This window comes from Leptolyngbya sp. GB1-A1 (assembly GCF_039962475.1).
Classification (GTDB): Bacteria; Cyanobacteriota; Cyanobacteriia; order Elainellales; family Elainellaceae; genus Leptolyngbya_A.
This window is the reverse complement of record NZ_JAMPLI010000004.1, coordinates 114,683-319,886: the sequence shown is the minus strand read 5'-3', so window position 1 is coordinate 319,886 and position 205,204 is coordinate 114,683. Positions and strand designations below refer to the sequence as shown.

164 protein-coding genes, 3 tRNA genes and 2 pseudogenes (1 of these 169 only partly in view) are annotated in these 205,204 nt (G+C 51.6%); 84 read left to right on the top strand and 85 right to left on the bottom strand.

The genetic code is table 11. The annotated features are described in order from the left end of the window. Positions 1-168 precede the first annotated feature (168 nt). Complete coding sequence (locus tag NDI45_RS06955; protein ID WP_348246848.1) at positions 169-702, top strand: N-acetyltransferase; 534 nt, start codon at positions 169-171, stop codon at positions 700-702. A 76-nt stretch (positions 703-778) separates the two neighbouring features. Here the strand turns inward: NDI45_RS06955 and NDI45_RS06950 are convergent, their stop codons facing one another. Continuing rightward, positions 779-1,504 (bottom strand): response regulator transcription factor, encoded by a 726-nt coding sequence (locus NDI45_RS06950; RefSeq protein WP_190789591.1) that lies wholly within the window; start codon positions 1,502-1,504, stop codon positions 779-781. A 393-nt stretch (positions 1,505-1,897) separates the two neighbouring features. On the opposite strand from NDI45_RS06950, the gene NDI45_RS06945 reads away from it, so the two are divergent. The 3 genes from NDI45_RS06945 (at position 1,898) to NDI45_RS06935 (ending at position 6,308) form a co-directional block, all read left to right on the top strand. After that, complete coding sequence (locus NDI45_RS06945; protein ID WP_348246847.1) at positions 1,898-3,625, top strand: diflavin flavoprotein; 1,728 nt, start codon at positions 1,898-1,900, stop codon at positions 3,623-3,625. Positions 3,626-3,876: 251 nt separating this feature from the next. After that, positions 3,877-4,455, top strand: a complete 579-nt coding sequence (locus NDI45_RS06940; RefSeq protein ID WP_348246846.1) for a phosphate-starvation-inducible PsiE family protein — start codon at positions 3,877-3,879, stop codon at positions 4,453-4,455. Positions 4,456-4,586: 131 nt separating this feature from the next. Next, the gene (locus NDI45_RS06935; RefSeq protein ID WP_348246844.1) at positions 4,587-6,308 is read left to right on the top strand and encodes a diflavin flavoprotein; all 1,722 of its coding nucleotides are present in this window, start codon (positions 4,587-4,589) and stop codon (positions 6,306-6,308) included. A gap of 254 nt (positions 6,309-6,562) precedes the next feature. Here the strand turns inward: NDI45_RS06935 and NDI45_RS06930 are convergent, their stop codons facing one another. The 3 genes from NDI45_RS06930 to NDI45_RS06920 all read right to left on the bottom strand — a co-directional run bounded on the left by NDI45_RS06930 (position 6,563) and on the right by NDI45_RS06920 (position 8,139). Continuing rightward, positions 6,563-6,871 carry a DUF3181 family protein gene (locus NDI45_RS06930; RefSeq protein ID WP_348246843.1) on the bottom strand — a complete coding sequence of 103 codons (309 nt, stop codon included), beginning with the start codon at positions 6,869-6,871 and terminating at the stop codon, positions 6,563-6,565. Positions 6,872-6,904: 33 nt separating this feature from the next. Beyond that, positions 6,905-7,177 carry a 2TM domain-containing protein gene (locus NDI45_RS06925; protein ID WP_348246842.1) on the bottom strand — a complete coding sequence of 91 codons (273 nt, stop codon included), beginning with the start codon at positions 7,175-7,177 and terminating at the stop codon, positions 6,905-6,907. A gap of 179 nt (positions 7,178-7,356) precedes the next feature. After that, complete coding sequence (locus tag NDI45_RS06920; protein ID WP_348246841.1) at positions 7,357-8,139, bottom strand: RNA polymerase sigma factor SigF; 783 nt, start codon at positions 8,137-8,139, stop codon at positions 7,357-7,359. A 358-nt stretch (positions 8,140-8,497) separates the two neighbouring features. Between NDI45_RS06920 and NDI45_RS06915 the strand changes: the two genes are divergently transcribed. Next, positions 8,498-9,226 carry a Bax inhibitor-1 family protein gene (locus tag NDI45_RS06915; protein ID WP_348246840.1) on the top strand — a complete coding sequence of 243 codons (729 nt, stop codon included), beginning with the start codon at positions 8,498-8,500 and terminating at the stop codon, positions 9,224-9,226. A gap of 164 nt (positions 9,227-9,390) precedes the next feature. Then, positions 9,391-9,924 carry a tetratricopeptide repeat protein gene (locus NDI45_RS06910; protein WP_190793231.1) on the top strand — a complete coding sequence of 178 codons (534 nt, stop codon included), beginning with the start codon at positions 9,391-9,393 and terminating at the stop codon, positions 9,922-9,924. A gap of 77 nt (positions 9,925-10,001) precedes the next feature. Here the strand turns inward: NDI45_RS06910 and NDI45_RS06905 are convergent, their stop codons facing one another. The 3 genes from NDI45_RS06905 to NDI45_RS06895 are packed head-to-tail and all read right to left on the bottom strand — an operon-like array spanning position 10,002 to position 12,363. Further along, positions 10,002-10,649 (bottom strand): precorrin-8X methylmutase, encoded by a 648-nt coding sequence (locus NDI45_RS06905; RefSeq protein WP_190793215.1) that lies wholly within the window; start codon positions 10,647-10,649, stop codon positions 10,002-10,004. Between the two features lie 4 nt (positions 10,650-10,653). Further along, a complete protein-coding gene (locus tag NDI45_RS06900; RefSeq protein WP_348246839.1) occupies positions 10,654-11,844 on the bottom strand; it encodes a TonB family protein in 1,191 nt (396 codons plus the stop codon). 18 nt (positions 11,845-11,862) lie between these two features. Further along, entirely contained in the window at positions 11,863-12,363 is a 501-nt protein-coding gene (locus NDI45_RS06895) for an ABA4-like family protein (protein ID WP_348246838.1), read from the bottom strand. Between the two features lie 289 nt (positions 12,364-12,652). Here NDI45_RS06895 and NDI45_RS06890 point away from each other — a divergent pair, with 289 nt between their 5' ends. Then, positions 12,653-13,765, top strand: coding sequence for a cysteine peptidase family C39 domain-containing protein (locus tag NDI45_RS06890; protein WP_348246837.1), 1,113 nt, complete (start codon positions 12,653-12,655; stop codon positions 13,763-13,765). Positions 13,766-13,917: 152 nt separating this feature from the next. Here the strand turns inward: NDI45_RS06890 and NDI45_RS06885 are convergent, their stop codons facing one another. Together NDI45_RS06885 and NDI45_RS06880 are read right to left on the bottom strand one after the other, a co-directional pair. Next, a complete protein-coding gene (locus NDI45_RS06885; protein WP_348246836.1) occupies positions 13,918-14,652 on the bottom strand; it encodes a class I SAM-dependent methyltransferase in 735 nt (244 codons plus the stop codon). 178 nt (positions 14,653-14,830) lie between these two features. Further along, positions 14,831-15,013 carry a hypothetical protein gene (locus tag NDI45_RS06880; RefSeq protein WP_190793220.1) on the bottom strand — a complete coding sequence of 61 codons (183 nt, stop codon included), beginning with the start codon at positions 15,011-15,013 and terminating at the stop codon, positions 14,831-14,833. A gap of 257 nt (positions 15,014-15,270) precedes the next feature. On the opposite strand from NDI45_RS06880, the gene NDI45_RS06875 reads away from it, so the two are divergent. Both NDI45_RS06875 and NDI45_RS06870 read left to right on the top strand, forming a co-directional pair. Then, positions 15,271-17,841 (top strand): mannose-1-phosphate guanyltransferase, encoded by a 2,571-nt coding sequence (locus tag NDI45_RS06875; RefSeq protein WP_348246835.1) that lies wholly within the window; start codon positions 15,271-15,273, stop codon positions 17,839-17,841. A gap of 195 nt (positions 17,842-18,036) precedes the next feature. Beyond that, positions 18,037-18,531: a single-stranded DNA-binding protein gene (locus NDI45_RS06870; protein WP_190793222.1), complete on the top strand. Its 495-nt coding sequence runs from the start codon at positions 18,037-18,039 to the stop codon at positions 18,529-18,531. Positions 18,532-18,703: 172 nt separating this feature from the next. Here NDI45_RS06870 and NDI45_RS06865 read toward each other — a convergent pair whose 3' ends face one another. Together NDI45_RS06865 and NDI45_RS06860 are read right to left on the bottom strand one after the other, a co-directional pair. Continuing rightward, complete coding sequence (locus NDI45_RS06865; RefSeq protein WP_348246834.1) at positions 18,704-20,203, bottom strand: glutamine synthetase; 1,500 nt, start codon at positions 20,201-20,203, stop codon at positions 18,704-18,706. A gap of 225 nt (positions 20,204-20,428) precedes the next feature. Beyond that, positions 20,429-21,151, bottom strand: coding sequence for an ABC transporter substrate-binding protein (locus NDI45_RS06860; RefSeq protein WP_348246833.1), 723 nt, complete (start codon positions 21,149-21,151; stop codon positions 20,429-20,431). Between the two features lie 543 nt (positions 21,152-21,694). On the opposite strand from NDI45_RS06860, the gene NDI45_RS06855 reads away from it, so the two are divergent. Further along, positions 21,695-22,594: a phytanoyl-CoA dioxygenase family protein gene (locus tag NDI45_RS06855; RefSeq protein WP_348246832.1), complete on the top strand. Its 900-nt coding sequence runs from the start codon at positions 21,695-21,697 to the stop codon at positions 22,592-22,594. Between the two features lie 437 nt (positions 22,595-23,031). Here the strand turns inward: NDI45_RS06855 and NDI45_RS06850 are convergent, their stop codons facing one another. After that, positions 23,032-23,457, bottom strand: a complete 426-nt coding sequence (locus NDI45_RS06850) for a DUF6335 family protein (RefSeq protein WP_348246858.1) — start codon at positions 23,455-23,457, stop codon at positions 23,032-23,034. Between the two features lie 200 nt (positions 23,458-23,657). Then, the gene (prfC, locus tag NDI45_RS06845; protein ID WP_348246831.1) at positions 23,658-25,298 is read right to left on the bottom strand and encodes a peptide chain release factor 3; all 1,641 of its coding nucleotides are present in this window, start codon (positions 25,296-25,298) and stop codon (positions 23,658-23,660) included. A 432-nt stretch (positions 25,299-25,730) separates the two neighbouring features. Here prfC and NDI45_RS06840 point away from each other — a divergent pair, with 432 nt between their 5' ends. Further along, complete coding sequence (locus tag NDI45_RS06840; RefSeq protein ID WP_348246830.1) at positions 25,731-26,468, top strand: hypothetical protein; 738 nt, start codon at positions 25,731-25,733, stop codon at positions 26,466-26,468. Between the two features lie 443 nt (positions 26,469-26,911). On the opposite strand, the gene NDI45_RS06835 is transcribed toward NDI45_RS06840, so the two are convergent. The 3 genes from NDI45_RS06835 to NDI45_RS06825 form a co-directional block, all read right to left on the bottom strand. Next, positions 26,912-28,972: a protein kinase gene (locus NDI45_RS06835; RefSeq protein ID WP_348246829.1), complete on the bottom strand. Its 2,061-nt coding sequence runs from the start codon at positions 28,970-28,972 to the stop codon at positions 26,912-26,914. Positions 28,973-29,365: 393 nt separating this feature from the next. Continuing rightward, complete coding sequence (locus NDI45_RS06830) at positions 29,366-29,692, bottom strand: DUF3593 domain-containing protein (protein WP_348246828.1); 327 nt, start codon at positions 29,690-29,692, stop codon at positions 29,366-29,368. Next, positions 29,689-29,997 (bottom strand): DUF2499 domain-containing protein, encoded by a 309-nt coding sequence (locus NDI45_RS06825; protein ID WP_190792392.1) that lies wholly within the window; start codon positions 29,995-29,997, stop codon positions 29,689-29,691. Before NDI45_RS06825 ends, NDI45_RS06830 begins: the two co-directional genes overlap by 4 nt. 354 nt (positions 29,998-30,351) lie before the next feature. On the opposite strand from NDI45_RS06825, the gene NDI45_RS06820 reads away from it, so the two are divergent. From NDI45_RS06820 to NDI45_RS06810, 3 genes are all read left to right on the top strand, one after another. Further along, positions 30,352-30,789 (top strand): helix-turn-helix domain-containing protein, encoded by a 438-nt coding sequence (locus NDI45_RS06820; protein ID WP_190792391.1) that lies wholly within the window; start codon positions 30,352-30,354, stop codon positions 30,787-30,789. Between the two features lie 139 nt (positions 30,790-30,928). Then, positions 30,929-31,966 carry a polysaccharide pyruvyl transferase CsaB gene (gene csaB, locus NDI45_RS06815; protein WP_190792390.1) on the top strand — a complete coding sequence of 346 codons (1,038 nt, stop codon included), beginning with the start codon at positions 30,929-30,931 and terminating at the stop codon, positions 31,964-31,966. A gap of 419 nt (positions 31,967-32,385) precedes the next feature. Continuing rightward, positions 32,386-34,368 carry a hypothetical protein gene (locus NDI45_RS06810; RefSeq protein WP_190792389.1) on the top strand — a complete coding sequence of 661 codons (1,983 nt, stop codon included), beginning with the start codon at positions 32,386-32,388 and terminating at the stop codon, positions 34,366-34,368. A 7-nt stretch (positions 34,369-34,375) separates the two neighbouring features. Here the strand turns inward: NDI45_RS06810 and NDI45_RS06805 are convergent, their stop codons facing one another. After that, on the bottom strand, positions 34,376-35,188 hold the full coding sequence (locus NDI45_RS06805) for a CAP domain-containing protein (RefSeq protein WP_190792388.1): 813 nt from the start codon (positions 35,186-35,188) through the stop codon (positions 34,376-34,378). Positions 35,189-35,917: 729 nt separating this feature from the next. Between NDI45_RS06805 and NDI45_RS06800 the strand changes: the two genes are divergently transcribed. The 5 genes from NDI45_RS06800 to NDI45_RS06780 all read left to right on the top strand — a co-directional run bounded on the left by NDI45_RS06800 (position 35,918) and on the right by NDI45_RS06780 (position 41,317). Next, complete coding sequence (locus NDI45_RS06800; RefSeq protein ID WP_348246827.1) at positions 35,918-37,120, top strand: CapA family protein; 1,203 nt, start codon at positions 35,918-35,920, stop codon at positions 37,118-37,120. Positions 37,121-37,231: 111 nt separating this feature from the next. Beyond that, on the top strand, positions 37,232-38,509 hold the full coding sequence (gene speE, locus NDI45_RS06795; RefSeq protein WP_190793622.1) for a polyamine aminopropyltransferase: 1,278 nt from the start codon (positions 37,232-37,234) through the stop codon (positions 38,507-38,509). Between the two features lie 371 nt (positions 38,510-38,880). Next, positions 38,881-39,945 (top strand): agmatinase family protein, encoded by a 1,065-nt coding sequence (locus NDI45_RS06790; protein ID WP_190793621.1) that lies wholly within the window; start codon positions 38,881-38,883, stop codon positions 39,943-39,945. 19 nt (positions 39,946-39,964) lie between these two features. After that, positions 39,965-40,252: a hypothetical protein gene (locus NDI45_RS06785; RefSeq protein WP_190793620.1), complete on the top strand. Its 288-nt coding sequence runs from the start codon at positions 39,965-39,967 to the stop codon at positions 40,250-40,252. A 213-nt stretch (positions 40,253-40,465) separates the two neighbouring features. Further along, the gene (locus tag NDI45_RS06780) at positions 40,466-41,317 is read left to right on the top strand and encodes an Npun_R2479 family HD domain-containing metalloprotein (protein ID WP_190793619.1); all 852 of its coding nucleotides are present in this window, start codon (positions 40,466-40,468) and stop codon (positions 41,315-41,317) included. Between the two features lie 221 nt (positions 41,318-41,538). On the opposite strand, the gene NDI45_RS06775 is transcribed toward NDI45_RS06780, so the two are convergent. Both NDI45_RS06775 and NDI45_RS06770 read right to left on the bottom strand, forming a co-directional pair. Next, on the bottom strand, positions 41,539-42,318 hold the full coding sequence (locus NDI45_RS06775; RefSeq protein ID WP_190793627.1) for an ABC transporter ATP-binding protein: 780 nt from the start codon (positions 42,316-42,318) through the stop codon (positions 41,539-41,541). Between the two features lie 16 nt (positions 42,319-42,334). Further along, positions 42,335-43,648, bottom strand: coding sequence for a branched-chain amino acid ABC transporter permease (locus tag NDI45_RS06770; protein WP_190793618.1), 1,314 nt, complete (start codon positions 43,646-43,648; stop codon positions 42,335-42,337). Between the two features lie 522 nt (positions 43,649-44,170). Between NDI45_RS06770 and NDI45_RS06765 the strand changes: the two genes are divergently transcribed. From NDI45_RS06765 to NDI45_RS06750, 4 genes are all read left to right on the top strand, one after another. Further along, the gene (locus NDI45_RS06765; RefSeq protein WP_190793617.1) at positions 44,171-44,752 is read left to right on the top strand and encodes a thioredoxin family protein; all 582 of its coding nucleotides are present in this window, start codon (positions 44,171-44,173) and stop codon (positions 44,750-44,752) included. A 39-nt stretch (positions 44,753-44,791) separates the two neighbouring features. Continuing rightward, on the top strand, positions 44,792-45,874 hold the full coding sequence (locus NDI45_RS06760) for a TIGR03032 family protein (protein WP_348246826.1): 1,083 nt from the start codon (positions 44,792-44,794) through the stop codon (positions 45,872-45,874). Positions 45,875-46,058: 184 nt separating this feature from the next. Further along, a complete protein-coding gene (locus NDI45_RS06755; RefSeq protein ID WP_348246825.1) occupies positions 46,059-48,188 on the top strand; it encodes an FG-GAP-like repeat-containing protein in 2,130 nt (709 codons plus the stop codon). A gap of 272 nt (positions 48,189-48,460) precedes the next feature. Further along, a complete protein-coding gene (locus NDI45_RS06750; protein WP_190793614.1) occupies positions 48,461-49,000 on the top strand; it encodes a photosystem I reaction center subunit XI in 540 nt (179 codons plus the stop codon). Between the two features lie 287 nt (positions 49,001-49,287). Here NDI45_RS06750 and NDI45_RS06745 read toward each other — a convergent pair whose 3' ends face one another. After that, positions 49,288-50,007: a response regulator transcription factor gene (locus NDI45_RS06745; RefSeq protein ID WP_190793613.1), complete on the bottom strand. Its 720-nt coding sequence runs from the start codon at positions 50,005-50,007 to the stop codon at positions 49,288-49,290. A 385-nt stretch (positions 50,008-50,392) separates the two neighbouring features. Here NDI45_RS06745 and NDI45_RS06740 point away from each other — a divergent pair, with 385 nt between their 5' ends. The 3 genes from NDI45_RS06740 to NDI45_RS06730 all read left to right on the top strand — a co-directional run bounded on the left by NDI45_RS06740 (position 50,393) and on the right by NDI45_RS06730 (position 54,187). Beyond that, positions 50,393-50,824, top strand: a complete 432-nt coding sequence (locus tag NDI45_RS06740; RefSeq protein ID WP_348246824.1) for a response regulator — start codon at positions 50,393-50,395, stop codon at positions 50,822-50,824. 107 nt (positions 50,825-50,931) lie between these two features. Further along, entirely contained in the window at positions 50,932-52,347 is a 1,416-nt protein-coding gene (locus NDI45_RS06735; RefSeq protein ID WP_348246823.1) for an ATP-binding protein, read from the top strand. Between the two features lie 667 nt (positions 52,348-53,014). Next, positions 53,015-54,187, top strand: coding sequence for a HAMP domain-containing sensor histidine kinase (locus NDI45_RS06730; protein ID WP_190793610.1), 1,173 nt, complete (start codon positions 53,015-53,017; stop codon positions 54,185-54,187). Between the two features lie 21 nt (positions 54,188-54,208). On the opposite strand, the gene NDI45_RS06725 is transcribed toward NDI45_RS06730, so the two are convergent. Both NDI45_RS06725 and NDI45_RS06720 read right to left on the bottom strand, forming a co-directional pair. Further along, on the bottom strand, positions 54,209-56,080 hold the full coding sequence (locus NDI45_RS06725; protein WP_348246822.1) for a serine/threonine-protein kinase: 1,872 nt from the start codon (positions 56,078-56,080) through the stop codon (positions 54,209-54,211). Between the two features lie 115 nt (positions 56,081-56,195). Continuing rightward, complete coding sequence (locus NDI45_RS06720; RefSeq protein WP_190793608.1) at positions 56,196-56,477, bottom strand: Ycf34 family protein; 282 nt, start codon at positions 56,475-56,477, stop codon at positions 56,196-56,198. Positions 56,478-56,708: 231 nt separating this feature from the next. Here NDI45_RS06720 and NDI45_RS06715 point away from each other — a divergent pair, with 231 nt between their 5' ends. Next, positions 56,709-58,043: a CCA tRNA nucleotidyltransferase gene (locus NDI45_RS06715; RefSeq protein ID WP_242067504.1), complete on the top strand. Its 1,335-nt coding sequence runs from the start codon at positions 56,709-56,711 to the stop codon at positions 58,041-58,043. 12 nt (positions 58,044-58,055) lie between these two features. Here the strand turns inward: NDI45_RS06715 and NDI45_RS06710 are convergent, their stop codons facing one another. Further along, the gene (locus NDI45_RS06710; protein WP_348246821.1) at positions 58,056-58,262 is read right to left on the bottom strand and encodes a hypothetical protein; all 207 of its coding nucleotides are present in this window, start codon (positions 58,260-58,262) and stop codon (positions 58,056-58,058) included. Positions 58,263-58,303: 41 nt separating this feature from the next. Between NDI45_RS06710 and NDI45_RS06705 the strand changes: the two genes are divergently transcribed. From NDI45_RS06705 to NDI45_RS06695, 3 genes are all read left to right on the top strand, one after another. Further along, entirely contained in the window at positions 58,304-58,486 is a 183-nt protein-coding gene (locus tag NDI45_RS06705; protein WP_190793606.1) for a hypothetical protein, read from the top strand. Between the two features lie 547 nt (positions 58,487-59,033). Further along, on the top strand, positions 59,034-59,906 hold the full coding sequence (locus tag NDI45_RS06700) for a DMT family transporter (protein WP_348246820.1): 873 nt from the start codon (positions 59,034-59,036) through the stop codon (positions 59,904-59,906). A gap of 170 nt (positions 59,907-60,076) precedes the next feature. Then, positions 60,077-60,631 (top strand): universal stress protein, encoded by a 555-nt coding sequence (locus NDI45_RS06695; RefSeq protein ID WP_190793604.1) that lies wholly within the window; start codon positions 60,077-60,079, stop codon positions 60,629-60,631. Between the two features lie 104 nt (positions 60,632-60,735). On the opposite strand, the gene NDI45_RS06690 is transcribed toward NDI45_RS06695, so the two are convergent. Then, the gene (locus NDI45_RS06690) at positions 60,736-62,724 is read right to left on the bottom strand and encodes an SH3 domain-containing protein (protein ID WP_348246819.1); all 1,989 of its coding nucleotides are present in this window, start codon (positions 62,722-62,724) and stop codon (positions 60,736-60,738) included. A 364-nt stretch (positions 62,725-63,088) separates the two neighbouring features. Here NDI45_RS06690 and NDI45_RS06685 point away from each other — a divergent pair, with 364 nt between their 5' ends. Further along, on the top strand, positions 63,089-64,174 hold the full coding sequence (locus NDI45_RS06685) for a hypothetical protein (RefSeq protein ID WP_348246818.1): 1,086 nt from the start codon (positions 63,089-63,091) through the stop codon (positions 64,172-64,174). A gap of 385 nt (positions 64,175-64,559) precedes the next feature. Here NDI45_RS06685 and NDI45_RS06680 read toward each other — a convergent pair whose 3' ends face one another. From NDI45_RS06680 to crtH, 5 genes and pseudogenes are all read right to left on the bottom strand, one after another. Then, a complete protein-coding gene (locus tag NDI45_RS06680) occupies positions 64,560-65,711 on the bottom strand; it encodes a site-2 protease family protein (protein ID WP_348246817.1) in 1,152 nt (383 codons plus the stop codon). Positions 65,712-65,871: 160 nt separating this feature from the next. Beyond that, complete coding sequence (locus NDI45_RS06675) at positions 65,872-66,594, bottom strand: ATP-binding cassette domain-containing protein (RefSeq protein WP_190793600.1); 723 nt, start codon at positions 66,592-66,594, stop codon at positions 65,872-65,874. Beyond that, positions 66,587-67,243 (bottom strand): annotated as a pseudogene (locus tag NDI45_RS06670) (amino acid ABC transporter permease); the annotation flags it as partial. The pseudogene NDI45_RS06670 and the gene NDI45_RS06675, both read right to left, overlap by 8 nt. Before the next feature lie 461 nt (positions 67,244-67,704). After that, entirely contained in the window at positions 67,705-68,514 is an 810-nt protein-coding gene (locus NDI45_RS06665; RefSeq protein ID WP_190793598.1) for a transporter substrate-binding domain-containing protein, read from the bottom strand. Between the two features lie 308 nt (positions 68,515-68,822). After that, entirely contained in the window at positions 68,823-70,439 is a 1,617-nt protein-coding gene (crtH, locus tag NDI45_RS06660; protein WP_348246816.1) for a carotenoid isomerase, read from the bottom strand. Positions 70,440-70,912: 473 nt separating this feature from the next. On the opposite strand from crtH, the gene NDI45_RS06655 reads away from it, so the two are divergent. Continuing rightward, the gene (locus tag NDI45_RS06655) at positions 70,913-72,295 is read left to right on the top strand and encodes an MATE family efflux transporter (RefSeq protein WP_190793596.1); all 1,383 of its coding nucleotides are present in this window, start codon (positions 70,913-70,915) and stop codon (positions 72,293-72,295) included. Here NDI45_RS06655 and NDI45_RS06650 read toward each other — a convergent pair. After that, positions 72,274-73,320, bottom strand: coding sequence for a potassium channel protein (locus tag NDI45_RS06650; protein ID WP_190793595.1), 1,047 nt, complete (start codon positions 73,318-73,320; stop codon positions 72,274-72,276). The genes NDI45_RS06655 and NDI45_RS06650 overlap by 22 nt on opposite strands. A gap of 128 nt (positions 73,321-73,448) precedes the next feature. Here NDI45_RS06650 and rpsO point away from each other — a divergent pair, with 128 nt between their 5' ends. Then, positions 73,449-73,718 carry a 30S ribosomal protein S15 gene (gene rpsO, locus NDI45_RS06645; RefSeq protein WP_190793594.1) on the top strand — a complete coding sequence of 90 codons (270 nt, stop codon included), beginning with the start codon at positions 73,449-73,451 and terminating at the stop codon, positions 73,716-73,718. 6 nt (positions 73,719-73,724) lie between these two features. Next, on the top strand, positions 73,725-74,276 hold the full coding sequence (locus NDI45_RS06640) for a PAM68 family protein (protein WP_348246815.1): 552 nt from the start codon (positions 73,725-73,727) through the stop codon (positions 74,274-74,276). Positions 74,277-74,681: 405 nt separating this feature from the next. Here NDI45_RS06640 and NDI45_RS06635 read toward each other — a convergent pair whose 3' ends face one another. From NDI45_RS06635 to NDI45_RS06590, 10 genes are all read right to left on the bottom strand, one after another. Beyond that, positions 74,682-76,076, bottom strand: a complete 1,395-nt coding sequence (locus NDI45_RS06635; RefSeq protein ID WP_348246814.1) for a hypothetical protein — start codon at positions 76,074-76,076, stop codon at positions 74,682-74,684. Positions 76,077-76,287: 211 nt separating this feature from the next. Beyond that, positions 76,288-77,418: a HetZ-related protein 2 gene (locus NDI45_RS06630; RefSeq protein WP_348246813.1), complete on the bottom strand. Its 1,131-nt coding sequence runs from the start codon at positions 77,416-77,418 to the stop codon at positions 76,288-76,290. A gap of 121 nt (positions 77,419-77,539) precedes the next feature. Continuing rightward, the gene (locus NDI45_RS06625) at positions 77,540-77,803 is read right to left on the bottom strand and encodes a hypothetical protein (protein ID WP_199296735.1); all 264 of its coding nucleotides are present in this window, start codon (positions 77,801-77,803) and stop codon (positions 77,540-77,542) included. 187 nt (positions 77,804-77,990) lie between these two features. Beyond that, entirely contained in the window at positions 77,991-78,656 is a 666-nt protein-coding gene (locus NDI45_RS06620) for a diacylglycerol/polyprenol kinase family protein (protein ID WP_348246857.1), read from the bottom strand. 112 nt (positions 78,657-78,768) lie between these two features. Then, positions 78,769-81,261: a putative PEP-binding protein gene (locus NDI45_RS06615; protein WP_348246812.1), complete on the bottom strand. Its 2,493-nt coding sequence runs from the start codon at positions 81,259-81,261 to the stop codon at positions 78,769-78,771. Between the two features lie 299 nt (positions 81,262-81,560). Next, positions 81,561-83,213 carry a Ppx/GppA phosphatase family protein gene (locus tag NDI45_RS06610; protein ID WP_190793589.1) on the bottom strand — a complete coding sequence of 551 codons (1,653 nt, stop codon included), beginning with the start codon at positions 83,211-83,213 and terminating at the stop codon, positions 81,561-81,563. Between the two features lie 310 nt (positions 83,214-83,523). Next, positions 83,524-83,976 carry a GNAT family N-acetyltransferase gene (locus tag NDI45_RS06605; protein WP_348246811.1) on the bottom strand — a complete coding sequence of 151 codons (453 nt, stop codon included), beginning with the start codon at positions 83,974-83,976 and terminating at the stop codon, positions 83,524-83,526. 20 nt (positions 83,977-83,996) lie between these two features. Further along, positions 83,997-84,248, bottom strand: coding sequence for a hypothetical protein (locus tag NDI45_RS06600; RefSeq protein ID WP_190793587.1), 252 nt, complete (start codon positions 84,246-84,248; stop codon positions 83,997-83,999). Between the two features lie 360 nt (positions 84,249-84,608). Next, complete coding sequence (locus tag NDI45_RS06595; protein ID WP_190793586.1) at positions 84,609-84,800, bottom strand: hypothetical protein; 192 nt, start codon at positions 84,798-84,800, stop codon at positions 84,609-84,611. Positions 84,801-85,089: 289 nt separating this feature from the next. After that, entirely contained in the window at positions 85,090-85,512 is a 423-nt protein-coding gene (locus NDI45_RS06590) for a hypothetical protein (RefSeq protein ID WP_190793585.1), read from the bottom strand. Between the two features lie 219 nt (positions 85,513-85,731). Between NDI45_RS06590 and NDI45_RS06585 the strand changes: the two genes are divergently transcribed. The 4 genes from NDI45_RS06585 to NDI45_RS06570 all read left to right on the top strand — a co-directional run bounded on the left by NDI45_RS06585 (position 85,732) and on the right by NDI45_RS06570 (position 94,751). Beyond that, on the top strand, positions 85,732-90,966 hold the full coding sequence (locus NDI45_RS06585; RefSeq protein WP_348246810.1) for a PAS domain S-box protein: 5,235 nt from the start codon (positions 85,732-85,734) through the stop codon (positions 90,964-90,966). Between the two features lie 3 nt (positions 90,967-90,969). Next, complete coding sequence (locus NDI45_RS06580) at positions 90,970-93,090, top strand: response regulator (protein WP_348246809.1); 2,121 nt, start codon at positions 90,970-90,972, stop codon at positions 93,088-93,090. A gap of 216 nt (positions 93,091-93,306) precedes the next feature. After that, the gene (locus NDI45_RS06575) at positions 93,307-93,684 is read left to right on the top strand and encodes a response regulator (protein WP_190794234.1); all 378 of its coding nucleotides are present in this window, start codon (positions 93,307-93,309) and stop codon (positions 93,682-93,684) included. Continuing rightward, positions 93,681-94,751, top strand: coding sequence for an adenylate/guanylate cyclase domain-containing protein (locus NDI45_RS06570; protein ID WP_348246808.1), 1,071 nt, complete (start codon positions 93,681-93,683; stop codon positions 94,749-94,751). The genes NDI45_RS06575 and NDI45_RS06570 overlap by 4 nt, the downstream gene beginning before the upstream one ends. Positions 94,752-94,802: 51 nt before the next feature. Here the strand turns inward: NDI45_RS06570 and NDI45_RS06565 are convergent, their stop codons facing one another. Next, positions 94,803-96,305, bottom strand: a complete 1,503-nt coding sequence (locus NDI45_RS06565) for a hemolysin family protein (RefSeq protein ID WP_348246807.1) — start codon at positions 96,303-96,305, stop codon at positions 94,803-94,805. Between the two features lie 222 nt (positions 96,306-96,527). Continuing rightward, positions 96,528-96,773 carry a hypothetical protein gene (locus NDI45_RS06560; RefSeq protein ID WP_190794231.1) on the bottom strand — a complete coding sequence of 82 codons (246 nt, stop codon included), beginning with the start codon at positions 96,771-96,773 and terminating at the stop codon, positions 96,528-96,530. Between the two features lie 77 nt (positions 96,774-96,850). Between NDI45_RS06560 and NDI45_RS06555 the strand changes: the two genes are divergently transcribed. Together NDI45_RS06555 and NDI45_RS06550 are read left to right on the top strand one after the other, a co-directional pair. Then, a tRNA-Ile gene (locus tag NDI45_RS06555) sits at positions 96,851-96,923 on the top strand. A gap of 287 nt (positions 96,924-97,210) precedes the next feature. Beyond that, positions 97,211-97,645 (top strand): FHA domain-containing protein, encoded by a 435-nt coding sequence (locus NDI45_RS06550; RefSeq protein ID WP_190794230.1) that lies wholly within the window; start codon positions 97,211-97,213, stop codon positions 97,643-97,645. A 274-nt stretch (positions 97,646-97,919) separates the two neighbouring features. On the opposite strand, the gene NDI45_RS06545 is transcribed toward NDI45_RS06550, so the two are convergent. From NDI45_RS06545 to gltB, 3 genes are all read right to left on the bottom strand, one after another. Beyond that, positions 97,920-98,756 (bottom strand): PhzF family phenazine biosynthesis isomerase, encoded by an 837-nt coding sequence (locus tag NDI45_RS06545; protein ID WP_190794229.1) that lies wholly within the window; start codon positions 98,754-98,756, stop codon positions 97,920-97,922. Positions 98,757-98,855: 99 nt separating this feature from the next. Beyond that, positions 98,856-100,418, bottom strand: a complete 1,563-nt coding sequence (locus NDI45_RS06540) for a hypothetical protein (RefSeq protein WP_190794228.1) — start codon at positions 100,416-100,418, stop codon at positions 98,856-98,858. Positions 100,419-100,776: 358 nt separating this feature from the next. After that, positions 100,777-105,372, bottom strand: coding sequence for a glutamate synthase large subunit (gene gltB, locus NDI45_RS06535; RefSeq protein ID WP_348246856.1), 4,596 nt, complete (start codon positions 105,370-105,372; stop codon positions 100,777-100,779). Between the two features lie 766 nt (positions 105,373-106,138). On the opposite strand from gltB, the gene NDI45_RS06530 reads away from it, so the two are divergent. The 4 genes from NDI45_RS06530 (at position 106,139) to NDI45_RS06515 (ending at position 109,517) form a co-directional block, all read left to right on the top strand. Then, on the top strand, positions 106,139-108,052 hold the full coding sequence (locus NDI45_RS06530) for a phosphodiester glycosidase family protein (protein WP_348246806.1): 1,914 nt from the start codon (positions 106,139-106,141) through the stop codon (positions 108,050-108,052). 178 nt (positions 108,053-108,230) lie between these two features. Continuing rightward, positions 108,231-108,461 carry a hypothetical protein gene (locus NDI45_RS06525; protein ID WP_190794226.1) on the top strand — a complete coding sequence of 77 codons (231 nt, stop codon included), beginning with the start codon at positions 108,231-108,233 and terminating at the stop codon, positions 108,459-108,461. A 40-nt stretch (positions 108,462-108,501) separates the two neighbouring features. Continuing rightward, positions 108,502-108,918 carry a cupin domain-containing protein gene (locus NDI45_RS06520; RefSeq protein WP_190794225.1) on the top strand — a complete coding sequence of 139 codons (417 nt, stop codon included), beginning with the start codon at positions 108,502-108,504 and terminating at the stop codon, positions 108,916-108,918. Positions 108,919-109,181: 263 nt separating this feature from the next. Beyond that, positions 109,182-109,517 carry an iron-sulfur cluster assembly accessory protein gene (locus NDI45_RS06515; RefSeq protein WP_190794224.1) on the top strand — a complete coding sequence of 112 codons (336 nt, stop codon included), beginning with the start codon at positions 109,182-109,184 and terminating at the stop codon, positions 109,515-109,517. Positions 109,518-109,568: 51 nt separating this feature from the next. Here NDI45_RS06515 and NDI45_RS06510 read toward each other — a convergent pair whose 3' ends face one another. Both NDI45_RS06510 and NDI45_RS06505 read right to left on the bottom strand, forming a co-directional pair. After that, positions 109,569-110,687: an AI-2E family transporter gene (locus NDI45_RS06510; protein ID WP_190794223.1), complete on the bottom strand. Its 1,119-nt coding sequence runs from the start codon at positions 110,685-110,687 to the stop codon at positions 109,569-109,571. Positions 110,688-110,803: 116 nt separating this feature from the next. Then, positions 110,804-111,922 carry a tetratricopeptide repeat protein gene (locus NDI45_RS06505; RefSeq protein WP_348246805.1) on the bottom strand — a complete coding sequence of 373 codons (1,119 nt, stop codon included), beginning with the start codon at positions 111,920-111,922 and terminating at the stop codon, positions 110,804-110,806. Positions 111,923-111,958: 36 nt separating this feature from the next. Between NDI45_RS06505 and NDI45_RS06500 the strand changes: the two genes are divergently transcribed. From NDI45_RS06500 to NDI45_RS06485, 4 genes are all read left to right on the top strand, one after another. Beyond that, positions 111,959-112,294, top strand: coding sequence for a YbjQ family protein (locus NDI45_RS06500; RefSeq protein ID WP_190794221.1), 336 nt, complete (start codon positions 111,959-111,961; stop codon positions 112,292-112,294). 345 nt (positions 112,295-112,639) lie between these two features. Next, on the top strand, positions 112,640-112,798 hold the full coding sequence (locus NDI45_RS06495; RefSeq protein ID WP_348246804.1) for a hypothetical protein: 159 nt from the start codon (positions 112,640-112,642) through the stop codon (positions 112,796-112,798). Positions 112,799-112,976: 178 nt separating this feature from the next. After that, positions 112,977-113,798, top strand: a complete 822-nt coding sequence (locus NDI45_RS06490) for a TPM domain-containing protein (RefSeq protein WP_190794219.1) — start codon at positions 112,977-112,979, stop codon at positions 113,796-113,798. A 191-nt stretch (positions 113,799-113,989) separates the two neighbouring features. After that, positions 113,990-114,607, top strand: coding sequence for a precorrin-8X methylmutase (locus tag NDI45_RS06485; protein ID WP_190794218.1), 618 nt, complete (start codon positions 113,990-113,992; stop codon positions 114,605-114,607). Positions 114,608-114,642: 35 nt separating this feature from the next. Here NDI45_RS06485 and NDI45_RS06480 read toward each other — a convergent pair whose 3' ends face one another. Further along, a complete protein-coding gene (locus NDI45_RS06480; RefSeq protein WP_190794217.1) occupies positions 114,643-115,569 on the bottom strand; it encodes a phosphate ABC transporter permease in 927 nt (308 codons plus the stop codon). Between the two features lie 1,185 nt (positions 115,570-116,754). Between NDI45_RS06480 and NDI45_RS06475 the strand changes: the two genes are divergently transcribed. After that, the gene (locus tag NDI45_RS06475) at positions 116,755-120,339 is read left to right on the top strand and encodes a PAS domain-containing protein (protein WP_348246803.1); all 3,585 of its coding nucleotides are present in this window, start codon (positions 116,755-116,757) and stop codon (positions 120,337-120,339) included. Here the strand turns inward: NDI45_RS06475 and NDI45_RS06470 are convergent. From NDI45_RS06470 to murA, 4 genes are all read right to left on the bottom strand, one after another. Continuing rightward, complete coding sequence (locus NDI45_RS06470) at positions 120,324-121,052, bottom strand: aspartate/glutamate racemase family protein (RefSeq protein ID WP_348246802.1); 729 nt, start codon at positions 121,050-121,052, stop codon at positions 120,324-120,326. The genes NDI45_RS06475 and NDI45_RS06470 overlap by 16 nt on opposite strands. Continuing rightward, positions 121,042-121,416, bottom strand: coding sequence for a DUF3082 domain-containing protein (locus NDI45_RS06465; RefSeq protein WP_348246801.1), 375 nt, complete (start codon positions 121,414-121,416; stop codon positions 121,042-121,044). The genes NDI45_RS06470 and NDI45_RS06465 overlap by 11 nt, the downstream gene beginning before the upstream one ends. An 85-nt stretch (positions 121,417-121,501) precedes the next feature. Then, positions 121,502-122,446 (bottom strand): 4-(cytidine 5'-diphospho)-2-C-methyl-D-erythritol kinase, encoded by a 945-nt coding sequence (gene ispE, locus NDI45_RS06460; protein ID WP_348246800.1) that lies wholly within the window; start codon positions 122,444-122,446, stop codon positions 121,502-121,504. Positions 122,447-122,758: 312 nt separating this feature from the next. Continuing rightward, positions 122,759-124,138: a UDP-N-acetylglucosamine 1-carboxyvinyltransferase gene (murA, locus tag NDI45_RS06455; protein WP_348246855.1), complete on the bottom strand. Its 1,380-nt coding sequence runs from the start codon at positions 124,136-124,138 to the stop codon at positions 122,759-122,761. 290 nt (positions 124,139-124,428) lie between these two features. On the opposite strand from murA, the gene NDI45_RS06450 reads away from it, so the two are divergent. Beyond that, positions 124,429-124,512, top strand: a tRNA-Leu gene (locus NDI45_RS06450). 364 nt (positions 124,513-124,876) lie between these two features. After that, positions 124,877-125,665, top strand: coding sequence for an RNA methyltransferase (locus tag NDI45_RS06445; RefSeq protein ID WP_190794212.1), 789 nt, complete (start codon positions 124,877-124,879; stop codon positions 125,663-125,665). Between the two features lie 51 nt (positions 125,666-125,716). Here NDI45_RS06445 and NDI45_RS06440 read toward each other — a convergent pair whose 3' ends face one another. Next, positions 125,717-125,863, bottom strand: coding sequence for a hypothetical protein (locus NDI45_RS06440; protein ID WP_190794211.1), 147 nt, complete (start codon positions 125,861-125,863; stop codon positions 125,717-125,719). Positions 125,864-126,194: 331 nt separating this feature from the next. On the opposite strand from NDI45_RS06440, the gene lpdA reads away from it, so the two are divergent. The 5 genes from lpdA to NDI45_RS06415 all read left to right on the top strand — a co-directional run bounded on the left by lpdA (position 126,195) and on the right by NDI45_RS06415 (position 132,275). Further along, positions 126,195-127,628 (top strand): dihydrolipoyl dehydrogenase, encoded by a 1,434-nt coding sequence (gene lpdA, locus NDI45_RS06435; protein ID WP_190794210.1) that lies wholly within the window; start codon positions 126,195-126,197, stop codon positions 127,626-127,628. A 244-nt stretch (positions 127,629-127,872) separates the two neighbouring features. Next, positions 127,873-128,766: an indole-3-glycerol phosphate synthase TrpC gene (gene trpC / locus NDI45_RS06430; RefSeq protein WP_348246854.1), complete on the top strand. Its 894-nt coding sequence runs from the start codon at positions 127,873-127,875 to the stop codon at positions 128,764-128,766. A gap of 87 nt (positions 128,767-128,853) precedes the next feature. Beyond that, the gene (locus NDI45_RS06425; protein ID WP_348246799.1) at positions 128,854-129,120 is read left to right on the top strand and encodes a DUF5340 domain-containing protein; all 267 of its coding nucleotides are present in this window, start codon (positions 128,854-128,856) and stop codon (positions 129,118-129,120) included. A gap of 316 nt (positions 129,121-129,436) precedes the next feature. Beyond that, positions 129,437-130,762 carry a hypothetical protein gene (locus tag NDI45_RS06420; RefSeq protein WP_348246798.1) on the top strand — a complete coding sequence of 442 codons (1,326 nt, stop codon included), beginning with the start codon at positions 129,437-129,439 and terminating at the stop codon, positions 130,760-130,762. A 358-nt stretch (positions 130,763-131,120) separates the two neighbouring features. Beyond that, positions 131,121-132,275 carry an alanine--glyoxylate aminotransferase family protein gene (locus NDI45_RS06415; RefSeq protein ID WP_190794207.1) on the top strand — a complete coding sequence of 385 codons (1,155 nt, stop codon included), beginning with the start codon at positions 131,121-131,123 and terminating at the stop codon, positions 132,273-132,275. A 377-nt stretch (positions 132,276-132,652) separates the two neighbouring features. On the opposite strand, the gene NDI45_RS06410 is transcribed toward NDI45_RS06415, so the two are convergent. The 7 genes from NDI45_RS06410 to deoC form a co-directional block, all read right to left on the bottom strand. Next, on the bottom strand, positions 132,653-133,003 hold the full coding sequence (locus NDI45_RS06410) for a DUF1257 domain-containing protein (RefSeq protein ID WP_348246797.1): 351 nt from the start codon (positions 133,001-133,003) through the stop codon (positions 132,653-132,655). 165 nt (positions 133,004-133,168) lie between these two features. Then, complete coding sequence (locus tag NDI45_RS06405; RefSeq protein ID WP_190793744.1) at positions 133,169-134,716, bottom strand: AAA family ATPase; 1,548 nt, start codon at positions 134,714-134,716, stop codon at positions 133,169-133,171. A gap of 143 nt (positions 134,717-134,859) precedes the next feature. Then, the gene (locus NDI45_RS06400) at positions 134,860-135,204 is read right to left on the bottom strand and encodes a hypothetical protein (protein WP_348246796.1); all 345 of its coding nucleotides are present in this window, start codon (positions 135,202-135,204) and stop codon (positions 134,860-134,862) included. A 443-nt stretch (positions 135,205-135,647) separates the two neighbouring features. Then, complete coding sequence (locus NDI45_RS06395; protein WP_190793742.1) at positions 135,648-136,799, bottom strand: glycosyltransferase family 4 protein; 1,152 nt, start codon at positions 136,797-136,799, stop codon at positions 135,648-135,650. A gap of 77 nt (positions 136,800-136,876) precedes the next feature. Continuing rightward, a complete protein-coding gene (locus NDI45_RS06390; protein ID WP_190793741.1) occupies positions 136,877-138,493 on the bottom strand; it encodes an MFS transporter in 1,617 nt (538 codons plus the stop codon). 86 nt (positions 138,494-138,579) lie between these two features. Next, positions 138,580-139,515: a DNA repair protein RecO gene (recO, locus tag NDI45_RS06385; protein ID WP_190793740.1), complete on the bottom strand. Its 936-nt coding sequence runs from the start codon at positions 139,513-139,515 to the stop codon at positions 138,580-138,582. 23 nt (positions 139,516-139,538) lie between these two features. Continuing rightward, positions 139,539-140,207 (bottom strand): deoxyribose-phosphate aldolase, encoded by a 669-nt coding sequence (deoC, locus tag NDI45_RS06380; RefSeq protein WP_348246795.1) that lies wholly within the window; start codon positions 140,205-140,207, stop codon positions 139,539-139,541. A 207-nt stretch (positions 140,208-140,414) separates the two neighbouring features. On the opposite strand from deoC, the gene NDI45_RS06375 reads away from it, so the two are divergent. Further along, entirely contained in the window at positions 140,415-140,612 is a 198-nt protein-coding gene (locus NDI45_RS06375) for a hypothetical protein (protein ID WP_190793738.1), read from the top strand. A gap of 129 nt (positions 140,613-140,741) precedes the next feature. Here the strand turns inward: NDI45_RS06375 and NDI45_RS06370 are convergent, their stop codons facing one another. The 3 genes from NDI45_RS06370 to NDI45_RS06360 form a co-directional block, all read right to left on the bottom strand. Next, entirely contained in the window at positions 140,742-141,290 is a 549-nt protein-coding gene (locus NDI45_RS06370) for an alpha/beta hydrolase (RefSeq protein WP_348246794.1), read from the bottom strand. 117 nt (positions 141,291-141,407) lie between these two features. Further along, entirely contained in the window at positions 141,408-142,490 is a 1,083-nt protein-coding gene (locus NDI45_RS06365; RefSeq protein ID WP_348246793.1) for an Ig-like domain-containing protein, read from the bottom strand. Beyond that, positions 142,487-143,359, bottom strand: coding sequence for an S-methyl-5'-thioadenosine phosphorylase (locus NDI45_RS06360; RefSeq protein ID WP_348246792.1), 873 nt, complete (start codon positions 143,357-143,359; stop codon positions 142,487-142,489). Before NDI45_RS06360 ends, NDI45_RS06365 begins: the two co-directional genes overlap by 4 nt. Positions 143,360-143,785: 426 nt before the next feature. On the opposite strand from NDI45_RS06360, the gene NDI45_RS06355 reads away from it, so the two are divergent. Further along, positions 143,786-144,844 carry an alcohol dehydrogenase catalytic domain-containing protein gene (locus NDI45_RS06355; RefSeq protein WP_348246853.1) on the top strand — a complete coding sequence of 353 codons (1,059 nt, stop codon included), beginning with the start codon at positions 143,786-143,788 and terminating at the stop codon, positions 144,842-144,844. A 378-nt stretch (positions 144,845-145,222) separates the two neighbouring features. Here NDI45_RS06355 and NDI45_RS06350 read toward each other — a convergent pair. Beyond that, positions 145,223-145,295 (bottom strand) — tRNA-Phe (locus NDI45_RS06350). 185 nt (positions 145,296-145,480) lie between these two features. Continuing rightward, on the bottom strand, positions 145,481-145,939 hold the full coding sequence (locus NDI45_RS06345; RefSeq protein ID WP_348246791.1) for a PPC domain-containing protein: 459 nt from the start codon (positions 145,937-145,939) through the stop codon (positions 145,481-145,483). 329 nt (positions 145,940-146,268) lie between these two features. Between NDI45_RS06345 and grxC the strand changes: the two genes are divergently transcribed. From grxC to NDI45_RS06315, 6 genes are all read left to right on the top strand, one after another. Continuing rightward, positions 146,269-146,529, top strand: a complete 261-nt coding sequence (grxC, locus tag NDI45_RS06340; RefSeq protein ID WP_348246790.1) for a glutaredoxin 3 — start codon at positions 146,269-146,271, stop codon at positions 146,527-146,529. A 39-nt stretch (positions 146,530-146,568) separates the two neighbouring features. After that, the gene (gshB, locus tag NDI45_RS06335; RefSeq protein ID WP_348246789.1) at positions 146,569-147,546 is read left to right on the top strand and encodes a glutathione synthase; all 978 of its coding nucleotides are present in this window, start codon (positions 146,569-146,571) and stop codon (positions 147,544-147,546) included. A gap of 95 nt (positions 147,547-147,641) precedes the next feature. Beyond that, positions 147,642-148,742, top strand: a complete 1,101-nt coding sequence (locus tag NDI45_RS06330) for an ABC transporter substrate-binding protein (RefSeq protein WP_348246788.1) — start codon at positions 147,642-147,644, stop codon at positions 148,740-148,742. Between the two features lie 61 nt (positions 148,743-148,803). Continuing rightward, positions 148,804-149,604, top strand: a complete 801-nt coding sequence (locus tag NDI45_RS06325) for an ABC transporter ATP-binding protein (protein WP_348246787.1) — start codon at positions 148,804-148,806, stop codon at positions 149,602-149,604. A 110-nt stretch (positions 149,605-149,714) separates the two neighbouring features. After that, positions 149,715-150,470, top strand: coding sequence for an ABC transporter permease (locus NDI45_RS06320; protein WP_347277831.1), 756 nt, complete (start codon positions 149,715-149,717; stop codon positions 150,468-150,470). An 85-nt stretch (positions 150,471-150,555) separates the two neighbouring features. Beyond that, positions 150,556-151,896 carry a cytosine deaminase gene (locus NDI45_RS06315; RefSeq protein ID WP_348246786.1) on the top strand — a complete coding sequence of 447 codons (1,341 nt, stop codon included), beginning with the start codon at positions 150,556-150,558 and terminating at the stop codon, positions 151,894-151,896. Here the strand turns inward: NDI45_RS06315 and bioB are convergent. The 3 genes from bioB to tmk form a co-directional block, all read right to left on the bottom strand. Beyond that, positions 151,882-152,865, bottom strand: a complete 984-nt coding sequence (gene bioB, locus NDI45_RS06310) for a biotin synthase BioB (RefSeq protein ID WP_348246785.1) — start codon at positions 152,863-152,865, stop codon at positions 151,882-151,884. The two genes, NDI45_RS06315 and bioB, sit on opposite strands and share 15 nt — an antisense overlap. Before the next feature lie 167 nt (positions 152,866-153,032). After that, positions 153,033-154,316 (bottom strand): HhoA/HhoB/HtrA family serine endopeptidase, encoded by a 1,284-nt coding sequence (locus tag NDI45_RS06305; protein ID WP_348246784.1) that lies wholly within the window; start codon positions 154,314-154,316, stop codon positions 153,033-153,035. A gap of 387 nt (positions 154,317-154,703) precedes the next feature. Continuing rightward, complete coding sequence (gene tmk, locus NDI45_RS06300; protein WP_348246783.1) at positions 154,704-155,474, bottom strand: dTMP kinase; 771 nt, start codon at positions 155,472-155,474, stop codon at positions 154,704-154,706. A gap of 482 nt (positions 155,475-155,956) precedes the next feature. Here tmk and NDI45_RS06295 point away from each other — a divergent pair, with 482 nt between their 5' ends. Continuing rightward, the gene (locus NDI45_RS06295; protein ID WP_348246782.1) at positions 155,957-156,328 is read left to right on the top strand and encodes a hypothetical protein; all 372 of its coding nucleotides are present in this window, start codon (positions 155,957-155,959) and stop codon (positions 156,326-156,328) included. Between the two features lie 92 nt (positions 156,329-156,420). Here the strand turns inward: NDI45_RS06295 and NDI45_RS06290 are convergent, their stop codons facing one another. Further along, positions 156,421-156,666, bottom strand: a complete 246-nt coding sequence (locus NDI45_RS06290; protein WP_348246781.1) for a hypothetical protein — start codon at positions 156,664-156,666, stop codon at positions 156,421-156,423. Here NDI45_RS06290 and NDI45_RS06285 point away from each other — a divergent pair. After that, a complete protein-coding gene (locus tag NDI45_RS06285; RefSeq protein ID WP_348246780.1) occupies positions 156,661-158,610 on the top strand; it encodes an AMIN domain-containing protein in 1,950 nt (649 codons plus the stop codon). The genes NDI45_RS06290 and NDI45_RS06285 overlap by 6 nt on opposite strands. A gap of 145 nt (positions 158,611-158,755) precedes the next feature. Here NDI45_RS06285 and frr read toward each other — a convergent pair whose 3' ends face one another. Further along, positions 158,756-159,304 carry a ribosome recycling factor gene (frr, locus tag NDI45_RS06280; protein ID WP_190790690.1) on the bottom strand — a complete coding sequence of 183 codons (549 nt, stop codon included), beginning with the start codon at positions 159,302-159,304 and terminating at the stop codon, positions 158,756-158,758. Continuing rightward, positions 159,291-160,019, bottom strand: a complete 729-nt coding sequence (gene pyrH, locus NDI45_RS06275) for a UMP kinase (RefSeq protein WP_190790691.1) — start codon at positions 160,017-160,019, stop codon at positions 159,291-159,293. Before pyrH ends, frr begins: the two co-directional genes overlap by 14 nt. Positions 160,020-160,682: 663 nt before the next feature. Here pyrH and selD point away from each other — a divergent pair. Together selD and dxr are read left to right on the top strand one after the other, a co-directional pair. Then, positions 160,683-163,079, top strand: a complete 2,397-nt coding sequence (selD, locus tag NDI45_RS06270) for a selenide, water dikinase SelD (protein ID WP_348246779.1) — start codon at positions 160,683-160,685, stop codon at positions 163,077-163,079. 233 nt (positions 163,080-163,312) lie between these two features. Continuing rightward, a complete protein-coding gene (gene dxr, locus NDI45_RS06265) occupies positions 163,313-164,497 on the top strand; it encodes a 1-deoxy-D-xylulose-5-phosphate reductoisomerase (RefSeq protein WP_348246778.1) in 1,185 nt (394 codons plus the stop codon). Between the two features lie 92 nt (positions 164,498-164,589). Here the strand turns inward: dxr and ribBA are convergent, their stop codons facing one another. Next, positions 164,590-166,362 carry a bifunctional 3,4-dihydroxy-2-butanone-4-phosphate synthase/GTP cyclohydrolase II gene (gene ribBA / locus NDI45_RS06260; protein WP_348246777.1) on the bottom strand — a complete coding sequence of 591 codons (1,773 nt, stop codon included), beginning with the start codon at positions 166,360-166,362 and terminating at the stop codon, positions 164,590-164,592. Between the two features lie 540 nt (positions 166,363-166,902). Between ribBA and argC the strand changes: the two genes are divergently transcribed. From argC to NDI45_RS06235, 5 genes are all read left to right on the top strand, one after another. After that, entirely contained in the window at positions 166,903-167,961 is a 1,059-nt protein-coding gene (gene argC / locus NDI45_RS06255) for an N-acetyl-gamma-glutamyl-phosphate reductase (RefSeq protein ID WP_190791209.1), read from the top strand. Between the two features lie 425 nt (positions 167,962-168,386). Further along, on the top strand, positions 168,387-169,718 hold the full coding sequence (locus tag NDI45_RS06250; protein WP_348246776.1) for an oligosaccharide flippase family protein: 1,332 nt from the start codon (positions 168,387-168,389) through the stop codon (positions 169,716-169,718). A 140-nt stretch (positions 169,719-169,858) separates the two neighbouring features. Then, on the top strand, positions 169,859-170,995 hold the full coding sequence (locus NDI45_RS06245; RefSeq protein ID WP_348246775.1) for a glycosyltransferase family 4 protein: 1,137 nt from the start codon (positions 169,859-169,861) through the stop codon (positions 170,993-170,995). A 99-nt stretch (positions 170,996-171,094) separates the two neighbouring features. Then, the gene (locus tag NDI45_RS06240; protein WP_348246774.1) at positions 171,095-172,507 is read left to right on the top strand and encodes an O-antigen ligase domain-containing protein; all 1,413 of its coding nucleotides are present in this window, start codon (positions 171,095-171,097) and stop codon (positions 172,505-172,507) included. A 120-nt stretch (positions 172,508-172,627) separates the two neighbouring features. After that, positions 172,628-173,887, top strand: a complete 1,260-nt coding sequence (locus tag NDI45_RS06235) for a glycosyltransferase (protein ID WP_348246773.1) — start codon at positions 172,628-172,630, stop codon at positions 173,885-173,887. Positions 173,888-174,071: 184 nt separating this feature from the next. On the opposite strand, the gene carB is transcribed toward NDI45_RS06235, so the two are convergent. After that, positions 174,072-177,377: a carbamoyl-phosphate synthase large subunit gene (gene carB, locus NDI45_RS06230; protein ID WP_190791214.1), complete on the bottom strand. Its 3,306-nt coding sequence runs from the start codon at positions 177,375-177,377 to the stop codon at positions 174,072-174,074. A gap of 714 nt (positions 177,378-178,091) precedes the next feature. On the opposite strand from carB, the gene NDI45_RS06225 reads away from it, so the two are divergent. From NDI45_RS06225 to NDI45_RS06215, 3 genes are all read left to right on the top strand, one after another. Then, positions 178,092-178,553 carry a peptidoglycan-binding protein gene (locus NDI45_RS06225; RefSeq protein ID WP_190789838.1) on the top strand — a complete coding sequence of 154 codons (462 nt, stop codon included), beginning with the start codon at positions 178,092-178,094 and terminating at the stop codon, positions 178,551-178,553. 48 nt (positions 178,554-178,601) lie between these two features. Continuing rightward, positions 178,602-179,789, top strand: coding sequence for an anhydro-N-acetylmuramic acid kinase (locus NDI45_RS06220; RefSeq protein ID WP_190789837.1), 1,188 nt, complete (start codon positions 178,602-178,604; stop codon positions 179,787-179,789). A gap of 61 nt (positions 179,790-179,850) precedes the next feature. Then, positions 179,851-180,300: a hypothetical protein gene (locus tag NDI45_RS06215; protein ID WP_190789836.1), complete on the top strand. Its 450-nt coding sequence runs from the start codon at positions 179,851-179,853 to the stop codon at positions 180,298-180,300. Positions 180,301-180,400: 100 nt separating this feature from the next. Here the strand turns inward: NDI45_RS06215 and NDI45_RS06210 are convergent, their stop codons facing one another. Next, on the bottom strand, positions 180,401-181,567 hold the full coding sequence (locus NDI45_RS06210; protein WP_348246772.1) for a serine hydrolase: 1,167 nt from the start codon (positions 181,565-181,567) through the stop codon (positions 180,401-180,403). A 416-nt stretch (positions 181,568-181,983) separates the two neighbouring features. Between NDI45_RS06210 and NDI45_RS06205 the strand changes: the two genes are divergently transcribed. Together NDI45_RS06205 and NDI45_RS06200 are read left to right on the top strand one after the other, a co-directional pair. After that, entirely contained in the window at positions 181,984-182,187 is a 204-nt protein-coding gene (locus tag NDI45_RS06205) for a DUF4089 domain-containing protein (protein ID WP_348246771.1), read from the top strand. Beyond that, positions 182,184-183,584 (top strand): AtzE family amidohydrolase, encoded by a 1,401-nt coding sequence (locus tag NDI45_RS06200; protein WP_348246770.1) that lies wholly within the window; start codon positions 182,184-182,186, stop codon positions 183,582-183,584. The genes NDI45_RS06205 and NDI45_RS06200 overlap by 4 nt, the downstream gene beginning before the upstream one ends. Positions 183,585-183,598: 14 nt before the next feature. On the opposite strand, the gene NDI45_RS06195 is transcribed toward NDI45_RS06200, so the two are convergent. Next, positions 183,599-183,856 (bottom strand): hypothetical protein, encoded by a 258-nt coding sequence (locus NDI45_RS06195; protein WP_190789832.1) that lies wholly within the window; start codon positions 183,854-183,856, stop codon positions 183,599-183,601. A gap of 369 nt (positions 183,857-184,225) precedes the next feature. On the opposite strand from NDI45_RS06195, the pseudogene NDI45_RS06190 reads away from it, so the two are divergent. Then, positions 184,226-185,055, top strand: a pseudogene (locus NDI45_RS06190) (IS5 family transposase). Positions 185,056-185,149: 94 nt separating this feature from the next. On the opposite strand, the gene NDI45_RS06185 reads toward NDI45_RS06190, so the two are convergent. Together NDI45_RS06185 and NDI45_RS06180 are read right to left on the bottom strand one after the other, a co-directional pair. After that, a complete protein-coding gene (locus NDI45_RS06185) occupies positions 185,150-186,766 on the bottom strand; it encodes an NAD(P)H-quinone oxidoreductase subunit 4 (RefSeq protein ID WP_190789831.1) in 1,617 nt (538 codons plus the stop codon). Between the two features lie 884 nt (positions 186,767-187,650). Further along, positions 187,651-187,821: a hypothetical protein gene (locus tag NDI45_RS06180; RefSeq protein ID WP_190789791.1), complete on the bottom strand. Its 171-nt coding sequence runs from the start codon at positions 187,819-187,821 to the stop codon at positions 187,651-187,653. Between the two features lie 531 nt (positions 187,822-188,352). Here NDI45_RS06180 and NDI45_RS06175 point away from each other — a divergent pair. After that, positions 188,353-188,652: a ferredoxin gene (locus tag NDI45_RS06175; RefSeq protein WP_190789792.1), complete on the top strand. Its 300-nt coding sequence runs from the start codon at positions 188,353-188,355 to the stop codon at positions 188,650-188,652. A gap of 158 nt (positions 188,653-188,810) precedes the next feature. On the opposite strand, the gene NDI45_RS06170 is transcribed toward NDI45_RS06175, so the two are convergent. Next, positions 188,811-190,592 carry a SpoIID/LytB domain-containing protein gene (locus NDI45_RS06170; RefSeq protein ID WP_348246769.1) on the bottom strand — a complete coding sequence of 594 codons (1,782 nt, stop codon included), beginning with the start codon at positions 190,590-190,592 and terminating at the stop codon, positions 188,811-188,813. Positions 190,593-190,799: 207 nt separating this feature from the next. Continuing rightward, positions 190,800-191,060: a TIGR02450 family Trp-rich protein gene (locus NDI45_RS06165; RefSeq protein ID WP_190789793.1), complete on the bottom strand. Its 261-nt coding sequence runs from the start codon at positions 191,058-191,060 to the stop codon at positions 190,800-190,802. Positions 191,061-191,767: 707 nt separating this feature from the next. On the opposite strand from NDI45_RS06165, the gene rpoD reads away from it, so the two are divergent. Continuing rightward, positions 191,768-192,913, top strand: a complete 1,146-nt coding sequence (rpoD, locus tag NDI45_RS06160) for an RNA polymerase sigma factor RpoD (protein ID WP_190789794.1) — start codon at positions 191,768-191,770, stop codon at positions 192,911-192,913. 440 nt (positions 192,914-193,353) lie between these two features. Here the strand turns inward: rpoD and NDI45_RS06155 are convergent, their stop codons facing one another. After that, a complete protein-coding gene (locus NDI45_RS06155) occupies positions 193,354-194,262 on the bottom strand; it encodes a tetratricopeptide repeat protein (protein WP_190789795.1) in 909 nt (302 codons plus the stop codon). A 306-nt stretch (positions 194,263-194,568) separates the two neighbouring features. Between NDI45_RS06155 and NDI45_RS06150 the strand changes: the two genes are divergently transcribed. Beyond that, positions 194,569-195,867, top strand: a complete 1,299-nt coding sequence (locus NDI45_RS06150) for a hypothetical protein (protein WP_190789796.1) — start codon at positions 194,569-194,571, stop codon at positions 195,865-195,867. 129 nt (positions 195,868-195,996) lie between these two features. On the opposite strand, the gene msrA is transcribed toward NDI45_RS06150, so the two are convergent. After that, positions 195,997-196,656, bottom strand: coding sequence for a peptide-methionine (S)-S-oxide reductase MsrA (msrA, locus tag NDI45_RS06145; RefSeq protein WP_190789797.1), 660 nt, complete (start codon positions 196,654-196,656; stop codon positions 195,997-195,999). Positions 196,657-197,115: 459 nt separating this feature from the next. Here msrA and NDI45_RS06140 point away from each other — a divergent pair, with 459 nt between their 5' ends. Beyond that, positions 197,116-197,568, top strand: a complete 453-nt coding sequence (locus NDI45_RS06140; RefSeq protein ID WP_190789798.1) for a hemerythrin domain-containing protein — start codon at positions 197,116-197,118, stop codon at positions 197,566-197,568. Positions 197,569-197,595: 27 nt separating this feature from the next. On the opposite strand, the gene tpiA is transcribed toward NDI45_RS06140, so the two are convergent. The 3 genes from tpiA to NDI45_RS06125 all read right to left on the bottom strand — a co-directional run bounded on the left by tpiA (position 197,596) and on the right by NDI45_RS06125 (position 200,234). Continuing rightward, on the bottom strand, positions 197,596-198,324 hold the full coding sequence (gene tpiA, locus NDI45_RS06135; protein WP_190789799.1) for a triose-phosphate isomerase: 729 nt from the start codon (positions 198,322-198,324) through the stop codon (positions 197,596-197,598). A gap of 339 nt (positions 198,325-198,663) precedes the next feature. Next, complete coding sequence (locus NDI45_RS06130) at positions 198,664-199,614, bottom strand: histone deacetylase (RefSeq protein WP_190789800.1); 951 nt, start codon at positions 199,612-199,614, stop codon at positions 198,664-198,666. A 35-nt stretch (positions 199,615-199,649) separates the two neighbouring features. Next, complete coding sequence (locus NDI45_RS06125) at positions 199,650-200,234, bottom strand: TIGR00730 family Rossman fold protein (RefSeq protein WP_190789801.1); 585 nt, start codon at positions 200,232-200,234, stop codon at positions 199,650-199,652. 916 nt (positions 200,235-201,150) lie between these two features. On the opposite strand from NDI45_RS06125, the gene gyrA reads away from it, so the two are divergent. Continuing rightward, positions 201,151-203,709: a DNA topoisomerase (ATP-hydrolyzing) subunit A gene (gene gyrA / locus NDI45_RS06120; RefSeq protein ID WP_190789802.1), complete on the top strand. Its 2,559-nt coding sequence runs from the start codon at positions 201,151-201,153 to the stop codon at positions 203,707-203,709. A gap of 81 nt (positions 203,710-203,790) precedes the next feature. Here gyrA and NDI45_RS06115 read toward each other — a convergent pair whose 3' ends face one another. Continuing rightward, on the bottom strand, positions 203,791-205,204 hold the 3' portion of the coding sequence (locus tag NDI45_RS06115) for an ABC transporter substrate-binding protein (RefSeq protein WP_190789803.1). 2 nt of this gene lie beyond the right edge of the window; only the last 1,414 of its 1,416 coding nucleotides appear in the window; only part of the start codon is in view: it crosses the right edge, with 1 base visible at position 205,204; it ends in the stop codon at positions 203,791-203,793.

The following is a 205,204-nucleotide window of genomic DNA, read 5'->3' as shown; positions in this document are numbered from 1 at the left end:
GGCATCCGTTAAATCGACGATGTAACGCTTCTGACTCATAATGATCTTCCTGGATTTGAGTCACCTTACCAGAAATAACCCCACCAGGCAAAGTTCCCTTGGCAGACTACTAGAATTGCTCAAGACCTAGAACTGCTTCAGATTCCAAAACTGAGAACTTAGGAAATTATGGAAGTCCGAGCTGAGCAACCAGAGGATATAGAAGCCATTCGCAAAGTCAATCTTGCGGCATTCGGGCGAGAAGACGAGGCAAATTTAGTCGATCGACTTCGGGGAGCCGCTTCTACGCTTTCCCTCATTGCGACTGAATCTGGGCAAATCGTCGGACACATTTTCTTCAGTCCAGTCACGATTCGCACCCAGCCCAACGTCGATCGAGCCTGCGGGGAATGTGCGGATGCCTTCGTGCTTGGACTTGCACCCGTTGCGGTTCTACCCGGCTATCAGCGACGGGGAATTGGGGCACTGCTGATTCGCCAGGGTTTAGTAGAGTGCGATCGGTTGGGCTGTCAAGCCGTTGTCGTGCTGGGCTCCCCGGCATACTATTCCCGATTTGGGTTTGTTCCAGCCCGCGAAAAGGGGTTGAAATGTGAATACAACATTCCAGAAGAAGCGTTTATGGTGGTAGAGCTAGCAGCGGATGCCCTTAAGGGCTGCCAGGGAACGGTGAGCTATCGATCGGAGTTCAACGCGCTGGAGTAGGAGTCAGCGTATCAACCACAAAGGAAACGACTTCGATCGCCTCTTGTAGAACAGGCATTCTGGAAAAAGAATTTGCTCAGGCAATCTCGCCTTCCTGAGGCAGTGCAGGCAGTTCCAGGCAATATCCTGCCCCATAGACAGTTTTGATATAGCGCGGATGGCGTGGGTCGGGCTCCAGCTTGGTTCTCAGGTGACGAACGTGAACCCGAATCGTTTCAATGTCATCATTCGGGTCGTAGCCCCAGACTTCTTTGAGAATTTCGCTGGGGGAAACGGTTTGTCCGTGTCGCTGAAGCAGGCAGTGGAGCAGCTCAAACTCTAGATGAGTCAGCTTTACCGTATGGTCAAACCAGATCGCCTCTAGCCGTTCGGGAACAAGCGTCAGCGGACCAAAGTTAAGAATTTCGCTGTGCTTAGCAGCCTGAGGAATGCGATCGGTTCGTCGGAGCAGGGCACGCACTCGCGCCAGCATTTCTTCGACTTCAAAGGGTTTCGTCAGGTAGTCGTCTGCCCCTGCATTGAATCCTTCTACCTTGTCTTGGGTTTGCCCAAGAGCCGTCAACATCAAGACGGGAATATCAGCAGTTCGTTCGTCACGCCGGAGACGCTGGCAAACCGTAAACCCATCGACCTTAGGCAGCATCAAATCCAGCATGATCAGGTCTGGAATGAGCTGAAGCGCAAGGGCTTGTCCTTTGATGCCATCTGGAGCTTGACTGACATCATAGCCAGCCATTTCCAGATTTACGGCGACGAGTTCGGCAATTGCAGGGTCATCATCGATGACAAGAATACGAGGCATCTTTTAAGAGTTTTGATAGAGATGTTCTAGAACCGTTGAGGAATGAAAAGATTCCTGTACAGATTATAAGCAAGGATCTTTAATTCTTTCTGAGCGCATCAATCTTAATGCTTATATTTAACCCGTTTACAGTTTACAAGGGAATCTTTCGTTTCTGAGACAGAATGCAACATGCTCGTAGCCACGGCAAAAATACCCCTAAAACGACGGTAGCCGCGTCTATTAGCTTCCTCACGTCAGAAATTGATTAAGTTTGCGTCACCCTTATGGGAGAATCGATAAGCAGAGATAATAAGTAGATTTACTTATTAAAACTTTACAAAAAACTAGTCAGCAGGGCAATAATGGGGTAATGACAGGACAAGGCTCGCCCGTTAGTGAGGAAAGTCAGACATGGTAGCACTTACTGAGCGCATTCAAAGCCGCTTAACGCTCCAAACCTTAGAAATAGCCGATAACACGACAGCAATTCGATCGCTTGACTGGGATCGCGATCGCTTTGACATTGAATTTGAGCTGCAAAACGGCACAACTTATAACTCCTTTTTGATCCGGGGTGAGAAGACTGCTTTAGTCGATACCTCGCACGAGAAATTTCGCGAGCTTTACTTTGATACCCTGACCGGGCTGATCGATCCCCAACAGATTGACTATTTAGTTGTCAGCCATACTGAGCCCGACCACAGCGGTCTGATCAAAGACCTGCTCCAGCTTGCGCCTCACATTACCATCGTCGGTTCCAAGGTAGCCATTCAATTTCTTGAAGATCTGGTACATTCTCCCTTTGAGCGGCTCCAGGTAAAAAGCGGCGAGCGGCTGGATCTGGGCAATGGGCACGAGCTGGAGTTCGTTTCTGCACCTAACCTCCACTGGCCCGACACCATTCTGACCTTCGACCACAAAACCAGCACTCTCTACACCTGCGATGTGTTTGGGATGCACTACTGCGACGACTACAGCTACGACGAAGACCTGGAGCTGCTGGAGGCAGACTATAAGCTTTACTACGACTGCCTCATGGGTCCAAATGCCCGCTCGGTACTGGCAGCCCTGAAGCGCATGGGCGACCTTCCAACCATCGAGACGATCGCCACCGGACACGGCCCCCTGCTAAAGCACCACATTTCAGAACTGGTGAACCGCTACCGCGAATGGAGCCAGGCACAGGCAAAAGCCGAAACAATGGTTGCCATTTTCTATGTAGTGGACTACGGCTACAGCGACGAGCTAGCCCAGGCAATCGGTCAGGGCATCCAGAAAACAGGCGTGGGCGTCGAGCTGATTGATCTGTGCACGGCTGAGCCGCACGACATTACTGAAACGATCGGTCTAGCATCGGGCATTGTGATCGGGATGCCACCTCAGCCAGGTCGCTCGATCGGCAGCACGGAAGCGGCACTGGGTACGATCCTGGCAGCCGTGAACTCCAAGCAGGTCGTGGGCTTGTTTGAAACAGGCGGCGGCGAGGATGAGTCGGTCTATCCGCTTCGCAATCGCTTTCGAGAAGTGGGGGTGCGAGAAGCGTTTCCGCCGATTTTGATCAAAGAAACGCCGAACGACAGCACCTTTCAGCTCTGCGTCGAAGCCGGAACCGACCTGGGACAGTGGCTCACCCGCGATCGCACCGTCAAGCAAATGAAGGCTCTCGACAACGATCTGGATAAAGCACTGGGGCGGCTCAGCGGCGGACTCTATATCATCACGGCACAAAAGGGCGACATCTCCAGCGCGATGCTGGCATCCTGGGTGGCACAGGCAAGCCTGAAGCCTCCTGGCGTGTCGATCGCAGTTGCAAAAGACCGGGCAATCGAATCCTTTATGCACGTAGGCGATCGATTTGTGCTGAACGTGCTGGAAGAAGGCAACTATCAAACCCTGATGAAGCATTTTCTCAAGCGGTTTGCTCCCGGAGCCGATCGCTTTGCCGGTGTCAAGACCTATCCTGCCACCAACGGTTCGCCGATCCTGGCAGAGTCGCTAGCCTATTTGGAATGCGAAGTGGTTAGCCGCATGGAATGCAGCGATCACTGGATTGTCTACAGCACGATTCAGGCAGGTCGCGTATCTAGGGTCGATGGCTTGACTGCAATTCACCACCGCAAGGTCGGCAACCACTACTAGGCACAGCTATTAAGCACAGTAGATTGGGGCAACGATCATATTCACGTAGATGAGGGGCGATCGGAGCAGTATTAAAGGTTTTGCATCGCCTCCTCTATTTCCCTTTCTGGCTCCCAATCCTGGAACTGTTCTGCATTACCCTTCAGTAAAACGCTAATTCAATTAATCAGCTTTTTTGAACATTAAGCTATTTATAGATAAGTTAACTTGAAGGTAAGCTAGGGAGGAAATCTTGATGGAACAGAAAACCGATGCAGAATGCTATGAGTTCCACAACCGATCGCTACAACTGGATTAAGCGTCACTACGTCGTCCGCGCCCTGGAAGCCGTCCAAGATTTGATTGTGATTTCACTCTGTATCGGCTTATTCAGCTTCATGGTGATCCAGCTTCGAGAAATGGTGCTGTCGCTGCTGCCGCCGCTGGCCTTTACTGCCGTCACTGCCGATATTTTGTTTCTCCTCATTCTGGTTGAGCTGTTCCGGCTACTGATTATTTACCTGCAAGAACAGCGCGTGTCGATTGGGGTCGCGGTTGAAGTGTCGATCGTCTCCATTTTGCGAGAAGTGATTGTGCGAGGCGTCCTCGAAACTCCCTGGACACAGATTGCGGCTTCCTGCGCGTTTCTACTGGTGCTGGGTATGCTGCTGGTGATTCGCGTCTGGCTGCCTCCTACGTTTGAAGGCATCGATCCGGAACAGGTGCTTTCTGCGCGACGAACAAGAGAACTGGCGGTGGCAGCGGCGATCGAAGAAGAAATGACTGATGTGCCAACTCGCACGAATCATCACGCCAATCATCATCGAGAATTAGAGCAGCCTCAGTTTTGACAAAATTAAGTGCAGTCGTGAAAAGATGGCGCGGTAAAAGCTCCCGCATCCCTCCCGCTTCGATATCTGAGCAGTGCTCTGATTAGTTTTGCCGATCGTCTAGTTTTCCAGTCCCTTTCTATCCTCCCCCTATGACAGACATCAAACCCCGTGACGTTCAAGTTGCCGAAATCGGAGCGCAGACGCTGGTCTTACGATCGCGCACCTGGGATCGGCTCAAGTTTGAGGTGGAGTATGCTCGTCAAAAGGGAACGACGGCAAATTCTTACCTGATCCAGGCAGACAAAATCGCATTAATCGACCCGCCCGGTGAATCGTTCACAGAGATTTTTATTGAAGAACTGGCGCACCACGTCTATCTGCAAAAGATTGACTATGTGATTTTAGGGCACGTTAACTCAAATCGCTGCGCCACCCTCAAAGCACTGCTCAATGTCGAAACGGCTCCGCAAATTACCTTTGTCTGCACCCGTGCGGCAGAAGTCGCGCTGCGATCGGCACTTCCCAATCTGGATTTACGAATCATTCTGGCAAACGTGGAAGAGACGATCGACCTGGGGCAAGGGCATCAGCTTCAGCTCATTCCCACTCCCACACCGCGCCATCCCGACGGACTTTGCGTTTTTGATCCGGCAAGTCGCATTTTGTACACGGACAAGCTATTCGGGGCGCATGTCTGCGATGATGCTGTCTTTGATGAGAACTGGAAACAGCTTGACGAAGACCGCCGCTATTATTTCGACTGCATTCATGCAGCCCAGGCAAAGCAGGTTGAAGCTGCCCTCGATAAGCTTTCAGAGATTCGCGCCAAGATCTATGCGCCCGGTCACGGTCCCTTAGTGCGCTATAGCCTCAGCCGCTTTACGTTTGACTACCGCCAGTGGTGTGAACAGCAGAAAACTCAGGATCTCAACGTAGCTCTGCTCTATGCCTCTGCCTATGGCAACACCGCAACCCTCGCAAATGCGATCGCTCAAGGCATGATTCAGGCTGGTGCTTCGGTGCAGTCAATCAACTGCGAGTTTACTGATCCCGCCGAAATTGCAGCCGCTCTGGAGCAGTGTGACGGCTTTATCTTTGGTTCGCCCACCCTGGGAGGACACGCCCCGACTCAAATTCAGACTGCGCTGGGCATTGCCCTCTCTACTGCTACTAAGACCAAACTCACAGGGGTATTTGGCTCCTACGGCTGGAGCGGTGAGGCGATCGACCTGCTGGAAACAAAGCTGCAAGACGCAGGGTTCCGCTTCGGATTTGAGCCAATTCGCGTTAAGTTCAAACCCACCGAAGCCACTCTAAAACAGGGTGAAGCCGCCGGAGGCGAGTTTGTCCAGGCACTTCGGAAAACCAGAAAGATTCGCGCCCCTCGTCAGCTTGCTGCCGAATCCCAGAGCGATCGCACTGGGCATGCGGTCGGACGCATTACCGGATCGCTTTGTGTGTTAACCACGCAGGAAAACGGAGTCAATCGCGGAATGCTGACTTCCTGGGTGTCTCAGGCAACGTTTAGCCCTCCCGGATTGACGATCGCCGTCAGTAAAGAAGACAACGAAGACGCAGCACAGCTCGGCGGTTCCTTTGTCCTCAACATTCTCAAAGAAGGGCGTAACCTCAGGCGCTATTTTCAGCGAACTGCCGCCAGCAACGATCGCTTTGCCGAAATTGCCACCCATTCGGCAAACAATGGCTGCTTGGTATTAGACGAAGCCCTTGCCTATCTTGAATGCCGGGTGCAGGACCGAATGGAATGCGGCGATCACTGGCTCGTCTACGCGCTGGTCGAAGACGGAAAACTGCTGGAATCCAATGGGGTCACCGCCGTGCAGCACCGCAAATCGGGCAGCCAGTATTAGGGCGGTATTAGGGCAATATTAGGGCGATCGAAGTCGCGACAATGCTGCCGTGGGAGAGTGGGTTGAATAACCTGAATGGCTGGGACGATCGCTTCCTGAGATAGATTCGCTCCTTGGCGCGATCGTCCTGAAAAACTTCCTGCGTCTTGTGACTTGCAACGAAAACGACTTTGTTGGAACTGGAGTTACCGGAGTTAATGTTGTTAACCCCAAGCTAGCTCCGTGGATTTTATCGTTGGAGAATCACTGTCAGGTTACATCTCGCGCTGATACTCTTCCAGGACATCCATCAGATGCACCTGTGACTGCATTGGCAGCAGTTCTGAAAGGGGAACTTCGAGCTTGCCACCGCCCAGTTTCACAGGGACTTTCTTCAGCAAATCAAGAACCTGATTTTCCTGGAGGTTGCCATCCTGCATCTGAGGATAAAGCTGCTCTGCCAGAACAGTATGTAGGTGAGCATCACGCAGATAGAGATGCCACTTTGCCACGTCGATGTAAACGTTTTCACCGATCGCCGCAGCGAGTTTTTCGATCGCTTCGTTGGTGGTTGCGTATGCCATTGTTCTGTTCCTGTTTTGATTATTGGTATTGATTTACTCTTTTTTACTCAAGGTTGGCGCAGGAGTCGCCTCTGAGTAATCTGCAATTGTGAAGATATAAATTGCATGTGCCGCCAGGACAAGTCCCCATAGCCCAGTGAGCCAGCTAATCCACTCCCAGTCTGCCTGCTGCAGGTTGTGAGCAAACCATACACCGGAGTTAACGGCAATAAAGGAAGCGACGTGAACTGCAAAATTCATGCGATCGTCCAGCTTGCGGTAGTCAGCATCTTTGCGATCGGGTTTGCGCGACCAACGGGGAGGCATAGCGTTTGGGGATAAGGTAGGTTTCTTCTTCTAGATTACTGCAAGGGTGAAGAGTGAAGGGGGGATAGGGGCATTGGGCATGGGGAGATAAGGAATTTTTGGCATGAAAAAAGGCGATCGGTTGACAATCGCCCTAGCTCAAGGAGATATGGACATTTAGGGAGACGAGACGCGAAAACTTAGGGATCGGTTTGCAGGGTTTGGGGCTGTAAGAAGGTGAGCATTTGCTCTAAACCGCGATGAATACGGCGGGTGACAGTCATTGGGCTGACTCCGATTCGCTCTGCAACTTCTTTGCGGGACAAATCGCTGAAAAAGACAAACTCGATCGCGGCTCTGGTTTTCTCTTCGAGCTGGTTAAGAGCACGCTGCAGCTGCTGGCGGTCTTCTTCGAGCTTTTGGAGCGTTTGGTAGTGCATATCGGGCAGGGTTTCGCCCAGCGTCATCGGCGAGTCGGTCTGGTGGGAAATTGTGGCATCTAGACTCAAGGGCATTCGGTTTCGCATTGCCAGCTTCACTTCGCGCCACTCGCAGGCGGAGACACCGAGCCGCCCTGCAATTTCGTTGTCTTCGGGCGTTCTGCCTAAGAGCTTGGTTAACTCTGTCCGCACCCGCTGCCCTTCTTTGTCGAGATCCTGCAAACGGCGGGGAACTTTAACAGAGTTACCGCGATCGCGCAGGAAGTGCAGCATTTCGCCGCGAATGTAGGGAACCGCAAACGAGCTAAAGGCACAGCCCTGGCCAGGATTGAACCGCTCGATCGCCCGAATTAAGCCGAGGTAGCCAATCTGCTCCAGGTCTTCGTAGGGTTCAGAGCACTTGTGGCAAATTTGATGAGCAATTTTGCGAACGAGTCCAGCATTCAAACGTACGAGCCGATTACGGAGGGCAACAGATGGATTCTGCTTGTATGCCATCAAGAGTTCCATGCTGTCAGAGCGAAGAGAAGATTGAGTAGCCATGACCTGAAGAACCACCTTGCTTTCAGAGTTAGGCACATTGTCGGGATAGAAGGGGGGTAGTAACCATCGTTATTCCACGGGGAATGGAAAGGGGCGTATGCAGAGGAATCCGAGAAAGTACGGAGTCATGACCGACACTCCAATCTGCGGATGCGTGCAGAATCGATTTACGGCTGCATTAGAGCCATTCCAATGGTTAGACTCGCGATGCCCAATTGGAGCGATCACCTACAATCAAAGCAGAGCGGATTTTTGGGCTTTGCTCTACCCTGTGAACCCAATCTGTGAGTTTATTCTGTGAATCTGTGGTTTAGTCAATTAACTTTCTGACGAATCGACTTGAGGAAATAGAAGCGTCATGAGTAACACCAGCAATTTTCGCGGCGCGATGCGCGAGGCTAAAGGACTGCCGATCGTCGGTCCAAACGTTATTTCTAAAGCACTGCCTTTTTTAGGTGCAGGTCTAGTTCTGACCGCACTGGGCGCATACGGCGGCTTGGGGGTTATCAGTTCCAATCCCAGCCTGTTTATGCCGACCTTCATCGGGGCATTAATTGTCGAGCTGATTCTCTTCTTTGTGGCTTCCAGCGTCGCTCAGCAGGGCAGGAACAGCGTTGCGCTCCCACTTCTGGCTGCCTATAGCTTGCTCTCTGGATACACCCTGAGTGGACTGATTTTTGTCGCGCTGGGAACGCAGGGGGTTGGAATTATGGGCATCGTGGCAGCCGCTCTGGGCTGTGGTGTCACGTTTATTGGGGCACGATCGATCGGCTCTAACCTGTCTGATCAAGATGGATTGGCACTCTCGAAAACCATCAGCATTGGGATCATTGCCCTGTTTGTGGTAATTCTCGGTCAACTGCTGTTTTCGTTCTTTGGGATATTCACGCCGAGTTGGCTAGAAATTGGGATTTCTGGGCTAGGGGTTTTGCTGTTTGTAGGTGCTTCGGTGGTTGATTTTTATATCCTGCCGCGTAGCTACAGCGATCAGCAGTATCTCTCCGTTGCCCTTTCGATGTATCTCACCTACATCAACCTGTTTGTGTTTATCCTGCGTCTGCTGATTGCAATTAATAGCCGCGACTAGTTCATTGTTTTTGCGGGTTCATCATTCTTCACAGCATCGCTTTTTCGGCAAGGGGCTTTCGTCCCTTGTTTTTTTGTGTAAGTTGAACCAAGTCAGGCTCCTCCGTCCAATTCCGTGATGTTGTAGGCTGAAAGGAAGAGTTCAAGTCTGTATTCGCAATGGCAATTGACCCAAGTTTGCTTCCGGTTATCTATCTGTCAGTCCTGTTAGCCCTGCTATCAGTCGCAGGCTGGTTTCTCTTTCGACAAATCCTTAGATCGCGCCGCACTGAGGGAACGTTCGCCCGTCTTCAACGCAAGCTCACCAAGGAGAAGGGAACCGCTAAGGAATATTACGAGCTAGGCGGTATTTATCTAGATAAGCGGCTCTTTAGTCAGGCGATCGCCATGTTCCAAAAAGCCCTGAAGGCAAAAGATTTGGAAGGTGGAGAAAACGCTGCCCTGATTTATAACGCACTGGGGTTTGCCTATGCTGCTCAGGAGCAGTATGACCTGGCAATCCGGCAATACAAAGAGGCACTGGAGCGACAGTCCGAATATCCCACGGTGCTCAACAATCTGGGATTTGCCTACGAGAAAAAGCAGCTCACCGCTCAGGCACTTGAGACCTACGAAGCTGCGCTCAAGATTGACCCGAAAAATTCAACGGCAAAGCGACGGGCAGATTCGCTCCGCAAGCGATTGGTTCCTTCTTCCTGAAGGAATGTTTGATTGATCGCGGATGTCTTACACTGCCCCTTAATCCCCCGATTCTGGGGGACTTTTTGTTTTTGGGGCTAAGTGGCTTCCCATGCCAGAATCAGCAGGGCGTTGAGAATTGCCGCCGCGATCGCTGACCCCCCCTTGCGCCCCTCTACGCGAATCTGGGGAATAGGAGTTTGGGCAAGAGCTGCTTTGGACTCGACGACCGAGATAAACCCCACGGGCGCACCGATCACCAGCGGAGGCATTGCAAAGGGAGAGGCAGAGCCAGACTGAGCCATCGCAATTCGATCGCCACCAATTCGCTCGCAAAGTGCCAACAGTGCCGTGGGCGCATTGCCGATCGCATAGATTGCCCCAGGAACTGCTTCCCAGCAGGACAGGAGACCTGTTTCGGTGCGTGTTTTTCCGGGTAGTGCGGTCTCTGCCTGATCGACTGCCACCATGATCGGATTTTGAAAGGTGCGATTAACTACGCTGAGAATCCCCTGTTTCACCATGTTCACATCAACGACGATCGGCACGCCCTGCTGAAGAGCCTGCACTGCACCTGCGATCGCATCAGGACTAAAGCGAATCAGCTCCTTAAACTCAAAATCTGCCGTGCTGTGAATTACACGACGAACAATCGCATACTCGGCAGGCGTGAAGGAATGGGAGCCAATTTCACGATCGATCACGGCGAAGCTCTGTTCCAGGATGGGGTGGTTGAGGGAGGGCATGGGGTTATTGGATGCGAACGGCGACGACAAGCGCATTGCTTGGCACAGGGTTTCCCTGAGAGACGGCGGGTTCAAACTGCCATTGCTTGACCATGCAGACGGCAAGATCATCGTAGACGGGACTGCTGCTGGGCTGGCGGACGCTGGCATCAGTTGCCTGTCCTGCTTCGTTAGTGGTGACTTGGACAGCAACAGTTTCGCCTAGATAGGGAATGACTTCAGGGGTAATCAGGCAGGGTGAGCTGCGGGGGTCGGCAGCAAAGGTTTCAGAGTCCTGAAGCGGACGGGCGATCGTCTCGGGAAGTGCGTTCGCGTCGGATGCGGGTTCAGCCGGGATCACGCTTGCTGTGAGCATTACCGGAACTGCTTGCTGTGGAGTTTCAACCTGTTCTAATTGCGCCACAGACGGCGATGGAACTGGCAGCGTTTCGCTTACATCAGGAACAGGGATCTCGATTGGCAGCGTGACAACTTGGGGAGAAGTGGGTGGAACAGGCGCAGCAGCCGATTCAGAATTTGGGATAGATTCGCCTTCCACTGGGGAATCAGCAGTTGGAGACGCAGGTAAAGCCGGATCGGGCGCAGTTGATTCTAGAATCGGGGAAGGATCCAGCTCAGGGAAAGGGTTGCCGATTACCCCTGGGGGGAACTCTGGAGCAATCGCAGGAGAACTCGGCGGCAGGGGTGCAGGCTCAAGCTGGGGAAGCGGGGCGGAAGTCTGAGCGGGGATGGACGGAGGAAGAGTAGTCGTGGGAGTCGGTGCTGAAACGGGCGGAATCGGGGCGGATGGAATGGGTGGAACAGATGGGGCAAAGGCAATATCGCCAGTCGGCGCAGGAGGCGTGTAGCGAGGAGAATTCGCGGCGGTTGGGGCAGGAGCAGAAGCAGACGGGTTTGCGACAGGTGCGGGATTCGCTGGGGAAGCTGCGGCAGGAGTCGCCGTTGCAGGTTTGGCAGGAGGATTTGCAGCAGGTTTATCGGGCGTTAGCTCAATCAGATCGATCGCAATCGGATTGCTGCTGGACAACGGGCTAGATAGACGGCTGCTGAAGGAAAGCGTCAGATTCAACAGCAGGACGTGAGTGGCGATCGAGCTGCCGGCAACGAGCCACCAGAGCCAAGCCGGATCATCGCCTTTTTGAACGCGCCACTGACTGATCGCGGACTTGGGCTTGCGATCGAGTGAATTCGTCATAGCAATCCTTTACTTCGTTTAAGACGGCTCTGCCGGAGAATTGGACATTGCTCCAGACGCAGTCGAACTGCTTGGTTCTTCCGCCGTAGACGCAGGGCGGGTTAAAAAAGTTTGGCGAAATCCCTGAGTTGCTAAATGAGACAGTAAGCCGATCGGACCCGCAAACAAGCAGAATAGCAGAGAATGGGTCGTCCAGACTCCGGTTCGCTGACCCTCCCAGTAGATCCAGCGACCCACAAACAAATCCATCACAAGAAAATGAATCCATCCGGTCGCCGTGACTCGCTCATCGGCAAACAAGCGAGCAAGATCGGCAAGCTGCGGATTAGAAAACGCTTGTGCTGATTCCGGGTCGAGGCTATTGGCAAACAAATAGATATAGAGTCCAGCCAGCGCGACAAACGGCAGCACTGACCCCATGACTTTGCGTGTTATGCCCCAGTTCGGCAGCACGATCATCAAAAACCAGAAGGGCAGGACAAACAAGTTTGCTGCGTTAAACAAAAAATCAAGTGTCATGATTCTGAACTCACCAACCGCTAAACTCTCCCCTATGGTGAGCGATTTTCTGATAGAAAGACAACTTTAGTCTGGATCGGGTTAAACCCGAATCAGGATTCGATCGCCTTTCGAGCTGGTCTGACAAGGGAATCTCGATCGGGCGGCGCCAGGAAATTTAGGGGGCGATGTCGAATCTCTGCGACTGCCCAAACCCCTCCTGGAACGTGCCTCGTTTTAGCAAAGCTCCAACAGAACGCATACAGTGGGAAACAGGCGAGGTACAAAACACCGTGAACGAGAAAGGATTGTGGAACAGGTTGTCACCGTATTGCTGAGTGGGCTGGGCTTTTTAGGCGGAGTGCGATTTGGGCGCGTACTGCTGCGGCGAGGGGCAACGGCAGATAATCTGTTTCAAGGTAGAAACTGGCTGTCGCTGACCTTCCTGGGGGTCTACATCGGGCTACTGGTGCTGGTGTCCTACCTGTCTCAGGTGCAGGCACTCCCGATCGAATGGCGCGTTTCGGGAATGCAGTTTACCTGGACGGCAATGCGCGTGATTCTCGTCGGGTTTTGCGGGCTAGCATTTGTCGTGAGCTGGCGAACCGCTCGGCTTCAGGTAGTCGTGGTTGCGCTGTTGGGGCTGCTGGGGTTAATGGCATTTCATTCTTCCGAGCGGTACTTTCTCGCCCCGATCTACAGTTCTTTGGAAAACAACTTGCAGCCGAACGGCATCTTTCGCCAGACCTCGGATAGTAGCTGTGCCCCGGCAGCTCTGGCATCTGTCTTGCGGCTCTGGAACATTGAGGCAACTGAATCGAGCGTCGCGCAGCTTGCCGGAACCAGCTCTCTGGGGACCTCGATGCCTCAATTGGTGGGTGCACTGCAACAAATGAACCTCGACGGAATTGAGCTAACGCCCACCTGGGAGCAAATGCGGCAAATCAACCGTCCCGGTGTGTTAGCAACCTGGCTCGAACTGCGACGGGGTAAAGCTCCTCATGCCGTCGGGCTACTCGCTATGGATGAAGATACGGCAACGATCGCCGACCCTGATCGCGGCAAAATCCTCCGCCTGCCCAAAGCCAAGTTTGAGCAAATCTGGCGTAAACAGTATGTTCCGATTCTGCGTCCGGGCGACACCGTCTTAGTACCAGGGGATGCAGCGCGTTACCTCATGCAATTGGGCTACCTGGCGCAGTCTGAATCCGTCATGCCCGATGCCCTTCAGACCGCAACTCGCAGCTTTCAGGCCCAAATGGGGCTTCAGCCCACCGGAAAACTCGATCCCGAAACTGTCTTGCTGCTAAACGGTGCGTTTCTCGCAGGAGTGCCAACCCTCGATCGCCCGATCGTCACTTTTCCCGGCATAGAACTTCAGCAAGGCTCAGAGGCAATGGGCAAGATTCAATGGATTGACTAGCTCACGCTGAGCCACCTCCTAGCGGGTCAATTCTGGGAGAAATCTAACTCTCCTGAAGGTTGCGAAGTTCCCCCTCGCTCTTTTAGAGCAGCAAGTCAAAAGTTGGGAAATTAAGTGGGCAATGTCGCACCGCTTACACGCCTCAAATATCCTCAGGTAAATTTCACCTTATACATCTGAAACACTTCTCCCGGCTGCGTTTTCACAATCTTTGCGCCCGTGGATTCGATCGCCTTTTTCCAGCCGTCTAGCGATTCGAGGAAGACTTCTGCGCCCAGGTAGGTTTCCAGGATTGCCCAGTTTTCGGCGATCGGCGTATCAGGAATTAGCACATCGAAGACACAAAACCCGGTAGGCTTCAGCACTCGCTTTACAGCAGTGAGAACCTGCTGCCAGTAGGCGATCGGGTAATAGCAGCTAAACCCAGTGGCGATCACCAGATCAAAGAAAGCAGGGTCGTATTTGAGTTGATCGGCTCCGCCCAACTGCACGCCCTTAAACAGCTTCGAGTTGAGTTGGGGTCCGCGTGTGTTGAGAATATCTTGTGCTTCGGTGCTGACATCCTGCCCATAAAAATAAGCGTCCCAGTCGCGCCAGGGATAAATCAAAAAGCTGACACCACAGCCGATATCCAGGCATTTTTGTGATTTTTGTGGCTTGGCAATTTCCCAAAAAGGCGAATTGAGCCGACTTGTGAGCTGTCCGGTTACCCACTCTCGAAAAATCGGCATTTCTTCCACTTCTGGCGGTAGATCGATCGCTTCCCGTCGATATTCCCGGTTAAACCGCAGCATCACTGCCTCGATTTGAGGCTGCCAATCACCCGATGGCTTGCCCAGAATATCGCCCAGTCCACTACCCGCCGTTTTGCCTTTCTCTTTTGCCATGCCTTGTTGCTGTGCCCTTCAGGATAATAATGGTCTCAAAGCCCCCCTAATGAGGAGCCAAAGGGAAATAGAGAGGGCAATGTAGTGAATTTGCCACACTTCAAGCATCCTCATCCTTCGATCAAGGAAGATTCACACTGGGAAAAACAGGTCAATGAATGCGTTTTGTCAGAAAAAACTAGCCTCTCAAAGCACGGCGGAAGTTTTGTCGATAAGAGGGATTGCCCAAAATCAGCAGGGGCCACAGTAGCGCCAGGTACAGTCTTCCACTGCTAAAATTAGTACGGTGGAACCCTCTCCAGAACTTAATTACACCGCCCACATAAACCCCGATCGCCAAGAAAACCAGAACATTTAGCATTGATTTAGCCTTCTTTGAACCTAAAGCTTTCCTTCAAGTGTAAATTAGCAACCTGAACTCCTGCTATAGGTTGCGACGGCTTCGCAATTATCTAGTTTTGCCTTCGTTAACTATTAACAATTGTTGCGCACACTTTAGAATCTCTCCTGACGGACACCCCAACCCCGATGGACTGTAGGAGACTAAAAAAAGCTCGATGCAGTAGCTAATCGCGTTAGCCATGCCTTACCGAGTCGGCGAAATTCAAGGAGGGAAGTATGAGAGCAGTGCTGATGGCAGGGGGGTCAGGAACCCGGCTGAGACCATTGACCTGTGACCTGCCCAAGCCAATGGTTCCGGTGCTGAACCGTCCGATCGCCCAACATATTGTGAATCTGCTGCGCCGTCATCGCATTACCGAGATTATTGCGACGCTGCACTATTTGCCTGATGTCATGCGCGACTATTTTCAGGACGGCAGTGAGTTTGGGGTACAGATGACCTACGCAGTCGAGGAAGATCAGCCCCTGGGCACGGCAGGCTGCGTTAAAAACGTCGCAGAGCTTTTAGACGAAACATTCCTGGTGATCAGCGGCGACTGTATTACCGACTTTGACCTGACGGCAGCGATTCAGTTCCACAAAGAACGGCGATCGAAAGCAACGCTAATTCTCACTAGTGTGCCGAACCCGAGCGAATTTGGCGTGGTGATCACCGACGGACAGCACCGGATTCAGCGATTCCTGGAGAAACCTTCTAGCAGCGAAATTTTTTCAGACACGGTGAATACCGGAACCTACATTCTGGAGCCGGAAGTTTTAGACTACCTGCCGCCCAACCAGGAAACCGATTTTTCTAAAGACCTGTTCCCGCTGCTGCTGGAGAAAGGCGAGCCGATGTATGGCTTTGTGGCAGAAGGATACTGGTGCGATGTCGGACATCTGGACGCTTACCGTCAGGCGCAATATGCCGCGCTCAACCAAGAGGTGAAGCTGGAATTAGACTACCCGGAACGATCGCCCGGAATCTGGGTCGGACAAAACACCCATATCGATCCCTCGGCACGGCTGGAGTCGCCCGTTTTAATCGGACATCACTGCCGCATCGGGGCACGGGTGCAGATCTCTGCCGGAACCGTGATTGGCGATAACTCGATCATTGGTAACGATGCCAACCTGAAGCGTCCGATCATCTGGAATGGCGTGATTGTGGGCGAAGAGGCGCAGCTCCGGGCTTGTGTCGCGGCACGGGGAACCCGGATCGATCGGCGGGCAAACGTTTTAGAGGGTGCAGTGGTTGGCTCACTTTCCACGGTGGGCGAAGAATCGCTCGTGAGTCCAAATGTTCGTATCTGGCCCAGCAAACGAATCGAACCGGGCGCAACCCTGAACATGAATCTGATTTGGGGACACGCAGCCCACCGCAACTTATTCGGACAGCGGGGCGTTTCTGGTCAGGCAAATGTCGATATCACCCCAGAGTTTGCGGTGCGATTAGGAGCTGCCTTTGGTTCCACGCTGAAGCCCGGTTCGCAGGTGATTGTCTCTCGCGATCAGCGTCCGATTTCGCGCATGGTGTCGCGATCGCTCATTGCAGGATTAATGTCGGTCGGGGTGAATGTGCAAAATTTGGAAGCCACGGCAATTCCGGTTGCGCGAACGGTGACTCCCACGCTGGCGGTTGCCGGAGGCATTCATGTCCGGATGCATCCTGAGCGATCGGATCATATTTTGATCGAGTTTTTTGACAATAAGGGCATTAACCTCTCCAAAGCGCGAGAAAAGAAGATCGAAGGCGCATACTTCAAAGAAGACTTTCGGCGGGCGCAGATTCAGGAAATTGGCAACGTTGCCACTGTGACGCAAACCACCGAAATTTATAGTGCTTGCTTCGAGCGAATGCTGAATGCCGAGGCGATGCGAAATGGCAATTACAAAATCGTGATCGACTATGTGTATGCCGTGACCGGAGCCGTGCTGCCGCAAATTCTGGGTAAGTTTGGCTGCGATGCGGTGGTGCTGAATGCCAGCCTTAGCCATACGGTTCCATCGACTGCCGATCGCGAAGCGTTGCTCAGCCAGCTCGGTCATGTGGTAGAAGCCTTGAAAGGGAATCTAGGCGTTCAGGTTTCTGCTAACGGCGAACAGCTCATTCTAGTCGATGAATCTGGCAACACGATTCACGGCGAAATGCTAACTGCCCTGATGGTTCACCTGATGCTGATGGATCACCCACGCAGCGTTGTTGTGGTTCCGGTGAGTGCCTCCAGCGTGGTCGAGCAAATTGCCCGCCGTCATGATGGCAAAGTGATTCGCACCAAAGCTAACCCAACTGCGCTGATGGAAGCTTGCCACACGAATCCGAACGTGGTACTGGGCGGCAGCGGCGACACCGGGTTCATTTTCCCGCAAATGCACCCCGGCTTTGATGCCATGTTTTGCATTGCCAAGCTGCTCGAACTGCTCTCGCTTCAGCAGCAAGACGCCTACCGCACCCCCCGCACTCTGGGACAAATTCGGGCAGAGCTGCCGCGCGTTTGTCACCGATCGCTCACCGTACGCTGTCCCTGGGCAGCTAAAGGAGCCTTGATGCGGCATCTGGTTGAAACCCGCTCCTCCAGCCCGCTCGATTTGACCGACGGCGTGAAAATTTTTAGCCCCGATCGCGATAGCTGGGTGCTGCTGCTGCCCGATGCCGGAGAACCCGTGGTGCATCTTTATGCCGATAGCTTCGATCGCAACTGGGTCGATGAAACCTTGCGGGAATATCGTGCCTACGTGCAGGAGTTTGTTGATCAGGCGCATAGTCACGACGATCGCCCGGTTGACCTGATGGATCTAGCCGAATAGGAAGCGAATCGAGGAGAGCAGAACCAGGGAGGGGGACAATACAGAGATGTCTGGCTTGGCACAGGCTCAGAGCGCAGGCTCGGATGAACAAACTTATCTAACCTTGATTTTTCTATACCAATCCCCATTCTCCTGGTTTAAAGTAAGATAGTAACCCGAAGTAATACATTTGTACAGTCAGGAGCCTGCTGACCTATGAATAGCTGCATTTTGATGGGAGAAGTGACCCAAGACCCGCAACTGCGCTACACCCCGGATAACCAAACACCGATCGCCGAAATGTGGGTGCAGTTCCCCGGGCTGCGTGACGACGACCCGCCCTCAAAGCTGAAAGTGGTCGGCTGGGGTAACCTGGCGCAGGAAATCCAGGAACGCTATCACCAGGGCGATCGCATCATCGTTGAAGGGCGACTCAACATGAATACAATCGATCGTCAGGAAGGCTTCAAAGAAAAGCGGGCAGAACTCACCGCGCAGCGCATTCATCACGTCAACGCAGATGCTACCCTAACCACCGTTGCCAGTGCCCCCAGTGCCCCTGCTGCATCAACCCCTAAAGCCACCCCTGCTGCGCCCACTCCCACCGTCAAGCCAGCGATCGGCAAATCGGCAAAAGCAGAATCGAGCAAACCCCCTGCATACGCTGCACCTGCTGCTGACCCGGTAGACTACGACGAAATTCCCTTTTAAATCCCACAACCTAAAATCAACCGCCGAAACGTGTAAAGTTAGCAGCCAGGCTTGCACTTGCGAGTTACTGGCTCGTTTTGCATGGGAACGTAATTTTGAGGCATTGCCATACACTACCGTACCGTTGCCGCCCAACTGTTTATTCTGGCCGTTGAGCAGCGTTCGTTAGGGTTTAGGGCAAACAGTCGAGATAGGTTTCCATATCCCAATTGCTGGTGGTTGCCAGGAATCTTTCCCACTCGTCGCGCTTGTACCAGGCATAGAGCGGATACATTTCTCCAGGCATTGCAGCACGAATGACCTCATCGGCTTCCAGGCGATCGAGGGCTTCCCCCAGGGACATCGGCAGCTTTTTCACCTGCTTCCCGGCTTCCATTGCCTCATAGAGATTGCGCTGTTCTGGTTCGCCGGGGTCGAGGTTGCGCTTGATGCCGTCGTCGAACGCCTTCAGGAGCGCAGATGCCATTAGATAAGGATTGACCATCGAATCAACAGCGCGATACTCAAACCGACCGGGAGCTGAAACCCGCAGGCCACAGGTACGATTCTGATAACCCCAGTCGGAGTAAACGGGTGCCCAAAGCCCGGTATCCCACAGCCGTCGATAGGAATTCACTGTCGAACAGCCGATCGCCGTGAGGGCGCCCAAATGTTCGATCACGCCGCCGATACAGTGCAGTCCAATCGGCCCCGGCATTCGCTTCGAACCTTCCGGAACGGGCATAAAGGTATTTTCGCCGCCTTTGCGGTAGGTGAAGTTTTCGGGCATTCCGGGCAGGTCTTCCATGCCGAACGGATTCAGCGTTTCTTCACCATCGCGCCAGAGGGAAAGATTGTGATGACAGCCAGAAGCAGACACGCCCATAAACGGCTTCGACATAAAGCAGGCAATCAGATTGAACTCGCGGGCAACCTGGGCGCAGATCTGGCGATACGTGGTGAGGCGATCGCACGTCCGCAGCGCATCGTCGTAGGTGAAATTCAGTTCGAGCTGTCCGGGTGCGTCTTCGTGGTCGCCCTGGATCATATCCAGACCCATTGCCCGGCCGTATTCAATCACGCGCAAAAACACCGGACGCAGTTCTTCAAACTGATCGATGTGATAGCAGTTTGGCTTCGTCACGCCGCCCACCGGTTGACCGTCTGCGCCTTTTTTCAGCCACATCATTTCGGGTTCGCAGCCGTGTCGTAAATGCAGCCCGTGTTCGGTTTGAAATTGAGCGTGAATGCGCTTCAGGTTGCCGCGACAGTCGGAGGTGAGGAATGCGCCCGGATCAACTTCTTCTTCCCGGTTGCGAAAACAAACGCAGTACACCCGCGCCACTCGCTTATCCCAAGGCAACTGACAAAAGGTTTCCGGGTCGGGAATGGCAACCAGTTCAGCCGCTTCAGGACCATAGCCAATGTAGTTGCGATAGCGATCGAGAAACAGATTTGCCGTGGAGCCGTAAACCAACTGAATGCCTTTTGCGGCGATCGATTCCCAGTGATCGGCGGGAACACCTTTACCCACAACGCGCCCCGTGACGGAAATAAACTGGTAGTAAATGTATTGAATGCCAAGCTGATCAATTTTGGCGCGAACCTGTTGAACCTGCTCATCCCGTCCATCCGCAGAAACGTATGCTTCCACGTCGGTTAATGTCTCAAGCTTTGTTAAAATGCCTGTCACCGATCGTCCTCCCCCCTATTGTTAGAGCGTAGTTAAAGCGTATTGGTTGAGAAGTGTTGCGAAGTTTTGCGAATCTAAAGTTGAACCGTTCCTCTGGTGTCTACTAAACTCAAATTGTTATAACAAGTTTGTATCTCACAATACGAGTTTTAGATTTCTTTCTCCCTGTTCCTGCGATCGTCATTGACCAAATCATCATTGATCAAATCATCATTGATCAAATCGTTATTGACCAAACGGAAACGGTTTCCAGGGAATCCACTTTGTCCAGAGCTGTGCCATAGTGCCATCTGCCATCAGAGCCTCCAGCGTTTCATTGAGGGCATCCCGCAGCGCAATTTGTCCTTTTCTAACGCCAATCCCAAACGGAACCTGAGTCGGCAGCGTAAACGCAACGCGCAGAGAACGGTCTTCCTCCGCGGGGACAATTAGCACCAGTTCATCATCAATTACTGCGTCAATTTCACCCGATCGAAGTGCCGCTAGCATTTCGGGAAGCACTTTGTCGCTGCCGGGAAAGGGAACAGCGATCGCGTCAGAGAAAGTCTCAACCAGGGCAATATTGGTGCTGTCTGCCAAGCCGCCCACTTTTAATCCAGCCAGGTCTGCGATCGTATGAATTTCGCTGTTCGATCGCACTAAAACTGCTTCATCAAACAAACCATAAGGACGGGTAAAATCGACCCACTCCTGTCGCTCTTCGGTGATTGCCTGATTAAACCAGACCACGTCATATTTACCGCTCTGGGCACGGCTATAAAACTCATTCATGGGTAAATTATGCCACACAGGTTCCAAGGCCAGTCGAGCGCACACAAGCCTTACCAAATCTGGCTCATAGCCCGATCGCACTCCCTGGCTTACATTAGTCATAGGACGGGCATCGAAGTCACTGGCGATAATACGCAAATAGCCTGCTTCAACAGTGGTTAAGGTTTGAGATGTCATGAATTGTTGAAGAATAGGAGAATCGAAACGTGAACTTAATAAATATCAGATCGCGATGAACCTAATCAAAATCAAGAATTTAGAAGATAGCGAAAAAAACTCAAGCAATCAGGCAATAGATATGCTCGATGAAATTGAGCGACAAAGATAAATAATACTTAAAAACAATACTTAAAAAGTGTCGTGGGACGTAGCCAGAAATACACTTTCTCGAACGAGTGAGCTTATTATAACAAGTAAGGATTTTCAGTAAAGATCGTGGTGAACTTTATTTTTGAGAGGTTGCTTGGAAAGTAGCCTATCTCCTACATTGCCCCCTCAATTCCTCAACTTTTGACTTACCGCTCTAAAAGAGCGAGGGAAACTTTGAGTGTGAGCGTGATTGGCTTAGTGTCCCTCAAGATTAGGGGGCTAAGGGGGCGGTTCGGGACAGGGCAGTCGTTTAAACAACTTCTCATCCAATCGCGTTCAGCATTCGATCGCATCACTTAACCCTGCCGATCACCTTATCCGTTTCTCTTCACCCTCAGGCCAGCAAAAACGATGACTTACCACCCCATTCAACTTACCGAGGCACAGATTCAGCAGTTTCAGGAAGACGGATTTTTAATTCTGGAAAACTTTCTGCCGCCGGATTTTGCTCAGCAGTTAGTCGATCGCATAGAGCCACTGTTTCACGGTCAGTTTGAGACGGGCATTTATCCCGATGAGTGGCACTGGCGACCAGGGCTAAGTTTGCCGGATATCACGCGGGAAATCTGTAATGCCTGGAAGTGTGATTTGACGATCGCTAGTCTGGTGCTGTCGGCGGAAATTGGGCGACTGTCGGCAGCACTGGCAGGCTGGGATGGAGCCAGAATCGGACAAGACAGTCTGTGGATGAAGCCGCCGGGTGCAAAGGAAATTGCGCTACATCAGGACGGAGCATATATTGATTATCTGAATCCCCCCGCAATGATGACCTGCTGGATCGCGCTCAACGATGCCACTCCCGCAGATGGAACCTTGGTCTATGCCAGAGGCTCTCACAAGTGGGATCTGGTGAACGTGGAAGGCGAATTCCATGCCCCCACAAAGGACTATCGCTGGGCAATGTTGCAGGCAGCAGAAAATGCAGGCGTGACAGAACCGGAACTGGTCTTCGTAGAAGTTCCTGCAGGCGGCTGCGCCTTTCATACCGGACGGACCTGGCACGGCTTATGCAAAACAACCCGCACCGAAGGCGTGTTTCACAGCATCGGACTGCACACGCTTCCCTCTAACGCGCAGTTCCATCCTACAAACAAAGCAGGCTACATTTATGGACGCTATAAGCGGGTCAACGACACTACCATGGACGAAAGTTTTTTCCCAATTCTGTGGACAAAAGACGGCGATCGATCGTCCTTCCTAGCCGATTACTGCAAGGATGGTTTGCTATCACGAGTGGGGTCGATCGCTTAATTGATAAGGTAAGGTTTTGTCCAGCGATCGTGCGTTACTTAGTTTCAGACGAACCGCCGAAAGGGAAACAGATAATTGATGTTGTCACACAGATTGTTTGTGTGAAATGATTCATCTTGCTAAAAACCAGTGCGTCCCCTATGAAAGTTCTGCACTGGCTCAGGCTCCACTGTTGATTTAGGAGGCAGTTGATTTAGGAGGCAATGATTTAGGAGACCATTGATTCCGACTAATGGGAATCGCTTACGAAAGCAGTGGGCTAGGGTACGTCTGCTATCCCCAATGCAGCGGGTGGAAGTCGCATGGTTTTATCACTACTCCAATGCTGAGGATAGGTCAAACTTCTGCAGCGTCTCGATCCAGAATTCAAGTTTTAAGTCGGGTCAATGCTTCTCCGGGCGACTCCTATTTCTGAACAAGGAGACTGCTTTGCATCACTATACTTCTTCCCGGTCTTGCCGCCGCACACCGTAATCTTCAGAGGATTCGGGGTCAAGCTCCCAGCGGCGATCGTCACGCTGCTCCAGAATGTCTTCGGTTCGCAGAAAGGCACGATCGTCCATTTCCAGCCCCACTGCTGCGCCAATTTCGTCCACGATGTCCATATCCGGCGTATTGACCGTGCCGCCCACCGATTCATCGCCGACCGTGCTGGCTTGATAAGGATCAGAGTCAATATCGCCGCCTACGACCTGTTCATAGTCCTCAGGAATTCCATTACGGCGATCGTTCATGGTGCGTCCGCCAATATTCAGTCCTGGCAGATCGTGAACGCCCGTCCCATACGACTCCGTAAGCTCCTGAGGAACATCATCACCGTAAATAATTTCTTCGGTTGCCTCGTCTTCCAAATCAGGAGGCATATTGCCTCTAAACTCGCCCGGATCGCGAGCGTCTGAGTGCATCTCTTCGCGCATAGGTCACTCCCGCATTCTTGCTGATGCTGCAAGGTTAGCCGAAGCTTTTACCGCAACGAATCTTTAATTAGGCAGAAAGGCGATCGGCGGGAAGAGAGATTAGACGCTGAGAACAATCATAGCTAGCCGCGATCGCCCCAACTCCCTTAAATCGATTCCGGCTCTTGCCCCGAAACCACAGGCGCAACTTTTCTCAGCTTCAGCTCCGGGTGGTCGCCTTCGACTTGCTGACAGTTCCACTCGTTGCGGAACAGCAAGACAGGACGACCCCAGCTATCTTTTGCAGCTGCCGTATTGAATAGGCGACCAACCTTATTCAGTGCCTCCCAACCGCCCTCAACCCATCGCGCCACGCTAAAGCCCAACGGTTCCAGCAGGGTTTCAACGCCATACTCGTTTTGCAGACGAAACTGCACCACTTCAAACTGAAGCTGTCCCACTGCCGCCAGAATCGGATCGCGCTTTGCCTCGTCTACTGAGTACATAATCTGCACCGCACCTTCTTCCCGCAGTTCGCTCACCCCTTTGCGGAATTGCTTAAACTTCGACGGGTTCGGGTTCTTGAGATAAGCAAACAGCTCCGGCGAGAACATTGGGATGCCGTCAAACTCTAGTCGCTGACCGCTGTAGATTGTATCGCCGATCGCGAACACGCCCGGATTGTTCAGACCAATCACATCGCCCGGATACGCTTCCATCAGCGACTCTCGATCCTGCCCAAACAGCTTTTGCGGGTGAGACAACCGCACCGTTTTGCCCGATCGCGCATGGCTCACGACCATATCTTTCTCAAACTTACCAGAGCAGACACGAATAAAGGCAATGCGATCGCGGTGGCGTGGGTCCATATTCGCCTGAAGCTTGAACACAAACCCGGTAAATTCTGGCTCGGTCGGCTGCACTTCGCCCAATGTACTGCGGCGTGAACCGGGCTTCAGGGCATAGTCCAGAAAGGAATTGAGAAATAGCTCAACGCCAAAATTAGTCATTGCGCTGCCAAAGAATATCGGAGTCAGTTCGCCTGCATGAATCGCTTCCAGATCAAACTCTGTGCCCGCCATTTCTAGCAGTTCCAAGTCTTCCTTCAGCTTGTAGTACAAATCAGTTTCCAACAGATCCTCAATACGCGGATCACCCAGATCCACAACCGTATCTACTGCCTCACGGCTGCCGTGCGCCGATCGCTCAAACAGGTGAATCTTGCGCTCCCGTCGATCGAACACGCCTTTGAAGCGATCGCCCATGCCGATGGGCCAGTTCACTGCATAGGTTTTCAGCCCCAGCTCTTTCTCGATTTCGTCCATCAGCTCAAACGGATCTCGTCCGGGGCGATCGAGCTTGTTGAAGAAGGTGAAAATTGGAATGCCGCGCATCCGGCAAACTTCAAACAGCTTACGGGTTTGGGGTTCTAGACCTTTCGCCGCATCCTCCAGCATCACCGCATTGTCCGCAGCCGCCAGCGTCCGATAGGTGTCTTCACTAAAGTCCTGGTGTCCCGGCGTGTCTAGCAGATTGATCCAGTAGTCGTCGTACTGAAATTGCAGCACGGTCGAGGTAATCGAAATCCCCCGCTGCTGCTCCATTGCCATCCAGTCCGAAGTTGCATGACGCTGCGCTCGCCGAGCTTTCACCGCTCCCGCTTCATGAATCGCACCCCCGTACAGCAGCAGCTTTTCGGTGAGGGTTGTTTTTCCGGCGTCCGGGTGGGAAATAATCGCAAAGTTACGGCGTTTCTCAACGGCAGCAGCAATCTCAGTCTGGATCTCGGTCTGGAGTTCAGTGGACATTCTCAAGCTCTGTAAACCCAACTTTCATTATAAAGAATGTTGTCGGGCAGGAGGTAAAAGCAGCATAGAAGAGAGGCGATCGAGCTGATCAACGTTAACCATGATTTCATTCGCATTGCTTTGAGGAATGACATGATTGGTCATCGGTTGCCACTCTAGGTGCATCGTAACGTTGTGTGAGGTTTGCCTAACGGCAAAACGCAGCAGCGGTAGATAACCCTAGCATCTCCACAGGCAGCTCTCGTCCGTCCGCTGCCGTGAAGTGTTGAGCTGGTGTGCACACTGCTCATACCACATTAATCTGGTCAGCGTCTTGATAACTGAATAAACTATGAAGACAAAGTGGGTTCAATTTTGCTTTATTAAAGAACTTAACTTTTGAGAACAGAAGAATAGCTTATGGCAAGAACAGGGTTGGAGATACGGAATGAGATGAAGAAGATTGAGCAATCTTTTCATATCAAAGCGTATTCTAATATGCGGCAACTATTATTAAGTCTTTATACGTTTAGAGAGAATTATCTTCTGTTCAGACAACACCTAGAAGCCCATAACGATATCGATCTTCTTCTCAATTCAGATGTTTTCAAGCGTAAACCTCTTAGATGGGAGTATCATCCCTTAGAGCAAAAAACTTATCAGTTATTTCTAAATTTTGTCGCCTCAGCAAAAGCTCTCATTGATCACACTAGAAATATTGTTGAAAGTTTATATATTGGAACAGATTTTCATAAGGAATATAAAAATAAAGTTAGCAAAGAGCTAGCAAGTATACCTGTTCGTGTATTTGTCCAAGATTTACGGTCCTATGTTCTACATAATAAATTTCCATTTGTTAGTCCCCAATTCAAACTCCGACGTGTGTCACCAGTTGGGAGTTCTGAAAATCTCGCTGTTTCTACAGTTAAATTGACACTCAGCAAGCAGCAGCTTTTGAAGTGGGATAGCTGGACAAAACCTTCAAAACACTATCTTGAAGCCCAAAATGATCAAATACCCCTCGACACTCTCATTGATGAATACTATTCGTTGATAGACAACTTTTATTTGTGGTTGGATAAACGTCAGCGAGAGATGCACGAATCAGAATATTCATGGCTATTAGACCAGTGGGAAGAACTGTACCAAAAACTTGAAGATGCTATGTCTGCACAGTACAAAGAATTATAAGCACTTGTTCTACCCTGACAAAATAACCTCTGGGTTACTGTCTCCACAGATAACTTAAAGCAGCCCAACAAGTTATTAGACTGAATGCTTCTGCCTAAGATCCCTGGGCAGCGATATAGGCTGAAATATCTCCGCATAGGATCTCACTTTAGCTGTTTAGACGGAAACAATTCTGTATAAGAGCCTAATTCAGGGGTTTAGGTAGAAATATTCTGTATAATCCTCCTTCCCTGCCTCAAAACCAGTTGCTTCGCAGTTCCCCGAAGGAGTAATCGCCCTAAACAGGTTTTTAGCAATCATGTTTAGGCTGTGTTGATTGTAGATCGATGGGCAAGATTTACGCCGATCGTCCCTGCTCCTTTTGCACAAGGCAAATTGATGAGCATATTAGAACGATAGGCTCAAATCCCTCTTGCAGGGAGTTCAGGAGGATCGAACAGTTTTCAGGTTGGCAACTGCCAGATTCTCACCGTTTTATCTGAACTGCCGCTCACCAGCAGCTTACCGTCTTGACTAATCGCCAGGGAGTTTACAGCATCGGCGTGATCTGCCCAGGTCATTAGCACTCGACCGCTTGCTAAATCCCAGATGCGAATGGTTGTATCGCTGCTGCCGCTGACCAGCAATCGATCGTTTGGCGTAATCACGATCGCATTCACATCACGAGTGTGTTCAGCCAGCGATCGCAGCATTTCCCCGGTCTGGTAGTTCCAGACGCGAATCGTTTTGTCTTTGCTGCCTGTAACCAACGTTTTGCCATCTGCACAAAAGGCGATCGAATTAATCGAGTTGAGGTGGCCCGATAAAACCTGGAGGGGGCTGCCCGTTGTCAAATTCCAGAGCCGCACTTTGTTGTCCAATGCACCACTTGCCAACAGTTTGCCATCAGGACTGATTGCCAGCGTCCGAATCATGCCTGTTTCACCGCTCAGAGTTCGCATTAATGCGCCCGTGGTCAGACTCCAGATGCGGATCGTGCGGTCTTCGCCGCCGCTGACAAACAGTTTGCTGTCGGGGCTAACACTGACGGCATTGACATCGCGACTGTGACCCGTCAGGGTTCCCAGCAGCGTACCCGTACTGACATTCCAGATTTTAAGCGTGTAGTCATCGCTGCCGCTAATCAGGGCTTTGCCATCAGGACTGAGGGCGATCGTATTGACGCCCCGGCTATGCCCTTTCAGGATAGACATTTCTTGACCCGTCATGGCATCCCAGATCCGCACTGTATCATCCAGACTGCTGCTTGCCACTTTTTGAACATTGGGGCCAATAGCAACGCACGTTACCCAGGAAGCGTGTCCGGTGAGAATGTGCATTGCGCGGGACGATCGATTGCTGCCCCGACTCGAAATCACGTTAGGCTGACCCGAATTGGGTGTCGCAGGCAAACTCTCCCAGGGCGGCTGGACCTGAGGTGGCTTTGGAGTGGGCGGAGTAGAGGCAAACGGATTAGACAGAGGGGGTTTAGACGAAGGCGGTTTACTGGCTATGGCAGGCGGTACGGTGGCTCGTTTGGGAGCACTGATCGGCTGTCCCCCCAAGCCAACAGGCTGAATGGGCGGCTTTGCAGTTCTCGCCAGGGGCAATTGCGCCACAGTGGGGAAAAAGGAGTCGGCATTCAGGTCACGCATGACCTCATCGGCAGACTGATAGCGTTCGTTGACCAGATCCTTCAGCATATAGTCCAGGATGTGGGCAAGCTGATCGCTTACCAGCGTTTTCTTGTCATTGCGCAAATATTCTCGCCAAATCCAGCAGCCGTTGAGCGGGTCATAAAGGTTGTCGGGTCGAGTTTCCGTCATTAAGTGCAGGCAGGTTGCCCCCAAACTGTAGAGATCGCTGGCAGGATATGCCTTGCCGCCGCGAAACTGCTCCATTGGCGCATATCCTTCTGTGCCAATTCGGGTTCCCTGCTCTCCGGCAGACTCTTCGTTAATTTGCTTGGCAACGCCAAAATCGATCAGAATTAGGCGATCGTCTGACTGACGGCGCAAAATATTGGCAGGCGTAATATCTCGGTGAATCACCTGATGGCGATGAATAAAGCGCAGCACGGGCAACACATCCGAGAGCACATCCCGAATCTGTCGTTCGCTAAACGCCCCATTTTGCCGCATTTCTTGCAGCAGGCTTTGTCCCTCGACGAATTGCTGCACCAGATACAGGTAGCGTTCCTGCTCAAAATACGCTAGCAGCGTTGGAATCTGGGAATGCTCACCCAGTTCGTCCAACCGTACCGCTTCCTGGTTAAAAAGCTGAACCGCCTTATCCAAAGACTTCGTTCCCTGAATTTGCGGCGAAAACTGCTTGATCACACATTTGCTGTTCAGTCGATCTTCGTCAACTGCCAAATACGTCTTGCCAAATCCACCTTGTCCGAGTGGCTGCACTGCCCGATACCGACCTCGCAGGCGGATCAGAGCATTGCCGCAGCCTTGACAGATTGTTTCACTCGCGGAGTTGAGCGGTTTCTTGCAGTGAGGATTGAGACAGCAAATCATAGCGGGTAGTGCACTCAGGCGAAGGGTTGTTTCCTAATCTTTCCTCCTAACCTTAAGATGCCCAAGCCAGGCAGTGTAACGGGCAGAAGGTAACGTAAATCAGGCAGCGACAAGATCATGAATTGCCCCAGTCATTCTCCCGACGGGAACCCACGCTCCAGCGGACAATTTCAATGTTTCTCAACATTGTTCCTCAACATAGAGCCAGTTCAATGCTCTGGATAGTTTGACAGCTTGGCATCAAACCTTGGCATTCCTTAGCATTAACCTCAGCACTTCCTTGAGAAAAATTCTTTTAGCACAGTAATTGCCCTAGCCTAAATCTTAAATTTAATCATAGGCTGGATACTACATTCTGAAGCGATCGCACTCTACAAAAATCGCCGCTTTTCCCTAGCCCTTCTCCTCTAGCTTGGCATTTCTTGGGGCATTCCTCTGGGCAGTTGCCTGCACGATCGCCTGACGAAAGCCCAGCACTACCAGCACATTTGCCAGCGTCAAAAATGACTCTGCACTGCCATGCAACCAGTCCACATTAGCAAGAGCTTCACCGTAAGCTACTTTTGCGTAAATTCCCGCAGGAATCGTCACACCCACAAACACCAGCGTCATATAAAAGCCAATCAGGGCAAGCCGGGGCATTTGGTGCGAACGAGTGAGAAACCAGAGGAAACCAAGATAGGGGAACAGGGATAGACCAAATAGGGTTTCGGGAGTCATGCGATCGGGGTGTCCTTACGGCTTTGCCAGATCCACCAGCCTGCCGCGCACAGGGTGAAATTACCAATCAGCGTAGTTGCAGCTTGCAGCATCACCAGCCATTCCAGCGCAGGGCTGTTATCAAAAAAGTGCCAGGTACAGGCACACATCGCGCTAATGAGCGCAGGCAGCATCCCAAACGAGAGGGCACGCCATGCAGAATTGCGGCTTACCTCGCTATAAGTCCAGATCAGCCAGATGGCGGCGATCCACTCAATCACGCTGGAGACATGAATCATCCAGGTGGGAATCGAAAGGGCGTGCATGAGGGGGCATGGATAAAACAATCAGATTGTATTGTAGCTTGCGAGCCCGAACCAGGCTCTATCCGTTTCTCAATGCCCATCTAGCAGCGAACCAGAATCAAAGCGAACCAAACCTGAGGAAAATACCTGCGAAAAATTACAGAGGCTTCATAATTTCGGGTGATTGCATAAAAAACTGCTGCTAAAGCAGACAACGGAATTTCGATCGAAGAAAGTAGTGATGTAATCTTCACTACGAAATACTTTGCTGAATCTACGGAGAGTCGCGTTGACCTGCTCTCCTGATTCTCGCATTGTGATTCACACCTTTCCTTGTTCTCCATTCATTCCTCAGCCCCAATGTCTATGCCTGCTATGTCCCCTAAAGTTCGCCTGGAATCTTACCTGACGCTGGAAGAGTTAAAGAATCGCTATAAGCAAACCAAAGACCGGATTGAAGCACGTCGCTGGCATTTGCTGCTGCTGGTGGCACAACAATGGACGATCAAGCAAGCCTCAGAACTGGTTGGGCTGAACTACGACTACGCCAAAACGATCGTGCGCCGCTACAACAGCGAGGGACCGGAATCCGTCCGCAATCGCATTAAAGAACGCCAACCCCCTACCCCCCGATCGCTGCTCACCCCTGAACAGCAGCAGGAACTCCGACAGGTGCTTCAGGGCACGGCTCCCGATGGAGGAAGCTGGTCTGGTCCCAAAGTTGCTCAGTGGATCGCAGAGAAGACCGGACGGGATCGCGTGTGGGCACAGCGCGGGTGGGAATATTTGCAGCGGTTTGGGAATTCCCGATAGCAGGGTGGATACGCGATTACTCCTCCACATCCCCACTCCTCATCCCTACTCCTCATTCCCCTACCCATTTACCCATCCACCCATCCACCCCCTCTCTCCAGTATTGTTTTAGGAGAAACGCACCCAGGGGAAGTCAAAAATGCGGGCAGTACTATGCGGCTACTATGGTATGGGAAATGGCGGCGACGAGGCACTGCTGGCAACGCTGCTGCAAATGCTGCCTGCTCACGTTGAGCCGATCGTACTTTCTGGCAATCCGATCGAAACTGAGAAGCAGTATCAGGTCGAAGCGGTACCGCGCAAATCCTTACCTGCGATCGTTCAAGCATTTCGCCGAGCAGATGCGTTTGTTTGGGGCGGCGGAAGCCTGATGCAAGATGCCACCAGTGCCCTAAATCCCTTTTACTATGGGGGGTTGATGCTGCTAGCCCAGCAGATGGGCTTACGCACGATCGCTTGGGCACAGGGTGTGGGTCCCTTACGGCGATCGATCTCTGGCTGGCTGGCACGTCAGTCTTTTCGAGGCTGTACTGCGGTGAGTGTTCGAGACAGTGCGTCGGCTTCACAGGTAGATTCCTGGCAAGTGCCGCTGACCCTGGCTCCCGATCCAGTCTGGGCACTGAAATCCCTGCCCGTTCCGGGTTTGTGGGATTTGCCTGCGCCCAGGGTTGCCGTTGCCCTGCGCTCCCACTCGCGCCTTACACCCGATCGCCTGACGCTGATAACCCGTGCCCTGGCAGATTTTCAGAAGGCAACGCAAACCTGTATTTTGCTCGTTCCGTTTCAGCCCGCCCAGGATCTCGCGATCGCCGAAGCGATCCAGCCGCAACTTCCGGGCGTGAGCCGTATTTTGACGCTGATCGATCCTCAGCAGCTCAAAGGCTTGTTTCAAGGAGTAGAGATGACGATCGGGATGCGGCTTCATGCGCTGATTATGGCGGCGGCGGCGGAGTGTCGCTGTTATGCCATCAGCTATGATCCCAAGGTGAGCCAACTCATGCAGGATTTTGAAATGTCAGGTGCGACGCTGGACTCCCTGCCGACGACGGCGAGCGCGTTAACCCATGATTGGCTGGAGCTATTTGCCAATGGCGATGCCCTGAATCCAGCTCAAATTCAGGCAACGGTCGATCGAGCGCTGATTCATCAGGAAGTATTGCGATCGGCTTTACGTTAGGGGAGTCAAGTCAATTCAGCGGAGTGGCTGCGCCAGACGATCGAGCCACTTGCTTAACCGAGTCCTTAACTATAAGATGAGCGGCAGTAAGATGAGCGGCAGTCGGGCAACACCATTAACTAACTTATAAATCTGTTGCTAAACCGATTTTCTATGTTACTAAGTTAAGAGTCTCAGTGAAGCGTGTGCGGCAGGCTGGACTGAGATTGGGTGATCTGAAGAAAGTTGAACAGCCGAAGTAGAGGAAATCTTCCCTATTTCAAGCGAATTCGGCAAGATTTGAGGATTGGTGTGCTGTTTCTCAGATGTGTTGTTTCCTAATAGTCTGTGTCGATCAAGATGGTGTGAGTTTAGCCGGACGGAGTCTGCCGTGCGGTGAAATTGAGCTTAGGTGATGCGTGCCCTTGTGAGTGGAAGCTATGAGTGAACCGAATTTCCCTTTGAAGCCTCAGGCAGAACCAGGACTAGAATCTTCCCTAGACTGGTGGAATCCTTTTCCCGAACTGACCGATTCTGAACTGGCAAAGACCGAAGCAACCTGCGAATCGCCAGACGTGCAGCCTTTAGCGTTAGATGAGTCAGCGTCGCAAGAAGTTCCCCTTACGGCCCCGGTTAACGCTTATGTTGCGCCTGTAGTCGTTAGCCCGTCGAGCGGGGTTAGCCCAGCAATCGCCAGTCCAGGGTCAGCATCAGGAAAGCCTGCGGCAAGCGAGATTTCTGAGTCGCTCACGGCTGCTCTGTCAGAACAGCTTCCCCAGTCATCTGAGCCGCCGAACCTGATTGATTTGATCAGCCTGATTCAAGAATTAAATCAATGTAATGGGGTGCTGCTCGATCGCGTTTCCCAGCTTGAAGAAGCCCTGGAACGCAGTCAACAAGCCCTAAAAGGACAAATCGAACGATCGCCTGAAGCGTTTGCTACTCCCCAGTCTGAAGATCTGGCAACAGCTCAGGCACAGATTGCCAACCTGTTTAGCCAGCTTGAATTTGCCCATCAAACCAACCAGCGACAGCACATCCTGATCGAAACGCTTACGGCAGAACTGGAAAGTAGCCAGGAGCGAGCTGCCCAGCTTGAGCGGGAGGCTGCCCTACTTCAGCAGCGATACAACGAACAGGTGCAGTCCTTAGTGCAGTCCGAAGGAACCTGCCGCGATTTGCAGGCAAGGCTTCAACGTCAGCAGCGATACACACTTCAGTTTAAAGCCGCGCTCGAAAAATGTCTGGAGATGCCGATGCCGCAAACGGACTCCAGCACAGAAATGATTGCTCCCCCGATCGATAGCCTCCTCCTGCCCAAAGCACAGCAGATTCAACCCTGGTCAAAGCCTGTTGTCCTGCAAGAGTCGCTGCTTCCCTGGATGAAGCGGTTCAAGAGTGCGGATGAACTGGCTTCCCTAGAGGCAGATCAGGCAGCGGCTGAAGTCGCAGAACTCCTGTCTGAAATTGCTCCGATCGAAGAACCAAAGGCGATCGAAGAACCTGTCCGCTCCAATCCAATCACAGTTCAGCTCCCGGTGCTTGCTCCGCTCAGTGCAACTGCATCAGATACCGCAGAAGATCAGCTCCAAGAGCAGGAAGTGTTTGTTGAGGCTGATCAAACTACCGCTCAACCTCAAGCAGAGCCGATCGCTTCGCAGTTTGCCGCAGAAGCTACTGCCTTAGAGCCAGCCCCTCCTGTCTCAATTAGCTACGACCTAAAGACCTCGGCTGAAATCTTGCCGTCGCCCGATCTGCTGACCCAATTGGATGCCGTCGTTCAACCGCTCGCCGATCACTTTGTGGAGGCTTTGCTGTCTCAGACGGTGGGTCCTCAAACCGTAAGTTCTCAAACCGTGAGTACAGAAGCGGCAGAAGCAGAAATGGCAGAAACCAAGCCAATGCAGGGCGAATCTCCTGAAATAATGGCTGTTGAATTGCCACTAGTTGAGTCTATTGCTGACCCCGATGACGTGATTGTTTCTGACGCCGATCGCCTGCTGGCTTCTGCAATGTCCGAAGCGGAAGATGCCCTCTGGCAAGACCTGGCGCGACTGATTGAGGTTGCTCCAGAAGAGGTAGTCAAAGCAAGTTTAACAGGCGATTTGACAGCGTTTGCATCACTCAATTTCGATGAGTCAGAACAGCCTGCCCAACCCTTAAATCCTCCCTCAATCAATCCTTCCTCGACTTCTGCCCCCCTCAATTCGAAGCCACAAACTGGTGTAACAGAACCTCAAATTTCAACACCGCCCACCGAACCAGCCACGCAGAAAAGCTCTATTCCAGCCCTGGCTGCTAACCCAAACGCGCCCTCACCGCTTTTGCATCCGTTCCGCCCTGTAAAGGCAAAGCGATCGCTGAGCAGTGTCGAACTTCCATCGTTTTTGCAGCAGGAAGACTCAAAGCCCCTGCCGACCTGAAGCCGCCTTACGCAGGTGTGCCAAAGTTCTGTGTCCAGTAGTAGCGGGACTGAACTGTACCGGAGTCTTGCTCCATCAAGAAAAATCCGACTCCCAGTTCCGTTAACTCTGGGTTGAGAATGTTAGCTCGGTGACCAGAACTCTGCATCCACGCCTGCACCACGTTCTCTGGTGTTGCATAGCCTGCTGCTACGTTTTCTCCTGCGCTGTCGTAGCCATAGCCTGCTGCCCGCAATCGATCAAATAGCGAAGAGCCATTCGAACCGGTGTGACCAAAGAAGTCATTCAACGCCATGTCCTGGCTATGAGCCAGCGCGGTTGCCGTTAACACAGAGTTCCAGCGCAAGGGCGACAACCCTGCCTGTGCTCGATATTGATTGGTGATGTCTAACACCGATTGGACGATCGGATCTGGGGCTTGAGGCAGAGGAAGCTGTAGGTTGGCCAGACCGACCTGAACGGGTTCCTGGTCGAGCTTCAATTGATAGCGCGTTTTGCCTTGCTGGCGCGAAACTCGCACATAGTAGGTTCCAGGACCGACCTCACGGCGAATGGTTTCGCTGGTGCGCCCAGGCTGGCTAGACTGACTCAACAGTTTGCCCTGCTGATTGAACAGTTCAAGATTTGCGTTCGCCTGAAGTCGGGATAAGGAAAGGTTCAGCCAGCCGCGCTGTTGGGAGTGAATTTTGTAAAGCCGCTCCGGGGTCAAAGAATTGAGCCGTCCGGTGCTGCTGTCCTCAGCCATTAGAACTTTAGCGGTACTAGCAGCTCTGAAATCTTTCGATCGCATACGCACTGTCTCTGCTCTAAGAACGGGCATTGCTAGTGTTTGTTCTGCGACGAAAAAAACAGTCAGTGTAATTGTCTAAAATTAGACTTTTTTTTGATACAGTCCGTACTTTTACGGCTTTGCTTCAACTCAGAACATCCTCGGATAAAGGCATATTTAATCAAACACTAAAGCTGAACTGCTTGAATTAATTGGTTTTTAGCGAGAAGCCCTTCAAGTAGAGATATTTGCAGAAAAAATCATTTCCTACGCGGTCATGTGACCAAAATCACATCTAACATCTCAACCTACCGATAGAAGACAAATTTTGATTACCTGTTTCGATCGTTTGTTAAGCAGTTGTTTGAGCTTTGCAGTAGTATCCAACCGTGATACTCAACAGCAATATCTAATAAGTACCGACAGTTCGATCGCAATGCATGAATGACTAAATCTGCTTTGAAAATCGCGTTTCATCCGTGGGGGTGAGCATGGTGGTGAGCGCGATCGCAATCATGAGGTCTTCTGCATAAATTGAAGATCCTTATTACCCATTAAGCAATGCCCGTTTAAGCCACAAGCAAACCACAAGTAAGCCACAATAAATAACGTTTTGAACGGGTAGAAAACGAATTAGTTTAATACATCTTAGATATACTATCAGATACTCTCCGTGCCAGAAAAAACACGGGTGCAGCGATAGCAGGGCGAATTATAGGAAACCAGGAAATCGAACGAATGAAGCGGGAAACAAGAAAACATCATCGCACCGATTCGTTTATGCGTTTGGCTATTGTGGGATTGACGGTGGGAGTGATTCTGGGTACAGTCACCCATGCCCTGCTCAATCGAATGCAGGTAAAGCAACGACTCGCCTGGGGAACTGTGAAACAACTGACCCTGACCTCAATTTCTCCAGGGGTGAATCAGGCTGTCGCAATGTTTCCACTTGCTTCGCCGACGCATCAACTCATACCCGTTTCTCCAAAAACAGATCGCATTACGATTAGTGCAGTCGGTGATCTGATTCCGGGCAGCAATTCTAAGGGCAGTCTTTTACCCGCAGAACCGGGAGAAGCACTAGCGCAGGAAACTCAGCTTTTGTTTGGCAAAATTAAGCCTTTTCTGGGGGAAGCCGACATCACTTTTGGCAATTTTGAAAGCACGTTGACGACTTATCCCTACAGCGCAAAAAATACGAGTCAGAGAATGACGTTTGCCTTTCGCACGCCGCCTGTGTATGCCCAAATGCTTAAAGAAATGGGATTTGATGTGTTAAACGTTGCGAATAACCACACGTTTGATTTTGGCGAGCCGGGATTTACAGAAACGATCGCCCAAATTGAACAAACCGGGATGAAAGCAATCGGACAAAAAGGAAAAATTGTTTATACACCAGTGAAAGGAACAACGATCGCCTGGATTGGTTTTAGCTATTTCAGCGATCATAACTCAATGCACGATTTAGACACGGCTGCAAAACTCGTTCAGGAAGCCTCTCAAAATGCCAATCTAGTGATTATTTCGGTTCATGCGGGCGCAGAAGGCAGCGATCAAACTCGTGTAAGCGATCGAACCGAGTATTTCTTTGGCGAAAATCGTGGCAACATCTTGCAATTTTCCCGCTTCATGATCGATCAGGGCGCGGATGTGATTTTGGGTCATGGTCCCCATGTGCCGAGAGCGGTCGAGCTTTATAACGATCGATTGATTGCTTATTCACTCGGCAATTTTATGGGCTACGGAACGCTATCTACCGTGGGTGCGTTGGGCTATTCGATGGTGCTGCAAATAGAGCTAGATCCGCAAGGGGAGTTTATTTCTGGCAGAGTGCTTCCGGTCGCGCTCGATCGCTACGGTATTCCTTATCTGGACGATTATTTTCAGAGCGTGATTTTGGTGCGAAACTTGACGCGCAGCGATTTTCCAGAAACACCGCTGGTGGTTGACGAGATGGGCTATTTAGTACGAACCGATCGATAGACATCCTTAGATAGATTTAATAAGAACCTGTTACTCTCTTCGGTCAAGGGGAATTTTCTACGGTAATATTAGAGGTTTGTGACTTTTAGCTTTTCCCAAGGAAGGTGATAAATGGAAGCACTGGGTAGACATCTTGTGATTGAGCTTTACCGCTGTGCCGCCGAAAAACTCAACGATGTAATGCACATTGAGCAGAGTATGATCGACGCAGCGAAAGAATCAGGCGCAACGGTTCTTAACTCTACCTTTCATCATTTTCAGCCGTTTGGTGTGTCGGGAGTGGTAGTGATTCAGGAAAGCCATCTGGCAATTCACACTTGGCCTGAATACGGCTTTGCATCGCTTGACCTCTTTACCTGCGGCGACAGTGTTGATACCTGGACGGCTTATCATTTGCTCAAGGAAGCGTTTGAGGCAGAATACGGCTCTGCAACCGAAATGTGGCGCGGTTCCTACCGTTTGCTTCAGGAACAGCAGAAAGTTCCGACTACTCCACTCACCCCTGCTCCTATTCCGATCGCGCCCCACTACAACCGTAATGTTTGGTTGACAGAGCGCAGTGAAGACTGTGCTTTTTCTTTGCGACATTCTGGCGATTTGCTGTATCGCAAAAAGTCGCCTTATCAAGACATCAAAATCTACCAGACCTACAAGTTTGGCAATACGCTCATCCTGGACGACATGATTATGTGTACCGAAAAGGATGAGTTTGTTTACCACGAAATGATTGCCCATGTGCCGATGCTGACCCACCCCGATCCCAAGCGGGCACTGGTGATTGGCGGCGGCGATGGCGGCACGGTGCGTGAACTGCTGCGGCACGAAAACCTGGAAGAAGTCGTCCTGGTCGAAATCGACGAAGACGTAATTGATTCTTCCCGGCAATATCTGCCGACAATCTCCTCTGCCCTTGACCATCCGAAGCTCAAAATTCACGTTGCAGACGGAATTGAGTATGTCAAGAACTGCGACGATCGCCGCTTTGACCTGATCATCGTTGATTCTACCGACCCGGTTGGGCCTGCGGAAGGCTTATTCAACGCGGAATTCTATCATCAGGTACATCGCTGCCTGACCAACGATGGTATTTTGGTGGCACAAAGCGAATCGCCGATGTTTAACGCTGCGGTGTTTCAGTCCGTGTTTCAGTGTCATCGCGATATTTTTGGCGCGGGTCAGGTGCATTCCTATCTGGCATACATTCCCACTTATCCGACTGGAATGTGGAGCTTTGCCTATGCCTCGAAAGGGAGTGCCCATCCGTTGAAATCGTTTGACACCGAACGAGCGCACCAGTTCTCAGAGCATCATCGGCTGAGATATTACAATGAAATGGTGCATTCTGCTGCCTTTGCCCTGCCGAACTTTGTGCGGGAACTGCTGGTGTAGCGAATTCCAAAGATGAATCAACCGTAGGGTGGGTTGGGTGTAGCCGCGATATCAATGATTGAATCTGGGTTACACCTTGAACGCTGTAGTAGGAGGAGGTTTGAGGAGTCGCAGGTGTCCTGCATTGTCCCTAAATCTCCCACGAATAAGGGACTTTGAGAGTCATAAAGTTAATTCGGTTTCCCAGCATTCGAGAGCTGGAGGCGGGTCGCAGCTACGACGTTTCAAACAATCCTCTCACAACAATTCGTTTACCCATCCTACGAATCACACACAATTCGATGCGATTCAACGCAAATTCAACATTCAACAAAGTTGTCTGCTGCGGTAAAACGATCGGTGGGCAGTAACTATCCTACTCATAACGTCCTATGGTCAACTTTGCTTCTGCGGATTCTGAAACATTGCTTGCTGGCTATGATCCCAACGGAGTGGGCAGCAAAACGGCAAATATTTTTGGCTTGCCCTATACGACCGAAACGGCAAAAGTGGTAGTTGTGCCGGTGCCGTGGGAAGTCACCGTTTCCTATGGAGCGGGAACCGCATGCGGACCTGCGGCAGTGATTGATGCCTCGACCCAGCTTGACCTGCATGACCCGGAAGGAATTCGGATCTGGGAAGTGGGCGTGGCGGCTCAGGAAGTGTCTGCCCAGTGGCTCGATCGCAACGATGCCCTTCGCACCAAAGCCACAGACTATATTGCTGCCCTAGAACAAGGCGAATCGCCGGAAGCCTGGACGGATTTGATCAATGAAATTAATCAAGCTTCGATCGACTTAAACTCCTGGCTGGAAACAGAAGCAACCAAGCTGCTCATGTCCGGCAAAAAAGTGGGAGTGCTGGGTGGCGATCACAGTTCGCCGCTGGGCTTGATGCAAGCGTTGGCAAAAATTTACGACGAGTACAGCATTTTGCACATCGATGCCCATGCGGATTTGCGAGTGGCCTATGAAGGCTTTGAATATTCCCATGCATCGATCATGGACAATGCGCTAAAGCTGCCCCAAATCAGCCGACTGGTGCAGGTGGGCATTCGCGATCTTTCTCCCATGGAAGCCGATCGCATCCAAAATTCAGCCGATCGCATTGTTCCCTTTTACGACTGGACGCTAAAAGAGCGGCTGTTTACGGGACAAACCTGGCATTTGATCTGCGAAGACATTCTCTCGAATTTGTCCGATACAGTCTATGTCAGCTTTGATATCGATGGACTCGACCCGTCGCTCTGTCCCCACACAGGCACTCCGGTTCCGGGCGGACTGCAATTTTCTGAAATTACCTATTTGCTAAAGCAATTAGCGCGATCGGGCAAGCAGGTCATTGGCTTTGATCTGTGCGAAGTTGCTCCTGGCACTAGCGAATGGAATGGAAACGTGGGCGCAAGGGTGCTGTATCGCATTATCAGCGCAATGATTCAGTCGCAGCAGCCGTATTGAGCAGTTCTGAGATAAATTCTTGATGGATTCTGATCAGTCGTTTGGCACAGAGCACAACTCCGAAGGAATCGCTGATCAGCTGATTGCCGATTTACGGTACGAGCGGCAGCTTGTGGAGCAGATCATTCGCGGCTGCATCGAGTATCGCTGGGCAGTGGGACAGGAAGAGCATGAAATCGCAGAGGCAATGATCTACAACGCCTTCGAAACCTACGCGATCGAGCGCGGAATTCCTCTGCCCCAAGCAGAAGCCTTTTGTGAGCAGCATCTCGATCGCCTGATTCAAATGGTGCAGGACATTTTGTGATGGATTCTGTTTAGGAAAAATCAAGGTAAAACTGTTGCATCAGCTCACATCTCTTTGTTTTTAGATGCGATAGGGTAACTATAGCTGCGATCGGCACCCTTCCTTTGGGCATACTAAAGCAACATCCAAAGCAGCCATTTGCTCGGTGGTCAGTGTTCGCTTATCTTGTTCTGCAAATCCTGTTTTCCCTGCTTCCCACGCCAAGAAACTTCCATGTTTAACGCCACAGAACTGCTGATTGATCACTTTGTCTCCCAGTTGAAGGAAGGCTATCGCCGCACCTATGGCGGTTGGAAGCACGACTACGAAGACATCATTGGCTGGGTTGGGGCAATGGCATTAGAGAACATTGCCAACAGCGACGCGCTTTACCACAATGTTGAGCATACGATTCTAGTCACGCTGGTCGGGCAGGAGATTTTGCGGGGGCGGCACATTCGTGAAGGCGGCGTGTCTTGCGAGGACTGGCTGCACTTCGTTATCTCGCTGGTCTGCCACGACATTGGCTATGTGAAAGGCGTGTGTCGGCAGGATCAAGAAGGCTGGTACGCAACCGGAAAAGATGGGGAAATGGTGCATTTACCTCCTGGTTCCTCGGATGCAGGGCTGACTCCCTACCATGTCGATCGCGCCAAACTATTCGTCGATGAGCGGTTTGGTGGACATAGCCTGATCGATGCCGAGCGAGTGAAGCGAAATATTGAACTGACGCGCTTCCCAGTACCCAAAGCCGAAGACCATCAGGACACCCTCAACTATCCAGGATTAATTCGCGCTTCAGACCTGATCGGGCAACTCAGCGACCCGCGCTACCTGAAAAAAATTAGTGCCCTGTTCTATGAATTCGAGGAAACCGGGGTGAATAAATCCCTCGGCTATCGGCATCCGGGTGACCTGCGAAAAAACTATCCCAAGTTTTACTGGAATGGCGTTTATCCCTATGTGAAGGATGGCTTACGCTATCTGGAATTAACCCAGCAGGGTAAGCAGATTATCGCCAATCTCTACTCGAATGTGTTTGTGGTGGAACACGAGCCCGTAGAGCCGGAACTCAGCGAAGCGTAGGCAGATTGCGGAACGGTGAGTAGGGCGATTGCCCCGTTAGGAAACTGCGAAGCGATCGCTACCTACCGATCGAAGCGGATGGCTGAGAAGCTTTTTGGTAGAGGTCTCAAGGGGTTGAGATTCCCCTAAATCTCTCCCGGTAATAAAAAGGGAGACTTTGAGAGCAGAGTTCGCGTTTCCTCGCAAGCGTAATGCTTTAGGACGGGTGGCACTCTCGTCTTCTACTGCCCTAGATAGGCTTCCAGCACCTTGGGGTCGCGCTGAATATCGGCGGGCGTTCCTTCGGCAAGATTGCGTCCTTCGGCAAGCACCCAGACTCGATCGCACAGCGACATAATCATGTCCATATTGTGTTCGATCACTAGAAAAGTCATGCCCTGCTGATTCCAGTAGCGGATGTAGTCGCAGATTTGGTTGATCAGCGTCGGATTGACTCCGGCAGCAGGCTCGTCCAGCAAAATCATTTTGGGGCGCACCATCATTGCACGGGCAATTTCCAGGAGTTTACGCTGTCCGCCTGAAAGTGACCCAGCATAGGACTGCGCCATATGCGATAGACCCACCGAGGCGAGAATTTCGCTGGCATATTCCCGCTGCTGTCGCTCTTCTTTTGCGGTTTGCCCCGGTCGCAGCCAGACGTTCCAGAAATTCTCCCCGGTTTGCTGCTGGGCTGCCAACAGCATATTTTCCATCACCGACAGGCGAGACAGCACACGGGCAACCTGAAAAGTGCGAACCAGCCCTTGCTGAGCAATCTTGTGGGACGGGAGCTGATGAATCGGAGAACCGTCAAAAATGACCTGCCCCTGATCAGGACGAATGAAATTTGACAGCAGGTTAAACAGCGTTGTTTTGCCCGCTCCATTCGGACCAATCAGCCCCGTGATACTGCCGGGAAGCACGTCGATCGACGCATTATCCACCGCATGAATACCGCCAAAGCTTTTCGAGAGCCCGTTTGCAGCTAGTAGGGGCGCAAAAGCCGTTGCCGATCGCCCCATCGATCGCTCCGAAAAATTATCGACCAAGGGTAAGTTCCTCCTTTTTGCCCAAAATGCCTTGCGGTCGCCAAATCATCAGCACCATCAGCAGTAGCCCGATCAGCATCACCCGAAATGCGCCCAGCCGGGCATCGTCCAGCGGCACAATGTCTTCCAAAATAAAGCGCGTCACCGTCTGATATGCCCAGAAGATTGCCGCACCTAGGATTGCGCCTGCATTGCTGCCTGCCCCGCCTAGCACCACCATTGTCCAGGCGTTGAAGGTAACGATCGGCTGAAAGTTATCGGGATACACCGTTGTTAGCTGCCAGGCATACATCGCCCCAGAAATTCCAGCGATCGCTCCCCCAATCATCAGGGATTGCAGCTTATACCAGAACACATTTTTGCCCAGTGCCTTGGCAACTTCCTCGTCTTCCCGAATCGCCTTCAAAATTCTGCCCCAGGGCGATCGCGCTAGCCGCTCCAGTGCCCAGTAAAGCAACGCTACAATCAGCACCGACACAAACATCAGCCCATTCTTCGGGGGATTGCTGCTGTAGTCATAAAGCGATCGAATCGCATAGCTCGATGCCCAGAGGCCCAACCCTGCAAGAATACCCGTCATCACAATCGTCAAACCGCTCGTCCAGGCAGGAAAGCGATCGGACATTTTCTTTGCCAGCCAGACATAAAGAGCGATGATTGCAGCCAGACCGACCAACAGCCCAATTCCCAGGATGATCGGCGGCAAAGCGTTCGAGAATTTGAGCTGACGGGCAATGATGCCGCTTCCATACAGCAGGAGAGCCAGCGACGTCACATAGCCCAGAGCGGCGATCGACGTATTCACCAGCGCAGACTGGGGAATCGACTTGAGCTGCTGCCGTAGCCACTTCCAGCCCTGCCAGTAGCTCAGCGCAATCACGCCGCCAAAAACCGCGACCATCAGCACCCGCACAGGCAAACTCGGATTAACTCCGGCAAGCGGCAGGGCAAACCGCTGAATCCCAAACGTGCCCCGCGTCAGCCAGTCTTCATTCACCGCAACCAGCCGGATTAACTCAGAGACACCGATCGTCACAATTGCCAAATAATCCGTTCGAAGCCTCAGCGTCGAAAAGCCGATTAATAGTCCCAGTAAAGCTGCTATTGCCGCACCCGCTAGCGTTGCCACCCAGAGCGGCACACCCTGAAGCGTCAGCAGCACAGTCGTATAAGCACCGATCGTCATAAAGGCAACGTGACCAAAGTTAATTAGTCCGGTATAGCCCCACTGCAAATTCAGCCCTAAGCTGAAAACGGCAAAAACGGCAGCGAAAATAATCAGGGAAACAATAAATCCTTGCATAGGTAAAAATGGCAGGCTCGCGGTGCGAAGGAATTCCCCCGGAGGGGTTGCTCGAAAAGTATTAGAGGTTCTACACGCCTCCTCAAGGGGTTAACTTTGGGAGACTTTGGAGTCTGAAGGAGGTCTAAGTTCCCCTAGAATTAGGAGACTAGCGGGCGGTTGAAGTTGCAGGGATAGCTCTTTCAACATCTCTTCGATCGATGAAACACTCGAACTAAATTGCAAGTTTTTAAGTTCAGACTAATTCCTTATATTGCCTCTCACTTCCCAATTTTGGAAGAAATCCACCCTCTCAGTTTTGAGATTCAAAGTTCTCCAAAATTGAGGGATTTAGGGGGAAACGTAGAATCTCTGACACTTCTCCAGCGGTTTTCAACAAAGAAATAGCCATCTAAAAATCCTGATTTTAAAGCAAATTATTGGAAGTTGTCTGAACCGTTGCGTATCGTTGTAGTGGACTGTAACAAAGCTGGTTTCCCTTCACAATTCACCCGAAAGCAGGAATTAGCAAAAGGACTCTTTATGGCACTCACTGCATCCACCATGCTTGCCCTTGGCACAGCCGCCCCCGCCTTTGCTTTGCCCAATGTCGTATCAGGCGAAATGACTAGCCTCGATACCGTTCAGGGTAAAGACGCACTGCTGGTTATGTTTATCTGTCGCCACTGCCCGTTTGTGAAGCATATTCAAACCGAGCTGGCAAAACTGGGGCAGGACTACGCCAATTCTCCCTTAGGCATTGTGGCAATCAGCGCAAACGATGCGGCAAGCTATGCTGACGATGCGCCCGATCGCCTCCAGCAAATGGCAGTCGAACTGGGCTTCACTTTTCCATTCTGCTATGACGAAACGCAGGAAGTCGCGCAAGCCTATACCGCCGCCTGTACACCCGACTTCTTTTTGTTTGATGCCAATCGTCAGCTTGTGTATCGCGGACAGCTCGATGACAGCCGCCCCAGCAATGGTTTACCTGTAACCGGGAAAGATTTACGAGGGGCGATCGAGGCAGTGCTGGCAAAACAGCCGATCGCTTCTGAGCAAAAGCCAAGCATTGGCTGCAATATCAAATGGAAGCCGGGAAATGCCCCTGCTTATTTTGGCTAGTATTTTGTTTTTGATCCGTCGATCGCCCCAATCCTTGAAATGCCTGATTCACCGAAGCCGCAAGCTTTACCCGTTCAGATTCTCACTTCGCGCAGCTTTGCCGATTGGCTTAGAGAGCAAAATTTCAGTCTGGCAATTACCACTTACCAGAGTTCTCGACTGCTGCTGATCGGGCAAAATCCGAACGGAGGTGTTTCCGGGTTTGAGCGGTTATTTGAGCGGGCGATGGGGCTATTTGCGGTTGGCTCTGAGCGGCTTTATCTTAGCTCTCGCTATCAGCTCTGGCAGTTTGATAATGTGTTGCAGCCGGGACAGGTTTACAACGGCTACGATCGCCTATTTGTGCCGCGCATTGCCTACACGACGGGCGATCTGGATATTCATGATGTCGTGGTCGATCGCACTGGGCGAATCTTGTTTGTCAGTACCTTACTAAACTGCATCGCCACGGTCAGTTCCCGCCATAGCTGTGTGCCGCTCTGGAAGCCGCCGTTTATCTGTCAGGTGATGAATGAAGATCGCTGTCACTTAAACGGGTTGGCGTTAGCAGAAGACGGAATGCCGGGCTATGCAACTGCTTGCAGCCAGTCGGCTCTTGCAGAAGGATGGCGCAACGATCGCCAGAACGGGGGCTGCGTGATTGATTTGCGGACCAGTGAAATTCTCTGCACTGGGCTATCAATGCCCCATTCGCCGCGCTGCTATCGAGGAAAACTTTGGTTACTTCAGTCAGGCACGGGCGAGTTTGGCTTGGTGGATCTCCAGACCGGGAAGTTTGAGCCGATCGCCTTTTGCCCCGGATATTTACGAGGCTTAACATTTTTCGGGAACTTTGCGCTGGTAGGCTTGTCTAAAGCCAGGGGAGATCGCACATTTTCTGGATTGGCGTTAGATGAACAGCTCACTCGCAACCAGTTACAAGCAAGCTGTGGCCTTCTGGCAATCGATCTACAAAGCGGCGAAATTGCCCATTGGCTGAAGCTCGAAGGCGTCGTAACAGAACTCTATGACGTTCAACTTTTGCCCCAAGTGAGGCGATCGATGGCGTTAGGATTACAAACCGACGAAATTGCTCAAATTTTGACGTTAGAACCTCTTACCCCTCTATTCACTCAACCTTAAATTTTTCTTCCTCATGGTTCTTCAAATTGATATCCGCACTTTAGTCCCCGGATAACTAAGAACCAGTTTCTCTAACTGTCTACGATTCTTCAGGATTAGTTTTTCAAAATGTTAAGACCGAGCTGCGACTTTTGTTAAAGCTCGTCCTTATTTTCACTTCATCACGTTTGAGGAGTAAAGTATTATGGCTATTGGCACAAATCCTTTTCCGCTTCAATTTAACGGTGCCGCAAATTCTCCCGTTGGTACACAGCCGCTCGATGTGGTGACAGGCGACTTTAACGGTGACGGCAGACTAGACCTGGCGGTGACAAATAGCAATTCGAACAGCGTTTCGGTGCTGCTGGGCACAGCGTCAGGCACATTCGGTCCCGCCAGTTCTTTCATAGTTGGATCTGACCCTTACGCCCTGACTGCGACTGACATTGATGGCGATGGGCGTTTAGATCTGGCAGTTGCTAATCGAGGCAGTAACACTGTTTCGCTGCTGCGGGGCACGGGAACCGGAACCTTCACGGCGGCGGGAAGTACCCCAGTTGGCGCAGGACCAATTTCGATCGTCTCAGGAGACTTTAATGGCGATCGTCGTTCTGATTTGGCAACGGTGGGTTCTAGCTCAAACTTAGTGACCGTTCTGCTGAACAACCCGGCAGGCGGCTTTGGCATCCCAAACAACTTTGCGATCGGCGTGAATCCCACCTCAGCGATCACGGCTGACTTCAACGGCGACGGCAAGCTGGATCTGGTCACCACAAACGCTGCAACAGGCGGTTCCACTCCACCCCCCGCAGGCGCAAATGCGATCGCGATCGCGCTGGGGCGAGGCGACGGTACGTTTGGCGAAACTGTCACCTTTGCCACGGGAACCGATCCCTTTTCGCTTACCGCAGGCGACTTTAACGGTGATGGCAAACTGGACGTGGCGACGGCAAACTACGGCTCCAATAACGTCTCGGTGCTGCTGGGCAACGGCGCAGGCGGATTCAACCCTGCCACAACAGTTGCCCTTGGAATCGGGGCACTTCAGCCCTACACGATCGCCAATCAAGATGTCAATGGGGACGGCAAGCTGGATCTGATCACGGCAAACAGCAGCTCTAACGCCCTAGATGTGCTGCTGGGCAGAGGTGACGGTACGTTTAACCCCCCAATCGCCCTGTCGACTGGACCTCGATCAGAACCGAATGGACTGGCGATCGGCGACTTTAATGGCGACGGCAAACCTGACCTGGCAACGGCTACCTTTGGCACAAACAACATTGCCGTTTTCCTGAACCAGACAAGCCTGATTTCGCTAAATGATGCGACGAAGACGATCGACGCTTCGCTGGAGCGGCTGTCTTCGATCACGGTTGACCTGGCTGCTGGAACGCTGGTGCTCAACAGCACTCCCCCTGCCAATACCAATGTCGCGGGCTATCGCAATGTCAACGGCACAGAGGCCAACGACACGATCGGCGGCAGTGCCGAAGCCAATATTCTCGACGGCAAAGGCGGCAATGACACGATCAATGCGCTTAGCGGCAACGATATCTTGATCGGTGGGGCAGGCAACGATGCGCTCAATGGCGGCGAGGGTAATGATAGCTATAGCTTTACGGCAAACACGCCCCTGGGCAGCGATACCCTGACAGACGCCGCTGGAATCGATACGCTCGACTTCTCGACTTCGACTCAGGCAATCGCGATCGAACTAGGCATTACCTCAGCTCAGATAGTGAACCCCAACCTGACGCTAACCCTGAACGCCGCAAACCAGATCGAGAACGGCATCGGCGGCAGCGGTAACGATCGCATCGTCGGCAATTCCCTCAACAATACGCTGGTCGGCGGCGCAGGCGATGACAATCTGAACGGTCAGTCGGGCGATGACAACCTGCTAGGCGAGGCAGGCAACGATACGCTGGTCGGTGCAAGCGGCGAAGATGATTTGGTCGGCGGCAGCGGCAATGACATTCTGCGGGGCGGCAATGGCGAAGATACCTTTATCTTTGACATCGGAAAAGCCTTTAACCAGGCAGAAATGGGTGTGGATAGGGTGCGCGACTTTAAGCGAAATCTGGATCAAATTATTCTCGATCGCACCACCTTTACTGAACTGGGGCGGCGGGTTTCGTTTGAGTCGGTCGAGCGTCTACGGCAGGCAAAACGCAGCGACTCGCTGATTACCTACATTCGGTCAACCGGCAACCTGTACTACAATGCAAACGGCTCTGATGCAGGATTTGGCGGCGGTGGTCTGTTTGCCACGCTGGATAAACCGACGCTAGCAAGCCGCAACCTCAGCACAGGCGATTTTGCCGTACGAGCATAGGTACGAGCATAGACCTGTAGGGGCATAGCGCAGCAGCGGTTAAAAGTTACTGTTGCAGTCCCCCTTTCCTGGAAAACCATGGTTTTTGGCGAGAGGGGGATTCATCGTTTTTCTGAGTGGAGAAGGAACAAAAGAAAGAGAATCCTTGAGCGAATAGACAATCTCTCTTTTTGCCGATGTTTGTAGATTGCTTCTGTCGCTTAAGAAGGAAGATTTCGTCGTTAAATCTTCCTATGATTAGCCCCAACACTAAATACAAGCAATAGAAAACTATGGTGCAAGCAATTGAATCGATCGATCGCTCTAAAGATCGTCCCCGTGATCCGCGCAATCAGGAAGTCGTTCACCCCGCTGCCAACAATCCGCAGATTGGCAACCTGGAAACGCCAATTAACGCCTCACCGCTCGTTAAAGCCTACATTAACAATCTGCCTGCCTATCGTCAGGGTTTGTCCCCACTTCGCCGGGGCTTAGAAGTTGGTCTGGCACACGGCTACTGGATTGTTGGACCCTTTTATGAGTTCAACCCGCTCCGCGATACTGAAGTGGGCGGAACCGTTGCCCTGCTGTCTACGCTCGGCTTGATCGTCATCTCCACCCTGGCAATTTCCCTCTACGCCTCCAGCATTCCTCCCCGTCCGGTTGCGACGATTACGACCCCCAATCCCCCCGCAGACTATTTCCAACCCGAAGGCTGGAATGAATATGCAGGCGGTTTCTTCCTCGGTGGAGTCGGCGGCGCGCTGTTTGCCTATGGCATCGTCTCTAACATTGATGTATTCTCGAATATCCTGCATCTGCTCGGACAGTAAGCTGGCTTAGCGGGTCACGCCGAACAAGCTTTAGAAAAACAAATCAGCATGAAGGTAGACCTGAAACAGAGCATTGTTAAAGGTCTACTTTTTTGTATGAGCGAATTTGTATGTGCGGATCGCTAAGCTAAGCGTTTCTGCCTGCTTTAATCCTTACTGCAACAGCAGAAATTGAAGCAACGCCCAAAAAAGAACCTGCCCTTTGCAGAACAGGTTTATGGGTCAGCAAGTTTTTGGAGTTTTAGCTTGGAGCCGTTTCGACGCAAGCAGGAAATGGAATGGACAAGCTAGCCGATCAAACCCGATCGCAGCGCAAGCACGGCTGCCTGGGTTCGGTCATCGGCACACAGCTTGTTAAGAATATTCCGAACGTGAGTTTTTACAGTTCCAACAGTGATGTAGAGCTTTTCGGCGATCGCGGCGTTGCTGCATCCGGCAACAATTAGCTCCAGAACTTCCAGTTCTCGCTCCGTCAGTGGATAGCTTTCTAGAATTTGCTCGTATTCTGGCTCGACTGCGCCGATCGAAACTTTCTTTAGTTCCTCATTGATGCCGCCTGCCGGACTTGCCTGCCGGACTTGACGAAGAACGATCGTCGCGATCGCTGGATCGATCCAGGAGTTGCCGCCGTAGGTTGCTTTGAGAGCCTCTGCCAGTCGCTCTGTGCTGATGTCTTTCATGCAGTAAGAATCTGCTCCTGCGGCAAATGCTGCCAGAACGGATTCTTCGCTATCATGCATGGTCAGAATCAAAACTCTTGTACCGTTGTCTTCATGCTCACTTTGAAACTGACGGAACTGCCGGGTTAGCTCAATGCCATCCATGTCGGGCAAGCCAATATCGACAATGGCAACGTCAGGATTCGCGTTTTCCAACAGCTTTAAGCCTTGAGAGGCATTTGCTGCTTCACCAATCACTCGAATGCCTTCATAACGTTGAAGGGCAGTTCTGAGACCCACACGAGTAAGATCGTGATCTTCAACCAGAGCGACAGAAATTTCACTCATTGCTAGTACCCGTTACGATGCGTCAAAAGTTCTATTGAATAATCTGAATAATCACCAGTATGGACGATGGAACTGGAGTTTGCGTCCATCAGGAGAGGTAATATTTTCTGCGATGAGGATAAACCCTATTCTCGGGGAAATATAGCGTTTCTCGCTTTGAGTCAGGCAACTGGTCTGTCTAATGATTCTGTCTGACGCTCTTCAGCGCGCTACTGCCCGCTCGGGTGTAAATATGAGCTGCGACAGTTTGAACTTCCTAAGTTTACTTTCATTAGTGGAAAAACTCACTCCTGTGGTTGAAGCCGGGGATCGCCTGCTGTGGCTATTCTTAAGCCAGTTACAAAAATTTACATTCTCCTTCAAATAATCCTAAAGCGAGCGCAAAATGTACGATCGCCTGCTGAACATCCTGCTTTTAGAAGATGACGAAGTGGACGTAGTGAACGTCAAGCGCGCCTTTAAAAAGCACAATATCACTAATCCACTTTATGTCGCTGGGGATGGAATCGAAGCTTTGGCAATGCTGCGTGAAAATGGCGATCAGCCTTTGGCAATTCCGCTAAAACGACGACTGATTCTACTGGATTTAAATATGCCCAAGATGGGAGGTATCGAGTTTCTGCACGAGCTAGGGTCTGATCCAGCACTACGTCCACTGTCCGTTATTGTATTAACGACATCAAATCAAGATCGCGATCGCGTTGAAGCATACAATCTCAATGTTGCAGGATACATTCTCAAGCCTGTAACGTTTGTCAATTTTGCAGAAACAATGATCGCGCTCAGTAAATACTGGGCACTCTGCGAACTGCTCTGAGTTACAGGTTAAAGAGCGGTGATTCAGGAGTTAACGAGCTTTTTTTGAGCAGTTTTGCTACAAAAGATAGCGCTCTGGACAACATACAGGCTGGCGGAATACAGGCTATGGATGATGCTCTTAAAATTTTAATTGTTGACGACGATGAAGTCGATCGAATGGCTGTGCGACGTGCCCTCAAAAAAGCAGGGTTAGCAGCAGAAATCGTAGAAGTTTTAGACTGTGTTAGCACTCTTACCGCCCTTCAAGCTCAGCCGTTTGACTGCGTCTTTCTAGACTTTCGCCTGCCCGATCGAGATGGACTGACCCTGATTCAAGAAATTCGTCAGGCGGGCATCAAAATTCCTTTAATTGTGCTGACTGGACAGGGCGATGAACAAATTGCAGTCGAGTTGATGAAAGCTGGCGCGTCAGACTATCTCGCAAAATCTCAAATTTCCCCTGAAAGACTATCCCATATTCTTCGCAGTGCAATTCGGATTTATCGTGCCGAAATGGAGGCAGCTTTAGCTTATCAACAGCTTCGAGAAAGCAACGAGATTTTATTGCGTCAAAATTTTAGACTAGAGCGGCAGCAGCAGCAAATTCAACTGCAAAACCTACAGCTTTTAGAAGCGTCACGGCTAAAATCGCAGTTTCTCGCAACCCTGTCTCATGAACTGCGAACGCCTATGAATGCCGTGATTGGCTTTTCGCAAATGCTGCTGCGAGGAAGCAAAGGAACGCTCACTGCTCAGCAAACTGACATGACCAAGCGCATTCTCAGTAATGCAAAGCATCTCCTCTCCCTAATTAACGAAATCCTTGATTTTTCTCGCTTTGAGTCAGGACGACTTGAACTTCATGCAGAAGAATTCGATTTAGCAAAAGTGGTTCATGAAGTGGTTGCCGAGCTACGATCGCTGGCACAAACAAAGCAACTCAATATCACGGTTGAGATTGATCTAGCGAATTGTCGAATTGTGAACGATCGGGTTCGTTTGCGGCAAATTCTCAGCAATCTGCTTTCAAACGCGATCAAATTCACACCCGCGGGGGAGGTGCAGGTGCAGGTGGAGGGCGGCGCGATAATTGAAAGATCTGAAATTAAAAAATCTGGAACTGAAAGGTCTGAAATTAGAAGATCTGGTGTCACACCAAAGGAATTATCCGATGGATTCGCCAGTCAATCTGCAAATTATTCGGCAGCAGAACGAATTTTTATTGCCGTTAGCGATACCGGAATTGGAATTGCACGCGCCGATCTTGAACATATTTTTGAACCATTTCGGCAGGTTGAGCAAACGATTAGCCGCAAACATTCGGGCACGGGATTGGGCTTAGCGATTACCCATTCCCTTGTGCAAATGATGCAGGGAAACATTACGGTTGAGAGCAAAGAAAATAAAGGGTCAATCTTTCAGGTTGATCTTCCCAGAACGATTAACCCGATTTACTCTACCGAGCGAGCAATGCCCCAGCAAGAAGCGATTGCCCAGTCTGTTGTTCCAATAAAGCCTGAAAAGACGCTTCAAAAGAAATAGTTGACAACAGAATCCTGACGGATGGACAATCATACGCTTAGAGTCTGCTGGCGAAGCGAAACACACTTTAGGATACTAACTGTTCTTACTGTTCTTAAATAGAATTAATTTCAGGGAGAATCATTCTAAAAGTAGATTGTGCTTATCATTCCAATTCTCAATCTGCTTCTCACTTCGATTGGAAGATTAATATCATCTCTGATTCATTGAATCCCGTTCCTTCCAAAGATAGAGAGAACTCTAACCATTTTGAATGAAACTATAAGATATTAATAAGCAAGATTAAGAGCAGAGCGAGTTGCTTTAAAGGAGTAAAACAAAATTCGCAAATAAACTTAACTTCCGAACGCAACCTTCCCGCCCCATCTTGACACCTAACCTCGAGCGATCTAACTAAAAGCCTATGCCAAAAGACAGATTCAAAAGAGATTAAGCCTGGTTCTCTATCTTGATGCGGATGAATTTCTAAGGCATTTGTGGGTGAATCTTTACGAGCTTATGCGTTTACTTGAGATGCAGCCCGCTTAACAAATTGCCTTAAAAATTGTTTTAAAGGTTAAGTAGCCAATCCAGAATAGGCAACTAGGCACAATTCTGGTCAGTTGTTTAATATTGCTACTGATAAGAAAAATTTGTTGTGTCTTTATCATTTAGTACAAGAGCTACCATGTCACGAACGCAGCCTTCTAGAATCGATCGCATCCTGGCAGTGGACGACTCTCAAGACAACCTGTTTCTGGTTCAGACGATTCTGGAAGATCGAGGATATGAAATTAGTCTGGCGGAAGATGGGCGAACTGCCCTGGAGATGATCGCAAAGTCGCCGCCCGATCTAATTCTGCTGGATGTGATGATGCCGGGAATGGATGGCTACGAAGTTACTCGGCGCGTTCGGCGCAACACACGCTTTATCCCGATCCTGCTGATTACGGCTCACGAACAGTCCAGCGTGGTGGAAGGATTGGACGCTGGAGCCGACGACTTTATTCGTAAGCCTGTGGACGTGGACGAACTGCTAGCACGGGTTCGATCGCTGCTTCGCCTCAAGCACAGTATTGATGAACGCGAACAAATGGTGCGCCAGCGCGAAGATTTTGTCTCTCGTCTGACGCACGATCTCAGAACGCCGTTAGTGGCTGCTGATCGAATGCTGAACCTGATGAAAGATGAAGCCTTTGGAACCGTCTCGAATGACATGGTAGACGCAGTATCGATCATGATCCGCAGCAACAAAAACCTGCTGCAAATGGTCAACACGCTGCTGGAAGTGTATCGCCATGAAGCTGGACAAAAAGCGTTAATTTTCACCTCGATCGACTTAAAACCGCTCATTCAGGAAGTGGCACAAGAGCTAAAACCCTTGGCAGAAGATCGGGGGCTGAAATTCCAGCTCGATATCGATTCGCTGCCGCCTGGCTCCAGTGTGGTTTCTGCCGATCGTCTAGAGCTACAGCGCGTCCTCACTAATCTGGTGGGAAATGCAATCAAATTTACCGACCAGGGCTTTGTCGGCATTCGCCTACTCGATGCGGGAGAACTTGCCCTGCCCGAAGACCCGATCGACCCAGGTGAGTATGAGGTTCAAGACGTTCCCCTGTTACCGAGTGAACCTCAGACGAAACACTATCTGGCAATTGAAGTTTCCGACAGTGGCTCTGGCATTTCTGAAGCGGACCAGGAAACTCTGTTCCAACGCTTCCGTCAGGGCGAACACAAGCGGGCGGGCAGTGGGCTAGGACTGTATCTATCCCGACGCATTATTGAAGCACATAGCGGCAAAATCATGGTTGAGTCCATCCCTAGCAAAGGCAGCACCTTCAGAATCTACCTCCCCACCTAACTCACTTATCCACTCACCTACTTACCCACTCCTTTCCCACACCCTCGCCACCTCATCCGCACTTCCGCTCACCAGCAACGCTCCGTCTGGCGTAAAGCCGATCGCATTCACCGACCACGGATGGGATAACGTTGCCAGTCGATCGCCTGTGCGAATGTCCCAAAGTTTCACGGTGCTATCCTCGCTGCCGCTGGCAAACATGGCTCCGCCGGGATGGACCTGCAAGTCATTGAGCTTGGCGCGATGGGCAGCAATGACCTTCACCTGTTCCGCGGAATGGCGATTCCAAAGCTTGATTGTGCGATCGCTGCTGCCGCTGATCAAAGTGTTTCCCGTGGGAGAGAGGGCAAGGGCAGTAATGCGATCGGCATGACCCCGAATCTTTTTCAGCAGTTCGTCGGTTTCAAAGTCCCAGAAACACAGGGTTTTGTCGTCGCTGCTGCTGATCAAAATTCGCTCGTCGGGCGTTAGGACAAAGCCGCTAATTTGCCCTCGCTGCTGCTGAAACTGACTGATCAATCGCCATCGCTCCAGATCCCAGAGCTGAATCAGCCCATCTCGATCGCCGCTCACCAGCGTTAAACCATCGGGACTCAAGTGCAGTGCTGTAATTCCCCAACCGTGTCCGGGCAGGGTGTCGAGCAGGCGCAGGGTTTCCAGAGCCCAGAAGTGAATCGTGCCGTCATCACTGCTGCTGATCAGGGTCTGCCCATCGGGATGAAACACCAGATCGGTGATGCGATCGCGGTGTCCCACACCAGACCAGAACGATCGCCCCAAAAAGCTGTACAGCCGTTTACCCGTCGCTAAATTCCACAGATAAATCGCCCGATCGCTGCTGCCTGTTGCGAGCAGAGTCCCAGAGGGATCAATCGCCAAGGCAGTCAGTTCGCCTTCGTGTCCTTCGAGCATCTGCACACAGTTCCATCGCTGGCGATCGGGCTGAAGGGTCCGGGTTGCAGCAGGTTTTGCAGAAGGATTTGCCTCTATTCTTAAGTCCTGTAAAACTTCGCTGGCATGGCGATAACGTTGACGAGTTGCCTTTTGCAGCAGTTTATCCAGCACGCGCCGTAGTTCCAGGCTGATCGGCTTCGGCAAATACGATCGCCACACCCACGCATCTTCGCTCACCGAATACAGATCAAATGGGTGTAGTCCGGTTAACAAATGCACACAAGTCACGCCCAGACTATACAAATCGCTGGAAAACTCGGCTTTACCCATTGCTTGCTCTGGAGCCGCATAACCCGCACTGCCGATCAGCGTACCGGTTTGCTTGCTTCGATCGTCTGCGCTCAGTTTGGAGGCACCAAAATCTACCAGAAATAGCTGCTTCTGAACTGAATTCTTTTCATCATACGGATCATCAGAGGGACGGATAATATTGCTGGGCTTGATGTCGCGGTGAATCACTTGGCGATCGTGAATAAACCGCAGCACGGGCAAAATTTCCGCCAGCAGCGATCGAACCTGCGCTTCTGCAAAAGTCCCTTCGGTTTTCAGGACTTGCTCCAGCGTTTGTCCATCGATCAATTCCTGAACCAGATACAGCGCGTCGGCTTGCTCAAAATGCGCCAGCAGTGCCGGAATTTGGGGATGCTGTCCCAGCGATCGCAGCCGCTCAGCCTCCTGACGAAACAGCTCGATCGACTGCCGGGATTCGGGAAGAAGCTGTTTGATGACGCATTGCGCCAACTGCTCAGGCTGCTCTGAAGCCGACTGAGGTAGGGATTCATCAATTGCTAGCAGGGTTCGCCCAAATCCGCCCTGTCCAATTACCCGCAGTGCACGAAATCGGTCGCCCAGAAGCAGCGATTTGCCGCAATTTTGGCAAAAGCGATTAGTTCCAGCAGTTTCAGCATTGGGGCAGGCAAAGTTCAGGCAATAGCTCATTCAGCTAAGGATCACGGGAGACGCTTTCTCTATCCTATTCATCTGCCCATTGAAACCAACAGCGTGGAGCCGTAGCGCGTGCAAGCGGAAATCCGATCGGAGAAATAAACTTAAGTCACGTTGGCACAAGCTCACCGGGGCGCAGGCGCGACCATTTGCCCATTTCTCGCTTAAAGCTGGCGCATCCTACCACATCATACTCAAAGCCAAAGTCACCATCCTGAACAATGCGATCGCCTTCTATTCGCACTTCAGGCGGGTTAATGTTAGCGTTAATTTCCGGGTTGATGGGATCAAAATCAGGAGACTCAGTCAGGTGGGGCTGCTGATGCGCCTCTTCTACCGCATGATAGGTAATGCAGCGATCGACATAGTGGCAGTTAACGCAAATACACATCGCCCTTCCCTCCCTTCGGCAGCAGGATACAGGTTGAATCTCCTTTTCTGCTACTCTAGCTCAAGTTGCTAGAAAACCGATGCGATTTAAGACGGATGTTTCAAAATGAAAAGGAGGAGTTTTAGCAGCACGCTGTCTTTTCGAGCAGTTTTTGCTGAGATCGATCGCCCTTCGTTTCCCTATCTGTCTTGCTCCTGTTTTTGATGTCTAGTTGTTTGGATTGACCCATTTTTGAATTACTTAGAACTTTCGCCCAGCCTGCTTCAGCAATCTTTCCCTGTGACGGCATCTGTTTTATCGCCTCAAACCTGGCCCTTTAGCCTCGAATGGCTTCCTGCGTCCACCTATCTCGTTGGCGGCAATGTGCGTGACGCGCTGCTTGGTCGCCAGGTGGAGTATCTAGATCTGGATTTTGTCATGCCCGAAGGAGCAGTCCAAACGGCAAAAGCGATCGCTAAGCACTACCATGCGGGTTTTGTTTTGCTGGATGCCGATCGGCACATTGCGCGGGTCGTGTTCGATCAGGCAACGGTTGATTTCGCGCAGCAGGTGGGAGATCGGCTAGAAGATGACTTGCAACGACGTGACTTTACGGTCAATGCGATCGCCTACAATCCCTACACCGAGCAATTGCTTGATCCCCTGCACGGATTTGCAGATCTTCAGCGTCATCTAATTCGCATGGTGGCTCCCGAAAACCTGAAGGAAGACCCCCTGCGTCTTTTGCGGGCATATCGTCAGGCAGCACAGCTCGACTTCACGCTAGAACCCGAAACCGAACAAACGATCCAGCAGCTTGCCGATTTACTGGGAACGATCGCTGCTGAGCGCGTTCAGGCAGAGCTAAGCTATCTGCTCAGCACCGCAAAAGGCACTGCTCTGCTGGTGCGGGTCTGGCAGGATGGGCTGCTTTCCTCCTGGTTGCCGCACGCGACGGGGCGGGGGTTGGCATGGATCACCCAAATCGACCGTGCCGCGATCGAACTCGATCGGCGCTGGGCAGATCAGGGTCTAGAAGTGCTGGGCTGGTTTCGAGATCAGCAGCGGTTGTCGGGCACGGGGCGAAGCTGGCTCAAGATTGCAAAGTTGGCATGCCTGGTTGCCCCTGACCTAGAACTTGCCGAGCAGGAGCTCTGGCAGCTCAAATACAGCCGAGCCGAGGTGCAGTCGGTGCTGGCAGTCCTCAAGAGTTTTGCCCTGATCCACCCAGACTCGATCCAGCCCGATCGGTTGGCTCACCTGTTAAAGCGCGATCAGTATGTGCTGTTTCGCAGTATTGGCGCAGCGTTTCCGGCTCTGGCAGTTTTAGCAGTTGCCTCTGGAATTCCACAAGAGACGATCGCCCCCCTGATCCAACGGTTTCTAACCCCCGATGACCCGATCGCCCACCCTAGCTCGATCGTTACCGGGCGGGATCTGATGACGACCCTGCACCTTCCTGCCGGACCCCAGATCGGCAAACTGCTCGAGATGCTTCAGATGGCGCGGGCAGAAGGCAAAATTGCGAGTCGTGAAGAGGCTCTTGCCTTTGCAGCACAGTGGGTGTCTGAGGGGGCAGGTGTCTGAGGAGGTGGGTGTCTAAGGAGATTGCTGCAAATGCTGAGGATGAAGCTGGAATGTGAAGCCGTTCTCCTTGGCGAAGTCGCGCCCATGCCGCTTGCCGGAACTGATGGGCAAATCGACTAGCCCTGTCAGCTTATGGTAGAATGGACTCTTTGTGGAGACTTTTAGCAGCAGTTCGATCGGGCAGTTCGGAATCAAACTCAGCCCGTTTTGAGTCTTCACACCCTAGGTCTTCACATCGTTGTTATTCCACGAGGTTGAGAATGGCTAAACGCCGAAATCAAAAAAAAGAAAAAGCACTCCGTAATTTGGCTTACGCCCGTAAGTTTCGCAAGCGCACCAATTCAGGACGGTTTGGTAGACGACGCATGGGTGGCGGTTCGCAGGAGAATGATGAAATGGAGCGGGATAACTCCAATCAGGAAGGGGCTGCCGAGGTCGAATAGGGCAAGCGGCTTGAGCCAGTTGACTCGCCAATCTCCTCAACGATTCGGTTTTTCAAATCCTGGTTTTTCAAACTCAGACAGGGAGCGATCCGGATCGCTCCTTTGTTTTTTATGTGTAGTGGGCAACTCTGCCTAACATTAAGATCTGCGCTTAGCATTAGATCTGCTGTGAAAAAGACCCGTTTTGAAAAGACCCGCTTTGAAAAGATTTGCTTCTCTTTGAAAAGACCCGCTTTGAAAATAGGGCGTTGCTGAATCGAAGGATGAAGACACAACTTGAGACCCTGCATCGCCCCCTGAATCCCCCAAGGTTGGGGGACTTTGAGGATCAGTTTCCTCCAAAATTGGGGGGGCTAATCATACTCCAATTCAGCAATGCCGAAAATAGAAGTCTAGCTGGGTGATTGAGTGGCAGGGCGAAATGATAGGGCAAAGTGACGGAGTGAGGTAACAATTTCCCTTGCATCGATCGATTAAGCCTATCTTCTCCTGGTTTACCTGGGGAGTTTCTTTTTAAGATAAATGAGCTGATATTCGCCAATCGCTCATGAACTTTGGCTTACTGCTGATCTGCCTTGCCGCCCTTTCCTGGGGCACAACGGGCGCAACGATGGTGCTGCTCTCCAGCGTGACTCAGCTTAGCCCTTTAGTGGTAGGGTTTTGGCGATTAGCGATCGCGTCTCCTTTTTTGCTGCTGCTGGCGCGTCAACAGGGAAAGCTGCGGGGCTGGCGATCGAGGTCTGAGTTTTTGACCTATGCTGGACTGGGGCTGACGATGGCAATTTATCAGGTGTGCTATTTTTGGGGCGTTTCGCTGGCGGGAGTAGCGGTGACGGCTCTGGTGGCAATCTGCTCTTCGCCCCTGTTTATCACGATTCTGGCAGTGACGCGGCTGGGAGAGCGGCTGACAAAACAGCTCAGCGTAGCTCTGGTGCTGGGATTGATCGGGACTGCGCTGCTGGTGGCAAACCCTGAAGCATTCACAGTGAACGGCAGCCGCTTTTTGATGGGGGCACTGCTGGCACTGGGCGCCGGGCTTTCCTACGCGATCGGCTCAATTATTGCCAAGGTGGGAGTGGCGACGCTGGAGCCGTTACAGGTTGCTGCGGTGAGCTTTACGATCGCTGCCATTTTGCTGACCCCGGCAATTTTGCTCACGCCGTCGCTGCCTACTCTGGCGGCGGGAATGCCGTTTTTACTGTATCTGGGACTGGTTCCTACCGGGATTGCCTACGCGATCTATATGATCGGTCTGCGCCGAACTCAGGCAACGGTTGCGGGAATCGCTGTTTTACTGGAACCGTTGACAGCAACGCTTTTGGGAGTCGTGGTGTTTCGGGAAGCCTTTGGCGGGTTGAGCGCATTGGGGGCACTGCTGCTGCTAGGAGCAATCGGGCTTCTTAGCGTCCGGCGTTCTTAGCCCTGTTTCTGATCAGCCCTGCCCTGATAAGCCTTGTAACAATGGCGATCGTCACGATTTCACTTGCGCTAGGGTTTGAGTAAAGGAAGCCGTTTGTCGTTCAAGTTATTGCTCTAACAGTTATTGCTCTAACAGTTATCGCTCTGAGTTATTGCTAAGGGGGACGCGAAATGAGTTTCAAGCGAATTTTAGTGGCGATCGATCATTCGTTATTGAGTCAGAGTGCCTTTGACCATGCGCTGGAATTAGCTAGACAAAACCAGGCGAAGCTGATGCTGTTTCACTGTGTGACTGCCGATGTGATGACGCTTGTGCCGCCGCTCCCTGGCGAGATGGGCGTTTCCCCCGAAATCATGCACCAGAGCTATCAGGTCGAATCGCTGCGCCTCTCTGAGCAAACTCGTCAGGTGCAAGAGCTGCTATATCACTACTGTCAAATCGCGCGGCAGGCTGACGTTTCCGTCACCTCTGAGTACCGCATTACAGAACCGGGAGAAGGGCTGTGTCAGGCAGCAAAACAGTGGGGCGCAGATTTGATCGTCATGAGGCGGCGCGGCAGATCAGGACTTACTGAAGCAATTTTGGGCAGCGTCAGCAATTATGTAATGCACCGTGCCCCTTGTGCCGTTCTCGTACTTCAGCCCAATACAGGACAATCGCCCATCCAGGAAACGATGAATGGCAAAGCAGCACGGACAGTCAACGAAGCTGCCGTTGAGGTGTAAGGGGTTGCGCGATTGAGGGAAGGAGAGCTGGATCGGGAATCCCTCTACCCGTTTGGGAGAGGGATTTAGGGTAAGGGCGCGAGCCTTTATGCGGGAAGTCTACTCTATACCCATCCCTGAAGCTGGAACCAGCCCGCCCGATCGAGTACATCCTTTCCGTAGTCTCGACCTGTGGTGTAGTAATCCACGTCGAGTCCAGCATTGTAGGCAGCCATCACGTTACCCGGCCCGGCATTGTACGAAGCCAGCGCAGCCCGCAACAGTTCCATGCCCTGAAGGTTGGTATTACGATCGAGGTAGTCGTAGTAGGGGCGCAGCACTTTCTCGATGCCGTAGGTCAGGTTTTCCTTGGGGTCCCGCCATTTGCCTGTGCTAATAAATTCTGGATGGAATTCAGCGTCGATCTGCATAATACCACGTCCATATCCGCCGTCGCCTGTGCCGCTCGGACCTTTCGGAGCCAGCAGCAAGCCCCAAGCAGACTCACGCGAACCGATCGCTGCAATAACCGAAGGCTGGAGCCAGTCATAGCGAAGTGCCAGCTCTTCGATCATGGGCTTGTAGCTGCCGGAGTAATAGCTGGGGCTATTAATCTCTGCAAGATCCTGCTTAAAGTAGGAATAACTGCTGGGATACGTAGTCGAGAAGTTAAACGTTTTGCGATCGGTTCCGCCAACGCCGCCCGGTAGTGGAGGTTGAGGAATGGGGGACTGAGGAGGCAAAGGCCCACCGGGAATCGTAGGATTGTTGGTTGGGGGCGCACCTGTGCCGATCGTCGCCAGATTGCTATTGCCCACAAGCTCGATCAAGCTGCTGTCGGCTGCCACATAGCCGCGTTTGCCGTCGCTGGTGGTGATTTCATACCAGTTGGGATAGCTGGCATCGGTAGCAGAACGCACCTGCCGCACCACAGAAAAGCTGGTTCCTGCTTCGAGGCTTCCGATCGGCGTATTGCCTACCGTAGAGGGCTGGCTGCGGAGATTGATTGCAGAATTGGCAGTGACGCGGCTGCTGGCTTGAACTTGTTCCAGCGTGATGTTAATTGTGGAAGCTCCGACGCGCTCGTAGTACTGCACATAAAAGTCATAGCTGCCGCCCTCGCCTGCCACCATTGTTTGTGACCAAGGCGCGGATTTCGTAGTGCGGTTGCGCCAGTCGCCGCCAATTTCAGTAACGGTTTGGTCGTTGCCGGGCTTTTTAAACAAGAAGCGAGTGCCGTCATCGGACTGGCTGGTAATTTTGTAGAATTTGCCTTCTTCCAGCTGAACCCTTGTCCAAGCTTGCATCGCAAAATGCCGCGTCCGAATGCTTTTGTTGGGGCTGCCCATGCCGTAATCCTGCCGGAGTCGGGCGATGACCGTGCCATTGTTGCCCTGACTGCCTAAGTCGGTTTTGAAATCCGCCCGATTGAAGTTATAGGTGCGGTAGTTGGCGACGTTGCTGCGCGTGCGGTTAATAAAGCTGGCATTCCAGCGATCGGGAGAAGCCTGTACCGGGCGCAGATTGTTTGCTCTCTCAGCAGTGTTGCGGGATAAGCTGCGGGTGCTGGGGTCGGGTTGCACAAAGACCTGTCCGGCTTCGTTGCTTTGCAGACGATAGGGAACCGGGGTAGATTGCCGCAGGCGGCTCTGGTTGCGGGTGGCTGACCAGGTATTAAACCCTGATTGAGTTCCTGATTGAGCTAAATTGCCCCTCGACTGAACGGGCATCGCCGACAGCATAAAGCGATAACTTTGATCCGCTTCACCGTTTCCCAAAACGCGGATAAAGTATGTCCCCTGGTTTAATTCCTGCTTTAACTTTCCGTTTCTAGAATCGTTCGCCTGCTGCTGCAATTTTTGGGTCTGAACCGATCGCCCTAAAATCTCGTTGCGATCGACTTTGCCATTCCGATTTTTATCCTGCAACAGTTCTACGCCTGCTTCTGCATTGTTTACTCGCAGATTAAGATTGCTGCGTTGGTTTAAACGAAACCGATAAAGTTGATTCGGCATCCCCTCACCAGTCTCGCTGAGATTGGTGGCAATGCGAGTTTGAGTGTCTACTGCAATGGGTCTAGCCTGTTTTAGATTGACTCCAGCAAAGCTTGACATACCTGTTCCCCGTGTTCTGTATACCGAGTAGTTGCGCCATTGCGCGCATGAGCAGCGAAAATAAGCCGTAGAGAAACAGAGGCTCTACAAGCGGCGGTATTGCACCCGGCAGACTGCGGCTTGCCAATTTTGCGAATGGTGAGCGTCTCAGTCCTGTCCTGTACCCCCTTAGACGGAGGGAGCTGGCGGATGTGCCCGATCATCGCAATTTTTTTGGCCAATGCTGGCATGGGTTGATTCAATTTCTGTAACCGCTTTTGCCAAAGCGTGGAACCTGATTTACGGTAGCAAGTGTCAAACTTTGTGATGATCTCACCTTGCTGATTTCACCTTGCTGATTTCACCTTCTAGAGGCTTAACCGTTATGCGTCATTCATCTGCATCACGTCTGGTTTCGATCGCCTGCTTAACCGCCGTACTCCTGACGACTTCATCAGAGCTTGCTTCTGCATTTTCGTTTCCCTCGATCAGAGCGGGACTGCCCACTGGCCAAAACTCCAGCAGCCCCAGTGTTCAGGAACAGGCTCCGCGATCGGTTCGCATTCGGGTACGGCGGATGATCGCCCGTGAGACTGGCATTCCGGCTTCGCGTCTGCGAGTGGTTGCTGCTACCAAAGAAACCTGGCAGGATGGCTGTCTGGGCTTGGGCGGACCTGCGGAAAGTTGCTTATTGGCACTGGTGCAGGGTTGGCGCATCACCGTGACAGACCGATCGCAAACCTGGATCTACCGCACCGACAGCACAGGTCAAGCCATCCGGCAGGAAAGCCACACGGGATCGAGTGCCTTACCTCAGCAGGTCAACGATCGAATCTTATCGGCAGCTTCGCAGGAGTCGGGAATTCCGCTCGATCAACTGCAAATTACTCAGGCTGAGCAAAAAAACTGGGATGGCTGTCTGGGTATTGAAACCGGGACTGCAATGTGTCCCCAGATTGCTATCTTCGGCTGGCGTGTTGTTGTGTCTGGAAACGGTAAAAGCTGGGTGTATCACTCTAACAACGATGGCTCGCAGGTTCGCTTAAATCGCTTTGCTACTGCCAGCCTGGAGGGAGTACGGTTTTTGTCGGAAGTGGCTACTCCCCTCGAAGAGCAGGTTTTGTTTCGCTCGATCGCCAGCGGGGGCATTGCCGGACACACCTATGAAACCATTCTGTTGAAAAGCGGTCAGGTGATGCGATCGCTGCTGCGGGCAGACCAGTCCTCGTTTCCGCCCCACATTCATCAGATATCGCAGGCGCAAGTCCAAGAATTTGAAAAGCTGCTGCAAGGCTTTCACTTATTCGATCGCCTCAGCTATACTCCCAGCCAACCAACCGCAGACACAATTACCATCACACTCAGCAGCCAAACCAGTACAACGCAATACGTTGATTTTGTCGCCGATCAGCTTCCTCCCGATCTGCTGACGATCGTGCAGGCTTGGGGAGCGATCGCAGGCAATCCCTGAACTGGGGTTTTCAGGTACGGTGCGCGGACAGGTGGGTGTTTTGAGTGGCATTCCTGCATCAAGGGCGGAAGTTCTTGCAAGACAGCCCTTTCCACCATTTGAACCCCAATTCCCTTCCGCGCAACCACCAAACTCTTGACCCGTTTCGATTTGGGACAGGATTCAAAATGAAATTTCTTGCCATCCACTATAGAAATGCTACAACCCGGTCAATTCGTACAATCGAACCTCGAAAACTCCATAAATCAAAGCTTTCAGCAACCCGTCATTTCAACCAAATCAAAACCCTTTCAGGGATTGACTATAAAAAATCCCCCGCCTAAAGAGACAGGGGCGATCGCAATTAGTGCGCGATGTGAGTATTAAGGTTACGGAGCAAGTCCGCTTATGCCTGAGACGGAATCGGTTGAGGGGGAGCTGATTTTGCAGCAGCACGGTCTTGCAGAAGTTGGATGATGGAGGACTTCTCCAGTAAACCTGCAGGCTTCTTATCTTCCTTAAGCACCACTAATTCAGGCAAGTTTTTCTCTTCGATCAGGTTCACTACATCTAGCAGCGGCTGATCAGAGGCGATCGTTTCTAGTTGAGTGATAGGCTGCATAATTTGCCGCACCGAGATATCCCACCAGTCATTCGTCGGGATCATCTTCATAGCATCCACTTCGACCTGACCCACAAGCTGACCGTTTGTATCCGTCACCAGATACCTCCGCCAGTTTGCCGGATTGCCAATGATGTACTGATTTGCAAATTCCCGCAGCGAAATCTCAGACGAGACGATCGGGCTATTAGGAATCACCGCATCTTCGGCAGTTAGACCGCTCAACTGTTCTTGCACCGCAGCAGCCTGGGCATAGCGATTGGCATTTTGCAGTAAGAACCAGCCCACCAGCAGCGTCCAAAAACTACCGAATTGGATAAAGCCCAGCACCGACAAGCCACCGATGCCAATCCCCAACCAGCCCAGAAAGCGACCAATACGGCTGGCAAATGCAATTCCCTTGTAGGGCTTACCCGTCAGTTTCCAAACGAGCGCCTTCACCACGTTTCCGCCATCTAGAGGTAAACCGGGCAGTAGGTTAAAAATGCCTAATGCCAGATTAATCGAGGCAAGGACACCGACCACCACCATTAGTGGAGCGGGGAGAGCAGTGAAGATATTTAGAGCTGTAAAAATGCCAAACAGCGCAAAACTCACCAGCGGCCCTGCAACGGCAACCCAGAACGCCTCTGCCGGAGTCTTCGATTCTTCACCCAAACTTGCCAGTCCACCAAAGATAAACAGCGTAATGGACTTGACCGGAATTCCCTGCCGCATGGCTACCAGGCTATGTCCTAACTCGTGTGCCAGCACCGAAGCAAACAGCAGCAGAGCCGTCACCAGCCCCAGCACCCCAGCAGACACGCCGAGCTGCGGAAAAGCCGCGCCTAACTGACTGCCATAGTCCCAGGTCACAAGCGAGAAGACCAAAAACCAGGATGCGTTGACGAAAAAAGGAATTCCAAACAGGCTACCGATCCGTAGATTACCGTTCATGTGTTCTGACCTCCTGCCAAGCAGGAACCAACAATGCCCTCATCGTAACGGAATATAAAGCAGCGTTTAATCTTTCGATCGCCGTAATCGCCGTCCCTCTCCGGTGTGGGAAACTGTCCTAATCACGAGATAGGGCAAATCGAACCCTACAGCACTTTCTCTACAGCACCTTCTCTAGAAACTGACAGGCGCGTTCGCTCTTAGGATTAGAGAAGAACACATCCGGCGGCGCATCTTCAGCAATATTGCCGTTATCAAGGAAGATAATGCGGTCGGCAACTTCTCGCGCAAAGCCCATTTCATGCGTCACGATCGCCATTGTGATTTGGGTTTGTGCCAGTGCCTTCATCACGTCCAGCACTTCTTTCACCATCTCCGGGTCTAGCGCAGAAGTGGGCTCGTCAAACAGCATCACTTGAGGTTCCATTGCCAGCGATCGGGCGATCGCAACCCGCTGCTTTTGTCCACCCGAAAGACGAGAAGGATACACTTCAGCTTTTTCTGATAGCCCGACTCGATGCAGCAACTCCATTGCTTTTTCCCGTGCCTGAGCTTTGGGCAGTTTTCTGACCTTAGTCGGCGCGTAGGTCAAATTGTCCAGCACAGTCATGTGTGGAAACAGATTAAAGTGCTGAAACACCATGCCGATATTTTGACGCACATCCTTGATATCAACTTTAGGAGAAGTAATATCTTGATTGTCGATATAAATGCGTCCGCGTGTTGGCATTTCGAGCAAATTCAGACAGCGCAAAAAGGTTGACTTACCGCATCCTGAAGGACCAATAATCGCAACCACCTGACCCTTTTTGATCTCAGTTGAAATATCTTTTAGAACGTTCAACTTGCCGAATGATTTTGATAAAAATTCTGTCCTAATCACTTTTCCGCATCCTCCGTTCTAAGCGGCGCGATAGCACGGTAAAGCCCATCACCATCACGTAGTAAACCAAACCAACCAGAATTAACGGTTCAAAAAAAATAAACTTTTCAGCCGCAACAATTTGTCCGCGCCGCATTAAGTCTAGCGCACCGACCGTAGACACCAGAGACGAGTCTTTCAGCAAGGCAATACTTTCATTTACTAGCGCAGGCAAAATGTTTTTAAATGCCTGAGGCAAGATAATATCCCACATCATAAGCGGGTAGGCAACACCCATCGACATTGCGGCTTCGCGCTGCCCTTTATCAACTGCCATAATGCCACCGCGAATCGTTTCCGAGCTATAGGCAGCAGAATTGAGTGAAAACGTAATTACCCCTGCCTGGAAGGCAGGAATCGAATAGCCAATTAGCTGAGGTGTCGAGAAGTAAATAATCGCAAGCTGCAAAATCAGTGGTGTACCGCGAAAGACAGAAGTATAAAAATCAGCAAACCAGCGCAATGGTTTAAACGTAGAAATTTTAAAAATCGAAAGAATCGTTCCCCAGGTAAACCCAATCACCGCAGAAACCAGCGTAAACCCCAGTGTCACTCCAATCCCTTGAAGAATAAATGGAATGTTAGGAACAATCCTGGAGAAATCAAGGCTAAATTTAGTTGGAGCGGCTTGCCCAAAAATGCTGGCAGCAGTTTCAATTTGAAAAGCGTTGAGGATGCCAGCCGTCCAATCGACTGATGATATTTCCATTGTCAAATAATCGTTATCAAGAAATAACTTCTAAACAATCCAATAAATCGGCTCAAAAAAGCGAGTAATTAGATACTAAAAGCGCAGGAACCGATCGCCAGAATCAAAGAAGGTTTGAACAGGAATGTTTGAACAGTGCTGATTGCGAATTACTCCCTTAACAGGCCAATTCTGGAAGAAATCTAGCTCTCTAAAAGTTTTCTAGAAGTCCTCAAAGTCCTCCAGGATTGGGAAGTCTAAGGGGCAATTTAGAACCGAGAACACTCTTCAAACATTCCTTTAGACTTTCAGAATTACATCGGAGTTGACGATGTTTAATTTCCTCAATCTAATCCTTCGATCGATCTCCTGCTCCAGTTCCACTATTTTGCTGCCGGTACAGAAGTGCTAAACCACTTGCTTACGAGCTCTTCTACTTTGCCGTTCTCAATCATTTCGCCCAGAACGCGATCGAATTCAGCCGTCAGCTCAGACCCTTTCGGGAAAGCAATTGCTGAACCTGCTTCTCCTGCGTTGGGAATTGTGTTGAATTCCAGGTCAGGATTGGACTCAACATAGCCCTTTGCAACGGTGTCTTCAACAATCGCTGCTTCGATTCGTCCTGCCTTTAATTCCTGAATAATTTCATTAATTCGGTTAAGCGGCTTAATGTTGAGGCCCAAGTTTTTCTCTTCGTTGAGATCTTTCGCAACTCCTTCTTGAATCGTACCAAGCTGGACGGCAACGGTCTTGCCTTTCAACGCATCAGTCGTTCTGAAATTGCTGCCCTGTCTGGCGACGATCGTGTTTTTCGCTTCGTAGTAGATGCGAGAAAAATCAACGCTTTGCTTGCGCTCTGGGGTCGGAGTCATGCCTGCCATCACAAAGTCGGCTCGCTTTGTTTGCAGTGCCGAAACTAAACCGTTGAAATCAATATTTTGAATTTGCAGATCGTAGCCCAGCCTGCTGGTAATTTCCTTTGCAATGTCAACATCAAAACCGATAATTTCCTGACTTCCCGAACTCGAATCAACATACTCATAGGGAGGATAGTCCGCAGAAGTTGCCATTGTTACCGTTCTGCTGCCGCTGCCGCTTCCTGCATTTTGGTTAGCATTACAGGCAGTCATCACCGAAATGGTTAACAGTGTGGAGAAGAGGACTGTCAATAGAAACTTAAATCGTTTGAACATAGCTCGAACTAAGGTTGTAGTGGAAATGGGGAGAAAGGGCGTCGCTTTCTGTGAGGGTTCGCCTGAGAAATGCCGTATGGTTAGAAAGCAATTTCTGATACAAACTGATACAAAAGAAAGAGCTATCTCAACCCTCGCAAGAATTAAGCATTTTTTGAATCAATGACATCTTTCCGCAGTCATAAGACAACGGTGTTCATTTCTCATGGGTTGATTGTCTAGCTACAGAGAAACAGAAGCCTCATCCAAACGCAGGAATTCTAGCTGCCAAAGGGGTGATTTCAGCAGCAGTTGTTAAGCATCTCTGATTAGAGCGACAAAAATCCTGGCTCTAATCCCAAATCCACAGCAATGCGATGGGCACAGGCAAAGCCTGAAAAGGCAACGGCATTTAAACCCTGCCCTGGAAATGTGCTGTCTCCAACGCAGTAAAGTCCCGCGATCGCTGTTCGATTCAGGGGCATTCCCAGCAATCCCAGGAGCTTTCGAGCGGGGATCGGTCCATAGGTGCCATCAGTCCGTCCGAGAAAGCGGCGGTGAGTGCGGGGTGTTCCGGCTTCTTGATAAACGATCGCCTTTCGCAAACCCGGAAAAACGGCGTTTAAGCGATCGATGATCTGAGCGGCAACGGCTGCTTTTTGCTTCTGATAGTCTGTGGGCGAAAGGTTTTGCCAGTCGTGAATCCAGTCGGGCGTAAAGGCATGAATAATATGATGTCCACTCGGAGCCAGAGCAGGATCAAGCAGCGTCGGGATCGACACAAAAAGCGTTCCCCGTGCGGTTTCCATTTGGGTCCAGTCTTCCAGCACCACATGATGGCAGTCGGTTCCGATTGGCAAAACCTCACCTCGAACTCCCAGATGTAGGCTGAAAAAACTGGGTGATTTCTGATAGCGTTGCTGCCACTTGACCTCCTGCGGAGGCAGAATCGATCGCGGCAGCAGTTTACTAAAGGTGTCCCATCGCGTCGCGTTTGAGACAATTCGCTTTGCCCGCAGCACTTCACCCGATGCCAGCCTCACCCCAACGGCTCTTCCCGCCTCGCACAAAATTTCTGTCACCCGCGATCGATAGCGAATCTGTCCTCCCGTTTTCTCCAAGCCCTCCACGAGCTTTTGGGCGATTTGTCCCACGCCTCCCTTGGGATACCGAACCCCGCCGTAGTGTCGATCGCTAAACACCATTCCCGCATTGATCATAGGTGTACGATCTGCCCGCACAACCGACCAGATGTAGCATTCCAGATCAATCCATCGCAACAGTTGAGGATCACGAATGAAGCGACGCGCAACCCCGCCCACGTTTTGCGGCAGATAACGCGCCAAACCCAGACAGGCAAACGGATGCTGGAAGAACGATCGCATCAAATAACGCGGCTCTTCCAGCGACAGCAGATCCATCTGATTCAGACAGCGAAATACCTGCCAGCACTCGTCATAGAAACGGCGAATTCCTGCTTGCTCCTGGGGAAAGCGATCGATCAATTCCTGTAAAAACTTCTCATAATCCCGGTGAACTCGAATCGTCTCACCACTCGGCAAATGGTAATGCACCTGCACTGGATCGGGAATCGTTTCTAGACTCACATTCACCGCTTGCAGCGCCCGACTGAGCAAATTCGTCGTTCCTTCGCTGCCAAAGCCAAAAATCATCGAGGCTCCCACATCAAACCGATAGCCCCGCTGCTCCGAATTTTCCCCAGAAGGGAACCGCTCAAAATACCCCGCACTGCCCCCCGGAATCAAATACCGCTCCAGCAGCAGCACCTTTGCCCCTTTTGCCGCAAGCTGAGTCGCCGCCACTAGACCCCCAATCCCAGAGCCTATCACGATCGCATCCAATTCACCGTTCCCCGATCGAGCAAGCGTGAGGCGATCGGACTGAGGCAGGCTGAAATCAGAACTTTGAGCAGAAATATCCGACATCGCACAATCGCACCGTTGTAGCACAGTAGCAGATCATCTTAACCCTAATATTGTCCGCCCTTCGGATACTGTCCGTCCTTCAGGAATGAGCTGATCCCTCTAGCTTCCGTCTGTCTAACTCCTATCTGTTACACAAGCAGGCACAGCAAGTTACCCCTATCCTTTATGTCCACCCACTTCCATATCCACCCACGTTGCTGGTTGTAGTATGATGTATTACAAATCCTTCACCCTCGCCTCCCTGCATTTAAACAAAAAATGGGGGGCTAGCCAACCGACCAACCCCACCACCGATCCTTGAGAGGAGAACAATGTAGATTATCTTAGATTTATTGCAAATCTCTGTCAAGATTATTGCAATAGATTCTCAATAACCTCCCTTCTCATTTCACTAGGATGGATGAAGGCAAAGGATCAGAGAGGCTGGTAGGGTAGATGGTCTGTCTGTTTGCAAAATCTATCTTTCGCCACCCATGCTTCAAATGACTCGATCGCAGCTCACCTCCGAAGTGAGAGCCTCTTTAACCCTGGCGGTTCCCCTAGCGGGAGCACAGTTGGCACAGGCAGCTACAGGCTTTGTCGATACAGTGATGATGGGCTTACTGGGCGGCGAAGTGCTGGCGGCAGGCGGATTGGGCGCGACGACGTTTCAGGCTTGTCTGCTGGTGAGTTCTTCGATTGTCTCTGCGGTCAGTCCATTAGCGGCATCGGCGTTCGGGGCAGGTCAAACTCGTGAGGTCGGGCGCGTGGTGCAGCAGGGAATGTGGCTGGCAATGCTGATGACGCTGCCGCTCATGCTGCTGCTGGCATTTCCCCGTCCTCTCTTTCTCTGGCTGGGTCAATCCGAATCGGTTACAGTTCAATCGGCGGCTTACCTTCAGGCGATCGTCTGGGGCTTCCCAGCAGGGTTGGGCTTTGCGGTGCTGCGGCATTTTGTCTCTGCACTGTCTCAGCCGCGTCCGGTGATTGTGATTATGGTCTGCGGCACGCTCTTCAACATTGCTGGAAACTACGTACTGATGTTTGGCAAGTTGGGTTTGCCTGCACTCGGTTTAGCGGGAATTGGCTACGCCAGCAGTTTGTCGCTGTGGGCAATGTTTCTAGCACTGCTCTTTTACTGTCAGCAGCCTCGGTATCAGCAGTACGGCATCTTCCAAAACCTGCACGTCCTAGAGGGTCGCCTGTTTCGGGAGCTGCTGCATGTAGGGATTCCGATCGGCATTCTGACGGCGGCTGAAGCCGGACTATTTACCGTGACCACCTTTCTCATGGGTCAACTGGGTACAGTAACGCTGGCAGCGCATCAGATCGCTCTGCAAACTGCTGCCATTACGTTTATGATTCCGCTCGGAGTTTCGTTTGCCACAACCGTGCTGGTGGGCCAACGCCTGGGACAGGGAGACTTTCGGGGAGCAAAGCGGGCAGGCTACACCGGAATGGGATTGGGGGTGCTGTTTATGGCGGCAATGGCAATGTTGTTCTGGACTGTACCAGAAGCGATCGTCTCCCTTTACCTTGATATCAACGACCCGGCAAATCAGGCAGTCGTCCTGCTGGCAGAGCAGCTGTTAGGCGTGGCAGCAATGTTTCAAATTGTGGACGGGCTTCAGGTTACAGCCGTCGGTGCGCTGCGCGGATTGAAAGACACGCGAGTTCCTATGCTGATTGGCTTGATTGCTTACTGGGGCTTGGGTTTGTCCTGCGGCTATCTGCTGGGACTGCGCTTAGGCTACGGCGGAATGGGACTGTGGTGGGGGTTGGCGATCGGCTTGGCGTTTGCTGCAAGCATTCTCACCTGGCGATTTAGCACTACAGTTCTTCGCACCGTTACCCCTCACCAGCGTGCCCCGCGATAGCGCAACTGCTTAATGGCATAGCGTTCGGCAAATCGGGGAATGTCACCGCGATGCCCCAGCACAATCAGCGTATCTCCGGCATGAAGCCCCAGGTTGGGGTCGGGATGATTCGTAATCTGGTCGTGCCGCTTGAGTGCAACCACAATAAAGGTTCCCTGTCCCCGCACTTCCAAATCCGCGATCGTCCGTCCCACCAAGGGCGAATTCACAGAAATTGATAGCTCATCAACCTGAACATCGATTTGCGTTAGCAGTTCGTTCAGCCGAGTCCGTTCTTCGCCTTGCTCCAGAAATTCGATCGTGTTGGGATGGGTGATTAAATTAGACATCCGCTGTCCGCTAATTGCAGCAGGTAGGACAACATGATTAGCTCCGGCAAGGCGCAGCTTTTTTTCGGTAGAGGCAAGCTCTCCCCGCGCCACAATCATTAACTGCGGGTTTAAGCCTCTGGCAGTCAGCGTGATGAACACATTGGCAGCATCGTCTGGCAGGACGGTTGCAAGTGCCTTTGCCCGTTCAATGCCTGCTTGCAGCAACGTGTGTTCATCGGTCGCGTTTCCCTGATAGACGTGATAGCCCATTTCTCCTGCCAGGGTGATGCGATCGTCACTGGTGTCGATAATCAAAAAAGGCTGCTTTTCCTCCGCCAGCTTCAGCGATAACACCTGCCCAATCCGCCCGAAGCCGCAAATAATCGTGTGATTCTTCAGGTTTGCCAGGTCTTGCGTTTTCCGTCGATGCTCTAACACCTGCTTAATCTCGCCTTCTGTCACCATCTGGACAAAGCCTCCTAAGATTAATGACACCGATATCACGCCTGCCAAAATTACCAGCATCGTAAAGATGCGAGTTGAACCAGAAACCGGACAAAACTCGCCATAGCCAATCCCAAAGATGGTGATTACCACCATATAAACCGCATCCAAAAGCGGGCAGCCCGACCACCAGTACCCCCAAACGGCACCCACGATCGTCATCCCCAAAAACACCACGCCTGTCAAAACTCGCCGAAAGGGCGACTGCATGCTTTACGCTCCACTGTTTAGAAAATCCGACCTGAAATTCGCAAAACTGCCGAGGCTTCACCCTAACCCAGGTAAGTGTGATAAGATAGTTGACTGCATTTCTATTACGTTAGGGATTTAATTGGTTCATGTCACTGCTGCAAGAGCGTAAACAGGAAATCATTTCTGAGTATCAAATCCACGAAACGGATACCGGATCGGCTGATGTTCAAGTTGCGATGCTGACCGAGCGTATTAATCGCCTCAGTCTTCACCTGCGCGAAAACAAGAAAGACCATGCTTCCCGTCGGGGACTGCTGAAGATGATCGGTCAGCGGAAGCGGTTGTTGGCTTATATCTTAAAGCAAGACCAGGAACGCTATCGGGCTCTGCTCACACGGTTAGGAATTCGGGGTTAGATCTGTATGTCCTCCAAGTCTCAGCCCGACTCGTCAAAAAGCAAAAAAGGCGGCGAGTCGCGCCAGTCGCTTCCCTTTGAACCAGCCAAAACCCGCAAGCAGGCTGAGAAAACGCCCAAGAGTAGCCCGGTTGCGCCGCCAGCAAAGGCTCCCGCAAAAGCATCCTCTACGGCAAATGCGCCTAAGCGTTCTGTTGCCCAGCGGATGGCTCCGCCAGTAAAGCGATCGACTGCTCAAGAGGCTGCGATCCCCGATGCTGTGAGTCGGCGCATGATCAAACGCATGGCGATTTTGTGCGGGATTCCAACTGCGCTGGGCATGTCTACCTTTGTGGTTAGCTATCTGATCCGGGTCAATGCTTTGTTTGAAGTGCCGACCTATGCAGTGCTGCTGACGAGTCTCGGCTGGTTTGGTTTAGGCGTTCTAGGGCTGAGCTACGGCGTACTCTCTGCCTCCTGGGATGAAGAAAATCCGGGAAGCTTGGCGGGCTGGTCAGAGTTCACAACCAACTGGGGACGCATGACCGAAGCTTGGCGGTCGTCCAAAGATAAATCCTGACGCGATACAAAGCAGTTTCCCCTGAGGTTTGCCGATTGGGCCGATTTGCTGATCGGTTTTAACATCAGTTATTAACAAGGTCAGCAACGCTACCAGACTGCCTGCAGCACGTTTGCGGCCAGTAAAGGCAAGCTTTATCAATTGGAATTTAAGGGGGAATTGGCAGTGCTAGTTCCCTTCTTTTGCATTTTGATGGATTTGGTGCAGGTCACGATCGCTGCCAAACCGCCCCTAGCTCCTAATTCCAGGGAGAGCTACAGCATTCCTTCTGGGTTCAAACTCCCTTATTCATGGATATCTATTGAAGAAACTCATAGAGAATTTAGCCTGGGAATTAGGCGGCATGGGGAGCAGCATGGGAAAATTGAGGGGTCATGCCGAAGATTCACTGCTTTAAATCATCTTTTAGGGCTGATCAGATTCCTTAACCCCCAACTCGTCGAGCTGTTGCTCAATGCCGCGCAGCAAATGACTCAATCCAGGCAGTACATCGAAACAACTGCTTGCAAGCCCTTCTCCGGTCAGCGTTTGATCGCGAATCTCATTTAGCTTAGTCTGGAGCTGTTTGGCAATGCCCATTGCGTCCCGTTCAAGTTTTCTCATCTGCTGCTGTTGGTGAAACTTGAGGGCAGCCCCTCTCAAAATTTGCAGGGTTGCTTCTTCATTGCCCGCATTCAGCATAAAGCGAAAGCGCAGCAGGACACGCGACTTCAGCGAGGCGGTGCCCTCCAGCATAGGGCTATAGAGATATTCAGTTTCAATCTGTTTTGGGTAATTTGCGATCGGGGAAGCAATTTTTGCGGTCTGCTTCAGGGCGGCCAGAAGGTTTTGAAAGAGGGCGATCGGCACATTTTCTAAAACCGACTGAAGCACCCCGTTCTGGCTCCAGAGAATCCTGCCGTAGTGGGTATGATTCTCAAAATAAAGTCTGCCGATTCCACCCACCAGTACTCGTGCCAGCAATTCCTGCAAAATAACCTCTGGCGACAGTGTGACGAGTTCTTCTGCCGGAGCAGAGAGGTGTTTTGCATCAAGTTGCAGAACCGGAAGCTGAGGCAAGAGCGGCAGGACAGGTTGTCGAAGTGCGGCAGATGCCGTCAGGGGATTATTTGCAGAACGGCTTGAAGGTTTGCTGCTGGTGGACTGCTCCTCGCTCGCGATCGGCAGAGAAGGCTGTTGCCAGGTTGCAAGAGCTTCATCGTGAGCAATAGACGGAGCCGAAGTGATGACTGGCGTTTGCAGGGGAGCAATTGGCGGCTCTTCAACGCGCTCTGCCTCTGCGGAAACCGCTGCCTCTTCTAGCTCATCAGGGCTATCAACGATGAGCGTCAGCCGCTCACTTTGATCCACAGGACGAGCGACTCGATTTCGCCCGGCATGGCGATGATGCCCAAAACTAACTCGATCGAGCTGATTTTTATCGGTCTTTTGCTTATTTTCGGCTGCATTGAGATAAGCCGTGAGCGTAGCCTGGAGTGCTTCGGTGGTGATGCGTCGGGCAACCAGGGAGTAGTTGAGATAGGAGATAATGCGGCGAACGTAGTCGGCAGCCGTGGTATCTTCGGGGTAGACCATGCCGAGATTGAGCCGATTTCCCTCCAGAAACAGCGGCAGAACCTGATAGTAAAGACAGGCTTCAAAAGGCAGCACACCATCAATCAGCACGTACATCTCATCCAGGTTGAGTCGGTCGACCCAATCCCCTTGAAACTGACCAAGGATACGCTGCTGCGATCGATCAGAAAAGTGGGATCGATCACTGTGAGAGGACGGGATGCGATCGTCCGAGAAAGCCGCCATAGGTTCTTGGGTAGGAGTTTGACGATCCAAAAGAGGCGCGGTTGAGAAAAATGCGAACGCTTGTCTCAACATTTCGTCTCAACATCCTGTCTCAACATTTGATTGAATGCCAATCAATGCCAAGATAATCAACTGAAACTAATGCCCTTTATTAAACCCATATTAATGGCATTAGTTGCCCCTGATAGAATCCACTTGACAAAAAGATGGGTTACTCCGCACTCCGCACTGTTTGAGCTGCCAGGTAGATTTTGCTCCACTCGCCTGTAACCTGATTCAGCCTCAGATTTAGCTCTTTGCCGATCGCGTCAAAGGGCTGTCCGGTCTTCAGCTTTTCGACAATCTTCTGCTGCACAGGCGTTAACGACTGCAAAAACTCCTCCCACTGTGGAATCGTCAAGCCCAGATTATGCTCAACTAGCGAAGTTCCCAGCCAGGCTCCCACCAATTCGGGCTGCTGCTTAAAGGCAAAGACGCGAATCGCGTGATAGCTAATTTTCTCACGCAGTCGGTAAACCTGCTGAATCGGGACGTCGAGCCGCTGGGCGATCACTTCCTGTGACTGTCCCTGGACGTGTAGTTTTAACCAGTCTGCGGCGAGCGGATCGACCTTTTCTTTCAGGTAGTCGGCAAATTCCTGCATCACTTTGCTGCGGAGTGCCTCCTGCTCCTCCCACGCCTGCTGGTCTTGATATTGCGTCAATGCCTGACCGTCCAGCAAGCTGACGGGATTATCAGCATCGTCGGGTGTGATTTCTTCAGAGACCAGCCGAATCAGATCGCCTGTGGGAACCTGGGTCATGCCGCCCCGCTGCGATCGACGGAGATAATTGACAAATCGATACACCAGCAAAGGCTGATTGCGAATTGGGCGCAGGCAATATTCCTCAATGCTTGCCAGCATCAGGGCATTCCGCAGGCGCGGGTTGGGCGTACATTCCCCGATCCAGGTGATTTGCTGCCGCATATAGTTATCGCTTTGCAGCAGCTCTTGAATCACTTCCTGCAACACATCCACCACCGTTCGCCGCCGATCGCGAGACAGGGCAACCCAGGTTTTAATTTTGCTGCGAATCAGGAACAGGCTGCTGAGCCGCTGGATTAGCTGGTTGTAGGCGCGCTCGGGCTGAACGCCTAAATATCGCTGCTGCAAAATCCGATAGCGATAGTCCATCGCCTGCTGCGCCACGTTTAACTCTGCGGGTGAGAGGGAGTCAAATCGTGCCGGATCCTGCCCCAACAGCCAGCCGACCACGCTTGCTCGATCGGTTGCCGATAGGTTAGGGCTGCCCGCTTCAATCTGGGATTGCCACGCCTGCCTCAGTTCCTCAGCCAGTGCCATTCGGGTTGCATTCCTTTATTTCGTTTTCTATTTATACCGTTCTATCGGGCTCGGCTCAAACTTTACTCGACCTAAATTTGGGTAAATCTTATCAAGACGACTGGTTTAGGCTAAATCCGCCTCATTTGTCCGTTTCTTCGATCGCCGCAACAAGCTGCTGAAGAGCGGTTGTAAGCTGCTGAATCCGCTCTAACGCCCCATCCTGGTTTTCTGCCAGCGTTTGAACCGCATCGCTCAACGCAAAAATCTGATAGCCCTGCTGCTGCACTTGTTTCGTAAGCGCATCAAGCTGTGCTGCAAGGCGATCGACCGTCTCTGTGCTCGCAATCACTGCCTCGCCCATTTGCAGGAGAATTGCCTCTAGCTGATTTGATTGAACTTCCACACCGCAACCACTCTACGTTTATGCCAGATTGAAACAAGATCATAGCGGATTGAAAGTGGGTCTGTCCTCTGTTTGGCTGTTCCTCTCCAATCAGCAGCATGAAAGCAGAACCCAGCGATAATCCGATGTGCAGGGATTGAGAGTGAGGGCAGGTCAGCAAAGCTGCCTATTGCGTGAACTCAAAAAACTAAAGAAGCTGATTCAGCCAGGCGGCAAGCACAGCACTGCCTAATGGAACCGTCAAATTATCAATGCCCAGCTTAGAGAAAGCTTCCAGCAGGGTTGCGGCAACTGCGACCATAAGGGCGATCGCCCAGGTTTGCCAATGATTGCCCTGAATCCCCAGCAACACCAGACTACAAATGATGTAGCTCACGCCTGCCATTGTTAGCGAACCTTCCCAGCTTTTCTTCATGCCCCAAAGCTCGTAGGGATGCTGCCCCAACCGTTGTCCGACCAGCGCTGCCAGTCCATCGCCCCAGGTCATGATCAAGATGCCGATCACCGTGTAGTAGGGATGCTGCTGCCAGAACAGCAAGATGAGCAAGCCAATGCTAAGGGCATAAAAGAAAGTTCCCAGGCTTTTTCGCCCGACGCTATTGATCCCCGGCAGGATTGGCAGACGATAGGACAGTAGCATCAAGGCACTAAAGGCGATCGAGGCACTGATGCCGATCCATCCTGGAATTTGCAGCCACCATGCCAGCAGAATCACATTTCCTGCGCCGATATGCACCACTTTTCGCACGACCTCGGAATCTGCCCCTTCCCACCGACTCAGCCCAAACGCCAGTAGTCCAACCAGGCTTAGCCAGAGACCGACGATCGCAAGCTGAAGCCACAGCGGAGGCACATTCAAGATCCAATCTGCAAAAATCCAATCTGCGAAACTCACCAGGAGAGAAAAATGATAAATGAACTCTGTTTATCAATCTAGTGGATTTCCAGCGAATTTGTCGTAACGGTTACGAGTGAACACGCCTCACACCCTCCAGAATTAATCGCCGCTCTGCTCGATCGAGTGCCTGACTCATCCACGCCACATCACCTGGTTCCACGGAAATTCCGGTCACGCCCCACTCAACAAGCCGATCGATGACATTGAGATTCTTGGGCAGATGACCGCAAACGGTACAGGGCAATTCTGCGGCGCGGCTAGCCTGAACAATCTGCTGAATTGCCTGCATCACGGCGGGATGGGTCATATTGAATTGGGTTGCCATCTGAGGATGATCGCGATCGATCCCCAGAAGAAGCTGAGTTAGATCGTTACAGCCGATCGCCATGCCCTGAACCCCTGCCTCAATGTAGGCGGGCAGCAGCAGCAAAATCGAAGGCACTTCTGCCATCATCCACAGTTCAAAACCGGGCTGCCATAAACCTGCCTCTGTCACTCGATCGCGGCAGAAAATAAACTCCTCAACTGTTCTCACAAACGGCAGAATCAGCCGCAGATTATCGAAACTTGCCTGCTGCACCTGACGCAAGGCTGCCAGTTCGACCCCAAACCAGCCAGGGTAAATCTGATAACGATACGCTCCGCGCAGACCCAACACTGGATTCCGTTCAACCGAGGAGCCAGCCAGCATCGGAAACTCATGGGCGCGCATATCCAGACTGCGGTAAAAAACGGGGCGGGGCATCATGCGATCGGCAAATTGCTGAATCTGCTGTGCTAATCGATCAATCAAGCCTGCTTTATCTTGTGCTAGCCATTCGTCTGGTGATCGACCCTCCAGGCTTTTTATCCAGAGCAGTTCTGACCGCAGAAGACCTACCCCATCGATCGGCAGTTCACTGATTTGGGCGATCGACTCGGTTTGGCTGAGGCTAACCATGAGCCGGGTTGCGGTTGCAGGCATAATCTGAGTCGAATTGCCCTGGTGGCGGGTTGCCTCGATTCGCAAATCAGCATGGGCTGCACGATGATTGTCATGATCGTCTGGTCCGTCGAATGCTGCTGGTTCTAACATCCGTATCACCTCCCCTCGATCGCCGTTGATTAGGACTTGATCCCCAGTTTTCAGCGTTTGCATCGCACCTGCAATTCCCACCACCGCCGGAATTCCTAACTCCCTGGCGAGGATCGCGCCGTGGCTGGTGGTTCCGCCTTGCTCGGTCACAATTCCGCCGACCTGGCGAATCTGACTAACCCACTCTGGCAAAATGATCGGCGCAACCAGAACACAGCCTGGCGGCATCTCCAGTAAAGGCACAGGCGTTAGGGGAATCACCCAGACCGTTGCTGTCACTTTCCCTGGTGCGGCAGCAATCCCTTTTAGACGATCGGAGGCAGTTTCCCGTATCTCCGATGCGTCCATTTCTAAAGGAGCAGGGGCGAGGAATTTTGGTGTGAGCGTGCTGTAGGGAATTACCCGCGTAATATAAAAGCTGGGTTCTGACCCTCGATCGCCAGACTCCGCTTCAGAGACAGCTTCGGATACCACTTCGGATACCGCCTCAGAGACAGCTCCAGAAACAGCACCAGAACAAAGCATCCACTCCAGTTCAACCGCCATGCCAAGCGTCAGCATGAGTTGGCGGGTTAGCTGTGCCAGACGCTCAACCTGCGATCGAGTAAGGACAGGCTGAGTCTGCTGCTCTGGCTTGAGCATTAGCAGTTGGAGGCTGTCGTCTTGCTCACTGCCGCCCACAGGAAAACTGCCTAGCAATGCCTGTTCTGAAGTTTCCGTCACAATGCCATAAGCCACGTTTTTCCGGCTAATTGTCTCAAAGTAGACGATTCCCGCTGCATCAACTCGGTAGCAATCCGGGGTCACGCCGCCTGTCATTCCATGTCCAAGACCCCACACCGTCTGCACTCTCAGTTCATTCCCCTGAACCACGGCTTTTCCTGCGGCGATCGGCGATCGAATCGGTTGAATCAGCACGGCCAGCTGAACCTGCTGCGGCTCAACGCCCAATCGCTGCCAGTACAGCAAACTGCGTGCCCGAAATAGCTCTGCCCAGACCCACTTCAGCGCATGAGCGATCGACTCTGGCTCTGCCCGACAGATCTTTGCTTCGAGGAGGCTTCTCGTGTCATCGCTAATCGACGGATCAAGCCCAGACGCCAGCGAAAAAGAAGGACGCAGAATTACGGCTTCGGTTTGCTGCGAGGATTGCCAATCGCGGATCGCTTCATTAATTGGCAGCAGCCATGATTTAGGAATCGCAGTGGAGGTAACCGCGTGCCGAAGCTGCTGTGCCACCCCCTGAAGCTGACGGGGATTATCAACATCAAGATGACGCAGCAAAGCAGGCAAATCTGCAAAAGTCGGATCAGCCCACTCAAGCTGGCTCAGAAATGCCTGAAACAGCTCGTTGCTCACCACTAAACCCGGAACCACAGGATAGCCGCGCTGCCGAAGAACTGCCAGATAAAACGCCTTGCTGCCCACCCGATCGCGATGATGCGGCTGAATCTGGTCAAGCCAGAAAAAATAATCCACGGACATAAGCAGAGCAAAAAGACGGGTGGATGCTTAACCAGAGTGATGCAGAGGTATTCTATTAAATTGCTAAATACTAAGTTGCTAAATGTTGAATGCTAAGTTGCTGAATATTGAGTTGCTAACTATTGAGTTCTAAATAATTGGTTTGCTAGAGATGGCGAAATAAAAGTTGCTGAGATCGAGAAAACGAACTTTTTACCAGGGCGATCGAGAAAAGATTTGTGCCGTTTTTTAAGCGTCTCCGAATCTGCTCAAAATCGCAAGCCTCTCGTCCTTTCCCGATCCTCTTATCTCCTCCTTCCCTACTTCTCCCCAATTTCATATTCCAATAGCGGAACTAGCCTCAGTCCATAAGCCGCCTCAAAATCGCCCTTCTTCTGCCCCAGGCTCCAGAGTTCCAGCGCACAATCGCCGGTCGGATAAGCCGCTTTCAGATGTAACCGCATTTCCTGAAGGTCTGCTTGATACTCACACCGCACCTGCTCGATCGCCCCAATCTGTCTGCGATCGAGCGCCACTGCTAGCCGTAGAAGCGGACTGAGCTGATCGACCACTCGGCGGTACTTTTTGCTGGTGATATTGCGATAGCACTCGTGTTTTTTCTTGGGGCTACTTTTGCGGTGATAGCGAGCAAGATTGGCGATCGTCTCAATTTCGACTTCGGGGTAGCCCAACAGTTCACCGTGGCGAATTAGATAGTAAGAGTGCTTGTGGTGCGAGGAATGGCTGACGAAGTGACCGCAGTTATGCAGCATGGCGGCTGCCCAGAGTAACTGTCGCTCCGCTTCACCCCACTCATGCAAAATGCCTTGCGTTTGATCAAACAGGCTCGTTGCAAAGTCAGCCACCCGTTTGCTATGGGGCAGATCGACCTGATACTTGTGGGCAATCTTGATCACGCTGCGTTCTCGAATCGAACCCTGGTAGCGCAGGCGATCTTCGATCAAGCCGTGGGACAGCATCCAATCCACTACCACGCCTTCTCGCAGTGCCCGTTCGCAAATGGTAATGTGATCCAGCCCCAGCAGCGTCATTGCTTCCTGCAAAATCACGGCTCCAGCCAGAATGATTTCCGATCGCCGATCGCTCATGCCGGGAATTGCCGCCCGTTCTGCATCGTTGAGCTTTCGCAGCCGATTCACCAGATCGCGCAAATCGCGCAGGCTAAACTGATAGCCATTTAGCGGTGCGGGAACCACGCCCAGCTTTTCTCTGGCATGAATCGTTGCCAGCGTCTCGATCGTGCCTGATGTGCCGACCATGCGCGGCTGTTCGTCCGGTTGCAGATGAGAGCGCAGTTCGTCGATCGATCGCTCCAGCATTCCCCGCACGTATGCCTGCAAGTAGCTAAATTCGCTGCTGCTAATCGGGTCGGTGCTGATCATTTCAGCCGTCAGGCGCACGGCTCCAATTTTGGTGCTGCTGAGGCTGCGCGGTTCGTGTCCGTCTCCCAAAATCAGCTCGGTCGAACCGCCGCCAATGTCGATCATCACATGGGGCTGGTTGTTAAACTCCATCCCCGACAGCACCCCCAGGTAAATGCGGCGGGCTTCCTCCTGTCCCGAAATCAGATTCACCGTCAAGCCCAATTCTTCCTCGATCTGCTGCAAAAATGCCTGACCGTTAGGGGCTTCGCGCACGGCACTGGTGGCAACCGCAATCATTTCATCCGCTTGTAACCCTTTGGCAATTTCCTGACAGCGTTTCAATGCCTGGATCGATCGCTGCATTGCCTCTGGTGTGAGCCGTCCCGTTTTTCGATCGCGATTGCCCAACCGCACTGTTGATTTTTCTCTGGTAATGATTGTGAAGGCAGGCAGACTAGGCTGAATTTTGACCACTGCCATGTGAATCGAGTTTGTGCCGACATCGATCGCGGCAAGGATGTGGTCTTGTTTGAGCGGCATTGAAATCTGGGGCAAATCTACTTTGCCTAACTGAGTCAGATGGATCATCGGGAGTTAAGGCATGAAGGGGAGAACTCAGCCGTTCTCGGAATCGTTCGCTTTCTAAAAGAGCAGACCATTCCGCTTGCGGCACTCAATTCAGTCCAACGGCTTGAAGCTTGCCTTCGGTCATCCGATCGCCGCACGGCTTCAAGTCTGCCTAAATCTTACCGTGATGATTTCCGCTTAACGCAGAAACGGCATAAAGATTAGATTGTGCGAACAGACTTTTTATCAAAACTGTGCATCGGCACAGGCAGCAGGGTCAGCGAGGCAGTTTCCTTCATGCAGTTTCTCCCATGAGGTAACCATAAGGTAATCAGGAGGTAATCGACTGCCGAAACACGATCGATCGCTTAATCTCCCGATAGCCAATGCGCTGATAAAACTGATGCGCCTCGCTGCGCTTCACATTCGATCGAACAACTAATGCATGACAGCCCTGCTGCTGTGCCCATGTTTCCGCCTGCTGCATCAACCGCTTGCCGACCCCTTGCCCACGCAGCTTTTCCGAAACGACCAATCCACCAATTTCTGCTTCGCGTCCCTCCTGCAAAGTCCAGTGCAAATGAACATGAACCCACCCGCCGATCGCCCCCTGCCCCCCTTCGGGATAAACCGTTTCTGCCACAAAAACAGCGTGATCGGGATGGGTCTGGAACTGTTCTAGATGCTGAGCCAGAGCCTTCGCCGAGGTGAAATAACCCAGTTCGTGACACAGCAAAACCAGTTCATCGCAGTCTGTGAGCTGGGCGGGTCGAATCGTGGTCATGGCAGAATTCCCGAATCAGTTTAGGCAGAGGGCTTCGAGAAAAATCGTCGGTTGACCCAGCTAATCATGCCGCTCAGCAGTGCCCCCGCCATCAGTATGCCGATCGCAGGCTGAAAGAAAGGCATCCAGAGCTGATACCACAAATCTAAACCGAGTGAAACGCCCATTGATCGCCCCACCACCGCCGCCGCAAACCAGACAAAGCTTGCCAGCACGAGGAAAATGTCGATCATCAAAATTAAATTGAGCCAGTTTAAAAGTTTTTCTTTCATCAGTCGAAGAATGGGTGAACCGTTGGCATGAAAGTTTACTATTCACTATTATTCAATGACGATCGCCTATTCAATGACGATCGCCTTAGGAATGCCGAAAAAGGAATAACGGTAACACAAAGCCAAAAGCTGGGGAATTGAGGGGGCAGTGTTGAATCTCACACACCTCAACCGTCCCCTAACGAGGCGCTGACTCAAAATCTGCTCCAGCTCTCTCTGAATATTCGCAATCAAAGTTAACAATTCAGTTGTCCAAAAACTTGTCTAAAAATTGCCAAAAAAGATGGCTGCACCACAGCAGGACAGCCACAAGATAAAATTCAATTTTGACCGGAAGCGATAGCCGGGATTCGTTGAAGATTAACCTTCGACAAGCTCCGGGACCTTCTTTAGATTGTCTGGATCAACGTAGTGGCACGATGCCTCATCAGCACAAATTAACGCCCAACCGGACTGATCGATGCCCACAAACTTGTACGAACCTTGCTGCACAAAAAATCCTTTGTGATTACGGGTTTCGGGTTTAACGTCAACGCTATTCGGTCCCTGCATAGTTCCACTCCTTGAATTTTCTTGGGCTTGTTCTTTTGGAGCTTTAAAGTGATAACTCAGCGATCGCTCTTTAGAGAAACTTATCCCTGAGTTCACTAAAGCTTATCATTAGAGTTCTAACTTTTTCCTTTAAGTATTTTGAGTATTTATAAAGTGGTATAAACTTCTAAGAAAAAAAGCTGCCTTAGAGCGTTTTACTCCTTGGACAGCAAATTAGATTCTGTAGATTGTTGTTAGATGCGGAGTTGAAGTTTTTGCAGCAACGCTACAGGTCAATTGTTTCTAAAACTTAACCTTCTGCTAACCACTGTTTGACCCGAATTAAACTTTTCCAGTTTGGTTTGCGGCTTAATCCATCTTCAAAATTGCGCTCAACTTCTTCTTTAAGTTCGGGAACTACTGCGATGAGCTGCGAAGCGGTTTCAACGTGCTGCCGAACACCGGGTTGAGCCGTTTCAAGCATGGCGATCGCAATATTCACCCGTGCCTGCGGGTCTTGAGGATTGAGCTTTATCGCTTTTTGCGCGGATTTGTATGCCTGAGAGGGCTTGTTGTCCAGCAAATAAAGCCAGGAGAGGCACGTCCAGGCGGGACTGCTTTTGGGAGCGCGTTCACAAACTTCCTTAAATAAGGGCAGCAAGGTTGCCGGAGATTCTCCAGCGTTATAGCGTTCTAGCCCTTGCTCAAACAGGATTTCTACCGTCTCAGCCATAGCCAAGCCAAACTCACGGGGACAAATACAACCCAAAAACTATAGCATTTCAGGTTTCCCCCTGACCGTCAGGCTCAAGGATTGTGGCGAATCAGGCGAATCTGGGCACGTTAAGCAAGCAGCTTTGCCGTTTCACAGTAGGGGCGCGGCTGCTGGAATGCGTCTAATCTAGTGCTGTTTGATTTCCGGTTGATTGCCTTTCAGTCTGGAGACTTCTCTATGAGAGATATGCGTCCTGCTTACACCCAGCGACGGGTCGGCATCATGGCATTGCTGCTCATTTTTATCCTGCCGTTTGCGCTGGTCGTTTATCAGCTTGTAGGCGAAATTGGCGATCGGCTAGAGTTTGCCAACGCTGAGCGACAAGGCGTTTTATACCTTCCTCGGCTGGAGCAGCTCTTGCACGATGTCTCAGAGGCGCAGTGGCTTCTGCACCAGTCTGAGTTCAGCGAAGAACTCCAAGCACAAGCGCAAAAGATCGATCGCGATCTGGCAACCCTGGCAGCAGTGAATCAGCAGGTTAGACAACGCCTCCAAACGGCAGCCGGAGTTAAGCAAGCGCAAGAAACCTGGGCAGTCCTCCAGCAGGTCGAAACTCACTTGCGTTCGCAGCCCTCCTCCAAAACAGCGTCAATTGAAGCAGGCTCGATCGCTGTCGTAGATGAAATTTACAGTGAGCTTATTCAACAGATTCGGCTGCTCATGCTTCAAGTGGGCGATCTCTCGAATCTCATTCTTGACCCAGATTTGAGCAGCTATTATCTAATGAATTTGGTGCTGCTCAAACTACCAGAAGCACAGGAACTGCTGGCACAAGCTCGCCTTCAGGAAGCTGAATGGATGCATCCGTTTGTCTCTCGATTGGAGGTACGCGAAAAACTCCTTTCCCTGATCGGGCAGATTCAGATTAACCAGCAGGAAATCGATCGCAGCTTTGCCACTGTGCTTCAGGAGAATCACCAGCCACAGCTTCAAACGGCTCTCACTGCCCTGGTTGAACAATTACAAAGTACAACCCGCCGGTTGCTAAAGCAGCTTCAGACAGCGACCCAGCAGCCAGCGATTCAGCCTGAAACCCTTTCCTTTACGTCTGCCCAACTCAATCTTGCAGCAGAGGCTCTTGAAACCAGCTCTACCCTGTGGCAGCAAGCCGCACAGCAGCTCGATCGCCTGCTCCAAGTTCGAATGCAAAAAGCACAGCAAAAAATTATGGTGGTTGAAGCATTTGCAATCGTCGTCATCATGACGGTGTTTGCGCTATTTTTCCTTACAGATCGCAATCTTGCTAGACAGCGCCGATCGGAGCGACACATCAGTGCCCAATACGCCGTAACAGGAGTGCTGGCGACTTCTCCTTCGCTAGAAGAAGCAGCCCCCCAAATCCTCAAGGCAGTCTGCGAGAGCCTGAACTGGGAGATGGGCGAACTCTGGGAGGTAAACCAGTCCGACAATGCTTTGGCATGGATTGCAGGGTGGCATCGTGAAGATCTAGACGCAGCAGAATTTGAAGCCCGATCGAAGGAAATAACCCTGCCAATCGGAGTTGGATTGGCCGGTCATGTTTGGCAGCAAAACAAGCCACTCTGGATTCCTGACTTCAAGCAAGATCCAAATTTTGTGCGAAAGCCGATCGTTCCAGCGGGGGTTCATGCGGTCTGTGGCTTTCCGGTCGTTGCCAATCAGCAGGTCTTAGGAGTCGTGACGTTTTATAGCCATCGAGTGGCCCCGATCGATAGCGGCTTGCTCGATCTGATGAATGCGATCGGTGCACAAATCGGACAGTTTATGGAGCGGCAGCACACCGAATCCGCCCTGCGGCAAAGCGAAGAAGTGCAGCGGCTCGCTCTGGGGGCAGCCCGAATGGGAGCATGGACCTGGAATATCCAGACAGGTCAGGAACATTGGTCTGAGGAGATTGAACAGCTATTCGGCATGAAGCCAGGCTCCTTTAAAGGGGATTACGACACATTTATTAGTTTGGTGCATCCGCAGGATCGCGAACGGCTACAGAAAGCGCAGGCGAAGGCACTCGCAGGCAATCAGGACTACGCAGCAGAATTTCGCATTCTCTGTGAGGGCGGGAATGTGCGATGGATTGCTAGCTGGGGCAGAGTGTCTCGCGATGAGACAGGTCAGCCGCTGCAAATGGCAGGCGTTTCGATGGACGTTACCGATCGTAAAAAATCAGAAATCTCGCTGGCAGCCAGCGAACGACTGCTGCGGCAGGCAGAAGAAAAATATCGCAGTATTTTTGAGAATGCGGTAACGGGAATCTTTCAAACCACTCCAGAAGGGCAGTATCTCAGCGCGAATCCAGCTCTGGCACAGATTTACGGCGATGATTCAGCCGAAGCGTTAATCGATCGCATTCATGACATCGCGCAGCAGGTTTATGTGGACCCCAATCGACGCGAGGAATTTGTGTATCTGATCGAAAAAACAGGGGCAGTTTCAGATTTTGAGTCGCAGGTGTATTGCAAAGACGGGCAGGTAATTTGGATTAGCGAGAATGTGATCAGCGTCCGAAATGACTCTGGCAGGCTGCTTTACTACGAAGGCACAGTCGAAGATATCACCGAGCGCAAACGATCGCAGGAAGCGTTGCAGCAGCAGCTTTTAGCGATCGAGGCGGCAAGCGTCGGAATCGCAATGCTCGACGCACGGGGACAATACGTTTATGTGAATACTGCCCACGCCCGCATTTATGGCTACCCCAGTTCTGCAAATCTGATCGGCAAAGTCTGGAAGGTTTTATATTCACCGACCGAGCTGGCACGTTTTGAGCAAACCATTATGCCGAAGTTCTTTCAGGAGGGCTACTGGCGAGGCGAGGCGATCGGTCAGCGTCAGGACGGCAGCCTGTTTCTGCAAGAGATATCGCTGACCGCGCTAGATAACGGTGGACTCATTTCCATTGTTCAAGATATCACCGAGCGCAAACAAAGCGAAGCAGCTCTACGAGAGCGGGAAGAACGGTTTCGGACCCTGCTCAATAACATCTCTGGAGCGGTGTATCGCTGCGCCTACGATGAGCATTGGACAATGGAATTCATCAGCGATGCGGTAGAGCAGATCACCGGATATCCGCCCGCTGCCTTTATCGACAACAAAACACTGGCTTATGCAGATGTCATTGCAGACGAAGACAAACTTGCTGTCCAACAAATGGTTGACCAAGCAATCGAGAAACGCCGCCCCTTTGCAGCAGAGTATCGCCTGTGTCATGCAGACGGCTCGATCCGCTGGGTCTACGAGAAAGGACAGGCAATTCTGAACGGCAATGGGCAGGTCGTTTGTCTCGACGGCGTGATTGTCGATATCACCGAGCGCAAACGCACCGAAGAACGCCTGCGGCTACTGCAATCGGTGGTTATTAACACAAATGACTCGGTGATCATTGCCGAAACGCGAACCCTCAATCCACCCCTTCTGGAAATTGTCTACGTCAATCAGGCATTTACCCGAATCACAGGCTACACTCCCGAAGAAGTGATCGGTCGATCGCCCATGATGCTGATCGGAGAACAAACCGATTGCGCCGTTGTCGACCGATTACAGCAGGCATTGATTCAGCAAGAAGTAATTCAAACCGAACTGCTGGCTTATCGCCAAGACGGCTCAGAGTTTTGGCTAGAACTCGAGATGGTTCCGATCGCCAACGAACACGGCGCGACCACTCACTGGATCTCAGTGCAGCGCGATACTAGCCAACGCAAACAGGCAGAAGATACGCTGCGAAGAAGCAAAGAAGACGCCGAAGAAGCTAGCCGCGCCAAGAGCCAGTTTCTCGCCAACATGAGCCACGAACTGCGAACCCCGCTCAATGCCATCATCGGCTACAGCGAAATGCTGCAAGAAGACGCCGAAGACCTGGGACACAGCGACATTGTGCCAGATCTCGAAAAGATTCGCGGAGCCGGAAAACACCTACTGGCACTGATTAATGACATTCTAGATATTTCCAAGATCGAAGCCGGAAAAATGGAGCTTTATCTGGAAACATTTAACATTGCCCAGCTCGTCGCCGAGGTCGAAAGCACAATTCAACCTTTGATCGAGAAAAACAAAAATCGGCTCGAAATTCATTGCCATCCCGATCTGGGAATAATGCACGCCGATCTCACCAAAGTGCGCCAGGCTTTATTTAATCTGCTTAGCAATGCCTGCAAGTTCACCGAACACGGCACGATTACCCTTACCGTCGATCGCCAGCAGGAAACTGCCCTGCGTCCACCCCAATTCACCTTCCAAGTCAGCGATACCGGAATTGGCATGACGCTAGAGCAGGTGCAAAAGGTGTTTCAGGCATTTACGCAGGCAGATGCCTCAACCACGCGTAAGTATGGCGGCACAGGTCTGGGACTGGCAATCACACGCCATTTCTGCCAGATGATGGGCGGCGAAATCACAGTTAGCAGCAAAATCGGCGAGGGATCAACGTTTACAATTTATTTGCCGATCGCAGTCACCAACCCTAAGGAACAGCATTCACGGCGCAGCAGCGGTTTTGCAGGTAATGGTTTTGCAAATAATGGTTTTGCAGGTAATGGTTTTGCAAATAATGGTTTTGGAGCAACGGCTGACCCTGTACTCCATTCCCAGTCCACCTCAGCCCAGTCTGCTCTAAAGCCATTTGCTCCTGAAGCTCAGATTGGAACGATTCTTGTGATTGATGACGATCCAAGCGTTCGCGAACTGATGATCCATTACCTCAACCGCGATGGGCTGCAAGTCATGGTTGCTGCGTCTGGAAACGAAGGCTTAGAGCTTGCCCGCCAGAAGCGTCCCGATGTGATTACGCTGGATGTGCTGCTGCCTCAAATGAACGGCTGGGAAGTTCTCTCGATGCTCAAGGCGGATGCGGATCTGGCAGATATTCCCGTGATCATGATGAGCATTATTGACGATAAGCAGCAGGGCTTCACGCTGGGAGCCTCGGATTATCTCACCAAGCCGATCGACTACAAACGATTAACGCGTCTGCTCGAACACTATCGCCCCAAGTCTACCGAAGCAGAAAACGACCCGGAATTGCCAAACGCTCAAGCCGGACCCGCGATCGGACAAGTGCTGATTGCAGAAGACGACCGCACAACCCGCGAAATGTTTCGGCGGATGCTAGAAAAAGAAGGGTGGCAAGTGACAGAAGCCGCGAACGGTCGAATTGCCCTAGACTCCCTTGCACAGCAGACTCCTCATCTGATCTTGCTGGACTTGATGATGCCTGAAATCGACGGCTTTCAGTTTATCCATACCCTGCGCCAGCATCCCCAGTGGCGATCGTTACCCGTGATTGTTGTGACCGCAATGGATCTGACCCCACAGGATCGGCTATACCTGAGTAGTTCCGTCGAGCAAGTGCTACAAAAAGGATCTTACGATCGAGACGCTTTGCTGCACGAAGTGCGTGAGTTAACTCTGAGCTGGGTTCAGCGTCGGCAAGCGAGAGGATAAGCCATGAGTATGAAACCAGCCACTGTCAAAATTCTGGTCGTTGACGATAACGAGGTCACCCGGCTTTATATTGCCCGTCAACTGCAACAGCAGTACGATGTGACGCTGGTGACTCATGGGCGCGAGGCGTTAGAGCGGCTCCATACCGAATCTTTTGATCTGGTGCTGATGGATGTAGTGATGCCGGAGATGAACGGCTATCAAGTGCTGGAGCAAATTAAAGCCAATCCTGCCCTCCGGTCGATTCCGGTCATTATGATTTCTGCAAGCGATGACCACGATCGCGCCATTCGCTGTATCGAAAAAGGGGCAGAAGACTACCTGGCAAAACCGCTCAACGCCACGCTGCTCAACGTTAGAATTAATGCCTGTCTGGAGCGCAAATGGCTTCGCGATCAGGAGCAGGCATACCTGCATCAGCTTCAGCAAGAAAAGGCGCAGGTCGAAGCCGCCCATCGCGCAAAAAGTGCCTTTCTCGCCAATATGAGCCACGAACTGCGGACTCCCCTCAACGCCATCATTGGCTACAGCGAGATTTTGCAGGAAGACTTGCAGAGCGAAGGGGCGATCGACTACCTGCCCGACCTGGAAAGAATTCATACCTCAGGCAAACACCTACTGCGGTTGATCGACGATCTGCTAAATATCGCCAAGATCGAAGCAGGCAGAATGGATCTGTATCTCGAAAGCTTTGAGGTGAAAACGCTGATTAGCAAAGTCGTTCAGGAAGTGCAGCCCCTTATTGGAGCAAACGGAAATCGTCTGGTAGTCTTCTGCACCCCCGACCTGGGAACCCTGCACGCCGACCTCAGCAAAGTCCGTCAGATCCTCTGGAACCTGCTTACCAACGCCGCCAAATTTACCAGCAATGGCACGGTGACGCTCAAAGTCGAGTCCCGATCGATCTCCCCCAGCGCTCTGACCACCCCCGACTCCCTGATCTCCCCTGTTCCCCACATTCTGTTTGAAGTCACTGACACAGGCATCGGCATCGCCGAAGAACAACAGCCCTTCATCTTCCAGCCCTTCACCCAGGGCGACGAATCCAGCACCAGAGAATACGGCGGCACAGGCTTAGGATTGGCAATCGCCTATCGCTTTTGCACCATGATGGGCGGCTCAATCACTGTTTCCAGCACAATTTACAAAGGCACAACGTTTAACGTAATGCTGCCCGTCACCGTCGATCGCTCAGCTTCCCTTCACCCTGAAAAAGAACCGCTTCACTCTCCACCCCTCATCCCCCCATCTCCTCATCTCCTTCCCCCATCCCTCACTCCCTCCCCCCTCCACCCCTCCACTCCCCGCCAACCCACCTTCACCGACCTGATCTTGGTAATCGACAACGATCGCAGCGTTCGCGATGTTATGGTGCAGCAGCTTAACCAAAACGGCTTCCGGGTCGTCACAGCCTGGTCGGGCAGCGAAGGGCTAAGGCTAGCGCGGGAACTAATGCCGGGGCTGATCATGCTGGATATGGCAATGCCGCAGATGGATAGCTGGATCGTGCTGTCGATGCTCAAGTCCGATCCGCTGCTAGCAAATATTCCCGTCGTCGTGCAGGGAACGCACGAAAGCTATTATCAGGAAAATCATCACCCCGAAAGCCATCACTCGGAAAATCATCAAGCAAGCTATTGTGCCCTGCCTGCCGGATTTGTGCTAGGCATCTGCGAAGTGTTGACCGATGCCAACTCCTTTAAGCGACTCACCGCACTGCTTCAGGCATACCCACGATCGACTCAGGAAATCCTGCTTATCCAGGAAGACCGAACCACTGAACAAATCCTCCACCGTTTGTTGACCAAAGCCGGATGGCAAGTGTTAACCGCAGACCTTTCGACTGCCCTGCGTCCCTGCGCTCAGCCGCCCGATGCGATTTTGATTGATTTGCTCACCTCGAAACCAGGTAGCTTTGAACTGCTTGCCAATTTGCGGCAGATCCGCGAGTGGAAATCTATTCCCACGATCGCCACGATCGCCAGCGATCTAACTCCGACTCGCTATCAGTTCCTAAATACCAGCGTGGCTCAGCTGATGAAGCGAAGCGTTCTGCAAAATCCACTGCTTCAGCAGGTACAGCCCTATATTCTTTCCCATTTGCAGCAGGAACCAACCCGATAGAAGGGACTGGGAGAAAATCGCTATACCAGGTGCCTGTTGGCTCTAGGTAAACTTCGGGCACTCTAGAGCAGGAAGTCAGTATGTGCATCCACTAGGTGATTAAATTTTTGAGTTTAATGAAATTGCAGTCGATCGTACTGTAGTTGGCTATGAGCAACTCATCACACGGATTTGCGTCAATCCCCCTACATGAGGTGCCATCTGGGAGAACAAGAGATGCCCAAGATTCTCTTAATCGAAGATAATGAAATGAACCGAGATATGCTCTCTCGGCGGCTAACTCGCAAAGGAATTCAGGTTGTGATTGCGACAGACGGAGAACAGGGCGTTGCCCTTGCACTTTCCGAGTCTCCCGATCTGATCCTGATGGATATGAGCCTTCCGGTGCTGGATGGCTGGTCTGCTACTCGCCAAATCAAAGCCACTCCTGCCACGCAAAAGATTCCCGTTATTGCGCTGACTGCTCACGCGATGGCAGGCGATCGCGACAAATGCCTGGAAGCAGGCTGCGACGATTATGACACCAAGCCGATCGAATTCACCCGTCTGATGGGTAAAATCCAAGCACTGCTGGTCAAAGAGGCAGCAATATGACAGACCAGGGGCGCGTACTGGTAGTAGATGATAATGAGATGAATCGAGATCTGCTGTCTCGGCGGCTTCTGCGTCAGGGACATCTGATCGCCATGGCAGAAAACGGGCAGGAGGCTCTAGAACAGCTTCGATCGCAGCCGTTTGACCTTGTGCTGCTCGATATTATGATGCCCGTGATGAACGGCTATCAGCTTCTTGAAAGCCTGAAGGCAGACCCCGACCTGCGCCATATTCCGGTCATTATGATCTCTGCGCTAGATGATCTCGATAGCGTGGTGCGCTGTATTGAGCTGGGCGCAGAAGATTATTTGTTTAAGCCCTTTAACCCAACACTGCTCAAAGCCAGAATCGGAGCCAGCCTGGAGAAAAAGCGGCTGCGTGATCAGGAACAAGCCTATCTTCAGCGCATTCAGGACGAGCAAGAAAAATCAGAGCGGCTACTGCTCAACGTGCTGCCCAAACCAATTGCCGATCGTCTGAAACAGGGACAGCATACGATCGCCGATAATTTTAGCGAAGTGACGGTGCTATTTGCCGATATTGTCAGTTTTACGCAGTTGTCGGTCTCGCTGTCTCCCACCGCCCTGGTCGAACTACTGAATCAGATTTTTTCCACGTTTGATCAGCTCGTCGAACAGCATGGCCTGGAAAAGATTAAAACGATCGGAGATGCCTATTTAGCGGTGGGTGGCTTACCAATGCCTCGTCCTGATCACGTTCAAGCCGTAGCAGATTTGGCTCTGGCAATGCAGGCAGCGATCGCGCAGTTCACCGTGCCAACGCCCGACGGAGGAACCAGAACCCTGATGATGCGAATCGGCATTCATACAGGAGCTGTGGGTGCAGGCGTGATTGGCACAACCAAATTTTCCTATGACCTGTGGGGCGATACCGTCAACACCGCCAGCCGCATGGAATCCCAGGGCGTTCCCGGCAAAATTCAGGTTACGGATACAACCTATCAGCTTTTGCAGCAGCAGTATAATTTTGAAGAACGTGGACTGGTTGATATCAAAGGCAAAGGGGAAATGAGAACTTATTTTCTCTGCCAGAAGCGATCGAACTAAGCCCAGTTCTGGCTGCTCCCCGGCTTCAGCCCTGCTAGATTTGCAGCCCTGCTAGATTTGCTTCTGAGCAGGACGCGGAGGGTCGGGAAGGTCTGTACCGCGGTCAGTTAGCGTATCAATCAGATCGCCTGTCTCTGACAGAATCGTCTCAGCCAACAAATCCGCCTCATCAGAACTGAGCGATGATTCCAGACGGTGAATCAAAATTTTCTGAAGTCTGGGACCATCTGCCGCCTCAACAGTCATCTCGTAGGTTTCGTACTGAAGCTTTTCTCCGACAGCGGGAATCTTCTGCATTTGATAAATCAAAAATCCGCCCAGCGTTTGATAATCCTCTGATAGGGGCAAATTTAGATCCAGCAGTTCGTTAACCTCTTCTAGATCGGTTTGCGCCTGCACTCTGAAATTTTGGTCGTCTATTACTTCAACGTCGGGTTCTTCCAGATCTTCGCCTTCGTGGGTATCACCCATAATCTCGGCTGCTAGATCTTGCAGTGTCACCAGACCTGCCGTGCCCCCAAACTCATCTACAACGATCGCCATTGGCTGGCCCGATCGCTGCATGAGCTGCAACAATTCGCTGAGGTGAATATTTTCCGACACAAACTGTGCCGGACGCACCCATGCCTGCACCGGACTATCAAGCTTCAGCATTCCCTGGCTCAAAGGTTCTGCCAGTTCTTTGAAGTGCAAGATTCCGGTAATGTCGTCTAAGGATTCGCCCATGACCGGATAGCGCGAATGTCCAGAACTAGCGACTTCTTGCAAAAGATCCTGGAACGTTGCTTCACGCGGCAGTGCCACAATGCTGATCCGGGGAATCATCACTTCTCCGGCAGTCACGTCAGCAAAGGCAAACACATTGCTCAGCAATTCTCGCTCTTCCTCCTCCAATCCGGGGGATTCGGTCGAGGTGGCAATGATCAGCTCCAGTTCTTCGGGCGTGACCCGGTTGTACCAGCCCTGCCCCGTGTAGGGAACACCCAGCAACCGCAGCAGCCAGCGCGTAGACTGATTCAAAATCCAGATAAACGGATTAAAAAAGCGGGCGATCGCCTGACTTGGCGCACCCAAAAAGCGAGCCAACTGCTCTGGATACATTAACGCCACTGATTTTGGGCAAAGCTCACCTAGTACAATTTGCAGATAGGCAATCAGCAAAAAGGCGATCGGCAACGCCAGCGAATGAGCTAGCACGTTCCCCACCCCAGACGGCAGGGGCAGCCGCAGCAGCAACACCGACAGCAGCACCGCTACCGTGCTTTCGCCAATAAAGCCCAGTGCCAAACTGGATAAGGTAATGCCAATTTGAGTAGTAGACAGCAGGCGATCGATCCCACGCTGCAAGTCCTGCACTGTCTTTGCCTGCACATCTCCGGCAGACACAAGCTGGCTAATTCGCGATCGACGTACAGAGACGATCGAAAACTCAGCTGCCACAAAAAAGCCGTTAATCATAATCAACAGCAGCACTGCCAACACTCGCAGCAGCACATCGGAACCGCTCAAAACCGGGAGTGTATCGGCTGATGCGCTTAGGGCAGGAGAAACCATTGATTTGATCAACTTAAAAGCAGTCTAGAAACAGCAGTCTAGCAGGAGGAAAACGGTTTAGAGAATGTTTGAGGAGTTGCCAATCTCCGACAGCGTCACCTAGATCCCCCAACATTGGGCGACTTTGAAGCGCAGAGAAGGGTCGGCTTCCCCCAGAATGAAGGGAGCGAGGGGGCGGTTCGGGACGCATTGATACATCTTCAAAGCACCCTCTCAAGAAGCCTATTTGCCTGACTCCATTTTGGCTTTCACCTGCTGCAAAATGTCCTCCTCTTTAAGGAAGGTTAGCCCTTCTCGGCGAACAGGCTTACCCTGGGCATCGGTCACATTGTTCACTGGACGGGCATCAGGTTGAGTGATTCCCTTGAGTGCCTCTCGCCCAGTACGATAACCCCAAGCGGCACTACCGACCCCTGCCCCCACCATCACGGTCAGCAAAAAAAGCGTTAATACAACGGTTGAATTCACGGATGCTGCTGATATTCGTCAAGCATCAGGATACAATAGAAGCCAAAAGATCGAGAAGTCAAAAGACTGAAATATTACCAGGGTTGGCCGAGCGGTTTAGGCAGCGAACTCATAATTCGCCTCAGGCGGGTTCAACTCCTGCACCCTGGACTCCATTAAACTTTAACTAAATTTAAACTAGACTTTCGTAGTTTTCGATCGACGGTTTTCTATCCTTCAGAAGGATCGCAAGCGGCTAAGATAAAGCAACGGATCGGCAGTCGCTCTGCCTGATAGGATGATGGGTAAGCCAAGATGATGGGTAAGCCAATTGGCACTCGATGCCTCTTCCTAACTTGGTCTAAAGTTCCCTGGAGTGACTGGGTCTAGAATTGATCAGTGAGATCCAACCACCGGATCTCTGGGCTACCCTTCGCAGTTGCACTACTTCCTGCCGAATGACTTCAGCACCGCATCAGAGCCATCTATTAATCATCGAAGACGACAAAGGACGGTGTGAATACACCCTGGATCAGCCAATCTATTCGATCGGTCGTGACCCTAAGTGCGATATTCGGCTGGTTTCTCAGTTCGTCTCCCGTCGTCACGCCACGCTTATTCAGCAGCCCAACGAAGACGGCAGCTACTATTACCGAATTGTAGACGGCAATCTCAGAGGGCAATACAGCGCAAACGGACTGCTGATCAATGGGCGCAAGCTGCAAGCACACAACCTCCAGCACGAAGATAGAGTCATTTTTGGACCGCGAGTGCAGGCAATCTATCACCTGCTAAAGCGCGATGCAATTACAACTGTGCCACCAGATGAATATGACATTACCCTGATCAGCCCTAATATGACGGGTGATCCAGAAGAAGATTCTGTTGGCTAAACATCGCCCTACATTTTCAGGTTTTGTCAATCTCTTTGTGCAATTTTTCCGGCCTATTGGAAGGAATCAGAGCTTGTCTTGCTGATCAGCGGCAAAAATGAGGTGCAGTAGCGTTTACGAGGCACGGCGTGCTTGCTATTACTTCCTCTAATCGTATGAAACTCGATTCTCTTCAACCTGATGCAGATTATTTTCTGCGCCTCATTTGGCAGCTTGAACGATCGGCAGCAGACTTTCACCAATTCCGCTAAAACGGGCGATCGTGCCCTTTCCGCTAAATCCGAATCGCCTTACCCGTCACCACAATCCCGCCGCTGGTCGGAATTTTTACTCCAAGCTGACTGGGGCGACCCATCGCTGCTCCCTGAAGAATCAGGAGTGTAGCTGGCACTGGGATGAGTTGAGCCGATCGCAGATACCCGCCGAGCGCAGCCGCCGCAGCCCCCGTTGCCGGATCTTCTACCACGCCCCCGACTGGAAAAGGATTGCGAGCATGGAAGACAGTATCGCTCTCACGCCACACAAGTTGTAGCGTCGTCAGACCCTCCCGCAGCATGAGTGCCTTGAGTGCCTCGAAATCGTAGTTCAGTTCTGCCAGACGCTGTGCCTCCGCAACCGCAAGCACTAAATGCCATGCCCCAGCGTAGGCTCTTGCAGGAGGAATCGATCGGTCGAGGTCGTCGGGTGCCCATTTCAGTGCAGCAAGAGCTTGGCTGACGAGCGCATCAGACGCAGGCGCAGAGCAAGGCTCAACAGAAGTCAGAGACGCTTCATAATGACCGTCGCGCTGGGACACTGTAACAGGTATTGTTCCAACCAAGGTTTCTAACCGATAGGTTCCATTGCCGTCGTTTTCGCCCAGTAGGACTCCAGTGGCGATCGTGGCGTGTCCACAAAACGAGACTTCGGCTTCAGGGCTATAGTAACGAACCGTTCGATCGGCTCCGGCGGCAGGCGCGACAAAGGCAGTTTCCGAGAAACCAACCTCAGCGGCGATCCGCTGCATGGTTTCAGGATCGGGAAGCGTATCTCCAACCCAAACACCCGCAGGATTGCCTCCATCAGGAGTCGTTGTAAAGGCGGACAGACGATAAAGGGTTCCTGAAGTCATGATTGAGTAGAAGACATGTTGTTCAAACTACCAGTGATTATAGTGAAAGGTAGAGTCTCCCGAAGAAGCTCTACCTCTGGCTAGTTTGATGAAAACACCTCAAACTAATACTTCTTTCAGCACGTCCAACGTCTGAACTCTTTCAAGCAGTGATAATACTGCTCGACCCTTTTCAAGCTGGCTGCAATAAAAACTTGTGATCGTTTCTAATCCTTTCTGGACACCAACAACCATTGCCTTGTCGATCGCTTGAACATCAGGCTCAAACTGTGCTCGATACTCTTTAGCTCGCACTTGCTCTGCTTCAGCAAAGGCTGGATGCATTGATGCTACAACCTCACCTAAAATTGCACTTTCGAACAATTCAAATGGTGGACAGGTTAAGCAAGGAGTTGGATCGATTGGTAGGGGGAGCGGCTCGATTAATTCAGGCGGCAAGAAGTCAAGGATGAACTCCGTCACCAAGCAGGGTGACAGTACGTGCTTCAAGATATCCTTGAATCTTTGCCCAACTTCAAACACCGACCCTTCAAACGCGAGTTCCTGCGAAGCTTGGTAAGTATAAAGGCTATTCCAAGCCGCATTGCGGAAGACTTGATAGCGCGAGCTGCGATTTGCAAGCCATAACCCAATGTTGCGATAGTAAGCTTTAATCTTGGCGTAGTTGCTTGAGGCGGTATCGGCAGCAAGCGATCGCAGGTTGATGTTGAGCTGGTGATGCCAGGTGGAATCAACAACCACGCGACCCACGCCTTCTTTAGACCCATCGTAAACTCCCACTAAGCCAAAATCGCGTGCAGGGGTTGGTCCTTTATCAAAGGTATAGGATGGCTCCGATAGGGTATGGGCACGGGCAATGATTTTTGGTCGTGTCTGAGTTGCACCTGTTTGCGGATACTCTGGGCCTGAGTACACTGTTCCATCTGCGGCAGAGAAGCTGAACGTGCCTGTCACAACGACCTGGTTGTCTTCAATGACTTGCCCTTCGTGCTGATGATCTGGGAAAACATTGATTGGTCCCAGGCTACCCGCACACAGGATTGGATGAGGTTCTTTTTGAATTGTGAAAGCACCAGTTCGTTTTGAGTACTCTGGAATCCATTCGATCGGCTGTGGCGTTGCATCGGCTTGATTCTCGCCTGGAATGTTGGTGTCTCCAGGATTGCGAGGTCGATTTGTATCGAAGCGATCGTAGCCTTCAAACGTGGGTGGATTGTCAGCTATCAACCACTTACGCATCGTCCGGACTCGCGGAATCCGGTGACACATACTCGCACCCAAATGGGCATGGTCACCTGTTGCGAAAACACCGCCCTGGCGTTCATTCATCCAGCGCGCCAATTCGGCTAACTCTGCATCTTGAGCATATAGCGGATGCGAGGTTACTTCGGTATCGATAAAAGCGCCATTACCGGGCTGCAGCCCAAAGCACCAAATTTGCTGAAATTGATCGATAACTAGATTGCCGTCTTGAGTGCTATTAAATCGAAAACCTGTGTAGTGAGGTTCCCCAACAGATGGATTGGGATTAAATGAGAAACTACCTGTTCGTGTTGCCTTCTTTACAGAGAAATAAACACTCGAAGAGAAGTTTTCTTCGAGTGCAGCAATCATCATGCTTAAGCCAAAATCCGCATCGCCGAAGGTGATCCCATCAGTCACGATGAGGATTGAGATGCGCTGCTTAAGCAGCGGCAAGTACTTTTCGAAATCGATGTAAACTGGCAATTGCTCGAAATCGCGTAGCTGGTTTAATTCAATCAATTCTCGGATCGATAGACGAGGTTTCGGCAAAGAATTACTATCCATAAAAACTTTGGATTAGAAATACTGTGCCCTCAATCTAAGTCACCCAATCGTGCCTCAGCAGGACCCTCAAGGGTAATCCCTTGTTACGAGACTTTTTGTAATTAACTTGCAACAAATGACAACCAAAAATCGACAACAAAAAACTGCTCCCGGCGAACCAGGAACAGTGATGAAACTCAATTAGATAGATCGATTCAGACGATCGCCTTAATTACTGAGCAGAAGCCAGCACCTTTTCACTAGCATTCGGATTTGCCTCCGAGCTTTCCGCTTCAGACGGCGGCACCACCTGCCAGAACTTCGGCAGAGCCTCTGACCAGTTTTCCAGGATTTCCTTTGCCTTGGGGCTACCTGTGCGATCGGCGTGAGCCTGGATCAGGTCTTTGAGCTGCTGTTCGCCTGCGGGGGTGACAACGCGCTGAACTTTAACGATTTCCGGGTTGACCTTGGTAGGGAAGCTGCCATCTTCATCGAAGAAGTAGGCTAAACCGCCCGTCATGCCTGCGCCCACGTTGCGTCCGACGCGACCCAGAACAACGACAACACCGCCCGTCATATACTCGCAGCAGTGGTCTCCGGCTCCTTCGATGACTGCCTGCGCCAGCGAATTCCGCACGGCAAAGCGTTCGCCTGCCTGTCCGTTAGCAAAGAGCTTACCGCCCGTTGCGCCGTAAAGACAGGTATTGCCGACAATCACATTTTGGGAAGGAGCATAGGTTGCGTCTGCAAAGGGTCGGATGGCAATTTCGCCGCCGTTCATGCCTTTGCCCACGTAGTCATTTGCTTCGCCTTCCAGGTTGAGCGTCAGACCCGCCAGGTTAAACGCACCAAAGCTCTGACCGACGCTGCCCGTGAAGTTGAGCGTGATCTGACCGCTAAAGCCCGTGTCGCCATACTGCTTCGCGATCGCTCCCGAAATTCGTGCGCCCAGCGATCGATTGGTGTTGACCACCCGGTAAGCCTTGCTGATCGTGCCGTGAGTCGCGATCGCTTGCTGAATTTCGGCATCTGCCAGGATTTCGTCATCCAGCACTGCGCCGTTGCTGTGAACCGTTTCATGCTCTAGCCAGCTTCGATCGGTGCGTGTGTCCGGCAGGTGGGTCAGGCAGTCGAGATTGATCGCCTGAGTCTTGGTGAGGCTGGCATCTTCCCGCACCTTCAGCAGGTCTGCCCGTCCAATCACGTCTTTCAGCGATCGGTAGCCCAGCCGTGCTAAGAGCGATCGAACTTCCTCTGCCACGAAGTAGAAGAAATTAACGACGTGCTCTGGCATGCCGGTGAACCGCTGACGCAGCTTTTCTTGTTGGGTTGCCACGCCAACCGGACAGTTGTTGGTATGGCAGATCCGCGCCATGATGCAGCCCTCAGCAATCATCGAAATCGAGCCGAAGCCGTATTCCTCTGCGCCCATTAATGCCGCCATTAGTACATCCCAACCTGTTTTGATGCCGCCATCTGCCCGTAGTAGGACGCGATCGCGCAATCGGTTTTCGATCAGCACCCGATGCACTTCGGTTAAGCCCAGTTCCCACGGGACGCCTGCGTGTTTAATCGAGCTGAGAGGTGATGCGCCCGTGCCGCCATCGTGACCGGAAATTTGGATGATGTCGGCATTTGCCTTTGCCACACCCGCAGCGATCGTGCCAATGCCCACTTCTGCCACCAGCTTCACTGATACTTGGGCTGCCGGATTAATCTGGTGCAGGTCAAAGATGAGCTGGGACAAATCCTCGATCGAGTAAATGTCGTGGTGAGGCGGCGGGGAAATCAGCGTCACTCCGGGCTTCGATCGACGCAGCATCGCAATGTAAGAGCTGACCTTCTTACCGGGCAACTGTCCGCCTTCACCCGGTTTTGCACCCTGCGCCATTTTGATTTCGAGCTGTCTGCCACTCATCAGGTATTCAGGAGTCACCCCAAAACGACCCGATGCCACCTGCTTGATTGCTGAACTTGCCGTATCACCATTGCGTAAGCCTTTCAGATGGGAGAACGCAGCCGATTTGCCGTTTTCATCCACATCGTTCAGAACCTTGAAGCGCACCGGATCTTCGCCACCTTCGCCAGAGTTCGACTTGCCGCCCAGGCGGTTCATCGCGATCGCCAAAGTCTCATGCGCCTCCCGCGACAGCGATCCAAGCGACATTGCCCCCGTACAGAATCGCTTGACGATTTCTTCCACAGGCTCCACTTCTTCGAGCGGGACAGAAGGACGATCGCCTTTGAAATCTAGCAAGTCGCGCAGAGCCGTCACCGGACGCTCCGACAGGTATTTCTTGTACAGCTCGTAATGGTCGTAGCTCTTGTCGCCCACCGCTTTGTGCAGGTACTTTGCCATTTCCGGGCTGTTCATGTGGTACTCGCCGCCCGGTTTGTAGTTGAAGAAACCAAAGTTCTCCAGCTTCTTCGTCGTCAGTTCGGGGAAGGCGCGGCTGTGAACAGCAATGATTTCCTGTGCCAACTCACGAATGCTGATGCCGCCCACGCGAGACGCAGTTCCCTCAAATGCCAGGTGCAGCAGATCGTCGCCAATGCCGATCGCCTCAAAGATTTGCGCCCCCTGATAGCTTGACAGCAACGAAATTCCCATCTTCGAGAGGATCTTGAGCAAACCTGCCTCGACCGCCTTGCGGTAGTTATACTGTGCGCCCGTAATGCTGATCGCCGAGAGTTTGCCCGTTTCCATCTGCTTCTGGGTCTTGGCATCAAACCACCAGTGGCGCACCGTTTCCCAGGCAAGGTATGGACAAATCGCACTGGCTCCGTAGCCAATCAAGCAGCCAAAGTGATGCGTGCTCCAGCACTGTGCCGTATCTACAATTAGCGAGGCTTTCATCCGCAGTCCCTGGCGAATCAGGTGATGGTGAACCGCGCCTACTGCCAGCATCGGCGGGATATAGCTGTAGTCCTGACTTAGATCGCCTTCGCCCGATCGATCGCTGAGAATCAAAATTTGCTTACCCGATCGCACCGCAGCCGTCGCTTCCTGACAGAGCTGTGTCACTGCCCGCTGAAGTCCATCAGGACCATCTGCCACTTTAAAGAGAGTAGACAGGGTCGCCGTCTCTAAGCCCGACTGACGAATCTGCTCCAGGTCGCCATCGTTGAGCACCGGAGATTCCAGCTTCAGCAGCCGCGCAAACTCTGGCTTCGCCTCCAGCAAGTTGCCCCGCTCACCCAGCGACATTCCCAGCGACATCACCAGGCTTTCCCGCAGGGGGTCGATCGGCGGATTTGTCACCTGGGCAAACCGCTGCTTGAAATAGTCATACAGCAGGTGAGGCTTACTCGACAGCACTGCCAGCGGAATATCGTCACCCATGCAGAAGGTCGGCTCTTTGCCCTGAGATGCCATTTCCTGGATGATCATCTCCACGTCTTCCGTGGTGTAGCCAAAGGCAGTCTGGCGACGCAGCAGGGCGGGTGCTTCGAGCTGACGCGCATCGGGGAATTCCTGTAGGGTCAGCTCACAGCGATATTGCTGAAGCCATTGTCGGTAGGGCTGTTGCTGGGCGATTTGCTGCTTGAGTTCCCAGTTCTTCAGAACTTCATTCGTTTCCAGGTTGAAGGCGATCGCCTGTCCCGGACCGAGCCGTCCCTTCTCCAGAATCTCAGATTCGGGCAGATCGGTCACGCCTGCTTCCGATGCCACCACAATGTAGCCGTCTTTGGTGATGCTATAGCGTGCCGGACGGAGACCGTTGCGATCGAGCGTTGCACCCACAATCTTGCCGTCGCTAAACACCAGCAGCGCGGGACCGTCCCAGGGTTCCTGAAGTCCACTGTAGTAGTCGTAGAAATCAGTAATTTCGGGATAATTTGCCAGGTCAGGCTGATTTTGATACGCCTCTGGAACCATGATCATCACGGCTTCAAGCGGCTGTCGCCCCGACTGAACCAGCAGCTCCATCACATTATCCAGGTTGGCAGAGTCGCTGTTTTCGGGATTGACCACGGGCATCAGGTCAGCAAATCGATCGCCCCACACCGGATGCGACAAGCCCGGCTCTCGCGCCATCATCCAGTTGATATTGCCCAGCAGCGTATTAATTTCGCCGTTGTGACCCAACAAACGCATCGGCTGTGCCAAGTGCCATTTGGGCATCGTGTTTGTGCTGAAGCGACGGTGATACACCGCAAACACACTCTGATAGAGCGGATTCTGGAAATCCTGATAAAACTCGCCCAGTACCACCGATCGCACCATGCCTTTATAAACAATTGTGCGGTTCGAGAAAGAGCAAATATACAGCTCGTTCAATTTGGGCTCCTGCGCGGCGGCATCTTCAACAGCTTGCTGAATTTGCTTGCGGGTCAGATAGAGTCGTCGCTCCAGATCATCGCCCCGAAGGGAATCAGACTGGACAATCACCTGCTCGATCTGCGGCTGGTTTTCCCGTGCCTGAATGCCCAATACCGCAGGCTTTACCGGGACTTCGCGCCAGCCCAGCACCTTCAGCCCTGCCGCCTGAATTACGCCGTTAGCTATCTCGCGCACCATTGAGGCGATCGAGCTATCTTGGGGCAAAAACACCATACCCACGCCCAAAGTAGCCGTGTCAGCCGCCTGAATGCCCTGTGCCGAAAGCCAATCGCGCAACAACTCCCAGGGAACTGCCGTCATTACCCCTGCGCCGTCTCCCGAATCCTGGTCTGCGCTACAGCCACCCCGATGCTCTAAACAGGTTGCAGCGGCAAGTGCTTTTTGCACTAGCTCATGACTTTTGCGCCCCTGCTGATCGGCAATAAAGCCCACTCCGCAAGCATCCCGCTCCTCAACTAGCCAACGCTGCCCTGCATAACCCATATTGATTCCCTGTTGATTTTGACGATCCTGATTCACGCTTGAACTACTCCCATGAGGTGATTAGACTTGCCCACTGAACTTGCCCGCTGATTCAATTCATCCCCTGAGGGTGCTGGGTAACGACAGCCGCACCATTTCTGATTCGTTCCTGATATAAATTTCCCGCGATTCTTTCCCCTGGTTTCTCTATGCAGGCGCAGCCATGAGGGACTGCCAAGCTGTACTGTCGCCACTGCTTCTAATGACTCCGCTCAAACACTCACAAAGGTCATCGCCCTTCGACCCAATTTCGGAGCTGAGGCAAAAATCACCAATTTGCGCCAGAGGCTGGCAATGCAGAAATTTTAGACAGAGTGAAGATCTTATAAAAACTCAATGTCCTTGACAATCCCTCACCTCAGTTGAGTCTATTTAAGGGTTGCAGTTCTGGTATGCCAGTGGTTTACCCTGTCGGGTTTATCCCACTGATTGAGGCGATCGTCTCCGCAAGCTTGATCATGCTTCTTTCTTTATTATGAAGCGAACTTTACGTTCCTAGGGGCAATCGCGCCCAATTTTCAGGATTAGCTGACATCTGAAGCGATCGGCAGGAAACATAATTTCACTGGAAAGGTAGAAAATTCAAAGACAAAACGGTAGATAACAAGTTAACAACAATTTGTAACGGTCTGGCGGCAACTTGAAACAATCGACGGAATTCTAAAAGGAAAGAAACTATGCTGAACAGCAGCAGTTTTCTGGTTGCTTCTTTTTCTCTCCCCACACCGTGACTAACCCTAGAATTCGCACCCATCGCCGTCGTCGGTATCATCAACGCCGATTGACCTACGTTCCTCAGACCTTCAGCCTGAAGCGGGTTCATTGGATTTTAACCGCTCCCCTGCTGGTCGTTGCTCTGTCCCTGGCCCTCACAAGGCAGCGCGTCATTGCTAATACCTTTGAGCAGCCCATTCCTCAAAAAGCGTTTCTCAGTCCTGCCTGGGTTCCCACCCTGGCGCAGGCAACCATTCCAGTTCCGCTCACTCGTCAAGGCGGGCAGATCACGCTCAATGGTCGTCCGCTCGACGCGATTTGGAGCCAGCGACAGCAGCAAATTGGCATCAGCGATGCTGCCTTAGCCCGCAGGTTCGGCGTCAATCTTCTGAGCAGCAACGACGAAACTCAGCAGCCGATCGAGTGGTTTTCTAATACTGCCGATGGCACACAGGCTCCGCTCAAGCTAAGCACTTGGCTGACCGAGCAATATCGCTATCTCAATATCTCGACTCTGGCGCAACAGTTTGGCTGGGAGATGCAGATATCAGGGGCAAATTTGCAAATCAACACCCCGCCCGCAAAAATTTTGTCTGTCCGGCAGGGGCGGCAGTCCTGGGGCGATCGCATTGTGATTGATCTCGATCGGGCAACGCCCTGGCTAATCAGCGAAGAAGGCAATGCAGCCGTCATTACTCTCGATGCCCCGATCGCGCCTGCCTTGCTGCGGGGGTTTTCAGGGCGACCGGGCAGCTATATCCGAGGATTGAATGTGGCAAGCAGCGGCGATCGCACCGTGATCCGCCTCCGGTTTGCTGATGCTGCCCGTCCAAGGGTCTGGTCGCTGAATAATCCCAACCGGATTCTGGTTGACATCCGTGCCGATGCGCTGCAAGAGCAGAGTATTGCCTGGTCGCCGGGAATGCGCTGGGCTCAGCAGTATGTCAATTTGGGCGGCGATCGCTTTCCGGTGGTTGCGCTAGAAATTGATCCCCGCAGTTCAGAAGTGCAGCTCAAGCCAATCTGGGGCAATCCAGACATGAAGGGCACCCAGCCTTTGGTGACAACGGCTCAGCGATCGCAGGCAGCCGCAGCTATTAACGGTGGATTTTTTAACCGCAATAATCAATTGCCTTTGGGCGCAATTCGACGAGACGGGCGCTGGATGTCGGGTCCAATCCTGAATCGGGGCGCGATCGGCTGGGATGAAAACGGCAATGTCACGATCGCACAGCTCAGCATTCAGGAAACCCTCCTTGCTGGCAACGGCAATCGAATCACGCTGCGATCGCTCAACAGTGGCTTTGTCAATGCAGGCACAGCCCGATATACGCGAGAGTGGGGAGCCAGCTATACGCCAATCCTCAATAACGAAGTGGTTATGACGGTGCAGAATAATCAAGTCGTGCGGCAGCAGCAAATGGGTCTTGCCGGACAAACGCCGGTTTCTATTCCTTCAGACGGTTACTTGCTCGTCGTGCGATCGGATAGAACTGCCTCGGAAGCCCTTAGAGCTGGAACTTCTGTCCAGATCGAGATGGCAGTCCAGCCGGATAACTTTAGCCGCTACAGCCAAATTTTGGGGGGTGGTCCAGTCCTCATGCTTAATGGGCAAATTGTGCTGAATCCAACAGCAGAGCAGTTTTCAACCGCTTTTATTCAGCAGGCTGCTTCTCGAAGCGTGATTGCAACGACTGGGGCAGGTAAACTCATGCTCATCACCGTGCATAACCGCATTGGGGGCGCGGGTCCAACTCTCGCAGAAACTGCACAGATCACACAGCAGCTTGGCGCAATGAACGCCCTCAATTTAGACGGAGGTAGCTCAACGTCCCTTTATCTTGGAGGTCAGTTAATCGATCGTCCTGCCAGCACTGCTGCCCGTGTCCACAACGGAATTGGCGTATTTGTGCAGCCTAGGCTGTAGTTATGCCGAAGCTGTGCCGAAGTTATGCCGAGGTTTGGCAATGCAGCCGCTTGCGTTCTAAGTAATCCTTCGGTTGCGGCAAAAAGTTTCATAAAGTCAGACTGGCTCTGACGGCTTAGATTGTAAAGAGGGTATGTGAATTGAATGAACTGGAGGCAATTGTCTTGGGGCAGCTTAGATGACTTTGCTATATTCACTCCAGAACGGCAATTCACGTCATGCTTGTTCTCTCCCCGCTCAAACTCGCCCTCAGGATTGGATCGCTGTTTTGAATCGATCGTCTCATCCAAAGCTGCAAACTGGCTCCCTCGTCTGTTCTTGTCAGTCCTACTCGCCCAACTCCTACAAATCCTTGCCCTCTCAACTTCCAGCCCTACAGATTCCAGCCCTATCAATTTCCAGCCGTTAAGCATTCAACTTAGCTTTGTCAGCATTGGAGGAAAAAAGTCGTGGCTCAAGCCAAAGAAGCAACTAAATCGGCAGCCCTGAGTCTGACCAGCCCTGTAAATGCTCCCAGCATTGCAGCAACAGAACTTCGCCCTTGGGGAGCGTTTACGGTTCTGGAAGAAGGGCAGGGCTACAAGATCAAGCGCATTGAAGTAAAACCGGGACATCGCCTCAGCCTACAGATGCACCACCACCGTAGTGAACACTGGATTGTTGTATCGGGCACAGCGCGAGTTATTTGCGGTGACGAAGAAAAGCTGGTGTTCTGCAACCAGTCCACCTATGTGCCTGCCTGCACCCAGCACCGCCTGGAAAACCCCGGCGTCATTCCCCTCGTGCTGATCGAAGTGCAAAACGGTGAGTACCTGGGCGAGGATGACATCATTCGCTTTCAGGATGACTACGCCCGCGAAAAATAGACGAATCTCGCAGTTCTGTCGATCGGGCGTTCGACGAATTCAAACAATTGAGACGTTGGCTTGGGGGCAGTAAGCCCCTTTTTTTAATGTTCGCAAACCGTCACGGAATTTCTGGCTCTCCTTGACGCAGGATTTCTAATTCTCCTTGGCACAGGGAAAATAATGATCGCTTTACTCCGTATGAATAGAAAGTGTGAATAGAAAAAATCGATCGCAGTAAGATAGTGAACGATAAAAACCGCGAAAAGAAGATAGCAAAGACTATGATTCACCTGAGCCAGGCGGCAGTGACCGAAGTAAACCGCATCCAGGCACAATCAAGCAAGGCTCAACCTTTATTTCGGCTGAGCGTTCAGGCAGGAGGCTGTGCGGATTTGCACTACGTGCTGGAACTGGACAAGCAGCAGCAGTCAGGGGATCAAATCATTCACTGCGATGGAGTGCAGATTGTGATCGATTCCCAGAGCCTGCAATACCTGAAAGGACTGACGCTGGACTATACCGAAGACCTGATGGGCGGCGGCTTTCGCTTTCACAATCCCAATGCAGTGCAAAACTGTGGCTGCGGCAATTCCTTTTCGATCGCGCCGTCATCTTAAGTCTAGAAAGCAGCCAGTCTAAAATTAGCCGTTGTGCCTCAATGCCTGTTCTTATTTCTTTGGCAGGGGCTGTTCTGGCGCATCTATCAACAGCGTCGTGGGCGGAGCCGTTGCTAACGGATCAAACTTAGAAGCTCGAATTCGATCGCCTGTCTCCTTAATAAAGCTGGCGATCGGCACGGAAATAATCAGCCCTAAACCGCCTGCAATCTTCAAACCAATAAACAGCGAAATCAGCATCCAGACAGGATTCAGCCCAGTAATGTCGCCAATAATGCGCGGACCCACTACGTTGTCATTAATTTGCAGCACGATCAGCGCAATCAGCAGCACCTTGACGCCAAGCCAGAAATTTTGCAGGGCAAGCAGCAGACTCACCACGATAATGCTGCTTACGCCACCCAGGGGCACTAGGCTACAGGCTCCAATCACCACACCAAACAGCAGCGCGAGCGGCACACCCAGAATAAACAGCGTCGTGGTCTGCTCAACGCTCAAAATCGTTGCTAGCGTTACCTGACCCACGATAAACCGCTCAAAGTTGTCCGGCAGAAATTCGCGAATCTGTGTATTCCACTGTGCCGGGAGCCAGCTCAGTAGCCCCGTCCACAAACTCTCCCCTCGCAGCACCAGAAACGCCGCAAACACGATCGTCAAAAACACATTCACAATGCTGCCGATCGCCCCAAATACCAGACTCACGAGCTGTCCGGTCAAGAGCCGCAGGGTGCGCGAGAGCCGATCGCCCAGCTGGGCAATATTCTGCACCACGTTTTCCCGAATGTCGATCGGGAGCTGCTGCTCGGCTGCCCAGGTTTCTAGACTGTTGAGCTGCTGCCGACCCGACTCGATCCATTCCGGCAAGCGTGTCAGCAGTTCGTTTGCCTGTCGCAGAATTAGCGGACCCAGGAAAAAGCCCAGCGTAATCAGCAAAAAGATGAACACTAGAAAAACCAGTGTCACCGAAATGCCTCTGGGCATATTGAGCTGTGCTAGAAACCGAATCGGATAATCGAGCAGGAAGGCGATCACCGTTGCTGAAATTAAAATGCTGACAAGGGGTTCCAGCTCTCGCACCACGAGCAGCAGCAGCCAACCATTCAGAAACAGAAGTGGAAACGCCAATCCCCAAGTGATAAAGCGTGGGACTCGGCTGAGGGCTTGAAACATAGAATGCAACCGAACAAGCTGGAGCAAGACTCCAAGAAGATTATGGATTTAAGAATGCCATATTTCTCTAGGATCTGGCAGTTACCCAAAGTCAGAACTTGGACGAGTTCATCGCGCTAGCCCTGACCCAATTTTTCCAGAGCGGCTTCTGCCTGAGCCAGACCATCCCGGTTATTTTGCTGCTCATAAAGGTCGCGGGCTTGCCGAAATGCAGCGATCGCCTCATCAGCGCGGTTTCGTCCTTGAAGGGCTTGACCTAGATAGAAATGCGCATCGGCATCCTGCGGTACGAGTTCAGTCAGTTCCCGGTAGGTAACGATCGCCAGCAAATAGTTTTGCTGCTCCAGATAAAGCTGACCCAGTTCAACATAAGCCTCTTTCAGATTGGGCTGCACCGAGATTGCCTGCTGATAAAGGGCGATCGCCTGCTCAACATTTCCCTGTGCCTGATAAACATCAGCAATCTGCATGCGGATCACACCGTTGCGCGGCTCTAGATCTGAAGCCCGCTTCAGCGCATCCATGCCTGCCTGAGTATTGCCCAGATTCAGCAGCGCGACACCCAGATTAAGCTGAATACTGCCGCGACGGGCATCCAACCGAGCCGCCTGCTGAAGTGCCTGAAGTGCGTCCTGATAGTCTCCTTTTTGTAGGTAGGCAGAGCCGATCGACTCATAAATGCGCGCATTGTTAGGACGCAGAGCCAGCACCCGCTGATAGGCTGCGATCGCGCCTTCCAGATTGCCCTGACGTGCCAGCACAATTCCTAGCCCCAGATAGGCATCGACATTATTGCGATCGATCTGGGTTGCGCGCTCATAAGACTGTGCCGCGTTTTGATAGTTGCCCAAGCTTGCCTGACTGAACCCCAGCGCATAGTAGAAGTCGGCGTTGTCTGATTCTAGAGAAATTGCCTTCTCATAGGCTTCTGCGGCTGCCTGAAAGTTGTTTTGTCGCGCCTGAAGAAAACCGATCGCCGAAAAAATTCGAGCATTGTCTGGGGCGAGCGTGGCGGCTTGCTGATAAACCTCGACCGCCTGGGACAGGTTGCCTGCCCGCACCAGATTTTGTCCTTGCTCAAAGAGCTGATTTAGCCGCTCGTCGTTATCCGCAGCGGTCGTTTGAGCCAGACCAGGCTGGGCGATCGTCAGCAGGGGGGGTACGCTAGCAAGACTCGCCGAAAGCAAAACGCCAACAGTGAATAGAGTAGGGCGGCGCAAGGGTAAAAAGTTCATCTAGAATCAACTTGTCAATGTGAGGACAACCAATAGATGATTCTATCAACAACCGATGTCATTCAAGGCGCGATCGTCCAGTCCTATTTGGGAGTTGTAACGGCAGAAGTGGTCTACGGTGCAAATGCACTGCGCGATTTCTTTGCTGGAATTCGGGATATCATCGGCGGACGCACTGCCAGCTATGAGCGGGTGTTTGAGCGAGGACAGCAAGAAGCCCTGGACGAACTGGCAAGACGGGCAGAACAGCTAGGAGCCAATGCCGTGATTGGAATCAAAGTAGACACAGGCACGATTAGCCTCGATCAGGCAGGTAGCCTGCTATTGATTACGGCAACAGGTACGGCAGTCTATTTTCAAAGTCCGCAGTGAGTCAGCAAGCAAATCAACAGAAACCATGTTATCCGTCAGGTAAGCAGTCTTCCCGGCTCTTGTCCCTGACTTGCACCAAAGCTGAACCGTTACGCTTCTAGCTGCTTCTAGCTAAGCCTTTATATAAGAATGCCTAGAACAGGATCTATCCTGCGAGAGATTAAGCTTTTCTTCATTCTTAGGATATGCTTTGGACGAAATAGTGAATCCATTAACCCCCGACTAGCCTGTAGGTTGGGGGATTTTGTCGTTCTTCTTTTTCGATCGCGCTTTTCCCTTCGAAACAAAGAGAATCTGCCTTTAGCTAGAGTGTCATTCGATTAACCCTTCGTCACAATCAGGCAAGTGCCCCTTACTCCAGAGAAGCCCCCGGTTCAGGTCAGCCGGGGGCTTTTGTTCGTTGAGAAGCTTGTGGACGGACTAGAGAATAGCGTCCTGATGGCATTCCGGCTCCCATTGGTGAAGCGTAAAAAGAACATTGACGGTACTGGGTTTGCCCCCTAGTATGATTATTATTAGATTAAAGTAAACAAATATTAAGAACAGGCTGTTACCACTCTCATTTTTGCTCTGCCGCATTAGCTTGCTCTGCCGCATTAGCTTGCTCTGCTGTACGAACTCGTTGAGAGGGCTTTTTCAGTCCATTTCTTTCCCTATCTCAACCCGTTTCTAAATCGCGTCAATGTCCAAACAAGCTGATAAAAATTATTCGGTTCGAGTTCTGTTTAGCGTTCTGGCAACCCTGCTGATCACGGTTTTGTCTTGGTCGATCGCTCCTGTCGCTCACGCCTACAACAATCCTGAGCTGCTTCCTGATCATCAAACCCCAGTAATTGATCTGGCAGACTCTCTCACCACGACTCAGCAAGAGACATTAGAGCAGGATTTAGCCCAGTTTGAGGATGAGACAGGCTGGAAACTACGGGTATTAACTCAGTACGATCGCACACCAGGGCGAGCTGTCAAAGACTTTTGGGGGCTGGACAACCACAGCGTGATGCTGGTAGCTGACCCGCGCGGTGGCAATTTGCTCAACTTCAGCGTTGGAGATGATCTCTTTAATTTAATGCCACGCACTTTCTGGATCGAGCTGCAAACGCGCTACGGCAATCAGTTCTTTGTACGAGACAACGGGGAAGATGCCTCGATTCTGGGTGCGCTGGGCTCGATTAAAACCTGTATCCGGCAGGGGGGCTGCCAAGTTGTACCGGGGCTTCCGCGAGAGCAGTGGATTCTCACCCTGATTACTTCGCTGATTGGCGGCGTGGTGTTTGGCTTTGCCGCTCAGCCGCGTGGCTCAAAGCAAGCCTTCTCCTGGCAGTGGGCACTGATTTTTTCACCGCTTTGGGGCATTTTATTTATTGCCTTTGGCATTGGACCTGTTGTGACCCGGACTTCAGACTGGCTCCCTCTCTTCCGCAACATTGCCGGATTTATGCTGGGCGCGCTGGTTGCATACCTGTCCCCCATGCTTCGTAATTCATCTTCAACCTCTGAAACCTGATGTTGCTCAATGACTCTCAAGGGGAAACTGCTTCCCGCTGCCCATTGAATCACTCCTTTAAGCTTGGACAGCAGACTGAATTCCGCGTATGATCTAGCAGGTCTGCGGTCTAATGCAAATGTCTCGATCGCTTTTTCGATCGCAATCTGCTCATTCCGCCTGCATCAGTCGTCTGCATTTTCGGGGTAGTGATGGAGTGGCATATCACCGATGCTGAAAGTCTCAGAATCATTGATACCGAAATCGGTGAGCATTCCTTTTCACCTTCGGAATATGAGATTGTACGTCGGATTATTTACGCAACGGCTGACTTCGAGTACAAGTCGTTGATTCGCTTTTCAGATCAAGCTCTACAAGCCGGAGCTGCTGCCCTCGCTGCCCGCAGTACGATCGTGGTCGATGTGCCAATGGTGCAGGTCGGAATCGCGCCGCTTATTCAAAGCACGTTTTCCAATCCAGTTTATTGCAGCATGGATGCACTCACTCGTCCACAGCGCGAAAAAACCCGCGTTGCCTGGGGTATCGAAACGCTGGCACATCGCTACCCAGAGGGCATTTTTGTCATTGGACAGGAACAAACCGCCCTAATTGAGCTAGTGAAATTAATCGAAACCGAAGAAATCAAGCCCGCCCTGGTGATTGGTACGCCTGCCGGATTTGTGGGGGTGGGCAAGGCAGTGGAGCGGTTAAAAGATTCGCTCGTGCCCTATATCCACATTCAAGGACGCAAGGGAAGTGCAGTGGTTGCGGCGGCGATCGTCAATAGCTTAGTTGACCTGGCGTGGCAGGCATACGGTAAGGACAATTAAATCAGCGAGGCGAATGAACTAAAGCCGAACTAAGGCTAATTGTCTCGCAGATCATCAGGATAGGAATCAAGCTGGAGCGGAGGCCTGCGCGGGGAGCGACGAGACTGCCGATCAGGGTTAGCACGATTGCCGCGAGAGCGATTTCGGTAACGCTCCGTTCTGGCTCCAGGGTCGTCAAAACGATCGTATGGCTCGTTGTTTGCAAGTCGATCGCCGTATCGATCGTCATTTTGGTTGCCCAGTTCCCCAGAATAATCGTCGTATCGCTGATCAAATCGATCGCTGCGCCGCTCCTGGAAGGAATCGTCAAAGTCCTGCGCTGACCGCTCCATGCGCTGACAGAGTTCAGCAAAAATTTGCCGCTGCAAATAGGGATAGTCAGACACCCAGAGGTCATAGTCAAGCAAATAGACATCTGAAATTTTGGAGATCAGGCTGAGATCGCGCCGATCGGACATCACTACCAGAGCTGCGCGATCGCCCGGACGAATGCCCCGATGTTCACGCTGAAGCGGCACCTGAATTTTTGTACCAAAGCCGCTATCGTCACCAATCTCCAAGTTGAGGCAGCGTTCCCGGTTTTCAATCACTACCAGATCGCCGCGCTTATTCACAGTTTCTTCTGTGCCGATCAGTTCTTCGCTAAAAAACACATCCAGGACTTCTGCCTGCAAAAAGCCGCTATATTTATATCGCCGACAAGCCAGATTTCGCTGCGTGGAAAAAAAGATGGGCGACCACAGCCAGTAAAACGCTGTCGCAAAACCAAGCATGAAAAAGATATTCCGAAACGCCCCGCCCAGAAGAAATTCAATTAGAACGATCGCCACCACCGCCGTCAGCGAAAACAGAAATCGCCGCAAAAAGTCTGAAGGTTTGCCCCAGTAATACTTGTACTGTCCTCCGGTAGCAAAGATTGGAATCAGTTCCTCAAATTTCTTGCGCGTTAAAGGAATCAACATAGCCTGAAGATGCGATCGGTTAACCGGAAAATGACGGAATCACTGCTCTGAGCCTAGCATCAGTCTGTTTGATTTGCCCCTAATCTACTCCTGATCTGCCCGCTTCCCCCTCAACTTCCCCTCAACTTCCTCCACCCCACGAACCTCAAAACCTATTAAGCCGGAAAGAGTTCAGTGCAAAAGGTAAATTTACGGATTTCTGATTCGTCGAGCCGCCGTTTCTCGTATAACTTCCGTACTTGTCTCGACGTGATAAGGCGTGGGGAAAAGACACAATGAATTCACTTCTGGAGAACGCACTCAGAAAAACTGAACAACTAGGGGGCAATTTGGTTGTACAGGTTCTTCTGGTTAAAGCGCGTCCTTACAGGTGAGACTGCCTGACCTTGGGGGCTTATAGGGTCAGGCAATTTTTTTGTCTTTTCTCACGGTATATCCTTCTCAACATAACTGCGCTCGGCAAGTGACTGAATCCTGGAGCGTATGGAGGCGCGTGAAAAGACCTGGCAGGGTGAAGCGAATATAACTTGTCTGGTTAGTTTACCTCTGGCAATGATTCGTCAAGTAATTTAATCCATTAAGCAATACGGGCAAATCGAAGTTCTGGAGAGCTTTTCAATCGTTGGCTTCGATCGTCAGCCTACAAAAAATTCCCTAAAGCCGGAGTGCAAGACGCTAAATCAGCTTCTCTCTTCAGGTAGGAGTTAAGATATTTCCAGGGTAGTAGTTCCAGGGTTATAAGTTCAGTCGGCATTTCTCCTCAATTCCTTTTCGGTCTGATTTCTACCCTTAAAAGCGGCATTTCTCAGCCTTCTTTGCAAAGAATTTGTTGCAAAGGATAAGTGATGAGTAAAATAGCTCAATCTGGTTGATCAAACAGTTCGATCGAACGCCAGTTCAAACGTCAGGAGTGGGCAATACAACCCGTTCCTGAAAAGACCTGTTTGTTATAAACAATTAGCAATTTTTTAGAAAATTAATCCAGTTAGGAGCAATGAACGCCAGGATTCAAAGCAGATTTTTTTGAGTTCGGAACTTTAGGTCTGATGATTTTGACATGAGGAAGTTATTAAGCTGCTACTTCTGTCAATCAAAATATCCGAATTCAGTAACGCGATAAATCTAAGCCCGATCGAAACAAGTTTTTATCGTTGCATCCGTTTTATTTTCCTTTTTTAAATTCCTATGGATACTCAGGAGTCGTTGCTGTTTCCAATGGGTCTGTTCTCTCCTTTTCCTCAACCGTCAAGCGACAAAAGGCACAGTGGTGCTACAGAGCCAATTGCTTCGCCGTTACCTGAGGGGGAAATCGAGCAGTTTTTTACCTATGCGGGTAACCCTCTAGCAATCATCAGATTTGATGGTAGTTTGCAGCAGATTAACCCTGCTTTTCGCAACCTGTTCAAAAACTTCCAGTTAGAAATTACTTCCTCCTGGTTTGACCTCATTCACCCAAGCGATCGGACGACTGTGCTAGAGCAGTGGCAGGCATTGATTCAATCTGGAGGGGCAGGGCAAATCGAGAGCCGCCTGGGGAATCAGGGCAGCCTCAATCATTCCGTAGGAGAAACGGTAAGCGATCGCTGGTTTGCCTGGCAAATGACTCCCATGGTCGAACAGCAGTTGGTCTACATCGTGGGGCAGGATATCAGCCAATATCAGCGGGCAGAAACTGAGTTGCGTCAGCGTGAGGAGCGATGGGTGCTGGCACTTGACGAGCGGAAAGCGTTAGAAGCGGCACTCCAGCAGGCAAACCAGGAGCTAGAACGGCGCGTTGCGGAACGAACTGACCAGCTCCAGCAGGCAAATGCAGCTCTGACGGAGCGAGAAGCCCTTTATCGAACACTGGCACAGCACATTCCCAATGGAGCTGTTCTCCTTTTTGATCGCGATTTACGCTATCTGCTGGTCGAAGGCGATGGACTCAAACAAGTGAACCTCGATCGCTCAAACCTGGTTGGCAAAACGCTATCGGCAGCCTTTCCGCCTGACGTTTGTGCGGCGATCGAACCCTACTATCGGGCAACGCTAGCAGGGCAGTCAATGGCGTACGAAATGCCGTTTCAGGATCAGATTTATGAGGTACACACTGTTCCAATTCACAACGAACAAGGTGAGATTTTTGCAGGAATGGTGCTGACTCAAAATATTACCGATCGCAGCCGCAGTGAAGTGCTCCTGGCAACGCAAAATTACATCCTGGAGCTTATTACAGCGGGTGCCTGTCTGAGTGAAGTGCTAGAAACCTTGGCGCAATTGATCGAAACCCAGTCGAATGAAGCAATTTGCTCGATTTTGCTGCTGGATGACACGACCAATAAACTCTATATGGCTGCCAGCCCTAGTTTGCCACAAAGCCTCTGCTATGACCTTGCTGACGGAGTTTTGGGCAACTCGATCGACACCATTTGCGGCACAGTTGCCCATACCCATCAGGCAGTAATTGTTTCTGATATTGATGCTGAGGATCGCTGGGCGGCAAGTCGGATGCTGCTTCAGCAGTACAATCTGAAAGCCTGCTGGTCTACCCCAATTCTGGACAGCCAAGGCAGAGTGTTAGGTACATTTGCCCTTTATTACCGCACGCCACGCCAGCCGGATGCTACTGAACAGCGGTTAATCACGATCGCCTCTCACTTGGCAGGTGTTGCGATCGAACGGCAGCGATCGGGTGCAGCCCTGAAACAGCGGGAAGATCAGCTCCGGCTGATCACAGAAACCATTCCACAGCAGGTATGGACAGCAACCCCTGACGGTCACATTGATTACTATAACCAGCGATGGTGTGAGTTCACTGGGAAGGCGGTCGAACAGCTCCAGAATGACGGCTGGACAGAAATTGTGCATCCAGATGATTTAGCACAAATTACCCAGACGTGGGCTGCCTCGGTAAAAATGGGCACGGAGTACCAGGCAGAGGCAAGACTACGGGCAGCCAACGGAGAATATTGCTGGATTTTAGGACAGGCGCGTCCGCTACGAAATCAGCAGGGTCAAATCGTGAAATGGTACGGCACGAATACCGATATCACCGATCGCAAGCAGGCAGAAGCCTCCCTCCAGGAGAGCGAACAGCGGCTTCAGGCAATTCTAAATCAGTCCGAAGCGGTAATTTATCTCAAAGATACCGAGGGGCGGTATTTGCTGGTCAACCGCCAGTATGAAATGCTTTGTCAGCAGACCCAGGCGCAGCAGGGTCAAACCAACGATGCAGGGCGTGAGTCGGAAGCCACTGATTTGTTCTGGTCACACGATCGCGATGTTTTAGAAGCCGGAACGCCGCTCAAGTTTGAAGAAAGGCTCTACCTGCCGGACGGTGTGCACACTTACCTCTCGGTGAAATTTCCCTTGGTCAATGTGGATGGTATACCCTACGCCGTTTGCAGCATCGCGACTGACATCACCGATCGCAAGCAGATCGACCTAGAGCGCGAACGCTTCGCCGAGCAGAGCTATGGCCTTCTGCAACAAGAGCAAACTGCCCGTGCTCAGGCAGAACAGGCAAACCGAATCAAAGATGAATTCTTAGCCGTGCTGTCTCACGAACTGAGAACGCCCCTGAACCCGATTCTAGGCTGGTCGAAGCTGCTGCAAAATCGACAACTCAGTCCAGATAAAGTGCAGCAAGGGCTGGAGGCGATCGAACGCAATGTCAAGCTTCAGGCACAGCTCATTGATGACCTGCTCGACATTTCGCGAATCTTGCGCGGCAAGCTGGTACTGGAAATGACGCCTGTTGATTTAGCTGACCCGATCGCCGCCGCTCTCGAAACCGTACGGCTTGCTGCCGAAGCGAAGGCAATTCAGCTCACAACGCAGTTTGATGCGCCGATACAGCGTGTATTTGGGGACACGGGCAGACTGCAGCAGGTGATGTGGAATCTGCTTAGTAACGCCATTAAGTTCACACCCCAGGGCGGAAAAGTCACCGTGCGGCTGTCGGTTCCATCAGAACTTGCTGCCTCAGAACCCCATGCCCTGCTGGCTCCATCCTCCCCTAGCTCCCCTGACTCCCTCCCTTCTCCTCTGGAGTCCCTAGAGCAAAAACCACCCACCTGTCAAATTCCCTTCGTCCGGATTCAGGTTGCGGATACCGGAAAAGGCATTAGCCCTAAGTTTTTGCCCCACGTATTTGAGCATTTTCGGCAGCAAGACAGTTCAACGACCCGGCAATTTGGCGGCTTAGGCTTAGGGCTAGCGATCGTCCGCCAGTTGGTTGAAGCGCACGGCGGCACGATTTCTGTGGAAAGTGCAGGCGAAGGACAAGGGACAACCTTCTCAATTTATTTGCCCCTGATGCTAATGGCTGAGCAGGCAAACGATCGTCAACCCAGTGGGCATACCGCGCCTAATCTACAAGGAGTGCGAGTCCTACTGGTGGATGACGATGCCGATACTCAAGCATTGATTGCCTATCTGCTCGAACAGCAGCAGCTTTGCGTTACTCCGGTCAGCTCTGCCCTAGAAGCGTTAGCGGCACTGGAGCGATTGAGCTTTGATGTCTTGATCAGCGACATTGGGATGCCCGGAATGGACGGCTATACCCTGATGCGCCGGCTTCGGACACTGCCCGATCGTCAGAGCAGCAATCTTCCGGGAATCGCGTTGAGTGCTTACGCCAGCGATACAGATCAGCAGCAGGCACTTGCCGCAGGATTTCAGCAACACCTTGCCAAACCGCTTGCCCTAGAAACGCTTACCCAGGCGATCGCAGCACTGGTCAAGCCCTCAGGAACTCTGGCAAGCCCTATCCCTCAAAACTGCATATAGTCCGGGAAGCCTTTAATGCGCTTCGATTCGGGACGCTGATACGTCAGAGCCTTGCTGGTTTGTTTCTGAAGACCAACGATCGCCTCCGCCATTTTGACGGCTGCCGCCACCGCGTCAATAATGGGAATTTCGAGCCGCTCTTCCAGTGCTTTATCGAGTCCGCTCATTCCGGCACAGCCTAGACAGAGAGCTTCAGCTTTGTCTTCGGTAATGGCTAACCGTCCGGCAGTTTCCAGAGCATCGATCGTGGCCTGACGAGCCGTTTCGGTTTCGATTACCGATAAGCCCGTGGTGCGAATCGAAACACAGCGGTGGGAAAACCCAGCCCGATGAATCGTTTTCTCGATCATGTCGAGGGCACGATGCATCGTCGTCACTACGCCCCAGCGAGCCGCCACCATATTCGCCACATACATACTTGCCTCTGCAATGCCAACCACGGGCTTAGTCGTCAGCTCTCGCGCCGCTTCCACCCCCGGATCACCCCAGCAAGCAATCACAAACGCATCAATTTCATCGCCCGACAAAATCACTTCTTCCAAAATGCCGGGAATCGCCAGATACTCGTCGTAATAGCCCTCGATCGACTCTGGACCCGCCTTCGGCTGCGTGGTGATAATTTCCGTCTGAGGCGAGCGGACTGCCTGAGCCGATTCATCAATGCCCCGCGTCATGGGCTCAAAGGTGTTTCCGTTAATCACTTTAATTCGCATCGCCAGTTTGCCGAAGCTGCTTAAACACAAGCTGAATCCCCAACGCCAGCAGCCCGATCGCCGCGATCAAAAAGATTCCGGTTCCCATGGTGCTAATGCCGACCACAAGCGTTCTTACGGCTGCTCCGATTCGGGCTGCCAGCATATTTGTAGAAGAAAGCGGCTTTGCAGCAAACGAAGAAACAATTGATTGCGTGAGCAGATACAGCACATAGGCAAACCCTGCGGCGATCGCCGATCCGGTAAAGCAGCGCAGGGGCGTCGGCGGCACATAGCCTGAACTGTCGGTTGTTTTATTTAGCTTAGAAGGGGAACTGCTTTCTACCGCGCTTTTTCCAGACGGTTGAGGGGTTGGTTCGGTCATAACAATATCTCCAGAAAATAAAGGCAAGGGCAGATTGAACTCAGCCTCCTTTCCTTATCTTATGGAATGAATGCTGGAATGAATTCTATTGCAGCACTTGAATTCCCTGTCCGATCAAACGAGTTGTCCAGATGCCGAGATTCGGATCAGGAATTCGATCGCGCAGAGCTTGCTTCACTCGATCGGCTTCAGCCTGAGAGCCCACTAGAGCAAACACCGTGGAACCAGAGCCAGACATCATCACCCCCAGCGTCCCCAGTTCGCCCATCACTCGGCGCAGATCTGCTACCTGCGGATAGGCAGGCAAAACGACTTTCTCCAGATCGTTATGCAAAAGCTGCCCGATCCGCTGACTGTTGCGCTGAGTAATCGCCGCGACCAGCTCACTCGAATGCACGCTCTTTCTGCGTCCTAACAGCGTTTCGCGATCGGGTGCGTAGGTATGCTGAAACTGTTTGCGGTAAGTCTGATAGGCCCAAACGGTGGAAACAGGCAAATCTTGATACTTCGCCAGCACTGCATAAAGCGGATCGGGACTGGTCAAAGGGGCAAGTTGCTCTCCCCGACCTGTGGCGAGCGCCGTGCCACCCATGACGCAAAAGGGAATATCTGATCCGAGGCGGGCGGCAAGTTCCTGAAGTTCCACTCGCGTCAGTCCCAAATTCCACAGCAGGTCAATGCCAACGATGACGGCAGCAGCATCAGCAGAACCACCCGCCAGCCCCGCCCCGATCGGAATATTCTTCTCCAGCGTAATCTCCACGCCGCCAAATCTTTGAAACTGCTCTGGAAACTGCTGCGCCATCAAAGCTCCTGCCCGATATGCCAGATTGCTTTGATCCGATGGGACTTCTGCATTGCTGCACAATACCTGAATTCGCTCGGTTCCGTTCGCCCGCAGCGTTAGTCGATCGGCAAGGTCAACGCTCTGCAAAATCATGGCTAGCTCGTGAAACCCATCGGGACGATCGCCAATGATCTCTAAATACAAATTAATTTTGGCAGGAGCCAGCAGTTTATAGGTTTGCATGAATAACAGCAGTGAAAAACACAGGTGCAGCAGGGTGAGCTGTTCAGGAGGATAGTTAAAATTATGTTTGTCTCTCTAGTTTTCCTGCGCTGCGAGGAACCTAGCTCACTTTAGGATCTCCAAGTCGCCTATAAAGGGGGATTTAGCGGGCAATGCAGGATCTCAAAAACGCTTCAAATCTCCTCTTCGATCAGCCTTTAGAATTTATCACTCTTCCGATCGGCATTCTTCTAAAAATTCTGACTAAAATCTGACTAAAAAAGGTGAGCATTGCCCACCCTTACCACAAGGATTAACTTCACGCAGGTTTGATTAACCCACGGGAGCAGGACTCAGCAACGCGATCGCCTCGGTTGAATCGCCCTTGATTCGTTCCAGCTTTGCGCCCAACCCTTTGAGCTTGCCTTCCAGGTTGTCGTAGCCGCGATCGAGGTGATGCAGCCCTTGAATCGTAGTCGTTCCATTTGCCGCCAGCCCTGCCAGCACCAGCGCAGCTGAAGCCCGCAAATCTGTTGCCACCACGGGCGCGCCCGACAGCAGGGGAACTCCCCGCACAATCGCAATATTGCCCTTCACCCGAATATCAGCCCCCATCCGGTTCAGCTCAGCGACATGGCGCAGACGGTTTTCAAACACTGTTTCGGTGATAATGCTATTGCCGTCGCTCAGGGTCAGGAGTGCCATGAACTGCGCCTGCATATCCGTCGGAAAGCCGGGAAAAGGCATCGTTTCAATATCGGTCGCCCGATGCTGCTGCGTCGGAATTACCCGCATCCGATCGGGAGCCTCTAGCACCACCTTCACGCCAATTTCTTTCAGCTTCGCCACCACCGCCGTCAGGTGATCCGGCACGATCGGGAACAGGCTGATTTCCGATCGAGTAATCGCACCCGCCACCAAAAAGGTTCCAGCTTCAATGCGATCGGGGATGATTGGGTAATCGGTCGAATGAAGCTGGGGAACGCCTGAAATCACGATTGTATTGGTTCCCGCGCCCTGAATGTTAGCTCCCATCGATCGGCAAAAGTTCGCCAAATCAGCCACTTCGGGTTCCTGAGCCGCATTTTCCAGAATCGTTTCCCCTTCTGCCAGGGTTGCCGCCATCATCAGGGTTTCAGTCGCGCCCACACTGGGACAGTCGAGGTAAATTCTTGCGCCCTGAAGCCGTTTTTTGCCGCCCTTGATGTGGGCATGAACGGTGCCATGCTCAATCTGCACATCGGCTCCCATTGCCTGCAAACCCCGAACGTGCAAATCGACCGGACGCGCCCCGATCGCACATCCCCCCGGCAACGGCACTCTCGCGACACCCAACCTCGCCAGCATCGGACCCACGATAAAAAAGCTGGCGCGAAGCTGACTGACCAGCTCATAGGGAGCTTTAGTCACTTCAAACTGGCTGGCATTAATGTCCAGCACGTTGCCCTGCCGCTCCAATTTTACTCCCAGAGCAGACAAAATTTCGCCCATCCGCCTGACATCGATCAAAGACGGAACGTTGCGAAGGCGACAATCACCTGAACAAAGCAGCGCACCTGCCATGATCACAAGGGCAGAGTTCTTCGCACCACTGATGCTGACCTCTCCGGAAAGAGAGTGCCCTCCCAAAATTTGCAGCATCGATTTGTCTTCTTCGGGTAGAGCAGATTGGCTCGATAGGCTAAGAGTGGAAGTAATGGCTCTGTCCTCCAAATAAGCGAATGGGGTTGGCAACTAAGTTACCTAGAAACGAAATAAATTTGGTAATGATTCTAGCGGAAAGTTTCAAAATGTCCAGAACGAGTGTAAAGGTGAGCCGCAGATTTGTATAGCGTAGGTTTGCAGAACTCGTCCGTTTCAAAAATAATTGCCGAACCAGTTGACGAATGAAAGACTTTAAGGCAAGATTAGAAGTCGCGGTTGAGATGCGACACACAGCAGGCTAAACCGTTTGCCGAACCGAGCAGAAAGTCTGCAAGGAACAGGCAAGGTTGAAGAAACGTGCGGAACTGGCGGAATTGGTAGACGCGCTAGATTCAGGTTCTAGTGTCTGCAAAGACTTCCGGGTTCAAGTCCCGGGTTCCGCATTTTAAGCCAGAATAAGCTCAAGCTAAATTCAAGCGAATCTTGAGCCTGAATAAGCCAACTGGAAAAAATTAGCCTTGAAGCGATCAAGCCTGGAGAAACCTGCTCCGGGCTGGCTTCTCTGAATTAGTGATTTCCTAATGCTTTATTGTAGGGGCTGTTGCTGTACATCCACTCCTATCGATCGGATGAATCGATAGGATGAATTGAAGCACGACGGGGTAGAAATCCTGCACCTCGTCCTTCAGCCGCGATAGCCACCACAAATTTCGCCTATTCCCAGTCCACTCCAGAGCGAAAATGATAGCCTGATCGATACTGCAATTCTCTGCAAGCAGCCGACCAAGGCGAAGTAGAAGCCCCAAAATGCTGACCAGTTTGCAAAATCCTCTCGTCAAGCAACTTCGGAAACTGCACCGGGCAAAAGAGCGACGAGAACAGCAGGTGTTTTTGCTCGAAGGAACCCATCTGCTTGAAGAAGCCTGTGCGACCCATGCTGAGCTAGTCGTCGTGTGCTGTACTCCTGAGTGGCAGGCGGCTCATCCACAACTCTGGCAACAGGTGAGTGAGCAAGCCGATCGCTCGGAGTTAGTCAGCGAAGAAGTGTTGCAGGCAATCGCCACGACTGTGAATCCCGATGGCGTTGTGGCAACGGTGCGGCGAAATACTCTTACGCCAATCGGCTATGATCTGCGGCTAGCGATCGCTCTGGACAAGCTGCAAGACCCAGGTAATCTGGGAACGATTATTCGCACGGCAGCCGCTGCAGGGGCAGAAGGGCTATGGCTGACCGCCGACAGTGTGGATCTAGATCATCCCAAAGTGCTGCGAGCAACTGCTGGGCAGTGGTTTCGCCTGCCCATGACTGTTACGCCCGATCTCAAATCCGACCTGATTCAGTTTCAGCGTCACGGGGTTCAGATTGTTGCCACCCTGCCGACTGCTACCCTCACTTACTGGGAAATTGACCTGACCCTACCCAGTCTGATTCTGCTGGGCAACGAGGGAGCCGGACTGTCGCCAGATATCGCGGCATTTGCAGAGGTAGCAATACAAATTCCGCTTGTGCCAGGCGTAGAGTCGCTGAACGTGGCAATCTCCGCCGCTTTGATTTTGTATGAAGCACGTCGCCAGCGAGAACTCAAGCGAGAGTAGCAAACCGAGGATTAGAAAGGCTGAGATGAGGATTCGATTTCGAAGGCTGCTTCAAAGCAATTTCGGCTGCTTTTTCACGGTCTGCTCTATATCTGCAACCGCCTCTTCGAGAATTTGAGTTTCTTTTTCGCTCAGCAAAGAAGCAGACTGGGTATCTTGAGAAGCCCTTGGCGCACTTGCCTGGGGTGAAACTGACAATCGAGCCGACTGCTGTTCCCCCAACTGCTGTTTCCCAGGCGATTGAGAGAGCCGAGGAACCCTTCAATTGTCTTCTGGTAAAGATATTCGGAAGTCATTGAAACTATCTCTGTCGATCGCTGATGGTTTTTGAAAACGTATTCCTAGAATTCGTCCAGAAGCTGCTGATCCGATCGCACCCTACCGCGTAGGATTACGGATCTTTTCACCGTGCAAAAGCCTGACTCTTGCATAAAACATCGAAATCGCTGAGGTAAATTAGGTAAACAGTTGTCTAATCGTCCCTTCAACACCGAAAATGGAAGACTGAGCATTGCAGAGGAAGAGCGAAGTGAGTCACGAATTCGACTACGATTTAGTGATTATTGGGGCGGGCGTAGGTGGACATGGAGCCGCGCTGCATGCCGTAAGCTGTGGGCTAAAGACTGCCATTATTGAAGCAGAAGATATGGGGGGAACCTGCGTCAACCGCGGCTGTATTCCTTCAAAGGCACTACTGGCAGCTTCTGGGCGAGTGCGGGAGCTGCGAAATGCTCATCACCTGAAAGCATTCGGAATTCAGGTTCAACAAGTTTCATTCGAGCGGGAGTCGATCGCCGCCCATGCCAACAATCTGGTTGCAAAAATTCGAGATGACCTGACGAATAGCCTGAAGCGGCTGAAGGTTGAAACGATTCGCGGGCGCGGTCGAATTGCAGGTCCGCAAAAAGTCACAGTGACCTCCAGCACAGGCGAAAAGACGATTACCGCCAAAGACATTATTCTCTCGCCGGGCTCTGTGCCGTTTGTGCCGCCAGGAATCGAGATTGATAATAAAACAGTCTTTACCAGCGATGACGGTGTTAGGCTCGAATCCCTGCCTAACTGGATCGCGATTATCGGCAGTGGCTATATCGGTCTGGAGTTTGCTGATATTTATACTGCGCTAGGCAGCGAAGTGACGATGATTGAAGCCCTCGATCAGCTGATGCCTGGTTTTGATCCCGACATTGCGAAGCAGGCACAGCGCGTTTTGATTGCCCCTCGTGATATCGAAACCAAAGTCAGCACCTTGGCAAAGCGAGTGATCCCCGGTTCGCCCGTAGTCATCGAACTTGCAGACGCGAAAACCAAAGAAGTCGTTGACGTGCTGGAAGTCGATGCTTGCCTCGTTGCAACCGGACGCATCCCTGCCACCCAAAATTTGGGGTTGGAAGCTGTCAGCGTTGAACTCGATCGCCGAGGCTTTATCCCCGTGAACGATCGCTTAGAAGTTCTTGTAGACGGTCAGCCTGCGCCCCATCTCTGGGCGATCGGCGATGCCACTGGAAAAATGATGCTAGCTCATGCGGCTTCGGCGCAGGGCATTATCGCCGTTGAAAACATCTGCGGTCGGTCGCGCATCGTGGACTATCGCAGCATTCCAGCCGCCGCCTTTACCCATCCCGAAGTCAGCTTTGTCGGGCTCACCGAACCCGCCGCCCAGGAACTTGCCAAAGCCGAAGGCTTCAAAGTGGCAACGACACGGTCGTACTTCAAAGGCAACTCGAAAGCGATCGCCGAGGGCGAAACTGATGGAATAGCAAAAGTGATTTACCGCGAAGATACGGGAGAAGTGCTGGGCGTTCACATCCTGGGACTCCACGCCTCTGACCTGATTCAGGAAGCCGCCAACGCGATCGCAGAAAGGCGATCGATCAAAGACCTCGCCTTTACTGTTCACACCCATCCCACGCTATCTGAAGTGCTAGATGAGGCGTATAAGCGGGCAGTTGTCGCGCATTGATGAAGGGATTGGGGCAGTGAGGGAGTAAGTAGGTGGCTCGGTGGATGAGGGGAAGCTGGATCCCTGGGGCAATTCTGCTCCCTACTTCTTTATCCTGGCTCCCTTGACTGCCTTTATTTCATCACCCTTTACCCCCTGCTTCTTTCATCTGCCCACTTCTTTACTGCCCACTTCTTTACTGCCCACTTTTTACCCCTTACCTCACCCTTCCCTCACCCATACACCCCCTCACCGACTCCCTTCAATGCAAATCCGTCGCCGCCAACCTAACCCCACGATCGCTGTCGAGTTTGTCCGCTATCAAGCTCAGCTTCAAGATGCGGAGCCGCGCCATATTCTTGAAGAGATCGTTTGGCAGAAAGAAAAAGAAGTCGATAAAATGCGGGAGCGTCTGCCCCTGATCGAGCTTCAGCAACAGGCAAAAACTGCGCCGCCTGTCCGGGATTTTCTGGCTGCACTCAAGTCAGCTCCCAGTCATCCTGCCCTGATCGCGGAAGTGAAGAAGGCTTCTCCTAGTAAAGGCATACTGCGGGAAGATTTTGATCCAGTGGCGATCGCCCAATCTTACGCTCAAGGAGGAGCTGCTTGTATCTCGGTGCTAACCGACGAAAAATTCTTTCAGGGCAGCTTCGAGAATCTAAAGCAAATCCGAGAAGCGATCGATCTTCCGTTGATTTGTAAGGATTTCATCATTTATCCCTATCAAATCTACCTGGCGCGAAACAACGGAGCTGATGCCATCCTGCTGATTGCAGCAATTTTGCCGGACAAAGACTTGCAGTATTTCCTGAAAATTGCGCGAGTTCTGGGCATGACCGCTCTGATCGAAGTGCATACCCTGGCGGAACTCGATCGCGTCCTGGCTTTGGAAGGAGCGACGCTGGTGGGGATCAACAACCGCAACCTGGAGAATTTCACGGTAGATCTGCAAACGACTGAAGATTTGCTAGCGGCACGGAGCGAGGAAATTCGAGCGCGTGAAATCCTGATAGTCAGCGAGTCCGGGCTGCATACTTCAGCGGAACTAGAGCGAGTTCGTCAGGCAGGTGCAGGGGCAGTCTTAATCGGAGAATCGCTAGTCAAGCAGCCCGATCTTCAGCAAGCCGTTGAAGCAATTTTGGTAAATTCGCGCCGCTGAGCGAGCGATTTACTCGCAGGTTTAAAGATTTAAGTGCATACTTAAGTCATGTTGCAGCTTTTTTACAATTCCTAATCCCCAGGTTGCATGGAGCCTATTCCTCTTCCTTCGCATATCCACTACGAGTTATTGCTCCAACTGCTTGAACGTCAAACTATGCAAGCAGTTGGATATCAATCTCCCCAGCAGGAGCAAGTGCATGAGCTAATCATCACTTTGCGAAAAGCCTTGTCTCAGCAAAAGCACCTCGAAGAGAGCTGCCAGCGAGCCAATCTGCCGATCGATTACCGCTGGTCGCTGAACTCCACTTCGGCAAACTCACTACCACCGGATCTCTGTCAGCCTCAATCCTAAGCCCAGCCTTGTGTTGGACAAGTGGTTTGACCTGAAAGTAAGTGTTGCTTAAGCCTGCCGCTTAAGCTCTCTTTTTCCTGACAGAACCTCTTCCAGATTAAGTTTTAAAGTCCCTGGCTTATCAGTCTCTGACGAATGGAAATTAGGGGGCGATTCAGAACCCCTAATCCTGAATCAAACATTCTCCAAGAGTGGCAGTTCAAGAAATTTAGATTGGAAAAGTGCCACTTTGGAATTCATCCGGTAGACTGTTGGCAGCGTCTTTTAGACGGATATTGACCGGATTCTTTCCTGCGTGATTCCCTGGAGGTTGGGAGTGTCCCAGTCCGATGCGCTACACGATCGCAGCATGATACCTCATCCTTCCGCGATGCCAGCAGAGACGATTCCATCCGAATCCACCAGTTTGGCAGAGTCGGGGTTGTCAATTACGGCTGCGGACTATCAGGCATTGCTGAATGAGCTGGAGCAGGCGCGAGACCTCGATCAAGAGCGGACAACTCGCATCCATCACCTGGAGCAAGCTCTCGATCAGGCACTCGCCTATCTGGATGAAGTCAGAATCCAGGTGCAGGAGCAAAGCATTCTTGAAAAACAGCTTGCTATCACCGAAGAATTTTCTCAGGTGCAGCAGCAGGCGATCGCCCGACTCAAACTTCAGCTTTCGGAGCAGCAGCAGGCAATTGAAACCCAGCGGATCGAAACGCAGCAGCGCGATCAGGCGATTCAGGAGCTATTGCAGTCGATCGAGGCCATGACTCGGCTTCAGCAGCAGGAAGTTGAGCGGTTGCGGCTGCGGCTCGCACAGGATCAGCTCGAAAATCAAAATCAGAGACACCGCCTTGCCAAGCAGATTCAGGACTTACAAGACGCCCTGGACCTACGCCAACAGCGCGTCGTTGAACTCGAATCGGAAACCCTGGCAGCACGATCGCTTTCGGTAACCCTTCAGGGACAGCTCGAAGTCGCTCAACAGCAGATTCACGAGCTTTCAAACCATCTTTTTCAGCAGCAGAGCAGCTATTCCCAGCTCGAAGCACAGCTCAAGCGAATGCAGGGTGCCCTGGTCGAACAGCAGCAGCGTATTGCCCACTGGCAGCAGGTAATTCATCCTACCGAGAGCCAGGGCAAAACCACTCTGGAACGAGATCTAGAAGCCGCCCACCGCCAGGTCGAAAATCTGGAGCAACAACTTGTTCAGTACACCATTCAGCAAAGCCGCTGGCAGCAACAGCAGCAAGAGCTAGAAGCAGAGCGGGAGCTGCTCCAAGAACGACTCACAACGCTAGAACAACGCATGGCAGAAATGCAGGAGCAGATTTTGCATCAGGCACAGCAGGGAACAGAGTACGAAACCGCTGTGCAATATTGGAAAGATCACTACAATCGCGGGCAGGGACAGATTGCTCAGATTAAAGCCTTAATTCAGCAGCTTCTTACCCATCATGCCTCGGCTCATGCTCTGCCCCCGGAGTTGCTCCAGTCATTTCAATCGGTTATGGCTCATTCTGCAGAATCTTCTTCTAGCGTTTCTCCGCTACGGCTCACAACGGTTGAACTTCCCGATTTTCTGGTGCGTCGTCGCGCTCAAAATGTAAAAGATCAGGGCAAAGATTCAGGTGCAGGAACTAATCAGGCTTAGTCCTCTTCCTGGTTCGTCAAACGCTTTCATGCTTGTGTTTCAATCCAGACGATCGCACCTTGAGTTCAGACAAAATTGACTTCAGACAAAATGCATTGGGCAGAATTGCTAATCCTAGTTCCCCTTATTTCCCCGATTCCTGCTCCTTCCCAGAGCCATCTCCCAACTGCACCCCATTTGCCTTCCTACATTCCCTCGATTCCCTTATCATCCTTGCAACGTCATGACTGCCTGAAATTTAGAGAATGACAACGTTAGCTTCTGAGCATCAAAAAATTGGATAGGCTTAAAAGTTGTATGATCAGGGTTTGAATCTTATCACAACGAACTCCACAGATCAGAGCAGCAGGACAGAGCAATGGACGATAAGTTAATGTTGATGATTCCGGGTCCAACCCCTGTGCCCGAACAGGTATTGCTGGCACTGGCAAAGCACCCAATCGGACATCGCAGCGGCGATTTTGCCAAGATTATGGCAGAAGTGGTCGAGGGCTTGAAGTGGCTGCATCAAACGCAAAACGATGTGCTGATTCTGGCAGCCAGCGGCACCGGGGCAATGGAAGCCGGAATGATCAACTTCCTGAGTCCGGGTGATCGAGTCCTAGTGGGCAACAACGGCAAATTTAGCGAACGCTGGGCAAAAGTTTGTCAGGTTTATGGCGTCAACGTCGAGCAGGTCACCGCAGAATGGGGCAAGCCTGTTGATCCTGAAGCTTTCCGGGAGCGTCTCGAAGCCGACACCGAAAAGCAAATCAAAGCGGTGATCGTCACCCACAGCGAAACATCAACTGGGGTATTGAACGATCTGGAAACGATCAGCCGGTATGTGAAAGCGCACGGCGAAGCTCTGATCATGGTCGATGCTGTTACCAGTCTAGGTGCAACCAGTGTACCGATCGATGAGTGGGGCTTAGATGTCGTCGCATCTGGTTCACAAAAAGGATTCATGCTGCCGCCCGGATTAGGATTTGTCGCAGTTAGTTCCAGAGCCTGGAAGTCATACGAAACCGCAAAACTGCCGCGCTTCTACCTGGATCTGGGCAAATATCGCAAATCTGCAAAAGAAAACAGCACCCCCTTTACTCCCGCAGTCAATATGTTCTTCGCGCTTCAGGTTGCTCTGAAGCTAATGCAAGCAGAAGGGCTAGAAAATATCTTCGCTCGCCATCGTCGCCATACCGAGGCGACCCGCGCTGCTATGAAAGCCTTGGGACTGCCCCTATTTGCGGCTGACTCGAATGCAAGCCCTGCGATTACTGCCGTTGCTCCAGTCAATGTCGAAGCTGAGCAGATTCGATCGATTCTGAAGAAGAAATTTGATATTATCCTGGCAGGCGGACAAGATCAGCTCAAAGGCAAAATCTTCCGAGTCGGACACCTGGGATTTGTCAGCGATCGCGATATTCTGACTGCAGTAAGTGCGATCGAAGCTGCACTGCAAGAGCTGCACTACGAGAACTCATCTCCTGGCGCTGGCGTTGCTGCTGCTGCTCAGGTATTAACTCAAGCGTAATTCTGCTCAATTTCATCGAATATCTCAACGAGAGGCGAATTATATTTTGCCTCTTTTTGCATTCTTTATAGTAAAAGAGCTGTGCTCATTCAATTACTGCTCCAGGATAGGGAGGCATAATTATCCCAAATTTTTCCTGCCGGCTTTGCAGCTAAATCTGTTGCATTGTCAACCTTTGAGAATTGTGTTTGGACAATTTCCCCATCAGGAACGCCTTCTTTGCCGCGCTTTTGCTGATTAAATTGTACGCCTACAGCTCCCGAAAAGCTTTCACCTAGCAGGATGCTTAATGTTTCTGAATAGAGCGTTTGTTCGATCGCAAAAAACGGGCTAACCCGTAATGGATTAACCCGCCGAATTGGGAACGCTGATAAAACTTACTGAACAACCAGCTTCACGTTAGCGTTTTGCAGACCAGGACGCTTAACTTCAGCCAGCGTCTTGTTTACAGCATACTTCTGGTTGATCGAGTTAATCAACTCGGTCTGGTTGTGCTTCTTAGCAACACCCCACAGATCAGCAATCAGGTCAAAAGAACCATCTGCATTGCGAGACCAGCCCAGATCATACTCGCCATCCAAAACAGCAACGATGTCTGCACGAACGCGCTGACCGTTGTAGCCACGTACATCAGCTTCCGTCTTCACGGAGATACCCAGATCCCGCAGCGAGGACTTCAGAATTTCAGATTCGGTGATCTTGGTACGCAGAGTGCTAAAGTGAGACATTGGATTTCCTCCTGTAGAGAAGTTGAGAGAAACGACAAACGTTAGGAAGTGTTTACGCCGATCGCTAAGCGGTTGGAATGCCAACGGATACGGCTCTTTGGACTAGACTGCTAGCTTCTGTTGCTAGCCTTTCCTCGCCTGTTGGGAACCAGGAGAGAAAGCTTGTTAGAACTCCAGCCGCTGATATTCAGCAACTGAAGAAGCAGCAGGTCTTGCTCTTTGTCCTGCCCAATCTCTCAGGGCAGTCACCTGCTCACTCATGGTCTTGGAGAGCGGCATCGTGGCTCGAATCGCTGCAATAATGTCCAGTTGGGTGAATTCCCTATCCTGGGCAAATGCTTCGTACATTGCAGCAACAAGTGCCTGCTCAATCTCCGCACCTGAAAACCCTTCGCAAACCTTCACCAGTTGATCCAGGTCAAAGCGGCTAATATCGCGCCGACGCTTGGACAGGTGAATCTTGAAAATCTCTTTGCGCTCCTCATTGTTCGGCAGATCAACGAAGAAAATTTCGTCAAATCGTCCTTTTCTGAGGAATTCTCCAGGCAAACGCTCAACCCGGTTTGCCGTTGCCATTACAAATACAGGCGATGACTTTTCCTGCATCCAGGTCAGGAAAGAACCAAAGATCCGGCTGGAAGTACCTCCATCAGAATCCGCTGACCCTGCACTACCTGCAAACGCTTTGTCAATTTCATCAATGAACAGAATCGCTGGGGAGATTGACTCAGCCGTTTTTAGCGCATTTCTCAAATTTGCTTCTGATCGACCCACCATTGAGCCATCGTAAACTCGTCCCATATCTAACCGCAGCAGCGGCAGACCCCAGAGGCGGGAAGTTGTTTTTGCAATGAGCGACTTTCCACAGCCCGGAACACCCAGAATCAGCATCCCTTTTGGCTGAGGCAATCCGTACTCTCTTGCCCGCTCGGTAAAGGCGTTCGATCGCTGGCGCAACCAGTGCTTTAGCTCCTCTAGTCCGCCAACCGCATCTAGGGTTTCATCTTCTTCGATGTACTCCAGAATGCCATTGCGACGGATAAGCTGCTTCTTCTCAGTTAAAACGATATCTACTTCAGTCTCCGTCAACCGCCCAGACATTACATATGCCTTGCGATAGACTTTTTCAGCTTCATCGCGAGTTAAACCCAGCGTTGCTTTCAGCAGCTTCTCACGCGCTTCGGTCGAAATCCGAGTCGGGTCAGGGCGACCCAGGCGAGCCCGCTCACGCTGCTCACGCTGAATTTGGTCTAGTTGATGAGTGAGTACTTGATTCAGCTCTTCCAGAGAAGGCAGGGCATAATCTACCACCACCACCTCTTTTTCTAGCTCAATCGGCACAGTCTGCACTGGAGACATGAGAATAATTGTCTTCTGGGCATCCTTGAAGCTCGCGATCGCATCTCGCAGCCAGCGCGTGACACCAGGCGAATCAAGGAACGGGTGCAAATCTTTAAAGACGTAGAGACCGGGTTCCTTTTGACGTACTACCCACTCGATCGCCGCTTCAGGAGCAACGGTATTGTGCTGAGTAACATTTCTGGGTTGACCATACTCAACAATTCCGTGAGTCATCGTCCAGACAAAAATTCTTCGAGATGGCTTTGTCTGCACCAGCGATGAAATTGCTTGCTCTGCCCGCTCCTCCTCAGACGTGACGAGGTAGATCAGAGGATATTGAGCCTGAACTAGAATATTAAGTTCTTCTTTCATAACCATGACCTATTAAGAGACGGTGCAGATGTCAGGAGTAGACAACTGCCAAACTGGGTAACAGAAGTCCAACGCTGAAAAAGACAATTTCACGTTCAAATCAAAACTACTGAAGCAAGCAAACTTTTAATAACAAGAAGAACCTAGCAGGGAACCAGTTCGCCCTCGCCTCGCTGATCGGGAGAACCCTTTGGAAGTCGCTCTACCGATGCTTCTTCGTCTAACGGAATCTCCGCTTGACCGCTCAGAGCCGCCATCTCTCCCTCTTTCAGAACGAGCGAACTTGCACATTCGGGGCAACTGTAAACCCGGTGAGTTTGCCCGTGAGCTGCTTCTACCTCATCAACTACTTCAGAATGAGTGAGATAGAAAACAATTGCACGCTCTGCGATTGTGGACATCGGCTCTAATTCAACTGCGGAACGAATTTTGAGCTGGCGGTGCAGGTCTGGAGGAAGGTATAGCGTAACTTTGTGCTTGTCTTGCATAACAACGACTATTTATTGAATACCCGGGTATGTATGACACGATAAACGGCAAAACAGGTACTGTCAAGACGGCTTGCTGTCATGACAGCATTATTGTTACATCGCTTAACATAAACCCAAAAGTGCTTGAAAACCAACCATTTCCCAACCTCAAAAGTTCAAAAAATCATCTCTCGACCGAGTGATATTGCTCTGATTTAACCAGGAATTCTAAAAATAGAAACTCCTATAAATCGTGAAGCATCAACTCCACCCGACCAGCCTTACCTTTCCATTTTGAACTTAGAAAAGGCTGGCTCTCTGTATAGTTTGGTGGAAATGATTCTATATCGGTGTGCTGGGAAAATTCAGGCAAGAATCCAAAGTAAGCTGCTTAAAAATTAGCCGCTCTAAGGTTAGCCGCCTTTAGGTATGAGCATTCCTTGTGTCTATCTAGCCGATCGCTAGCTTGAACTGCTGAGATAGACGCGCTGTTCTTGAAGCACCTGATGATACAGCACCTCAAGCTGGGTAATGTTTTGGCTGAGGGTATAGCGATCGAGAACACGCTGACGGGCTTTGCGCCCCAGGAGCATGGTCAGTTCTGGGTGATCCTGGAATAGGGGCAAAAGCGTTTGAAGCTGAGTCGCAACTCTTTGCGTACTGAGAACCACTCCTGCGCCTTTTTCCAGCACTTCACCATCTGCACCCGCATCAGTGGCAAGGCAAGCAACCCCACAGCTCATCGCTTCCAGCAGCGACAGAGATAGCCCTTCCACCAAAGACGGCAGAATAAACACATCCGAGCCGCGCAGGATTTGAATTCGCTGCCGCTCGTCAGCTACAAAGCCTAACCAGATAACACCTTGCTCCTCGCCATAGGTACTCATAAGAGACGGAGCCAGCGGACCATTGCCTACGACCACTAACTTGCTGTAGCAGTTCATTTCTGCCTGCTTCCAGGCGCGCAGCATGGCTTCGACGTTCTTTTCGACCGAGATGCGCCCCTGATAAACAAAGATACGCTGTGCCTTGAGTTCTGCTTTTAGCTTGGACAGCCCAGGCGAGTATTTGTCGGCATCCACACCGTTTGGAATTACGGCAAGCCGCTGCTTGGGAACCCCCAGACGAATGAGCAGATCGCGCTGAAGCTTAGAAAAGACGATCGTGCGATCGTAGTTTGCTAGCGAAGGGGCATAAAGCTGATAAGTAAGGTGCTGAGTCCCAGAGGTAAAATTTCTCGCTTTACGGGCAAAGGCGGGATGAAAGGTAGCAACCAGGGGTAAGTTTAGCTCCTGACAGATTTCCGGCAGCAGAAAGTCGAGGGGCGACAGCGTGAGCGACGCATGAACTAGATCGGGCTTTAGCTGGCGAAGTGCTTCGGTCAGCACCCGACTCGATTTCGGCGAAGGAATGGTATAGATTTGGGACTTATAAAGAAAAGGAATCGAGACTTCCTGGCAATCTCCCCATTCGTTCGTCACGCCCGTCTCTTCTTGGGCGAAATGGAGAAAGCTGACTCGGTAGCCTCGGTCTAAGAGCGCGTTAGTCACTTCTCGACCGTAGGTGACGTTGCCACAAAACGGAGATTTCTTTCCTATCCAGGCAATGTGCATTCAACAGGATTCACTTAATCAGGATCATTAAATCTTGTATTAAGGATTTTAGTGTGTCCTGTCCCTTCTGCAACATTCTACTTCCGAGAAATTGACCAGGTGAGCGTTCCACCCCCGATTACCAGCACGGCTAGTCCCAGAAACACTGCCCGCAGCCCAAAGAATGTTTCTGCTACCCCTGCTAATGCCAACGGCAGGCTCAGCGCAATGTTAATAGCATTGTTTTGTAGCCCAAACACCTTGCCGCGCATCTCTTCTGGGGTTTCTTCCTGAATAGCGGTCTGCATGGGAATTCCGGCAATCGCCGCACAAGACCCAAGCAGCACCAGCAGCGGCAGCATAATGATCAGACGATGAGCCGTCACCGCAATCAGGGCAAGCGCAACACCCATGCCGATCGACCCATACAGGCTCAACTGACTGCGCGTAAACCGCTGCCCAAATTGTCCGACCACCACTGCCCCAATCGCCATTCCTACGCCGCCAGCCGCCAGCAAAAAGCCAAACTGGGAAGATTTGATTTCCGGCATGACTTCTGCCAAGCGCACTGCCAACACCGCCAGAGCCGCAAAGGTCGAGAACAAGATTACCAAATGCAGTAGGGCTGCCCGAACGTGGCTCTTCTCCTTCAGATAGCGCAACCCGTCGCGAATGTTATTCCAGACATCAGGTAGGGATTCGTCAGAGTCGATCGTCTTTTCATTCGTTTGCAGGAAGATTAGCATCAGTCCCGCAATCACATAGCTGCCGCCTACTAAAACTTCTTTCCCGATCGCTGGAGGCAAGTGAAACTGAGCGGCGATCGGTGCAGCAATCATATCTGCCAGAGCCAGCAAAGGTTCTCCTAGGGCAAATCCCACAATCACCGATGCCATCATAGTCATGGTGTAGAGCGAGTTTGCCGAGAGCAAATGACGGCGATCGACAATCAGCGGAATCACTGCCTGCTCAGCCGGAGCAAAAAACTGCGTCAGCGTTGAGACCAGGAACGTCACGCCCAGCACTATCAAAAATCCGACAGGCAGACCGCCCAAAGCACTCCAGCCCTGCGAAATCCAGAGCAGAAACGGCACACTTAGCACCAGTCCGCCCCGCAGCAGATTCGTGGATACCAGCACTGCCCGCTTGCGCCAGTGATCGACAAAAACCCCAGCGATCGAGCCAAACAGTACAGCGGGAATCGTGAACGCGATCATCAGCGATGATACCCAACCGCTAATCGATTGATCCGCTGCCTGAAAGCGATTGGCAATCAGAGCGATCATCAGCACTAAATAAACCTTGTCAGCAATTTGAGAAAACACCTGCCCGCCCCAAAGGGTAAGGAAGGCGCGGTTCTTTAGCACGGGCACCAATCCCGGCTCCGAAGCGGTTGCCTGCTGGCTCTGATCGCTGCCATGAGAACCGTTGCCGTTCCCCCCAGTACCATTGGAGCCGTTTAAGTGATTTCCTGCTGCTTTGTTTCCCTGCTCAGACCGACCGAGGTGAGTTTGACCGTCCCAGGTTTTCTGCGACGAGTCCGAAACGGTAGACTGCGAAATGACACCGAGGTCAGCAGATGGATCAAAACGATCGTCTCCATCGGCACATAGCACATAGTCCGGTAGCCGAGACGAAGAAGGACTGGAATTCTGACGGTTGACTTGTCCCAGATGCGGCTGTCCCAGGCCCAACTGTCCTGAGTCCGCTGCCATGCCTCCACACCCTTCTCCAATCCCAGGATTAAGCGGATTAGATCGAGAAATGGACGCTGAAGTTGGGAGATTGTCAAACGATCGCATCATAGTTTCTGGAGAGAAAGGTCACTAGCCGGAGCAAAACAGGGATCAATCAGGGTAGCCGAGCGAATCGGTCGGTCGAAGTGATATTGAGCATAGTGACGCAGAATCCGCTCGATGGGAAGCCAAATCTGATTAGAAGCAAAGGCGGGAGGGTCAGCCTGCATCAGTGTTTCTAGCAAGTCGGGTTTCGTCAACTGCTGAAGCAGGTATAGCTCGATCGCAGTGATTTGGGCATGTAGCTCTGGGGGAGTTTGGGTGAAATTTGTAGTGCGATGCGAAGCAGTTCCCTCGTGGGGGTGATCTGAAAGAATCTTCGGCGCACCAGACGGGGCTTTACGCGGAGGAGCCGTGTCGAGACGCAGATTGGCCAACTCCGACAGCAGCACCACACCACCCGCAACACTGCTAAAGCCCGTGCGCCAATCTGGGTCAGAAAAATCAGGAGTAATTTCTTTCTGAGTGACACCGCAGCGAAACACCTGAGGCGCAATTCCGGCAAGGGCCAGCAGATGAAACATGGCGTGAACCAGACAGGGCAGCGTCACAATTCCGGATAGCGTTTCCAGTCGGGTCAAATGTTCGCACAGCAAGTGAAATAAATCTGCCTGAGACTGCTCGCTGAGAGCTTGATAGAGGGCAAGCTCCGCCAGATATTGAGCTGCTGTGAGCTTTTTCAGATCCTGGCTCAGCCCGGGAAACGACTCGACGGTTTCTGCCTGAATCACTTTATCTAAATTCTTGCCGCTGACAATCAGCAAATTATTCACCACAAATAAGCCGCTGCGTCCACCCAAACTGGACTTATGCTTGCGTGAACCAGGCGCGACCACTCGCAGTAGCCCCAATTCCTCGGTCAGAATCGTCAGCAGCCGATCGGACTCACCCAGGGGCGTACTCTTGAGATTAATTCCGATCGCCTTGTAGGTTCCGCTCATAGTCCTTCCGCGTGTCGCCTCCCCTACTTCAGGGTATCGCGTTGGCGCATGAGTTCGACGCCTCGCGAAGTGCCCAACCGGGTTGCGCCTGCCACAATCAGGTCGATCGCTTGCTCAACGGTACGGATTCCCCCCGCTGCTTTGATGCCTACCCGGTCTTTAGTGAACTGCTTAAGCAGCTTAACGTCCTCGATCGTTGCGCCGCCAAACCAGCCCGTACTCGTTTTCAGGTAAGCCACTCCTGCATCTAAACAAACATCGGCTGCCATTTTTTTTTCGTCGTCGGTCAGCAGTGCCATTTCCAAAATTGCCTTCACAGGCTGGCCTAACTCACAGATTTCTGCCAGTTCATGGTGCAGCTCGTTGGTTTTGCCGACCTTTAGCCAGCCTAAATTGAGCACCACATCCAGCTCGCTGGCTCCGTTTTCGACGGCTTCCTGAGCCTCATAAAGCTTGACTGCCGAAGTCGTTGCACCTGCCGGAAACCCGATCACCGTGCAAATTTTAGGAAACTTATTACGCAGGATCTCGACTGCCTGCTTCACATGGGTAGGATAGACACAAACTGTCGCAAACTTATAGCGATCGGCTTCTGCACAACAGCGTGAGACATCCTCAGGGGTTGCCGTTGGAGTTAGCAGGGCATGCTCGATAAAGCCAGCGAGATCAATTTCGGGGTGTGAGTCAGCCATAAAGGACCTTTCGCTTCCCTTATCACTTTTATCAGAAAAGATACAGAAGCCTGTATTTCTCAGGCTTGATTCTGCCCAGTTTCATGTAAAAAGCCCTGCAAAAGGCTGAGATCCGTGTTCTACAGCACAGCCAATCAGTAGGGCTACGCTATGCTGTGAGTAGGTATCGCCTTATTTCTCACACTCACAGCAGTTTTGCAGGTAACTATGACTTCTCCTTCGTCCGCCCCCGCTTCGTTTTCGGATGATTTGATTTGGGACAACCTCAAGCAAGCCATTACAGCCAGTTCTGGTTTCCACCGGTGGCAGGCAGAACGATCGCTGACGTTCCATACTGCTGAGCAGACCCTTGACCAGCTCGTTAGCCGCTACCTGCGCGAGACCCTGGAAACTTTAGCCTACTAATATAAAAGCTTGCAATAAGAATGAGCCTCCAGAAATGGAGCTGGAGACGATCGCACAAGACTGCTCTTACCTAGCTGCTCTTATTAAGAGAAACGAGTTCAAAGAGAGAAACTGGTTCAAACGAGCAAATTAGAATAAGCGAAAGCCCTCCAGGAGATTTTGCAGCCCTCCCTGGAGGGTATTTAGCAGCTCGGCGGCTTCTGCAATTCGATCGCCTTCGACCACGACTGCGCCCGCCGGGTAATTTTGCACCACTTCGATCAGGCTAATTCGATCGTCCTCGCTGGCAGATAGAACGAGAGCCGCCCGCATTGCCTGAGTATCGGCCGTCCGGGATGGGGTATGAACGTAATCACTTAGCTGCCGTAGGGTAACCTCACCCAGCGGACTGTTCAAAAAGCGATCGAGCATAACCTGATCGACCCTAACCTCCCGGCTCAGGGCTTCCTGCACATCAGTCGGGTTTTGTCCCGATCGCTTCATCAGCCTTTCCAGCGTTGGTGATACCTCACCCTGCTCCGCCAGAGCCGTCAACTCCTCAACCGGAACCGACCCCCGAAAGATTTTGTACTTCCACGTCACCCGTCCGGCAGCCAGTGCAGTTGTTGCAGCCAGCGGCATGATTGCGCTTAGAAGTCCTGAAATCAGGGTCAGCATCCGGGATTGGAGTTTTGGCATGGGTTTGTCTTCCTGAAAATGCAGAAGTTGAGCGGCGGTTTCAGTCTAGTGCTCGATTTGCTGGCGCATTTAACGTTCGACTTGCTGGCGCATCTAACGTTCGATTTGCTGGCGCACTTAACGTTCGATTTGCTGGCGCAAAATAATCTCGGTCGTCTGGCTGACCTGGTTGCCCTCGATCGCCGTTGCCCGAATTCGATAGCGTAATCCCGGAACCGCAATTCTGGGCGGCGGAACTGTCACTTCAAACCGTCCGTTATTGTCTGCGGTAAATTCCCGATCAACAATCACTTCCCCACCTACGGGAACGCCGAGGACGGTCGCGCTACCCAGGATATTTACCTGAACTCTCGCATTCGGTCGGGTTTGACCCACCAGCGTAAAGCCGTTTCTACCGACTCGTCCGCCGTCCTGATAGTTGGTGAATCGGGGTTGAAGTTCGGCAGTATTACCGCCCGTGTTGCCACCTGTATTTCCTCCGGGATTGCCGCCCGTATTTCCCCCTGGAGGTGTTCCGACCGAGGTATTAAAGGCAACAGGCTGAGCCACTGCCCCATAAACGGATTGGGTTTGACGACGCAGACGTGCCAGGATTGCCGTTTCCGCTGAGCGATCGCCCGACTGCACTGTGTAGTTGACCCGATACACGCCCGACGAAGTCTCCGTTGCAGGCAATTCACGTACGGTTCGTCCATCCTGAACCAGCAGCACCGAGGCTTGCAGTCCAGGAGTGCCATTGATCGTCACAGTCAGGGTTGAACCTGTATTCAGCGGTGCAACTCCGGCATTAGTGGTAACAGATGTAAGCTGAAGCGGCTGCCCCTGCACCGAGAAAGACCAGGCAAGCGTCCGCTGTTCGCCGTTGTTGTTGCGATATTCCACCCGCACCTGATTGACTCCAGAGGGCAAGCTCTGAGTAGGACGGTAGGTAAAGAAATTGGGCGTTACCGAGCTTTGGCTCGTCACATCCTGGCCGTTAACAAAGATGCGAACTGATCTGACATCGATCGTCCCCGAGGCGTCGAACTGCCCCGAGATAAAGGCATTGGGCGAAACATTGGTGCTGTTGCTAGGCGGTGTGACTTCAACGACGCGCTGAGCAAGCGCAGGCTGAACCATTCCTGGCGCAGACAGCAGCATAGGCGAAGTGGTAAGCAGCACCCCAATGGCAGATAATCCCAAAAGATATGACCGATTCATAGGTACTTTTGTAATAGTAGATGGAGTTTGTCTTTGGTTTCGACAGGAGCTTTGTCGAGGGGCGTAATAATGGCGTACTTTAGAGCAGAGTGAGCATCAGAGACAAACGGGGTTGCGCTGAGACGGCGCACCGTTTCTCGAATCACTCGCTGGGCGTTCACGGCATTTTTGGTGAGATTGGCGATCACGAGATCGACAGTCACACTGTCGTGGTCAGGATGCCAGCAGTCGTAGTCGGTGACAAGGGCAAGGGTGGCATAGGCGATTTCGGCTTCCCGCGCCAGCTTCGCTTCGGGCAAATTCGTCATGCCAATAATCGTTGCGCCCCAGCTTCGATACAGATTGGATTCTGCCTTGGTCGAGAAAGCCGGACCTTCCATACAAACGTAGGTTCCGCTCCGGTGCAGTGTGATATCGGGCAAGTCTAGACTCTCGATCGCCTCAGACAACACGCCCGCCAGCTTGTGACAAACTGGGTCGCCAAACGCAATATGTGCCACAATACCTTCGCCAAAAAAGGTCGAGGCGCGATTTTTAGTGCGATCAATAAACTGATCAGGAATCACCATATCGAGGGGCTTTGCCTCCTCCCGCAGTGAACCGACTGCTGACGCTGAAATCAAATATTCCACGCCGAGCTTCTTCATTGCATAGACGTTTGCCCGAAACGGAAGTTCCGAGGGCGTCAGCGTGTGATTGCGGTTATGCCGTGCTAGAAATGCCACCCTGGTTCCATCGAGCGTTCCGACAATCAGCGCATCCGAGGGCTTCCCAAAGGGCGTGTCAATTTCTACTTCTTCAACGTCCTTGAGTGCTTCCATCTTATAAAGCCCGCTGCCGCCAATAATGCCAATTTTGATTGGTTCCATGAAATTTTCCTGTAGTTATTTGCTGCCACAAGCCTGAGTATTTTACGACGATGACCGTCCGAACTGCCTCTCTAGCTCATTAATTCTGAGTTGCCGGGTAACACAATTTTGTTTTGTTGGTGGTTAAAGCTTTCAGTCCCCTCGATCAGGTCAATTAAATGCAAGTCAATCCGGGGAAACTTTGAAGATTGAAGGAATTTCGGCTTTCACAAAAATAAGGAAGTGAGGTGGACTAAATCTAGCAATTCGAGCATTGGTAGAGCGATCGCTGCACAGAATCGTCAATTCCGCAAAAAACACTGCTCTCTAGCGTTGCCGCATCCTGCATGGAGTACCTCTCATACTCGTCCAATATCCGCTGCGATCGCCTCAGTGCTTTCCAAATTCCCGTAAAATCAGGAAGTTCAGTGTTTGGGACAGCGACTCGTGTTAGCAGCAGTTTTGTACGGTCAGGAAGATTTGCGGCTCGAATCGGTTGCCGACCCAACTCCCGCCCCGGGAGAAGTCATCATTCGCGTCAACGCAGCAACCACCTGCGGCACCGATCTCAAAGTCTGGCGCAGGGGTGGTCATGCCCGAATGCTTAAGCCTCCGACCCTGTTTGGACATGAAGCCGCCGGACAAATTGTGGCCCTGGGCGAAGGCATAACGGGATGGAAGGTGGGCGATCGCGTTGTGGCAAATAATTCTGCACCCTGTCACGAGTGCTTCTTCTGCAAAAAACAGGAATATTCCCTCTGCACTGACCTGTGCTTCAACAACGGTACATTCGCCGAGTACCTCAAAATCCCTGCCCCGATCGTCCGAGACAACCTCCTCCCGATTCCTGAAGGACTCCCCGATGCGCTGGCAGCTTTGACTGAACCGCTTGCCTGTGTACTGCACGGCGTCGCACGATCAAATGTGAAACCGGGCGACCGCGTAGTTGTGTTGGGCGATGGAGCGATCGGGCTGATGTTTGTGGCAGCATTGAGCTTGGGTTACACGGGCAACCGAGATCAGCAGCGGCAGGCTCCCCCAGAAATTTTCCTGTTTGGCGGCAGCAATCAACGGCTGGAAATCGGTAAACAGTTTGGCGCAGTCCGCACGTTTAATCACCGTCAAGTCACAGACATTCCTGCCGCTGTAAAAGAACTGACCGATGGCTGGGGTGCAGATGTAATTATCGAAGCGACCGGATCACCTCAAGTTTGGGAAACGGCGATCGCCTCTGGCCGTCCGGGAGCTACAGTTAATCTCTTCGGCGGCTGTCCCCGCGACACGTCCATCACCGTCAGCACCGAGCAGCTTCACTACTGCGAACTTACCCTCAAAGGCGTGTTTCACAATACTCCCTTCTTTGTGCGCGAAGCGGTAGCAATGCTGGCAAGCTGCACCCTGCCCTTTGAACTAATGGTTAGCGATCGGCAGCCGCTTAAAAACCTGGAGCAAGTGTTTTGTGACATGCGCGATCGAAAGGTGATTAAGGTCGCAATTACGCCATAACAACGCTGCATATTACTAATTTAACCGGGTTGGATGACGGCAAATTTAGAACATTGGCTGCCCTAAGCAGTTGGCGTTCTTTAATGCGTATTCGATTACTGCTACTGCCTATCTCTGTCCAGATCGTAGAAGGCTTTTTCGTAAAGCCAATCCTTTGAACGATCGGAAAATTTCTGCTGATAGCGGTCTATCACGCGATCGGCGAATATCAGGAGCAGAGGGATTACCAAGCAGATGTGGCTTCCTTTGACGAATCCGCCGGATTTGAATCCCCCTACTAAGCAATCTGACTGCAAGCTCGCATTGCCCAAACCATGATTTGCTTGGTACAAAGTAAGCGAACTTCGTGAAGATTTTTTGGTCGATCTCTGAAAAGTATGCCAGGACGCGGACTTGAACCGCGGACACGAGGATTTTCAGTCCTCTGCTCTACCAACTGAGCTATCCCGGCAGGGCGTGCTTTGTGTGCTTAATTAAATTAGCAAACTTTAGGAAAGATTGGCAAGCTTTTTGTTTGCTTTTCCGGCTGACTGTAAACCTGTGGTTCTCCGTTCTTCAGAGCTAGACTAGGTCGCTAGATTGTACCCCGTACCATAGGGTTGCGAATGGAAGAACCACAGCTTGCGATCGCAGCGATTAGATTGGGCGGAGCTTTGTTACCTTGAGCGTGAACGCACCTACACCTTGTCCAGCATAAGGACTGACGCGCACAATGTAATTGCCGGGGCGAGTAACGCGAGCAAACAGCAGCGAATTTGTCGTGCCGTCGGGTCCATCGTCATTCTCAGCAACGGTTGAGCCATCAGGCGCAATCAGAGTCAGGATGGTATCGAACTGGTCTGAAGTCAAATCAATCACGACCTGATCGCCTTCCTTGAAGTCCACCAGATAGTCTCGCGCAAACCCGCCAAAGCCAGTAGGAATGTCCTGGTCTGTGATGCTATCGCTGACCTCATTGCTCGACGGCATTGGAATTGGACGATAGAGAGAAGACTGGGAAGATGCAGTTTGAGCGACAGCCGTTTGAGCGATAGCGGCCCATGAGCCGATCGCCAGCGTTGCGGGAACCATCAGCGGCAGGAAAGACTTGAACATCAAGGATTTGAGCATACGAGATCAAGCACTCTAGCAGAAAACTTCGTCAATTATGGCTTACTAGATTGAAATCGATGCAAACCCTTTGAAGAAATTAGGGTTTCGATCGACATTCCTGCCGGAGTGCTGCTCTGATCTCTGCCCGGGCACTACCCCAAGCGATCGAAACCGCGTCATTCTCCTTGCAGCAAAACTGAGTTTCAATAACCTGCGCTCGATCGCTCGATTTCTCGCCCCATTGCCTGAAACCCAGCTTGCATCGCGCGATTGGCTTACACTAGGGGAAGATAAAGATAATTGTTGCAAGCACAGCGGAACGGACATTTCTTATGGCTGCTGAAGTTGAGATTTATACCTGGAGTACCTGCCCTTTTTGTATTCGGGCAAAAGCCCTCCTGAAGCAAAAGGGAGTGGACTTTGAAGAATACTGCATTGATGGCGATGAGGCGGCTCGGGCGGAAATGGCGAAGCGGGCAAACGGGCGGCGCAGTCTTCCCCAAATTTTTATTGACAGGCAGCATGTGGGCGGTTGCGATGATCTATATGCCCTCAATGCAAGTGGCAAGCTTGACCCTATGCTGCAAGCTTAATCGGAACGCTTTTTTCTGCCCTCTTTCGGAGTCGTCTTTGTGAAATTTGCATTTATTATTGACCCGATCGATCGCCTTGATCCCGGTCACGATACGAGTGTGGCGTTAATGGAGGCGGCACAGGGGTTAGGGCATGAGGTTTGGATCACGGAGGCAAAGCTGCTCAGTGTGTCGTCGGGCAAAGCGTATGGATTGCTGCGATCGGTCAAGCTGAAGCCAGTCAAACTGGTCGAGGGACGCTGGCAGGCAGAGAATCCCTGGTTTCAGGTGGGCGAACAGGTTTTGCTGCCCCTGGAAGCAATGGATGCGGTATTCATGCGAACTGACCCGCCTGTGAATGTGCCTTATCTTTACGCAACTTACATTTTGGATTACGTTGATCCGAGGAAAACGCTAGTGGTCAACTCGCCCGGTGGCTTGAGAGCTGCCAACGAAAAAATGTACGCGCTGCAATTCACCAAGGTGATTCCAGAGACGATCGTGGCGCAGGATAAACAGGTGATTCGCCAGTTTGTCGAGCAACAGGGCGCAGCTGTGATGAAGCCTTTGGGCGGCAAGGCAGGAGAAGGCATTCTATTTGTGCAGCCGGACGATCGCAATTTCAACTCGCTGGTTGAGATCAGTACGCAGCAGCAGACTTACCCGATCATGGTACAGGCCTACCTGCCCGAAGCCAAAGACGGCGATAAGCGGGTGATTCTGCTCAACGGCGAGCCGATCGGCGCGGTCAATCGCATTCCCACCGGAAAAGACTTTCGCGGCAATATGGCAGTCGGAGGGCGTGTGGCGGCAGCAGAAGTGACCGATCGCGATCGGCAAATTTGTGCAGAACTGGCTCCAACGTTGCAGCGCGATGGGCTGTATTTTGTGGGAATCGATGTGATCGGGGGATACCTAACAGAAGTAAACGTGACTAGCCCCACCGGAATTCGAGAAATCGATCGGCTGAGCAATCTGCGACTGGGCGACCAGGTGATGGAGTGGGTAGTGCATCGCTCTGAGCGAAAAAGTAGCTGAAGGTACAATCAGCAAGCATTGGTTTTAGTAGGTTCAAGTGAGGGTCGCTTCACGTTTCTTTAAAACCAGGATTTACCGATTAAGAGGGTAATGGCATGAGTCGCTCAAGAGATTCGCTTTTCTTTGCTGGAATAAATCGCCGCAAATTTTTGCAGTACGGCGCGTTGACGGTCGGAAGCAGCATTGTAACTGCCTGTGCGAGTAGCCAACCGCCCGCTGTAACAGAATCGCCTACTGCCAGTTCTCCGGCTGCCAGCCCTGCAAGCAGTGAACTCACCAAGATTACTTACGGCACAAACTGGTACGCTCAGGCAGAACACGGCGGCTTTTATCAGGCAGTTGCCACCGGAATTTACAAAGACTATGGCTTGGATGTCACGGTCAAAATGGGTGGTCCGCAGGTGAACGGCACTCAGCTCTTGATGGGCGGAGCGATCGACTTCTTTATGGGCTATGGCTCAGACGCGATTAAAGCGATCGAAGAAGGCATTCCTAAAGTCACCGTTGCCTCGCTTTTCCAGAAAGACCCGCAAGTGCTGATTGTTCACCCGGATCAGGGCGTGAAAACACTGGAAGACCTCAAAGGCAAGCCGATCTTTATCTCCTCGGCGGCAAATGTCACCTTCTGGCCCTTCCTGTCAGCCAAGTACGGCTATACCGATAGCCAGAAGCGCCCGTATAACTTCAATCCGGGTCCGTTTCTGGCAGATAAAACCTCGGCGCAGCAGGGCTATCTCAGTTCGGAGCCGATGGTCATCGAGAAAGAAGGGGGCTTTAAGCCGCTGGTATTTTTGCTGGCAGACTCCGGCTATGATCCCTACTCCACAACGATCGAGTGTAAACGGGAACTGGTCGAGCAAAATCCCGATTTAGTCCAGCGATTTGTGGATGCGTCGATCAAGGGCTGGTACAGCTATCTGGAAGGTGACCCCACGCCGGGCAATGAGCTGATCAAAAAAGACAATCCCAAAATGACCGACGACAAAATTGCCTATGGGATTGCCAAGATGAAGGAATACGGCATTGTCAGTTCGGGCGATGCTGAAGCGAAGGGCATTGGCGCGATGACCGACGATCGCTGGAAGTCTTTCTTCGATACCATGTCGGCGCAGGGCGTGTTTAAAAAGGAAACAGACTACACCCAGGCCTATACCCTGCAATTTGTGAATAAAGGCGTGGATGCCTACAAGTCCTAGCCTTAGCCAGGATTGACGATCGATCTGCAAACTACAGTGCGGTTCAGGAGCTTGTTTAGGAATGCCTGAAATCACCCTCAGTCACGTCAACAAAGTCTACGCCAACGGTACGGTTGCCCTGCAAGATCTGAATCTCGCGATCGCCCAGGGGCAATTTATCAGTCTGCTTGGTCCTTCGGGCTGCGGCAAGAGTACCGTTTTGCGGCTGATTGCAGGCTTGGGCAAAATGACGACGGGCAATGTGTCCTGGGGTAATCCGAATCATCGACTGGCGTATGTGTTTCAGGAAGCAGCTCTGATGCCCTGGGCAACGGTCGAGGAGAATGTCCGCCTTCCTCTGAAGCTGGCGGGACTTACCAAACGAGCGACCGCATCAGCAGTAACCGAAGCAATTGAGCGCGTAGACCTGCGGGGATTTGAAAAGTGCTATCCGCGTGAGTTGTCCGGCGGGATGAAAATGCGCGTCTCGATCGCCCGTGCCCTGGTGACAAAACCCGAACTGCTCCTGATGGACGAACCCTTTGGCGCACTGGATGAAATGACCCGCAGCAAGCTCAACAGCGATTTGCTCGATTTGTGGCAGCAGATGCAGTGGACAGTCATTTTTGTGACCCACAATATCTACGAAGCCATTTACCTCTCAAATCGCGTCGTGGTAATGGCAGCGCGTCCGGGTCGGGTCGTGGCAGATGTGGCGATCGATGCGCCTTACCCCCGTACAGAAGCGTTTCGTGCCTCTGCTGCCTTTACAAACTACTACCGCCGCCTGTCTACAACGCTCTCGATGGGCACTGATCCAGAGCTTGAACCCTGGCAGCCTGCCGATCTACCCTCTGTACCAATGAGCGAGGGAGCACGATGAATTCCAATACGCTAAAAGCTCCTTTGGTTGCTCAACAGCCCAAAAAGCCCCGGTGGATCGATCGTCTGCTGTCCCCGCAAATTCTTGCCCCGATCGCCGTAGGGCTGATAATGCTGACCCTCTGGGAAGTGGGCGTGCGCGTTACGAATACACCGCCTTATCTGCTACCGGGTCCAATTCTGGTGCTGCAAACCCTATTTCAGGAGTGGGGTACGCTGTTTCCGTCGCTGCTGATCACGCTGAAGATTACAATTTTTGCTTTTATCGCGGCGGTGGTTTCCGGGCTGCTAGTAGCGGTGCTGTTTACCCAGAGCAAATGGATCGAGCGCAGTTTCTTTCCCTATGCCGTGGTGCTGCAAACCACGCCGATCGTCGCGATCGCCCCGCTGATCATTCTCTGGGTGCGGCAAATTGTGCCGGGCGACAGTTCGACTGCAGTTTCGCTGACGGTATGCGCCTGGATCGTGGCATTCTTCCCAATTCTGTCAAATACAACTGTGGGGCTAAACAGCGCAGACCACAATTTAACTAACCTATTTCAGCTTTACAAAGCCTCTCGCTGGCAAGCGCTGCTGCATCTTCAGCTTCCGAGCGCGATGCCCTATTTCCTTAGTGGACTACGGATTAGCGGCGGACTGGCTTTGATTGGCGCAGTGGTGGCAGAGTTTGTCGCGGGCACAGGTGGAACTCAATCAGGCATTGCCTATCAAATCCTGATGGCGAGCTTTAATCTACAAATTCCCCTGATGTTTGCGGCTCTGCTAATGACAACGATGCTGGGCGTGATGATTTTCGTGGTGCTGACCGTTTTGTCGGATTATCTACTGCGGAACTGGCATGAGAGCGCGGTGCGACGGGAGAATTAGAGCGTGGATGGGTGGATGGGTGGATGAGGCTGGTGAGCCGTGAAGGAATGAGAGCGTGTCGTGTGGTGCTAGGGATAGGGCTTTCATGGTATTTGATGCAGAACAGTACTGGTTGACGAATGCGCGTGTGCCGATCGCCCTTTTAAAAGATGTGAGCTTTCCAGTGTCGGGTGATTTGGCGCAGGTTGATTTACTGATTCGATCGGGTCAGATCGCCGAGATTGTGCCTGCGAAGGGTCGATCGATAGAAGGAACGTCTGCATACGATCTAAGGCAAGGCATCGTGTTTCCCTGCTTTGTCGATCTGCACACGCATCTAGACAAAGGACACACCTGGGGACGTGCTCCCAATCGATCTGGATCGTTTGAGGATGCGCTGCAAACCGTTGCTGCGGATAGCCAGAAGCACTGGAACGCAGAAGATGTGTATCGGCGCATGGAGTTTGGGCTGCGGTGTGCTTATGCTCACGGGACGCAGGCAATTCGCACCCACATCGACGCTTATGGAGAACAGGCAGCGATCAGCTTCGGAGTATTTCAAGTGCTGCGGCAGGAGTGGGCAGACCGCATGTTACTCCAGGCAGTGTCTCTCGTGCCTCTGGACTATTACCTGACCCCGGAGGGAGAAAAGTTGGCGGATTTAGTGGCAGAAGCGGGCGGAGTGCTTGGGGGTGTGACGATCGCTCATCCTGACCTCTCTCAGCAGATCGAGCGCCTGTTCAGCCTGGCAAAAGAGCGCAATCTCGACCTCGACATCCACACCGACGAAAGCGGGGATCCGGCAAACAATGCGCTGTATCACATCGCGGAAGCAGCGATTCGGCATCAGTTTTCTGGACAGATAGTTTGTGGTCACTGCTGTAGCCTGGCAGTTCAAGCGGCGAAGGATGCCACAGAAACGATCGATCGCGTCCGGCAGGCAGGCATTGGAATTGTGAGTCTGCCGATGTGCAATCTGTATTTGCAGGATCGCAACCAGGAATCTGCGCTTAATGGCGGTTCTTTGCAGGAGGCAGTTCTGCTCACAAAAACTCCCCGGTGGCGTGGGATTACACTAGTGCATGAGCTGAAGCAAGCTGGAGTTCCAGTCGCCTTTGCCAGCGACAACTGCCGCGATCCGTTTTATGGCTATGGCGATCATGACGGCTTGGAAGTGTTCACTCAGGCAACCCGAATCGCCCAGCTTGATGCCCCTTACGACAACTGGAGCCGCAGCGTCACCACCACTCCTGCCGCCCTGATGAAACTGCCGCAAATCGCTGAAATTTATCCGGGTGCGGCGGCGAATTTGATTTTATTCAGAGCACGCTACTACAGCGAACTGTTTGCCCGTCCCCAGGTCGATCGCATTGTGCTACGGAATGGAAAGGCGATCGATACGACTCTGCCCGACTATGCGGAACTGGATGATTTAATTTATCGATAGGGCATTGGTGTCAACAAAGGGTTCGAGCGGCACTGCGCCGATGTCTTCTAGCAGCTTGCGATCGGCATCCTGATCGGGGTTGGCAGTGGTCAGCAGCTTTTCACCGTAAAAGATTGAGTTTGCGCCCGCCAGGAAGCAAAGCACCTGCGCTTCGCGGCTGAGGCTGGTTCTACCCGCACTAAGACGGACTCGCGCCTGGGGCATGAGGATGCGGGCAACGGCACACATTCGCACCAGTTCCAATGGGTCGATCGGTTGCTGTTCCTCCAGTGGTGTACCCGACACGGCAACGAGGGCATTAATCGGTACGCTTTCGGGGTGGGGAGTCAGGGTTGCCAGCACTTGCAGCATTCGGGCACGATCGACCAAACTTTCACCCATGCCAATAATGCCGCCACAGCACACGGTAATGCCTGCCTTGCGAACTCGATCAAGCGTTTCCAGCCGATCGCCATAAGTGCGCGTCGTAATAATCTGGTCGTAGAATTCGGGGCTGGTGTCCAGGTTGTGATTATAAGCAGAGAGCCCGGCGGCGGCAAGCCGCTCTGCTTGAGAGTCGGTTAACATTCCAGCAGTGACGCAGGCTTCTAGCCCCAGCGATCGAACCTGGCGCACCATTTCTAGCATGGCTTCAAAGGCGACTCCTTCGCGAATTTCCCGCCATGCCCAGCCCATGCAAAAGCGAGTTGCGCCCAGCTCTTTTGCCCGATGCGCGGCAGCAACGACTTCTTCGATCGTGAGCGTTGGCTGCTTTTCAACAGTGGTTTCATAGTGCGCCGACTGCGGACAATAGCTGCAATTTTCTGGACAGCCCCCGGTTTTAACGCTCAGCAGCGTGGCAAGCTGGATGCAGTTCGACGGGTTGTGGCGACGGTGAACCGTTTGCGCCTGAAATACCAGATCAAGCAGCGGCTGCTGGAGCAGATCGAGGATTTCTTCAGTCGTCCAATTATGGCGAAGGTCAGACATGAGCGGTGAGCAATAGTGTCTTGGTCGGTAAGTCTTTGATCATACCGGGAAGCGATCGAGAAAGGACGATCGGCAAGTGGACAACCGCAAGATTCGGCGTAAGCAAAAAAAAGGCGCAAGCTGCGCCTCGTGTCTTATCAGGAAAAAGGTCAGAAAACGAAATGGGATTAACCCTGCTGGTCAGAATTATCAACGGGGTAGGCTCCTGGCTGCACGGTCAGGTTAACATCCTGCCCAGCCCGTCTAAGCTGCACCTGCAAATTGCTGCCCACCTGACTCTGCTCCACAACGTTTTGTAGCTCGTTTGCCTTTGTGATGGTTTGACCGTTGATGCTGCGAACGATGTCTCCTGCTCGAATTCCGGCTTTAGCAGCAGGAGAGTCCGACACAACGCGAACTACTAGAACTCCCTCATCCTCGGTGACGTTCAGATCGCTCTCTGGATTGCTGTTAATGTCCTGCTTTACGTCTGGCGTGAGGGTTACCATTTGCACTCCTAAATAGGGGTGCTGAACGCTGCCCTTGGTAATGAGTTCATTCGAGATGCGCTGAACGGTATTAATCGGAATCGCAAAGCCAATTCCTTGAGCATCCGCACGAATAGCGGTATTCACGCCAATGACTTCGCCACGCTCATTCAGCAAGGGACCACCAGAGTTACCGGGGTTAATGGCAGCATCCGTTTGAATAAAGTCAATTCGCTTGTCGGAAATGCCCACATCACTGCTCGATCGTCCGGTCGCGCTGATTATGCCCGCCGTGACGGTGTTATCTAGCCCCAGCGGGTTGCCGATCGCGATCGCCCATTGACCGGGCTGAATCTGGTCAGAGTTACTGAGCTTTACTGTTGGGAGATTCGTTTCATCGACTTTTACAACCGCCACATCGGTTACGGGATCGGAGCCAACCACCCGGCCTTCTATTCTGCGCCCGTCCTTAAGCACGACTTCGACCGTATCCGAACCCGCAACAACATGAGCGTTGGTAATAATCTGTCCATCCTGACTGACGATGAAACCAGAGCCAACTCCACGCTGCACTCGCTCAGACGGCTCCTGAAGAGGCACTCGTCCACCAAAAAACTGCCGCAGCCTCGGATCGCGGAATGCTTCGGGAACTGCCGACCTCACCGTGCGGCTAGCATCGATTCGCACCACGGCAGGTCCAACGTTCTGCACGACCGAAGTAATGAAATTGGGGTCGCGGATGGGAACATTTTGCGCCTGGGCGATCGAAGTGGGCGGCAACTGCGCCTGTGCCTGCTGACGCAGCGGCGAACTTGGGTTCCAGGCAATGTAGGCTCCGGTCGTCGCGACGCTAGCCCCCAGCAAAACAGAAGCGAAAGAAGCTCTCCAGCCGCGATTGGAACGATGAGAAGCGGGAGTTTCAGTAAGTTGAGTTTCAGAATGACGGGAAGCCGTTTCCGCTTCAGGATAATCGAACTGAGACATAAGTATGGTGAAGTTTTGACTGGATGAGGTGGACGAATTGGACTCAGGAGAATGATGGGTCGAATCAGAATTTTGCTGTGTTGCCATCTCGCACCTGTTGCATAGATAGGGTGAGTTTATGACGATGCGAAGCGGTTCTCCTCGCCGGATAAATGCCCCTGCCTCGATCGAGCCATTAGCTCTGGCACTGTTATCTCGACGCCATCAACAAGAAAAGAACTTGGAAAGGAAGAACCGATCGACGGATATTGACTATTTGATATTGACTACTATAGACAGACCGTATTGCGACCATGTGGCAACCCAATGGCACGCTAATGAATTTTTGATTGAGCAGCTTAGCCTTTACCAGTCCTGCTATTTAGAATTTTGGGGTCAGCCCTTTTGTCACTCTTTCGCCCACTTACCCAATCGATCGATCAGTACCGTTTGGATTTGCTGTGTCACCTGCTCTGAAGGCTGGCTAGCGTCAATGCGGACAATTCGAGCGGGAAATGTCTTGGCCAGATCGGTAAAGCCCTGCTGCACCCGGTGATGAAACTCGATCGTGGCTTGCTCAATTCGATCGCGACTGCCCCGCCGCTGGGCACGAGCTAAGCCAAGCTCCACATCTAGATCGAGCCAGAGGGTGAGGTCGCTTTGCAGCCCGCCTGTGGCAATTTGATTGAGCTGATCAATCAGGGGGCGATCGAGCTGTCGGCCGTAGCCTTGATAAGCAATGGTGGAATCAGTGTATCGGTCGCAGAGAATCAGTGCCCCTTGCGCTAGTAAAGGTTTCAGCATTCCCGCAACGTGCTGAGCGCGATCGGCTGCATAAAGTAAAAGTTCGGTGCGGTCTTGCAGTGGCTCGTCGCTGGCAGGATGAAGCAAGAGTTGACGCAACTGCTGCCCTAGCCCAGTCCCGCCTGGTTCACGAGTCGCAACACACTGGGAAAATAACGGCGATTCCTGCCTGTTATTGAGCCAATGAGTTTCCATCAGCCAGGTATGCACGGCTTTGATTTGCGTCGTTTTGCCTGAACCCTCTACACCTTCAAAAACAACGAGCCTTCCGGGTTGCTTCTCAAACGAGTTTCTGGGTAAATCTCTAGGCAAATCTTCGGATAAATCTTTGGGTAAATCTTCGGGCACCGTTTCAAATTGAGTGTTCCTACTCATGCAAATGCTGCAAATTTCAACGAATCGCCTACAATTAAGAGAATCGTCTGCATCAAATCAAGGAGTGTGTCGCTTGAGATCTCCCTCTAAAAGCAGATCCTTCTTAAATGGTTTAGCTAAATTGTCCGGGAATTAGTCAAGTTAGACTGAACTCTGGATATAGTAAGGCACTTTTACCAAGATTGGTTTTGTTCACATTATTTCCAGCAGTTTTCGTCATCTAACCAGCAGCAATGGGGTAAGGAACGAACCAGGAAACGAAACAAAGTCCACTCGCTCAATTGAGATTGAGTTCAGGTACATCAAACCGGAAATTCCCAATTCATACCTTTGCAGGCAAACTTGCAGGAATAAGTCTTTCCTGAGATAACCCGCCTATTCGATTGAAACGACTAATTCAGTGCCGGAACAGTCTTGACGGGAATACAAAATTCCGATTGGGTAGGAGTGGATGGTTAAACGTTAAGATGCCGGGGTTGCCTATGGCTCGTTATACCAGCTTATTTACTATTTCAGTGTCGTTAGATCACCCCGAATGGCGATCGGCTTCTAATCGGCTGCGCCATTCCCTCAGCGAGACGCTGCGATCGTGCAGTTTGGATGTTGTTTTTGACTCGGAAGACTACCTGGTCGCGAAAGAAACGCCCGGTCATGTCTCTTATACTCAGCTTGTGACGGTTGAAGTCCTGATCGAACGACCTGTTCAAGATCCTGCTGTCCGCATGAATTTTGTGGTGAAGAACGAAGAACTTCCTCTCAAGAGCAATAATCACTGCCGCGCAATGTTTGACTCTGTGAATCGGGCGATCGCTGAGAATCGGCAATGGCGGCTGATCGAAAGCGCCGTAAGCTAGGGCAGGAAAAGATAGGCTCGTAAATTTCCTGCCTACCGCGCTCAACAAGCCTTAACCAAGAAACTGTGCCATTTTGCAGCAAAGCCATTACACTAAACGCTGTATTGATTTAGGGCAGGATGAAACGCTACATATAGAGGGGGATAGGGGAACCAGTCTTTTACTGCCCCTACTCCTATCATGACCACATGAAAGCTGAGCCGCCCCACGGCTATGATACTGGTGATGCCCTGGCAAAGGACTTCGCGAGTCAGACGCTTTAGCGATCGTGTGCCGCGTTTTTTCCTGCTCGAAAAGATAGCGTTCTTTGCCGTGCGGCTTGTGAGGTGATTATGCAAAAGCGATTTGTGCAGCAGGTTCAGACTCAGTTTTGGCTGAGTGTTTCCCAACCAGTCGGGTTATTGGGGACAGGGCTGATACTTACTGGAGCCGCGATCGCGTTGCCTGCTTCGTTTGCTTCGCAGTTCCCCGGAGGGGCAATTGCCCAGGCTTCTTCGCTGCAATGGCAGTACGACCCTGAATCAGCCGCGCTGTCAGTCAATCTTCCTCCTGGCGCAACGCCACGCTATTTCTTGGCGGCTCAGCCTGCCCGCATTGTGATCGATCTGCCTAACACTGATGTCGGCACACTTCAAACCGAAAAGCAGTTTCCCGGCGCAGTTCAGCAAATTCGCATCGCTCAGTTTCAGCCCGGAGTCACCCGAATCGTGATGCAGCTAGCTGCGGGAACCGTTCTAGCTCCACAGCAGGTTGACCTCCAGCAAAGCGGCGATCGATGGGTGCTGCGCCCAGTTCTGGCAGGGGCAAACCCTGCTCCGGCTCAGACAGTCGCTTCGCCCTTCCCCGAAGAAGGTATCGCTTCCCAGTCCCCCGAAAGGGAGACTGCTGCTGTAAATTCCCCTTCGCCTCAAGCTCCTGATGCTTCTCCTGTCAATGCGGCTCCTGAGGTGATAGCAGATTCATCAGCCGCTAATTCAACATCAGCAGGTTCAACTCCAAATCTAGCAGCAGCAAATGAAGCAACTTCAGACCTGCCGCCTCTGGAACCGGGCGCAACAGAAATTCCTGTAGAACTCCCCCCGGCTGACCCTGCCGCAGTTCCTTCAGAAATGCGCTCTGCGCGAACCACTCCCCCCACAGTTTCAGTTCCCGATCTGTCTGCTGTTGCCGCCTCTCCAGACCCAGCCCTATCTGCTCCTCCAGGAAATCTGACTCCTGCTCCTCAAACTGCTGAAGGTCAGGCTCCTGAGATCCAAGCTTCTGAAATTCAAGCTTTTGAGAATCAAGCTTCTACCGCTCAGCCCTCAGAGAATCCAACTTCTGTTCCTCAAACCACCGCTCAAGCCACTGAGATTCAGAACGCTGAAGTTCAAACTCCTGCCTCTCAAACCTCAGGGAATCCGGCTCCTGCCCTTCAAGCTTCTGAAACTGAGACCTCTAAAGCTGAAGCGACTGAACAGCCTGTCAGAGCAAATGAAAATCCGACTGAAGCGATTACCGCTGCTATTCCAACCGAACTGCCTCCTGCTGAACCAGAATCGCTGCCCACCGAACTGCCTCCTGCCACATGGACGCCGCCAGCAGAGCGTTCAGTTCGCGTCCCCGCCCTAAATTCTTCCAGCCCATCCCCTGCTCGGACTCGTGATGCCAGCGCGATCGAGTTTGGGCAACCGCTACCGGGATCAGAATCGACCAGCACAGCCTCCAGAACCACTGCTCGCGAAACTCCGCAGGAAGGATTCCGTGAAACTGTGGTGGCGGTCAATTCAACTTCAGGCGTATTGCTGCCTTCGGGAACGGTCCTAAGTCTGCGATACCAGGGTGAAGAAACGCTTAATCTGTCGAGCGATTACCCACTTCAGGAAGTGCTGGTGGTCGATCGCGATGTGCGGAATCAGGAAGGCCAAATTATTGTGCCTGCGGGTAGTCAGGTGATTGGGCGATTTGAAACAGGCAGTTCAGGCAGCGAGTTTATCGCTCAGGCAATTAGCATCGATGGGGAAAGTTTTTTGCTAAACGGACGATCGAATAAACTATCGGGCGATCGGCAGCTCTCCAGCAACCAGATGATGCAAAACTCGGCGGTCGGCGCAGTCGCAGGAACGCTTTTGGGAGCCGTCACCGGAGTTGGACTGATTGCCGGAATCGCGGCAGGTGCAACAACCAGTGCAGCAACAACTTATCTGACTGCACCACAGCCCGCCATTATCGAACCCAATCGCGTGGTCGAAGTGCGGCTATTCGAGGATTTGCGCCAGCCAGGATATGGCATTGGCGGCTGATGTTTGAAAAAATTTTCATTATCCAATTCGCCCCCTAAACTTGAATTCCAGGAAGCACATCGTTTCCTGGAAGCATCTCAAAGTCCCCCAAAACTGGGGGATTTAGGGAGCGATGTAGAACCTCTGATTCTTCCGAATCACCCTCTTAAATCGTCATAATGTCGGACTCTTTCTCGGAAAGAATCTGCTCAATCTTCTGAATGAATTTGTCTGTCAGCTTCTGAACGCTGTCTTGCGTATCCCGCGCTTCGTCTTCCGAAACATCGCCGCTCTTTTCCTGCTTGCGGATTGAGTCGATCGCATCTCGACGAATATTGCGAATCGAGACTTTGCCTTCTTCTGCCATTTTTGCCGCCATTTTCACCAGCTCTTTACGCCGATCGCTCGTTAGAGGCGGAATGTTCAGGCGAATTGTGGAGCCGTCGTTATTGGGCGTTAAGCCAATGTCCGATAGACTGATTGCCTTTTCGATCAGGTTCATCGTATTACGATCGTAAGGCTGAATGGTGATCGTGCTGGCATCTGGTGTGTTGATGTTGGCAAGCGATTTGAGCGGGGTTGGAGTGCCGTAGTATTCAACCGTGACGCGATCGAGCAAAGAAGTATTGGCGCGTCCAGTTCGGATGGTGTTAAACGATCGTTGAGTTGCCTCAACGGCTTTCTGCATGTGGCTTTCAACGTCAGCTAATTTCACAAGACCCTCCAACAATCGTTCCAATCGACTCTCCCATCACTGCCCGACGAACATTGCCCGCCACGGAAAGGTCAAACACAATAATGGGGATATTGTTATCTTTACACAAGGCGATCGCAGTGGTATCCATCACCTTCAGGTCTTCGGTTAAAACGTGGCTATAGGTCAGGCTTTGGTAGCGACGCGCTTTCGGATTTTTCTTGGGATCGGAGTCATACACCCCGTCCACCTTAGTTGCCTTAAACACCACTTCTGCATTGATTTCAGCCGCTCTCAGGGCAGCCGTTGTATCAGTGGTAAAGAACGGATTTCCTGACCCTGCTCCAAAAATCACGACCCGCCCTCTCTCCAGGTGACGAATTGCCCGCCGCCGAATATAGGGTTCTGCTACTTCCTGCATCTCGATCGCACTCAACACCCGTGTGGGAACTTCGAGCCGTTCCAGGGCATCCTGCAAGGTCATCGCATTCATAACGGTCGCAATCATGCCGATATAGTCTGCGGTTGCCCGATCCATTCCGGCGGCTGCCCCTTTCACACCCCGAAAAATATTGCCGCCCCCTACAACGATCGCGGTCTGCACCCCTGCTGAAACAATTTCTTTTACTTCTTCTGCAATACTCTGAACCACAGACGGGTCAATCCCGTAAGACAGATCGCCCATCAGTGCCTCGCCGCTCAGCTTCAGCAAAACGCGCTGGTAAGTAAGTCCCATGAAAATATTTCTTTTTGCTCAAGACGCTTCCAACTAAAGATAGCAGAGGTGGGGAGGGGGTGAAGAGTGGATGGAGGGATGGGTGAGGAGTTGGGAAGATAGGGATAATGAGGGGATAGGGTGAGTTTTTCTGTAGGTTTGGGGCGGTGGCAATGGCTTTCAGATTTGAGTTGAAGGTTGATTGTAGTAGCGCTGGCCCACTTGGTATGACGATGGGCTTAGGTTTGGAGACTTTGACCCTGCTCAGCTTCCCATTAGGCAAGAAACACTCCAGCGTCTTCTAGGATGGCAGGAAGTTTATAACAACACCTATGAAGATGAATATCCGTATAACTCCAGCTTTCCCAGTGAAGAAGCACTAAAAATTTGGGTTCGAGAAGGGCTGCGGCTCTGGGTGCAGCTTAATAAAGAGCTAAGTTCTAAGTATGAGGTGATTAAGCAACTCCTGTATCAGGGTGAGGTACAGCCTTTTACGTTGGAAACTTTGCCGGATGAGATTCAGCAGAAGTTTAAGCAGGATATAGAGAACTCATCAGAGTCATTACTGTAGAATTTTGAGTTACCCAAGCTTGTAAAGCTCTTCCCATCTCCTCACCCACCGATCGCCCCCTCACCCACCGAATTCAACGCTACGGTAGAGACTGACGTGTTTCTGTAATTGTGATGCAGTCGTCGCCAATCCTCAAAGACCTCGTACTCATCGGCGGGGGGCATAGCCATGCGATCGTCCTAAAACAATTCGGCATGAACCCGGTTCCGGGAGTGCAGTTGACGCTGATTGCTGATGTGTCGCATACGCCCTATTCGGGAATGCTGCCGGGTTATATCGCAGGGGCATACCAGTTCGACGAATGCCATATCGATCTGCGTCCGCTTTGTGAGTTGGCTCAGGGGCAGATGATTGTCGATCGCGCCATTGGGTTAGACCTGAAAGAAAATTGCGTTTTGTTTGCGAATCGTCCGCCGATCGCCTTTGATCTTTTGTCGATCGATATTGGCAGTACGCCTGCGGCAGTCACAGTTCCGGGGGCGGCGGAGTACGCGATTCCGGTAAAGCCGATTTCTCAGTTTTTGCAGCGATGGGATCAGGTCATCGAGCGAATTGGGCAACAGTCTGATTCTTCAATGCGATTGGCAGTGGTCGGTGGCGGAGCGGGTGGCGTGGAGCTAATCTTGGGACTTCAGGCACGGCTGCGGCAAATGCAACAAACATCTGGACAGCCCTCGATTCCCGAACTGCATTTGTTCCATAAGGGCGATCGGCTTGTCCCAGAAAGGCATCCTCGATTGGGACGGCAACTTGAGCGTGTGATGCGCGATCGAGGCATTCACCTGCACCTGAGCGAAACAGTCTGTGAAATTCGGGCCGTACCTGCTCAAAGTCCCCCAGGTTTGGAAGGCAGAAAAGAGAACAGAGGAGGCAGTGTAACGCTCTCAAATTCAACCCCTGATTCCCCAGCTCAGCCAAGCCAGACGCTAAAAGAAATTCACTGCGAATCTGGTCTAACGATCCCCGTTACAGAAGTGTTTTGGGTGACGCAAGCTTCGGCGGCTTCATGGCTAGCGGATTCTGGACTGAAAACAGACGATCGCGGCTTCCTGCTGGTAGACGATCGGCTGCGATCGATCTCCCATCCTCAGGTGTTTGCAGCGGGTGATGTGGCGAGCATGGTGAATCATCCCCGTCCAAAAGCAGGCGTGTTTGCGGTGCGACAGGGCAAACCTCTGGCAAATAATCTGCGGCGCGTGTTGCAGGGCAAAGATCCGCAGCCGTTCAAACCGCAAAAAGAATTTTTGATTCTGGTAGGAACGGGCGATTTTCCAGAAGCAGGTCAGTTAAAGCGAACAGCAATTGCCTCCCGTGGAAATCTCAGCTTTGGTCCTCATCCAATTTTCTGGAAGTGGAAAGATTCGATCGATCGACGGTTTATGGAGAAATTCACGAATCTAAAACCGATGATGTCGATAGATGCGAAACCTTTTGCTGCCGATGTCCCTCCTTCGATGCACTGCGCGGGGTGTGGCTCAAAAGTAGGCAGTTCGGTGCTTCAGCTTGCTCTGAACCGAATCAATCAATCGCGTCCCCCCGTTCTAAATCGCCCCGATATTTTGATTGGACTCGATGCCCCCGATGATGCAGCGGTGGTTAGTGTTCCGTCGGGTCAGGTTATGGTGCAGACCGTAGACTACTTTCGATCGCTCCTCAGTGACCCCTTTATCTTCGGGCAAATTGCGGCAAATCATGCGCTAAGCGATCTGTTTGCAATGGGGGCAATGCCTCAAAGTGCGCTGGCGATCGTCACCCTTCCTTATGGAACCACTACCAAGCAGGAAGAAACGCTGTATCAGGTGCTTTCAGGGGCGATCGAAATGCTGCACCAGGCAAACGCCGTGCTCATCGGCGGACACACGATCGAAGGCGGAGAACTAGCGTTTGGCTTAAGCTGCAACGGCTTAGCAACAGCAGATCAGCTCTGGAAAAAAGGCGGGATGCAGCCCGGACAGGCTCTGATTCTCACCAAGCCTCTGGGAACAGGAACGCTTTTTGCGGCAAATATGCAGCTTCGGGCAAAAGGACGCTGGATTGAAGGGGCGATCGACTCGATGCGTTTATCCAATCAATTTGCGATCGAACCTCTACGGCAATCCAACACAACAGCCTGCACGGACATCACTGGCTTTGGGCTACTGGGACATTTAATAGAAATGGTTAATGCTTCTCGGGTGGCGATCGATCTCGACCTCAACGCACTGCCGATTCTAGAAGGCGCAAAAGAAACAGTGCAGCAAGGATTTCTCAGTTCACTGCACCCACAAAACTTTGGCGCGAGTCGCTTCATCCAAAATCCACCCGTCCATCATCCCCTTTACCCCCTGCTATTTGATCCGCAAACCTCGGGTGGACTATTAGCAAGCGTACCAGGCGATCGGGCAAGGGACTGTCTGGCGGCTTTGAGAAACGCAGGCTATGAGGACAGCCGAATTGTCGGACAAGTTATTTCTGCAACTCCCGAAAATGCCGCTACGCCGATTCGCATCACCAATACAATGCCCTACTAGGCAACGCCGAATCCCAGCTAATGTATATAAGTTACGCTGCACACCCCATCCTACTCGTTCAATCGCTCCCATTACAGGGCAGCCAGAGTTGCCTAAGTTTCAAAGTTCTCCATTCATCGAGGATCTAGGGGGCGATGCAGGACATTCGTGACGTTTCAAACATCCTCTGACTCCTCTCCCGCTTCGATCCCCTCTCGTCCTATAGTTAGATTGCTGCTCATTCTGAACCGATCGTGAAAGCAATTACTCTCCTGGGATCAACGGGATCTATTGGCACTCAAACTCTCGATATCGTGGCGCAGTACCCCGATCAGTTTCGGATTGTCGGGCTGGCGGCTGGAAATAATGTCGAGCTGTTGGCGCAGCAGGTGCGGCAATTTCGCCCAGAGATAGTCGCGATCGGCAACGCAGCACACTTGCCCACCCTGAAGGAAGCGATTGCAGAGCTTGACCCCCAGCCAATTCTGGTGAGCGGTGAAGCCGGAGTCGTGGAAGTGGCACGGTACGGAGATTCAGAAGCAGTCGTCACGGGTATTGTGGGCTGTGCGGGTTTACTGCCAACGATCGCTGCAATTCAAGCAGGGAAGGACATTGCGCTAGCGAACAAAGAAACCCTGATCGCAGGCGGTCCTGTAGTATTGCCGTTAGTTGAAAAGCATGGGGTCAAACTGCTTCCGGCAGACTCCGAGCATTCAGCAATCTTCCAGTGTCTTCAGGGCGTTCCGGTTGGCGGACTGCGAAAAATTCTGCTGACGGCTTCCGGTGGAGCATTCCGCGATCTGCCTGTCGAAAAGCTGGCTTCGGTGACAGTCGCAGACGCGCTGAAGCACCCCAACTGGACGATGGGACGCAAAATCACGATCGACTCTGCCACCCTGATGAACAAAGGCTTAGAAGTGATCGAAGCACACTATCTGTTTGGCATGGACTATGACGGCATTGAGATCGTCATCCATCCGCAAAGCATTATCCACTCGCTGATCGAGCTTCAAGACACCTCGGTGCTGGCACAGTTGGGCTGGGCAGATATGCGCTTGCCCCTGCTTTATGCCCTCTCCTACCCAGAGCGAATCTACACCGACTGGGAACGGCTCGACCTTGTGAAAGCAGGCAGCCTCACCTTCCGCGCTCCCGATCACGAGAAATACCCCTGTATGCAACTTGCCTATGCAGCCGGGCGATCGGGCGGAAGCATGCCAGCAGTCCTAAATGCGGCAAACGAACAGGCAGTCGCGCTATTCCTGGAAGAAAAAATTCGCTTCCTCGACATCCCCCACCTAATCGAAACGGTGTGCGATCGTCACCAGTCACACCACCGCTCCACCCCAACGCTAGAGGATATTCTGGAAGCCGATCGCTGGGCACGCCAAGAAGTCCTCGCCGCCAGCGAAACCGCCCGATCGGTCAATGTTGCCTAGTCCTCGTTTAATCGCTCAAATCCAGACAGCATCAGAGCACGAACGATCGCAGTTGCCAGAATGAACACGGGGAGCAAAACCCGCACTATCCTTTAATCGATCACCGGATGCTCTGAAAACACAAAAATTCGCTGAGTCTCAAGCTGCTTGCAGACCTGCGACGGCATCACGTTGGTTTCAGGATGTGCCCGATCGAGGCGGAAAATTTGACGGTCGAGCTTTACCTGAAGGTTGCTAAGCGGATCTTGTCCTGTGGCAATCAGGAATTCAAGCTGCTTGACCGATCGCCAGCCTGTTAGCTCATCTAGAATTTTGCCGATCGCTTTGACATAAGGGTGATCTGGCTGCTGATACCAGTTTGGAGGAGACAGATCGACCTGGTCAAAGCCCAGATGAAAAATCAGCGATGAATTCCCAAAGAGGGCGATCGCCAGCGAGCGGGCTTCTTCTTGCAGCAACAAATCCTGTCTTTGCGTCAAGGCACGAATTTTTTCCAGTCGCTCATAGCGATCGGTAACAGAAAGGCGATGGGTCGAAGTGTCTCCGATCGAAGAATCGTCCTGCCACTGAATCGCCACCGTGACCAAATAAGTTCTTAGCAGCAAATGTCCTAGCTTTTCGGCTTTGGTTGCCAGGTAATCAGCATTGTAGGTCGTTGCCTCAATGAGCAGCGGCACCCGATCGACCATCTCTAAGTCGTAGCCCTTCAATCCGGCAATCTTGCGCGGATTATTGGTAATCAGGCTAAACTTCTGCACTTTCACATCATTAAGAATCTGTGCGCCAATGCCGTAATTTCGCTGATCGGCAGGGAATCCCAACCTTTCGTTTGCCTCAACCGTATCCAGCCCCATGTCTTGCAGCGAGTATGCCTTGAGCTTGTTGACTAGCCCGATTCCACGACCCTCTTGCCGCAGATAAACGACTACGCCCTCGCCTGCATTCTCAATCATTTTTAGGGCAGCCTGAAGCTGCATCCGACAATCACACCGTAGGGAGCCAAGCGCGTCTCCGGTCAGGCATTCCGAGTGAACCCGCACCATTACGGTCTTGTCTTTAAAGGTCGCTGGGTCACCTTTCACGATCGCCAAATGCTCTGAGTTATCGAGCTGATTCCGGTAGGCATACACCTGAAAATGCCCGAACTGAGTGGGTAGCTCGGCAACAGCCTCCCGCTGCACAAACCGCTCATGCTGGAGCCGATAGCTAATTAAATCCGCAATGCTGATAATTTTGAGCTGGTGATGCTGAGCATAGTCGATCAGCTGCGGCAATCGCGCCATTGAGCCATCCGGATTCTGGATCTCGCAAATCACCCCTGCCGGATACAGTCCTGCCAGCCGCGCCAGATCAACGCCCGCTTCGGTGTGCCCTGCCCGCTTCAAAACGCCGCCCTCTTTTGCCCTCAGCGGAAAAATGTGACCGGGACGACGCAGATCCTCCGGTTTCGTATTTGGATTAATCGCAAGCTGAATGGTACGGGCGCGATCGTCTGCCGAAATGCCTGTCGAAACTCCCAAATGCAACGCTCCGTCGATGCTGACGGTAAAAGCGGTTTGTTCGTTGCTGTCTTCAAAGGTACGGCTACTCACCATCAGGGGCAGATCTAGCTCATCTAGCCGATCGCCCGTCATTGCCAAGCAAATCAATCCTCGTGCTTCAACCGCCATGAAGTTAATCATGTCCGGCGTGGCAAACTGAGCCGCACAAATAATGTCGCCTTCGTTTTCGCGGTTTTCATCGTCTACCACAACGATCGATCGTCCTGCCTTCAGATCTGCCAGAGCCGCCTCGATCGAATCAAACTGAAACGCCGTGTCTGAACCTGAAAAAGAATGCTCTTGCCCATGTAGCGGTTCCACCATTAATCGCCCCAATTTTGAATGAATTCAGTCATTAGTCGATGAGTACAGGGGAGGCTGCCAATGAAAATCGTACAGCAGTCCTTTTGTATCGCTTTCCCCAATTTGCAGGCTCACCTCTATACTCTAATGTTAAATTTATTTAATTCAGTTCAGCCAGTGCGATCGCCGATCTCCAGTAACACCCCGTGCAGCTCTTTCAATTTCTGTGTAATTCTCTTATGGGATAGGCCTCTTCTCCGTCCAATTGGGGCAAGCAGAGTGCCAACCCTGCGAGAAATCCCTATCGTCTAGGCTGCTAAAGTTTGAGCTGCTGAGATCTAAGTTGCCAACTTGCACATCCCCTGAGTCAGTCGGGTTAATCAAGCCAAATACAGCCGGCTCGTATTGTAAGCAGCAGTAGTGCGAATTTGCCTTTTTGTTTTTCGGCAACGAAACCGGATTCAGACTAAAATTTTGCTTTTGATAGACGTAGCTTATCGAGTTACCCTATTGTATTTTTACCAAATTGTATTTCTCTTAAATTTGGAGTAACAGAGCATCATGGGGGATTCAGAACGGATACCCGTTGGCATTATCGGCGCATCGGGCTATGGGGGCGTTCAGCTCGTGCGGTTGTTGGCTGATCATCCCAAGCTGGAACTGGTTTATCTGGGTGGGGAAAGCAGCGCGGGTAAACCGTTCTCAGAGCTGTATCCTCATCTAGGACACTACACGAAGCTGATGATCGAGCCGATCGACCTGGACGAAATTGGCAATCGCTGTCGAGTCGTCTTTTTGTCGCTGCCCAATGGTCTAGCCTGTGAGATGGCTCCTGCGCTGCTTGCAAAAGGCTGCAAAGTGCTGGATTTATCGGCAGACTATCGCTTTAGCAATCTGGATACCTATGAAACCTGGTACGGCAGGCAGCGTACCGATCGAGACATTGCTGAAACGGCGGTGTATGGGCTGCCCGAACTGTATCGCGATCGCATTGCCGACGCGCAGCTTGTGGGCTGTCCGGGGTGTTATCCCACCGCAAGCCTGCTGGCACTGTCACCACTCCTAAAGCAGGGGTTAGTCGTGCCGGAGTCTGCCATTATCGACGCAAAATCAGGCACATCCGGCGGCGGGCGACAAGCCAAAACTAATTTGCTGCTGGCAGAAGCCGATCAATCGCTGGGAGCTTATAACGTGGGGCGGCATCGCCATACCCCGGAAATTGAGCAGGTTTGCAGTGATCTGGCAGGGCACGAGGTTCTCATTCAGTTCACGCCGCACCTCATTCCGATGGTGAGAGGAATTTTGGCGACGGTCTACTCAACCCTGCGCGATCCAGGACTCGTGCGGGATGACCTGATTACGATTTATCAAGCGTTTTATCGTTCCTCTCCCTGGGTGCGGGTGCTGCCCAGTGGAGTCTACCCGCAAACTAAATGGGCGTGCGGTACAAATCTTTGCTATATCGGCATTGAGGTTGATCCTCGTACCGATCGCGTGATTGTGATATCTGCAATCGACAACTTGCTGAAAGGGCAGGCAGGGCAGGCAATTCAGTGCCTTAACTTGATGATGGGCTGGGAAGAAACGCTCGGACTTCCTCAACTCAGCTTCTATCCCTAATTTAGGATTGGTAAATTTACTGACTTTGCTTTTCCTGCGCCCGGCTGGGAAAGCACGGTTAAATTGCGAACAGAACATAAATATTGCTTTATCGATCCCCTAAACAATCACCGTTTCCTAACAAGAAAAAGTAAAGCTACTGAAAATCGATCGTCAGAATCACGCTTTTGGGATTTCATAAGTTAAGGAACTAGTAATCCAAGACATTCAGCAAGTCCCTGCGCTTTGACATTTAAAAGCGACGGTTTTGTCTCATTCTGAGTCTTAACTCGTTCGCTGCGGATGCCATTCGCGGTATTAGCTGATTGTCACTGGTCTTCCGATAGGTTGCTGTTAAAGCTCTCATTTTGCCTAAATTTGGCGAAGGAGTATTGGTTCCTCAAAAAGCAAGCTACCTGCCCGATCAGACTTATAGAAGTATTACTATGGCATCCCTTAGCACGAACTCGATTAAAAAGCAGGCAATTCGGGGGGCGATCTGGACGGTTGCCGCCTACGGAATCAGTCAACTGCTACGCTTTGGTAGCAACGTTATCCTCACCCGCCTGCTTTTGCCGGAGCTGTTTGGGCTGATGAGCCTGGTATATGTCTTTATTACTGGCTTAGTTCTATTCTCAGACTTGGGAATCCATACCAGCATTGTTCAGAATAAGCGAGGCGACGAGCCTGACTTTTTGAATACTGCCTGGACGATGCAAATCATCCGCGGTTTTCTGCTGTGGTTGGGCTGTCTAGTTCTTGCTTTTCCAGCTTCCCAAATTTACAACGAGCCGCGTCTTGCTTTGCTGCTACCGATCGTTGGGCTAAGCTCGGCTCTCGGAGGTTTCAACTCAACCGCCATTTTCACCCTCAATCGCCATTTGTCCGTTAAGCAGCTTGCAATCTACGAGTTGTCAGGGCAGGTCATTTCATTAGCCGTGATGCTCATCTGGGCGGTGCTTTATCCTTCAGTCTGGGCATTGGTAGGGGGTAGTCTTAGTTCCTCGATATTTCATCTCATTCGGAGTCACCAGCTCAACAAAGGTAAACCCAATCGCCTGACATGGGATCGCAGTGCAGTTAGAGAGCTGATTGGCTTTGGCAAGTGGATCTTTATTTCCACCGTGATGACTTTTCTAGCAAACCAATCCGATCGGTTGATCCTGGGTAAGCTGTTTAGCCTTGAAATGCTGGGCGTTTATGGCATTGCCTTTGCGCTAGCAGATATGCCGCGATCGTTGCTGCTGGCAGTCAGTAATAAAGTGATCTTTCCGACCTACTCCAGAATGACTGAGCTACCCCGCTCTGAATTTCGGCAGAAGATTTTGCGAAATCGTCAGCCGATTTTGCTCGTTCTGGCAGTGGGGCTGGCAATATTCATTAGCTTTGGGAATTTGCTGGTCAGCTTTCTCTACGACGATCGCTACGCGGCAGCAGGTTGGATGCTTCCCCTGATTTCACTGGGAACCTGGCCCCTCATGCTGACCCAGACGATCGATCCAGTTCTGTTCGCGATCGGAAAACCGAGATATAACGCCTTTGGTTCTTTTCTCAGTTTCCTTTTTTATGCCATTGGCATTCCAATTGGCTTCTCGCTTTATGGAGCTGTGGGAGCTGTAGTCAGCGTTGCGGTCAGCAACATTCCGATCTGGATTCTGGTTAGCTATGCACTATGGCGCGAACAGATTAGTGCCTTCCGGCAAGATATCCTCGCTACGGCTGTCTTTTTGACCACCCTGACCATTATGTTTGGAGTACGCTCCTTCTTTGGTTTATAACTTGATTGGTTTGTAAGGCTCTGGCATTGATGAATGACAAGTGGCGGGGGTGCAGCGACAAACTGAATTCAATTCTCATTGCGCCGCCGCCCAGAAGACGAGTCAATTGTTCAACCACTGATGCGGATAAGAGGGAATAGATGAAGATTACCTTTGTGATGGGTGGGCTGTCGCTTGCGGGCGGTGACCGGGTGATTGCAACCTATGCAAAAAAGCTTCAGGAGCGCGGACATGAAGTATCTGTTGTTTCTCGCCCTTCTAAAATTCCGACGCTCCGCGATCAGGTTCGCTCAGTGCTAGCCGGAAAAGGTTTGATTCCAGCTAGAAAACCGCCGTCCCATTTTGACAACATCGGCGTGACTTGTAAGCTGCTCGAACGGTTTCGTCCAGTCCAGGATGAAGATGTGTCTGATGCAGATGTTGTAATTGCAACCTGGTGGGAGACGGCTCATTGGGTTGCAAAGTTTTCTCCGGCTAAGGGCGCCAAGATTCACTTCATTCAGCATCATGAAGTTTTTGACTACTTGCCTCAAGCAGAAGCTGTATCCACATACTCCCTGCCTCTCCAAAAAATTGTGGTAGCGCGGTGGCTACAAGATTTGATGCGCGATCGGTACGGCAATAGCAGCGTTTCGCTTGTGCCCAACAGCGTAGATTCAAGGCAGTTTTACGCTCCCCCGCGCCACAAGCAATCTGTTCCAACCGTTGGCATGATTTACTCCACAACGCCTTGGAAGCGTTCAGACCTGGTGCTTGAAGCGTTTAAAATTGCGGCCAGCAAAGTTCCACAACTGAGACTGCTAGCATTTGGCGAGTCAAAGCTACCCGCAGAACGAATCCCACCTGCAAAAGTGACCTTTACCTACAAACCGACTCAGGACGAGCTGCGTGATCACTATGCTGGGTGCGATGCCTGGCTGTTTGGGAGCTGCACCGAGGGCTTTGGTCTGCCAATTTTAGAAGCAATGGCTTGCCGGACTCCGGTCATTGGTACGCCAGCCGGAGCCGCACCAGAACTGCTGGCAGACGGTGCAGGATTACTCGTTCCCCATAACAGCCCAGAAGCAATGGCAGAGGCAATTATTGCGGTTTGTCAAATGTCAGATGCAGAATGGCAACTGCTGTCGAATGCAGCATACCAAAAATCTGTTGATTATACCTGGGAGGATGCAACCGATCGATTTGAAGCCGCACTAAATCACAGCATGAAACATCAGACCGTGCCGAATCGAACCTCGCAACCTAAATCCTCTCAGGCAGAGAGCCTGTTGCATTGAAACAATGAGTGAATAAATGATTTTAGGACACGAGATTTTAGGACACAAGTGCAAGAAATCTTTAGGTAGTGAGCGACTAGCAGTGATGGAGAAACCGATATGGAGCTTACGCTAACTTATAATCCGGGCGGGCACGTTGCCCTCACTGTCCCGCTCGTCATGTTTGCCTGGATTCCGATCGTGCTGTATCTCTTCACTCGCTTTCCGGCGCAAAAGGCAGTTGTGATTAGCTTCCTCACTGCCTGGATGTTTCTTCCTGAAGCATCGCTAACTCTGCCGGGGCTGCCTGACTACACCAAGATGTCAGCAACGTGTTATGGAGTGCTGCTGGCAACTTTTATTTTTGATGTTGGTCGCTTTAGCTCATTCCGGTTTGGCTGGGTCGATTTGCCAATGGCAATCTGGTGTCTTTGCCCGTTTATCTCTTCCATGACGAACGAGCTAGGACCCTACGACGGCGTGGCAGCAGTTCTGGATCAAACCGTGACCTGGGGTATTCCTTACTTTTTAGGACGGATCTATCTAAACAGTTTGACCGGGCTAAAGCAACTTGCGATCGGGCTTTTTGTGGGTGGTCTGGTTTACGCCCCGCTGTGCCTATTCGAGTCGCGCATGAGTCCTCAGCTCCATAGAATCGTTTACGGTGATATCGCGTTTGCAGATTTTGGACAGGCAATGCGTTTGGGCGGATTTCGACCGCTCGTGTTTATGCGGCATGGTCTAACCGTAGCTGCGTTCATGATGGCAGCAACGCTGATTGGCATCTGGCTCTGGCGATCGGGCACGCTGAAGCAGCTTTGGGGCATTCCGATGGATTGGCTGATTGGTGCACTGTTTGTCACGTTTGTTTTAATGCGCTCGACCGGAGCCTATTTTCTTTTAGTGGCAGGACTCGGCTTACTCGTTTCGTCGCGCTATTTTCGCACTGCCCTGCCTCTTTATGCCCTATCCGCACTGATTTGTGGCTATCTCCTTGTCAATGCGGAGTCTGCAGCTTATGTAACAGATCAAATTATTGAAGCACTCTCAGGCTTTCTGCCGCCCGATCGAGTTCAGTCGCTCGAATTTCGATTCAATAATGAAGAGCTTCTCACCGACAAAGCCAGAGAGCGGATCTGGTTTGGCTGGGGTGGCTGGGGACGCGCCCGCGTACCAATCGACAATTATGGCAAGATGACCGTTCAGGATAGTTTGTGGATTATTGCCTTTGGGCATCACGGAACCGTTGGATTAGCCAGTATGACGCTCTCGATGCTCTTACCTGTGACTGCCCTAACTTGGCTGCGCTATCCGGCTCGATTGTGGTCACATCCCAAAGTTGCTCCAACGGCTGCTTTACTAGTCGTGATTAGTCTATATATGGTGGATAGTTTGTTCAACGCGCTCTTGAATCCAATCTATGTGCTGGCGATCGGAGGGGTTGCGGGTCTAGTGCTGAAGCCCGAAAAGCTCCGCTCTCCTACAAGCCATCAACGGTCTGTTGCTAGAAGGGTACTGGCACAGCAGCAATAATTTTTAGCTTGGCTCTCTTGACAGGACAACCTGAGTGAAAACCAATGTAGTAACCGATTTACGGCATCCTGTTTTGACCCAGCATGAACACCGTCAGCAAATACTAATTTAGTGAAAAATATGGGAGCACCCCTCAGGATTGCCTACCTCGTAAATCAGTATCCCAAGGTGAGCCACAGCTTTATTCGGCGCGAAATTGCGGGAGTTGAAGCCTGTGGAATTGAGGTTTTGCGATACTCGATTCGATCGTGCCAAGCAGAACTCGTTGATCCGCTCGACCAAAAGGAAGCAGAACTCACCCGAACGCTCCTGGAAGAAAATCGGCTCACCCTGCTGCTCAGCTTGCTTCGGACCCTACTCACAAAGCCGATCGGGGTCTTGGGGGGATTGAGATTAGCCTGGAAGCTGGGTCGAGCCTCCGATCGCGGCATCCTTCGCCATCTGATCTACTGGTTAGAAGCCTGTATTTTACTGCAATGGTTTGCCGAAGCGGGAGTTCAGCACGTTCACGCCCATTTTGGAACAAACTCAACCACCGTAGCGATGCTGTGCGCTGCGATCGGCGGTCCGCCCTACAGTTTTACGATTCACGGTCCCGAAGAGTTTGACACGATCGCCGCACTCTCGATCGTGGAGAAGATCAAACGCTCGGCTTTCGTGGTGACAGTAAGTTCGTTTGGCAAAAGTCAGCTATTTCGCTGGTGCGCTCAGTCGCAATGGTCGAAAATTTTTGTGGTTCATTGTGGAGTCGATCGAGACTTTCTGGCTCAGCCTGCAACGCCAACTCCATTGGAGCCTCGCCTGGTGTGTGTTGGGCGTTTGTGCGAAGACAAAGGACAATTACTGCTGGTTGAAGCCGTTCGCCAACTCGTATCAGAAGGAGTTTCGCTGAAACTGGTTTTAGTGGGAGACGGAGCTTTACGGCAACAGATTGAAGAGTTGATTGCGCGATCGAATCTGAAAAATTACGTTGAGATCGCTGGGTGGATGAGCAACTCCTCCGTGCGTCAGGAAGTCCTGGCATCCCGTGCCTTTGTGCTGCCCAGTTTCTCTGAAGGGCTACCTGTGGCAATCATGGAAGCTTTGGCACTGCATCGCCCTGTGATCAGCACTTACATTGCTGGAATCCCTGAATTAGTAATACCTGAAGTCAGCGGTTGGCTTGTACCTGCGGGTTCTGTAGAAGCTCTTACGGCAGCAATTCGAGCTGTACTGCAATCTCCTCCAGAAGTATTACAGAAAATGGGGCAGGCAGGGGCAGAACAAGTTGCATTCCAGCACGATGTTGCGATCGAAGCAAGAAAACTGGCAGCTTTATTTGGCGCAGTTCTGGAAACTTCAGCCCCACTATCTCCAGAAGCAATGATTTCTGCACAGTAGCCTTGTGCAAGTAGAACTGTGAGACCAAGCGAAAGCTTGAGGAAAAGCCAAAGCCGTGAATAGGGGCAAATTGCCCCCACGACCTTCAAAGCTATCTCCGGTTGCTTGCACTTGTGCTTTTGCTCAACAAGGGCCTGAGGTATGCCCTGCCTTACCTCGCTGTTCTGCTGCCGGGTTCCCCCTTCTACTGTTTTATACAGTCCTGCTTCATATAGTCCTGCTTCATATAGTCCTGCAATGCTCTTACATGCAAGGTTTCTGACTGAAGCGATCGAATTGCGGCTGCTGTTGCCGTTGCTCCCGCGATCGTGGTGACAATCGGAATTTTATACGAAAGCGCAGTGCGGCGAATCACGCGATCGTCCTGCTGAGCAGTTTCGCCAATCGGAGTGTTGATAATGAGCTGCACCTGCTGGTTTTTAATCGAGTCCAGCACATGAGGACGGCCCTCGTGCAGTTTAAGCACCAGATCAACATCCAGCCCGTGTTCTTGCAGAACTTTGCGCGTTCCTGCCGTTGCAATAATCTTGAAGCCCAGTTCAATCAGATCTTTGACGACCGGAACCGCAGCTAGCTTTTCGCGATCGTTCATAGAGACAAACACCGTTCCACTAAGCGGAAGCTCTTGGGAGGCGGCTAATTCTGCTTTAGCAAAAGCAGTGCCGAAGTTTGTATCAATGCCCATCACTTCTCCGGTCGATCGCATTTCTGGCCCCAGAATAATGTCTGTGCCGGGAAACTTCGAGAACGGAAGAACGGCTTCTTTTACCGCAATGTGTTTGGGAATGATCTCTTCGGTAAAGCCCAACGATTCAAGCGTCATCCCCGCCATAACTCGGGAAGCCATTTTTGCCAGGGGTACGCCGATCGCCTTCGAGACAAACGGAACGGTGCGAGACGCCCGCGGATTTGCCTCCAGAATATAAACCTGTTCCCCCTGAACTGCAAACTGAATGTTCATTAGTCCAACGACGTTCAGGGCTTTTGCAAGCTGCACCGTCCAGGTATGAATCGTTTCCAGCACTGCCTCAGACAGCGAAATGGTTGGAATTGAGCAAGCCGAGTCACCAGAGTGAATGCCTGCCTGCTCAATGTGTTCCATTACACCACCAATCACGACCCGCCCGGTGTGGTCAGCGATTGCATCCACATCCACTTCGATCGCATTTTCCAGGAACTTGTCGATCAGGATGGGGTGATCTGGCTCAATCTGCACTGCATAGGTCATGTAGCGATCGAGTTCTTCGTTGGAGTAAACAATTTCCATTGCCCGACCGCCTAGCACGTAGCTCGGACGCACGACCACCGGGTAGTCAACGCGCTGAGCCACCTGCACTGCTTCTTCATAGCTGCGGGCAAGGCCGTTGGGGGGCTGCTTAATCTCCAGCTCGCGCAAAATCTTTTCAAACTTCTCACGGTCCTCGGCAATGTCGATCGAATCGGGCGAAGTTCCCCAGATTTTGGTGTTGAGGGTTTGCAGGGATTGCTTCAGGGGCACTGCCAGCTTGAGCGGCGTTTGTCCTCCAAATTGAATAATGATGCCTTCGGGCTGCTCGGCTTCGATGACGTTGAGCACATCTTCTTTAGTCAATGGCTCAAAGTAAAGCCGATCGCTCGTGTCATAGTCGGTTGAGACTGTTTCTGGGTTAGAGTTCACCATAATCGTCTCAAATCCGTCTGCCTGCAGCGCAAAGGAAGCATGACAGCAGCAGTAATCAAACTCAATGCCCTGACCGATGCGGTTCGGTCCGCCACCCAGAATCATTACCTTACGCTTTTGCGACGGCAAGACTTCTGATTCAACCGTCTTATCAATTTCCTGTTCTTCACCCAGCAACAGAACTTCTGACTCGTAGGTGGAATAGTAGTAGGGCGTAAATGCCTCAAATTCTGCCGCGCAGGTATCAACCGTTTTGTAAACCGGGATCACGCCCAAAGATTTGCGGTAGGAGCGAACTTCATCTTCGGTTGTCTTAGTTGCGTAAGCGATTTGTCGATCGCTAAAGCCCTGCTGCTTCACGGCGTAAAGCTGTTCACGGGCCAATTTATCAAGCGGCGTTTTCTTCAGGAATTTCTCAGTGTCGAGCAATTGCTGCATTTTGTCGAGAAACCAGGGATCGATCGCCGTTAGCTCATAAATTTCCTCGACGGTCATGCCCATCAGCATCGCGTGGCGCACGGTGAAAATGCGTTCTGGGTTCGGGGTACGAAGTCCGGCGCGAATTTGCTCTAGGCTCGGCAGTTTTTCGGCTTTATCGCAGCCCCAGCCTGCCCGTCCGGTTTCTAGCGATCGCAGTGCCTTTTGAAACGACTCATGGAAGGTGCGACCGATCGCCATTGCTTCGCCCACAGATTTCATCTGCGTCGTCAGAACTGCCTGAGAACCGGGGAATTTTTCAAAGGCGAAACGGGGAATTTTCGTTACCACGTAATCGATCGTGGGTTCAAAGCTGGCAGGAGTTTTCTTGGTAATGTCGTTGGGAATTTCATCAAGCGTATAGCCAACGGCAAGTTTGGCTGCCATTTTAGCGATCGGAAATCCGGTTGCTTTAGAAGCCAGGGCAGAACTACGAGACACCCGCGGATTCATTTCGATCACCACCACAGCTCCGTCTTCAGGATTAACGGCAAACTGAATGTTGGAGCCACCTGTTTCCACGCCAATTTCGCGAATAATCTTAATCGAGGCATCCCGCAAACGCTGATATTCCTTATCCGTTAAGGTTTGTGCAGGCGCAACGGTAATCGAATCCCCCGTGTGAACTCCCATGGGGTCAAGGTTTTCGATCGAACAGATAATCACTACGTTATCTGCCAGATCGCGCATGACCTCTAGCTCATATTCCTTCCAGCCCAGCAGCGATTTTTCGATCAAAATCTGCGAAACCGGACTCGCATCAATTCCCGACTGAGCAATCTCTTCAAATTCCTCCTGGTTGTAGGCGATCCCCCCGCCCGTGCCGCCCAGAGTAAACGCCGGACGAATAATTAAGGGATAGGAACCAATTTGCTGCCCGATTGCACGGGCTTCTGGCAGTGTATTTGCCAGACCTGAAGGACACACCTCGACCCCAATCCGCTCCATTGCTTCTTTAAATAGCTTGCGATCCTCCGCCATTTCGATCGCCGGAAGCTTTGCCCCGATTAGTTCGACTTTGTAGCGATCAAGGGTTCCGTTTTTAGCTAACGATACTGCCAGGTTTAAAGCGGTTTGACCGCCCATCGTGGGTAGAATTGCGTCCGGTCGCTCCTGCTCAATAATTTTTTCCAGAATTTCTGGCGTAAGCGGCTCAATATAGGTGCGATCGGCAGTTTCCGGGTCGGTCATGATCGTGGCTGGGTTAGAGTTGACCAGCACCACCTCATAGCCCTCTTCGCGCAAGGCTTTACAGGCTTGTGTTCCTGAATAGTCAAACTCAGAGGCTTGACCAATCACAATCGGACCAGAACCAATTAGCAGAATCTTACGGAGATCGTTACGGCGGGGCATAGCAATTGTGCCAGGGTCATCATTAAAATCCGATCCATTTTAGAGGGTATTCGGCCGATCGGTTTGCTGCACCTGATTCTTTTTGAAAGTAAAGTTCCGCGAAGCTGGGTTATCTCTGCTCATTTTGCTTTGCTATTTCCAGTTCCTCCGCTTACTGGTGATCCCAATCGTTGTTCTGCTGAATTAAATCATGAAAAGAAAGTAAAGCAGCAATGAGAGGATGCTAGCCAGCTTGATGACGGGATACCTATTTCTGCTTTTTCGTCATCTTGTAAGATACAGTGGTCAATCTGTCAACCGCTTTTAAGCGCGAATTGAATGAAAAAGCTTTCTTGCTTGTAACAATTTACACTTCCATCTCACTGATAAAATTAGGCTAATCCTATGAAGAGTTCTACTAATAAACTCCCTATTATGGGGTTAACTCATAACTGAGCGAACGACACCGACTACCCCTGGCTTTGGCAGGTCATTGGTTACTCATTTAACCCAACATAACTGGCAAAGTCAGGAGTTTTTCTGCTTCATTTTCTTCCTTAGCTAACTAATAGACTATTTACTCCTGTTAAAACTAAAGGCTTCAATCTGAAGAAATTAAAGCTTTTTTAGCTAAATAAAATTAGTTTTGCAGCAGATTAAGAAATGAAATAGAGTAGCTTGAAAACGTCTATTTAGATTTGGGAATGATACAAGCAGTAAGGGGAATTTATCGCTGTGAAAGCAACAGATATGCGATTGGCAAAAGGTGATCGAGGTTCTCAGATTGGAAAGCTACAAAGGCTTTTGCGCCTGCACGGATTTAGTTTAGTCGCGCTCGATGAGTTCTTTGATGAATCGACCAACGAGGCTGTGATTCGGTTTCAGCAAGAGTACGACCTGGAGGCAAGCGGCATTGTTAATCTGGAAACCTGGAAGGCACTCCGGGAAATGCTGGTTTACTCTGTCACAGACGATTCTGAACTGTATAAAGGGATTCGTAAGCCCCTTGCAGTCATGCAGCTTCAATGGCTTCTTAGAAGGCATCGCTATCTAGATGTTGAAGTTGATGGACGATTTAGTTCTGTCACTCAAAAAGCGGTTATTGATTTTCAGTTAAAGCATAATCTTCCTGCAGATGGAATTGTAAATTCTCTCACCTGGGCAGCACTACGGAATAACTTGCAAAAAACCTCGTAAGATAAAAGCCATTCGCAGACAACTGTTTTCGCTGCGCTCTAAAGTTGCATGAGAGTGATTGGCTTGATCAGCGGTACATCGGTCGATGGAATTGATGCCGCTCTTGTCGAAGTTTCTGGAACACCGCTCAGCTTGCAGCTCGAATTATTAGCCGGGAAAACTTATCCTTATCCTAAAGCCCTGCGCCAGAAAATCCTTGCAGTTTGTGCAGGGGAACCGCTTGCGATGACAGATCTAGCTGATCTTGACGATGCGATCGCCACGCAGTTTGCCCAGGCTGCAATTGAGATTCAGCACGGCTTGCCACCAGCCGAACTGATTGGCTCCCACGGACAAACCGTTTTCCATCGCCCGCCTGCGCTCGATCCGGCTTTACCCCACCCCTCAGCCATCCAGAATTTGGGCTACAGTCTTCAGCTTGGACGAGGCGCATTGATTGCATGGCTAACAGGCGTTACGACCGTTAGTAATTTCCGGGCTGCTGATATTGCCGCTGGGGGGCAGGGCGCGCCACTCGTTCCGGCGATCGATACCGTTTTGCTGCGCCACTCAACTCGCGATCGCTGTATTCAAAATATTGGTGGCATTGGAAACGTAGCCTATTTGCCTGCGGCTGCCTCTAAGCATGCGCTAGCTCAAACAACTTACGGCTGGGATACCGGACCAGGCAATGTTTTGATTGATCTCGCTGTGCAGCAGTTTTCCAACGGTCAACAACACTACGACGTGGATGGTGCTTGGGCAGCTCAGGGCAAACCCTGTCATGCACTTGTAACTGAATGGCTGAAGCAGGATTTTTTCCAGATGCCGCCTCCAAAATCAACCGGACGTGAGCTTTTTGGGGTTGATTATCTCCAGCAATGCTTGAACGATGCTGCTGCCTACTCGCTCTCTCAGGCAGACATTTTAGCAACATTGACCGAACTCACTGCTGTGTCGATCGCTGACAGTTATCATCGGTTTCTGCCGTGCCTACCTGATGAGGTTGTTCTCTGCGGCGGCGGCAGTCGTAATTCCTACTTGAAACGGAGATTACAGGCTAATCTGGAGTCACTCTTGATTAGTACAACAGATCAGCTTAACCTGGATGCTGATTATAAAGAGGCAAGCGCATTCGCGGTACTTGCTTACTGGCGTACCCAGAGCATTCCCGGTAATCTCCCGGAAGTGACAGGAGCGCGGCAAGCCGTTCCCTTAGGGGAAATCCACATGGCATTCGCCCCAGCGCGTTATTAACATAGATTGCTGTCTGCAACTCGATCGGCAGCTGCGGGGCAGGATGATAGGAACAAATCTTGTGACTCACACGTTTTTGCTGGAATCAGGACGCTGGATATTGCAGGGCAACTGGATCGATCGCAATGCAATGCCTGTCACCGTCAAGGGAAAAATTCTGGTTGCCTGGAGCCGAGATGACTGGTTCACAATGGTCACAAAGCTCATGTTTCCTGGGGGCGATCGGGACGAGATTTCTTTTCAGTATCGCGGACGGCTCAACACAGGCGATCGACAGTACACGTTTGTGCTTCAGCACAGTTTGCTGGGACGAGTCGAAGGCGAAGGCTGGGTTGCCCCCGAATCGATCGTGCAACGCTATTGGGCATTAGGCGACAAGCGAAGACGCACCGGATTTGAGACGCTGCATCAGCTCACTCCCGATCGCTATTGCCTTTCCAGCAGCATTATGGCGGGGCATCAGCTAGACAGTACGATGGAAGCGATCGTCGAACGCCAGCCTAATCAGTAGATCGCATAGCTGTCTGATATTCGCTTTGGAATGCTACGGGAATCATTTGCAAAATTCCACTAGCCCTTTTGGTCATATCTCCTCCCGCTTAACGATCGGCTCAACGGTTCGCATCTTGCAGTCCAGCATCTTGCAGTCCAGATACCATGCTGCTGTAAAGCGTGAAGAAATGATTCTCATCGAGAGGAGCATCCGCATCATTCCAGGTTGCAGACACACAGTAGCGTTTGCCCGTCTGAGAGACTAATTCATGCGTCAGATTTAACACTCCTGGTTCCGAGCCACCTTTATACGCCACCTGCGACCATCCAGCAGGACTGATACCTGGATTGACCCTCGTTAGTGGCAGATCGGATACCTGACCTATCAAGCTGCACAGTTCACGGGCGGTAAAAAACCATTCGACATCAAGTGCAGTCGGACGATCGCTGAGACTGGTGACCTCAGGGAGGGATACTTGTACGAGTTCCGACAACAGCTGCCGTCGCTCAATTTCGTTGCCAGCTCGATAGCGCGTTAGCAGCGACGCATTTGGAGCAGCTTTGAGAACAAACGCTTCACGGGTGGTCAGAAATGGACGATTGCGCGGCGCAAATTCCTCCACTTTCTCTCGACCCACCCAGCGAATTAGCAGATCGGTTGCCGTATTGTCGCTTTGAGAAATCATCAGTGTTGCCAGGGTTTGAACGGTCAGCAGTGCGCCATCAAACCAGTTCTGTAAAATGCCGCTCGGTAAGCTTTTGTCTTGAGGCTCAAGTGCGACAACATCTGCCCAGGAGTAACGCCCTACCTGAATTTCCTGATGTAATGCAGCCAGAATCGCAAGCTTAAAAGTAGAACCTACTGCCATCGGCTGGTCTGCATTAAGGGAGGCTAATTCAACCCCACTCCCTGTCGGGGTTTCCGTTGTTTCAACAACCAGCAGGCTTACCTGACCGGGTAGGGCTTGGAACTGTTCGATCGCATCAGGTAGGGCGATCGCATTCGAGTGAATGTCATGAAACCAAAGGCTGCTAATTTTTTCTGTTTCGTCCAGCCGAATCAGTGCCGCCAAGCTTCCCCGCTCAAACACGACTCGGTAGCCTTCTCCTTCGGACTGTAGGCTCTGAAATGTTCCTAGCTGGTTCTGCAAATCGCGGATGATTTGCTCTGGTGAAACTGGAACCTGACTTAAAAAAGAATCTGCAAACCATTGCCGCTCAATCTCAGGAGCAGTAAACAATCGCTCAAGGGCTGCTTGGGGTGAAATCTTTGGTTGTTGTGACATCATGACGGGAGCGGATGCGATAGAAAGGTGGACAGGGAACAACATCGTAGACCAGTGAATTGAGGCTGCGAGAAATTTAATCATTTGTCCTGGAAGAATGCTGCGATCGATTGCACGATGAGTGCCCGGTAGCTGAAGTGCAATTCATCGATGAATGATAGTCAGAACATTCTGAGAATAGAGCGCGCCTTGCAATGTTCGCTGCTAATAGGCGTTAGCGTTCATTCCAGAACTGCTGTTTCTGTTGACCCTTGACCTGCTTTTAGTTTCAGGCTATTTTCCTCTCATGCTAGCTCGATTGAAATTCAGCAGTTCAAAACTGATTTTCTCCTCATTCTGCTGTACCGTTGCCTGCAAGGTTAGGCTCAGCCAGCAAAGAACAATTAGCCGCAATTTTCCTTTATCGCTCACTGCTTATGACCGATCCAACCGCAAATTCTCTTGATCTGGATACCCTTGTCAGCTTGATGTCTCAACTAATCGACCTACCGATCGCTCCAGAATATCGTCCAGGGGTCATCGCAAACTTGGCGCGCACTCAGCAAATTGCTCAGTCCGTGATGGAATTTCCGATTCCCAACGAAATCGAAGTTGCCCCTATTTTTACTCCTGAACCATGACGTTTGAGTTTCAGCAAGCCGATGCGCTGACGATCGCTGATGCCGTGCGATCGGAAACTGTTTCAGCCCGGACAGTAACAGAAGCAGCCCTCGCCCAGATTGCCGCGCAGGACAGCAAGCTCAACAGTTTTACACAAGTCCTGACAGATCAAGCATTAGCCGATGCCGACGCGATCGATCGGGCAATTGCCAACGGGGGAGACCCTGGAGTGCTGGCGGGTGTCCCTTTTGCCGTCAAAAATCTGTTTGATGTCGCCGGGCTGCCGACCCTGGCAGGCTCAAAAATTAATCGAAATCGTCCTGTGGCAAGCCAGGATGCCAATGCAGTAGCGGCATTACGACGGGCAGGGGCAATCCTGTTGGGCACACTCAATATGGATGAATATGCCTATGGCTTTGTAACGGAAAATAGTCATTATGGTGCAACGCACAACCCCCATGATCTGCGCCGGGTTGCTGGAGGCTCCTCTGGGGGATCTGCGGCTGCGGTTGCTGCCGGACTGGTTCCGCTCACGCTCGGTTCCGATACCAATGGCTCAATTCGCGTTCCTGCGGCATTTTGCGGCATCTACGGGCTAAAGCCGACCTACGGTAGACTGTCCCGCGCAGGCGTTTTTCTGTTTGCCAGCAGCTTTGACCATATTGGACCCTTTGGGCGATCGGTTCGAGATATTGCAGCGGCATTTGACCTAATGCAGGGCGCAGACCCCACCGATCCTGTTTGTACGCTGCGTCCTCCCCAGGCTTGTCTGCCTCAGCTCGATCGCGGCATTGACGGCTTACGCATTGCTATCGCAGACGGCTATTTCGCTCAGGGTGGTGAACCCGAAGTCTTTGCTGCTGTGGCTCAGGTGGCTGAGGCTCTTTCGGCAACTCAGCAAGTCGCAATTCCTGAAGCACAGCGAGCCAGAGCTGCCGCTTACGTGATTACGGCTTCTGAGGGAAGCAACCTGCATTTACCCCGCCTGAAAACTTGCCCGCAGGACTTTGATCCGGCAACACGCGATCGATTTTTAGCAGGAGCAATGATTCCAAACACCTGGTATCTCCAGGCACAGCGATTTCGCCGCTGGTATCGCGATCAGGTAAGGGAAATTTTTCAAGAGGTCGATTTAATTCTTGCGCCGACTACGCCCTGCGCTGCACCCCTGATTGGTCAAGAGAAAATGGTTTTAGACGGGGTTGAAATGCTAGTTCGTCCAAATCTGGGACTCTACACACAGCCGCTTTCCTTTATTGGGCTACCGATTCTCTCGGTTCCCATTCACCGCCCTGATCAGCTTCCCGTCGGAGTGCAAATAATTGCTGCTCCCTATCAAGAGGCTCTGATCTTAAGAGCAGCAGCGATGTTAGAAGCAAAAGGAATTACAGCCGCACCTGTTTCAATCCCGGATTAGCAGCGGGTCGGCAATTATTCTTCCTTGAGCCAAAACTTCCAGGTAGACCCGATCGCCGCACCAGCTCCTGCAAAAAAACCCATGCCCATGCCTTCCAGCTTTTTAACAACTGGGCTTTTGGTTAGACAGGAATTATCGACTGCACTACTGGTCATACACTCATTGATTTCTGCTTGACTCGCAGTTGCACCCAGCACAACGCCCATGACGCTACAGCAGAATACATAGAAGTAGAGTCGGTGGGGCTTGAGTGACTTTGATTTTCTACCCATAGATGGATGCGATAAACCTTAACAGCTTTATGTACTGTTGCTTATCTTAATCGACTTTGGCAGCCATAGAATTACTGAAATAAGATGAAGTTCATCAGATTTTAATACCTGTACTTGGTAATAACCCTGAACTCTGAGCCTTAATCTCAAGACGGGTATAATTCGCTTCGCGTTGCAATCGGGCTGCTGATCCAACGGATGAATTCGGTAAGGGTAGTTTACACCCCCCTAGCGCAGAACTCCCTATCCGAAAATCCTATTTCCATTCAGCAATGCCCTGCAATCTAAATAAATTGACAGAATAGATTAGACTTCTTGCACGAATCGAAGAGAAGAGCTGAAAGTAGATCAGCCCTACTGAAATGACTCATGCTCTACCCGCAAATCCAAACCCTCAACCCAGTTGCCTTTCGCCGGGCATGTGGAGTGAAGCGAGAAACGTTCCAAGCGATGGTTATTGTCCTCAGCCCCGACTTAAACCGACAGGGGAAGCGCGGCGGACAAAATCGCCTTAGCGTGGAAGACCAGTTGCTGATGACGTTGTATTACTGGCGACACTACCGCACCCAGTTTGACATTGGGTTAGAGTTCGGGGTGTCGGAAGCGACTGTGTGCCGCACGATTGACAAAGTAGAAGCGTTGTTGGTGAAGTCGGGACAATTTCGTCTGCCGGGCAAACGGCAACTGCGCCAAGCCGAGACGGAGTGGGAGGCGGTTGTGGTAGATGTCACAGAGGTGGCAATTGAGCGTCCCCAAAAAAACAGCGTGCCTACTAGAGCGGCAAGCACAAACGGCACACGCTGAAAGCCCAAGTGGTGATTGACCTAGCTCAGGGGCAGTTTCTCGCCGTTGCCACGGGCAAAGGTCGTACCCATGACTTGCGCTTGTTTAAGCACAGTGGCGTGCACTTGGGTGAGGGGATGCTGTGTTTAGCAGACAAGGGCTATCAAGGCATTGCTAAACTTCACGCTAACAGTATTACGCCGCAGAAGAAGCCCCGGAAACAACGCTTGAGTGATGCGGACCAACAAGCCAATCGTGCTTTAGCCCGGCTGCGGGTCAAGGTGGAGCACAGCATTCGTCGGCTGAAGCGTTTCCGCATCTTATCGGGGCGCTATCGCAATCGGCGACGGCACTTCACGCGCAGGGTGCATTTGCTCGCAGGCATCCTCAACTTTGAGCTGGCTCTCGCTTCCTGATTCGTGCAAGAAGTCTATTGATAAAGAAAAAGGGTGAACTCCTGTCCACCCTCTTACCTCATTAAGCGCAAATCATTGAATTTATCAAGAATTCCTAGTCGAGCACTCGCACTGCCTGGGTCAAATCTTTTGCTTCTGTACCAAAGACAGTTGGGGCAATGAAAGGAACGTTCACTCGAATGGGATGTTCTGCAATCAGAGGCAAACCTTGACGCGCTTCAGCAGCAACCTGCGTGGTCTTCGCATCATAGGTCTGAGTTACCAGCTTGGGATAAACCCCGATCGCAATAATTGGAATGATCAGGCAGAGCGCGATGAATGCTTCTCGTGGCTTTGCATCAGAGACCGTAATTTCAGCCATCAGGTCTTGATTTTCTGCACCATAAAAAACAGTTCGCAGCATTGATAGCAGATAAATTGGCGAGAGAATGACCCCGATCGCAGCCAGCGTCACAATCACCACCTTAAATGGAGCAGTGTAGGCATCGCTAGTGGCGAATCCCAGAAACACAGCAATTTCCCCCACAAACCCGCTCATCCCTGGTAAGGCAAGAGAAGCCATTGCGCCTGCGGTAAAAAGGGCAAAGGTTCGGGGCATTGTTTTTGCCATGCCGCCCATTTCTTGCATGTCCAGCGTATGCGTCCGCTCATAAGTCACGCCTGCCAGGAAGAATAGAGCCGCCGCAATCAGACCGTGGGAGACCATTTGCAGCATCGCGCCGCTCATCCCTAACTCGTTAAAGGAAGCAATGCCTAGCAGCACAAACCCCATGTGGGCGATCGAAGAATAGGCTAACCGCCGCTTCAAATTCGTTTGAGCAAACGCGGTCAGCGACGCATAAATAATGCTCACCACACCAAGAACGGCAAGTACCGGAGCAAAATAAACGTGAGCGTTGGCAAGAATTTCAATGTTAAAGCGAATCAGCGCATAGCCTGCCATCTTTAGCAGCACCCCCGCCAGAATCATGGAGACTGGAGCAGGAGCTTCACTGTGAGCATCAGGCAGCCAGGTGTGGAACGGAAAAATCGGCAGCTTCACGCCAAAAGCGACCAGCAGTGCGGCGTACATCACCAGCTCAAATCCGAGCGAGTAATCCTTCAGCCCCAACTCTTGCAAATTAAACGTGACAGTATCACCATAAAATGCCATTGCCAGCGCAGCGATCAGAATGAAAACTGAGCCAGTCGCCGTGTACAGAATGAATTTCGTCGAGGCATAGAGCCGTCTTTGCCCACCCCAGATTGAGATCAGTAGATAGACCGGAACGAGTTCCAACTCCCACATAACAAAGAAGAGGAGCAAATCTTGAGCCGCAAAGACGCCAATCTGGGCGCTGTACATCACCAGCATCAGGAAGTAGAACAGGCGGGGCTTACGATCGACCTTCCAAGCAGCGAAAATCGCTAGTGTTGTCACCAGTCCTGTCAAAACCACGAGCGGCATTGAGAGCCCATCGACAGCGACTGCCCAATTTAACCCAAGCTGAGGAACCCAGGAATACTGCTCGGCAAGCTGAAAGCCCGGACTGCTCAAGTCGTAGTGCTTCCAGAAAGCGTAGACAATTAGCGAAAACTCAACCAGACTCGCGCCCAGTGTGTAAGAGCGAATTGTTTTGCCGTATTTGTCTGGAATAAAGGGAATTGGCAGTGCCGCAAAGAGCGGAAACACAATCAGGAGAGTTAACCAGGGAAGTTGCATACTCGGCATGAGAGCTTACCCAAATTCAGTATTCGATGAAGTGCAGTCGATAGTGTGCAGACGATCTGCTGAGTGGCTGGCTTAGTCGAGCAACCTTCGCTCAGTCTGCGAAGTCAGGCATCTAACAGAACATGAAGCGGGAAGCTAGATGCTTGGGCACTCTCGTACTTCAGGGTTAACTTTGGGGTTAACAAAGGTGCGAGCAAAGCGCGATTGGCTGAACCAGTTAACCCGTCAATCGTAGGGATCAAGGGACTAAAAGGCTGTGACCTTACACCGCTCCCAGGAATTGCGCTTAACAGACCGGGCTGTTGCTAAGTCAGTCGAGGTTCGTAGCAGTTCGAGATTTGTAGGAAGCAAACAGTAATTTCTACCTACCCGAATAGCATACCCTAACTGTAAAGAAATATTACATCAGCGTGACAAACTTCTACCTCTTCTAAATAAAAATTTTTGGGATATGAAGATTTTGCCAAGCGATCGTCCCGCAGAACGGGGATCACAGACAGCGCCATCCCCAACGAGAACAAAAGGAAACCCTTCGGATCTGACGACCTTTTGTTACATTGCTGATTTGACGCGCTACCCCAGGTAAATTGTTTCAGGAAACCTGTTCCAAGTAGAGGGCTCTGTGCCATGTCAAGTCGCTGCGACTCTGTAGTGGGAGGCGAGTCTATGGAGATACGCTACGCGTTCGGACAGGAAGCCAAACAGCAACGATTCGCCTGGCTTATGTAGATGCCCCAGAGCAGGATCAAACCGGAGGAGACGCTGCGACTCAACGGCTAAAGGACATTTTGCCGTCGGGTGAGAAAGTTCAGCTTCGCGTGGTTGATATTGATCGCTACGGCAAAACGGTGGCTGAAGTTTACTAGGGGAGCCAGTCGGTTAATTTACAGCTTGTAAAAGAAGGAATGACGGTCATTTATCCGCCCTATTTCGATCGCTGTCCGAGTACCCAGAGCCAGTACCTCAGGCAGAGCAGCAGGCACGACGGCAGCAAATTGGCTTTTGGCAGCAAACCAATCCCCAGATGCGATCGGCGCATTTGTGAGCATCTTCACCTAATTCAGCAATTGCAGATTTGGGATTTTATCTTGCATTGCGGCATTAAGATTGACCATTCGCTGAAACTTCTCGATTAGTGGTTAAACGCTTGCTAAATTTGTGCTGAATCTCTAAGGAGACGAAACGCTAACTTTAACTCAAATAATTCCCGGTCAACTGTGAGTTACACCCTCACTCAAAACATTACTGAATCTAATCTTTAATGTTCTTCTATATATTGTTTTCGTTATCTGTCTATTTCAGCATTGGCAGGCGATCGGGCTTGTGATCATCCCATATCTTCTGGTACGTGACACATATATAAGTAATTCAGGATTGGTAACGGTATTTTCATTACGAATCCCATTCAGCCCAACAGTTATTCTCAGGTTACAGCGATATGGTTTTCCCGTAGTATCAGAAATAGAGTTTGCCTGAAGCAACGCTTAGAATAAGATGCGTCGCTGTTCGAGCTTTCGGTGCAATGCTTTAGGTAGGCTATTTTGGCTACATTGTTTCTGCCGTTTGAACATTGAGAGGATTACGACATGCCAAGTTACAAAGTCACGTTGATCAACGAGACTGAAGGGCTAAACACCACCATCGAAGTTCCCGATGATCAGTACATTCTGGATGCTGCGGAAGAGCAAGGTATAGACCTGCCCTACTCCTGCCGTGCGGGTGCTTGCTCCACTTGTGCTGGCAAGATTACCGCAGGCACTGTTGATCAGTCTGACCAATCCTTCTTGGATGACGATCAGATCGAAGCGGGTTTCGTCCTGACCTGTGTGGCTTACCCCACCTCTGACTGCACAATCATGACTCACCAGGAAGAAGAACTGTACTAAGTCTTGGTTCGTCAGAATTCAAGCAGATTTTCAGATTATTTGCCGAGTGCAAGGCATTTGTCAGGCTCAGTTTAATCTACAGACAGGAGCGCAGATGCGCCCCTGTTTTGCTATTCATCTGCTGTTCATTTGATGAGTAACTGCGAGTTTAAGCTGCACTACTGCGCAGTCTCTTGGGACGGGGTTAAGGTGGACGGATCTCGCCATAGCACGATCGCCGGAGTGAGAGGCTGCAATTGCGTTTCCGGGTAATAGAAGCTGAGAATCTGCTCATGCGCCCATCCCAGATCACCGAGACGATAGGCTCCGGTCTGACTCATTCCCACGCCATGCCCTAATCCACCGCCCACAAAGACATAGCCCTTCAAAACTCCCGGAGGAGAGGCAGCCTGTTTAGTTTGGGCTGTTTTTTGATTTGCAGTCTTTGTGGCAGGCTTCTGAACGGGTTGGGAAATTTTTTGTCCCTCAGCCGTTTCATAGATTGGATCAAGGTAAAACAGGGTGCTGTTAGGAGCAGACAGCGCACGAATGATTTCGTCTTTTTCGAGTTCAATAACGCCCAAATCCGTGGTAACTGCCATTTTCTGTACCCGTCCGGCAGGCGATCGTTCTACAACGCTCAGCTCTCGGATCTGAGTAAAGTTGACGAAGGGATGCTTTTTCGTCGCGAGCACCTGCCGCAAATCATTTGTGATTTCGCCGATTGGACTTTCGACACGCCAGCGAAACATATCCCAGCCTTCTTCGTTGAAGCCGCGTCTTTGAGCAATAAAGGCTCTGAAGTTGCTTTCGTCTGCCAGACTGCGCTGAGACAGATTCCAGATATTTTGCACTGAATCTACCACCGCTCGTAAATAAGGGCGATTGCTGCCTGCCCAAACATCGCTAAACGGAGCCGTCACGCCACCTGTAGTCGAGGAATAGAGTGCATCCACCAGTTCATTGTTGTAGGTCAAAACCAAGCCACGTGTGGCAGCAATGGCGCGATCGGTTTCTGGAACCGCTCCTGACAATCCCCAGTAAACCTGACACTGGGTATCAGCACAAAGCTGATAGTTATCGATCGCAAAACGGCGCAGATTTCGTAAAGCGTAGGTTCGTGCCAGGATTGCTTGCGCTTCGATCGTGGTTTGTGGTGCACCAACCCCAATTTCATGGGGTACCACTCCGCGCAAGTAGGTTTCGATCGGAACTTGATTGACCAGGGTATAGGTGCCGTAAGCATTGGTCTGAAGCCGCAGTGTCCCGGCATAGAGGCGCGTTCCGTGATCGCTGCGATTAAACGTGACCTGAATGCGATCGTTTGCTGTGTCAATCTCGACCTGGTCTTGCTGATAGCGGTAGCCGTCCACCGTCAGAGCCGCCTTTGGAATTTGTGGCTTTACCTGCGTATCAATAAAGGCTGTTCTTGCTCCCTGGGCTTGCAGGTTTTGCAGCAGGAGTCGTCTCAAAAGCGGTGTTCGATAGGTCTCTCGATCTGCCCAGACCTGCCACTGCCTCGGCTGACCAATTTCGACCGCAATCCCTTCAGACTTCCAGCGATTTGCACTATCCTCCGCACTTTCAAAGCTGCGGTGAGTACTGAGCACAATGCGTTCAACGACTTCGGGCTGTGGGAGCGGCTGCATCACGACATTAACCTTGACTTCGCCGCTTGTAGCTAGTACTCGATCTTGCTGTCCATCTTTAAGCTTGAGCGTCAGTCGATCGCCCGACAGGGGCTTTAATGTGATTTCATCCGTTGCATTTGAGCCAAACCGCTGCACTACACCCACATCTAGCAAGGGGTTGAGCGGAGCAGTTTGGGCACGTCCAACCTGCCCCATACCAGCCAGAAGACAAGCTGATATCAGCAGCGTTTTTATCCAGGAATTGGGACGTAGTTTCAGCAGGTGACACAAAAGCCAACGAACTGGGGCATTCCGTTGTAGGGAAGTCACAGGACAGATCCTCATAGCGAATGACAGCGAAAAACGGTTTGATGCAGCTCTGAACTCAGCGATTAACCCCTGCACTTAGGGCAATCTTAATTCTTGGGAAAAAATAACTTCTTGCCTGTTCTGCATTTTAGCGAGCCAACTCTAGTGTGACTAGCTTGTTTACTATCCTCAATCTTTTCGCGATAAATACCCTAAAAGATTTGCTATTTAAAATTCCTGTAAAGACGAAGATCCATCGCCCTGTTCCTGCAACGATTGCCACCCCGCCTGCCAAAGAGAGCGGTCTTTAAGCTGCTGGGCATTCAGCCAAAAGCGAACTGCTGGATCACAAGCAGCCACCATTTCTGCAAAAACCCAACGCCCTTCATTTTTTCGATTCAGAACTTGAAAATGCCGCCAGCCCCAGGTTTTTTGCTGCGCTGTCCACTTAGAACCGACCAGATAAGGAAACTTTTGCTTTTTTGGCATGTGCTGCGATTTATAGAAACGAAAATTGAAGCCTAGAGAGTAATCTTTCAAGAAACAATTCAACACAGAAATTATGAAAGAAAAATCTGTCTAAACTGAAGCTTTGTCTATTTCACATTTTGCGACAAATCTTACAATGCTTACTGAATCTAGCTTTACTTCCCCTAAACCATTGAGATCTCCGATTACTAATCCCCCAACTCCGCAATTGTTCGGTTATGCTAATTCATTACAAAGTCTCGCTGAGTTCAGCAAGTTGGCTGAGCTTGTACACAATTCACCGTAAGTAATTTAGGATTACAGCTAGGATGCCAACAAGGCACTGCCCTGCTAACGCAAGTTAAGAAAACTCTACTCGTCGAGAGGCTTTATTATTGATTGCGCTTTTCTAATGCCCTTATCACATTCCCACAACGAATGAGATTAAAAAGGATGCAATTTTTGTGAGAAAAGTTACAATCGGAGAAGTCTTGGCTAAAGTTGAGGAGTGCAGACTTGTTTTGGTGCTTCTACTCGCAGTGCTTCTACCTGAAACTGTGGGCGGTTAGCGGAGAAAGCGAGTTTGCTGCGAATATTGAATCCAATGGGTAGGCTATATCCGGACAGATTCGCTAGCAGCTGATCAGTGATTCAGAATCAGTCGTACTATTTCCTGGTCTTAATTGACCTTCAACGTTATTGACACTAAGGAGCATGAGGAGCGCGGCATGACCCAGGCTAACGACGTACTCGAAACCATTGACCCCGCCGAGAGTGACCTGGACGAACTCTTGATTGAAGGAGAGGATCGAGACGACGAAGAGGACTTGTTCGACACTCAGCCTGATGAGGAGGAAGACGGCAAAACCCCAAAGGGCGCAACCCGTCGTCGGGCGCAAGCCAAGAAAAAACTGTATACAGAAGACTCAATTCGGCTTTACCTGCAAGAAATCGGTCGCATCCGGCTACTGCGGGCAGACGAAGAGATCGAACTGGCACGCAAAATCGCTGACCTACTGGAGCTAGAACGCATTCGCGATCGTCTGTGTGAAAAGCTCGATCGGACTCCGCAAGAGCTAGAACGCAACCCGGAAGCATGGGCGAATGAGGTTAATCAACCTCTTCCTAAGTTCCGTAGACGGCTGCATGAAGGACGACGCGCCAAAGAGAAAATGGTGCAGTCTAACCTGCGACTGGTGGTGTCGATCGCCAAGAAATACATGAACCGGGGTCTGTCGTTCCAGGACTTGATTCAAGAGGGCAGTCTGGGTCTGATTCGCGCTGCTGAGAAGTTTGACCACGAGAAAGGCTACAAGTTCTCAACCTACGCCACCTGGTGGATTCGGCAGGCGATCACTCGCGCCATTGCAGATCAGTCTCGCACGATCCGTCTGCCCGTTCACCTTTACGAAACCATCTCGCGGATCAAGAAGACGACCAAGCTACTGTCTCAGGAAATGGGGCGGAAGCCGACCGAGGAAGAAATCGCGACCCGTATGGAGATGACGATCGAGAAGCTGCGGTTTATTGCCAAATCAGCTCAGCTTCCGATTTCTCTGGAAACGCCGATCGGCAAAGAAGAGGATTCGCGCCTGGGTGACTTCATTGAATCCGATGGTGAAACCCCGGAGGATCAGGTTTCCAAGAATCTGCTGCGGGAAGACCTGGAAAACGTGCTGGGAACTCTTAGTGCAAGGGAGCGGGATGTGTTGCGGCTGCGCTACGGTTTAGACGATGGACGGATGAAGACGCTGGAAGAAATTGGACAGATCTTCAACGTTACCCGTGAGCGGATTCGCCAGATCGAAGCCAAGGCTCTGCGAAAGCTGCGTCACCCGAACCGCAACAGCGTTCTAAAGGAGTACATCCGCTAGAATTTCTCAAAGCTTAGGGTTTGCTAATCAAACCGTTCAGCAAGAATTAGTTCTTGAAACTGCATTGGTTACACTTGGCTAAACCATCCTACGCTTTATGAGCGAATGCTCTGGGATGTTTCTAGCATAATTTAGAAATAGCAGAAGCCTATTCTCGATTGCAGAGTAGGCTTCTTTTGTATCATGCCTCCGCATTATTCCTATGCCGCTGCACTATTTCTCAATCGCGACAGCTATCCTTAATCTGCAATAAGGGACAGTCAGAATCGTTAGCCTGAAATCCTGAAGATATCCATGGTTTGAGCATAAGCCTCAGGTTTTTCTGCTTCAATCCCACTAGTGAACCGCGTTAAACCACATTAAAGGCTACAAGAGAATCGATCAAAAAAGGGGCAAAAGCCCCTTCTTGTCTTGCAGTTTTTTGGAGTTTGTTTCCTGGTTTATTGAGCGGGAGAAGGTGATGCTGCGGGAGTGGGACTGGCTTCAGGGGCAGGGCTAGCAGGAGCAGTTCCGGGGGGGCTAGCTTGAGGAGAGGCAGTCGGGCTGGGAGCCGCCGCTAGCTGATTGATCTGATCTTTAAATTCAGCCGGAGCCAGAGTGGCTGCTGAGGTGAACAGAGGTTTAGCTTCCTCGGTTTTGCCCTGGGTTTTGAGAATGATCGCTTTACCCAGCACTGGGCGAAAATCCTGAGCATTGCTGGCAATAATTCGATCGTAGATGGCAACTGCCTCGTCGTATCGTCCCTGAATTGCATAGACTTCACCCAACAAAAGCTGCACCGAAGCTGTATCGACCGTGCCTGGTTTTGCCTGGTTTGCTTCGTCTGCCGTCTTCAGCGTGTCTTCTAACAGTCCGATCGCTGCTTCGGGTCGGTTCTGCTGAAGTAGCAGATCGGTCAAGCCTTTCAAGGCATTGAGATCGCCGGGACGGGTTGCCAGAATGTTGCGGTATGCCTGGGCTGCGCCTTCTCGATCGCCCGTGCGCTGTTTTGCCTGCGCTAATAGAACGGTATAGTCGGGCTGATCAGGGTTTAACGCTGCCAATTTTTCGAGCGGCGCAATAATGCCCTGAATGTCGCCCTGCTTGATCTTGACATCGACTAATCCGCGCAGAGCGGTCTGATTGTCGGGTTCCCGCTGAAGCACTGCTTCATAACCTCGTGCCTGGGCTATCAATTCTTCGCTTGAGCCTGGACTGGCAGACGGAGAGGGAGAAGGCGCGGAAGCCGTTTGTTTTTGCAGATTCAGCACGCCCGATACTGAAGCCACGATCGGTACAGCAACAAAAGCAAGCGTTGCAAGCGAAACAACGACCAGAGCTAACCAGCGACGATTTTTCTTTTCAGCCACACGCTATTCCCAAACTCGACTGTCATTACTAACATAGTCCCAATTAACTGATCACTAACTGTCACCTTCCTTTGGGGTAATTTGCCGCCGAACAGCCTGATCTAAGCTAGAGGAAGCTGTATAGAGGAAAAGGGCGAATTACCACAGGAAATGATTCAGAATAATGTCTCAGTCATTTCACGAAGGAGATCAAACCTGAGTGTTAACCTAGTGTTTAATTCCGCATTGAAATCTGGTCTTCAGGACTAGAAATTTGCTGTAGTGCATAACGGTAAGCGGATTACCTGCCGCTGTCAAGGAGGTCTCATGAGTCCCGCCCAGAATAAAAATCCTCAGTCGCCCAAGTCTACCTCAGCATCCGAGTCATCGGTGGATACCCATTCACCGTCCGAACCTCCTTCAGCCGACCCTATTGTAGAACCCGCTATGGATCAGCCTTCTCAACCGATCGCCCCTCAAGAAGAACCGCTTCGCCCCCCCACGCCGCCAAAGCGTCCGGTTGCGCGAGAAGTAGCCCTCTCGACTCCCCAGCCTTCCTCTGCGCCTGCTACCTCTGAATTGAAAGAGCAGCCCAAGGCAGATCAGCCTGAAGCTGAGTTAACGGCTTCTGAAAGTTCTGAGGCTGAAGCTGAGAGTACCGCCGATGTTTCATTGGACAATTTGCTGTCTAACCGTCTTCAGCCGATTCCCCCCGCTAGCGAGCCGATGCAGTATCGGGCGATCGGCTTAGTGCGCGGCACCTATGTTCCGTCAGAAGAACAGTTTACCCGTGGATTGATCCAGACCGATGATGGCGTGGCGATCGATGCGGTTTTGCTAGGGCGCGTGATGAGCCTGGTTAAAAAGCACCTTGACCTGGAGCAGCCTCACCTGTGGGTGGTGTATCCGCGCACCCGCGAAAAAATGAACGATCTGCACGTTCAAATTGTCGGCGTGTGGGAGCCTGAAAAGCTGAATCGATTAGAGATGGAAGCGGGAGAAGAAGAGAGCGCAGAAGGAACCGAGGAAAGCACCGAGGAAACTGCCGAAGAAACAAGCTCTAGCAGCTCTGGTTCAGACTCACTGCTCGAAATGGTTCCTGCTTCGGAGCTAGACGATAAATTCTTCTCGATTCGCGGCGAAATTATCTACCAGGCTCCAGAAGAAGAGCGGCTGATGGTTAAAATCCGGCGGATGTCTCGTCCGGGCGATACTCAGGACAAAGCCTTTAAAGTTGCCTTGAAAGGAACGCTGGAAGGAAAAGCGATTGGCTATTTCTGGGATTTGCAGGTGCAGCGACAGGAAAACGACCTGATTGTGCAGCAGGGCACGATGATTGGGCTGGTTCCGCCTCAGAAGCGCAAGGACGGCAGCAGAAAGCCGCAGGGTCGCTTCCGTCGTCCTGGTGGTCCTGGTGGTTCAGGCGGTCCTAGCGGTCCCGGCGGTGGTCGTCGTCCGAGTGGTCCTCCGCGCAAGTGGAATGCGGGTAGTCGAGAAGGCGGCGCACCTAGACCGCAATTTAAGAGCGGCGATCGTCCGACCCCTTCCCCTCAGCCACGCTCTGAAGTGACCAAACCGATCAAACGTCGTCCGCCTGAAGGTGCGCCCCCGACTTCGCAAGAGTAGGCAATGAGCGGATTTGAGACTCAAACTTGAGACAAAAGAAGGGGTATTCTGCGGAAAGGTGCAGGTTACCCCTTTTTAATGCTTATTGAATGAATGCTGATTCAGGCGATCTCGTCACCTGCGATCGTTTTAGTTTCCAGCTTCAACTTGCGGTGGGAAACAAACCTTGGTACCGCCTAAACCGCAATAGCCGCCTGGATTTTTAGCGAGATATTGCTGATGATAGTCTTCAGCGTAATAGAAAGGCGGCGCATCTAGGATCTCAGTCGTAATCTCGCCATACCCGGACTCGCGCAGTGCCTTTTGATAAGCATCTCGCGAAGCCTCAGCTAGCTGTCGCTGCTCCGGCGAGCAAGCGTAGATGCCAGAGCGATACTGAGTGCCCCTATCATTGCCCTGACGCATTCCCTGCGTTGGGTCGTGGCTTTCCCAAAAGATCTTAAGTAGGGTTTCGTAGCTGACTTCTGCCGGATTGTAAACGACCTGCACTACTTCATTGTGCCCGGTCATGCCAGTGCAGACTTCGTGATAGGTCGGGTTTGGCGTCGCGCCTGCGGCATAACCCACTGCAGTCGAAAACACACCAGGCTGCTGCCAGAATTTCCGCTCCGCACCCCAGAAGCAGCCCAGACCAAACAGCGCAATTTCCATGCCTGCGGGAAAAGGAGGCTGTAAAGGGTTGCCGTTGACAAAGTGGCGATCGGGAACAGGAATTGGGGTGCTGCGTCCCGGTAGGGCTTCCTCAGGGGAGGGAAGGTTCTGTTTTTTGCCAAATCCAAAAAGCACCATACTGCCTGAACTCTCCAAGTTAGATCAAGAAATTAAACCGAATTTAATGAGCAATGGGGATGAGCGAATTGCGGAAGCGCATCTTTACCTAGGTTCATCATAATCTACGCATCAGACGATCGAATTGATTGAGCAGTCGTACAATCCGAATCGCTGCGGGGAGGATAACCTACAAAGTTCTCCCCAACTCGGGATTGAGATCAACTTTTAGTTAGAGGCTATTTTTTAACCGGGATCGTTAGCTTATAAGGCAAAATTACTTGCTTATTTTGCTTCATATTTCAAATCGAAAAGTTCGATTTCAGAAGCCAGTCAGCTAATTAATTTTTCTCAAGCAAGTCCTTCAGGCGATACAGGTTTAATTTGTACCGCTTATCGCTCTGTTTCGGAATAACGATCGATAAAATCAGTATGGCCAAATTCTCGACTAAGTCCTCAGTTCAGCAAGACATTCTGGTGATGCTTGCGGCAGAGCATCGATCAATCGAGCAGCGAATTGATGCACTGGAAGCGGCAAATCATGCAGTCGAAGCAGAACGAAGATTTAGAGAACTTTATCGTATTCTATTTCTGCACCATTACGGTGAAACGCTCGTTTTCTACCCATCAATGCGGGAATATGAGCAGACTGCTGTTTATTTAGAAACCGTAGAAGAAGAACACAGCACCACGATGGTTTTGCTTGAGCAAATGAGACAACTTTCACCCGTCGACCCAACCTTTCAAGCAAGATTAGATGAACTCAAAGAATTAATCATGGGACATATCGAAGAGGAAGAAAACGAAATTTTCGCTGCCGTACGAACCTGCATGGATGAGCAAGAACTGCGCCAACTCGCGCAAGAATTTAAAAGTATTCAAATAAAAACAGCCCCTAAAATAGAGGCTCGAATAAAGGATTTAAATCCGTAAACGTGAGTTGTGTTTATTTCTGTGTGTTTATTCTTGATAGTTCACCAGTCGAGAAAAATCTGCTGAAGACAGGCTAGCTCCCCCGACTAATGCTCCATCGATTTCTGGTTGTGCCATAATTTCATCGATATTTCCGGGCTTAACCGAACCGCCGTATAGAATTGACAGGTCAGAATTTTGTACCTGCTTCCGAATCAAACTAATAATGCGATCGGCTTCGATCGACTCACAGGTAGCGCCTGTCCCGATCGCCCAAATCGGCTCATAGGCAATGACCAGTTGCTCTCGGTCAATACCCTCGAGATCTTTCTCAAGCTGCCCAGAAATCACCGCTTCCGTTTCGCCCGCATCCCGCTGCTGTTTGGTTTCGCCCACGCAAAGAATTGGAATCAAACCGTGCTGCTGTGCCGCCTTGAGCCGCAGATTTACTGTCTCATCCGTTTCGCCAAAATACTGTCTGCGTTCACTATGACCGATAATCACGTATCGCACACCCAGTTCTAGCAGCATCGGGGCAGCAATTTCGCCTGTAAATGCCCCTGCAACTTCCCAGTGAACGTTCTGCGCCCCCAACTGAACTCGCGTACCATGCAGGCTTTTGGACATCACGCTCAGATCAGTAAACGGCACACACAGCACAATCTCGCGATCGTCCGGTGTCTCGGCGATCGTATCTAAAAATGCCTTCAAAAACTCCAGGGACTCCGCCTGGGTTTTATACATCTTCCAGTTACCCGCAATGATGACCTTACGCACGTTTTAATCCCAGGTTATGAACACAAAAAGAGCATCCTTTAGTGTACGGCTTTGGGGGACGGGTGGGGGAGTGGGAAGGTGGGGGAGTGGGAAGGTGGGGAGGTGGGGAGGTAGAGGAATGAAAGGGGAAGGAAAGGGTTGAGGAGGAATCATTGATATTGGCTGAGATATTGGCTGAGATATTTGCTGCACTGATTCGATATCTTTTAGCCCTGTTGGTTGAAAGCGACTCAGTAAGCTTCCAAACTTCACAGATTCACAAGTCCAACACTCGCTTCTTCCCCAGAACTTACTTTAAACTCCTCCATTCCACACCCACTCACCCATTCTCTACTTCCCCTAAACCAACTCCCCGATCGTCGCCACGACTGACTGCGATAGGGCACTGTAGTCATAGCCGCCTTCCAAACCAAACAAAAGCCGATCGCAGATCTGCTGACAGTAGCGGGTGAAAATGCCGTAGTCCGAAGGCTTCAGGGACAGGTTGGCGAGGGGGTCAGCTTGGTTAGCATCGTATCCGGCACTGACGATCAGCAGGTCGGGTTGGAATGCCTGGAAAAAGGGAACAATCTGCTGCTCGAAGATAGGCTGGTAGTCTGCTAGGGTACTACCTGCCTGCATGGGAAAGTTCAGCACGTTGTTATGTTGTCCGCGTTCGTCAGAATTGCCAGTACCCGGATATTGGGGCGACTCGTGAAGTGAGCAAAAGGCGATTTGGGGATTCGTTTCGACGAGTGCCTGTGTGCCATTTCCATGATGGACATCCCAATCGAGAATGCCGACACGATCGATTCCTGGCTGAGTCAGGGCGTAGTGTGCTGCAATTGCCGCATTTGCAAACAAACAGAATCCCATGCCACGCTTTGCCAGCGCATGATGACCGGGTGGACGCGCAATCACAAAAGTAGGGCTACCCGTTTGCAAAACGCGATCGACCCCATCCAACCAGGCATTAATGGCAAGTAGGGCTACCTCGTAGCTGTGCGGCGAAACAACCGTGTCCTGATCGAGCCTGCCGCCGCCGGAGTGGGCAAGTTGCCGGACAGCTTCCACATACTGAGGGGGATGGATTGCGTGCAGTGCCTTTGTTAGTCGATGCGAAGCAGTTTCTCCTTCAAGGTGATCGGCGGGATGCGAGTCGATCGCAGTAGGGGTGCGCCAATCAAGCTGATCGTGCCAGGGAGCCTGTTTGAGGGCAGAGACAATCGCCTTTAGGCGTCCGGCGTTTTCGGGATGAAAGGAGCCTGTGTCGTGATCGAGAAATTTGTCGCTGTAGAGGATAGAGATCATAGGAGATGAGGGGATGGAGGGCATAATTAGATTCCCTATGTTTCATTCTCTTCTCGAATCCACTTTTCGACTTTGGTGGGCTGATAAGTTGCCATTCGATCGAGTAGCGTATTGGGTTGATCAGCTTCCAGCACGATTGCCCTCAGTTCTGGCTGCAAAAAGCGATCGGTAACGGCGCGATCGAACAGAGTCAGCAGCGCATCGTAATAGCCTGCCACGTTGAGCAATCCCATTGGCTTCTGGTGCAGCCCCAACTGCGACCACGTGAGAACTTCACAAAACTCTTCCAGAGTGCCATAGCCGCCGGGCATTGCCACAAAGCTATCAGCGAGATTTGCCATCAGCGCTTTGCGTTCGTGCATCGAGTTCACAACATGAAGCTGAGTCAAATTGGGGTGAGCAATTTCCTTGGCCTCTAGAAATGCGGGAATAACACCGATCGCCTCGCCGCCTGCTGCCATCACAGTATCTGCCACCTTGCCCATCAAACCGACTTTGCCGCCGCCATACACCAAACCATAGCCGCGCTGCGCGATCGCCTGACCCATTGCTTCAGCCGCTTCTCGATAGATCGGATTAGCACCCGAACTAGAGCCACAAAACACGCAAATATATCTCATCTTGCTAATTTCATTGTTTAACAAATTGCAATCAGGATAGCCTGTCAATTAGCTCTAAGAGCTTGTTTGAGAAGCAGCAAGCCTTCTACATCGTCCTCTACAGCCCCAATACTGGAAGGCTTTGAATATCCTAAAGCAGGCTCGGTTCCCTTCAAAATGAGGGTCAGGGGGCAGCTTGGCTAAAAATTATCACTTCTCAAACATCTTCTTCTCAAACATTTTCTAAGAGTCGAAGAGCCAGTTGCCAAAATTCCATAAAATCACAGACTTCAAAGTCCCTTATCAGCAAGCAGTTACTCTAGAATTCATCCTTGCCTTTTCAGTTCTCGATACAGTTCATTGCAAAATTCAATCTTCGATCGAATCTAGATCGGATTTAGATGGACAATAAAGGAGTGTAGAACAAGATACGGTTGGAAAAATTGGAGGTCGCTTCATGAATACTCCGATTCCCCGCGTCCAATCTACTGCTTTTCTAGGTGATCTGATGACGCTTGCGCTGGCAGTTGCGATCGCATGGCTGCTGATTGCTCCAACCTGGGCTTGATTTCGTTGCCTGCTCACTCGAGTCGGTTCAGACAAGCTGTTTAGATTGCATTTTAGATTGCCTTGAGTGGGGACGACTGAAAACGGCATCGCAGCAAACCGCTCAGACCTCAGCGGATAGGCAAATATGCTAAAATTTCATAGTTAGCGAACGATATTTAGCAGCGCGCTGATTAAGCGGTATGAGGGTCGGTTACTTGCCTGTAGAGCGATTCTGCAAGCAGGTTTTAGAGAATTTTGGGCAGTAAGTTCCTGGCGACAACGTTCTTTGAAAGAAGTGCTTCGCCAAGCTCTTCCCATGCCTGAGTTTTGCCAGCAGAGACAACAGTTCGCCTGCTAAACGTTCACAGATCTGGAGCTTTTTCACGGTATGAGTATTCCCCAGGAGCGAATCGTTCCCACCGATCTGCGGAACGAAATGTCCCGATCGTATCTGGAATACGCCATGAGCGTGATCGTGGGTCGGGCATTGCCAGATGCGCGGGATGGACTCAAGCCAGTTCACCGCCGGATTCTTTATGCGATGCACGAATTGGGCTTAACGCACGATCGCCCCTTCCGAAAATGCGCCCGTGTGGTGGGGGAAGTGTTGGGTAAATATCACCCCCACGGCGATACAGCGGTCTACGATGCCCTGGTGCGGATGGCGCAGGATTTTTCGATGCGCGCCCCCCTGATCAACGGACATGGCAACTTCGGGTCGATCGACAATGATCCTCCGGCTGCAATGCGATACACCGAGTGTCGCCTGCAAGCCCTGACGATGGCTGCCCTGCTGCAGGATATCGAGTCCGAAACGGTTGACTTTGGCGACAATTTCGACGGCTCACAGCAAGAACCGCTAGTTATGCCTGCCCGTGTGCCGCAGCTTCTGCTGAACGGGTCTTCGGGAATTGCCGTAGGCATGGCAACCAACATTCCGCCGCACAACCTGGGTGAACTGCTGAACGGCGTGGTGGCACTGATTCAAAATCCAGACATCACCAATCTGGAGCTCATGCAGTACATTCCCGGTCCCGACTTCCCCACGGGCGGACAAATCCTGGGAACCAGCGGGATTCGGGAGGCTTACACCACCGGACGCGGCTCGATTACGATGCGGGGTGTGGCAGCGATCGAAACGATCGAACAGCGCGGCAGACCCGATCGCGAAGCCATTATCATCACCGAGCTGCCTTACCAGACCAACAAGGCTGCCATGATCGAGCGCATTGCCGAAATGGTAAACGAGCGCAGATTAGAAGGCATTGTTGATATTCGCGATGAAAGCGATCGGGACGGAATGCGGATTGTGATTGAGCTGCGACGGGACGCTTATCCACGCGTGGTGCTGAACAATCTCTACAAGCAAACGCCCCTTCAGGCAAACTTCGGCGTGAATATGCTGGCGTTGGTCAACGGCGAACCACAAATCCTCGGTTTGAAGGAATGCCTGCAAGTCTTCCTCGACTTCCGAATTGAAACAATCACCCGCCGGACACGCTACGAACTCCGCAAAGCCCAAGAGCGGGATCACGTTCTGCAAGGCTACCTGATCGCGCTGGCAAATCTGGACGCGATTATCAGCCTGATTCGCCACGCCGCCGATACCGTATCGGCAAAGCAGGAACTCATCCAGACCTATCAGCTTTCGGAAACGCAGGCAGATGCGATTCTGCAAATGCAGCTCCGTCGTCTCACCGCCCTCGAATCAGAAAAGATTCAGCAGGAACACGAAGACCTCCAGCGCAAGATTGCCGATCTGCAAGACATCCTGGAGCGACGAGAGCGAATTCTGCAAATGATCGAAACCGAGCTATCGGATTTACGATCGGCTCATGCAAACCCGCGTCGTACCGTTATTGAAACGATAGACGGCGAACTGGGTGACATCGATCTGATTGCGAATGAGCAGTCGATTATTCTGCTGACTGAGCAGGGCTACATTAAGCGGATGCCGATGAGCAACTTCGAGGCGCAGAGCCGAGCCACCCGCGGCAAGTCGGGTACGCGCATGAAGGAAGACGACGGCGTTGAGCACTTTCTCACCTGCTGCGACCACGATAGTGTGCTGTTCTTCAGCGATCGCGGCACGGTTTACAGCGTGAAGGCATATCAAATTCCGGTGAGTTCGCGTAACGCTCGCGGCGTACCGATTGTGCAAATGCTGCCTATCTCCCACCAGGAAAAAATTACGTCGATCGTGCCTGTGGTGGAGTTTGCAAACGATGAGTATCTGGTAATGCTGACCCAGAAGGGCTTTATCAAGAAGACGCAGCTTTCTGCCTTCAGTAATATTCGGGCAAACGGACTGATTGCCATTTCGCTGGAAGAAGGCGATCAGTTGCGCTGGGTACGTCGGGTGCGGGTCGAAGACAGCATCATGATCGGGACGCGGCAGGGAATGGCAATTCATTTCCGGGCAACCAATGAGCAGCTTCGTCCTCTGGGTCGGGCAACACGTGGGGTGCGGGCAATGTCGCTGCGAGCGGGCGATGAGTTGATCAGCATGGACATTCTGCCGTCTCAGGTGGTGGCTCAGGTGGCTGAAGCCGATGCACCTGAAAACGAGTCTGAAGAAGTGCTGGATGCAGAAACGTCGCAGCAAGGTCCGTGGGCACTGGTGATCACGACAGGTGGGCTGGGCAAGCGGGTTCCGGTCACTCAGTTCCGCCTACAAAATCGGGCAGGCATGGGTTTGCGAGCGATTAAGTTCCGTAAATCCGGCGATCGATTAGCAGCCCTCCAGGTTGTAAACGATAGCGACGAGATTGTGCTGGTCAGCAGCCGAGGAATCATTATCCGTCAGGCGGTGAAGGCAATTTCCTGTCAGTCTCGTGCTGCAACTGGAGTTCGGGTTCAGCGACTCGATGAGGATGATGCGATCGTTGCAGTCGCGCTGGTTCCTCCTTCTAATGGCGAAGAGGAGCTGGTAGACCTGGCGGAATAAGGTTTGCGGACTAGCGTTTGCTGTAACCAAATAACTCCTGTAGGTGGGCAACTTGTCCACCTTTTTTGGCTCTATGCAGTTTCACAACGATGGCGTGACGGGCACAAAATCAAACTCATAGCCCGATCGCGTGCCAGGTTTTACCGTCACTAACTGCATTGGCTGACTGCGATCGCCCGAAGACAAAAAGCGAACGGTTCCTGTTGCACCTAACAGCGAAAAGTTCGGAGCCGTGAGGGTCTGCTGAATGCCCTGTCGCGTTGGGTTCTGTTTCAAACCTGTGATCAGAACTTGCGCCGCATCGTAAGCCATCGCGGTTCGCCAGTTGACATCACCCCCCCAAAACTGTCTGGACTGTTGGGCAAACGCAGAATTCGGATCGGCAAGCAGAATCCACGGCACTGCGACAACCATTCCCTCTGCTGCCGCACCACCAACCTCCAGCGTTTTTGGATCATAAAGATCATCGCCTGCGAGCAAAGGCAACTTCCGCTGATTCACGGTGACGACCTGCAGTGCCAAATTTAAGACGCTGCTGCTCGATAGCAAGACCAAAACTTCTGCGCCCTGTCGCCTTGCCTGCTCGATCGCATTAGACGCACTAAAGCCAGGATTGTTCAGATCAAAGTCAGCGACCACCTGCCCGCCATCATTTGCCACCGCTGTCGTAAACTCTTCTTTTAATGAAAGGCTGTACTGACTGCTAGAGTCGAAAAAGATGGCTGCATTCCGACGTTGCAAATTGGTGAGCATATAGCGAGACAGCGTTGTTGCCGAAAACCGATCGCTGGGCACCGTCCGAAACACAAAGTCACCCAAATTCGAGAGCTGCACTGCTGTGCTGGTAGGCGAGATCATTACCAGTCCACCCTGCTGATACACTTCTCCTGCTGCCAGGGAAGCTCCGCTGCTAAAGTGACCGACAACCCCCAGAACTGAGCCATCCTCGATTAGCGATCGAGCCACCGCCGGAGCCAGGGCAGGACTACTATCATCGCTGGCAATTTTCACCTTGAGCGGAACCCCATTGATTCCCCCTGCCCGATTCACCTCTGCTTGCGACTGCGCTACACCCCGCAGAATTTCCTGAGCGGTACTGAGGGAAGTTGCCATTGGGACTGCAACGGCGATCGTATAGGATTTCTGCTGACCGATCTGGGCATTATTGAGGTAAATCAACGCTTCCGGGTCGTTACGGTTCACTTGCAGGCTCGTCGTCAAATCCTGAACTGCCTGTTCAAAATTCCCTGCACCGATCGCGGCAATTCCTGCCTGCTTTTCCGGCGAGGCGTTGCTGGGGTCGAGAAGCTGTGTTCCATCGCTAAAGCGATCGGGAGTTACTTCTGAAGAATTTCCCGACTGACCATCTGACGAAGCGACACCGGGAACTCCCGACTGAAAAAACCGATTAAACAGCAACCATCCCCCGCCCCCAAGCAGCAGAGCCGTCAGCAGCAAGGCAACAATCAGGGCAGGCGTTTCATTCTTCTGGGAC

Excerpts from the sequence above, each read along its gene's own strand:
- NDI45_RS06955 (WP_348246848.1), top strand. The coding sequence starts at position 169 with ATGGAAGTCCGAGCTGAGCAACCAGAGGATATAGAAGCCATTCGCAAA.
- NDI45_RS06410 (WP_348246797.1), bottom strand. The coding sequence starts at position 133,003 with ATGTCTCACTTTAGCACTCTGCGTACCAAGATCACCGAATCTGAAATT.
- NDI45_RS06855 (WP_348246832.1), top strand. The coding sequence starts at position 21,695 with ATGACTTACCACCCCATTCAACTTACCGAGGCACAGATTCAGCAGTTT.
- rpoD (WP_190789794.1), top strand. The coding sequence starts at position 191,768 with ATGACCCAGGCTAACGACGTACTCGAAACCATTGACCCCGCCGAGAGT.
- NDI45_RS06840 (WP_348246830.1), top strand. The coding sequence starts at position 25,731 with ATGAAGAAGATTGAGCAATCTTTTCATATCAAAGCGTATTCTAATATG.
- NDI45_RS06750 (WP_190793614.1), top strand. The coding sequence starts at position 48,461 with ATGGTGCAAGCAATTGAATCGATCGATCGCTCTAAAGATCGTCCCCGT.
- gyrA (WP_190789802.1), top strand. The coding sequence starts at position 201,151 with ATGAGTATTCCCCAGGAGCGAATCGTTCCCACCGATCTGCGGAACGAA.
- NDI45_RS06390 (WP_190793741.1), bottom strand. The coding sequence starts at position 138,493 with ATGGCAGCGGACTCAGGACAGTTGGGCCTGGGACAGCCGCATCTGGGA.
- NDI45_RS06175 (WP_190789792.1), top strand. The coding sequence starts at position 188,353 with ATGCCAAGTTACAAAGTCACGTTGATCAACGAGACTGAAGGGCTAAAC.
- NDI45_RS06475 (WP_348246803.1), top strand. The coding sequence starts at position 116,755 with ATGGATACTCAGGAGTCGTTGCTGTTTCCAATGGGTCTGTTCTCTCCT.
- NDI45_RS06915 (WP_348246840.1), top strand. The coding sequence starts at position 8,498 with ATGAGTAACACCAGCAATTTTCGCGGCGCGATGCGCGAGGCTAAAGGA.
- NDI45_RS06550 (WP_190794230.1), top strand. The coding sequence starts at position 97,211 with ATGACTTCAGCACCGCATCAGAGCCATCTATTAATCATCGAAGACGAC.
- NDI45_RS06330 (WP_348246788.1), top strand. The coding sequence starts at position 147,642 with ATGAGTCGCTCAAGAGATTCGCTTTTCTTTGCTGGAATAAATCGCCGC.
- NDI45_RS06605 (WP_348246811.1), bottom strand. The coding sequence starts at position 83,976 with ATGACCACGATTCGACCCGCCCAGCTCACAGACTGCGATGAACTGGTT.
- NDI45_RS06305 (WP_348246784.1), bottom strand. The coding sequence starts at position 154,316 with ATGTCTCAGTTCGATTATCCTGAAGCGGAAACGGCTTCCCGTCATTCT.
- NDI45_RS06875 (WP_348246835.1), top strand. The coding sequence starts at position 15,271 with ATGAGAGCAGTGCTGATGGCAGGGGGGTCAGGAACCCGGCTGAGACCA.
- NDI45_RS06515 (WP_190794224.1), top strand. The coding sequence starts at position 109,182 with ATGATTCACCTGAGCCAGGCGGCAGTGACCGAAGTAAACCGCATCCAG.
- NDI45_RS06465 (WP_348246801.1), bottom strand. The coding sequence starts at position 121,416 with ATGACCGAACCAACCCCTCAACCGTCTGGAAAAAGCGCGGTAGAAAGC.
- NDI45_RS06940 (WP_348246846.1), top strand. The coding sequence starts at position 3,877 with ATGCAGAATGCTATGAGTTCCACAACCGATCGCTACAACTGGATTAAG.
- NDI45_RS06770 (WP_190793618.1), bottom strand. The coding sequence starts at position 43,648 with ATGCAAGGATTTATTGTTTCCCTGATTATTTTCGCTGCCGTTTTTGCC.
- NDI45_RS06615 (WP_348246812.1), bottom strand. The coding sequence starts at position 81,261 with ATGTCCGTGGATTATTTTTTCTGGCTTGACCAGATTCAGCCGCATCAT.
- NDI45_RS06905 (WP_190793215.1), bottom strand. The coding sequence starts at position 10,649 with ATGCCCTCCCTCAACCACCCCATCCTGGAACAGAGCTTCGCCGTGATC.
- NDI45_RS06630 (WP_348246813.1), bottom strand. The coding sequence starts at position 77,418 with ATGGCACTGGCTGAGGAACTGAGGCAGGCGTGGCAATCCCAGATTGAA.
- NDI45_RS06595 (WP_190793586.1), bottom strand. The coding sequence starts at position 84,800 with ATGCAGGGACCGAATAGCGTTGACGTTAAACCCGAAACCCGTAATCAC.
- deoC (WP_348246795.1), bottom strand. The coding sequence starts at position 140,207 with ATGGCTGACTCACACCCCGAAATTGATCTCGCTGGCTTTATCGAGCAT.
- NDI45_RS06425 (WP_348246799.1), top strand. The coding sequence starts at position 128,854 with ATGGAGCCTATTCCTCTTCCTTCGCATATCCACTACGAGTTATTGCTC.
- NDI45_RS06500 (WP_190794221.1), top strand. The coding sequence starts at position 111,959 with ATGATTCTATCAACAACCGATGTCATTCAAGGCGCGATCGTCCAGTCC.
- NDI45_RS06720 (WP_190793608.1), bottom strand. The coding sequence starts at position 56,477 with ATGTGTATTTGCGTTAACTGCCACTATGTCGATCGCTGCATTACCTAT.
- rpsO (WP_190793594.1), top strand. The coding sequence starts at position 73,449 with ATGTCACTGCTGCAAGAGCGTAAACAGGAAATCATTTCTGAGTATCAA.
- NDI45_RS06745 (WP_190793613.1), bottom strand. The coding sequence starts at position 50,007 with ATGAGTGAAATTTCTGTCGCTCTGGTTGAAGATCACGATCTTACTCGT.
- NDI45_RS06685 (WP_348246818.1), top strand. The coding sequence starts at position 63,089 with ATGCGTCATTCATCTGCATCACGTCTGGTTTCGATCGCCTGCTTAACC.
- carB (WP_190791214.1), bottom strand. The coding sequence starts at position 177,377 with ATGCCCCGCCGTAACGATCTCCGTAAGATTCTGCTAATTGGTTCTGGT.
- NDI45_RS06590 (WP_190793585.1), bottom strand. The coding sequence starts at position 85,512 with ATGGCTGAGACGGTAGAAATCCTGTTTGAGCAAGGGCTAGAACGCTAT.
- NDI45_RS06485 (WP_190794218.1), top strand. The coding sequence starts at position 113,990 with ATGGAGTGGCATATCACCGATGCTGAAAGTCTCAGAATCATTGATACC.
- NDI45_RS06150 (WP_190789796.1), top strand. The coding sequence starts at position 194,569 with ATGAGTCCCGCCCAGAATAAAAATCCTCAGTCGCCCAAGTCTACCTCA.
- NDI45_RS06370 (WP_348246794.1), bottom strand. The coding sequence starts at position 141,290 with ATGCCAAAACTCCAATCCCGGATGCTGACCCTGATTTCAGGACTTCTA.
- NDI45_RS06525 (WP_190794226.1), top strand. The coding sequence starts at position 108,231 with ATGACTTTGCTATATTCACTCCAGAACGGCAATTCACGTCATGCTTGT.
- NDI45_RS06730 (WP_190793610.1), top strand. The coding sequence starts at position 53,015 with ATGTCACGAACGCAGCCTTCTAGAATCGATCGCATCCTGGCAGTGGAC.
- NDI45_RS06345 (WP_348246791.1), bottom strand. The coding sequence starts at position 145,939 with ATGTTCAAGTCTTTCCTGCCGCTGATGGTTCCCGCAACGCTGGCGATC.
- NDI45_RS06655 (WP_190793596.1), top strand. The coding sequence starts at position 70,913 with ATGCTTCAAATGACTCGATCGCAGCTCACCTCCGAAGTGAGAGCCTCT.
- NDI45_RS06920 (WP_348246841.1), bottom strand. The coding sequence starts at position 8,139 with ATGGCTACTCAATCTTCTCTTCGCTCTGACAGCATGGAACTCTTGATG.
- NDI45_RS06545 (WP_190794229.1), bottom strand. The coding sequence starts at position 98,756 with ATGACTTCAGGAACCCTTTATCGTCTGTCCGCCTTTACAACGACTCCT.
- NDI45_RS06205 (WP_348246771.1), top strand. The coding sequence starts at position 181,984 with ATGACCGATCCAACCGCAAATTCTCTTGATCTGGATACCCTTGTCAGC.
- NDI45_RS06510 (WP_190794223.1), bottom strand. The coding sequence starts at position 110,687 with ATGTTTCAAGCCCTCAGCCGAGTCCCACGCTTTATCACTTGGGGATTG.
- NDI45_RS06680 (WP_348246817.1), bottom strand. The coding sequence starts at position 65,711 with ATGAACGGTAATCTACGGATCGGTAGCCTGTTTGGAATTCCTTTTTTC.
- speE (WP_190793622.1), top strand. The coding sequence starts at position 37,232 with ATGGAAGCACTGGGTAGACATCTTGTGATTGAGCTTTACCGCTGTGCC.
- NDI45_RS06375 (WP_190793738.1), top strand. The coding sequence starts at position 140,415 with ATGACTTCTCCTTCGTCCGCCCCCGCTTCGTTTTCGGATGATTTGATT.
- NDI45_RS06880 (WP_190793220.1), bottom strand. The coding sequence starts at position 15,013 with ATGCTAAATGTTCTGGTTTTCTTGGCGATCGGGGTTTATGTGGGCGGT.
- NDI45_RS06835 (WP_348246829.1), bottom strand. The coding sequence starts at position 28,972 with ATGATTTGCTGTCTCAATCCTCACTGCAAGAAACCGCTCAACTCCGCG.
- NDI45_RS06805 (WP_190792388.1), bottom strand. The coding sequence starts at position 35,188 with ATGCCCGTTCTTAGAGCAGAGACAGTGCGTATGCGATCGAAAGATTTC.
- ispE (WP_348246800.1), bottom strand. The coding sequence starts at position 122,446 with ATGCAAACCTATAAACTGCTGGCTCCTGCCAAAATTAATTTGTATTTA.
- tmk (WP_348246783.1), bottom strand. The coding sequence starts at position 155,474 with ATGAGTAGGAACACTCAATTTGAAACGGTGCCCGAAGATTTACCCAAA.
- NDI45_RS06925 (WP_348246842.1), bottom strand. The coding sequence starts at position 7,177 with ATGCCTCCCCGTTGGTCGCGCAAACCCGATCGCAAAGATGCTGACTAC.
- NDI45_RS06570 (WP_348246808.1), top strand. The coding sequence starts at position 93,681 with ATGACAGACCAGGGGCGCGTACTGGTAGTAGATGATAATGAGATGAAT.
- selD (WP_348246779.1), top strand. The coding sequence starts at position 160,683 with ATGCAGTCGTCGCCAATCCTCAAAGACCTCGTACTCATCGGCGGGGGG.
- NDI45_RS06315 (WP_348246786.1), top strand. The coding sequence starts at position 150,556 with ATGGTATTTGATGCAGAACAGTACTGGTTGACGAATGCGCGTGTGCCG.
- pyrH (WP_190790691.1), bottom strand. The coding sequence starts at position 160,019 with ATGGGACTTACTTACCAGCGCGTTTTGCTGAAGCTGAGCGGCGAGGCA.
- NDI45_RS06860 (WP_348246833.1), bottom strand. The coding sequence starts at position 21,151 with ATGACATCTCAAACCTTAACCACTGTTGAAGCAGGCTATTTGCGTATT.
- NDI45_RS06125 (WP_190789801.1), bottom strand. The coding sequence starts at position 200,234 with ATGAGATATATTTGCGTGTTTTGTGGCTCTAGTTCGGGTGCTAATCCG.
- NDI45_RS06490 (WP_190794219.1), top strand. The coding sequence starts at position 112,977 with ATGTCCAAACAAGCTGATAAAAATTATTCGGTTCGAGTTCTGTTTAGC.
- NDI45_RS06200 (WP_348246770.1), top strand. The coding sequence starts at position 182,184 with ATGACGTTTGAGTTTCAGCAAGCCGATGCGCTGACGATCGCTGATGCC.
- grxC (WP_348246790.1), top strand. The coding sequence starts at position 146,269 with ATGGCTGCTGAAGTTGAGATTTATACCTGGAGTACCTGCCCTTTTTGT.
- NDI45_RS06950 (WP_190789591.1), bottom strand. The coding sequence starts at position 1,504 with ATGCCTCGTATTCTTGTCATCGATGATGACCCTGCAATTGCCGAACTC.
- NDI45_RS06565 (WP_348246807.1), bottom strand. The coding sequence starts at position 96,305 with ATGGTTTCTCCTGCCCTAAGCGCATCAGCCGATACACTCCCGGTTTTG.
- NDI45_RS06870 (WP_190793222.1), top strand. The coding sequence starts at position 18,037 with ATGAATAGCTGCATTTTGATGGGAGAAGTGACCCAAGACCCGCAACTG.
- NDI45_RS06470 (WP_348246802.1), bottom strand. The coding sequence starts at position 121,052 with ATGCGAATTAAAGTGATTAACGGAAACACCTTTGAGCCCATGACGCGG.
- NDI45_RS06830 (WP_348246828.1), bottom strand. The coding sequence starts at position 29,692 with ATGACTCCCGAAACCCTATTTGGTCTATCCCTGTTCCCCTATCTTGGT.
- NDI45_RS06365 (WP_348246793.1), bottom strand. The coding sequence starts at position 142,490 with ATGAATCGGTCATATCTTTTGGGATTATCTGCCATTGGGGTGCTGCTT.
- NDI45_RS06725 (WP_348246822.1), bottom strand. The coding sequence starts at position 56,080 with ATGAGCTATTGCCTGAACTTTGCCTGCCCCAATGCTGAAACTGCTGGA.
- NDI45_RS06320 (WP_347277831.1), top strand. The coding sequence starts at position 149,715 with ATGCTGACCCTCTGGGAAGTGGGCGTGCGCGTTACGAATACACCGCCT.
- NDI45_RS06640 (WP_348246815.1), top strand. The coding sequence starts at position 73,725 with ATGTCCTCCAAGTCTCAGCCCGACTCGTCAAAAAGCAAAAAAGGCGGC.
- NDI45_RS06185 (WP_190789831.1), bottom strand. The coding sequence starts at position 186,766 with ATGCCGAGTATGCAACTTCCCTGGTTAACTCTCCTGATTGTGTTTCCG.
- NDI45_RS06800 (WP_348246827.1), top strand. The coding sequence starts at position 35,918 with ATGCGTTTGGCTATTGTGGGATTGACGGTGGGAGTGATTCTGGGTACA.
- NDI45_RS06790 (WP_190793621.1), top strand. The coding sequence starts at position 38,881 with ATGGTCAACTTTGCTTCTGCGGATTCTGAAACATTGCTTGCTGGCTAT.
- NDI45_RS06780 (WP_190793619.1), top strand. The coding sequence starts at position 40,466 with ATGTTTAACGCCACAGAACTGCTGATTGATCACTTTGTCTCCCAGTTG.
- NDI45_RS06400 (WP_348246796.1), bottom strand. The coding sequence starts at position 135,204 with ATGCAAGACAAGCACAAAGTTACGCTATACCTTCCTCCAGACCTGCAC.
- NDI45_RS06195 (WP_190789832.1), bottom strand. The coding sequence starts at position 183,856 with ATGGGTAGAAAATCAAAGTCACTCAAGCCCCACCGACTCTACTTCTAT.
- NDI45_RS06580 (WP_348246809.1), top strand. The coding sequence starts at position 90,970 with ATGAGTATGAAACCAGCCACTGTCAAAATTCTGGTCGTTGACGATAAC.
- argC (WP_190791209.1), top strand. The coding sequence starts at position 166,903 with ATGGGGGATTCAGAACGGATACCCGTTGGCATTATCGGCGCATCGGGC.
- NDI45_RS06820 (WP_190792391.1), top strand. The coding sequence starts at position 30,352 with ATGTCCCCTAAAGTTCGCCTGGAATCTTACCTGACGCTGGAAGAGTTA.
- csaB (WP_190792390.1), top strand. The coding sequence starts at position 30,929 with ATGCGGGCAGTACTATGCGGCTACTATGGTATGGGAAATGGCGGCGAC.
- NDI45_RS06480 (WP_190794217.1), bottom strand. The coding sequence starts at position 115,569 with ATGTTGATTCCTTTAACGCGCAAGAAATTTGAGGAACTGATTCCAATC.
- NDI45_RS06635 (WP_348246814.1), bottom strand. The coding sequence starts at position 76,076 with ATGGCGGCTTTCTCGGACGATCGCATCCCGTCCTCTCACAGTGATCGA.
- NDI45_RS06765 (WP_190793617.1), top strand. The coding sequence starts at position 44,171 with ATGGCACTCACTGCATCCACCATGCTTGCCCTTGGCACAGCCGCCCCC.
- NDI45_RS06130 (WP_190789800.1), bottom strand. The coding sequence starts at position 199,614 with ATGATCTCTATCCTCTACAGCGACAAATTTCTCGATCACGACACAGGC.
- NDI45_RS06885 (WP_348246836.1), bottom strand. The coding sequence starts at position 14,652 with ATGGCAAAAGAGAAAGGCAAAACGGCGGGTAGTGGACTGGGCGATATT.
- NDI45_RS06610 (WP_190793589.1), bottom strand. The coding sequence starts at position 83,213 with ATGATCCATCTGACTCAGTTAGGCAAAGTAGATTTGCCCCAGATTTCA.
- NDI45_RS06140 (WP_190789798.1), top strand. The coding sequence starts at position 197,116 with ATGCTTGCGGCAGAGCATCGATCAATCGAGCAGCGAATTGATGCACTG.
- NDI45_RS06250 (WP_348246776.1), top strand. The coding sequence starts at position 168,387 with ATGGCATCCCTTAGCACGAACTCGATTAAAAAGCAGGCAATTCGGGGG.
- NDI45_RS06900 (WP_348246839.1), bottom strand. The coding sequence starts at position 11,844 with ATGACGAATTCACTCGATCGCAAGCCCAAGTCCGCGATCAGTCAGTGG.
- prfC (WP_348246831.1), bottom strand. The coding sequence starts at position 25,298 with ATGTCCACTGAACTCCAGACCGAGATCCAGACTGAGATTGCTGCTGCC.
- NDI45_RS06240 (WP_348246774.1), top strand. The coding sequence starts at position 171,095 with ATGGAGCTTACGCTAACTTATAATCCGGGCGGGCACGTTGCCCTCACT.
- NDI45_RS06700 (WP_348246820.1), top strand. The coding sequence starts at position 59,034 with ATGAACTTTGGCTTACTGCTGATCTGCCTTGCCGCCCTTTCCTGGGGC.
- NDI45_RS06810 (WP_190792389.1), top strand. The coding sequence starts at position 32,386 with ATGAGTGAACCGAATTTCCCTTTGAAGCCTCAGGCAGAACCAGGACTA.
- NDI45_RS06245 (WP_348246775.1), top strand. The coding sequence starts at position 169,859 with ATGAAGATTACCTTTGTGATGGGTGGGCTGTCGCTTGCGGGCGGTGAC.
- NDI45_RS06575 (WP_190794234.1), top strand. The coding sequence starts at position 93,307 with ATGCCCAAGATTCTCTTAATCGAAGATAATGAAATGAACCGAGATATG.
- NDI45_RS06395 (WP_190793742.1), bottom strand. The coding sequence starts at position 136,799 with ATGCACATTGCCTGGATAGGAAAGAAATCTCCGTTTTGTGGCAACGTC.
- NDI45_RS06285 (WP_348246780.1), top strand. The coding sequence starts at position 156,661 with ATGCAAAAGCGATTTGTGCAGCAGGTTCAGACTCAGTTTTGGCTGAGT.
- NDI45_RS06690 (WP_348246819.1), bottom strand. The coding sequence starts at position 62,724 with ATGTCAAGCTTTGCTGGAGTCAATCTAAAACAGGCTAGACCCATTGCA.
- NDI45_RS06895 (WP_348246838.1), bottom strand. The coding sequence starts at position 12,363 with ATGACACTTGATTTTTTGTTTAACGCAGCAAACTTGTTTGTCCTGCCC.
- NDI45_RS06235 (WP_348246773.1), top strand. The coding sequence starts at position 172,628 with ATGGGAGCACCCCTCAGGATTGCCTACCTCGTAAATCAGTATCCCAAG.
- NDI45_RS06220 (WP_190789837.1), top strand. The coding sequence starts at position 178,602 with ATGAGAGTGATTGGCTTGATCAGCGGTACATCGGTCGATGGAATTGAT.
- NDI45_RS06775 (WP_190793627.1), bottom strand. The coding sequence starts at position 42,318 with ATGGGGCGATCGGCAACGGCTTTTGCGCCCCTACTAGCTGCAAACGGG.
- NDI45_RS06935 (WP_348246844.1), top strand. The coding sequence starts at position 4,587 with ATGACAGACATCAAACCCCGTGACGTTCAAGTTGCCGAAATCGGAGCG.
- NDI45_RS06850 (WP_348246858.1), bottom strand. The coding sequence starts at position 23,457 with ATGCCTCCTGATTTGGAAGACGAGGCAACCGAAGAAATTATTTACGGT.
- NDI45_RS06415 (WP_190794207.1), top strand. The coding sequence starts at position 131,121 with ATGGACGATAAGTTAATGTTGATGATTCCGGGTCCAACCCCTGTGCCC.
- recO (WP_190793740.1), bottom strand. The coding sequence starts at position 139,515 with ATGAGCGGAACCTACAAGGCGATCGGAATTAATCTCAAGAGTACGCCC.
- NDI45_RS06505 (WP_348246805.1), bottom strand. The coding sequence starts at position 111,922 with ATGAACTTTTTACCCTTGCGCCGCCCTACTCTATTCACTGTTGGCGTT.
- bioB (WP_348246785.1), bottom strand. The coding sequence starts at position 152,865 with ATGTCTGACCTTCGCCATAATTGGACGACTGAAGAAATCCTCGATCTG.
- trpC (WP_348246854.1), top strand. The coding sequence starts at position 127,873 with ATGCAAATCCGTCGCCGCCAACCTAACCCCACGATCGCTGTCGAGTTT.
- NDI45_RS06360 (WP_348246792.1), bottom strand. The coding sequence starts at position 143,359 with ATGGAACCAATCAAAATTGGCATTATTGGCGGCAGCGGGCTTTATAAG.
- NDI45_RS06930 (WP_348246843.1), bottom strand. The coding sequence starts at position 6,871 with ATGGCATACGCAACCACCAACGAAGCGATCGAAAAACTCGCTGCGGCG.
- NDI45_RS06695 (WP_190793604.1), top strand. The coding sequence starts at position 60,077 with ATGAGTTTCAAGCGAATTTTAGTGGCGATCGATCATTCGTTATTGAGT.
- NDI45_RS06325 (WP_348246787.1), top strand. The coding sequence starts at position 148,804 with ATGCCTGAAATCACCCTCAGTCACGTCAACAAAGTCTACGCCAACGGT.
- NDI45_RS06650 (WP_190793595.1), bottom strand. The coding sequence starts at position 73,320 with ATGCAGTCGCCCTTTCGGCGAGTTTTGACAGGCGTGGTGTTTTTGGGG.
- NDI45_RS06210 (WP_348246772.1), bottom strand. The coding sequence starts at position 181,567 with ATGTCACAACAACCAAAGATTTCACCCCAAGCAGCCCTTGAGCGATTG.
- ribBA (WP_348246777.1), bottom strand. The coding sequence starts at position 166,362 with ATGGTGGAACCGCTACATGGGCAAGAGCATTCTTTTTCAGGTTCAGAC.
- NDI45_RS06665 (WP_190793598.1), bottom strand. The coding sequence starts at position 68,514 with ATGTTCAAACGATTTAAGTTTCTATTGACAGTCCTCTTCTCCACACTG.
- NDI45_RS06705 (WP_190793606.1), top strand. The coding sequence starts at position 58,304 with ATGGCTAAACGCCGAAATCAAAAAAAAGAAAAAGCACTCCGTAATTTG.
- NDI45_RS06405 (WP_190793744.1), bottom strand. The coding sequence starts at position 134,716 with ATGAAAGAAGAACTTAATATTCTAGTTCAGGCTCAATATCCTCTGATC.
- NDI45_RS06760 (WP_348246826.1), top strand. The coding sequence starts at position 44,792 with ATGCCTGATTCACCGAAGCCGCAAGCTTTACCCGTTCAGATTCTCACT.
- NDI45_RS06295 (WP_348246782.1), top strand. The coding sequence starts at position 155,957 with ATGGCTCGTTATACCAGCTTATTTACTATTTCAGTGTCGTTAGATCAC.
- NDI45_RS06445 (WP_190794212.1), top strand. The coding sequence starts at position 124,877 with ATGCTGACCAGTTTGCAAAATCCTCTCGTCAAGCAACTTCGGAAACTG.
- NDI45_RS06585 (WP_348246810.1), top strand. The coding sequence starts at position 85,732 with ATGAGAGATATGCGTCCTGCTTACACCCAGCGACGGGTCGGCATCATG.
- NDI45_RS06165 (WP_190789793.1), bottom strand. The coding sequence starts at position 191,060 with ATGCCAAAAAAGCAAAAGTTTCCTTATCTGGTCGGTTCTAAGTGGACA.
- NDI45_RS06735 (WP_348246823.1), top strand. The coding sequence starts at position 50,932 with ATGGATGATGCTCTTAAAATTTTAATTGTTGACGACGATGAAGTCGAT.
- NDI45_RS06945 (WP_348246847.1), top strand. The coding sequence starts at position 1,898 with ATGGTAGCACTTACTGAGCGCATTCAAAGCCGCTTAACGCTCCAAACC.
- gltB (WP_348246856.1), bottom strand. The coding sequence starts at position 105,372 with ATGGGTTATGCAGGGCAGCGTTGGCTAGTTGAGGAGCGGGATGCTTGC.
- NDI45_RS06600 (WP_190793587.1), bottom strand. The coding sequence starts at position 84,248 with ATGAAAGAAAAACTTTTAAACTGGCTCAATTTAATTTTGATGATCGAC.
- NDI45_RS06755 (WP_348246825.1), top strand. The coding sequence starts at position 46,059 with ATGGCTATTGGCACAAATCCTTTTCCGCTTCAATTTAACGGTGCCGCA.
- crtH (WP_348246816.1), bottom strand. The coding sequence starts at position 70,439 with ATGTCGGATATTTCTGCTCAAAGTTCTGATTTCAGCCTGCCTCAGTCC.
- NDI45_RS06740 (WP_348246824.1), top strand. The coding sequence starts at position 50,393 with ATGTACGATCGCCTGCTGAACATCCTGCTTTTAGAAGATGACGAAGTG.
- NDI45_RS06825 (WP_190792392.1), bottom strand. The coding sequence starts at position 29,997 with ATGCACGCCCTTTCGATTCCCACCTGGATGATTCATGTCTCCAGCGTG.
- msrA (WP_190789797.1), bottom strand. The coding sequence starts at position 196,656 with ATGGTGCTTTTTGGATTTGGCAAAAAACAGAACCTTCCCTCCCCTGAG.